The sequence below is a fragment of the Planctomicrobium aquicomposti genome, from assembly GCF_051466325.1.
Classification (GTDB): domain Bacteria; phylum Planctomycetota; class Planctomycetia; order Planctomycetales; family Planctomycetaceae; genus Planctomicrobium.
Window position 1 is genome coordinate 2164558 of sequence record NZ_CP195792.1, and the last position, 230686, is coordinate 2395243.

Here is a 230686-nt window from a genome sequence, read left to right on the forward strand (position 1 = left end):
GCTCTCCTTGCGAGCACAGTCAATAGCCCCGCCAGCCAGGCTGAACGGTGCTCGGGCTTCGCAAACGGAAAGTCAGTCACGACATCTAACAGCAGGTCGCGCGCTGCAAGTGCATCACGCTGAGTTGGGGAATCATCGACATAGGGAACTTCCCCATCTGGCTCGAACAAAAGCGACGTGGAAGGATCCCAGCCTGGGACATTCAGAATTGAACCGTCAGGCCGAAGGATTGGTGTCTCGGTGATTCCCGAGAGCGGCCTGAGCTGATTCCAAAAACCTCTCGTATGGATGGAGCTCACAGCGAATGCAGGCGGAGGGCATTGGTCCATTCCTTCTTCGTTGTCCCGATAAAAATAACATTTAGACGCGAGCCGCTCCCGAAGATAGCCTGCTGAGATCGTTTTGATTCGGGGCGTTCCTGCTGATCTGCAAATTCCCAGTTCTTCGTTGTCGGTGATTTCCCGTATGACATGAACTAGTTCGCCGGATCGCTTGTAAAGGGAATCGTCGGACGCGAGCGCGTCGAGAGTCTGCTCGATAACGACATGCTCATTGGGAGTGACTTCAATTCGAGCACGATTGTCGTGGTCGGCTAGGGACACTGAGGCTGGAACGGGATGGTTCGGGGCAATGCGCCCGATTGCTCCCACGGAGTGAACCCGTTCACGTGGCGTGGACTCAACCAGCCGCTCCAGATCCTCCCACGTGTGCCCCTCGCTGATCCAGTTGTACAGATCCTTTCCCTTCTTGGGCTCGATCTGGTCGTAGAGCTGGACATTCTGGACGGACTTGGCGTGCCCCTGCGCAGCGTGAATCCACTTCTCAGCCCCCTGTTGCCCGGGTGTGTCGGCGTCGTGGATGACAATCACATGGATGCCCGCGAAGCACTTGGCGACTTCCTGGGGGAGGGTCGTTTCGTGGGCGCCGCAGGCATTGGTAATGATGGCGACGTGCCGGCGTTTCGCTTCCGTCAGCAGAGACATGGCTGCCAGCATGTCACTGTAGCCCTCCACCTTGATCACCACTTTGGCCTGGCCATTGGCAATGAGGTTGAGACCTTCCCAGTTGGACAGGCCGGACGGCGTTCCGACAGACATCCGCTTCTGGGGCTCGCCCCGCTTGTCCCGCAGGTCCTGCCCGTCCGCCCGCTGGATCATGTACCCGCGGTGAGCGGAGTTCGTCAGGCCCGGTCCGTAGAACGGGATGGCGATGACGTAGTAGGGCTCGTCGGAATACTTCGGCCAGCGGGCCAGCATCGCCCCTGCCCGCTGCAGGTCGGTGAACCGGAACAGGGGGTAGCGGCGAAGGAATCCCCGGCAGTTCAGTGGGGTGATCGCTCCGACAATTTCGACCTGATCCCGGGTTGAGTCCTCCGGCCTCTTGGGGAGTTTGACGTCGGTCAGGACCGCGAAGTGCTGGAGGGCGTCGTACCAGTCATGGTAGGGCCCAAACTGCACCTGAGCATCCCAGAAGGACAGGGTCCGGCCGATCGCTCCGGAATCCTTGTAAAACCCGGTGTCAATGTTGATGGCTGCGGAGGGCTTGTTGTCGACCCGCCCGAGAGCGTACGCCTGCAGCCAGCCGGATTCTCGGACAGAGGCGTTTTCGGGAATCTGGAGACCGATCCGCCGGTATTCCTCCCGGACGTCAATGGCGGAAAGAATCCGCTGCTTGGCCTCTTCGATTTTGACACGCGCGACTTCTTTCGATTTATTCTTGGCAGAGACCACACTCAGGCCTCCGCTCGAACAGGAACCATTGAAATAACGTGAAGAGCGCTCACCAATACGCTTCTCGCACCTTCAGGAGAGCGAGAAGCCAGTTCGAGCCTGAGGATGTTGTCGCCGATATCACGGGCAGTCCCGATTTGGTCACACAGATACTCCTCGCCGTTCACAAGTCGTACTCGCATTAAATTGCAGAGCTTACGGCGAGATGCGCGCATGGATATCATTGTAAAACTCTCCAGTTGATTTTCGCCGAGTGCCAGCGGCGGAAGTAGATTTCTCAACAGCCTGCGAACGCAATTCGCGGGCTGTTGGCGTCTTAGCTCTTAAAGTAGCCCAGCGGCACGCAGCGCGTCGTCGGAATCGCTGCAATTGCGTTCGCTGTCAGGCTCCCCTGAAAGATTGGCTGCGGTCTGGCGGTTTATGAAATCCGCAAAGGCTTGCACGGAACAGCACCACCGTCCCGCGATCTGCACAGCGTCAAGGTGCCCTCCTCGGACACCTTTTTTTATCCACCGCCAAAGCGTTGCCGGGGAAACTCGTTTACCTAAAACTCTTAAGCAGAGTTCGTTCACAGCCACGAGGCGCAGGCCGTTGTCAATTGCCGAAGCGGTGATTGCGTTGCAGTCGCGGTTTCGGGACTGTCTCGTTTTTTTAGCGAGCGTAGACATTGCGTGCTCCGTTCAGTGTGTGCTTGTAATGCACGGATTAGAGCAATCGCGAGGGGACAATTCGGGGACAGCGACTGTCCCTATTTTTGTCCCCCTAGGCGGCGAATAGTGATGTGCTCCATTTCGAGTGTCATTTCCCATCCGCTGCCAGCAGTCGCCTCGTTGAATTCCCTCTGCCACTTCTTCGCTGTTTCGACCTTTATGGCGTGGGCATGGTCGTCAGACGCATCAATCAAGCTGATCGAGTGGTTTGAGCAGTACCAGCATTTCAATGCCGCTTTTCTTGCTCGAGGAGTCAGCCTGTAATCCACTCCTCCCAGTCGGATTCCGTGGGGAGTCGGTCCATCTGGGGGTGGTGCAGGTGATATGAAAGCCGCCCCAGAATCTTTTGAAAGTTCTCCCATCCGGGATACTTCCGTGTGTAGCCGCTGCAATTCATGCAGTGCATCTAGCATGCTCACTGAACTCACATCAAGTGAAGGAATTGCCCCTTGAAAGTCCTGGAGCATCATTACTGCCGCGCATGCTCCGCGGATCTCCTTCCAGTACATGCCAGCTGCCGCCTTTTCACGCTGCAGCGGGAGATTATCCACGTCCCAAACATGAATTGCTTGGATCTGCAGTGATAGAAACTGAGCCACTGCAGCCGGGGTCCATTCAGCCGGGACCCGTTGGTAATCTCGCAACTCAAGCGGGAGAGTGTCGGGCCTAATGACACCAGAATCGGATAAATTGAGGAGGAGCGGGAATGGGTCTGGCAGCTGATGCCACAGCTGTTCAAACGTTTGAAAATCCTCTTCCGAAGCGTGTTGAAGTCTGCCCGGAGCAAGTTGACGGGATGCAGCTGGTGGAGACTTATCGATATGGCCTTGCCCGAGCACATCTACTGGTTTAGGGATATCGGAGTTGGCCGTGGTCCGGAGTTTTTTCCCCATGATGATCGCCTGAAATCGAAAGCCTGAGAATCAGAACAAGAGAAGCCGGGAAGCTGCTCAGGCAAGCAACGTTCACCCCGTCGGGCTATCCCGGCTCTCAGTCAGCGTAGAGTCACCCGATCCGGGCCACAACCGCTCTGGCGGCACTCAGGTCGCGCTCCGCATAAATTTCGGAAGTCACAGCGCTGGAATGCCCCAGCGTGACTCGAGCGGCTTCAATCCCAAACTCGCGTCTCGCACGGGTCGCGAAGTTGTGTCTTAACTGGTTTGGGGACCAGCAGTTCTTTTCTCGCCAGTCCGACGCCTGTTGCCTCAATTTTTGTCGGTATGATTCTCGGAATTCGGGGGTGAGGTTCTCCGTGCTATTCACGTGCTCGGTCACATGTCTCAGTTCCTCGGGCATCCCAAAAGCGAGTTCGCAGCCCCGAATAATCGCTCGCCCGTAACTGAACTCCGAGTAGGTTTCTCCGCCGCGGCGAGCTTCGGTGTCGGCAGGTGAAAACAGAAACGCCTGAAGATCCGGCTTCAGGAACTCCCGGAGAATCGCTTGTCCGGCTGGTCCGATGGCCACAATCCGCCGCTTTCCATGGTGCTCTGTCTTGTGGCTGCTGGGGACGTACTCCCAGATTTCTCCGCTGGTGTTCAGGTCGCAGCCTCGCAATGATCCGGACTTCGCCCGGTCGCATACCTGTTGCCAGTTGGAGCTGAATCATTCCCCATACGGGGCGGCTCACATGGGGTTTGACTGCCGCAATCCAGGCTTCTGGAACTGGGGTGACTGGGGTCGATTCACGAGCGTTGGTTCTGCCCGCTTCCAGCCCGTCCAGGGTCCCGAGCCCCAAGTACGTATTGAGGGGCACCAGTTCCTCCGCTGCAGCCCATTTGAACAATCGCCGGATTCGGCCGATGTGCCGATTGATTGATGTACGGACGTAGCCGGCCTCAATCATCGACTGCCTGACGCCCCGCAGAAGCTTGGGGGAGAAGTCGGCTGCTTTCAGGTTGCGGTGCAACTTGTTCAGATGCTTGATGGCAATGCGGACAGCCCCAACCTCGCTGGTGACTTTGCCAGCTTTGACGTAATGCCGTTTGCATCTCTGTAGATAGATCAGTGTCAGCTGTCGGATCGTCAAATCCTTGGGGACACCTGACGCACCCTGCTGCCACTCGTGGATCAGCCGGGAATACCGCTCGTAGCTTTCTGGCGAGCCGTGCTTCCCCAGCCAGTGGTCTTTGCCCTGAATTCGGACTCGGGCCTGTCCAGAAGGCTTGTGAAGCAGATAACCCGGAACCTTGGATTTCGGCATATTTGCAACCTTTCGTTTTCACCCATTGTGGTAGTTGGGTGGTAGAAACGGTGTTGCACTGCCGCTAGCAGGTAGCCGTAAATCACGGCTCAACAAGGATTTAAAAAGTGCCCCCGCAAGGACTCGAACCTTGGACCAATTGATTAAGAGTCCAGCAGACGAGCTAGGCTAGGGGCTGACGGGTGTTTGAATGCTGGATTTTAGGCCAGTTGGGGATGATACAATTCTGGCATCCGACGCCTTATTGAAGAAATAACTGCAACAGTTGGCGCAACACTCATGTAGGCGCGGCCTACCCCGACGGGGGGAAAACTGGTTTCCCGACCAGCTGGCCGCTGCCTTTTTTTTCGGGATCGCCTCGGGAGGCGGGAGATGTCTGTCTGGTCGCTCAGTGAAAACGGCTTACTGCCAATCGCTACCGCGCTGAAAGATTTTGCTGACTTCTGTTACTCACCAGAACACCTGCGACTCGCTGAAAGGCTAAGGACCCATTGGGATCGCCCGAGCATTGCGATTTCTCGTGTCACCTACGAGGCCATAAACACCGGAAGCTATGGGGAATTTTCACGCTTGCAGATCGTCGTGGATCAGCTGAACAGAATAGGTTACTCCGCTGATCGAGAGCAACTTGTGCGGCGTATAGAAACTCTGATTTCAGGACTGCGGAAATGGGAGGACGCAGCCCTGGAAGGGCTGGATTGGCGGGAAAGCGACATCTCAATAGCTAAATACGAGAACCCCTCAGTCTCGGTCAACATGTACGATCTCTTTGGAGAAGAGCTCTGTCACGACCTGGGCGATATCACTGAACAGGCAGACGAGACTTCTCGCTGGATTCAACTTCTGGTTGCCACCATCCGGGGCAAGCATGGTCAGGGGACGCAGAAGACTGAAAATCAGGCTCGCTCAACCCCTGGGGATCAACCTGGATACCTCGGGCTCTCTGTGGATCGCGCGCGAGGGGAAGTGCGGCGAGTTGGTTTCAAGCCGACCGTTTATCTTGGAAGCGAATCAGCAGCGCTGCATATGTTTCTGGTGGCTTTTAACGCGGGAGAAAAGGGGGCGACAACAGAAGAACTCCTGAAAAATTATCCTGCTGATCAACGTTCTACACACAGGGCCAACGTCAAGAGAAACGTTAACAACAAACTTCACGTGCTGGACGTGCGATTAAAATTAGGTAGCTCCCTAGTGCTGGAAGAAATTCCGCCGTTGTGATGCAACGCATCATATTTCATGTCTCGCGTGCATCATATTCACCCTGAGAAGATTGGCCCACTAGACAGCAATCACGCTGTCTTCTGATTGGAGCCAACAATGCCTTCTGCAACTGCTGATTCTGCCGTTATCCGAGACGACGAGACATACCTCCTTGCCGACTTTATGAAGCGAGTCGGACTGGGGCGGTGGGCGATCCGAGCCGCCCGCCGTGACGGGTTGAATGTGATTCACAAACATGGCCGCGCATATGTCCGCGGATCGGACTGGAATGCTTACCTGGCGCAGCCGGGGCAGCAGTCGTGAATCTCCCAGCCGACGAGCAAGCCGAGCGATACATCGTCGCCTGCACCCTACATCAGCGTCGGGACGTTCCGGTCGATCCAGCCTGGCTCGCCCACGAGGGACGGAGGGCGTTGTTCATCACTGTCAGCATTTTGGGACAGCGCGGCCACCTGCATCCCGTGCCGCGATTTGGAGACCCGGGGGAGATCTCGAGGGCTGTGCGAGCGAACGCGGCACTTGTTGCAAATGCGGCTGAGCGGATCGGCATTTGGAACGTGGTGGGTTCCGCACTCGATGAGGCCCGCTGGTGTCTCTCGGTCTGCACCTGTCCGGAATTCGGCGAGTTTCACGCCGACCGGCTGCGCGACTGTTTCGAACGACGCGAGCGGCTGCTGGAGCTGCAAAGCGAGATGGAACTCTTACTGAGCGCATGAAATATGCCCGCGAGGCTGTGGCGGCCAATCGCGGGCAATCGAGAAGGTTCGACAGCAATGATACACGTCGCAAACAATGGATTCCAGCGGCAACCGGACGGTCAGGCGGGGAATCTCCCGATTGTCCCCCGGACCCTCGCTGAGATGCAGGCAATGTATCCAACCGAGGCGGAACCGGTCATCGAAGGGATCGCCCGCCTGGGTGATATCTGCAACATCGTCAGCGCCTCCAAAGTCGGAAAGACATGGTTCGTCTACTGCCTGGCTCTCAGCATCGTGACCGGGCACAGGTGGCTCGGTCGACGGGTCAAGCGGGGACGGGTGCTGATTGTTGACTACGAGCTGCAGCCAGCCACGATCTGGCATCGTCTCCGTATTGTTGCCGAGGCGATGGGAGTCCGCTTTGAAGACGTGGCTGAACAAGTTGACGTTGTCTCTCTTCGCGGCCAAATGGTGGACTTGCCGACGCTCAGTGCCAAACTTGTGGACCGCGTACCCCACGGTAAATACGTGGCGGTCATCCTGGATGCACTCTACCGGGCCATGCCAGCGGCTGGCGGTGAGAACGACAACGCATCGATGGCGGCAGCGTACTGCCTGGCCTGCCAGTTCGGAGAGAGCACGGGGGCCGCATGGTTCCTGGTGCATCATTCCAGCAAGGGCGACCAGTCCGGAAAGCGGGTCACCGATGTTGGCGCCGGGGCCGGTGCACAATCCCGTGCCGCAGACGTTCACATGATCCTCAGAGAGCACGAGGAGAACGACTGTGTAGTCTTCGCAGCCGTGGTCCGTTCCTTCCTGCCAGTTGAACCGCAGGTGCTGCGGTGGTGTTTCCCGCTCTGGCAGCCGCAGGAACATCTGAACCCGCTCGACCTGAAGAAACCCAAAGGGTCAGGGGATGAGCGACAGGAGCGGCAGGACCGACAGGGACGCGAAACCCTCATCAAGGCATTTAAACCCGGCGAGAAGCGAAACAGGAAGCAACTCCGGGAAGCCACAGGGATGGGACACGACAGGCTGAACAAGCTGATCCGGCAACTCCTGGACTCTGAAGAGATCCGGATTGCCGAGACGACCACAGCCAAAAACAACGAGTCAGTCGAATGGTTCAGTTTAACGGTCTAACGGTCTGTTTGACGGTCTGTACCGTCGGACCGTATCGGACCGTTTAACGGTCTGTACGGTCCCCCTAAAGGGGTAGACCGTACCGTACCGTGTTTTAACGGTCTGCGAGGCGGACCAATGGAAGGAGCGAAGATGCACTACGAAATTGCTTGTCCATCATGCTACAGCGAAGTCTTCACACCGATCGATGATCGCCACGTGGTCTGCGACTCCTGCCGGCGAGTGTTCAAGCTGCCGACGTTACCGGACTCTGACACCGGTCCCGAGCACGTGGACCTGCAATGCCACGAGCCCTTCGCCCAGTGCTATGAATGAATCCAGACGACTCAACCCACGTCCAGCCAGCACAACGCGGCAGATGCGATCCTGGGGCCCCTGGGGAGGGGGTGGGTCGGAAGGTCGCCGATCGACCGCTGGTAACCGCATGTGAAGCAGCGCGTGTGTTTTGGCAAGTTTTGAAGGTTTTTTTCGCGCTGGCCGGGGAGGAGCCCCCCCCCTGCTCTAACCCTGACAAAAACACGCGACACTTCACATGCGGTTACCACGGAAATCGCTCGAAGGTCGCCCACTACCCCCTGGCAACGAGGTGTCCATGACGGGAAATCAATGCGAAGCGTGCGGGCAGGGTCACCTGGTCGTCTACTGCACCCGGCGGATCGGGGACAGCGTGAAACGCTATCACAACTGCTGGCTCTGCGGTGCGCGGCCGGAGAATAATATCACGGTCGCTCCCGCCAATGCTAAATCCCGCGCCCGTACCAGATCTAGTACAACCATTTCCCCAGTAGGCACTTCCCGAGAGTAAAATATGCATATGCAACCACAACAAACCATCTTCAGTGAGTCGACAATTAGCCTGCCGATGGCGTTTCGGGAGGTCTACCTCACCGACGCGGAGCTGCGGCAACTGCTAAAGCTCAGTGAGTCACAATTCTGGAATGCGGTCAAACGGTGTTTCATTCCCCCCGGGCTCGAGCTGGTGGCTGCCGACCGGTTCATTCTTGTCTGGGAGCGCCAGCTGATCGCCGACTGGATGGCCGCTGGATTTCCTGCGGCGCCCGGGGTGGTGGAGCGGGACGCAGAAATGAGCCGCTTCCTGAAGGAGTGCGTCGCGGCGGAACATCCCGAATTGAATCTTCCCTTGAACACAAAAAGTGAACTCAACTAACGGAGTTGAAATGTCGCAAGCAAGTGTCAATGAAAAGCTGCGGGCCCGGGCCCGCGCGAGTGACCTGAATGATCGCCGAAGGGCGATTGACGCGGAACAGGAAGCCATTGAGCAGAAGGCGATTGCCGAGAACGGCGGCAAGTTCACCGACGCCAGCCGTGCCGCTTACGACAAGCTCACTGAAGAGCACAGGACGATTGTTAAGGAACTGGAAGAACTGAGCCCACTTCTTGTGGGGCGCGTGACTGAATCCGGCCCCTGGGAACCAACTTCGTCGCAAAAAGGAAATTCAATGCTTCACACCCTACAGAACGACCCGCTTGCGTCACGCCGGTCCTCCAACCTGTTCCCGAGAGAAAGCCTCAGCACTCACGGCTATTGTTCGGTGGAGCAGTTTCTGAAGGAGGTCGGCTCCGGCCGGTACTCCGAGAGGCTCGCCAGCCTATCGCAGGGGGAATACTCGGACCCCTACGGCGGATTTGCTGTTCCCACGCAATTCAGTGCTGAGTTGATGGACATCAGTCTTGAAAATGAGATCGTCCGGCCACGGGCACGGGTTGTGCCAATGACCACCAAAGAGTTGGAAACGCCACGCTGGGACGGTCAGGACCACACAACCGGGGTTTTGTACGGGGGGCTGCGGGGCTATTGGGGCATGGAAACTCAGACCGTTGCGGAGAGCAACGCGGCAATGGAATTGATGACGCTCACCGCTCATCGCTTGATGCTCTTGCTGACAGCCACGAACGAACTCCTTGCCGATGCTCCGGGCTTCCAGCAGCCTTTGAACGCAGCGATCGGTTCATCGCTGGGCTGGCAACTGGATGACGCCTTCCTGAACGGGACCGGTGTCGGTCAGCCGCTGGGAATTCTTCATGATCCGGCGGCTATCACTATCAGCAAAGAGGTGGGACAGGCCGCCAACACGATCAATTACGAGAACCTGAAAAAGATGTTCTCCCGGATGCACGACGCGGGCCGCTCCCGGGCTGTCTGGATTGCCAATTCGTCAGCCATCCCCGCGCTGCTGTCACTCGTTCAGACGGTGGGGACCGGCGGTGACACGATCCCGGTCATGACCGAGGGGCCGGATGGCTTCAAAATCCTGACTCGACCGGTGCTCTTCACTGAGAAGTTGCCAGCGATCGGCACGAAGGGAGATATCGTGTTCGCGGACCTGTCGCAGTACGTTGTCGGCTTGCGACAGGAAATGCGCATCGACTACTCGCCGTTCAGCAAGTTTGAGTCGAACCAAATACTGTTCCGGGCGATGGCGCGAGTCGATGGCCGGGGCTCCTGGAAAACGGTCCTGACTCCCAAGAACGGGCCGACTCAAAGCTGGGTGGTCACCCTGGAAACCCGAAGCTAATCGTTATCCATGTCTGTCCCGGCTTGCTTGCTGCCGGACAGAGAGCCGCGCCGTCCTGAACAGCGGCGCGGCTTTTCTCTTACCCCCAAAGGTGCAAGATGTCAGATTTCTCAATCACCCTTCCGCCGGACCCTGAAGATGCCCGACGAGTCCGCGAAGCCTTTGCAGGCGGAATCAACATCACCCTTCCCGACGGCTCGCCGTTTTCGATTGAGGGGGGCCGGCTGGTGTCCGATCCGGATAACGTCCTGTTCCTCGACCCTGATAATCGCGATGGCGAGGCGCAGGGATGAAGGACACCTACCAAACCAAGCTGGAACTGGGAGGGGGAAGGGGACCGGGGCAAGCGGTCTTCCGGATCTATCGCACGACGGAGAACTGCGAGAAGCATGTGCATGCCGAATGGCGGAACATGTACTGGTTCCTGCCGACGCACAACAATCCGTTCCGGCTGCATTGGACGGCGGATCAGGCCGGGCAGAAGTGGCTGCCGAGTTGCATTTGCGTGAGGCCGAAAAGGAGCCTGGTGGGGAGCTGCAACGGGACTGTCGTCCCTCCCGCCTTTATTGTCTCTCATGGGCCAGAAAGTCCGTGGGGAGATTCTGCAGGACAGTTTGCAGTCACATTAAGGCCAGAAGATACCTTCAGGCAATCCAGCACTGACGTTTACGAGCGGACATCCAATCTGTGCTTCATGTTCTACCAGAAGGATATTGATTACGAATCCGGGTTCCCTGGCGCCCTGTTTCGAATCAGCATCTTTGACTACTGGCCAGATGACCCGGGGGCTCCACACACAGCCGTCTACGTTGAAATTCATAGCATCGAATTCGGTTCGACGAACCCTCAAGTGTCAAATGCTCCAGACCTGGACAAGAACGGATTCCCAACAACATCTGAAGAACCCGAAGGGGCGAGATACCCCATTGGTCCGGCGGCGTTCACGGGACGAGCGGGCGACGCGCTGGGCTGGCCGCCGGAAACAGTCGAGGGTGTCCGCGACTATATCGACTCACCGCATAAGCTGGTACATTCCGCGCTGGGCGATCAGATGAGGATTCGTCTGACGCCAGCCTTCTGACTGCCGATGTGTGTGCTTGCCGCGTGGCCGGAAGGATTCAAATGCGCCAATTGACGCATTTGCAGCTGACCCCCAAACAGACAGCAGCTTCAAGGAATCAACTTGTGCTATCACAAGTTCCGACACCCGCCTCGGTCGCGATGGCAAGGCTGGCAGGGCTTCCTGGCTCAGATCTGGAGATATCGCTTTCGCCATACCAATAATTGATCCCGAAGACCGCACTCTCCAACTCCGGGACGGGAAAGGCCGATGATGATATTTATGGACGTGGTGTCTTCATATGGTTCAATTTTTCGGATGTACCCAGCGCACCAAAAGCCGTCATCGACTCGCGGCGAGATGTAAGCCGCTTCGTGCCTTGGGACATAGCCAAGAGGCTCAACCAACTCCTCCAGCCATACTTGAATTGCGTGGCAATCATATGGGTTGGAAGGCTCGCGAATGAGAATCAAGAGGTCTCCGACTTTTGCAAACGTAGCTGCCCGAATTCTCCGACGCTCGGCCCACAGTCCGGCCACGTACGTGCTGATGTATTCCGTGTTCTGATGACTTGGCCACTTCGGATGTTGCGGAGCCATCGGTTACCTCACTTCCGCTTACCCTTTCCTTGATCTGCCAGCGCTTGCTCGGCTGCTTCATCGGCGATGATCCGCAGCCAGTCCGACAGTGTGCGCTTGGCTTGTCTCGCAGCCCTCTCCCAATTCCGCTTCTGGTCAGGGGTGCAGCGACCAAAGAATCGTTCGGTGCGGCTTTTTTCGTCGTCGTCCATCGGGGCATTGTGCGTACAGCGTGCGGACTTGACAAGATGTCGCACAGTGTGCAATTCTGTACGCACAGTGGCAGCCATTCGTGCGAGGAGTGGTTGCCGGTAGAATTCAAACACCCGGGCATAGCCTGGAACTGACCCGCTGCTGTGATGCTCGCACCATCCGGCCAGCGGGTTTTTCTTTTGCCGCAGAGGACGGCCTGAACCGGGCAGCGTGCTGATTCCCAAAGCACAGCGCAAAAAGAAAGCCGACAGGAATGGTTCCCATCGGCTCATATCACCCGTCCTGCCGATTTCTTGGTCGATAGCAGCAGGGCAAGTCAGGAGATTTTCAATGGGACGTAAGACAAAGTCAATGCGGAAACCGGTCAAGTTGCTGAATCCCAATGATCCCCGCTGGGACTGGTGTTTCGGCCTGCCTCTGCCGGACAAGCTCGCTCTGATTGCCACAGGCGACCGGACGGCCGTCCCTGCTGCGATGCGGGAGACGGGCCATTGTTAGTCGTCAGCCGCAAGCCGAGTGAACAGATCCAGATCGGCGATGACGTGGTCATCACCATCGTCCGGATCAGCGACAAGGCCGTCCGGGTGGGCATCGACGCTCCCCGGTCCATCAACATCATCCGCAGAAATGCACCTGCACCGGTTGAACGCAAGGAATGCCATCCAGACATCTGCATTCCCGAGATCGACCGCAGCAGGCTCATAGGAGAAAAAGTCTATGCGTAGGCCAACCAGCAGAACCTACTACCTGATTCGCGACAAGAAGACACCCAAACAGACGCCAACGTGTGGCTGTGCGGGGGGAAGCTCACGGAGAAGTGGCTGAGTAGAAACCTGCCCCTGTGCCCCCGGTGGTGCGCTGCCGGGGGATTACTTTAAGTTGAAAGTGAAACCATGAACGAAGAGATCCGGGTGCATGTCGCCGACTACGGCCGGACCATGCTCTACATGAGATACACCGACCCGTTCACCGGCAAAGCTGTTGCCAAATCGACGGGAACAAGCAACCGCAAGGAAGCGACGAAGGTAGCCGCAGTTTGGGAAGCGGAATTGCGTGAGGGTCGGTACAAGTCCCCCCTCAAGGTGACGTGGCAGGAGTTCACCAGCCGTCACCAGAACGAAGCGCAGCGAGAAATGGCAATCCAGACGCAGAATCAGTATTTCGTCACATTCAACAGCATTGATGCGGAAATGTCCCCGAAGCGGTTGGCGGACATGACAGCGTCCAAGATTGGGGAGTGGCAGACGAAGCTTCGGAAGCGGGGACTGTCAGAGAACACCGTTAAAAGCTATTCGGCGCACCTGAAGGCGGCGCTGTCATGGGCCAAGGATGTCGGCCTCCTGCACGAAGCTCCGAAAATCCGGATGCCATCCCGGGCCAAGGGCGGCAAGGTGATGAAAGGGCGGGCTGTCACTGCGGAAGAGTTCGACCGCATGATCGAGAAAACAGCCAGCATTGTCACAGAGACGCACGCTGCGGGCTGGAAACGCTCTTTGTGGGGGCTGTGGTGGTCAGGGTTGCGACTCGGTGAAGCGGTCAACCTCTCCTGGGACGTTGGGGGCATCCGGGTTGAGATGATCGACGGAGCGGCATTTCTCGCGATCGAGGCGGACAGCCAGAAATCGAACGAGGATCAGTTACTGACCTTGGCTCCCGAATTCGAAGAGTGGTTGCAGGCCGTCCCGCAGGACGAGAGAACCGGGCATGTCTTCCCGTTTCCGATGCAGCGGGGCCAGCATCGACGTATCGACACCATCAGCCGGACCATCACAGCCATCGGCAAGGCTGCAGGCGTGGTCGTTCACCGAGGAAAGAGGCTGGGAACTGAGTACGTCAAATACGCCAGTGCCCACGACCTGCGAAGGGCATTCGGGACACGCTGGGCGCCCAAGATGATGCCCGTCGACCTGCAGCAGCTGATGCGGCATGCGGACATCAAAACGACTCTTGGCTACTACGTCACCCGGGATGCTCAGTCACTGCGGGACCGGATTCGGGAGTGCTCAGGTAACACCTTGCGCAACACCCCTCAAAAAGAAACGGCTTGCGACGATGGAGAATCTGCCGCAAGCCGTTGAACTGTTTGCACTTAAAAAGTGCCCCCGCAAGGACTCGAACCTTGGACCAATTGATTAAGAGTCAATTGCTCTACCAACTGAGCTACAGGGGCAGATCGCATCTCTCAACGCGATTTCCCGACTGCCACACTCGTAAACCGATGCGGCGGAAGGGAGACGACTACCTCGCCTCAAGTGCGAAATGGTGCGTGGATCCAAAGTCTAATCAGTCCGACTCGTTTGGCAAGTCAGCCGCGAAAGAAGATTGAGGGACTTGCGCGCGGGCCGCTCTGTCCGGAGGCGAGTTATCGGGAACTCTGAAGAAGCCGGGGCAGCCCTGCCGCAGGCAGATAGCGAGGCGCTGGTCGCGTACGGGGTGAGAACCGTTTGACATTTGCTGGCCTCGTCCTCGCCCACGCGGAACTCTAAATTTCACCAGGCGAAATGCCGGCTGCGAGGCCATGGGAAAGATCAGCCTGCTCTACCTGTCCATGAAGTCCAGCTGGATCTGTATGATTTCTTCCGAGCGGGCGAAGAACGCGTCGAGGATTCGAGGGTCGAAGTGGGTGCCGCGTCCCTCTTCCAGTATGGCGAAGCATTTCTCGCGGGAGAACGCGGGTTTGTATGACCGTCGGGTGCTGAGGGCATCGTAGACGTCGGCAACCGCCGTCATTCTCCCTTCAATCGGGATATCCTCTCCCTTCAGCCCGAGTGGATAGCCGGTGCCGTCGTAACGCTCGTGATGCGTCTGCGCGATGCGGGCTGCCAGCATCAGCAAGGGCGAGCTCGGGACGTGCAGCATGCTCGCACCCATCCGGACATGGGAGCGAAGGATCGCCGCTTCCTGTTGGGGAAGTGGCTGAATGATCTCTTTGCCGATCGCGCAATGCGTCTTCATGAGCTCGTACTGGCTGTCGTCGAGTTTTGCAGGCTTGTGCAGAATGGCATCGGGGATCCCGATTTTTCCGATATCGTGCAGCTGGGCAGCCAACTCAAGAATTTCGATTCGGGAGGGGCTGAACCCCAACTCCTGCGCGATCACGCTGACGTACTTCCCGACCCGCATCACATGATGACCAGTATCGTCATCGCGGAATTCCCCCGCGCGGGCGAGGCAATGCACCACTTCTTCACGCGAGGCGGCGAGTTCACCGGTACGCTTGCGCACCTGATCTTCCAGCCATTCGGCATGGCTGGCGAGCTGGTCCCGGTAGTGTTTGTTCTGGAGGAGATTGCGGACGCGGGGGAGCAATTCGGTTGGGTCCACAGGCTTTGCCAAAAAGTCAGAGACCCCCAGCTCAAGGCAGACCTGTTTGACATCTCGATCGGTCGAGTCGGTCAACATGACGACCGGAGTGTATTGAAACGCCTGATCGAGACTCATCACGTGAAGGATGTCGATCCCGCTGATTTCGGGCATCACGACATCCAGCAGGACGAGATCGGGTTTCTCCTTCCGGATCATTTCAACTGCTTCGGACGATTCGGTGGTCGTCACAAAGTGAGCATAACCGGCCTCGGTCAGATGCTGACGCAGGCTGCGGACCTGAGCGGGTTCATCGTCGACAATGACGATCCGGGACGATTTGGTGCAGAGCGACTTCTTCGAGATGGACGTGTCGAGAGAACGCTGTAACGAAGAGACGCTGACTAATCGCGAATCGGCTGCAGATCGATGTGGCTGGAATTCGGCGAGTGCCATGACCTGTGTTCAGTTCTGAGTCGGGAGTCGGGGGGCAATCGTCAGGCGAGACAGTCAGACCGCTCTCAGCGTGCGGAAAGTTGCAAGAAAACTTGCGGTCCGAGGGTTCTCCCGCTCGCAGGGGCCAATCAAGCTGATACGGCTCGATGAGGTTTAGCTTGGAGAACAGCCCGTGGCGGTCACTTTCAAACCTGCAGTCCACGGAATTTCGCTTTCTTCCGGGAAAGATTCCGACAACACGGTTTCTTCGTCAGAGACGATACTGTCCAACACAGAATCTGGTTGGGAGATTGCGGGCAGCTGCAGGGTCGCCGGTGGCAGCGATTCGTCGGGCAACACTCGCCGCGTTCATTTGATTTACGCAAGTCATTGTGCCACATATTCTTGACTACACTTCGTTCTGCTGCTGCGGAGGAAGAACGACGATTACCGCCTGCCGCTTGTGATCCCCATGCCGACGACTATGATTCAGTCGCAGTTGTCTACCCGGCCACTATCCCCGCACCGCGATTGTCGAACCGTTTCACAATGCAGCATCGCCAAAATCACGGCCCCCGGCCGCATCCGTTTCAACCACCGCAGGGAGCCCTGGCACTGCTGGCGGGGTCTGCCAACAAGATTCTGGCTCAGCGGGTCGCCGACCAGCTGGGAGTCAGGCTGACTCCCTGTGAAGCTCACTATTTCAGTGAGGGGAACGTCTTCGTCCGTATTCTTGAGAACGTGCGCGGGCGTGACTGCTACATCATTCAGGGGACTCATCAGCCCGTGAATGACAATTTCATGGAGTTGCTGTTCTGGGTCGACGCTCTCAAGCGGGCCAGCGCGCAACAGGTGACGGCGGTGGTTCCCTTTTTCAGCTATGCGAAAGGGGACAAGAAAGATGAGCCGCGGGTTTCGATTCGTGCCCGCGTCTGTGCGGACTGCATTGAAGCGGCCGGGGCGGATCGCTGCCTGATGATGGATCTGCACACGCCGCAAATTCAGGGATTTTTTCATATCCCGGTTGACCACCTCTACGCCCGGTACGTGATTTGTGATCACATCCGCACGTTGAACATTCCCAATCTGGTGGTCTGCAGCCCGGATGTCGGATTCGCCAAAAGTGCATCGGCGTATGCGAATTACCTGGGAGCTCCGGTCGTCATCGGAAACAAGACCCGTCGCGATCACACAGAACGGGCTCAGGTGCTGGAGCTGATCGGCGATGTCCGCAATAAGAACGTCCTGATTGTCGACGACTTCACGATCTCCGGCGGGACGTTGATTGCGATGGCGGACCTGCTGAAAGAGCGGGGAGCCAACGACATTTATGCGGCCGTCTCGCATGGTGCACTCTCGAAGGGAGTCGCTCCCAAGATCGCTGCCAGCCAGATCAAGCAATTGTTTATGACGGACACGATCGAACGGCAGCACGATCCGCTTCCTCACAACATTTCGGTGGTTTCGGTGGCGAAACTGTTTGCGGAAGCGATTCAGTCGATTCACGACCGGACAAGCGTTTCCCAGCTGTTCCCGGATACTCCGGAACTGTGAGACGGCGCTCATCGATTACACGGACGGGAGCGACGCGTCTCACGAGCGTACCGGGTTCAGCAGTCTGGTTCGGTATGTTCGCCCCAACGGAGCCGGAATGTCGGGCTCGCTGCCAGTGGAGGGATTTTCCCCGAGGCAAAGAGAGGCCTGACGACGGGGAACTGAGTCAGAGCGCGGTGTCGGTGTTTGACAGCCCGCTCAGTCGTGACGAGCATTGCCTTTTAATGAGGCGAGTTCACACTGGGGCCCCGGGAAAGAGCAATCTGCTCGAATGGAAATGCAAATGTGGGTCGAGCCGCGGCCTCAGGTGAGAGGCGGTGGAACTTGCCCCGAAAGCTGGATCAGTCGTTATGAGCCAATACGAAAAGCTCGCAGAGCGGGATGAAATTCCGAATCTCGGTCGAAAAGCGGTCATCATCAACGATGAGATCCCGGCGTTATTGCTGCGGGCCGGTGATGACTACTATTGTGTCGAAGATGTCTGCTCTCATGACGGACAGCCGCTGACGGATGGGCCTTTTGACGGGCGTGAAATCACTTGCCCAAGGCATGGTGCCCGGTTCGAGGCGGCGACGGGAAAAGCGGTGTGGATGCCGGCCACGGAAGCCATCCGGGTCTTTGAAGTCGAAGTTCGGGACGACGGGATTTACGCCCGGGACCCGGAAGCAGGCTGAGCAGATGTTGCAGATGACAAAGACGCAACGTCCCTTGCGGGCATCCGAAATTTCCGCGGGAAACGTGGATTTTCCTGAACTTTCCTCACCGGGCTTCAGGAATTCGGTCTAAAATCAGACCGCCGTCACACATCTTCTCTGGCCCATCAAGCGGAAAAACGTGACATGCCAATGGTCATGATACCTCTTGCGGGTGGCCGCCCGATCGTGCTCGAGAAGGCGATCATTTTCTTCGGACGGGGAGCCGAATGCGATGTGGTGCTGACAGCCAGTCGCAAAGTTTCCCGCAAGCATTGTTGCGTCGCCCAAATTGAGGACTATCACGTCGTCCGCGATCTCGGCAGCATGAATGGTGTGCGGGTGAACGATCAGCTGGTTGATACGGAGCAGCGGCTCAGCGCAGGGGATGAGGTCTGGGTTGGAGATGTCGGGTTTCGGCTGCAGTTTGTGGAGGCCCCGCAGGCCGGTGCGGCGAATGCCAAGAGCAAAAAACCTGCACCCGTTGTGGATCCCCGCTACCTCAGTCTTGATATTCCGGTTGTGATTCCCGAAGAAGGGGCCCCGTTCGGTGGGGATGCGAAGCGCCCCCGTAAGGGAATCCCGAGTGATGAAATCATCGAAATCGGCGACGACGACATCATCGAATAGGACAGGCGGCTCTTTCCCGCTTTTGCCCAACGCGACGGTAATCAACCGACTGGCGGAGAGTTCGCTCACGCCAGGCAGGATCGTATGGCCGCCGCGTGGTGATCGACGTCCTGTCTGTCTCGAGCATCCTGATTTTTGATTGCCCGCTGCGCGGATCTCAGCATTTCACCCGACGAAACGCTGGCTGCGCGGGCACTGGAAAGAGCTTCCTGATCTAAGCCTGATCGGGGTCATATTGCTGCACAAACTCATGGAGCAGCGCGATTTCTCCGACCAAATGCGCGTTGAAGCGTTCGTGCTCCCTCTCGGGGATGACGAATTCGCGGAATCCCCGGCCCCCCGCTTCCCGGAATTCCAAGCGTTCCAGATATTCTTTCTCCACGTGGAAGCGGAGAACGTAGCCCGCATACTCGGAGTTCGCCCGGCGTGTCTGTTCGCGCGCTATTCTGATGGCGTACGCTTCGGACAGCACGGGAGTGAAGGTTGCCATTCCTTTTTGTGAAAGCGGTAACCGGACCCATCCCGCGCCGGCGATGAAATCCAGTTCCGGCTGCCCAACCGAACAGTACAGCGTGACGACATGCCGGGCATTCATCACCAGACTCTTCACTCCGCTTTTGATCATGCTCTGTGTCAGCACGACTTCGCCGGCCCGAACTTGCGAGAGGATCGAGCCGGCAAACGGATTTGTGGGGTCATTCTGTCGTTGTCTGGGGGCAGCTTCGGTCAACATCGCTCCATTGTCCTCGCGGGTTGCTTCACGGTCACGTCCGTCGGCTGTTCTTCCAGAACAGCCCGCCACAGCGTGTCAGTGACGAGAGTTTTCAAGGCGGCAGCAGGTTCGCAGCGTGGCCGGAATTCCGGAGAGTTTTCATTGCATTCCGCCACCGTCTCAATTGTTTCCGGGGCTCTCTCTATTGCATAATGAATCAAGGCTCTCCGATGGATTGCAGGCTGAGGGGAGAGAGGATGCTCCAAGGCATCCTCGCCGGGACGGCCGGGGATTTTCCCGCGGCCCCTCCAGTTGCCTCTCGATGATCGCGACATTCACGATTGGTCTGACTGACTTTGAAGAGGTGGCGGGATGAAAATTTTGCTGGCAACAGACGGTTCCGAGCACTCGCTTACTGCAGAAAAGTTTCTAGAGAAGTTCCCCTGGGGACAGCAGCCCGACGTGATACTGATTCACGTCGCTCCGATTCCGATGGCCGATGTCAGTCATGTCTACGAGGAGTACTGCAAGGAGGGAGAGAAGCTGCTGCAGGAGGCGGCGCTGCGGTGTGCCAACTGGGCCCGGCGGGTCGAACGCCGCATGTTGTCCGGAAATGCCGCCCAGCATCTGGTGACGACGGCAGAAGTACAGGGAGCCGATCTGCTGGTTCTGGGGGCCCGTGGACTCGGGGGCGTCGGTCGATTTCTGCTCGGCAGCACTTCGGAAAAAGTTGCCAAGCTGGCCCCCTGCTCCGTGCTGATTGTCCGCCCCTGCGAATCGTCAGCCGGCTGTCCTTTGCGCAGGGTGTTGATTGCCACCGATGAATCAGGCCCCGCACAGGCAGCCGCCCGGCGATTTGGCCGGTTTCCACTCGGAAAAGACTGCGAAATCACGGTCATGACCGTGATGCCCGACGTCAGCTCTTACTACAGCCTGACCCGCTCAGCAATCTCCGATTCCACATTCGAAGTTCGTCGCCAGCAATTTGAGCAATCACTGCAGGAGCTGGCGACCGAGTTGCAACCGACGGGGGCCTCCACCAAGGTTGTCGTTCGCGAATCGATCAACCCCGCGCAGGAGATTCTGGAGGTCGCGAAAGATCACAAGTCGGAACTGATTGTGATGGGGAATACAGGGCTTTCCGGTTGGGAACGACTGCTGCTGGGCAGTGTCTCCCTGCGCGTGCTGCAACATGCGCCCTGTTCGGTCTGGATCGGTCGGTCCCCTGCAGGGGCAGAGGGCTGATTACGAGCCGCTGCGTGCTCGCTCTGTCCTTTCCGACAGAACGAGCACTGTTTTGCCCGACACCCGGTAACACGCTGCGAGCGCACCCGCAGGAGCAACCACTCTATCCCTTTGCGGGAGGTGCAAATCCCCGACGCATCGTGTTCTCGCTGACGTTCATCGGCAGCAGGAACTGCAGCAGGTAGTCCGGCCCGCCAGCCTTGGTTCCGATTCCCGACATGCGAAACCCGCCAAAGGGCTGTCGTTGCACGATCGCGCCGGTAATTCCTCGGTTCAAGTACAGATTGCCGACGGCAAATTCCTCGCGGGCACGCTGCAGGTTCTTGGGGCTGCGGCTGAAGACACCACCGGTCAGGGCATACGCGGTGGAGTTCGCCAGCGTCAGTGCCTGATCGAAATTCTTGGCCCGCAGCACCGACAGCACGGGGCCAAAGATCTCGCTCTGTGCTAAACGGGAGTCAGGTTCGACGTTCGCAAAGACGTGCGGACCGATGAAATACCCTTCTTTCGTCAACTTGCCGAGATCGGTTTCGACGACCGCGAGGGACTCGTCTTTGCCGATCGCGATGTAGTCCTGAATCCGCTGAAACGCGTCCTGATCGATCACCGGGCCGAGGTCGCTTCCCGGGGCTTCCGCCGGACCGACAATCAGACTTTCGCAGGCGGCCTTCAACCGCTCCAGAAAAACGTCGTACACCCCGCCGAGCACAATCACCCGTGAACAGGCGGAACATTTCTGTCCCGAATAGCCGAAGGCACTGCTGACAACATTCTGCACGGCATCATCCAGATCCGCATCTTCATCGATGATGATGCTGTTCTTGCCTCCCATCTCGGCGATCACCTTCTTCACGCTCAGCTGCTGGGGGTGAACTTCCGCCGCCAGGCGATTGATTTCCAATCCCACTTCGCGCGAGCCGGTGAAGGCGATGATTTCAACGTCCGGGTGTCCTGCCAGCACCGGCCCCACTTCCGGGCCGTATCCGGGCAAGTAGTTCAACACGCCCGTCGGCAGCCCGGCGTCGCGGCCGATTTCCATCAGCTTGGCGGCGACGATGGACGATTGCTCCGAAGGCTTCAGGACCACGGTGTTCCCCGTGACCAGAGCTGCGGCGGCCATCCCGGTCAGAATTGCGAGCGGAAAATTCCACGGCGCGATGACGACACAGACTCCCCGGGACCGGTAGAAGTAGCGGTTCTCTTCGCCGGGGTAATCACAGGTCAGGATGTTGTCGAGCTGCCGCATCGTGAGGGCGTAGTAATTGCAGAAGTCGATCGCTTCCGCGACATCGCCATCCGCCTCTTTCCAGGGCTTGCCGCACTCATGGACCATCCACGCCGCCAGCTCGAACCGGCGACGGCGCATTTCGTTCGCCATCAATTCCAGGTATTCCGCCCGATGGCCGGCGGGAACTTTCCGCCACTGCTGCCAGGCCCTGCGCGCGGACTCCACAGCCTGAGCCGCATGATCTGCTGTCGCCGCCGCGACGCTCCCGACCGTCTGCGACATGTGTGACGGATTGCGGGAGATGATGTGGGTGCGACTGTCGATCGCCTTCCCGTTAATCACGAGCGGATAGTCTCCGCCAAACCGGTCGCCGACGTCCGACAGCGCCTGCAGCATCTCTTCCTGATTGTTCTTCCGACTGAAATCGGTCAGCGGCTCATTCTGAAACCGCACCACGGCAACCGATCCGGTCTGGTCAGCCTGCGACATCAACTGCTCCTTGTGATTGCAATCCCGCAGGATCATCAGCGACGGGGTTTACGTCAAGTTGTCTGGAACAGATTTCGACGAGTTCCCACGCTCCGGCCGATTCCATATCCTGAGCCATACGCCATGAAGAGGCTGAAATGGCAATTTTGATCTCTTTCGAGACTTGACGAACCGGACTGGACCCCCATGCAATTCGATCTTCCCGCCATTCAGCAGGCCCTGACTGCGTTTCAGATCGACGGCTGGCTGCTGTACGATTTTCGCGGGATCAACCCCCTCGCTCGACGCATTCTGCAGCTCTCGCCGAACAGCATCGGCTCGCGGCGGGTTGTGTACGGGATTCCCGCCACCGGAACGCCGTACAAGCTCGTCCACGCGATTGAACAGGAGACGCTGGACCACCTGCCGGGCGAGGATCATGTCTATCTGCGCTGGCAGGAGTTCGCGGCGGGGATCGAGAATTTCGTTCGCGGAAAGCGGACAGTCGCGATGGAGTACTCCCCGCAGGCCGGGAATCCGTATATCTCGCGAGTGGATGCCGGGACCATCGAACTCGCACAAAGCTTCGGAACCGAGATTGTCTCTTCCGGGAACCTGATTCAGCTCTTCGAAGCAGTCTGGGATGATTCGCAATGGGTCATGCACCAGCAGGCTGCGGTGGTGACCCATCAGGCCTTCGGGGTGGCGTGGCACCTGATTGCTGAGCGGACTCGTGAGGGAGGGATGGTCACTGAATCCGAAGTCCGGGCGGCGATCATGCGCTACTTCGAAGCCCATCAGGTGACCACATATCATGCCCCGATCGTCGCCCGAAATGAGCACAGCGGCCTTCCCCACTACGAGACCGGCACTGGGACCGACTGCAACATTCGACAGGGGGATTTTGTCCTGATCGACCTGTGGGGCAAGCTCGATCGTCCACGCAGTGTTTACAGCGACCTCACACGGACGGGCTATGTCGGGGAGACAGTCCCCGAGCGCTTTGAGAAGATTTTCCAGATTGTGGCTGCTGCGCGGGATGCCGGAATCGAGAAGATCCGACAGGCTTTCGCGACGGGAACGCCCCTCCCCGGAGCGGAGGTCGATGACGTCGTGCGGGCAGTCATCGAACAGGCCGGTTTCGGTAAGTACTTCACGCATCGAACCGGTCACAGTATTGGCGAAGATCTCCACGGCAACGGAGCCCACATCGACAATCTGGAGACCCGCGAAGACCGCTTGCTGCTGCCCGGTACCTGTTTCTCGATCGAGCCGGGAATTTATCTGCCGGACTTTGGAATCCGGAGCGAAGTCAATGTCTTCATCGACAAGCAGGGTGCGGTCCACGTGACGGGGGGTGAAATTCAACGCGAGGTCTATCCAATCCTGCATGGCAGGTAAGGATCGCTTGCCGCAAATGGCGTTGCCCCTGCTGATCATCGCACGGTGCTGACCGGGGTCTCACGGCAGGCTGGAGGACCGACCGTACAGCGAGCGTCCGAACAGGGATTGCCAGTGCCTCGAACCACGGGACTGCTGGAAGCGTGTGAACGCGATGCCAGCGGATCAACTCGCTCGCTGTTCAGTCAATCTGTTGATCGCTTGCTGGTTTACGCTTCACTCGTCCGGTCTGCGTGATTACTGTTTAATGTTAAACTCACATTCCTTGAGCGCGAATCGCAGTCGCAGCATGTTGTTGCGGGAGATATGTTTTTTGGCCAGCTGCAGGAATTTCAGGCCGCTCATTCGGCACAGCACGGAGGTGATGCCATCGGTAATCTCCACATCGGTGATATATAATGTTTCCAGGTGCGGCAAGGTGGCCAACGCCTGGAAGCCTCGCTCGGTAAATTCACCCTCAAGGGAGAGGGTGTGGAGCTTTGTGAGAGAACCGAAGTGCTCCAGTCCCTTGTCGGTTAATCTGCAGCCTTCCGACCAGAGTGTATGGAGCTTGGGGGCCGCGATTCGGAGTACTCCTGCATCCGTCATTTTGGTGCCTGCCAGGCAGAGGACTTCTAGCGCTGGCAGGGAGGCGGTAACGTCCGTGCCGAGATTCACCGGATTCCCCCGTAGATCAATCTCCGTCAGCAGGGGATGACCGGCCAGCTTTCTCAGGCCGTCGTCCGTCAGGCCGGATTCATGGACGTAAAGACTTTTGAGATTCGGACATTGCCGGACCCATGCGAACGCCGCATCGGCGTTTTTCAGGGTCAGGGTGAGCGTGTGAAGCTCCGGGAAGGCCGGCAAGTACAACAGCCCCTCGCCGGTGACTCGAGTCTCCTGGATCACCAGGCTCTTCAACCGGGAACATCCCCTGAGGTACTGCAAGTCTGCATTCGAGATGTTGCAGCGGCTGGCACTGAAATGCACCAGGTGCGGCATGTTTGCGACATGTGAGATATACTCCGATGCATTCTCGGTGCCCGTGAACCAGGCCCGTGTAAACTGATCCTCCTCGTTGCGGTCCGTGCCGACGTTCCTTTCCCATAAGTAATCGTGAAGTTCCTGATTGGTCATGCCCCCTCCGTTTTCCCATACCTTGGTCTCACCGGGGCGCGAAGTCAATGTGGTCGAACGGAGCCTGAACAGCGAAGTCTTCCGGAAACTCCGGGAAGCCTCGGGGCTGGAAGGTCGCGAACTGCTTCCTCTCAGGGTTTTCGAGGCCGCTGTGTTAGGGGCCAACCCTGAGCGGGGCGTTGACTCCGGAAGCGGAGCCCCACAGCTTTCAGGATGAGTCTGCTTAGTACCTGTCCGCTCCAGCCAGTGACGGGTACTAAGCACACAGTATTCGCCGCACTGGGCTCCGTGAGGAACGGGAGCTCGCCAGTCACACGCCTGTTGAGAAGTGCTGCTGGGACCTGAGTCAGTTCCGGCAGTGCACGTTGACTGAAGTCTCTGTGGTCTCGCAGTGTGGCGTGCACGGCGGTCGATTCGCGATCTGAAATGTCTCTGTGGTCGCTTGGCTGCAGCTGTTCGTGGCGTTGTCTTGTCGCAACCTGAGCGGCGAGAATTTTCTGTCGCGACCTGACGGACGCCGACTTACGTAAGCCATGAGGTCAGAGTCAGTTACGGTTCTGGCTTCAAACGGTGCCCCCCTTCGAAACGATCTATAGCATCGGGAGTTCCCCATGGGGAATCGAAAAAAACGAAAAAAGATCGACAGATCAACGGGGGCTGCTGCCAATCTTACCAACAAGGCGTCGAGCTTCCTTTCATTCAGGGACAAGACGGTGCGGCATCAGCACGAAGAATTTGTGAAAGCGTTTACGGCGATTCACCGCCAGTTGTACGCCTATGTCGTCGCGCTGACGCCGCAATTGCATGATGCCGATGACGTGTTTCAGCGCACATCTCTCGCCTTGTGGGAACGCTGGACCGAATTCGACCCGCAGCGGGACTTCCTGGCGTGGGCAGCGGGCGTGGCACGCATTCAGGCCAAGAACTACCTGACCCGTGGCGGTCGACTGGGCGAGGCGCTCGATGAGTCGACCGCTTGTCAGATCGCCGATGTGCTGCAGAAATCGGGAGCGGTGATCGATCGACGACTCGATTTGCTGCACGGTTGCCTGCAGCGGCTGACTGAGCCTCAACGAGCACTGCTGAAACGCTGCTACGCTGAGAATGCCGGCTTTGAATTACGTTCGATCGCTGAGGAAATGCAGATCACCGCCAACTCGCTCTATCAGCGTCTGAAGCGGCTGCGGGAAATGTTGCACGAGTGTATCGACCGGGGCCTGGTGGCGGAGCGTGGGGCATGACAGCGACACCACGTGAAGATTTTTTCGGCCAGCTGCCGGAAGATCAGGAACTCCGCGAACTGGTCGCTGCCCATTGTCATGGAGTGGCGACTTCTGAGCAGCGGCAGGCATTGCACGCACGTCTCGCAGTCGATGAATTCGCCCGTGAATTTTATCTCGCACACGTCTCTCTGCATGCCGAGTTGTTCCTGCGGGCTGCTACGTTTCCGGAGTCATTGTCGCGAACGCTTCCCTCTGATACGAGTCCGGTTGCGGCCAACCCTCGGCGGTCCCGGTCCCGGCGACTTGCCCGTTCTCTGCTGGTGGTGGGCGCGCTGGCGATTCTGCCATTGATCGCCTGTCTGCTGCAGCCCGGTAAGGTGGTCGCCTGGCAGTTGTCGCCTGAACCAGGTGGCCCGAGGATGCCGCTGCGAGCCGGGGCACTTGTTCAACCGGTCAGTCAGTCGACGACGATTGAGTTCCCCAGCGGAGTCCAGGTGGGACTGCTGGCGGATTCCAGTCTCCAGATTCTCTCGGAAGATCGAGTCCGACTGAACGCCGGTCAGATCCATGCAGATGTCGGAGACAGGGGACGGGGATTCACTGTTCTGACTGCCACCGCCGAGGTGGTCGATCTGGGAACAACGTTTGGAGTCGCAGTTTCCCGGACCTTGGATACCGATGTGGTTGTTTTCAGCGGCGAAGTCGCTGTCGAAACAGGGCGAACCCGGAAATCGAGTCTCCCCCGTCTGTTGCAGGGAGAGGCCATTCGGGTTGATGCGAAGGGGGGCAATTCACGCATCTCCGAGATCTGGGAGGGAACTTCGCCGGAGAAATGGTCCACTCGTAAGATGGCTCTTGTCCGTTCTCCTATTGTTTCCGTTGAAGACAACCGGCCACCGCGCACGTCGACAAAATACTACGCGATTGTGCCAGGCGGCTTCCGGGAAGACGCAAAAGTCTATGTGGATCGCCCCTATGAATGGAACAGCCTCACGAAGGAGGGTCTGCCTCCCGAATTGCAGGGGGCGGACTACATTCGCACCTTCAACGAAGACAAGTTCCTGCCAGACTTCCAACTCACACTGACCCTGTCCTCACCGGCAGAGGTTTATCTGCTGGTCGACCCCCGACATCTCACGCCGGAATGGCTTCTGCGGGACTTCGAATTGAAAGACTGGAAGGTTGGTCTCGATCTCGGCCGCAAGCTGGGACAGCCGGGCCTTCCCGCTCCTCCACCCGGAATCTCTGCGGATCGCATGCTCGGCAAGGGGGCGGGGGAATCGGTCGACATTCCGATGGCAGTCTGGAAGCGGAAGACCACGGGTGCGGGGCGTGTTCTGCTGGGGGCCAACGGTGCCCGGTCCGAAGAATTATTGCAGGCGGAAGTTGATGCCGGCTCCATGTATGGAATCGTTGTTCGCCCGATCGATTATTGAAATTGAATTGTTTTGCTCTGGCATTAAAAACTTTGTTCTTGTTTGACAGGATGTGACATGGCTGGGTGCAGAAGAGTTTTGGAGAGTCCTGGAATTCCCGTACGGCGTCGGGGGTTCACACTGATTGAACTGCTGGTGGTGATCGCCATTATCGCTGTGCTGATCGCACTGCTGCTGCCTGCCGTGCAGCAGGCTCGCGAAGCGGCACGACGCACCCAGTGCAAGAACATCATGAAGCAGTGGGGACTGGCGCTGCATAATTATCACGATGTCATGTCGACCCTCCCGATGGGGTCGATTGGGATCAACACCGCGACCGCCAGCCAGGTCGGCTTCCATGTCCTGCTGCTCCCCTACATCGACCAGGGAGCGCTCTACAATCAGTTCGACCTGAGTCGATCTGTCCTGGAATCCCCCAATCTCGATCTGGCCCAGAAGGTGACGCCGCTGAACTTCTGCCCGAGTGCAAGCGAGTTGCAGCAGCGTGCCACCGATGATGAGGCTTCCGCGACAATCCACTACTACGGCGTGTCCGGAGCGAAGGGGCCCCGTCCCGCTCCCCTGACAGGCAGGTACGATTGTCGGCATGGCAACAACACCGACAGTTCAGCAGTGTGCATTGGCAGCACTCCCAGTCTCGGGGGCGTTGCAACCAATGGCATGCTGACCGTAAACCAGTCGATCGGATTTCGCGATTGCACCGATGGCCTGACAAACACATTTCTGATGGGTGAAATCTCCTCGCCGGTCGCTACCAACCGGAGTGGCCATTGGCGTGCCTGGACCCGTGGATCCAATAAGGCTTCCTCCAATCACAGCTCGTGTTCGCACAAGAACGTGACGGTGGGAATCGAGCGTTTTTCGGGACAGGCGACATCCGGTCCGCGATTTAACGACACGCCCTTCGGCAGCCAACACACCGGTGGAACGCACTTCCTGATGGGTGATGGCAGTGTCCGCTTTGTCTCAGAAAATGTGGACTTCACCACCTACCAGTCAGCCGCAAGCCGGTCCGACGGCGAGCAATATCAGCTGGCTCAATAGTTTCGGGTGTGGCGGAAGAGCCACGACGTTTTATCGCAGAGCTCTTCCGCCATTCTGTTCATCGCCCTCGAACGTGACATGAATTTTCAGCCAAAATGATTCGTTTTCCACAACAGTTGATGACAACTTTTCAGACCGGCTTCGTGGCCGTCTGCCTGCTCGCACTCGGAGGATGTGCCGGTTCGGACGGTATCGACCTGCGGGATCTTTCCGGTCGAGCCACATTCGACGGAGCCCCCATCGTGTACGGCACGATTCAATTCGTTCCGAACGCGGAGAAAAATCACTCGGGCCCGCTGGGGTCTGCGGAGATTATCGACGGGGTTTACGATACGCGGCTCTCCGGCAAAGGAATTGTGCGCGGCCCCTATCTGCTGCGGGTGACGGCCTTCACCAAGCGGCCGCCGCCAATCGTCGACGACAAGAATCCGGGCCCCATCATTCCGACGGTATTCGACGAGTATTCCGTCGAGGCTGTCCTGGATGCAGAGACCTTTGACTTTGACGTTCCTGCCTCGGCAAGACGCGGCGGACGATGATTCGTCTGCTGAATGAGCCCGGACCTTTCGGGGCTCACTCGACGGGCCGGAATGGAGATCTCCAACTCCCGGCTGAATGTCGAATTCGGAGTTCTGCTGTTCGACCAGCCCGTGAATGCAACCACCGTCTCACCTGACTGCCTCTGATCCCTACCTTCCCCAGGATTCAACATGCCATCTTTTCCCGCCAGTAATGACCGCCGTCGATTTCTGAAACATCTGGCGACCGGTGCCATTGTCAGTACGGCCGCACTGCGCTCGACGCAGGGGGCTGGATCGGAGTCGACCTCCATCGCCACTCAGGCAAACAGCCCCCAGAGCGGCAGCGTGCTGAGGACCTTTGGCGAAGTCCGCCCTGGCGAAGTCTTCGTCGAAGCGGCCCGCCAGGTGCCCGTGGGCGGCGACGCCGACGTGATTGTCTGTGGTGCGGGACCGGCGGGAATTGGTGCTGCCCTCGCTGCCGCTCGCGCGGGAGCGACGACGCGGCTGATTGAGTTCGCGGGCTGTCTGGGAGGAGTCTGGACCGCTGGCTTGCTGACCAAAATCATCGATGCCCGCAACAAGTCGGGAATTATGAAAGAGATCCTTGCTGATCTGGCAGCCCGAGGAGGCCCGGTTGCAAAGAACACCGCTGGTGAAGTGTATGATCCGGAGCTGCTCAAGGTGATCCTTGAGGAAAAGTGCGGCGAAGCGGGTGTCAAAATTCACTTGCACACCCAACTCGTGGGAGCGGTCACCGATGACCGCAATCGCCTGATTGCGGTTGTCACCGAATCCAAGTCGGGACGGCAGGCATGGACAGCTGACCGGTTCATCGACTGTACCGGAGATGGTGACCTGGCGGCCCAGGCCGGCTGTCAGTTCGACGTCGGCCTGGGCGCGAACTGCGAATGCCAGCCCATGTCAATGATGGCTCTGCTGACCGGCCTGAACGAACAGGACGTTTCCGAGTTCATTCGCGAGAACGGCGCCCAAGCCAAAGCGCGGATGCACCGTCTGATGCGGGAAGCCAACATTCCTCACTCCTTCCGCAACCCGACGCTGCGACATCTCCACAGCGGAATTTACTCGATCATGACGAATCAGGAATATGGGGTGTCGGCAACAGATGCTGCCCAGATTACGGAAGCGACCATTCGCTCCCGGGCGGAGATCCATCAGATTGTCGATGGATTGCGGAAACTGGGCGGGCCCTGGAAGAACCTCGCTGTTGTCGCCACTGCAGAGCAGATTGGCGTCCGCGAAGGTCGACGAATTCGTGGGCGTTATCTGATCACCGGAAAGGACATTGTCAACGGGCTCACCCATCCGGACGGAGTGTGCACCGCACGCTTCGGCTTCGATGTGCATAACGTGCACCCGGAAGGGAACCCACAGGCCGTCTTGAACGAGATCACAGGCAGACCCCAGCCTTATGTCATTCCGTTACCCGCATTGATTGCCGCCGACGTGGATGGCCTGATGATGGCGGGTCGCTGCATTAGCGGCGACTTCATTGCCCATTCCAGCTACCGCGTGACGGGGAATGCTGTCCCGATGGGAGAAGCTGCCGGCCTGACCTCGGTTGTTTCGTTGAAGCGAGGCGTGATGCCTCACGAACTCTCGTGGTCTGATGTGCACCCCGAGCAACTCTGATTCGCTCTGCGTGGCCGCACTTGCACGGCCGGTCTGGTCATGGGAGCGAGTCGTTGGTGCTCGCTCCCATGTGCCTGCTGATTCGCTGTCTCGAAGTTGAATCGGAACAACGACGTTTCTGACAACGCCTGCGGTGGACCGTTTGCACTCTCTTTCGAGTGCGGTCCTGGCTTTCAGGACATTCATCCTGGAGTGCAGGCTGGGATACTTTCCCGGAGCGAAGGAAGCTGAAGCAGAGGTTTCACCACCGAGGCCCAGAGGTGCCGGTCAGCGTTGACGCGATACCAGGTGAAGCCGTCTGCTCTCAGGACAGCCTCTCAGGGAGGCGAGAGTCGAAACTCAAACTGGGCCCCTTTGGCTTCAACAGTCACTTCCACCGGTTCCACCTTGCTCGAGCAGGGGATCGCCGGGGGGACGACATCCTTTTCGTATTCTTTTTCCAGTGCAGCAATCTCTGCCTCGGACAGTGAGCTCCGCATGTCGGGCATCACTTTTCGCTTGCCGGTCGGGGGCATCACAAACAGCACCTGATGTCGACCGGTAACGACGCCTTTGGCTTCCGTCCCACCGGTGCTGGTCAGGGAAAACGAACCATCTTCGCCGACTTTTCCATAGGCTTCCCGTCCCGGCTGTCCGGCCGGTCGACCCGACGCAGTTGGATCATCAACCGGCAAGAACTTGATGGTTCCCCCAACCGCCGGCTTCCCTTCGCAGGTCAGCACCTTCCCGGTGACTGGAACCAGCGCGTAAGGATCTGTTCCGCAGCCACTCAGCAGCGTCGCGAGGGCAGCCAGTTGAAAAGGACGATTCCAGTTCCAAAGCTTCTTAATGGCCGTCATGTCTCGTCGATCCTGATCAAACTTCCGATTGATATAGAACTCACTTGGAACAAGGAGAATCTCCGCAGACATCCTGACGCGTCGCGGCCCTTGATTGACCCGCCCCCGTCACGAGAGAAGAGCAAACGGCTTGGGCGGGAGGCCGCGCGTCGCGGAGCGAAAGAAGGGTTTGCACGGGCAATCTGTCCAATGCAAACCCCTTCTGACGGGTTGTGTCGGATCGTGCGATCAGAACTCGCCGATCGGCTGTCCGTCATCCCGATAGTACAATCGCTGGTAGATCGAGATCGTTTCGGGGCGCGTCCGTAGGCAGGTCACCCGGGGAGTGGCGGCGGTGCAATCGTGCTGCTGCAGGTTCTCACTCACGAACCGGACTGAGCCGTCGGCCATGCAGAACTGGACTCCGCCGGCGTGCATGCTGTTCGTGGAAGCTCGGCGATTCATATCCGCCTGGCCGTCGCCGGGGTTGTTCCCGGTGTTCACTCCTCCGGAACTGGTCATGAACTCAGTGAGAATCGACAGGTTCATGCCGGGAAACGGGTCAAACCGGACGGAGTGTGCTCCCCCCGTCTGTGCCCACCACTGCGCCGCGATGCTGTTGAAGTCCGGACCAATTCTCCAGGAACGCTCACCAAACATGAACGTATTCGATGTTCCGTCGGTGACATCCCGCATGGCGACGCAGGTATTGGATTTGGTCTTGTCGTCGCTGGCACCCCGGTCGTGGACAATGGAGCCGTTGAAGGGGTAGTTCGATTTCGGAAAGTTGCCGAATGAGGGGTTGAGAGCGGGCCCGTTATCCGATGGGCAGTTAAAGACGGGGACGATCGTCTGGATGTACTTGCTCTTAAGCCCGTTTGCGGTGGCAGAACCATTAACCATGTCCGTCGCTGCGACGCCTCCCCCATTCGCCGAACCATCGACCAGGTGAGTCGCATCAATCCGCAGTCCGGGCTGCACCAGGTTGTAAACTGCTGTCTGATCGAGGTAGGGGAGCAGCATCCCCCCGGGGCCCCACATATTGTTAGGAACGGTCGTGATCGAAGGATTCAGCGACACGCAACCGATCGGAAATCGTCCGGTCACATCATGGTAGTTGTGCATCGCCAACCCCAGTTGCTTGAGGTTGTTCTTACACTGCGACCGACGGGCCGCTTCGCGGGCCTGCTGCACCGCGGGGAGCAGCAACGAGATCAGTACGGCGATAATGGCAATCACCACCAGCAGTTCAATGAGCGTAAAGCCCAGTCTGAGGTTTCGCTTCATCAGCTTCTCCAATAGATATTGATAGAGATGAGACTCAACTGATCAGTGCATGAGCCGATCATTGTAATATCAGATGAATATCGACGGACACCCAATCTGATTTGCTTCCATCTTACCGATATTCAATTGGGCTTAACGATTCGAAGCAAAACCGGCACCCTGAATGAACGATAGCGGTGGCGTTTCAAGTCGCCCGAGGGGATCCGGGGAAGAAAAGAAGTGCCGACAAAAAGCCGATTCGCTTTTGATGTCCCCGTTCTCGTCACGCAGAAATAAGGACTTAATCACACGAATCGACTGCTATGCGGTCAGAGGAAAAAGCCACCTGCTCTAGCCGATCAGTGACGACGGCGAGTTCAACGGTCGGCGAGCGTTCAGAATCCAGCAGGGAAGCCAGGAAAAGAGAGCGAGCAGGCTGAGCTCGATGAGCGGGACACCACTGCCGGGCGATCGATGCTGAGTGGCGCTCCCCCAGAAATTGTCGAGCGTGAACCAAGCGATCAAAAAGGCGAAGACAAGCGCCGCGACGTTGTACGGCTTCAGCCGTTGATATCGGTCCAACTCGGGATGATTCTGCCGTTCTTCGTTCACGGAAGACCAGAGTGAACGCAACAGGCTGACTGTCAGGAGCAATTCCAATGTGTTCGCCAAACCCAGCAGTTCCAATCCGAGCCAGACAGGCCACGGACGTTGCAGGCGCTCCCTGGCTTCCGGCGGGACAACACGCCCAAATGGTTTTGGATCCGATTTCAACCGGGCCCCCGCGTCGTGGACTCCCTGAATTGCAGAAGGAATGCTCAATAGCATTCCCACATTGAGCAGACCATTGAGCAACGCCAAAATGGAGAGGGACAGCCTCAGCCAGCCTTGGGGAATCGAACGGTGAGTTGCCGCGTTGTCCGTCATGTCTGACCTGCCGATCAGTCAAGTGCCTTGGACAACTTGTATAAGTCCGCAGGCACATCAGAGGACGCCGTTCGCCGGCCGAGCCGAACTGTCCGTCGACCATTGATCAAGGGCCTGAATTGATCAGGGCCTTCATCTCGCGCACCGCCCGTTCGAATCCGACCATCACAGCCCGGGCCACAATGCTGTGGCCGATGTTCAGTTCATCCACTCCCTGGATTCTGGCCACCGGGACGACATTCCGATAGGTCAATCCGTGCCCCATGTGGAGCACCAGCCCCTGCTGCAGCGCTGCATCACTCGCCTGAATCAGCTGGCGGAGTTCTGTCTGTTGATCCAGTTCGGTGGGTGCATCGGCGTAGCGCCCTGTGTGGAGCTCCACAGCATGCACGCCCAGATCGCGCGACGCCTTGATCTGCTCGGGATCCGGGTCAATAAACAGGCTGACTTCCAGCCCCGCTGCCGTCAGTTGGTCAATACAGCGTTTGACACGTTCACGGTTCCCGATGACATCCAGCCCTCCCTCCGTGGTCACTTCCTGACGTTTCTCAGGGACCAGTGTGCATTGCTGCGGACGAATCTGCAGGGCGATCTGAGTGATCTCGTCCTCAGCGGCCATCTCCAGATTCAGTTTGACCTGCACTGTCTCTTTGAGCACTCGCAGATCGCGGTCCTGGATATGCCGACGGTCTTCGCGCAGATGCACGGTAATGACGTCGGCGCCTCCAAGTTCCGCCAACGCCGCCGCCCAGACTGGATCAGGCTCAATGGTCTTTCTCGCCTGACGGATGGTGGCGACATGATCAATATTCACGCCGAGTCTGGCCATGTCTGTTCCTGATGCCTGTTCCTGATGTCTGTGCAATCTGTCGGGAATCGCGCTGTCACTGCCGCCGCGAGCACGGCTGTGATGTGCCGCCAGCGGGTTGAACCCGCACGAAGGGATTCAGATCATTTTGCTTGTTGATCGACGCGTTTTCGCCACGCAAGAGCAGGAGTTCTCTCACACACAACACCTGCTGCGGGAGGACTGAAAACTCAACGCGTTCGCTGTGGTGCGCCGCTGCACACCCCAGGATGCTTCTGGCGACACACGACACTTCCGGTTGATCGGCGAGATCAATCAGTTCTACCGACGATAAAATGGAAGCGCGACGACGGTGGCAGGTTCACGCTTGCCACGAATATCGACCTCCACCCGCGTCCCCGGAGCAGCATATTCCGCCGGGAGAAAACCCATCGCCAGCGAAACTTCGAGCGTCGGCGAAAACGTTCCCGAAGTGACGTATCCCACGGAGCGATCGTTGACGATCAATTCAGCACCCTGACGGGCAATGCGTTTGCCATCGAGCTTCAGGCCGACCCGCTGCGGCAGATCTTCCTGCTGGGAAATCTTGTCGAGTGCCTCCCGTCCAATGAAATCCCCTTTATTCAGTTTGACTCCAAACCCGAGGGCAGCGGTGAACGGATCGACCGACTCGTCCATCTCGTGCCCGTACAGGGGCATGGCCGCTTCCAGACGCAGGGTATCCCGGCAGCCGAGACCGCAGGCCGCGATGCCATCAGGTTCACCGGCCTCCATCAACTTTGCCCAGACCTGCTCACCCTGGGCGTTGTCGACCGTGATTTCGAAGCCATCTTCACCCGTATAGCCGGTGCGGCTGATCACTGCCGGGAAACCCATGACGGTTCCCTGAGCGGCACGGTAATACTTGATGCTCGCAAGATCACAGTCCGTCAAGGGCTGCAGGAGTTCCTGCGATTTCGGCCCCTGAATGGCGATCATGCAGGTGTCGAGCGTGCGGTCTTCGAAGTTCAGCGAGTCGCCGTTGCGATTCTGCTCGATCCAGTGCACGATCTTCTCACGGTTGGCACCGTTGACCACGAGCAGACATTCATTCTCGAAGCGATAGATCAAAACGTCGTCGAGAATGCCACCGTCACACTTGCAGACGAGCGAGTAGCGCACCATGCCGGGGGACATTTTCGCCACATGATTTGTCAGAATCCGGTCCAGAAACCGGATGTGATCCTGCCCGGAAAACCACAATCGTCCCATATGGGAGATATCAAAGAGACCGACACGTCGACGGATGGCGTGATGTTCATCGACAATCGTTGTAAACTGAATGGGCATGTGCCAGCCGGCAAATTCCACCATTCGGGCGCCGTTGCGCGTGTGCCAGTCATGAAGCGCCGTCTGAAACATCGAATCCCTTTTTCATCCTGAATCGAAACACCTGATCCGGCCATGTCGCGCCGCTGAACGCCAGCGACATCATCGTCTCCAGTCTGGTTTTCTCAAGTCCTCCACACGACTTTTTTCAGGAGACCGTTATGCCCGACTTTGCGCTCGAGGTTGCACAGCCACAGTCACTGGGGTTCTGTCCCCGGCGGTGGAAGAGAGTTCTTGAAACGGCCGAAAAACTCTGCCACGACAAGAAGCTCGTGGCATTAGGACTGGAGGTTCAAAGACACGGGCTGACAACCGGCCCCCATTTTTTTGGACATGAGAAACTGAATGGGGGAGGCTCCCCTTCACCGGAAACTTATTTCCTCGTCGCGTCCCTGACGAAGCCCGTCACAGCCATGGCGGTGATGTTGCTGGTGGAGCGCGGATTGCTGACGCTGAACCAGCGGGTCTGTGAGCTGATTCCGGAATTTCGGGATGCCGCGAAACGTCCCATGACAGTCCGTCATCTGCTGACTCACACGTCCGGTCTGCCGGACATGTTGCCGAACAATCAGGAATTACGAAAGAACCATGCGTCGCTGGCGCGGTTTGTCAGTGAAAGTTGTGAGGCGGAGCTGAATTTCCCACCCGGTCGGGGAGCTCAGTATCAGAGCATGGGTTACGCCGTGCTGGGGCCGATCATCGAGCAGGTGACTGGCGAGAGCTATCGTCGATTCATGCGTCGGGAACTGTTCGAACCTCTCGGCATGCAGCAGACCTGGATGGGCCTGCCGGACGATCTGCTGGAGTCTGCCCGGATCGCTGAGGTCCAGGTCCCGGAATCCCAGCGGGGGGGCGAGGACTGGAACTGGAACAGCCGATATTGGCTGCAGTTGGGGGTTCCCTGGGGGGGGCTGATCAGTACGGTGAGCGATATGAGCCGCTTCTGCCGCGCCATGTTGCAGGGGGGGACAAGTGCTGATGGAGGGAGACTCTTTTCGCCAGCCACGATTCAACTGGCCACAACAAACCGACTCGGTGATTTTCCCTCCATGCCGGAAGCGGATCGCCGTACGCGGGGCTGGGGGCTGGGGTGGCGTCTGAACTGGTCCGACCACCGGGGGACTTTTGGCGATCTTGTTCCGGCTCACGCCTACGGTCACTGGGGCGCGACGGGCACGCTGGCTTGGATCGACCCGCTTCGGGAACTGGCCGTGGTCATGCTCTCGACCACTCCACTCACCGACGACGGATCTCCGCTGGTCGGTTTGTCGAATTCCATTGCTGCCGCGCTGGAAGGGAGCTGATCTGTTCCGTACGTCCGCCGGGAAGGTCTGCAGCTTTGCAGGTTTTCCCGGCGGGCGATGCTCGGTCAGATGGCTCCTTATCCGGGGGGCCAGCTGAGTTCCCGTTCACCGAGCACATGCAGATGCAGGTGAAACACGGTCTGGCCCGCATCCGCACCGGTGTTGATGACCGTGCGGAAGCCCTTTTTCAATCCCAGTTGTTGAGCGAGCTTGGCGGCGACGAGGAGGAGGTGCCCCAGTAAGGGAGCCTGGGCCTCGGTCGCTTCGGCCAGTGAGGGGATTTCTTCCCGCGGAATAACCAGCAGGTGCACCGGAGCCTGCGGATTGACATCCCGGAAGGCGAGGCACTGCTCGTCCTGATACAGAATGTCTGCCGGAATCTCACCGTCGATAATACGCTTGAAGATTGTTTTCTCGGCCATTTTGCTGCTCGCTGCGGGTTTCTACGCTGTTCTCGTCGGCAGGATCTGTGAAGCAGGCAGATCAGATTGCGAATCCCGGCCATCGCCCCGTTCTCCCCGCCCTCGGCCTGCGAGTGCATTCTATCTTTAAACAGCTGAATACAAGTCACCTCAATTTCGTTCTCACGACCCGGCGACCGCGCTGTGCTGAGCGTGCCGCCACCGGCGCAGGTTTTCCTTGCCAATGGCCGTCTCGCAAGTTTTGGGGCGAGACAGCAGGACGACTCTCCGGGGCGAGAGCGGGAAGTCTAAATTTCAGAATCCTTTCATCGAGGACTGCTGACATGAAAGGCCGAATTCTCGACAGGCCTTCGCGGCGTTCCGGGGCAGTCGTCGTGGAGATGGCGCTGATCCTCCCGTTCTTTCTGACGGTCCTGTGGGCCATCGTCGAGTTCGGCAGGGCCATGATGGTCGGACAGCTGATGACGACAGCGGCACGGCAGGGGACCCGCGCGGCGATCCTTGAAGGATCATCGAACGGGGCGGTGACGACGGAGGTCCGGTCGTTCCTCGTGGCCTCAATTGGTGGGCGACTGCAGGCAAGCGATATCACGGTGGTGATTGAAGTCACTCCTGCTGCGGGGAATCCTGACCCCGGAAATCAGCTCGCCGCAGCCGGAATGCGTGACGTCTGCAAGGTGACCTGCACGGTTCCTTATTCTCGGGTGGGCTACATGACCGGCCGCTATCTCAAAAACTCGAAGCTGCGGGGCACCTGCTCGATGCGCCACGAGTAGCAGCAGGCCACTCCGCTGCTTGTTGCCGCGCGCAATCCAATCTCGCGACTCCCGCGTCAATTCCTCTTTCTGCAACGGAGTGCATCAGCTCGCCCCCCGAACGCCCACCGGCACTCTCCGGTCAGAGTACGAAAGCCGAGCCGGAGCAAGTGCCGCGCAACGCCTGTTGGCTGCCCCATTTAACCGGCATTCTCGCAAGGGCTTACGGCCAGCCACACATGCCCGGACGTGGCATTTCTGAAAATTTCCCCGCTTTTTGCCCAAGATTTCGCACTCGACAGCGAATCACCCTCAACGGGGAGGATGGCGACAACTCAGGAGCGAAGTCGGATGTTTTTCAGGAGTTCTACCATGATGATCGGAAAAGTGGCCAAAGGGGCCTTTGCGACGGCCGTCCTCGGCGGCCTGATCTTCGGAAAAGATCTTTTCAGCTACACCCGCGCCGGGGTGATGTCCGCGCGCGACAAGATTCGGGCGGAAGTCCCGATCGAGTTCGAAATCGAACGGGCCCGACGGGATGTCGAGCGGCTGTTGCCGGAAGTCCGACGCTCCATGCATGTCATCGCAGAGGAGCAGGTCGCGGTTGCCCAACTGAAGGAAGGGATCAATCGTCGCGAAGAGTCGCTCGCCAAACAGGAAGAGGCGATCCTCTCACTCACCGCGGATCTCAAGCAGAAAGACTCCAAGTTGATTTATGCCGGCCGACGGTATCAGCCGCACGAGGTGGAAAAAGACCTCGCCGAGCGTTTCAACCGGTATAAGATTGCGGAGGATACGGTCAAGCGCGAACAGCAGTTGCTCTCCGCCAAGGAGGCAGCGCTGAAGGCGAACCGCGACACCCTGGAAGGGATGCTCTCCCAGAAGAAGGACCTCGAAGTGCAACTGGAACGGTTGGAAGCCCGGCTGCGGACGATCGCCGCCCGGAAACAGATTCAGGGATTGGAGATCGATGATTCGCACCTGTCCCGGGTCAAGGCTCTGATCGCCAAGATCGAAAACCGGCTCGATGTGGAAGATGCAGTCCTTGCGGCGGATGGGGAACTGAGTGGTCTGATCCCTGTCGAACGCGAAGAGGCTACGGACACGAAAGACGTGACCCATCAGGTGGAGGCCTATTTCGGAAACCGGCTCAGCCCGGCGGTGGTCGCCCACTGAGGGGCGGTTGGCTGCAGAGATGATGACCGGGGTCGATTCGCACGGAGATCTGGCGATTTTCGTGCGAATCACCGAAAATGAATCATCCTCCTGGATGCGAACCACGTATTTCGTGAAGGCCCGCGAGAATCCAGGGTGAGATCTCGCTTCCGTCCGCAGGACATCACTTCCATGAAGTTCGCTTTTCCTCCTGAATCCCGGCCGCTGGATGGCTTCACGATCAAACGTGCCATCTATCGTGGCGGATTTGGCGAGGTCTATTACGGACTCTCGGACTCCGGACGGGAAGTCGCACTCAAACTTTTGCAGAACAACAGCGACATCGAGTTGCGGGGTGTGCAGCAATGTCTGAATCTCTCACACCCCAATCTGGTGACGATCTTCGATGTCCGGCAGGATGAGTCGGGAGATCACTGGATCATCATGGAGTACATCGCCGGCGACACGCTCGATCAGGTGCTGCGTCGCTATCCGCAGGGAATGCCTGTCGAGCAGGTCCGACACTGGCTGCAGGGCATCGCCGGGGGGACTGAGTTTCTCCATCAGCGCGGACTGGTCCATCGTGACCTGAAGCCGGCGAACATTTTTCTGGATGGAACCACGGTCAAGATTGGTGATGTCGGTCTGTCGAAGTTTCTCGCGCCGAGTGCCAAGAGCGCACACACCCAGAGCGTGGGGACTGTCTACTACATGGCCCCTGAAGTGGCTAAAGGACGGTACGGAAAAGGGGTCGACGTTTATGCGGCGGGGATCATTCTTTACGAGATGTTGACAGGCAACGTGCCGTTCGAGGGTGAGTCGACCGGCGAAATCCTGATGAAGCACCTGACGGAACTTCCGGATCTCTCACGGCTGCCTCCCCGCCTGCAGCAGGTTGTGGGAAAAGCACTTCACAAGGATGCCGCACAGCGTTACGCATCGCTGATCGAGTTGGAAAATGCGTTCGTCGCTGCCGTCACCGGGAAAGAACCTGCCGTGTCGTTGCCAATCACCAACTCTCTCGGTGCCGGAAAGCAGGAGAGTGGGCCTGCGAAAAAACACCCGTTCGACCGCCCGTTTTCACTGCCGCATGTCGCAGTCTGGGTGGCGATGATCTTTCTGCTCACACATGCGGTGCCGATGATGGTTCCGCTCGCCATCCTCGCCGGCGTGGCGTTTGCAGGATATCGCGGGGGATCGCTTTCCAACCGATACCTGTTAAAGACAACCGGCACATCGCTGCTCGCGTGGAGTTGTTTCGGACTGGGGGCCATCAGCGGGCTGGTCAGCTTACGATTTCCTCATCGGCCCCCGGACTGGAATGAAGGTGCCCTCGTCCTGCAACTGATGGCTGCAGCGTTTGTCGCGGCGGGGTTGTGGGTGAAAATTCGGGGCCAGCGAGCAGCGCTTCCACTTGCCGTCCAAGGCCTGCCCGTGGAGAGAAAAGTTGACGCGCGGCCGAGGCAACCGCGCTTGCAATCAACGGCTGCTTTTTTAGCCGTCCCCTTCTGTGGCCTCCTGACTGGAGTGTTCTGGATGCTGATGCCCAACGCGTTTCACAACGTGAATGCTGACGGCTCCCTGAACGTCGTCGGTGTCGGCTATTTTCTGGCGGTCAGCATTCTGGCGGCGTGGGGAATTCTGGCCTGCTCCGGAAATTCCCTGAGGAATCGTTCGTCCGGAATGCAGCGGCTGATTGCAGGAGTCGTGGTGGGGGGACTGGCATCAAGCTTGATCAGCTTTTTGATGCTGGACGATGGGTTCCTGGCGGGGGGAGCGAGGCAAACCGCGTTGTTCCGACATCTCGGCCGGTTTCCCCTGCAGACTTCGGACGGGCCGACGACGCTCGGCTTCTGTCTGTTCTTTGGAACCTTTTTCTGCATGCGGAACTGGCGGTCGCTGACGAATCCGCTGCGACGATCTCAATTTCGAATTGGCGCAGTCATCAAGACCGCCTTCATTGCCTGGCTGATTACCAAGGTTTTTGTTTTTCCGACGGGCGTCGCGGTGAGCTGGGGAACGCTCCTCGCCTGCACTCTGCAGCTGGCATCACCGTGGAATCCGGAGAAACGGAACGGCGAGGCTGTCAACTAATTCCCTTTGACGCAGGGCCAAGTCTCCTTTCAACCGGGAGAGCGGTCTCTCATCAATCGAACTGCCTGCGGCAAGAAGCCGGGAACGGAACACTCGCCCGCAGTCGTTAACAAAGAATCGCCATGACCTCCTTTGCAAAGACGATTTCACTGGCGTGGTGCCTGAGCGTGGGGCTCTGCGGAGTCGTGCAGTCAGATGAAATTCCCGTTCCGGGTCGCGCCTTGTCAATCGTGAACGCGACCCCGAAACCGATCAGCGTGGAGGAATACGCCTACAAGGGTGGGCAGCTCCACCCAGTGAAACGGCCGGCCGGGGATACGCTTGAGCTCCCCGCCTGGACGACCAATCCGTCGGCGCTGAATGGCGACGAACTGGTCATCGCATCACAGCGGTTCGCCACTCTGGAAGAAGCCGGGGAACATGGAACACATGAGCTGCAAAACAAAGTGAATGCACAAGTCAGAAAGAGGCTGCCGCGCTCTGCCAGGTTCGAACCAACGATTGCCGAGTTGGCTGCTCTGGGAGTCGTCACAGCGGAATGTCGCGTTACCTGGCCGCTGGAAGTAGGGGGTTTCACGGAGCCTGTTCATCAGATTTACTGGCGGGTGCGGCTGGATGAAGAGACTACGCTTCGGCTCGTCGTACGCAACAAGCCGCTGGAGCAACGGAACCGATTGTTTCTCGTGGCCGGGGGCTTCGCATGTGTCTGGGGAGTGATGGGGTGGCGCTCACTGTCCGATCGTCGTCGCAACGGCAGCGTCCTGTAAGCGCCGTCCGCATGACGTCGAGCGCAGATTGCTCTTTCCGGTGCCCGCGAAGCATGCATCTCGTCTGCTGAAATGCTGACGTCCGCGTGGCGAGGGCCGAGTCATCAAAGGTCAGAATGCGCCCGATCTACGAACCCGAGCTGACCTTGACTGCGGTGTCGGCTGGCGTTCTGGGGAGCGCTGTCGGACGAACGACCGGCTTCTCACGCATGCTGGCGCCATACTGCGTTCCTCTCCAGGTGACGCGATGTGTCATGCAGAGCCAGATCGCCCGGAACAGAATGGCTGACATCACCGTGAACGCGACGGGGTAAAACGCCAGGTAACGTCGCTGGTTGTTGGTCAGCCGGTAGAGGGGGGCGGTGACGATCAGAATCAGAGCAATGTGAATGTTTGCCAGAGAGAACCAGATCCACGCTTTCGGATTGGGATCAGGCGAGAGCAGGTTGACCAGCGAGGCGGGCCAGGCAACGAAAGCCGAGATCACAATCGTTCCCAGCCCCAGCGTTAGCATGATCAGCCGCCACGGCTTCTTGTCGACCGAGCCGTACAGAATCCGGCTCCATCCCCGATAAACCTCGCCGAGTGAACCGAACATCCGCGTCTGCGTCAGCTCTGCAGCCAAAGCAACCTTCAACGTGTGGTCCCGGCTCTTGATATTCCGCGCCAGTTGCATGTCTTCGACGAACTCGGTGCGGACCGATTCATGCCCGCCGATATCGTCATAGGCACTGCGGCGGAACAACATGTACTGTCCGTTGCCATAAGCGGAGGTCCGGCAGCGGGGGTTGTTGGTCCGCAGCGGATCGTTGAAGAAGCTCGAGACGACGCAGGCCATCGGATGCACGACCCGCTCCCAGAAGGAGATCGACGTCATCGTCGGGATCAGAGTGACCAGATCGGCCCGCTCCTTTTCTGCGTATTCGAGGACGATCGACAGGTTGTCAGGATGATGCTGTGTATCGGCATCGACGAACAGCAACCATTCCCCATTGACCTGCTGGGAGCCGACATGCAGCGCATGGTTCTTCCCCGTCCAGCCATCGGGGAGATGTTCGATCTGCAGCAGGCGAACCCGTGGGTCGCGGTTTGCGATCTCACGAACGATTTGCGGTGTCTCGTCGGTACTTCGGTCGTCGATGACCAGCAGCTCAAAGCTGGGATAATTCTGTTCCAGCAGTGAGTCGAGGCACTTGCGGATGTTGCCAGCTTCGTTCCGGGCCGGGACCAGAATGCTGACGGAGGGAACCCGCTGCCGCCCCCAGCGCTCCGATTGCGTCGTGAGTCGGACCATCCGGCGCAGGCCCCATGACGTCATCAGCAGAATGACGACCCATGTCAACACAATGAATGCGTATGGCAGCAGCAATTCATTTATCACGGATGGAGACTACTGGATTCAGGGTTGAGCAGACTGCCCGCAACGTGTCGTGAGTGGTCAGCGTTTTCGCGAGGGGAAGAATGTCGACAAATGATTCTCCAACCCTCAATTCCTTCGCCCGGTTGCAGGGATCATGTCAAGTGCACGACGGTTTCGCAATCGATTGAGACTCGATGTGGCAAATTCGCGAATTGCTCCGGTGTTCTCCTGTCGAGTGTCGCGGGATCGTGATTACCGATCGACCTCATCGTGTCTGTTTTGCTTCGTCTTGCGGTATTGCAACTCACGTCCTGAGAAGGATGAAAGCACGACTTCGTCAGTGGATATTTTTCAGGGAACGATCTGCTGCAGGACGAGCGTTGCTATTGTTCGACTCGCACCGCTGAACTGTTACGGAAGCGAGGAGCGAAATGATTTTCCAGCAGGTCAATCAGTCGTGGAAGATGAATCGGCTTGGCCACGTATTCGTCCATTCCGGCGGCGAGAAACCGCTCCCGGTCTCCTTCCATCGCGTGTGCCGTCATGGCAATGATCGGCACGCTGCGCAGTTGTTCACTGGAGAGATTGCGGATGAACTCCGTCACCTGAACGCCGTCCATCCGGGGCATCTGCACATCCATGAGAATGGCGTCAAACAGCTGAGTGCTGGCCAGCACGGCCGCTTCTCTGCCATCGCCAGCAATCTCGACAACGTGTCCACGCTTGGAGAGCACAGTCCGTAACAACTTCTGGTTCGCCGGAATGTCTTCCGCCACGAGGATCTTCAGAATTTCTTCCGGTGGTGCGGTCATGTTTGCCGCCAGCACCCGTTGCGGAGTGTCCGGCCGGGGCTCCGTCAAAGCCAGGGCGCGCTGCAGTTCACGTTCGGTGACCGGCTTCTCCAGGCACTGAATCCGGGGAAGTGATTCCAGCCACTTTCCGTGCAGTTGACGATCGGCCGACGAAATCAACAGCAGCAGCCGCTCCGTTACATTCTGCGCGAGCAGACGGGACACCTCTTCCCGGGATGCGTCGTCATTCCAGTTGAGAAGACAAACCGAATAGGGGGACTCCCGTGTCCTCTGCAGACTGAACAGCTCCTGCAAATCGGGCAGGAGGAGCGGTTCAATCTGACATCTCCTGCAGGCGGCGGCCATGATCCGGCCTTGCAGGGAGCAACAGCCGACAAGCGGAACCTGAGCACCTCTCAGGCTGAGGTTGGGGGGCTCGGCGGGGAGAGCCGGGGGCGTTTCCGGAACCGCTGGCAGCTGCAAGGTGAACGAGAAGCGGCTCCCCTGTCCGAGTGAACTGTCGACCCAGATTCGGCCTCCCATTTTGGAAACGAGGTCGGAAGCAATGGAGAGGCCCAGACCCGTGCCGCCGTAATTGCGGGTCAGCGAGGAATCAGCTTGCGTGAAGGGCGCAAAAATCTTCAGCTGGTCGTTGGAAGAAATGCCGATCCCGGTATCGACGATGGAGAACGTTAATGCGGGGGTTTCGACAGGCTCGAGTCCCGGCTCGACAGTCAGGACGACCTCGCCGCGCGGGGTAAACTTGATCGCGTTGCCGATGAGGTTCATCAGGATCTGTCGCACACGCAGAGCGTCACCCAGCACGGCCCGGGGAAGCGTGGCCGGGAAATCACAGGTCAGTTCCAGTCCTTTCTCGAATGCCCGGACCGACAGTGCTTTCACGGTCTCCTCGACGACCTCCCGCAGATCGAACGGTGCAATCTCGAGCTGAAATTTCCCCGCCTCCAGTCGTGACAGATCGAGAATCTCATTCAGAAGATCGAGCAGCGCATACGCGGAAGACTGGGCGGTTGTGAGGTAATCACGCGCAGCCGCGCCGATGTTCTCATCCAGCGCGAGGTCGGTCATGCCGATGATGGCATTCATCGGCGTCCGCAATTCGTGGCTGACGACGGCGAGAAACTCACTCTTGGCCTGATTCGCCTTCTCGGCAGCGACCCGGGCAGACTGGGCTTCCGCGAGAGCAACCTGCTCCTCCGCCCGCCGCTGAATTTCGCGTCGCATGCGGAACAGTTCCACGAAGACCTTGACCTTCGCCCGCAGGATTTCCGGGACCACCGGAGTCATGATGTAATCCACGGCGCCCAGCGAATAACTCTGCAGCGCCCGCGCATCGTCGTAATAGCTGGTTACAAAGATGATCGGCACGTGTTCGGAACGTTTTCGCTGCCGTACAAGGGCCGCAGTTTCGAAGCCGTCGATGTCGGGCATATTGACGTCGAGCAGAATGACGGCGTAGTCCTCGGTCAGCAGATTCCGCAGAGCATCACGGCCGGATGTGACTGTAACGAGATCCTGCTGTAACTCTTCCAGTACAGCTTCGATGGCCAGGAGCTTGCTGGGCTCGTCGTCAACGATCAGGATTTTGATTCGCTCTTCAAGATCCATTGCATCTGTGTGCCCGTTGGAGTGGTCGTGGGGCTTCGGAATGTGAGTGCTGGCCGGCAATTCGACTCGCATCCTCCAATGCCGCTCATCAGCCCGAGGATTCCCCAACACTATTCAAATCGTCTTCAGCATCTGTGCAACGGCACTTCAACGCTTTTTGGGGAATTGAACAGAATGGGTTCCGTTTCTGAGTGTGTCACTCCGCAGCGTTTCAGGGAAGAGGCGGCAGCGCCGTCTGGCAAAGCCAACTCCGCAGGACTGCCAGCAACTGATCTGTATTGACGGGTTTCGACAAATAGTCCCAGGCGCCCGCTTCCAGACACTTGTCCCGGTCTCCCTTCATCGCCTTGGCCGTGACAGCAATCATCGGAAGGTTGCGAAATCTCGGCTGCTGGCGGATCGCCTTGATTGTATCGATCCCGTCCATTTCCGGCATCATGATGTCCATCAGAACAATCTCGATCTCGGCATCTCCCTGCAGAATGGCGATGGCATCCTTGCCGTTTTCGGCGGAGCTGATGACCATGTTCTGCCGTTCCAGCACGCTCGCAAGGGCAAAAATGTTGCGAATGTCGTCATCCACAATCAACACTTTCCGACCGCTCAGAACCGGCTCCGGATTGTGCAGACGTTCGATGATCATCCGTGACTGATCCGGTAATCGCAGCAGGGGCTGACGGAGGAAAAAGGACAACGCGTCAGTCAACTGGTCGAGGCTCGTGACCTGTTTGACGGGCATGCGTCGGACCAGTTTGCCCAGTTCGGCTGAAGGCTCCAGCTGGTTCTGCTCACGCATGACAACAAGTGAAGTGACAGGACACCGCTGCGTTTCCAACTGTTCATTCAGTTCAGTCAGCACCGATCTGTCCTTGAATTCCCCCAGCACCAGACAGTCGACCGGACGGCTGTTGATCACCTGACGGGCTTCTGCAGAACTCAGCGCCAGCGTCACCTCGACTTGCTGCATGGCTGCCAGCTGCAGCACTTTCTCCCGCCGATCCTGATTCTCATCGAGTAACAGAATGTGGCGCCGGGAGCGATTAAGATATTCATGGATTCCGTGAATCGCACCATCGAGCTGATCGCGCGTCGAGACCGGTTTCTGCAGCAGGCCGATCGCTCCCATGCGGCGCCCCCGTTCCACGTCGTCACTTCCGGAGATGATCGAAACGGGAAGGTGCCGTGTCGCGAGGTCCGCCTGGAGATGTTCGAACACCCGCCAGCCGTCAATATCGGGCAGACGGATGTCGAGAGTGATCGCGTCGGGCTGATACTCTTTCGCCAGTGCCAGCGCGGTGGCTCCCCGCGTGGCGACGATCACCTTGAATCCTTTCTCCCGCGCTGATTCCGCCAGCATGCGAGCAAAGCTTTCATCGTTGTCAACGATTAGCAGCGTACGGTCATCGGCTTCGATCGATTCACGGTCATCGGCCACCTCGTGGGCAGCCAGCTCTTCATCCTCGTCGACTTCCGTCACAATCTCCGGGAGCGAAATCTTTGGCAAAGTGGCTGTGAACTCCGGCTCTCGCACAGGAGCCCGCAGTCCGGCGGGAGGGGTGGCATAATCACGTGGCAGGTACAGAGTGAAGGTGCTTCCCTGCCCCGGCGCGCTGACAAGCGTGATTTCCCCTCCCAGCAACCGGGCAATCTCACGACTGATGGCCAGTCCCAATCCGGTCCCTCCGTACTTGCGACTGGTACTGCCGTCCGCCTGTTGGAACGCTTCAAAAATGATCTGCTGTTTTTCCGAGGGGATTCCAATTCCCGTATCGGAAACGGAAAATGCGACGACCGCTTCAGCGCCGTTCAAGCGGGCGCTCGCTGCGCTCCAGCCGGTCCGGGCGATCTCGACATTGAGTGAGACCTTTCCCCGGCTGGTGAACTTGAAGGCATTGGAGAGGAGGTTCTTGACCACCTGCTGCAGCCGCTTCGAGTCGGTAATCATCGAAGCGGGGAGCGTCGGCGAGAAGTGGCTGGTGAACTCCACTCCTTTCGATTCCGCCATGTGTCGGAACGTCCGCTCGACATAGCGTCGCAGCTCGCTGAGATGCACTTCACCGGCATCGACGACGACCGTTCCCGATTCAATCTTGGAGAGATCGAGGATGTCGTTGATGAGCATCAGCAGGTCGTTGCCGGCGGAATGAATTGTCTTGGAATATTCCGTCTGCTTGTTCGTCAGATTGCCATCGGGATTCTTCGCCAGCTGATCGGACAGGATGAGCAGGCTGTTGAGTGGTGTCCGCAATTCGTGCGACATGTTGGCAAGGAATTCAGACTTGTACTTCGAAGTGAGTGCAAGTTGCTCCGCCTTTTCCTCCAGCGCCTGCCGGGCCTGTTCGATCTCGTGATTTTTGCGTTCCACTTCGGCGTTCTGATGTGCCAGCAGCTGCGCTTTCTCCTGCAGCTCGGTGTTGGTCTGCTGCAGTTCCTGTTGCCGGCTTTGCAATTCTGTCGCCAGTGATTGCGACTGCTGCAGGAGATTCTCGGTCCGCATATTGGCTTCGATCGTGTTCAGCACGATCCCGATACTCTCCATGAGCTGATCGAGAAAGACCTGATGGGTCGGATTGAAGCGTTCAATTGAGGCGAGTTCCAGGACTGCCTTGACCTGACCTTCAAAGACGACCGGCAGCACGATCACGCTGAGAGGAGCAGTGCTGCCGAGGCCGGACGAGATCCGAATATAGTCAGGGGGCAGGCTGTTAAGCAGAATCTTCTGTTTTTCGAGGGCACACTGACCGATCAGACCTTCGCCCAGCTCCAGCTCATGTCCCCGCTTCTTGGGACGTTCGTGAGCATAGCTGGCGAGCAGTCGCAGATGGGGGCGGGAGTTGGCTCCCTCCAGCGTGTAGAACACCGCATGCTGAGCGCCGACCACCGGCGCCAGTTCCGACAGAATCAGCCGGCCGACCGTTAACAGATCTTTCTGCCCCTGCAGCATCCGGCTGAATTTCGCGAGGTTGGTTTTCAGCCAGTCCTGCTCACTGTTCTTGAGAGTCGTATCTTTGAGATTGCGGATCATCTCATTGATGTTGTCCTTGAGCGCTGCGACTTCTCCCGAAGCATCCACGCGAATGGTCCGGGTCAGATCCCCCTTGGTCACCGCGGTGGCGACTTCGGCAATCGCCCGGACCTGTGTTGTCAGGTTGGCGGCCAGCTGGTTGACGTTATCGGTCAGGTCTTTCCAGGTTCCCGCTGCTCCGGGGACGCGCGCCTGCCCTCCCAGCTGACCTTCCACTCCCACTTCGCGGGCGACCGTGGTCACCTGATCGGCAAATGTTGCCAGCGTGTCGATCATGCCATTGATCGTATCAGCCAGCGCGGCGATTTCCCCTTTGGCATCGACCGTAAGCTTCTGCTTGAGATCACCATGAGCCACTGAGGTCACCACTTTGGCGATCCCGCGGACCTGGCTCGTCAGGTTACTTGCCATCGAGTTGACACTATCGGTCAGGTCCTTCCAGGTTCCGGCGACACCTTTCACCTGCGCCTGCCCGCCGAGCTTCCCTTCCGTCCCGACTTCGCGGGCCACACGTGTCACTTCCGAGGCAAAGGAACTGAGCTGATCCACCATCGTGTTGATCGTCTTCTTCAGCTCCAGAATTTCCCCCTGCACGTCGACGGTAATGGTCTTCGACAAATCTCCGTTGGCCACGGCTGTCGTCACCTCCGCAATGTTCCGCACCTGGCCGGTCAGGTTACGTGCCATGGAATTGACGCTGTCGGTCAGATCCTTCCACGTTCCGGCGACGCCGCGCACGTCGGCCTGCCCGCCGAGCTTTCCTTCTGTTCCCACTTCGCGGGCAACACGTGTCACCTCGGCCGCGAAGGAGCGGAGCTGATCCACCATCGTATTGATGGTGTTCTTCAGTTCCAGAATTTCCCCGCGCACATCGACGGTAATCTTTTTGGAAAGGTCTCCGTTGGCGACAGCGGTCGTCACGTCTGCAATGTTCCGCACCTGCCCGGTCAGATTTCCGGCCATGGAATTGACGCTGTCGGTCAGGTCTTTCCAGGTTCCGGCCACCCCTTTCACATCAGCCTGCCCGCCGAGCTTTCCTTCCGTTCCCACTTCACGGGCGACACGTGTCACTTCGGCCGCGAAAGAGCGGAGCTGATCCACCATCGTGTTAATGGTGTTCTTCAGCTCCAGAATTTCGCCACGCACATCGACGGTGATCTTTTTGGAAAGGTCGCCGTTGGCGACGGCCGTTGTCACATCTGCAATATTGCGGACCTGAGCGGTCAGGTTCCCAGCCATGGAGTTGACGCTGTCGGTCAGGTCTTTCCAGGTTCCGGCCACCCCTTTCACATCAGCCTGTCCACCGAGTTTTCCTTCTGTCCCGACCTCGCGGGCCACGCGCGTCACCTCCGCAGCAAAGGATCGCAACTGATCCACCATCGTGTTGATCGTGTTCTTGAGCTCGAGGATCTCTCCCTGCACATCGACCGTGATTTTTTTAGAAAGGTCGCCGTTGGCGACGGCGGTGGTCACTTCGGCAATGTTTCTCACCTGCCCCGTGAGGTTGCGGGCCATGGAGTTAACACTGTCGGTGAGGTCTTTCCAGGTTCCGGCGCCCCCCTTCACGTTGGCCTGCCCACCGAGCTTTCCTTCCGTCCCGACCTCGCGGGCGACGCGTGTCACCTCCGAGGCGAACGAGCTAAGCTGGTCCACCATGGTGTTGATGGTGTTCTTGAGCTCAAGAATTTCTCCTTGCACATCGACTGTAATCTTCTTCGAGAGATCGCCGTTGGCGACGGCGGTCGTCACCTCCGCGATGTTCCGGACCTGAGCGGTCAGATTCCCTGCCATGGAGTTGACGCTATCGGTCAGGTCTTTCCATGTTCCGGCGCCCCCCTTCACGTTGGCCTGGCCGCCGAGCTTCCCTTCCGTCCCCACTTCGCGGGCCACGCGTGTCACTTCCGAGGCAAACGAGCTGAGCTGATCCACCATCGTGTTGACGGTGTTCTTGAGCTCGAGAATTTCGCCCTGCACATCCACGGTAATTTTCTTCGAGAGATCACCATTCGCTACCGCGGTTGTCACGGCAGCGATATTGCGCACCTGACTGGTGAGATTCCGCGCCATGGAATTGACGTTGTCGGTCAAATCTTTCCACGTTCCCGAGGCCCCTTCCACGCGAGCCTGCCCGCCGAGCTTTCCTTCTGTCCCCACTTCGCGGGCGACACGGGTCACCTCGGAGGCGAACGAACGCAGCTGATCGACCATGGTGTTGATCGTATCTTTGAGCTCGAGAAACTCGCCGCGCACATCGACGGTGATCTTTTTCGCCAGATCACCGTTGGCCACCGCAGTGGTCACCGTGGCGATGTTGCGTACCTGTGCGGTCAGATTTCCCGCCATCAGATTCACGCTGTCGGTCAGATCCTTCCACGTGCCCGCGACCCCTTTCACCTTCGCCTGCCCGCCAAGCTTCCCTTCGGTTCCGACTTCGCGGGCCACACGGGTCACCTCGGATGCAAAAGAACCGAGCTGGTGGACCATCCGGTTGACCACTTTGGCTGTCCGCAGGAACTCCCCTTCGAGCGGACGGCCATCATTGTCGTGGGACATCGTCTGGGATAGATCTCCCTGAGCAACTGCACCGATCACGCGGGCTGTTTCGCTGATCGGCTGAACCAGACTTCCGATCAGCGCGTTGACGGAATGAGCTGCGTCAGACCAGGATCCTCCCACGTCTCCGAATGAGACGCGATGATGAATCTTGCCTTCAATGCCGACAATCCGGCTGGCCCGCTCCAGCTCCTGAGCGGCGCGCTGGTTGGTCTCGGTGACCTCGTTGAACGCATCCGCAATTTTGCCGGCGACACCGGTCCACTCCACCGGCAGCCGGACGGTGAAGTCACCATTCTTGAGCGCGGTCAGTGCTCTGAGCAGTTCTCCGGCATCCAGATCCTGAACCGGCGGGGCGTGCAGCAGCGACATCGACGTTCTCCGAACGTGAAGCAGGCAAGTTCCAGACCTGGGAACGCTGGGCAAAGCGCAGCGGGTTCCCAGGTCCGCACAAAAGCATCTTCCCCTCCGGGAGACGGGGCGTCAAACCGGGGTGGGGCCCGTTATCCAGAATCGGGGATAAAAAGTATATCCGCGACGCAGGCGTCTCCGTCGCCCAGCGACCAAATTCGCCAGAACTGGTGTCGAAGCGAGAGCGTTTCAGCTTGCCTGAGAATCAATCAGATACTGTCGGCCGACCGCTTCAAACTGCTCGAGCTGCTGATTGATCCACGAATCGTCGCGGCCCAGTTCACGAGCCATCACGCGGGCCACGCGCGGAGCTGCGGAAAGCGCGGCGGGCGCATCAACAAACAACAGGCGGGCACGCCGGGCGAGAACATCTTCCACCTGCCGAGCCATCTCTTCGCGCACAGCCTGCACGACAAATTCATCGGAAACAACGACGGGAGATGCCGGTGCGGATTGAACGTTGTCGGGAATGAGCCGCAACGTATCGGTCACACAGGGACGTGCGGGCAGCTCGCCCGCGCCGATCGCAGCCGCGACGGTATCAGCCGCCATCCGCCGATAAGTGGTCCATTTGCCACCGGTGACATTCACCAGTCCGCTGCGCGACACCCCGACGACATGGTCGCGCGAGAGCTTGGACGTGACTGTCGTGTCCGCCGCTTTGACCAGTGGCCTCACGCCGACAAACACACTGCGGATGTCCCGTCGTTCCGGAATGCGATTGAGATACTTCCCGGCATAGGTCAACAGATAGTCAATTTCGTCAGCCCGGGCGCGGGGTTCGGATAACGTTCCATTGACCGGCGTATCCGTCGTGCCGACGAGGGCGTAGCCATGCCAGGGGATTACGAACAACACCCGGCCGTCATCGGTTTTAGGAACAATGATCGCCGCATTTCCCGGAAGAAATTCCCGGTCCAGGACGATATGAACGCCCTGACTGGGCAGGAGCGTCGAGCTGTGCTGCGGCTCGTCGAGTTGGCGTATGGCATCGGTGAAGACGCCCGTGGCATTGATCACGGCCCGCGCGGGCAATTCAAATTCGCGACCGGTTTCGGAATCGCGGGCCGCCACGCCGGCGACTTTTCCCTGCCGCTTGAGCAGCCCAATGACCGGAAACTGATTGAGAATCGTGGCCCCATGATCGGCGGCCGCCTGCGCGATCGCCACGGCCAGCCGGGCATCGTCAAACTGGGCATCGAAATAAGAGACCCCGCCGTAGAGAGACGTCGTTTGAATGGTCGGAATCCGGTTTCGAACTTCCGCCAGGGAAAGGCTGCGAGAACGCTCGACTCCCAGTTTTCCCGCCAGCAGGTCATACGCTTTCAGGCCGACTGCGTAGAACCCGGTTTCGAAAAACGATCGGGTCGGGATGATAAATTCCAGCGGACGAACGAGACCCGGCGCATTCCGCAGCAACAAGCCCCGTTCATGCAGGGATTCCCGGACGAGGGATACGTTTCCCTGCTTCAGATAGCGGACGCCCCCATGAATCAGCTTTGTGCTGCGGCTCGAGGTTCCCTGCGCAAAGTCCTTCGATTCAAGCAGCAGTGTTTTATAGCCCCGCGTCACCGCATCGAGGGCGGTGCCCAGCCCCGTCGCACCGCCGCCGATGACGATGACGTCCCAGACTGTTCCGGGAAGTTCATTCAGAGATCGATCGCGATCCAGCATGGCGGGGCCGAAATGGTGAGGCTCAGGAAACGGACAACAACTCTCCAAACTATCAGAGCATTTTGTATTTTGATCGACCCGTTCCTGCCACGCGAGCACTGGAAAGAGCAACCTGCGCTAAAACGCCTGGCACCGCGGGGAGGGGGAGACGGTGCGGACAGGGCAGCAGCCTGACCGGTACCGATCAGCCTCGCGGGCGAGGCAGCCTCCTGTACCCGACTGAAGAAATCACCGTTTCACAACGATCCAGATGAGAGCTGGTCGATGGGTCCCGTCTGCGGGCCGGCCCGGGAATGTCCCCAGGGCGTGGCATCGATATCGACGATGCGACATCAATTCGCCTGAACCTGACTGACGGTCAATCCCCGCTCGGTCCACTCCTTGGTGGCAAACGATCCGTACTGAGTCGGCTCGTAGACACCGACAATGTCCACATCCGTGCCAGTGCTCGGGATCAGAGAGGTCAGTCCGGTCAGGTCATAGGCGGCATTCACGAGCAGTCGCCGCAGTCCCTCATCCAGAAAGTCCGTGGAACTTCCCAGAGTCGATGTCAAAGCCCGGCCGGGCTTCCCTCCCGGAAGCTGATAAGTCCGGGTCCAGACGACAGGCATGACCTCTTTGTCGGCCACCTGCTTACTGTCGGTCGGACGCATGCCAAAGAAACGGTCCTCGGGCTGATATTCCCCCTCACGTTTGATGACGTGTCCCAGTAGTAACGGTCGCGTTCCTTCCGGCAGCGGCGTCCGTACGCCGTACACGTCAGTCGATGTCCAGATTTCTCCATTGGGAATCCCGGACAGGATCGGATCTTTTTCCGCTTCTGGGGCGACGGTTGTGCGGGTGCTTTCGTGTCGATGTGTGCCGTGGTGGTTGACCCACTTTTCGCCGAGGACCAGCCGGCCGAAGCCATCATTCCAGGTCTTGTCGGGCCCACGATGGTCATTGCTGTAATGGTCCCAGGGACCCGGCTCTTTGAACTTGAAGGCGTGCGTGGCCGTGCGCAGGCCGATCACCGGTCGACCCGATTTGAGGTAGTCATCGATCTGTTTCATCTGGTCATCAGGAAGTTCGCGAAATCGGGTGAACAGGATCATCAGATCGGCGTCCTTCAGATTCTCCAGCCCCGGAATGTTGTTGCGGACATTGGGGTTAATGAAACCGGTCGCGGGGTCGATCGCGAACAGTACGGTGCACTTGAACCCGTGACGTTCTGCAAGAATCTTCGCGAGCTGAGGCAGGGCTTCTTCCGAGCGGTATTCTTCATCACCGGAAATCAGCACCACGTGCTTTCCCAGTCCAGGACCCTTCTGCCCCTGATATTGGACCCACTGCTTGCCAGCGGGAATCGCAGCTCCCTTGTTCAGTTCTTTAATGCGAACGTTTTTCCAGCGGACCTGCTTGCCGATCTTGGATGCGTCATTTCCCACCCCATGCACCTGCAGGGCAATCAGACCGCTCGGATTCCAGTCGTCCGTCAAATCGGAGGCCGGAACGCCATTGAGAAAGGTCTTGATGCGGTTTCCGTTGCACTCAATTCGAACCTTGTTCCATTCGTTCTGCTTGAACGCTTTCTGGGCGGCCGCATGTTCTTCGCCGGTCAGGGAGACGAGCCAGCCGCGACGGGATTCATCATAGATCCCCGCGGACCAGGCACGCGGACTGGGATCGATTTCACACTGATAGCCGTGAACTCGCCCCGCGGCGACTGTTTTCTTCGTGACCTCGCCGGTCTTTTCATCCTTCACTTCATAGGTCTTCGGCTCATCGAAGACCTGACTTCGAAACTGGATTCCGGAGTTGAGCAGCGGATCAACCTTGAACTCCAGCTCGAGGATGAAGTCCCCGTAATCGCGCGCGGTGCACAGGAAGCTGTTTTCAGTTTTCGGAACCGAGGTGCCAACGATCTCGTCTCCCTCGATCGTGTAGACTGCCTTGCCCCCCTTCTGCTTCCAGCCCTCGAAGTCCTTTCCGTTAAAAAGCGGAACGAACCCATCCTCAGCCTGTGCAAGTCCGGGCAGCACGAGCAGTGCAATGCACGCGAGCCAACGCAAAGAAATCACCATCAGCATTCCCTCAACCAGGCGGAAGAAAAACAACGGACAGCAGTCAGGGAACCTGTCTGGGAGGCACGGCCGCGTGTTCCAGAACAAAGGTTCCATGCTTGTTGGAGGCTACCACATCGAGCAGCCCATCGCCATTCATATCAACGACTTCGAATTGAGTTCCGATGCCGCTATTGTCGTCGATCTGGTGCTTCTTCCAGATCGGTCGCCCCTCCTGCCGTGAAAGTTCGAACCAGAACAAGACCGGCGGTTGATCCTCGCCCGGATCCTTTCCGCCATGCGCGAGATGACGTCGGCCGGTAACCAGGTCAGGGAGCCCATCGCCGTTCATGTCCGCGAGCACCAGCGCATGGGTCTGGCTGAAACTTTGATCGATCAGATGCGTTTTCCAGAGACTGTCGCCGACACCTCCTTCCGGCGGCAGTTGTTCATGCCACCAGATGCCGAACTTGTGGGCCGAAGAACTGACGAGATCCTGATCTCCATCGCCATCGAAGTCGAACGCAAACATCTGGGCGCAAGGTTCGCCGAAACTGGCCGGGTGGAAAATCCAGAGATGCGAGACATCTCCCGGTTCTCCACGCCACCAGCCGGTCGGCATGAACAGATCGTTGTGACCATCGTTGTTCAGATCACCCGCTCCCAGTCCATGCCCGAACCTTTTTCCTTCGGGGAAATTATCGTTTGAGATCTTGCGAATCTGCCACGGGTCGGTCGGCACTGGCCCACGCTTGGCGTAGGCAAAGGCCTGTTTGTCGACCGCGCAAATCAGTTCCCGCTGGCCGTCGCCATCCAGATCCACATATTGCGGGCTTTCGTTGTTGGTTTCCGGAATCATGAGATGCCGGGTCCACTCACCCGTGAGACTCCCGTTTTCCACTTTGCCGGGATTCCGGAACCAGTCGGTCGACTTGCCGGGATACCCGGCGACAATGACATCGACCCAGCCGTCACCATCGACATCGTCGGCGAAATTCAGAAAGGACTCGCTGTAGCCTTTGGGATCAAATTCCGGTGCTTCCTTGAGAATCAGTCGTTGCTTCCACGAGCGGCTGCCGTCACTGTTTTTCACTTGTTCGTACCAGACTCCCCCAGTCGCCACATCAAAGTCGCCATCATTATCGAGGTCCGAAACGGCACATCCTTCCGAGCGAAACAGGTCATCCAGCTCGGTCCGCTGCCATGTGATCTTCTGTCCGGTTGTCGGCAACGACTGCGGCCAGGTCCCCGGTTGTGATCCGCCAGCGGCGAAGTCCGGAAGAGGATTGAGCGGCTGGAGCTGCAGGCTTCGAAAACGGATCTCGAACGCAGGACCGGAGTGCAACTGCAACGCCAAATGCCCGGTGTGCGGCGGGAGCGGATCGACGAAATCGAATGTCTGCTGTCCATTCAGGAAGCCCTGAACTCGCGAATTGACAGCCACGATTTCGTACCGGGTCCATTCGCCGGGGATGACAGTCGACTCGGCCCCTCCCGGACAGAGAGTTTTCCGTCCGTTTTCTTCGTAGAGTTGTCCCCAGTAGCCTTTTCCGATGTCGGCCTGAAAACCTCGCATCTCTCCATCGGGAAGTGTTTCACTGCGGAACTGGATGCCGCTGTTGGCGGCATTGTTACTCAGCTTCACCTCGCAGGTGAAACGGAAGTTCATGATGGGAGATTGCTGAATGAGAAACACATTGTGCTTCAAACCCGGGCTGCGGCCGACAATCTCCCCCTGTTCGACGCTCCAGTACTTTTCCTCCCCGGGGCGACTGGCTTTCCAGTCCGCCAGGCTCTGGCCGTTAAAGAAGGTCTCCGCCTGAAGCGGCGTGAACGCCATGCAGAAGTGTGACAGCACTCCGGCAAACAGAACGCAGAGAGAAGCACGGTGTGGCATGGACAGAGCCTAAAACAGGTGGTCAACGCATGAGTGAACTTTCCCGTGTATCTTGAAATGAGGACGTCTGCCTCTCAAGTCACTTCGGTGCGTGCTCGCGGCTGGCTGAGAAACTGCCGAAGTCTGGCAATCAGTTGTTCCGGGGCATCTTCGAAGACGTAGTGTCCGGCCTGCGGCAAGCGCAGCACTTCCGCCTGCGGAAAGCGCTCGATCCATTCATTGAGAAAGTTCGTGGTGAAGCACCAGTCCCGCTCCCCCCACATCAAAAGCCAGGGATGCTGACGAAATTGTGCGAGCGAGTTTTCCACGTTGACCAGCGTCTGGTAGGTGGGATGCGATTCCTTCAAAGGGATCTCCTGCACAAACCGATGTACCGCCAACCGGTTCGACCACGAACTGTAAGGAAACAGGTAGCCGTGGCGGATCGCCGACGTCATGCGTGAACTGTCTTCGACCGCCATACCGAGGGCGGCCTGACTGAAGAGGTTCAGCCCCCGGACCCCCAGTGCGCCGAAGAGCGGAATCCGGCAGACTGCGATCCGGAGCGGAATCTCCTGAGAACGAAAGGCCGCCGTATTCAGCATCACAAACTGCTTGAATCGCTGCGGAGCACAACCCGCAGCTCCCATCCCAATGCAGCCTCCCCAGTCATGCCCGATCAGGGTGATCTCACGCAGGTCGAGTCCCTGCACCAGTCGACCGAGATTGGCAATGTGTTGATCAATGCGATAGCCGTAATTCTGTGGCTTGTCGGAAAGTCCCATGCCGAGGTGATCGACGGCGATGCAGCGGTAGTCCTTCGAGAGGTCCTTGATAAAGTTCCGCCAGGCGAAGCTCCATGTCGGGTTCCCGTGTACGAACAGGAGGACCGGCCCTTGACCTTCATCCACGTAGCTGTAACGGAGACCATCCAGATCGAGCGATCGCGGGACGAAGGGATATTCGGACAGAATGTCGGGTGGGAGCGATACAGTCACGATGCAGGTCGATTCTAGGGAACTTCACGAAACAGAGGGAGGAGCTGTGCAGCGGGACGTTTCCCGTTCTCCGGCATTTGGCGACAGCCTGGACGAAACCGTCCTATCGACCGGGCGAACGGAGCTGTGGAGGGAGTCCCGCTGTCGAGGCAATATACCGCCCGCCGGAGGTCGCCGACAATTCGTAGTGCATGACGCGTGAAGCAAACAAGTTCGCGACCGGAAATTACCGACGAATTTCGGGCATTTCGATTTGTGGGGGAATCGCTCTCTTTTCGCGGAGTGGATTTTCGAGTCGGGACAGACTCGCGGCAAACTCCCGGAGAGGAGAGAGCCCGCCATAACGGTAGCCCCCAAGTGGAGAGGAAAACTTTTCCGCAAGCCGGAAGATCCTTCCTGGTTGTCGTAGCGCATCGGTTTCCCGAAAGAACCTTCACCCGAACTTCTGTCTCCTCAACTTGCGGTCCCCCAGCAGCTTGGAGGACTCCTGCGGAGATTGCCGGTTCCGGTTCCCTCTGAATGGAACGCGACGTGCTTGGGGAATTCGTCCGGCAAGCAGTGCCAACCGACTCAAACCACCGAGAGCCACTGGGCGTGACCCCCGCAATCCGACACGACGCTGGAGCAAGGCTGGGCACTCTTCCGTTGGGAGAGCGTTCGGATCTCATGTGCCCGCGCGGATGGGGAGAAATCGCCGACCGGGATCCGTGTGCCGAATTTCCGTGGCAGAAGGACGTCGACACGTCGCAACGCAGGGCGGTTGAATCTGGGGCGGACCTCCCCACGGGCGAGGAGCGGGAGTCGCGTTCAGAGAAATCCCCTTCGAACGAAGCGGGGGCATCACTCGCTACGCACCCCGGCGGAGTGGTGCGGAGATCCCATTTGCTTCCCGGTCGTTCCTCCTGGAAACGCATTTCGAACCAGGGAGAGTCGAGCCTCAGCGCAGGTCCGAAGAAAGAGGCTGAGGAAGGAACCTTCTCGCTGTTTGCCGGACCGCTCACCGGAAACACGCTGCCGGTTCCGCAGGGGGACCTCACCGTCGGAAGGACGACAGCCGGTGCGGAAGCGAAAGACTCGGCGATCGTTGTCGACATGTCGTCCTGCTCCGTTTCCGTCGCTAATGGAGATGGGAAACAGGCAGCCCCTGATGCAGTCACCCAGTCTGGCGCAGCAGACATCGCCGGCCGTGAATCTGCCCCGCGACAGGGCTCACAGCCCGATGAGTTGTCGGGGGCTGCTGCAGAGAGTCCCGACGAGAATCAGGAGCGTTTCCCGCTCGTCGATCCCGCCGGGACAGTTGTCATGGACACTGCTCTGAACGAGAACCTGACACCCGGACATGTGACGACTGCGCCGGAAGGGCTCCCGGTTGACTTACCCCCACTCTCTCCCTTCGGTGGAGTCGAGTCGGTCTCGTTGGCGACTAATTCGTTTGCGCGTGGCAATGATCCCCGTCCAGAAGCTCATGTCCGTTCCGCCGCTCCTGCGACCTCTGACTCGCTGGCGATACCAACGCCATTCCTCTGGGAGGAGCAGAGCGGAGTCCCGACGCAGCCGCAGGACGACGTTTACGGCATCGGTTCACAGATCGTCTTCGAAACAGTCCAGCACGCAGCCGCCGACTTTCGTCCGGGGTCGCGGGACATCACTCTGCGACTCGATCCTCCGGAACTGGGAGAGGTGACGGTGGAACTCCACCGTCCACTCCACGGCGATCTGATTGTGCGCATCTCCGCGATCCGACCGGAAACACAACTCTTACTGGACCGGCACCAGTCTGAAATTGCTCAGGCGCTGGCCGGTCAGGGATTCACGTTCGACAATTCCTCGTTCACGTCCTCCGGGTCCGGAGAGCGCGAGGAGCCCCCCTCCGGCTCTCTGTTCCACATCTTCGGGCAGACCTCTTCGACGTCGCGACCGACATCGCTCCCCCCGCAACGGCACTTCTCGCTGTTCGGTGGTCAGATCAATTTCATTGCATGACGAGAACAGCCTCAGCAGACATTGCTTCCATTTCAGGATCACCAGATGGCCAGCACCGATTTCAATGCCAACCTTGGCCGCCAGCAGTTTCTGCAATTGATGGTCAGTCAGCTGCAGTACCAGAATCCGCTGGAGCCCGTGAATCAGCAGGATTTTCTCGGCCAACTGGCCCAGTTCTCCGTCCTGGATGGTGTGGAGTCGCTCAACGTCCGGTTCGCCGACATGCTTAAGCTGCAGACTCTGTCGCAGGGAACCAGTCTTGTCGGCAAGACCATCAGCTATCGCGATGGCAGCGGTGCGATTGTCACGGGAGAGGTCCGCGAAGCCCGCGTGGTCGACGGGGCGTTGTCGTTAACGGTGGACAACTCCACCGTTTCACTCGACGACGTAATCTCCATCGTCACGCCCCATGCCGCCCCCTGAGCGAGGGCGTGTTCCCATTGCAGGTTTTCAGCTTTCAACTTCGAGGCATCAAGGAAGACGCATTTCATGGCTAACTCACTTTTCACCGGCGTCGCCGGCCTTGCTTCCCATCAGAAAATGATTGAAATCGTCGGGAACAATCTCGCCAATCTGAACACGGTCGGGTTCAAGTCCCGAACGGCTGTCTTCTCGGACGTTCTCTATGAAACCGTGCGGGGCGGAACCGGCGGAGCGGCGGGAGTCAGTGGGGGCACCAATCCGATTCAGATTGGGACCGGCAGCAAGCTCTCCACCATGCGTACGAACTTCACCTCCGGCAATATGGAAGCCACGGGGGGGGATCTGGATCTCGCGATTGATGGGGACGGCTTCTTCGTCGTGAACTCCGGGACGGGGCCCCTCTACACGCGTGCCGGAACCTTCCAGATTGACAAGAACGGCCTGCTGGTCGACTCCGCCACGGGGTATCCCGTGCAGCGTTTCGGACTGGTCGGCGAACCCTACGGGACGGAGCCGGCATTCCAGACCGCCGGAAATACAAACATTCAGATCCCCATCGGGGCAGCCATTCCCGGCGCTGCCACAAAGTCGATCACCGTCACCGGCAATCTCCCCTATAATGGCGCGGCTCCCACGACGGAGGTCCTCGAATCCAGTCCCTGGACGACGGGAAGTGCCGCTGCCGTTGAGGGGACATTGCTGAATGACCTCGACTTCATCACGACACCCTTCCAGGCGGGCGACACCCTGACCATCAGCGGGACCGATGTCGATGGCTCGGCGGTCTCGGTTTCACTGGCGGTGAACGGCTCGACGACGGTCGGTGATCTGCTTGCCCAATTGAACACCTCGTTTACGGGAGCGACCGCTTCTCTGGGGACTGATGGCCGACTGTCTCTGACAGCCGATGAACCGGGCGAAGCCTTTCTCAGCCTCTCCTTCAAAAATGGCACGGCGAATGTCGGTGAAGCAGACTTCACAGCGGCCCCACTGGTCGTCTCAACCGCAGGCCGAGGGGGCGAGACCGTGCGCGGTGGACTCCCCGTGTACGATGAACGGGGAGGTGTCCATACGATCAATTTCGAGTTCACCAAGCAGGCCGATCAGACCTGGACCTTCACCGCCACGATGGACCCGGCCGATGGAACTGTGCTGGATGGCGTGGTCTCGGGGATTACGTTCGGGAGCAACGGCGCGTTCGTCAGCGCAGACGCTTCCGGAATTGGCGACATGCTCCTGAAAATTCAGTTCGTCGGCCAGACCGAGCCCAGCACGCTCGACGTTAAGTTCTCGAGTGGTGACGGTCAGATCAACAACAGCCTGAACTCGCTGGCGGGGCAGGGGGCAGTGGCCGCCTTTCAAGATGGCCGGGCCAATGGCGTCCTGACCAGCGTGCAGGTCGACAGCACCGGCATGCTAAAGGGAATTGCCAGCAACGGCCGATCGTTTCCGCTGGCGCAACTGGCGATCAGTTCGTTTCGCAATGCACAGGGGCTGGAAAGTGCGGGCTCCAATTTCTTCCGGTCCAGCCTCAGCAGTGGAGATGCCCAGCTGGGCGTCGCCAGTTCCAACGGACGGGGAGTGGTTCAATCAGGGCAACTCGAGCAGTCAAACGTCGAAATTGCAGTCGAATTCACTCGGCTCATCATTGCCCAGCGGGGCTTCTCGGCGAACGCCCGGACCATCACGGTCACCAACGACATGCTGCAGGAGCTGACGAACCTGATCCGCTAGCAGGTTGCTCACTCCGGGAGTCGTGGCGCCCGGTTTTCGCATCCGATCAGCGCCACTTCGTGCGGCAGAGAGTAGACAAGTACAGGTCTGAGAGCCAACCTGTACGCCCGTCTAGAATTAAGCTGGGTGCGGCAGTTGCTGAATTGTCCAGGATTCATGCGCCGGCACCCCCAAACGCACACAAGACGTATGACAGCTACATCTTACGGAATCAGCTGCATGATGGGAGGGATAGAAAACTGGGCGATAATTCATTTGCATCCTAGAATCCGGTCTTAATAGTTCGCATACGTCTGATATGATCAGCGGCGCGAACCTCGACGATCGGAAACAGGAGCGGAATGATGGAATATCGTGTCTTAACAGCCCTTCCGGTCTTCAACGAGGAGAAGCATCTGCAGGAGGTGCTGGCAGAAGTTCAGCGCTACAGCGACGATGTTCTGGTGGTGGATGACGGCTCAACCGACCGCACGCCTGAGCTGCTCGCGCAGATTCCGAATGTCTCTGTGATTCGCCACGAGAAGAATCAGGGTTACGGGGCGGGGCTGCGAAGTGCGTTCGATTTTGCGATCCGGATGGGTTACGACGTTCTGGTCACGATCGATTGCGATGGCCAGCATCAACCGCAGCTGATTCCCAAGCTGGCCGCTGAAGTGTTCCCTCCGCTGGCCGAGCCGTGGGACATCGTGTCCGGCAGCCGCTATCTCGAAATCTTTGACGACAACTCCGTTCCCCCCGCCCAGCGACGGGCGATCAATGTCGAGATCACGCGACAGCTCAACCAATGCTTTGACCTCAATCTCACGGATGCGTTCTGCGGGTTTAAGGCCTATCGCGTTGAATCGCTCAAAAAGTTCGACGTCACGGAACTCGGCTATGCCATGCCGTTGCAGTTCTGGGTGCAGGCGGTCCGTCAGGGATTGCGGATCAAGGAATTTCCTGTCCCATTGATCTATCTTGATGAGAATCGCTCGTTCGGTGGCTCGCTCGACGATGCGGATCGGCGGCTTCGCTATTATCGGGAAGTGCTTAAGCGGGAAATGGAAGCTCAGCAACTGGAATGTGGCCGGCCGTAAGGCCTGCCGCTGGCACAGGGAGAGACCATGAGATATCGTTTCATGGCTGCGGCCCGAACGCTTTAAGCCACCTCCTGTTTGTTTCCGGCAGCCTGTCGTTGCCCGACGGTTTCCTCATACGGCGAAGAAATGACTCTCGCGTTGCCTGACGTCTGTGTTCCATCGGTCGGCAGGATTCGCGCTCCGCAGCAATCCGGAGAGTTGCTGAGCGTCCCAGCGCTGTGTGAGGGTATGCAGATTGCCCGAGCGAATCGCCAACTGCTGGCGGAAGTCCCGTTCGAACTGGATGGCCATTCCCTTTCCGAAATGCGGGTCTGGAGCCGCCGCGAGTGCCTGGAGGCGTCGCAGCGGTGGATGACTTCCATCCTCGGAACTCCATCGCCCGAACTGCCGACCGACGATCAGTTACTGTTTGCCACAGGTCACCAGCCGCAGCTCAACCATGCCGGTGTCTGGATGAAGAACGTTGCCGTCTCCGCGATGGCGCGCTCAGCGGCGGGAGTCGGGCTCAATCTAATTGTCGATAACGATGTCGCCTCCCGGCAAACGGTGACCATACCCGCCGGGACCGCCGCACAGCCGCAGTTCGGCGTCGTCGCCTATGACGATCCCCAGCCTCAACAACCGTGGGAAGCGTTGCGGATCCAGAACCGTCCGTTCTTCGAGAGCTTCGCGGAGCGTGTTGACGAGTCGATTGCCCCCTGGGGACTGCGATCAACGTTGTCCTCGACATGGCCCGAAGTGGTTGAGTTGTCGCGGCGTCAGAATTCGCTGGCGGTCTGCCTTTCGGCCTGTCGGCATCTGCAGGAAGCCGAGTGGGGCCTCCAGAACTTTGAATTACCGATCAGCGAACTCTCTCAGACCGCTCCGTTTCTGGCCTTCATAGCTCACTTCTGTCGCCATCACGAACAACTTTTCGAAATCTACAACTCCGCCGTCCATGACTACCGACGCCGGCACAAGATCCGCAACCTGCATCATCCCGTGCCGGATCTGAAAGTGACTGACGGCTGGTTCGAGATCCCCTTCTGGATCTGGAAATCAGGTGATCTCAACCGACGACGATTGCTGGTTCGACGTGTGGGACAGGTCATTGAACTGGGGACCCGCGACGGGAAACTGGCCGAGTTGCCTGTGGCTGCCGGAGACAACATCGCATTGACGGAACTGCAACAGCACTACCGGCTGCGGCCCCGCGCGATCACCACCACGCTTTTCTCGCGGCTGTGCCTCAGTGACCTTTTCGTCCACGGGATCGGCGGCGCGAAGTACGATGAAATTGCGGACTTCTTCCTGACCCAGTTGGGGATCACGCCTCCTCGTTTTCTCACACTGACAGCCACTCTGCATCTGCCGGTGGAGTCTGCCACCGTCAGCGAGTCGGATCTGCGGCAATTGCGCCGACTGCTTCGCGAACTGAAAACACAGGGGGATTCGACCGATCATTCAGACGAGGCCGAAGCTCTGCGTCAGCTTCGTTCGAGCCTGCTGGACGAAGCCCGACTGCAGCGTTCGCTCGGTCTTTCGAAGAAGGAACGCCGCAGCCGCCGCACCGAGAACCGGGCGCGACACCTGCGGCTGAAGGAGATTCAGCACGCACTGGTCACGCGTGCCGCCGAACGAATTGCCGCTGTGCAGCAGCAAATCGATGATGGGACCCGTCAGCTGGCAGCCAACCGGGTGCTCAAGAGTCGCGAGTACGCGGCGGTTCTCTTTCCGGAGTCGCAGCTGCGGGAGTTAGTCGAGCGGACAAGCTCCATGGTCGTCTGCCAGCGGCGTCAGAACCCGCAGGCGAATTCTCACTGAGTGTTCCCAGCGGTGTTTCCGCCGGTCTCTGCGAACGTCAGCGCATCCCCGCCATTTCCCGATCACGCCGGGCTTCCCATTCGTCGAGGGTGCAGATCACTTCCCGGCATTTGGAACCGTTGTAGTTCCCCACAATGCCATCTTCGGCCATGTGATCGATCATCCGCGCACCACGGCCGTAGCCGACACCGAGGGCCCGCTGCAGCAACGAAACGCTGCCGCGCCCCTCGCGGATGACGACTTCAACCGCTTCGTCGTACATATCGTCCCGTTCACGCGGTCCGTCGGAGTCCTTGGCTTTGGCAGCCAGCGCAGCCTTCGTGGCCTGTTCGATCTCCGGGCTGTACTGCGGCGGGTAATCGGAGTAGAAGTCGATCACCGCATTGACCTCTTCATCGCTGATGTAGGTTCCCTGAGCGCGGGTCAGATTGCTCGTTCCCGGTGCAAGGTACAACATGTCGCCGTTCCCCAGCAGCCGTTCGGCTCCCATTTCATCGAGCACGACGCGACTGTCGACACGGCTGGCGACCTGGAAGGAGATTCTGGCCGGCAGGTTCGACTTGATCAGGCCGGTGATGACGTCGACGGTTGGCTTCTGTGTCGCCAGAACCAGATGGATTCCGACCGCGCGGGATTTCTGTGCCAGACGGATGATGTGTGATTCGACTTCCTTACCGGAGGTCATCAGCAGGTCGGCCATTTCGTCCGCAATGATGACGATGTACGGCATCCGTTCCGGGATGGCGTCCGCTTCGGCGTCATCGGGATTGATCTGCAGGCGATCGAGGACCTCCTCTTTGCCGAGTTTGTTGTAGCTGTCGAGATGCCGGACGCCGACCTTCGCCAACAGGTCGTAGCGCTCTTCCATTTTGTCGACGGCCCAGGCGAGGACCGCTTCCGCCTTCTTCATGTCGGTAATGACCGGATTCATGAGATGCGGAATGCGCGTGTAAGGGCTCAACTCGACCATTTTGGGGTCGATCATCAGCATCCGCACGTCGTCAGGCGTGCGGGTCATCAGAATGGAAGTGATCAGTGTGTTGAGACAGACGCTCTTACCCGTTCCCGTGCGACCGGCAATAAGCAGGTGCGGCATTTTGGCCAGATCGACCACCATCGGTCGACCACTGACATCCTTCCCGAGATAGATCGGAATCCGCATCGCATTCGACTTGTCACCGCAGGCGGTGATCAGTTCTTTCATGCGGACGGTCACTTGCTTCTCGTTCGGAACTTCGACGCCGACCGTGTTCTTGCCCGGAATCGGGGAGACCACGCGCACCGCCGGTACACGCAACGCGATCGCCAGGTCGTCCTGCAGGTTGGAGACCTTGGAGACCCGCAACCCTGGCTCCAGATCGAGTTCAAACTGGGTCACGACCGGCCCGGTGTCGATTTCGGTCACTTTCACCTTCAGGCCGAACTGCTCGAACGTCCGTTCCAGAGTCGCGGCGGCCTGCTGTGCTTTCGCAGCGAGCAGCTCGAACGGAAACTCTTCCGCTTCTTCGAGGATTTCAATCGGAGGAAGATCGACCTGTCCGAAGATCTGCGTAGCAGGTGCCGGCTTATGAATTGGATTCACGATCGCCTGAGTGGCGACCGGAGGATTGACTTTGAAAGCTGTCGGGACCGGTTCGGGCTGCGGAACAGGCTCGGGTTCGACCGCCACAACAGGTGCGGGCGCGGGAGCGCTCACCGGCAGCGGCGCGGGTTCCGTCACCTTCACCACCGTCACAGCCGCTTTCATCGGCGGCGCAGCCACAGCCGGCGCACTCACTTCAACGGCGGGAGTCGATTTCTTCGGCCGTGAGAAAGGCCAGAAGAGAACCTTGCAGGTCATCTTCAGCATCGCAAACAGAATCCGCAGCAGGAACGCTTCGGTCGAGAGCAGCATCCCCACACAAAACAGTGTGCCAATGACAACAAGAGAGCCGACAGTGGAGAAGTGCTCCGTCAGGATGATTCGTCCCCAGGCTCCCAGATAACCTCCCGAGCCGACCAGCGGCGCGAAGGGGAGTCGCGGAACAAACAGCTGCAGCAGCAGACAGAGCGACAGCAGCACGGACCCCGCGCCGACCAGTCGAACAAAAGGATCGCGCACGGGCTGCCGGGCGAAGAGTCCGAGATCGAGCGCCGCCAGACTCATCACGCCAAACCAGGCGGCAAGTCCAAACGCGTTCATCAGTCCATGCGAGAGGAATGCTCCCGTCGGCCCACACAGGTTGTGCACGTCCAGCCGGGCTGGAAATGCCATCCGTGAGGGGGGATCGGCCGGATCATGGCTGTACAGTGCCAAGGCTGTGAAGATTGTCACAGCCAGCAGAGCCAGCGCCATGAGGTCGGATTTGAGACGTTGGTAATCGATCATGGTGTGCAGCGCTGCAGTCCGCGCAGACCGCGAGCGCCTCCCACTTCCACTATGCGGATCTTGTGGAGTCTTCCGAAATTTTGTGTGCTGCGTGTTGTGTCGCTTGTGTTCGCACCATTCGTGCCGCTCAAGTCGGGGAGAATGGCGTTAGGGAAGCCTACACCCCCCAGCGGGACGTGATGAAAAAACTCAACGGCCGTAGAAAGTTTAGCCGGAGTGCGGAGACGAAGTTCGGATTTGACCGAGTTGGATGCGTCGTAGGAACTGGGGAAACCTGAACGACGTCGGGAACGGGCGCAGTCTCAGGGAGAATGGACACTGCTGGAGAAGGGCTCATCCCGGAGTTCACGATGAGATCCGAGGAACGTGTGAGGAGCGTCTGCTTTGGAAGAAGGCGGACTGCTTGCTCCTCTTCCTTTTCAGAATCAACGTCCTGATTGCCTAGCCATCTGCGGCTTCGGATCGACTCACTCGGGCGGACCCGCGCGCAAGAATTGCGACTCCGGCCACCAGGGAACCGACGAGATTGGCGACCAGATCCCAGCCGGTGTTCTCGTAACCCCCGACATTTGTCTCGGGCAGAATCACGGTGGCGATAAACTCGATCACCTCATTGAAGGCGCCAAAACCCATCCCGGCCATGATGCAGAGCAGGACCAGTCCCGGCGACGGACTGAGGTCGACTCCGCGGTTCGCCAATGCCCGTTGCAGTCCCTGCCAGCAAATCCATGTTGTCAGCCCAAAGCCGTAGGCGTGAACGACTTGATCGAACTTCAATCGCCCCGGAATCAGCCACCAGTTATAGAGGACCGGGTCCGCTCCTGCGCTGACTGTCCATTTGGAGGGAATCGTCGCGAGGCCACCCAGCATGTGCAGGAGCCCCCAGAGCGAAAGACCCCAGAGCGAAAGCGGATGGAGTCGAACCTGAAGGTGCAGGAGCGTGACCAGCGTCAGCACGATCACCAGCACCGCGACATAAATTAAAAACTCGCTGTTTCCCCGCTGCAAAGAGATGACAAACGCCGGAAGGATATAAGCGACGGTGAACAGCGCCGCTGCCCAATCGGATTTCGAGAAGGCGATGAGCGGACGTTTCCGGTTGTGCGTCATTGAGGAAAAGTTCATCGGATATCGTTCCTAGCGAAGAAGGGAGGGGGATGCAAGGAAACCATCAAAATCCGTTGAATCGAGGGAAACTGCACTCTTTATTATTGCAGCAGCGATCTGCTACACTCCGCACATCGTAAGGACTTGTGCGGATCGGGGGATGGCCCTCTCCGCAGGCCTGACGAGCATCTTTTAAGGCAGGCTAGAGATCAATGGAATCGAAATTGTACGTGGGCAACTTGTCCTACTCGACGACTGAGGATGATCTGCGCGATCTCTTCACTCAGGCGGGGAATGTGAAGTCCGTATCATTGATCAAAGATCGTGAAACGGGACGGTCGAAGGGATTCGCGTTTGTGGAAATGACGACCTCAGATGAGGCCCAGAAGGCGATCGACCAGTTGCATGGAGCTCAGTTCCAGACACGTACGCTGACTGTGAACATCGCTCGTCCTCGTGAAGAGCGTCCGCGTGGAGGCGGAGGATTCGGTGGCGGCGGCGGTGATCGTCGCGGAGGCGGCGGTGGAGGACGGGGACGTGACGACGGTGGCCGTCGTCGCGACTGGTAATCCGATCCCAGCCGCAGCAGATTCAGTCCTACGATCTCGTCTGGCAGTTCACAGTCGTGCGCTGCTAGACGATTTTTTCATCCGGTGATTTCGAGGACTGGGAAACTTTCACTCTGCAGGTTCGCTCGGCCTGCAGGTGAATCCTCCTCACACCGGATGTTGGGCGCCGTAGGTTTCGACGTCCTTCATGCTGACCGCGAAGCGCAGCAGCTCCAGCCTGTGAGCTACTGCAGCAAGTCAACCGCAACGACGCCTGAGCGGTGGCGTTATCCCTCTCCCCGCATTTCTTTCAGAAAGCGTGACGGAGCGGAAGGGCGAGGCTTGCCCCACTTCCGCCGACTCTCGGCACGTGTCAACGTCAAGGACTCCTGAGCGCGCGTGACGCCGACGTAGGCCAGTCGGCGTTCTTCCGCGATTTCCCCATCGGCTCCGTCGATGGTCCGCTTGTGCGGCAGCAGTCCTTCTTCCATGCCCACCAGATACACCCGCGGGAATTCCAGGCCTTTGGCACTGTGCAGGGTCATCAGCTTCACTGCGTCGGCATTGGCCATCGCCTCCTTGTCCGGTTCTTCATCACGGCGCTCCAGGGCGATGCCCGACAGATAGTCGTGCAGAGACGGAGAGGAGGCGCGGTCCACATAGTCCGCCAGCGAGTTCACATAGTCTTCGAGGACCGCTTTCCGCTGGGCCTGCTGTTGTTCGTCCTTGTACTGACGTTCGATTTCCCGTTCGTATCCCACCTCTTCGAGCAGACTTTTGACGAGTTGCGGCAAGTGCGTGGGATGCTCAGTGAATCGTGTCCGCCACTGGGCAAACTGCGACCGCAGCCGCTTGATCGCCTCACCCGCTTTAATTGAAATCTCCCCGCTCTCCACAGCTCCGTCGACGGAATCCCAGAACGTGGCTCCCACTTTGACGGCACGGGCCAGCACCTTTTCCGCCACGGCATCACTGATCCCGCGTGCGGGTGTATTCACAATCCGCAACAGCGCCTGCTCGTCGTCATCGCGGGAAATGACCTTCAGGTAACAGAGGAGATCCTTGATCTCCTTGCGATCATAAAACGACTGACTCCCCATCAGCACATATGGAATCTGTTGTCGACGCAGTTCCGATTCGAACAGCCGCGGCTGCTCATTGGTTCGAAACAGAATGGCGAAGTTGACGAGTGGAATTCCTTTTTTCAGATGCAGGAAACGGATCTCCGCGACCACCTTCTCCGCCTCCAGCTGCTCATCGGGATATTCATTGAACCGAACCTCCTCCCGTGCCGGCTTGTTGGCCCGGAGCACCTTCCCATGGCGGTCGCGATTGTGGCTGACAAGGCTGTTGGCGACCTCAATGATTCTGTCGGTGCAGCGGTAGTTCTCTTCGAGTCGAATGACTTTGGCACCGGGGAAACATTGCGAAAAGCCGAGGATGTGCCGCACATCCGCACCACGCCAGCCGTAAATTGACTGATCATCGTCTCCCACCACACACAGGTTCCGATGTTCTCGAACGAGCGCTTCGACAATGCGGAACTGGATTCCGTTTGTATCCTGATACTCGTCGATCTGGACATGGCTGAAGCGGTTCTGGTGCTTCCGGAGCACTTCCGGAAAATCGATCAGCAATTGGTCGGTCAACAGCAGCAAATCATCGAAATCGACCGAGCCCGACGCCTTCAGAGCCTGCTGGTAACGTCGATACCCCATCGCCGCCAGATACTCTTTGTCGTCTTCGGCGATGTCGGCGGCGCGATCGGTGGCCAGTCCGGCGGATTTCCATTTGCTGATGATGGAGAGAAAGTCTCCCGGCCGCAGGGCTTTTTCCGTGATGCGGATATCGCGGAGAACTTTTCGGGCCAGCCCTTCCTGATCACCCCGGTCGAGAATGGTGAACTTCGAGGGATACCCCAGCTGTGTGATGTCCTGCCGCAGGATATCGACGCACAGCGAGTGGAACGTCGAGATCCACGGACGCTGACGGGACTTGCCGGTGAGGGCCTGCGTCCGCTCCAGCATCTCTTTGGCGGCTTTATTGGTGAACGTCACCGAGAGGATTTGATCGGGGCGGACCCCCGAACGCATGAGCTGCACCATGCGCACGGTAATTACCCGGGTTTTGCCCGTCCCCGCACCCGCGAGCACCAGAACAGGTCCATCCAAGGTTTTCACCGCTTCCCGCTGAGCGGCATTCAGCTTCGACAAATCCATGACATCTCAGTCGTTACAGTACGAGGCACCGGAGACACGTTCCGGTGCAGAATTTTAAAGGGGTTCCCCCGCGGGGAAACAGGGCAGCGGGTCGGGCGAAACGATCCGATCGGGAGACGAACTGAGCGTGCACCGCTTCGTTCGTCACAGTCAGAAAGAGTCTTACGCGAGGATTGCCCTTTGCAGCTTTCCCATCTTGGTCCGTCTGGATCGATTGTAACGACTATCGGCCCGGCAAACTCGCCAGCATCTTACCCAATCGTCACGACCATTATAAACAGCACCGAAATCGACGTAAGTCCTTGCCCTAAAATGAGTCCTGAGATGCTCAAGCGCTTCAATCAGACCCGCCGATAGGGTTAGTCAGTCCCCTCGAACCGAACTCTTCGTACGTCAGAGTGATCGTTGCCGAGGTAGTCACCGAGTCAGGAAGGCTCAGCAGGGGATGGGTGGTGCTCCGACGGCGACGCGGGGTTCTCACGGAGGAACCAGGACGTTCACCAGTCGAATTTTTTTGCCGTCAATGCAAGCAGGTAAACGCTGGGTCGGTCGATGGTCGGCCGCCGCGAAGCTTACCGAACTGCGACATCTGTGGCGGAACGTGCTCTTTGTCCATGAAAGGCACGCTCCAAGACGCTACCGGTGTGAGGACGGCGCCAAAAGTAAAATGTCCCCAAGGGAAGGAGACGCTGCATTATGAAGTCCATGAAGACCTTTGTTGCTGTGGCTGCACTGGTCGCGCTGAGCACCAATGCTCAAGCGGGCCTGTTTGGTCACCTCAAGGGCTGCGGCGCGTCCAAATGTTGTGACTGCGCCCCCACCTTTCAGCCCGAATGTTGTAAGCCGACGATCGTTCGGCCCTGTCATCGTAACGTGTACAATTATCAGCGTTCCTGCGCCAAGCCGCTGGGATGCTGCGACAACGCCTGCGACAACGGTTGCGGTCCTGTGTCGAACGGCTGCCTGAACAATGGCGGCGCCTGTGACAACGGCGGAAACGGCTGCGTCAACGGCAATGCCTGCGTGAACGGAAACGGCTGCGTCAATGGTAACGCCTGCGGCGCTCCCTGCGGTAACGGCAATGGTTGCATCAACGGCGATGCCTGCGGTGCACCTTGCGGTAACGGCAACGGCTGCGTCAATGGCAATGCCTGCGACAACGGCAACGGCTGCCACAACACCTGCGGTGCTCCGGCTGATCCGGGCTGCGGTGCTCCCTGTGACAGCGCCTGCTGCCCGACCGTTGATCCTTGCGAAATTGCAGAGCTGATTTATCAGTCTCAGACCGCTTGCTATCCTCGCCAGCGGAAGGCTGCTCTTCGCAAGCTCGGCAACCGCTATGACTGCGTCTGCAACCCGGAAATCATCAGCGCCTTCGTCTACGCCCTGAACGACGCTGATCACCGCGTCCGTGCTGCCGCTGCTGACGAAATCGGTGACCAGGTTCGCAAGAACCCCTGCTGCTGCAGCCAGTGCACCGTGAGTGCTCTGACCGTGGCTCTGGCCGACTGTGATCGTGGTGTCCGCCGCCAGGCCGAACAGGCCCTGAAGGCTTGCGGATACGACATCATCGACGGAAACTGCGACACCTGCTGCGAAACCGGATGCGTGGCCAGCTGCTCCCCCGTGAGCCAGCCGGCAACTCATTCGCAACAGCCGACCCAGTCCACGACTGGCCCGGCTCCGGCTCCTCCGGTTGAAGGCGAACGGGCATACTTCCCGAAACGCCAGGCAGAACAGACCGCTCGCCCGGCTTCAGTCCGCAAGAGCCTGAACAACCTGTTCAGCCTCGCTCACTGATCCAAGTCTGACCACCTCGGTCAATCCGACAACGAAGAGTTCGATCGAAACGGCCCTTAACCGGGCCGTTTCTTTTTTTGCGCGCCCCCCTTTGGCCGCACAGGCGTTCAAAAAAGGGTCGCACCGGGGAATTCCCGGACTATTCTGGGGGAGGAAAGAGAGCAGAGGCCCCGCACGCGGACAAGGCTCGCCTGGACCGCCTTCCGGTCTCGATTCCACCTCATTGAGCCACGATCGCCTGCGACCTGGCGGAATCGCCCTGCTCATCTTATCGCTCACTTTGGAATCGTGAGGCATCCGCTCGCCTGTTGGACCGGTTCACTCTAAGATCAGTTCGCGGCGCCACACGAGCCCATGCCGCACGACATCCGACCGCTGCAGCGAGAATCGACCCGCTCATGAAAGAATATGTTGAAATCGACGGCATCCGCCTTCACCTCGGACATCCCGATGCCTCTGCCGGCGAATGGATTGGACAACGGGAAGTTCTCAAGCAGCTGCTTGCCTGCTGGCTGGTTGTCGATCCCCGCGATCTTCCCCTGACCCCGCGCCTGCTCGGAACGCCAGGAATTGGAAAGACCACGCTCGCGATCGCCGCGGCGCATGCCCGCAAGCAAGAGCTGTACATCTACCAGTGCACCGCCGATACCCGTCCGGAAGATCTGCTGGTGACTCCGGTGCTGGCCGAAAGTGGAAAGATCCAGTACCAGGCTTCACCGCTGGTGACCGCCATGATTCGGGGGGGCGTCTGCGTTCTCGATGAAGGGAACCGGATGAACGAAAAGTCGTGGGCGAGTCTGGCACCGCTGCTCGATCACCGGCGGTATGTGGAATCGATCGTGGCCGGAATCACCATTCCCGCGCACGCCGACTTCCGGTGTGCGGTGACGATGAATGATGACGATTCCACCTTCGAGATCCCCGATTACATCCTGAGCCGCCTGCAGCCAACGCTCACGCTGGGCTTTCCTTCGCGGGAAGACGAACTCGCCATTCTCAAGTACCACCTCCCGTTCTCGGACGCCGAGATGCTCAATCTCACCGTTGAGTTTCTGCAGCAGTCACACGAGTTGAAGCTCGATTTTTCAACCCGCGACGGGATTAACGTGTTGCGGTTTGCGTTGAAGCAACTGGCGGCCGATCCGACCCACCCCTTATCGAAAGATGCTGCCTGGCGAGACTCGCTGGAGAAATGCCTTGGTCAGGATGCACTCGACCTGCAATCGCTGGCGGAGCGGAAGCGGCAGTCGTTGGGAGGAAATGCGATTCCGATGGGGCTGGGCGACTTCTTCTTCAATCCCGACCATCCGCTGCACCCGGATTATGAGCCGGATGAGGACGACGAGGAGGGGGACGAGGATCTCGATCTGTGATCGGGGCCGAGGTCTGCACGTCCCGCTGTTGTGAAGTGGCCCCCCGGCCTTTCAAAAGTGACGTCGCAGGGCTGGCTCGGGTGTGCCCGGGAAAGTTTCAGCGCTGAAACAGGCGCGTCCAGCGACGATCCTGCTCCGGCTCCTTGGTCGGAGGCTCGGGAGGATTCTTCTGGGCAGCGGCGGCGTCCGCCAGACCCGCCGGCGTGAGTCCCATCTTGCGAATGTGCCCTTCCAGCTGCTGCTTGATCTGGGTGAGTCGCGCCCGTTCCCGGGTCAAGGTGGCGCGTTCCAGAGAGTTGGCGATTTCCGCCTGCCGCAGCTGTTCGCGCAGCGTGGCCTCCAGTGCCGTCAGCCGGATCTTCAACTCCTCAGGGACATTGACCAGCACATCCCAGTCGGGAAAGGGATTGCGGTTGGACTCCGCGTTCCGGAGCCGACTGGTGAGAAATTGGATGTGGAGATCGCGTGATTCGATGGCCTGCCACAGCTGGGTTTTATCCGCTTCGGCACTGATCGGATGAGGAGCCTCCGGGATGGGAATTTCGACATCGGTGATCTTCTGCTGATCGATGATGACGGTTTCCTGCGCTGGGTCAGGCGTCTGTTCGACGATCGCAGGTGCAGGGGGTGGCTCTTCCACTCCCGCTTCCCGCATCAAACGTGCCTTGGCAGCTTCCCAGAAGCTTTCATCTCCGCCTGTGGCTTTTGCGGGGGCGGCCTTCGGAGCGGGAGCGGTCGGTGCTGACTCCATTGCGATTCGGCTGCGCACCGGCTCGCCGCGTGCAAGGATCGCCAAAATCTGATCGATTCCGTTTTCGATCTTGAGAATGCGGTCTGTCGGCTGCAATTCGCTCCACTCGGCCAGGGCGGATTCGAGCTTGCCGGAGAGCTCTTCCTGTTGGCGGGCCGCCTCATGGGCAGAGGAATGGCCGGAGCCGAGTCGGTCGGCGCCGGAGCGTTTGAGCCGATCCAGCTGTTCGACCGCCTTCTCAAGCTGCGAAGTCAACGCGGCGATCAGATCGTCCTTCTGGGCGATTTGGGCCGAGACAGCTTTTGATTGTTCGCGCGACGAACCCATGAATGCTCTATTCTCTCCGTGAGATTTCTGGTGGACCACCGGGCGCCTCGCTCTGGTAACCCACCCTCAACGCTCACTGATCCCGATCGAGCGGTGTCCGCTTGCTTTCCGGGAGTTATTCCGTGGTACCAGCCGCCCGCCGGAACTGAGACCACGTTCTGTCTTCAGGATCTGCCTCGACCTCGCTGCCCAGCCGAGGCTTTTCATTCAGGGAAAAGCCGTGCATCGGCAGCATCAGAACAGGCAACCTGCTCCAGTCTATGTCATGAATAGCGGAATGCTTCCCGATTACCACATGCACTTCCATCCGGGTGAGAACGGATGAGCGAGCGATCGGCTTGATACCGCTGTAATCGTTGTAATCGGTAGAAATGCGTTCCTGAAGCAGATGACGCCGGTCCGGGGATGCGACGAACGTGCCGTACGGATTCCGTGAGGAGATTCCCTCGGTTGCGACGAAGGCGACTCCCCTCAGTCCATTGCCGGTTCGCTATTTCACCCGCAGATCGACCGACTGCTTGGCGAGATGCTGCAGCACAGCCTCGATCACCATGGTGGCTGCCAGATAGCGGCGGACGAGTCGTAACGGCTGGTCAGGTGTCTCTGCGACACTCAACGTTCTCCGTTGCACCACGGGAACGTTGCTCGCCCGAGTCACGACCCCAATGTAAATCACCCCGTCCAGACCATCAGGAGCACCCGGGCCGACATGGCCGGTGACGGATGCCGCGATGTCGGCTTCGGGGGTTTTCTGCAAAACCAGTTTGCACATCTGCTCGGCCACTCGTGGACTGACCGGGCCGATATTGGGGTTCTCCAGATCGCTCCGGGCAATGCCCAGCCACTCGGCTTTGGTCTCGTTGCGGTAGGTGACCGATGAGCCGCAGAAGAAGTCGGACGAACCGGGAATGTCGGTCAGCGCTGCGGCGATTGTCCCGCCGGTGCAGCTTTCCGCCAGCACCAGCTTCAATTGACGCGCCTTCAGCTCCCGCGCCAAAACGTTGACCGCAGTCCACAATCGCCCATCCACCACCGACATACTTCGCTCCTTCGGCAACCTATTCTGCTTCAGGCCGTTGGCTGCCCCCGGACGGATCCAGTCAGCCTCCTCATCGACAGGTTGCCCAGCGCAGTGTGACGAGGGGAGTCCAACCATCAAGGGAAGACACATTCGCTGAGTAGAGCTAGGTTCGCCGAAAATTGCGAGACACATTTCCGCCGAATTCCTCGAGGGGCAGCTCCGGCTGCCGTCCACTCTGGACAACGCATCAATGATCTGTAAAGCGTTCCGCAGGTCAGGTCGCTCCGCGGCGAGTGGTGCTCATGTGCCGCGCTCTCTTCGGGAATGACCATTGGTCAATCGTGAAGTCGCTCGACGCGAAGAGTCGACGGAATGAGCTGCGGATCTGTGCCATCGAGGCTGTGGGCGATCGACGGCCGGATCAACGATCAAATGCTCTACACATGCAGCACTGTTCGTCGATCGGCTGAGCCGACCGACGAGACCTGACCGGAGGCTTCCAGCTGGTTGGCCTCCTCGCGAATCCCCTCGAAACCAGCACGCAAGGTCTGCAGGATGCTCAGTGCGTTTTCCCAGCCCGTGAGCCCCGGGCTGTTGACCTGTTCAATGCAGAAGACACAGAGGTCATGGATCCGCTGGGCCACTTCGCCGCTGCCGACATCAATTCCATCAAGCAGCAGCAGCAACAGCTTTGTCACGCGAAACCGCTGTTGGAGCAGTTCGGCCTGTCCGCCCCGCCCCCCCTCGTCGATCCCGGCCTCCAGACCAGCGATGGTTGCATCGTAGATCGCGAGCAACATTTCGATTCTGGTCCAGCCGGCAGAGGCGTTGCGACGGTACGCATGAAACGATTGCATGAACTTCAGACTCCTGACAGACCAGCGAGACGATGAGGGGGCGAATCGAAACTATTTTCCAATGCTGCTGAGGCCCGCCAGCTGCGCGCCCAGCAGCGAACTGGTGTTCTGCATGCTGGCGATCGCCGACTCCAGCGCGGTGAATTGTCGGGTGATATCGTCCTTCTGGCGATCAAACGTTGCCTGCTGACGATCGAGGCTCTTCTGGATGCTTTCCAGCTGAGAAGTCAACGTGGACCCGATCGCCTGGAAGGTCCCCTTGGAACTCGACATGTCGACGAGGACCTGATCCAGCATGGAGGCCAGCCCCCGGGAAATCCGGATTTCGGACGTCGCTCCACTCGCCACCTGCGCTGGTGAAAGCGTGACCCGCACCTGCAGATCAGCGGTGTTGGCATTGTCCGCATCGCCGGAAAGGATGCGACCGCGGCCAGTGGCATTTTCCTGCTGACCGTTCACGAGGAAGTACCCGGCCACATCAACGCCGGTGTCTGCTTCGCCTCCGGTCAATCCGAGTATTCCCAGTGCGGAGCCGTCGACCACCGTGACGCGTGACGAGCTACCGTAACTGTCCGAGGTCAACGTCAGCTCACCGCCTGTCCCGATCGCGGCGGTCAGAGCCCGTCCTGTCAGGTCAGGATGCTGATTCACCACGGTTTGCAGCTGCCGTGCCAGATCAGCAGGCGCGTAGGTTCCCCGGGCAAGAGTCACCGTCAGATCCGTCCCGTCCAGATTCAAACGAAGAGTCTCGTTTGTGGCGTCGATCGTCGTCGAGGGGGCGAGGGGGTTGGCGCCTGCGATCGTCGCCCGTTCTGCTGCCTGGGTGATCTGAACCCGATAGGGTGTTGATGAGCTTTTGGTTCGGGCACTCCCCAACAGGAACGACACATTGCCGCTGTCGCTGGTCCCATCGAGAGCAAACAACTTCCGCAGATCTCCTGAGGTGACACCCGACACTTTGCCTGCGATGACGCTCTCCAGCCTGCCCGAGTCAACTACGAGGCTCCCGTTATCGGCGACGGTAATTCCCAGCGAACTCAACCGGTTCGCTTTCGCCGACAGCCCGGGCACCACAGACTGAATCGTCGATTGCAGCTCATTCTTGATCTGACTGATGGAGCGGTCCCCCAGTAGAATTCCCGCCTGCTTGGTCTCGGCGTCGAAACTGGTGTATTTCGAGATCAGATCCAGCACACCATTGTAAGCGGATACGAAGTCCTGAACCGCGGTCGCTGCTCCGCTCGTGTCCTGTGCCACATTGACCGTCACCGTTTTTCCGGCATCGGCTGCGAGCAGGTTCAGCGTCACTCCGGAGATCAGATCACTGACGGTGTTGGTCGACTTGTTGACAACAAGCGCCCCCGGCCCATCTCCCAATCGGATTTGCGCATCCGTGGCGGCCTGCACAGGATAATCAAAATCAAACTCGGGACGAGCGGTCTCTCCATCCGATGCGGTGAGACTGTTTACCACGCTAATCGACTTGCCTTGACCGGTTTCCGTTGAAGTCAGCAGGAGACGGTAGGCGTTCCCCCCGGTGGATCCGTCCTGCACCACGCTGGCTGAAACACCGACGTTCGCGAAATTGATGGCATTCGCCAGTCCGGCAAGCGTATTGTTCGTTCCATCGATGGTGATGTCCGCAGCGGGGCGTCCGCCAATGCGAACCGTAAAGGTCCCCTGGGTGATGGCGGCGTCCGCATCGTTGAACCCTTGCGAAGCGACCTGATGGGCTTTGGCCAGCGATTCGATTTTCAGTTGATAGCTGCCGGTCACCGCCCGCGACGCCGCCGTGGCCAGCACCGCATTGGAATCGGAAACGCTAACGGTTCGGCTGTCGAAGACGCTGTTTTGCGTTCGGCTGAGCTGACCGATCGTCGTCCGCAGTGAGACCAGCTGGGCCTCGAGCGTCTGAAATGCTGCCTGTTTCAGTTGGACATTCTGCTTCCGGGAGTTGAACTGATCAATCTGCTTCTGCTGCACATCGAGCAGACCGGAGATGATGTTATCCGTGTCGATCCCGGAGATCAGTCCGCTGATATTGATCGCCATGACAGGTTCCGGCAGGGATCAGAGTGGATTACGACACGAGATGCGTGAAACTGCTGCAATCTCTGGGCTGAGTGTCGGACGGTGCTTTCAGATTCTGCAACGCGGCGGGAATTCGGTTTGTTGCAGCGCACAAAGCCGCGTGGCGAATACGGGTCGATCCAAAAATTAAAATGCTCTCTTAGCATCGACTCAATCAGAAAACCCGCTGAAGGAATCGTTGCAGATTCTCCAGCGGGCTTCGTTTCAGTTCACACGATCCGCAACCGGATCAATCACTGCAGCAGTCGCAGCACCAGCTGTGGAATCTGGTTGGCGTTTCCGAGTACCGACGTTCCGGCCTGCACGAGCACCTGATTCTTGGTGAAGTTCGCGATTTCGGCGGCGAAATCGGTATCACGAATCACGGATTCGGCATTGGTCGTATTTTCCAGTGTCGTCCGCAGGTTGTTGGAAGTGCTCGAAAGAGTGTTGTTCTGGAACGCTCCCAGGTCGCCTCGCAGGTTGGTGATGTCGTTGATCGCGGAATCGATGATCCCGATCGCGTCCTGAGCCTTCGAGGCGGAGTTCACTTCGATTTCCGACAGGTTGTTAAACTGGTTGCCGGTCACTCCGATCCCCAGCGAATCAGCGCTGACTTTGCTGATCGCGACCTTTGCGGTCTGGTTCTGGTTCGGTCCGATCTGGAAGACCAGTGAATTGTCGCTCACGGTCACGTTCCCCTGAGCACCGGTGACCGACTTTGCGGCGTCCAGCGGATCGGTTGCGAACTTCAGTGACAGTCCCTTGACTGCTCCACTTGTGGCGGTCAATACGTTCCCGACACCGGTGTAGGTGACGCCGCCGACGGTTCCGGCGATATCAACGCCGTTGTCTGTGAGCAGGCCAATTCCGAAGCCGCTGCTGTCGTCTGCGGCAGCCACGTTGGAGGTCACGCTGATCTTGGCTGCGGAGCCGAAGGCGGTCGTGCTCAGGCGGGTATCGCCGCTGACGATGTCCGCCTTCACACCGGTCTGGGCGGTGTATTCATTAATGCGGGAGACGACCTGATCCTGGGTGAGCCCTGCGGAGAGTGAAATCGACACACCGTTCACGGTCAGGATTTCATCGGAAGCGAGCGGATCGGTCTGTCCTTCGCCGGCGACGACGTTGGCCCGCTCTGCAGCGGTTGTCACCACCACTGCGTAGGCTCCGGCGGTTGTGTCCGATGTCCCCTTGAGGAAGGTCACATCGGCATCGGTGACGGTCCCGGTCACACCGGCTGAACCGTCGAGCAGCTTCTTCGTCCCGAATTGCGTATTGCTGGCGATGCGGTTGATCGTATCGAGAGCGTTATTGATTTCAGCCTGATTGGCGGCGAGAGCGTCTTCGTCGTTGACGCCGGCATTGGCGGAATCGAGAGCGAGGCTGCGGACTTTGACGAGGAGATCGTTAATCTCACCCAGTGCTCCTTCCGCCGTCTGGACGAGCGAAACGGCCTTTTCCGAGTTGTCAATCGCCTGGCGAAGACCAGCGATCTGGGCACGCTGCTTTTCCGAAATTACGAGGGCGGCCGGGCCGTCAGCTCCGCGATTCACCTTGAGGCCCGATGACAACCGTTCGACTGACTGGGACAGAGCGCTATTGGCTTTGGTCAGGTTATTCTGGGCATTAATGGAAAGGACGTTGTTAGCAATCGTAAAAGCCATTGATCATACCTTGCTGTGGGTGAGTCCGTCAGGTCCTGATGACGCTACGTCCCTGTAGCTGATACTCCCCATCCTGGGATCATGATCTCAATGACATTCACGGACGGTTCAAAAAAACTCGTGTCTCAACTCTGTATTCGCGAGCCGCTCGGCAGCTTCCCGTGTTCCGTACTCGCCACGAATCAGTTTCGCTTTCGCTGCCTCCACTGCGCTGGCGCGAACCAAAGGTTGACTTTGGAACCGCTCGATCAATCCGGAATATTGCGAACTCGGACCACCTGCATCGGTGGTCGAGCGTTCCTTGCGCGGACCGTCAGTCGCGGCCAGACCCGTTCCCTGTGAAGCACCTCCGGGACGCACTGGTCCCTTCGGTTCCACATGGTGTGGTTCAAGGTCGTACCGACGAATCTGCATGAAACACTCACAGTCAGAACACGTGACGGCAAAGTTATCGAAGCGAATTCGTACAACTTGCTAATTTTTTAATCAGATTGAAGAAAATCCCCCGGGCCGCACCGATGAGAGAATATGCGGGTTACGCCGATCGTAGGGCCAACCGCGACTCCGGATGCAGTGCCATGAGTCCTCTTCACACCCTTTCGCAAGACAACAGCGTGCCGACCCGCGTGGTCGATGTGCTCAAAACGCTGGGCTTTTGCCTGACATCAGTGGCAATGGCAGCCGGCGCAGCGGGGCTGGGGCTGCAGCTTCTCTCTCGGGAAGTGACCTCCAGCAGGCCTGACGTTGTCATTTCACCTGCTCAAGAGCCATCGCTTTTAGCATTGCAGGAGAATGTGCGATTGTTGCGTGTTTCCACACCTGTTCGAAACGGCAACGCCTCCTTAGTACAGCAAGTGGCCCATTTTAATACAGAGACTTCTCGGCCACCTCAGAGCCAGGTGATCGGACGTGAACAGCGAGCGACTGAACTGGCCCAGAATTCAACAGCTCCGCACCACAGTTCGGAATCGAACAGCGACGTCTCCCATCCGTTGGAGGATTCCGCAACAACTCTCCTTCCTGAGGAGGCGAGCCAGCTCCCCGAGTTGCGGGAGTTTGAGACACTCTCTGAACCGCAGATCGATCCGCTTGAACAACTGGCACAGGGAGATGAACTTCTGCTCGAGGGGAACAGCCGACTGGCGTTGCACCTCTACCTTCCACTTGTTGGACAGGCAAGTGGATTGTTTGAGGCCCATCTCCGACTGAGAATCGGTCTTTGCGATGAAGCTCTCGGAGACCTTCGACAGGCACAAATCGAGTATCGCCGGGTTGTCGAGCTGAAGCCCGATTCCAATCTGCTGGAAGCTGCCATTCTGGGACAGGCACGGGTCTGGTCGTTGTCCAGTCGCCGGGAACTGGCGATTGCCACGCTCTACCGGGCGTTACTGGAAGGAAGTCATCCCCGTCGCGACGCGCTGAATTCCCCTTTTCCCCATCAGCTGGGGCTGTTGCTGGCGAGCCGGATCGAAAACTCCGAAACACCTGTGGAACGGCAAGACGAGCCGTTGCAGGTGCGTCAGCTCTCTGTTTTCCAGCCGGTGACCCGGCCGGAAGTCGTTCTCGCGGAGTTGACTGCTCCCCTCCCCCCCTCGCCGGCGGTCGCTCCGCTCATTCCCCACGGAATTACCGTGGTGCAACAATCCCGCCGGACCGTCGACGATACGGTGCTGGATGTCGATCTTGGGCGCCTCACTGTTCCGGAGATCCTTCAGCAGGTGGCACAGCAGACTGGATTTCAATTAAGCCTCCCCGCCACTGCTCAACTCCAGCTGCAGGAACACACGCTGCAATGCCATTACCGCAATCTGCCCCTCGGAATCGTGCTGGATGCATTGCTTGCCCCGTATGAAATGATCTGGATGACAGGAAAGGGGGAGCAGATTGTTGTGCTCCCCGCACAGCAGGCAAGCGGCGAAGAGATCGAACAATATCGTCACCATTCCGCCGAGCGAACATTGCGATTCGCAGGACTGAGCGCGCCGGAGCATCCGTGGAATGCGATCTCCCTGATGGAATTGGGCCGCCTCGCGTTCCAGGCGAATGAGCCGGAGCAGGCAATTCGTCAGTTGACTCAGTCTCTCGAGACCTTCCCCCGGGGGGAACATGTGGCTCTGGCATGGTTCAACATTGCCAAGCTGAGACTGGCTCAAGGGGAAGCAGCGACCGCACTGCAGGCCTTTCAGCGTGCTGTTGATCTGTTGTCGGGACATACTCTGGAACCAATCGCCTATCTGTTTCTGGGTCGGATCCAGTTGGAGCAGGAAGCACCGCGAGAGGCGATCGCGCCGCTGACACGGGCACTCGCCCTTTCAGTCGGAAGCCGCTTCGAGTCGGTCTCGGCGCTGACTCTGTCCTGTGCCTATGTTTTGCTGGGTCATCATCAGCGTGCGAATCAGATTCTGGTGGACCACCGTCCGGCATTCACGCAACCCGCCCATCTCGACCAGGCCGCGTTTCTGGCGAGCCTGATCCGCTACCGCGCTGCAGCTGAACAGCGCGAGCAACTGCGCGAAGGGGGAACCATGATCGCAGCGTTGTCCAATCTGCAACTGTCCAGATGCTTCGGAGGACAATGGCCTTATCTGGCGGGGCTGGCGTTCCGCGACACCGGAATGGTTCCCGAAGAGATTAAAGTCTTTCAGCAATGTCTTGAGACCTCGTATCCCTTCGCCCTGCAGAATCAGATGAGGTCCTCGCTCATTCAGGATGCCGGGCCGACCAGCTCACTGGCGTCGCCGCAGGGAGGCGCAGCGTTACCGCCGAATCTTCGCTATCACGCCCTGATCGCCGATGCCGCACTGGCCTACCGCGATGGAGACCTGCCGTGCGCTCTCTCCCAGTGCTCGGAAATTGTTCGTGATGCCAAAGTTCCCGATCCAGCTCGGCGGGAAGCGCTGAAGCTGATGGGCTATGTCTTCCAGGTTCAGGGAGATCATCGCCGGGCGGTGCAGTGCTTCACGGGCGTGCTGCCAACTGAACAGCCGGCTCCGGCGACCTCGCAACGAGGAGTCCACCCATGAACAGTTCTCTTCCTCGTTTGTGTCTTCGTGGCGGAATCGCACTCGGTTTTGTCGCAATTTTGCAGCTGCTGCCGTCGGGTTTCGCTGCAGAGATTGTGACTACCGACAATCACCCCGCACCTTCCATCAGTCAGACCGCTTTGCCCCTGTTCGATGGCGAGGAGCTGTCACTGGAGCGCGAACTGCAGACCCTGAAGCAGCGGCGGTTCCACGAACTCAGACAACAACTGGAAGAACTGGCCCGGCATCTTGACGCCACACTCGCTCCAGCCACACCGACGACGGAGTTCTTTGAAGAGAGTCCGCAGACACTCAAGGAAGAGCTGGACACGGAGTCAGCTCCCCAACCGGTCCCCGCTCCGCAGCACTCCTCCACTGTAGCCCAGCCAGAGTCGCCACTCACATTTCCCGCATCCCCACCGGAACAGGGCCCGCCGATTCAGGATCCTCTCCACGGCCCTGTGGACCGGTGTGCGCTTGCGAGCAGCCTGTTCGGCACCGCTGAATACGAACTCTGCCTGCAGATCATCGAACAACTGGATTCCGCAAAACTGACACGTCCCGAACAGCTGTGGTGCGAATATCTCGTGGCGAGTTGTCACCGCAAGCTCGGCAACACAACCGAAGCGCAGAAGCATTATCGCCGTCTGATCACTCATGCTGATGCAGACTGGATCGGAGATTTATCCAAGTGGTGGTTGGCCAATCTGGATGAGAAAGCGCGCCTGCAGTCCGACGTTCAGGCACTCAAAACCACCCTTGCCAATTGGGAGGCAGAAATTGCTAAGTTTGAACAGAAGTCAAATTGAGGTCGAGCTGACGGCGGAGCTCCAGCGCCTCGAGCCGTACTATCGACGGGCTCTCGAGCTGATGATCGCTGAAGCCAAAATCCCTGCCACCTGTGCTGCGGATGTGACTGCGTGCTTGAACCGCCTGCAGCCACTCATGTCGCAGATTCAGGCGGCCGAGTCGAAGCTGGCACCGCTCCGCCTGAAGTGGTTGTCTGCCTCGACCCAGCCAGGACCGCAACTGAAAGCCTTACTGCAGGGGCACGAACATCTGCTGAAGCAGCTGATCCAGCACTTGAACGACCTGGAAGCCCGCGCCCGACAGCTGCGGAATCAACTTCTGCCTGCCCTCGATTCCGGCCTGCGACACCAGCAGATGCAACGGGCCTATCAGACACGCTGAAGCAAGTTGCCTTATTGCCCGCACAGCAAGTGTTTCGTCCCGTGAAAGCCTTGCTTCCCTATCGCGAGCCCCGGTTGAATTGACTCCAAAACGCTGACACCCTCAGCACGTTCGCTAACCAGGCTTTCCCTTTTCGACAGGACCTCCCGTGACCGGCGTGCCTCTTGTCTTTCAGTCACAAAAAATGCTGCAGCTGCTGGAACGTGTCCGGCGGTTTGCCCGTTGCGGGGCGACCGTACTGCTGCAGGGGGAGAGCGGCACCGGAAAGGAACTGCTCGCGCGACTGATCCATCAACACAGTCCCCGCCGCCACAATCCTTATTTGCGTGTCAATTGCTCCGCACTCTCTCTCACGCTGATTGAAAGTGAACTCTTCGGACACGAAGCGGGCTCCTTCACCGGAGCGCAGTCCCATCGGGTCGGCCGACTGGAAGAAACGGCAGCGGGAACGGTTCTGCTCGACGAAGTCGGGGAACTCCCGCTGCCACTCCAGGCGAAGCTGTTGCGGGTTCTGGAAGAACGGGAATTTCAGCGGGTGGGCAGCAATCAGTCACTGCGATTCGAGGGCCGCGTGGTCGCCGCCACCAATCGCGACTTGCAGCAGGAAGTCAGAGAGGGCCTCTTTCGCGGTGACCTGTATCACCGGCTGAATGTGCTCACGCTCGAAGTCCCCCCTCTCAGGCAACGTCCCGAAGATATCCCCGCACTGGTCAACCACTTTATTCAGCAGTCCCAACCGGAACTGGAACAGCCCGTGCGCGAAGTCTCTCGTCGCGTGATGCAACAGCTCTGCGACTATCCGTGGCCGGGGAATGTGCGCGAGCTGAAGAACGTCATTCTGCGCTGCTGTCTGCTCTCAACGACGAGCACGATTGAACGGATCGAGTTGCCCACCGAGGCCGAAGCCCCTTCGGAAGACCGGGAAGAAATGCCGTCGCCGTTCGATCGGCTCCCGCTTGATGAGATTGAGCGCCGAATCATTCTGCATCGGATTCAACGATTCCGCGGCAATAAGACCGAGGCTGCAGCTGATCTGGGGGTGACATCCCGAACCCTGCGGAACAAGGTTTCTCACTACCGCCGTCTGGGCTTCGTCCACTGAGGCGAGTTTGAGTCTGTTCTGATCCTTGCTCGGCCCCCCCCTCGCCACGCGGTGTTGTGCTGTTCAACAACCAAAGCGCCAGCCTCGCTCTGACTGGCGAGAGCAACCGGCTCCGGAAGCCGGATTGGACTGTTCAGGCAGGAGTGCGCCCACTGCCACGCTGCTCGGCATCGCCCTGTTCGACTTGCAAAGCCCCGATGTGGAGGCAATTCTTGTCAGGAGACAATGACGCTGCGGCGTAATTTCTGAAAGGCGACAGATGCGTGAAGTCCTCTCGAATCTGCTGTGGATTGGAAATGCGCGTGACGCCCGCGACGCCAGAGCTGTCATGAGAACAGGATTGGAAGCGGTTATCGATCTCGCTGTGGAGGAGCCGCCTGTTTGCCTGCCACGCGAGGTCATCTGTTGCCGGTTTCCTCTGCTGGACGGGGAAGGAAACTCGGCACTGATCATCAATTGCGCGATCGACCTGTTGGTGAGCCTGATCAGAGGCCATCGAAGAACTCTCATTGCCTGCAGTGGTGGAATGAGTCGCTCACCGCTGATGGCGAGTGCCGTCGTTGCAAGAATCGAAAATATTGGTCTGGATGACGGCATCCGATTTGTGACACGAACTGGTCCATGTGATCTCTCTCCCATGTTGTATGCGGCATTCAAAGAGCTGGTCGCCTAGAGAACCTGGCGCATTGCTCCTCGTTTCATCATCCGGCGGACAATGGTCATCCTCGATGGGATCGGCGGTTCACAGCAAATTCGACTGGCCGGTGGGATCTGCCGGGAGCGATGGTTGCGACAGATCGTCATCCCGACTCGGGCCTGCGTTGAACCTGTCGCAGGGGGGCTGTGAGTGCTTCCCCGTGCGCCGATCCTCATCGTTACTCGACGCGTGATGGTCGGGCTCCACGAACTTCCGCGTTGCCAGAATGGACCGGTTCCCTTGAAAACACCCGGCGGGCTCACAAAACTTGGTGACAACTCACTTCTCTCACCAAGGACTTGTGCTGATGGCCGATTGCCCGCTGCGCTCCGTGTGGTCCTGTCTTGTTTCCCTGTGCTGGCTGATGGTCGCGGGGACTGCTGTCTCTGCTCAGGGCCTCAAGACCGAGAACGTCTTTCTCATTACAACCGATGGCCTGCGCTGGCAAGAGGTGTTCACCGGGGCTGAGAAAGACCTCATGAACAAAAAGCATGGCGGAGTTGTGGCCGCCAAGGAGCTGGAGGACAGGTACTGGCGGGAGAGCCCGGAAGAACGTCGGGAGGCGCTGCTTCCGTTCTTCTGGGGGAAGATTGCCCGTGAGGGGCAACTCTTCGGGAACAGGAATGCGGGGAGCGAGGCGCAGATCACGAACGAGATGAAGTTTTCCTACCCGGGGTACAACGAGTTGCTGACGGGCTATGCGGATCCACTGATCACCAGCAACGACAAGGTGCCGAACCGGAATTTTACCGTGCTGGAATGGCTGCATCGCCAGCCTGAGTTTGACGGCAAAGTGGCAGCGTTCAGTGCGTGGGACGTGGTCCCGTTCATTATCAATCGCGAACGGTGTAACTTCCCGGTGATGGGAGGGTGGGAGCCGCTCCCGGAAGAACAGCCGAATGCGAGGCAACAGCTGTTGAATGATCTAATTGCGGATACCACCCGCCCCCACCGGGCTGAGGTCATCGATTCCTTTCTGTATCAGGCGGCGCGCGAGCATCTGCTGCGACATCAACCCCGTGTGATGATGATCGGATTTCTGGAAACCGACGCCTGGGGCCACGCGGGACGCTACGACAACCTCCTCAATTCGGCCCATGCCGTGGACACATACATTGAACGTCTGTGGAATCTCTGCCAGTCGCTGGACCAATACCGGGATAAGACAACATTCATCATCACGACCGATCATGGCCGGGGAACAGGACTTGTCGACTGGAAGAATCACGGCAAACAGATCGAACGGGCCGAGGAGATGTGGATGGCGTTTCTCGGACCCGATACGCCTCCTCTTGGAGAGCGCCAGAACTGCCAGCGCGTGACGCAAAATCAGATCGCCGCAACACTCGCTGCATTTCTGGGACAGCATTACCACGTCGAAGTCAATCGGGCGGCGGGCCCCATCGCCGACGTTCTGCCGAAGCAGCCTGAAAAGTGATCCGGGTGCCGCAGTCCTCCCAGACTGTGGCCGTGCAGTACCTCTCCTGCCGTCTGCATGCCCCATCAGATCCACCATTGGTGATTTTCGAAAGTCGCCCCCTGTGAACCGTTTTCTTCTGATTCTGGCTGCGGTCTTCTCTTTCATTACGGGTACCCAAGGTGCGGAGTCGACATCTCCGACTCCATCGGCTTCCCAACGCTGGAACATCCTGTTCATCACGATCGACGATCTGGGAAATGTGCTGGGTCGCACGCGACCGGCCGGTCTCGAAACACCCCATCTCGATCGATTGGCAAAACGGAGCGTCTTCTTCGAGCGGGCCTACTGTCAGATTCCCCTCTGCAATCCGAGCCGCGCTTCATTTCTGACGGGACAGTATCCGGATGCTCTCGGAGTCTACGATCTGAGTGCCCACTTCCGTGACCGCCACCCCGCCATCAAGACAATTCCCCAACAGTTCCGGGAGCGTGGCTGGGAAAGTGGCCGGGTGGGGAAGATTTTTCACTACGATGTCCCCGCACAGATCGGGTCCAACGGTCTCGATGATGCCGCGTCCTGGGATGTGGTGATCAATCCTCGTGGGAGGGATGTGATTGACGAGCCACACATTATTAATCCGACACCGTCTCGGCCGATCAGTGCCGCTCTGAGTTGGCTGGCGGCCAAGGGGAGTGATGCGGAGCAGACCGACGGGCTCATCGCCTCTGAAGCCATTCGATTACTGGGATTGTTTGGCGAACGGCCGTTTTTTCTGGGAGTCGGCTTCTTTCGTCCCCACACCCCCTACGTGGCACCCGAAAGCTATTTTTCCGTTGAAGACGCGGCAGCGTTGCAACTCCCGCGTTTTAAGCCTGCGGAGTGGGACACCATCCCTCCGGCAGCGATCCCGCATAACGTTCCGGCTCCGAACTACGGATTATCCGAAACGAATCTCAAGCATGCACTCCATGCGTATCGCGCCTGCGTTCGTTTCGTCGATGCTCAAGTCGGGAGGATTCTCGATGCGGTGGATCGTCTGCACCTGACGGAGTCCACGATTATCATTCTGTTAAGCGATCACGGCTATCATCTTGGCGAACACGGATTGTGGCAGAAACGGACTCTTTACGATCCCTCCAGCCGTGTCCCGCTGTTGATCTCCGTGCCGGGGTCTGCGGGAGTGGGGCAGACCTGTCCACGCGTTGTTCAGTTAATCGACATCTTTCCGACGCTGCTGGAGCTGACGAATCAGAATTTCGACGGCAGTCTTCCCGGAAAAAGCCTCGTTCCGCTCCTCTCTGATCCGCAGAAGGACTGGCCGCATCCCGCGTTTACCCAGATTCTTAGGCCTGGCCAAGACTCGGCAATCATGGGACGAGCAGTGACGATGGAAGACTATCGCTACATTGAATGGAACGAAGGGACGCAGGGTCGACAGCTGTTTAATCTTCAACTCGATCCTGAAGAACTCAACGATATGTCAGGACAGGATGAATACGCGCCTGTGATGAAGACGCTGCGTGACACGTTCGGCGAGTCTGTGCGCGGAACACCGCCGCAGACACCATACCAAAAAAGACGCCTCTGAACTGCCGGATTCTGAGGTCGCCTGAAAGCGTGACCTGCGTTGAGGCGGGGGATCATGGCCTGAACGTGATGCACCGATCGTCGCAGTGATGGAGACGACACGGTCGCAGCAGGAGGTCAGTCCCTTTTGGCCGCGCCAAGCCGTCCATCGTTAAGCCTGCAGGGTTACCCGGGAGCGAGCTTGTTGCTGAATGGGTGCCTGTCACATTCGGGCCACGTGGATTTTCCATGTTCACGACGTCTGCCGCTCACACGTCGAGCTAAACGATCTCCTGCCCGAATCTGACTCACGCGGGATGAATTGGTGATCAAGGAGTCGGGACCAGCTTTAGGGGATCCGCTACTTCTTCATTGAAACCGGCAGCTCATCGGCTCCGTCTTGGCCAACCTACTGGAGCCCCGAAACGACTTTAACGCTTAGTGAATCGGGGCGATTTTCCCATCGTGGTCAGCGCGGGCAATCTGCTCCCTCAAAATGAAGCAATTCGCAGCGGCGAGAGACGCGGGTCGGGGAACTTGTGGCGTTATAGAACAATTCATTTCAGAATTCTGTGAGGTGTAATGCCACTTCACTGAAAGATTCTACGGCGTCCTCTCGTAATCTTTGCGAAAAGCTGGCCGGCTGGCGCCTCATCCCCCTAACGAGGAAGGCTGTCCCGGCCTCTCCGAAATGGTTTATTTTCATCCCTTCATCTTCTGCAGTCTACTCGCCTATGACCGCAACGAGCGCTTCTTTGCTCCGCGACCTGAGAACGGGACTCGCTTCGGAGCGCTGGCCGGAGTTCGTTGAAACCTATGCTCCACTGATTGAGTCGACTGTCCGTCGTACGGGTGTCGCCGGCAGCGATGTCGACGACGTGGTTCAGGAGGTCCTGATTCAGTGTCTGCGGGCGATTCCCGGCAGGACTTATGACTCCAAGAAGGGGGGGCTGCGTCTCTGGCTGCGTCGCGTCACGATGAATAAGGCCTACGATCGTCTCCGTCAGCGAACTCAGTTGCGATCGCTGGAAGCCGCTGAGGATATTGCTGCGGAGAAACTTCCTGCATGCGAGGAGGAGTGGAATCGCGAGTGGCGCGCGCGGATGTTGCAGACCGCTTTTCAAACGGTGAGACAGCAGTTCCGGGAACGAACGTGGCTCTGTTTTTCAGGTCATATGCTCGAACGTCGCGCGGCAACCGAACTCAGCATGGCACTGGGGATCTCGGAAAATGCGGTCTACATCAACAGCTCGCGCGTCTTGAACCGGGTGAAGGAATTTTGCGCTGCTCAGGGTGAGGAGCTCCATGATGTCTTCACCCTGTAATCCACCGCACTCCTTGACGAGCCGAATCAATCCTGATGAGACGACGAATGATCCGGAATATATTCGCCACTATCGGGTGATCCGGCGCCTGAGCGAGGGGGGACAGGGAACTGTCTATCACGCTTATGACTCACGTCTCCGCCGCGATGTGGCGATCAAACTGGGACGGACAGCCCAGCCTCAAAGCGTCGCCAGCCTGAATCGAATGCTGGAGGAAGGGGCCTGGCTTGCAAGAATCAATCATCCCCGGACCCCACGGGTTTATGAATGTGGCCTGCAGTCAGGTTTCCCCTATCTGGTGCTGGAATACATTCCGGGAATGACCCTGGCGGAATATTCCCGCACCGGAAAGTTATCGAGCCAACGAATTGTTCGACTGATGAATGAGATTGCGAGCGGGGTCGCGGCAGCCCATCGCTCCGGTATTCTCCATCTTGATCTCAAACCGGAGAACGTGCTGGTCACCCTCGAAGGGACCTGCAGGTTGATCGACTTTGGGCTGGCCACCGAGCTTGCCCAATCAACTGAAACTCAACTTCTTGCTGTTGCGGGGACAACGAGCTACATGTCTCCGGAACAGCGAACGGGGGGCTGTTGCCGGCTTTCGGCACGGACAGATGTGTTCGGACTGGGAGGAATTCTTTTCTTTTTGTTGACTGGCAACGCGCCACTGGACTCGGAGCCATTGGCTGCCGATGCGGTTGCAATCCGACTGGAACAATCGTTTGTCCTGCTGCAGAAGCAAAAACGAAGTGATCCCTTCCTTGCAGCAATTTGTCGCCGGGCCCTGTCGGTCAAACCTGACAATCGTTTTGATGACGTGGAGGAATTCCAACGGCATCTGGCCTTGTGGGGTAGAAGGCCGACGTTTTTCCGATCAGCCTGTATCGCAGGACTGCTTCTCGCGACAGGGTTCACTGCAGAATGGACACTCAGCAACAGAACCTTATTGGCACCCTCGCCCCTGGAGATGATTACGTCATCCCATAAGGAACAGCGGAGAGTCGTCCGACTCGCGATTACCGCACAGTCTTCCCACAGCGTACGGATCGTGCTTGAGCCGCCGGGCAAACCGGCAGTTGTGCTCGACTGGACACTGGCAGAAGGGGCGTCGCCTCAACGCTTACAATCCAGCGAGCGATCGAGTGAACTTCATCAACGGCATCATCCCGTGAGAAAACGGATCCCATCCCTTCAACAGGCTGAGCTTCCAGCGGACTTTCGGCAGCTGAGGGGGATTCCGGCATTCTCTCCCGGGGAAGACCTTCTCCCCCGTCAGAGTGTGGATCTGCGAGATTTCTCATCAACGCCATCAGATGGTGCCCCGCAGATCAACCACGCGCCGCCGAATGCCGCCGTGATGCTGCAAACCGCCAAACGCGTGCTATGAGTCTTGCCCGTTCCGCGTTTGGTCATCTGCCGCAGCGCAGCCCGATTGCCGGGCACTGCGAACCTCGCGGAGTGGACCGGGCTCGGCGAACACCCAAGCCCCGAATCTTGTGACAGAGTCGCCAAAGTGTTTTTTCACTTTGTGAGCAACTCTGCGAACCCTTTTATTTCGTTCCTGTCTCATCATGAATTCCAGCGTTAGACCGCGGCGAGCCCTCCTCGTTCGCAAAACCAGACCTTTCCTCAGGGTTACTGAAATGTCTCCTCGCAGAGTTCATCGTCCGCTACGTGATGCATATGAACGAAATCAGTCCGGTCTCGGCTTGCGGGGCGAGTATCGGCACGTGTGACGACGTTCTGTTCGAGACAGGCCTTCCGGAGCCCGGTGTCAGCAGAACATCGGGCTTTTTGTGCATGACCATCAGCCGTCCTTGCCACGCGCAAGTCAGCATTTCACCGAGCGCACCGATGGCTGCATGGGCACTGGAAAGTACCACCTGCTTATTGGTGGTCTCTCCGGTTTCATGACAGAGTGCAACAGAGCGGCCTGCATTTCAGTAACGGCTCATTCGTCTATTGGTCAGGACACCGCTCTTTCACGGCGGAGAGATGGGTTCGATTCCCATACGAGTCAAACGCCGGAAACGTTGAGTTTCGGTCCCTGCAAGATCAGGAAGCATGTCGCCTGTTCACCTGGCAAGCATGTGACAGGGATGCCGAATTGACGCGTCGGCTGGGCATTGGCGAGCCCAGGTGGCTGTAACCCACCCGCCTCTGGCAACTACAGGTTCAACTCCTGTCCGACGCACTGAGTCAGATCACACATGGTCCTGCCCGACAGGTGTGTTATCCCGCATCAGAGAACTGGATGAAGGATGTCTGACAGCACTCAGACTCGACGTTATCGACTAGACGATGCCGATGAATTTTACGGAGCGGTTCAAGAATCGATTCCTGAACTCCAGCCGTGGATGCCCTGTTGCCACGGCAGGCGCGCAGCGAGACCGCACACGGGGTCGCACGCCGCCAAGCTGCCTGGGAACGTGGTGAAGAAAAAGCTTTCTGATCGTCGAGGCGGACGAGCGTCTGCTAGACGCGACGGGGGGGCATCGCTTCGCCTGCAGCAATGCCACCGCCGAGCTTGGATATTGTGTGAGATCCACTGCGACAAACCACGGTGTCACAACAGCCTCCTCCTCTGCCGATTCCCCCCGAGCGGCAAATTCCGCGAGAGCTGCTCGGATTGCTCCAGCGTTGTCTCCACAAGGAGTCAGCAGGACGACCTTCAAGCCTGATGGAAGTTCGTGCGAAACTGGACATGCTCCTGCAGCACGCTGGCCATCCATCGGCCTGAAGAGAGCCCGGATGCCCCTCTCTTGAACGGGCTACCAGTCGAACCCGGATGGCACGGACGGCGTGATCTCCAGAAAGTCGTGACCGGGGCTCTGCTCCTGCAAACTCAGACAGGCGACTCCCAGGGCGAAAGCCCGGTCGTCGTGGTGCAGCCCATCCTGAATGTGGTCAATCCGCACTTGCCCACCTTCCCGCTGTCGGAGGATTAGCGAGGCGAGTTCGGTCTCCAGGTCGTCACGCTGCTCGCCGGGGACTGCTCCACAACCGGGATACCAGGCAATCTGCTGATGCACGATCAGCTGTCGCAGCAAGAGCGCCAGTCGATGGTTCCCCGTCCCCCCCCGGAACGCAAAGCGTTCAACCGGATAGCGTGATTCGAGGCGCTGAATTGTCCCGAGCAGTTGATACTCATCCACAACGAACCGGATGCAGGGGAACGTGGCGGCAGACCGCTCCATCCAGTTCTCGACCCAGTCGACGCGGGTCGGGCTGGATTTCGTCGGTTTCACGACGTCCATCCGGTCGACCACGATCAGCTCGGCTTCACGATGACAGATACAGGCTGCGGTGTAGTCCCGCTTTTCGGCATAATCGACGGCTGCTACGTATTGTCGCCCGGCGAGGCCCGCTTCCGCCTGCAGTCTCGACGGATCGCGGCAGGCTTCCACTTCGGCAAGCGTGAGAAAGCTCCCTTCCGATTGCTGCCAATGATTCAGCCAGAGTCGCTCGAACACGCTCTCCGGGAGCATCTCCCGTTGCTCGGTCAGAGTGTCGTCGGTGATCCACGGGGCGTGCGGCCCATTCAATGAGGAGAAATGCCAGCCCGAATCGATTCGAGCATGTTCCCTAACGTCCCATTGCCAGCCCCGCCCGACGCCAGCGTTGGTGAGGATCGTCAGGACGCACTTTGGCTTTTTGGCAGCGGAGGAGAGCAATGAGTGCCAGAGATCTCCCTTCTTCCAGTGCGTCAACTCGTCACAGACGATAAAGTCCGGGAGGGCTCCGTAAGAACTCCGGGCATCTGAAGAGATCACTTCCAGCCAGCTTCCGGTCAGTTGGTTCCGCACCTGTCCTTCGAGAAAACAAAGCGGACTGAAAAAAGAGCGATTGGCCTCGGCAAGTCTTCGCAAAGAGTCACGAAGAAATCCGGCCTGACCGCGGTCGGCGGCGGCCGCAATCCCGTTGACCCGGGATCTGGCTGCGAGCAGAATCCAGCCGATCTGCAGAGCCATGTCGGTGGTTTTCGAGTGGCCTCGAGGTCGCTCGATATAGGCCCTCCGCACCGAGACTGGCTTGGACATCGGACGGCCGGCGAGGTCGCACCAGGCGGGATCGAGTGCTTCGAGGTCACGCAGCTGCCATTGCTGTAACACGGAAGCGAGTCTCTGCCGTTGATCTTCTGGGAGGCAGACGAGCTGGCGAAAAAACTCCGGGTCACGGAGAGCGCGTCGTTGCCGCAGCGAGTTCACCATCTGCAGCAAGGAGTTCAGGCGCAGCCTGCTTGATTTTGGCAATGAGTTCATCATCTGTCAGTTCGTCGATGCCCGGAGTCGCCGCGTCGCACTCTGCGGCAGGCCACTCCGGTGGAGGTTGGTTCTTGAGATAAAACGTCTGTGCGGCGACGCTCCCCTCCATCGCGGCGCGGTAGAGTGCCGCCGCCACATTCTCACTCATCAATCTTTGAATGCCGGCCAGTGAGCTGCGGAAGGAGTCGTCGTCTTCAGTCAGAGAGGTGACCGACAGCGGACTGATCCCCAGTTGCAGGCATGCGGCGGCGGGTGAAGCCCCCCGGGCGAGCAGCTGCAGATACTGCGATTGTTGCTCGCGACTCAGGCGGGGTGCCTCTCCCGTGAACAACAAGACGGGGGCCGCTGTCGTTTCACTGGCCGGTCTTGCGGAGCGCTGCTTGTGCGCGGTTGTCGAAGATGTAGTAGACCGGCTGCGCGTAGCGGCTTTTGCGGAACGTTTCCGGGGTGAGGAGGCGGACTTTTTGACCATGCTGAGGGCTCTTGCCGTAGATTCGGGAGTGTGAGATTCGGGACTTTTCTCTCCCGTGACAGATCCCCACCCGGACGAATCCCGCCCGCTCGAAGAACGGGTTGCAATGCCCCATCTCCGTCAGCGTTTCAATCCAGGGGTAAGGCATCAGCTCGCAGCAACGGCGGACAAAGTGGTGAGAGATCCCCACTCCACGGAACGTGGGATGAATCACCACTCGGGAGAGCATGACGAGTTCGGAATTGAGCGTTCGCAGCGGCGTCCGTTCCCATCTGCCACTGCGACCAAAGTATTTGTTGCGAAGAGAGAGCGATTTGGGAGGAGCGATGAAAATGCAGATCCCGATCGGTTGTTCCTGCCACCAGAGAAGAAAGGCTCCCCGAATCAGTCCGAGGTGGTGACTGCGGTAATGCCACCGAGAGAAATACGGCCAGTCGGATTTGGACGCGGTGGAGATCCAGAGATCCCCGGCGAGTCCCATTTTTTTTTAGACGGCTGGACGTTGGCTCGTGCCGTCACCTGAATCAAACCGTCGAGCGGGCAATGGACGACATAATTGGCATCCAGATCGGCAACGATGTCAACCTGTGTGGTCGCGCACAGAAATCCGGTCCCCGTTCTGTCGCAAATTCTTCGTAAATTCGCAGCAATGACAGCCGCGAGCTGGCGATCCAGCGTGGAGGTGAACTCATCCACAACGACCCAATCGGGCTTTCGGGCCAATGCCAGTGCCAGCCGGAATCGCGAACGCTGTCCGTCGGAGAGCTCCTGCGGTGTACGCAGCAGGAGCTGCGCTTCCCCTAAACCGCACAGGGTGAGCAGCTGCAGTGATTGCTGCAGCTCCAGAGGAATCAGATCGACAATGACCTTCTGCGGCAGGGGGGCATCGTCAATGACCTGCACAATATCCCCGCGTGACTGGAGCTCGGCTGCGGTGCCCCACAACAGGGACGACTTCCCGGATCCGCTGTCCCCCACGAACAGGACAATTTCTCCCCGCTCGATGGGCAGTTCGAGATCTTTGACAACAACGTGTTCGCCCACTTCGAAGTCCACACCGAAGTGGTCCATGACCTGTGCACTGCGACACGTGGAGGATTTTGGCAAAAAGCGATGTGCGACAGTCAGACGCATGACAAACTTCCTTGAGAGTTCGCGCTTGGAGAAGGAGGTCCCGATCCATTGAAGATCACCCGGAGGCCGCACGACGAAGGTGCAGCCGGACTTGGGGGAATTCGGCCAGAAGTTCATCAAGGTGCTGTTGCACGTCAGGCCAGTCATCCACGGGACATTCAAGCGTGACCTGCATTACGTCGGGATCTCCTTCGCAATCGTTCTCCCGACCGCTCGGCGCTTCCCATGCGGGAGCAAGCAGCATGTCTTTGAGCTGCTGATCGTCGAAGCCGGTCAGTGTCGTATCGAAATCGGGCAGGCTCTGCAGATCATTGATCAGCTCGATCAGCAATCCGGCATCCCAGTCGCTGGCAACCGCTGAGTTATTCAGCGTCACGTTGAGCGCCTTTTCCTTCTCCAGCGGGAGATCGACAATGACGCAATCGACTTCAGTCACTCCACGGCTTTTCAGCACAGCCAGACGCTGATGCCCCGCCACAACGTGTCCCGTCCTGCGATTCCACACAATCGGCTGCACCAGGTCGAACTCATCCAGTGAGCGCTCCAGCTTTTTCCACGCAGCATCTCCCGGCTTCAATTTCAGACGCGGGTTGTAAGGTGCAGGTTTGAGTTCAGTACAATCCAAACGCTGCCATTGCATGACAGTTTCCTTCCAGAACACTCTGGTGTTTGATGGATGTGAGCTCGCCCGGGGGGAGTGATGGCTGTTGGTCAGGCGAACGTCGCGCGGCGTGGGGATCAGAATGAAAACGGTGCTCGTGTGTCATCGAGATTCAGCGAATGACGGGTGCGACAGGAACCGTCGCGCTGAACTCGCCGAGCGGGCATCGTCCGTACTACGGCTGCGACACGCGTTCCGCCGCAGGTAGCATTCCTGCGCCGGTGAAGTGCGGGGCGGCTTCATTTGTCGCCCAGGCGAGATCGTGATCCAGGTCCAGAAACTCCGGGGCGGCCTGAAATTCTTCCCGCAGTTCTTGTTTGATGCGCGACAGACAGCGGGTGACATGCCCTTTCGGATGCCCAAACACATTGCCGATGCGGTCCAGCGGCCACCCCGCATTTTCTCTCAGGGCCAGCATGGCCAGATATTTCCAGCGTCTGGAGTCATCACCGGCGAAGTGATCATGAATCAGCTTCCAGAACTCGTCCGGCCCGGAGCGGGGCAGGAGAATCTTTGTTCCGTTGGACCGAGATACCGACATCCACTCTCCTCGTGTTGCTGCAGTCCCGATGGCACGGGTTTCAACCAGTGCTCAACCTGTTGCGCTCGCGGGCTCCGGCGCGGTTGCACAGCGTGACTCTGGTAAGACCGCCTTGAAAAGGGCAAAAGTGGAAAATTTATCTGCCCGATCGCTAACACCGTCAGCACTCCGCAGGTTCAAGTCCTGCTAAATCCGTATAAAGAGTTCCTTCAATTGCACCGTGAAGCCTCGATCTGCTTAACTGTTCGAATCGAGAGCATTTTGACGATTGATTGCGACATTCTCGTCACGCGGAAGTCGGCATTTCACCAGACGAACGCTGGCTGCGCGGGGAGTGGAAAGAGCAACCTGCTCTCATGACATTTCGCCGAGGATCATCATGCACCAGGCTGAAGCGCTGAGCCGTCGTTCATTTCTTGAAGGAGTCTCTCTTTCAGCCGCCGCGGGCGGTTTTTTACTGAATGGCTCTGACCTCACTTCCTCGAAGCTGCTCGCCCAGGGAACTCCCCCCGCAGCGATCAAGCCTCCCAATGTGGAGGAGCAGACGGTGCTGGGAGAGTATGCATCGTGGTTGGGCAACCTCGTCCCGCAGGACCGTCCTGCCGCGTTCTCCCTGCGGTCCGGAAAGTGGACCGACCTCGAACAGTGGCGCAAGGCCGCCCGGCAGCGGACACTCGAACGGCTGAATCCCGTGAGTATGGGAGGCGTGCCCGATGTCCGGATCGACTCCCACAGCGAATTTGATGGACTGCAGGTTGAACATCTCTCGTGGCAGCTTCCTGGTGGACCTCGGACGGAAGCAGTGCTACTGAAACCGGCCGGCGCGAAAGAGCCACTCCCCGGAATCCTCGGATTGCATGACCATGGCGGGAACAAGTTTCTCGGCTGGCGTAAAATCGTGATTGACAGCGACCAGCCCTGGCCGATTCAGAAGATTCATCAGCAACGAAGCTATGAAGGGGTGGCCTGGGCCAACGAGATCGCCAAACGAGGTTATGTTGTGCTCGTTCACGATGTCTTCCCCTTCGGCAGCCGCAGGATCCGGGTGGCGGATGTGCAGCAACGAATCCGTCGGGACGCTCAGGATCCTCAACCCGATGATCTCGACGGAATCGTAAAGTACAATCAGTTCGCCCGGGAGCACGAGCACATGATCGAAAAGAGCCTGCTCTGCGCCGGGACGACCTTCCCGGGAGTCTTTCTGCCGGAAGATCAGCGGGCGCTCGATGTCCTCTGTGCCCGCCCGGACGTCGACGCATCACGGGTCGGCTGTGCGGGCTTGTCCGGAGGCGGGCTGCGGACGGTGTATCTCGGTGGGATGGATGACCGGCTGCGGTGTGCGATCGCTGTGGGATTTATGTCTACGTGGCAGGACTTCCTGCTGTATAAATGCGTCAACCACACATGGATGACATACGCTCCACTGCTCCCGAATGATCTCGATTTCCCGGAAATTCTCGGACTTCGCGCACCGCTGGCAACAATGGTCCTCAGCTGCACAGAGGATCCTCTCTATTCGCCTGCCGAGATGCAGCGGGCCGACGAAATGTTGAAAGAGGTCTTCCGGCGTGCGAGGGCTCCAGAGCAGTATCGTGGTCTCTTTCACGCCGGCGGACACAAATTTGATCTCGCCATGCAGGCTGACGCGTTTGCGTGGTTTGATCAACACCTGAAGGGCTCGGCATAGCGATCGCCGTGCGTGCGAGAGTGCCCGGCCCCTTACTGGTAAGGGGTGCTCTGCTGGAAATAGGAACGAATTTCGTTTCCCTCGAACTCGCGGGCCAGGATGACCATTTCGTCCATTCGCCCGCACAGCCGACGCCGCTTTCGCTCAACAATCGGCCGCCAGTTCCCGATCTCGGCCGGACCGAGAACCGCATCCAGTGATTTCTCCAGCCGTGATTCCGTATCGAGCAAGCCGTCGACATACATCCGCGCTGTCTGCGTCTCGGCGTTGTAGGTGACCGCCAAATGGATCCATCGCGACAGCTGATCTCGGAGCGAGTGTTCCGAGTTCACCCACAGGGCAGTGCGGGGGCGTTTAGTTCCGGTCAGTCCCCCCGGACCGCCATGGATAGCAAATCGCATGGTCCCCCCGTTATCGATCATCCAGTGGACCTGCCCGACCGTATTCCATTCGTCGGTGTGGTACAGAGAGCTCATCCCCTCTGCCTGCAGCCTCTGATTCAACCGCACCCAGGTCATCATCGTGAATTGGCGAAGAGTCGGCTTCCAGTTCAGCCGGATCGCGTCGTCGGGGTTCAGAAAGTCGAAGGCCTGCCGACCGGGAAAACGTCCCTGGACCGAGCGGGGTCCGTTGTTGGTGCAATACGAACAGGTTTCCAGATGCGCGGTGCTGATCGTCACCAGGTGTGCGGCATCTGCCTGAATTCGGTAGCTCGCCAGATCGGCACTTCGGGCCTGTCCCGACAGCAGTCCCAGCTTGAGTGGAAGAATTTCTTCCGGCTGAATGAACGTGCCGGTCCGCAGCTCGCAACTATGCAATCGCTGTCCCCGACTGATCCGGAAGGCTTCGTTGGCACGCACCAGTGTGCTCGCACGGGTGAGCCCCGCATCCCCTGCTTCCACCTTTCCCTCATAGACATGAACTTCGGATGCTCCCTTCTCGGTCACATCGACGGCGAAACGGGTTCCCAGATCGAGCACATTCATTTCGGGTGTCAGCACCCGCAAACCGGATTTGCCATCGACCACGTGCGCGGAGACCCGACCCTTGTCGACATGCAGGGTTTTCGCATCGACAATGCTGAATGAGGCCGGAGCTTCCACAACCACGGCAGCTGCCGAACTTTCAAAACCGATTTCGACCAGTCCTTCCAGAAGCTGGAACCGTTTCCCCACCAGGTTACCCTGGGGAAGTTCCGGCTCAGCTGCGAAGCGGGGACCGACGCTCCGAACAAATCGGACCGATCCGGAAGCCGTGGCCCCCCAGGGTCGCAGAAACAACCCGGCTGCCGCCGCTAGGCCAGCTACAAGAACTCCACGACGGGCGAATCGGGGAACGCGGCTCCGCAGGGAACGACGGCTCGCGTCCCCATCGGCCTCAAGAGCCCGCTGAATCTCTTCCGTCCCGGGCCAGCCCCCGGGAACATCGTCAGTCAGCCCGAGCTGGGCATTCAGAAAGGCGTATTGCAGAAAGAGCCGACATTCCTCGCCGCCGGACTGCAGAATCTCTTCGAGTTCGTGCACTTCAATCTCGGTCGCGTGCCCGTCGATGACGCTGGCTGCCAGATCGAGCAGATAATGTTGAGAGTGCTTGCTCATGGAATGTGTGGCCTCACTGCTTTCTGGCAAGTTTCTGTTGGACACATTCAAGCAGCGACTGCCGCACCACACGGAGAGCCTTGTAAACAGCGTGGACAGAACGATCCCAGCTTTCGGCGATGGCTTCCGCTGGAAGTCCCTGAGCATAGAAATTTTGAATCAGTCCTTTGTGCCGGCGGGACAACTGGCTGACACAGGCATTGAGCGCAACCTGACGCGGGTCAATCTCGGAGACAAGATCACGGGCCTGTTCTGTCAGGCTGTCGAGCATCGGCAGAGTAAAGATATGTCGGTCGCGTTTGCGGGTGCGCCAGTACTTCAGCACCTGCAGGCGCGCAATTCCCAGCGCCCAGCTCTGAAAATCTCCCTGCCGAACAAATGTGGAATAGTTCTTCCACATCGCCAGACAGGCTTCCTGAAACACGTCATTGGCAGCCGAACCGTCAAAGACCATCGCCCTCACGTAGACCTGAACGCGGTGCTGTACGGGCGTGAAGTGGCGGAGAAACGTCTCGTAGTCGTCCGGAGTTTCGGAAGAACGGGCTTCGGCAGAAGTTTCGTCAGTCGTCGTCTTCATGGGAACCGTAGAAGATATCGAAATGCCGATGAGACAAGTGTTTTCAGGCTTTCCCGGGCCGTCCGAAGGATGTCAGCCATCAATCCGCTGCGGAAGGGACGGTCGAGAAAGAAACATTGTTCCCATGACCGGTTCCGAGGGACAGTCACTCCTCAGATAGATTGCGCGCGCAAGCATCGATTGATACCAACGCGTTGCGTTGTGGCATCAGCGGCATATCGTAACCGGTTTGGCTGTGGAGTGTTACGGAGTTCCTGAAACTTCAGGATTCAGGGCTGCGTAGCGCGACGCTCCCCTGCCCAACTCGATTCGCCCCGTTTCAGGGCTCGACCGGAGGCCACTCAGAACAGGGAGGCGATCGCAGTCCCGTGATCCGTGAGAGGAACGGGACGATTACTCGAGTCGAACGCACTCTTGGCGGGGTTGATTCCCATCGATGCCAGAATTGTCGCGTGGAAATCCGGGATGCTGACGGGGGCGTCCACAATCGCCATCGCTTTCTCGTCGGTGACGCCATAGGCCCCGCAGTGTTTCAATCCCCCTCCGGCCAGGACCAGAGTGAACGCCTTCCCGTGGTGTCCTCGTCCCCCTTTGCTGTCGAACTCTGCCGGCCGCCCGAATTCCGTTCCTACGACGATTAACGTCTTGTCGAGCAGTCGCCGCGATTGCAGATCCGAAATCAGGGCAGCGAGCGCCTGATCGAGTTCCTCGATCAGCAGATGCTGGTTTTCCTGCCCCTTGCCGTGGGTGTCCCACCCGGTTCCATTGCTGAAGTTGAGATTGTGAGAAATCTCGACGAATCGTACCCCTCGTTCGATCAGTCGGCGACCGACCAGACAGCGTTGACCGAAGCCCTGTCCGTAAAGATTCTGGACATCGTCGGATTCGCGCGTGAGGTCGAAGGTTTCCATGAAGGTCCCCGACGTCAATCGCTCGCTCTCACCAATCAGCGTCTCGTATGCCTGAATCTGTGCGGCACTCGCGTTCGCCGCCTCCGCGCGGAACATCGACAGCAATTCGCGTCGACGCTGTTCACGCCCTTCGCGAGTCATCTGCGAGCGTTGAAAGGCCGCCGGCCCCTTCTCGTGATCGGTGACATAGAGATAAGCCCCCTTCGTTCCCAGATAGCCGGCACCGCGTGAGCTGCTGGGATATCCGAGGACAACATAGCCCGGCATTTTGTCTGCGGCCGGGCCAAGTTCACTCGTGACGATCGATCCAATCGAGGGATATTCGATGGTTCCCGATGTGGGGCGACCCGTGTGGACCCGCAGCACGGCGGCAGCGTGCTCATCAATCACATCATGATGAACGGTCCGAACCGCTGTGACATGTTCCATCAGGTGGGCGGTGCGGGAGAGATGCTGGCAGACCTCTACTCCCGGAACGCTTGTCGAAATGCTGGGATAGTAAGAGCCCGGAATCTTCTCCTGGATGTCGCCCAGCTGCTTCGGATCGAACGTGTCGATCTGGGCCATTCCCCCTCCCAGCCAGAGGAACAGGCAGTGCTCGGCTGTTCCCATTGCGATCGGCAGCTCCGCTGCAGCCGCTCCCCGGGCTGCAATCCCGCCAGCGGCCAACCAGGCGGAAGCCTGAAGAAATGTACGACGTTGCATAAGAGAGAACTCCGACAGCAAATGGAAATCGTGGTCTTCCGGGGGGCTACAGGAGATCGGCGAATCAGGGCGAGTAAATGAACTCTGGAGCGTTGATGATCGCCCAGGCCAGATCTTCCAGACGTTCGCGCCAATCAGTCTGCAACGACGGGGAGGGCTCGGGCCCCTGCTGCAGCTGTCGGTTCTTTGCAAAAATAATCTCATCAGCCCCGGGGGCCAGATGATTTGACCAGGTGACATAGCTCGGCGAAAGACCGGCTGCGGGCATTTCACAAGGCTGCCCGGTTCCACAGGCGCGGTCGTCGAATTGAGGAGCGAGCAGATCCCGCGCTTGTTGTCGCTCCAGCTCGGTCGGCGTTCGCGTCAACAGCGACAGGAACAACTCGTCAATCAGCTCGTCCAGCGACTGCTGTTTCAAGGCCATCTGCTCCAGCGTTGATCCCGGAGTGATACGGACCATCCGTTGTACAAACAGTCCGTTGGCAATCGCTGCAGGTTGCGTGACCGCAATTTCGGGAGCACAGGGGGTCATTCCGTCTCCCCGCCCGCTGCGCCAGCCAAAGGCTTCAATCAGATCGACCAATGGCTGAGTTTCAGGCAAGGTGAGGCCGGGACGATCTCGCTCGTTCGTCAGATTTGCGAGCTGCCAGCAGCGCCGGACATACCCCAGATCGACCGAATTATTGCGAGATCGTGAGATATCGAGATCGAGGCTCATTCTCTCATCCGTCAGCGACTTCCCGAATGCCGAAGACAACGAGTCCGCAATCTGTGCCGGCTCAAGCATCCGCAAGGGAGGAGTGACGGCAGACGCCAATTCCGGCGCGGGAACCGCCCGCTGCTGATAGGCGTCACTGTTGAGGATCGTCCGTTCAATCCACTGCACATCGTAATTCCGGCTGACGAACTCGCGTGCCATCCAGTCGAGCAACAGAGAATCTTCGATGACAGCATGCTCCCAGTCTTCAGCAGGTTCCACCAAGCCGCGTCCCATCAGCCGCTTCCAGACCCGGTTGACGATCACCTGCGCAAAACGTTCGTTCTCGGGGCGAGTGATCTGCACGGCGACCTGGTCGCGCCAGCTTGCATCCTGAGGAATCATCCACTCCGGGGCAGGAGCATCGACCAGATCCTTGAAGGGCCACGCCGGGTCAATCCTTTCACCAACCTTCAGCGAGACCTGAATCAGTGGCTTGCGGGCCCCTTTGGTCAGAGCGTCGAGATCAACGCTGCTGCTGGCGGGGACCTCAATCCGGGCCCCTTTCAGCGCGGCTGCCAGCTCGAACAGTTCACGCTGTGTTGTTTTCTGGAACGGACTGTCGTGACAACGGGCGCACTTGGTCGTCATTCCCAGAAATGCGGAAGTGAGCACGACCCCCTTGGCCGCCATCGGCACATCGACGCCCGATGCCATCTCAAAACCCTTGGGGCCCCCAATGTTGTAACCCCCTTCCATGCGGATCAGCTCGGTGACGAACAGGTCAAACGGCTTGTTGTCGTGCAGCGCCTCGTAGATCCAGAACCGGAACGGCCCGGTGTTATTGAGCGTCGGATTGATGAGGTTCGGATTTTCACCCAGAACGTTCTGCCAGTACGAGGTCCAGTGATCCGCGTGACGGGGATCAGCCAGCAGGCGATCAATCACCAGTTCGCGACGCCGGTCTGCCGGAGCGGCTTCGAACTCCCGGATTTCGGCGATCGATGGAACAACTCCGACCGTATCGAGTGACACCTTGCGCAGGAATTCCAGATCCGTCAGCGGTTGAGCTGCAGTCCGCGGACGGGCAACTGCGGGGAGCTCAAGTTGCTGTGCTCCGTGTTCGATCCAGTTCCGCACCAGCTCAATCTCCCCGGCGGCGAGCGGTTCGCCTCCTTCTGCCGGGGGCATTCTCAATGACTCATCGCGACTGGCGATCCGCTCCAGCAGAACGCTCTGCTCGGGTTTGCCGGCCACAATCGCGACTCCGCCGCCGGGAAGGTCCTTGCTCAGCGAGTCCCACTCATCCAGCCGCAAATCCCCTTCTGCATCCTTCCCCCGATGGCAGCGGACACAGCGCTGCTCGAACAGGGTCCGCACCGCTGCGAATTCGCGTGCGGCGTTCCCGGTGTTGACGTCAGTCGTCGCCTGGGGCGACCCGGCAGACTGCGATTCTGAACGGGCTGCGAGAATTCGATCGATCGACACCGCGCCGTCGGACGACGTGGGCAGTTTGGGAACAGGATGCTCTGCCGCCCAGGCTGCAGCGTAGGTATGTCTCTCCTGCCAGTAGCCCTGCACCGTATCGAATGCTTCCTGACGACGCTGCTTTTCGAGCCTCTGCAGCTTTGCGTTTTCGGAATGGTAGTAACGCCACCACCCGGAATCGGAATAAGGATGCCCTTTCAACGCCGGCGAGAGGAGATAGAACTCTTTTTCGCCCTGCAGGCGGATACTGACGGTTGTCTCGTTGATCTCCGCGCGGCGGGTTTTCCCTCCGACGAGAAACGTGAACCGAATCTGATGTTCCCCCCCGGGGGATGTGAAGTCGACCAGTCGTTCAAAAATCCCGGGTGCCCGGTTCCGCAAGCCCGGGTCTTTCAGAAGCCGTTCATCTGCGATGCCGGCGAGATCATTGAAACTCCGGTTCGGTATTGCGGGCGTTTCCACCAGCGCTTCACCATCGATTTCGAGCCGCGATAATCCGAGCGAGCGAACCAGGAACTGATGCTGCCCCGCGGGCAGTTCGATGCTCGCAGTGGCCTTGACGGCGGTGACTGGGGGGCGGTCGTCGGCAACCCCGGTTGAGATGTAACGTGTGGGGAGCCGGAAAAATGCGAACGCATCATGGGAATAGGCTTCTTGAGGAGCGTCCAGCGACTCGGGGAAGACATTGTGATCCACAATTCCTTTATCGAAGATCTCAATGGCGACCGGTTCCGCGCCGAATGCCTGCGGAATCGAGACCAGCAGCAACAGGCCCCACAGATGGAACTTCGGCATACGAGCAGGTTTCTCGCTGTGTTGTACGGGTGACGTGGGTGCCCTTTGTCCCAGCTGACATGAACATGGGGACCTTCGACGATATTACGCAGGAACTTCTGTTTACTCGACAGCCCATTGATCAACAAATTGCGACCTGTCTGCAGAGCCGCGCCGGAGCAATGCACATCTGTGCACACCACAAGTTGCCGCGCAAATCGTCGCGGTTTACCCAAAATAGATCCGTATTGAATGTCGAGTTGACGGACCCTGCTGCGTAATCTCTTTCAGAGGCAAAATTTCATGCTCTCGCGAGAAGCCGCTACCGCCGCCTTGCTCGAAGAACGCCTGTCACTGACGGCGTTTGTGGCGATGATTACGCGCAGCTACCACCTCGCCGAAGATGTCTTTCAGGACATCTGCATGAAGTGTCTGACACGCGAGGAGGAATTCGAGTCCCGCGAGCACCTGCTCAACTGGGCTCGGCTGTCGGGACGAAACCGTGCCATCTCGTTGCTGAGGGTCCGAGAAGGCAAATACGATGGTCTCAGTCCGGAAATGCTGGAGTCGCTGTCGGCCGCGTGGCCAGACACCTGGCGAGGGCAGGTTCGTGAGCGTCAGGAACTGCTGGCGAAGTGCCTTGAAAAATTGACCGTCAACAATCGGGAGATTCTCCGTCTCCGCTATTTTGAAGGACGCTCCGGAACTGCTGTCGCGGAGGAGTTGGGACGCAAACTCCCCACCGTTCATCAGGCGCTGGCCCGCATTCACAAATCTCTGCGGGAATGTGTTCAGACTCAGCTCGCAGTCTGGGAGGGAAGGACGTGATTTCGATTCCTGATGAGTTCCGGAACGAACTGGAACGACTGGAGTTTCTGGAACAAGCCATCCGCTATCAGGATGGCAAGCTGCAGCCGGACGAACTCGAGGCGTTCGAGCAGGAAATCACCCGTGATCCGTCCCGGCAACAGGCATTTATCGAGTTTCAGCTGCAATCCGCATCCCTGCAAGAGGTGCTGCGACGGGAGGTCTATCACATTCCACTCGAGGAACCGCTCCGCTGTCCGGCGACGGTCTCATCTGGAAAATGGAAGTCCACTTTCGCCGCTGCGAGTGCGGTGATAATGGCAATTGTGGCCCTGGGACTCTGGAGCAGTCGACCAACGGGTTCTTTGCAAGTCGTTGAATCCCGTGGGATCGAAAACTCGTCCAGCGGAGTAGCCGTGCCCAGGGGATTGCCTTCGGTTCGCCTGGAAGAGGAGTCGCACGCACGCTTTTTCGGTACCACCACCCCCCCCGTCGGAAGTCCGCTGACACCGCAGCAGGACTACATGCTGCAGGCGGGGTTGATTCGGCTCACCTTTCCTTCCGGTGCGACAGCCATTCTCGAAGCTCCGGCAATGTTCCGGATTGTGGATCAGGATTGCCTCGCCATGGAGACCGGAGTCTGCTCCGTACACGCCCCCGCCGGAGCAGAAGGGTTTCGGGTTGTGACGCCGTTGACAGAAGTGGTCGACAGGGGAACTCGATTCTCCGTGAAGGTGCAGGACAATCAGGAAACGGAAGTTCACGTGATCGAAGGTGCGGCAGACCTGTATCCGACCGCATTGGTCGATTCCCCTCCAGCGGGCGGTACGGTTGCCGCGCTCCCATTGCCCGGCGCAGGAATCAGGCTGCAGGATCGTCAGGCACTGAAACTGGGGGGACTCGACGTTCCGGTCCCGGAGGCGACTCGTTTCAATCCGGAGAGCTATCGGCGAAAGCTTCCTGATCGGCTCGTCAGCTATCAGGCCAGTCGGGCTCCCGATGGGACTGCGGACGAGCTTCTGGGGCTGGATGTGCAACGGGGAGGGAGACTCTACTCCTACTCTGCGGACGATCTGATTCCGATCGCAGTCACTGCTTTCCGAGGCGAGTCGGAACCATCCCCGAACGGTCACCTGGCCGGCAACCAGGAACGCCCTGCAAACCCTCAAAGCTGGCTGGAGGACCGCAAACTCAATACGGGACTGATTAATTTCGGGGGCCAGGCCGAGCCATTGACCACCGATCCCGTTCTCCCATCCGGTCCCGATGAGATTCCGTCAGCCACACCCGGGCTGGCCATTCGCTTCCAGTCGCCGGTCGTCAACTCTGCCGGGCCTGATCTTGTGCTGTTCGAAATCCAGAGCTTCAGTAATCCCCCGGAAGGGGATCCGTTTCACGTCACGCCGATCCGCTTTCGTTCCGGGTTAAGAAGTCTGACGGTCAGGAAATTTGACCTGACAATGTCTTCCCCGGAAGCGCTGGAAGTAACGCCGTTCTGGCTGCACGTTTATCCCACTGAGATCCGTTCGCTGGCAGAGCTCTCCGAACGTTCGGCGGCTGTGCTGCCCCGAGGTCCGCAACGGAAATTCCGAGCCATCGGAGTGGGAATCGACCTTTCCGAACTGGGGTTTGCCGACGGAGAAGAGATTTCGGAACTCTTCATCCAGCATGCTGCAGTTGGGGCAGCTTCTCGCGTCGATCCGGTGCTGATTGCGGGGTTGCCTCGTCTCCTTGCTGCGGATCAGCCCAACAAGTAGGGCGCGCTCACTCCCGCGCCTCTTCCCAGGCCCCTTCTCGGGGTGTCTCCCTTTGTCGCAGGCCTGCGACTCCAGACGTGCGCATCCACAATTGGTACTGAAAGTGCATCCTCATTGACACCGCCGGCAGACATGTCAGTTTTCTACGACTGGCAAAGAAACTCTGATTCGTTTCGGAGGGGACATTGGCGGTGGCTGGCAGAGTAATGATATGGGGTGATGCGGAATGCGGCGGCACGGTGAAACCCGCAGCTGTGAGAAGCGAGTCGCCGATTAATCGCATATGACTATAATCCCTCTGTAAGTGCCGCATGCGACAGTAAAGGCGGGGAATTTTCAGCGCAGGCAGGCTGTCATCAATCAGTGAAATTTTTTGAGAGAAATGCAGGAGTGGCGCAAATGATGACGACACTTCCCGTCCAAGAGCAGGAACGAATGAACGCGTTGCAGTCGAAAACAACTTTGACCGAACTCGCTTACCAGGAGATTCGCCGACGAATTCTTAACCTTGAATTCGCTCCGGGCTCCGTGGTTTCCGAACGGATGCTGTCGGAAACACTGGGAATGGGAAAAGCTCCCATTCGGGCAGCGCTCATTCGACTGGCCGCTGAGCGGATCGTAACCATCGCATCCCGTCAGGGGATCGTCATTGCGACCGCCTCCATTCAGGACATCCTCGAGATGTTCCACATGCGGTTCGCCCTCGAGACGCTGATCGTCCGGGAGATTGCCGGCAAGCTGAATGAGGAGCAGCGTGCCCGGCTCGAAGCCAATGTCGACCATTACAAGGAACTCGCTGACGAAGGCAACGTCGAGCGGACGATCGCCATCGATTTTGAATTTCACCGGATGCTGGCAGAATTTCATGGCAACCGGCAGATGCTCCGGGTTCTGAACTCGGTCTACGATTTCCTCTATCGCGAAGTTCTTCAGGCACAGTCCACCACCGCGCAGCGCCTCCAGCAGGCCTACCACGAGCATCTCGCCATCGCGGAAGCGGTACTCCGGAACGATCCGCAGGCTGCCGAAGAAGCGATGAAGACCCATCTCCAATGTGGAGAACAAGTCCTGCTCTCGCGCAGTCCTCGCTGAGGGACGAAATTCGGATAAAGCGCAATTGAAATCGAGCGGCAACCCCTCTGACAGGTTGCCGCTTTTTTTCGTACCGGGCAGCAACGATCCCCCGCGTCGGCGCAAGCTGAGCAACCGGCCAGATCGTCCTCGCTCGAAAGGAGATCACGGGAACAGCCGCTCCGCTTCCGGCAGCGATGGGCCCACCCATCCCTCTCCATAGATGCGCACGACCCCTCCTTTGCGGAAGCCTTCCAGCATCAGACGGGGTTCCAGCACAAGCTGCACTCCTGAGTGGGCATACATGTTGGCGGGGACCTTCCGGCGTTCGACAAGCCGACAGTTCATCCCATCGATCCACGGTCGGTCAGTCTGCAGCGTCTCTTCCGCGACAGCCACTTTCACTTCCGCCCCTTCGGCAAACCCGGTCTTGAGCAGGTCCTGATTCTCACGATTGAACAGGGTCACCGTGAACTGCGTATCGGTCGTACTGTCGATCCAGCCGGCGATCCCACGTTCCTTGAGATAGTCTGCACGAATCTTCTTCTGCCGGGTCGTAGCGAATTCCTGACTCTCCGCGTCGAGCCAGATCTCTGCCGCGGGTCCTCTGCCACCCGACTTTGGCGGCTGTGTGTTGAACAGGATCGCCATGCCCGGCTGGATCTCCTCGAATGTGGCGGGCTCTCCCTGCCCCTTCCACAGCTTCGTATCACCCGCAACCTTCAGCACGCTGCTTCTGTCAGAGACTGTTTTTTTCGGAATGCTCTGCTGAGTGATCGTCAGCTCTTTGGTCTCGGGATTGACACCGTCCACACGGTACGTCCAGCTGTGGCTCGTAGCGGCGGTGTAGTCATCCAGCAGACTGCCGACGAGCGTGAACTCACCCGATTCATCGGGGTAGGTGTAGAACAGGAAGCGGGTCCCCAGCGGCAGATGGCGAAGTTCAGTTTCAGAACCGAGGTAGTTCGCAATTCCGAATGGCAGCATCCGGAACTCGACCACTTCTCCAGTCGGCACCCTCCGAAACTTTCCGGAACGCTGCAATTGATTAAACTCCAGCAACTCGCCGCTCACGCGGTTCTCGGCGTGAGAGGGTGGAAAGACTCCCCGTTGCAGCTGATACCAGGGGAGATGCTCGTTGGAAAAGTTCGTCCGGTAAGGAAAACGTTCATCCACCTTCGGTTGCGGGGCGTCGGCACCGAAACAGGTTCCGGTGACCAACAACAGCAACAGGCAAGTCGGCACGCGCATCATTCGAACTCAATCTGCTGGAACTTCACAAGAAACCAAATCGACACTGTGGGGAGAGCTGCTCCCCTGCTCCGTCAAACGATCTCCGAGATTGGACCGAGACTGTCCATGAACTTCTCTGCCGGCACATCCATCTTCTGCATCATGGTCAACAGCAGATTGCTCAGATGGGCCTTTTCATCCTTCGGCCTGGAGCAGAGAGCCCGCCATTCGTCCATTGTCAGGTCGTCGCCTTTCTTCGTGACCGCAGAGTTGTAGTCGACATGTTGCCTGTGCTTGATTCCCAATCCGCGGCCACCCGCGAGAACGATGGGCAGGTTGACGGTCGAGTGGCTATGGCCGTAGCTCATTCCGCTTCCAATCCGCACCATCGTGCTGTCGAGCAAGGGCTCACCCTGGTCGGCTGTGGCCTTCAGTTTGTCGAGGAAGTAGGAGAATTGCTTCATGAAGAACTCGTCAGTCTTGGTGAGGACTTCGGGATCGAAGTTGTGGTGAGACAACACGTGGCGATGCTGAGTAACGCCGATCTCCGGGATCGCCAGCCCGCCCCCTTCCAGTCCGCTCATGTACGTGACGCCCCGGGTCATATCTGTTCGCAGCGCGATGACGATCAGATCGAGCATGGTGAGGTAGTACTCTCCCGCCTCGACCTTCGGAACTTCCCGGTAGAAATACTGCAACCGGCATTATGGGAGTTCAAACCGGAAATGATTTTCCTGGCCTTCCCTGACCGAAACCGTTAAGCCGGATTTCTGGAAGCTGGAATACTTCTCGGGAATGATCCATTTGACCTCAACGCGGCGGCCATCACCATTCTCACCGCCTGAAGCTTTTGCGTTTTCTGGCGTCTTGTCGATAATATCGACTCGCCGAATCGCAACTGCCTGTTCGCCGGGGACCACGCCGTCAGCATTCTCAAAGGTTGTTAAAAAGAAGTTTCCGTTCTCATCGGTCATCCCGAAACCCGTCCGCTGGGCTTCCATATTCATGAATGTGACCTCAGCCATAGAGACAGGCTTCCCGTTGAGTGTCACCGTCCCTGTGGTCGGAACCACGTTCGGTCGATCCGTAGGCTTCTCCGTCCTGCAACCGGCAAGCGCTGAAATAAAAAATGAAAACACAAATAGAACGAATGCGTGCCGAATGCTTGCAGGCATTTCCTGATACCCACTTCTTTGAAGCGGCAGGCCCTGGGGCAATTCCGACGGAACAGCTCTCATTTCCGACAGGTCACTCATCGATACTCGCCTGAACGTGATAAACGGAATATTGATAAAGAAAGCATAAAGACGCGGTGTGACATCGGAGGGAGCACCGACTGCCTAAGCACTTCTCAGTGCATAAAACGGAACTGCTGCCTGTGAGGGACGGTCCCGAAGAAACCCGCTGCTGATGAAACACGGACTCGCTCGGAGCCACTGCGCTCCGGTTACTTGGTCATCCATGTTTCATCAGTGCCATCCCGCCCCAATCTCCCTTCGCAATGGATCTGCTCAGTCCGGGAACGACTGCCCGAGCATTCCGACGTTGGACTGCTCGACTAGTAGTCTTTGCCGACTTCATCCCCGTTCATGCTCCCCAGAGATCCCCAGATTCCGTAGGGGCTGATCCCCGTGTCAACGCCGGGAGCGCCGGAGTTGCCGCCGTCGATGTTCTGGCTGATGAACCGGACTGAACCGTCTGCGAGGACGGCGTTCACACCGCCAACGTGCAGGCTTGTCGGCGGGAAGGCTCCCGCGGCATTATTGGAGCCGCTTGACACCGCCATCATGCAGGACGGGCTATTCGGCGGCAAAACAGTATTAAACCCTGTGAAATAGCACATTCCGTCGTAGGCGCGGCTTCCCCCAGCTGCGCGGGAGGAAACGGTCAGAGTCGGCAGGTACTCACGAGTGGTCCAGTCGACTTGCGCCAGACAGAGAGCCGGATTGTTTTCCAGTCCGGCAACACTTTCCACAACACGCCCGTAGATCGAGCGGGAGCTGAAGGTGAAGGCCCGCTCGGACACCATGATCGTGTTCGACGTTCCGTCGGTCATGTCCTGGAAGCGGACAAAGCTGTCTGAGCCGAACAGTCCGCGCTTGCGATATCCACCGCGAATGTTCGTTCCGAGAATGTGGTCCCCATGGTTGTAGCAGTAGCTGGATGAAGCAAGTGTGTACCCCAGATTCACGTCTCCAACCGGACGATCCGACGGACAATGAAACATGGGAACCTGGTAGTCCGCACGGATGAACGTCCAGTTGACGTCGTTCGGCGCCAACCCGAACGCTGTAATCGACTGGGGTCCTGCCGGCGAGACGAAATTGATCGTCTGCGGAGTGCTGAGAAGGTTATACAACGCCGTCTGATCCAGAAATGGAAGGATCATCATCGTCGCGTTGAGGCGGCGGGTTGTATGTCCGGGGCCAGTCATCGCTGAAGGGAGTCCTTTATGCACATCCATGTAGTTGTGCAGAGCCAGACCGAACTGCTTCAGCTGATTCTTGCACTGGGTGCGGCGCGCGGCTTCTCGCGCCTGCTGGACTGCGGGAAGGAGGAGGGCAATCAGCACAGCGATAATGGCAATCACGACGAGCAGTTCAATTAATGTGAACCCGTGCGCGACAATCCGGTGACTCCTCGTACGTTGGGATAACATGGCTAATGATCCTTGAGCTGAAACAAGAAGGGATGATGGGCTCGAAGTCGAATCAGGAGGCAACCGTATCGGGCCGGTTCGGGATGCCTGCATTAACATCGTATTGTTATGTCGCGCGATAAAGACGAAGCAACGAATCGAGTGTATTAAAAATGTAGTCCTTCAATGGGACGCTCAGACGGAAGTGGATAAGGAGTGCTCGCTGTAAAGTATGACCGAACTTCGTCCCGTGAAAAAACGCGGGAAAACACCAGGAATTCATCCAGCCTCCCAGAGAGTTGCCGCCGCCTTCGTTGCTCGAAGGGACGCCAGTTTCCAATTTCCGCGGCCCCGAGTACCGCCTCCAGCGGCTTGGCCACTTGTGCCTCCACGTCCAATACTCCGTCGATATACATGCAGACCTTGCGGGAGTCGGCATCGTAGGTCACGCCGAGGTGAAGCCATCTCGCCACCCGATGATTCAAGGAGGATTCGGAGAAGACCCAGAGGGCAGTCGGAGAACGTCTGTCCTCATTTTTCCAGTCGGGTCCGCCGTGAATGGCAAACTGCATCCGACCGCGTGGGTCGACCATCCAGCCAATCTGTCCAACCTTGTTCCACTCGTCGGTATGAAAAAGGGAATCGGGTCCAGATTCAGACGGAAGGTTCATGCGAACCCAGGTCATCAGAGTGAATTGTCTAACGTGAGGAGCCCACTGCAGGCGGATGGCATCCTCCGGAGAATGAAAATCGAACCCCCAACGTCCGGGAAATCTTCCCTGCGCAAGGCGTGGACGTTTCTGATCACAAAAAACGCAGTCGTTGATCGCTTCGTGGGAAACGGTCAGCAGATGTGCCGGATCTTGCAATAACAGTGACGAGGCGTGCCCGGCCCGTTCGAGTTGACCAGCCTGGACTCCCATCGTCAGTTGAGCCAGTTCTTTGTGCTGTACGAATGTCGCGGGACGCAGGGGGCAGGTTTGCGGACCTTGACTGCGGCGGAAGCGGAGAGCTTCGTTGGCTCGTACAAGAGTGGGCTGCAAGGCTCGCTCGGCATCCGCAACTTCGACGGTCCCTTCAAACACGTGAACCTCGGAGATTCCCTCTTCCACTGCGGCAATTGCAAAGCAGGGCCCCGATTCCCTGACTTCCATTTCCGGGGTCAGCACCCGTACGAGCGAATTCTTCTCCGGGATCTGCATGACGACGCGGCCACTTTCAACCCACAGAGCAGGCCCCTCCAGGACGGTAAAGCGTGCCGGGGCTTCAATCACCGCCGAAGCTCCGGCGGGATGGAACGTGATTTCGATCAGCCCTTCTGACAGCTCACAGACCCTGCCTGTCAGATCGCGATTTTGAGGGTCGTGGTCGTTCAGGAATTTCGGCTGAACGCGACGAACGATGGTCGCCGTCGGCTTTTGCAGCGACCAGGGCCAAACGAGGGCTCCTCCGACCAGGGCTCCCCCTGCCGCCAATACTCGACGCCGTTCGTGAAACCAGGAGGATGGAGCACGGCGCAGATCACCAGCGGCCCTGTCGGAACGTCCCGACTGCTGGCGTGGAACTGCTTTAACCGTTCTAAAATGAGCTCCGTCCATCGATGCTTGACGTGCTTTCTGTCAGCGGTTCAAGGGAGGTTGTCGACCGAATTGCCGACGTGACAAATGCGAATTGGCTTGTGGGTATTACTTGCGCACATCAACCCCCATTAATACCTGAAAACGCTGATGCGTTCTGGGCGTGTCACCGTAAGGCATTACGCACAGGCGGCTTGCGCAATCACACGGCCAGACATTTTTTGAGGTTTTTCTGTTCCGGACGGAGACGGGAGAGGAATCCGGCTACCTCAGGCTTGGAATCTGCATTGCCGGATTGGCGATGAATTTCTCGGGCGGGAGGGGCCGAGGGGCACAGTAGGAGAAGTGGGGCAGAGAACATCGAGCGTGAGCGGAGAGTGCGCTGCGACACTGAAATAGAATGTGATAGTTCACTCGCCCCGTGCCTCAAACGACTGCAGAAGCCCCGCATAGTCGTCTGGGGTGTTCATATTCCGGAGCGAATGCAGGCCGGGGTCAATGACATCGAGTTGAGCAGCCGGCAGTAGACTCACTCGGCAGGTCGCCAGCAGACTACGAAGACTCCGCTCTCCTCGGTCCAGCAACGACTGAATTTCATCGCAGAGGGAGGTTCGATAGACCGCAGCCAGAGGTGCGGGGAATGTGCCATCGTGAGGGACCACCACCTCGACATCGCCTCGCAGCCGACTGGCTACGCCTCGGATGAAACGAGCCGTTTGCAGCGGCATATCCGCACTGGTGAGATAAATCGCCTCCAGTCCGGAAGGGAGTGCCTGCAGCCCGGTCAACAGTCCGGCGAGAGGTCCCTGATGCGTTTCGGGGTCACGTGCCACCAGCACACCGGCGGGCAGCTGGGGAAGCTGTTGATCTGTCGCGGCGACAACAACGACCGGAGAGACAGCGCCGCCGACGATCCTCGCCACACGTGCGACGGCGGTCTCAGCACCGAAGGCGAGCAGATGTTTGGGGGTGCCCATCCGGCTGCTGCGACCACCGCACAGGACGATCCCCCCCACAGAATCAATCATTGGAGATTCCGGTCATGGCTTCCTTCCTGACAACCGTTCCTGAAGTTTACTGGAGACGAGTCGTCCCCTTGGCCGGCTTCCGGTCCGTCAGTCGGACCCGGATCATCCAGTCCCCTTTTCCGGTGTACTCTTCGAGACCTTCTGTCGCAATTCCAGTATAGGAATGCGTCTCCTGCACACCTTCATCAATTCCCACATACACCCCCTTGGTCTGCTCGGGATTGAAAGCGACAGCGACATAAAAGATGTCGGGAACCTCCACCAGTGGAATTGTCAGACTCCTCCAGTTCAGGTTCGATTCTCGCGGGATCTTCGCATAGGGAACAGCAATTTCCTTGATCACCTTCTTTTCTTCATCCAGCAGCCAGATTTTGAAATCTTCCTTGGGAGCCTGGGGATAACCATAGCGGCTGCTGAAAATCTCGACGGCTTCCACTGTTCCTGGTAGGCCAGTTCGATCGAACTTCACCGCGTGTCCCGAGCCCGCGATGCTCCGCTTCGACTCGGCGGAATCATCGACATAGCTGAGGAGTTCGCGTTTGATCGGCGGCTGCTTAGCGGTTTGAGACTGGGCCAGCTCCAGTTGAAAGTCATCCCCGCCGGTCAACAGGGGGGCCACCACAGCAGGGGCGATGTCCGGCTGCTGGATCGGGGAGGGGGCAGGCTGTGGAATCAACTCTGGAGGATCTTTCGGGCTGACGGAGGGCGTGACAAAACTGGCAGCAGGTGACGCTGGCGGATCGACAGGAATCCGCCACAGATCGATCTGCCGCAGGCGTTCTTCGGTGACGTATCCGGTCGCCATTTCTGTCACGACATGTCCGCGTACACGGCAGATCGTAGGGATAACGTCGATGATCGTTGCCGACTGGACGTGCGAGACGTCATCAATATCGATGACGTGAATCGCCACCCCTTCCTTCTTCAGCTTCTCCAGCGTCGGCAGCATTCGCTGGCAGGGAGCACTCCACTTCGCGATCCAGACAATGATGCCATCCGCGAGCAGGACGTCTGGGATCGTACTTCCGACGTTCAGCCTGGTGGGCAGATACGGAGAGGGTGGGGGAGCCGGTTGTAAGGGACAGAGTTCTTTCAGACGCGCCTGCGCCAGAGCGGCGATGTTCTTCTCGCGGTGATTCAACGCTTTTTCCAAATCATCCAACCGCTGACGGGCGGACTGAATCTTTGAGCGATCGGCCTGGATCTGATTCTGCATCGCCAGCTCAATCATGCTGAGCAGTTGCTGCCGCAACCCGACGACTGAAGGATGCCCTTCGCCAAAGGAATTCAGCTGCTGATTCAATGCAGCGGCGAGAGCGGCAATTCCCTGCTCGAATACGGGGTCTGAGTTCCGGGAGACAGGCACTCCGGGCGGGATCGGCCGCAGGTGCGACATCATGACTTCGTCTGACGACGCCGGAACCTCGGCGGTCGGCCCGGCAGCGATCGTCGTGGGTCCCGTTCCAATGCAAACGACCACCAACGCGGAAATCCAGAGCAGTCTTCTGAGGAGTAAATGGGGAAGCATGGTGACTCCGTTTTCGGTTGAGTGGCTATTCGGGAAGAATTGCAGGGGTGAGGCCGAGATTTCGTTCCAGCAAGGTGATCTCTTGCAACGTCTCTTCCAGTCGGAGATTGAACTCGATGGGTGACACAGCGCGATCGTCGGGGGATACGGGCACCGACCTGGCTTGAACGCCCGACTGCGACTGCGGCGGCTGCAACATTCCGGACCCAACCATTTCGAATCCGAACATTTCTTCCCTGCCGGGTTGGTCAACCGACCCACCGGCCGCGAAAGGCGGATAGTTTTTCGGGGGGGCCAACGCAAACCACCAGAAGCCGATCGGCGCAATCAACTGGTAAATCCCGATTCCCCAGAGGGCCACAACAGCGGCGATCACGACGCTGCTCCGTCGTGTGCACCGCATCTGGAATATCGAGCGGATCGGAGCAAACGCTTGTCGAATCGTTGTCATTGGGATCATGGACCTCCTGCCGCGATGGGAGTGCAGCGGCTCGCCAGAAAAGATATCAGGGAGTGGAAAGCGGGTCGGTTGCTGAATGTGAGACAGGCACCCTTCCAGCAATTCAGCAAAGCCGGCGAGTTCCTGCACACGTTCTGTTGGTGACTTGGTGTGGAGCCGAATCACCAGAGTTTCGAGCCACTCCGGGATTTCCGGATTCAGATCGCGAATCGGATGCGGAGTTTCTTCGACAATTCTTTTGAGCAAGCCATACGTCGTGTCGGAGCGGAATGGGAGTCGGCCGGTGCACATCCGGTAGAGCACACTTCCCACACTGAAAATGTCGCTGCGGGCGTCAATCAAGTCATCGCGGGCCTGCTCCGGGGACATATATTGCGGCGTTCCCGCAATCATTCCCGTTCCCGTCAGCGAGGCATCATCGACCGCCCGTGCGAGGCCAAAATCGGTCAATAGCAACCGGTCAACACCCCGTTCCAACAGGATGTTCCCCGGTTTGATGTCGCGGTGGACCAGCCCCTGGGCATGGGCTGCCGCCAGCCCGCGACAGAGTTGCACGCTGAGTCGCAGGACATCGACGACTGGGAGGACACCTTCGCGATCGAGCCGTTGCTGCAGCGATTCACAGTCGACGTAGGGCATTGCGAAGTAGGGGAGCCGGCCCGTGGTGCTGACAGTCAGAATCGGCATCACATTGGGATGCAGAATCGCAGCGGCGGCTCGGGCTTCACGGGTGAACCGTTTGCGGGCAGCCCCGCTGCGTCCGAGATGGGGGGCCAACATCTTGACCGCCACCAGTCGGTTCAGCTCCGGCTGAAACCCCTTGAGAACAACAGCCATCCCCCCGCGATCGATGATCTCGAGAATCTCGATGTCCCCCAGGCGACCCAACGCGCCTTGGGTGGGGGATGGTTCAAGGAATTCCACCGCGAAGTCGAGATGCGAATCTGCATCACTTTCGGGATCAGCAGAATCATGTCCGTTCAATCGCAGACGGGGGTCACCTGAGGTGGGGACATCGGAGCCCTGTTCTCGAGTTGTCGTTTGTTTCGTCCGCAACCGCAGGGTGTCCGAGATCCGGCTCCACCACTCGCCGTCAGCGGCCATTTTCTCCTGTTGTTTCTGGCAGTCGGAGCACGCTGCCAGATGGGCAGCCAGCGACTCCTCCTGTGACTGAGTCAACTCTCCAGTGAGAGACAACCTTAATACGCTCAGATCACAGCTGGAATTTGGGCGGATCTTCATTTTTTTTAGACTTTTTACTGCTCGTGATTCACTGAACTCAGCCACAACCGCAGGACGCCGTTAGCCTTCTGGACATGAACGATCCTGTCCTGTGATGCGAATGAATACTATTAATCCCATGGAGTGAAGGCTGGGCGGGACTCGACCGGGCCTCCAGCCTTAAATGTGGTCGTCGATTTCACTTATTCTGCTGCGAATTCGAGCAACGATTCGGCTCCGCGCCATATAAATTGCACCCGGGGAGATTCCGAGGTCACTTGCGACCGAGACGACGGGCACCTGCTCGATTGCCGTACGCCAGAATGCCTCCCAGGAGGATGGGTGAAACTCGTGCCGTACCTGAGCGGCGGCCCAGTGAATCAGTTCCTCATCATAGCTGCGTTCCGCATCAGCCAACGCTCTCGGATCAGACGGCTCTGTGACGGCAATTTCTCCCGATCCTCCTGTCCCCTGCGGGTGCCTGCGTTCCTGAACCATAAACTTAATCACGACGTTCCGGGCGAGCCGTTGCAACCAGCGTCGGAACGATTCGGGCTGGCCGTCGCTTTTCCAATCCGCGACCGACTTTAAGACCGTCAACAGAATCTGCTGAGTCGCATCTGGCAGCTGTTGTCGGGGCACCCCCAGTCGGAGGCAGAACTGCCGAAGAAATACTTCGTAGGCGCTAATAAATGCGCACCAGGCATCGTGGTTCTGCGCATCTGACAGACGCACAATCAAGCTGGGATGAGTTTCTGGTGATTGAGAGGGAGGCATACTGAATTCAGTCCGTGACTGGTCCCATTTCTCACACAGAATTCTTCAGGATCGCGAAATTGGCGGTGGAACGAGGGAATCCGCCCTCCCTTATCGAACAGAAATGACCTGCCGAGCTGTGAAAGATCCGTTCTGGTTTCAGCGGCTCAGAGATCCGGTTCCATCTGACAGCGACCTTCTGCCACCTGTTGCCGGAATTGAAGTCGTCACGGGGTGCGGTTCGCGGAGAGTCGGGGGGCGTCGGTACTCTCTGCCGACCACTGCAACGCCCGACCACTGCAACGCCCGACCACTGCAACGCCCGACCACTGCAACGCCCGACCACTGCAACGCCCGACCACTGCAACGCCCGACCACTGCAACGCCCGACCACTGCAACGCCCGACCACTGCAACGCCCGACCACTGCAACGCCCGACCACTGCAACGCCCGACCACTGCAACGCCCGACCACTGCAACGCCCGACCACTGCAACGCCCGACCACTGCAACGCCCGACCACTGCAACGCCCGACCACTGCAACGCCCGACCACTGCAACGCCCGACCACTGCAACGCCCATCACAGGCGTGAATCCCAGAGCCGGCCGTCGTTCATCGGAAGATTGCGGGATGCTCCGTTCTTTCACACGGCGACTGTGGGAGCAGTGCTCCATTGGGGCAAATGTCGCGATGAGGAAACCAAGCGGATGAAACCATTTTGGACGTGGGATCCTGACGAATATTTCTCAAATATCGGGGAGAAAAAACAATGCCCTACGGAGAATATTGACCAGGGGGAACTCGTCCCGCCGAAGCCAGTTCAGAGTCTGGTCAGGGAGTTGCCCGTGAAGGTGGTCCTGTGTTAGATTAAAGCACCCGGTTTACCCATGTTCATGGGCGAAAGTCAACCCGCCTTCGGATGGTTGTCTCTCCGTCCCAGCTGGACGAATCACGCCTCCCGCTCGCCTGAGTTTGATTGACCGCCCCCCGATGATCCCCCTTCCTTCCTGATCAGAATCGTGACGCTGTCCCGAGATGCCACGAAGACCTGCATGAAATCAACAATGCAAATTCGAATCAACGGCTCCGGAAAAACCAGGTATCGGCGGGCGCTGGTCCTGTTGGCGATCGCAATCAGTGCCTCAGCCTCTGGTCGTGCTGCGGAGCCGTTGGACTTCAACCGCGATGTGCGGCCGATCCTGTCCGACAAGTGCATCTCGTGCCACGGCCCCGATGCGGCTCACCGGGCTGCCGATCTGCGATTGGACGACCGCGAGAGTGCTGTCGACTTCGGTGCCATTCAGCCGGGTGATCCTCATGCGAGTCTGATGATTCAACGCATCACCGCAGAGGAGGAATCGGAGCGCATGCCTCCTCCGGAATCCGGCAAGAAACTTTCACCAGGAGAAATCGAGATTCTGCAGCGCTGGATCCGTGAGGGAGCCCCCTATGCTCCCCACTGGGCCTATGTCCCTCCCCGGTGGACCGATCCTCCGGCGACGAAGCAGCCGACTGCAAACTGGATCGATGCCTTTGTTTTTTCGCCCCTCGAACGAGCCGGAAGGGAGCCCGCTCCGGCGGCAGATCCCCGGACGTTGGTGCGGCGACTGAACTTCGATTTGACGGGGCTTCCCCCGACCCCGGAAGAGGCTCAGCGCTTCATCGAGAGCAAGGATCCAGCAGCCTACGATCAACTCGTCGAGCAACTGATGGCGAGTCATCATTATGGCGAACGGATGGCGATCTTCTGGCTTGATCTGGTCCGTTATGCCGACACGGTCGGTTACCACGGCGATCAGCTGCACAGCGCATCACCGTATCGCGACTACGTGATCGACGCCTTCAACCGCAATCTCCCCTTCGACCAGTTCACCCGTGAGCAGATCGCCGGTGATCTGCTGCCGGAACCGAGCGTCGATCAGATCGTCGCCACGTGTTACAACCGCGTGCTGCAGACGTCCCATGAAGGTGGCCTGCAGCCCAAGGAATATGTGGCCATCTATGCTGCGGACAGGGTGAGAAACATTTCCGCCGTCTGGATGGGGGCCACCCTCGGCTGTGCACAATGTCATGACCATAAATACGACCCGTACACTGCCAAAGACTTCTACGCCCTGGCGGCCTTCTTTGCAGATGTCGACGACGAGAAGCATCTGAATGGTGACGGCAATGCCGACAAGTTTGTGGTCGCCAAGCGTAAGCCGGAAATGATGGTGAATTCCCGCCGGGAGCGTGAACGGCTTGCGGTGCTGGAGAAGCAAATTGCAGCACTCGGCAGCACCAGTGACGCGGCCCCTTCCGAGGAACTTGCGGCTCTGACCGCAGAACGGGACGCCATCCTCGCGGCCAAACGACGGGTGATGATTACTGAATCCCTAGTCACGCCGCGGATCCAGCGCATTCTCCCTCGCGGCGACTGGATGAATGACTCGGGAGAGATTGTGGAACCCGCTGTCCCCGAGTTCATGGGGACAGCCCGCGAAGAGGGCCGAGCCACACGACTGGATCTCGCCAACTGGCTGGTCGATACCGAAAACGGAATTGGGGGACTGACCGCCCGCGTGTTTGTGAACCGGGTCTGGGCGCTCTTTTTCGGGGCGGGTCTGTCTCACTCTCTGGAAGACTTCGGAGGTCAGGGAGAACCGCCGACCCATCCGGAATTGCTGGACAATCTCGCTGTTGAGTTCATCCGCAGTGGTTGGGACGTGAAGCAGCTGGTTCGACTGATCGTCAGCAGCGCAGCGTACCGACAGTCTTCTGTCGTGTCCTGGGAACTGCAGGCGGAAGATCCAGAGAATCGTTTGCTGGCACATCAGCAGAGCTGGAGACTTCCTGCTGAGAGTATTCGAGACACCGCACTCTTTGTGAGCGGGTTGCTCGTTGATGAGCCGGGTGGCGAGAGCGCCAAGCCCTACCAGCCGGCGGGCTACTATCGGTATCTGAACTTTCCTCGACGTGAGTATCTCCCGCACGAGGACCGCAATCAGTGGCGACGCGGAGTCTATATGCATTGGCAGCGGCAATTCCTGCATCCAATGCTGAAAGCGTTCGACGCCCCCTCCCGCGAAGAATGCACCGCCAAGCGGAACCGCTCCAACACACCCATTGCCGCGCTGGTGCTACTGAATGATCCTTCATTTGTCGAATGCTCCCGCATGCTGGCAGCCCGGACAATGAAATCGGGACAGGAGACAGACTCCGATCGTCTGAATTTTGCCTTCCGTCAGGTGACGTCGCGCGACCCTGATCAGGTCGAGTCAGAAGCCTTGCAGGCCTTGCTGCAGGGGGCCCGAGAAGATTTTAATTCGCATCCCGGGCGAGCCGAGTCGCTCCTGTCGATCGGGCTGTCACCCTCCCCGCCGGAACTCGATAAAGTGGAATTGGCCGCGTGGACGTCCGTGTGCCGGGCCTTGTTGAATCTCTCTGAAACCATGAGACGTGAGTGAAGCCATGCAGCCATTCGATCCCATCACTCGCCGGACGATGCTCTCCACCTCGGGGATCGGCTTCGGCGCCATGGCTCTTCAGGCCCTGTCACGTCCGGCCGCGGCAGCCAACGCTGTCTCACGCGGACTGGCGGAACTGCCACACCATCCCCCCAAGGCAAAGCGGGTGATTTATCTGTATATGTGCGGCGGGCCCAGCCATCTGGAAACATTCGACTATAAGCCGCATCTCGATGCCCTGAATGGACAGCCGATGCCCGACTCCTTCACCAAGGGGCAGCCGATCGCGCAGCTGCAGGGGAAGGAACTCAAAGTTCAGGGGCATCTGGCCAAGTTCCGTCAGCATGGTGAAAGTGGCCAGTGGATCAGTGACTTTCTCCCCTATCACGCCCACATCGCAGATGACATCACCGTCATCCGGTCGATGATCACCGACCAGATCAACCATGATCCGGCGCATACGCTGATGAATACCGGCACCGCGATCAGCGGTCGGCCGAGCCTGGGAAGCTGGGTCACTTACGGTCTGGGAAACGAAGCCGACGACCTTCCCGGGTATGTCGTGATGACCAGCTTTGCCGGTCGTGAACCGCAACCCCTCTCCCAGCGGATGTGGGGGAATGGCTTCCTTCCCGGTAAATTCCAGGGAGTGGAGTTCAACGCCTCGGGCGATCCTGTCCTCTATCTGGGAAATCCGCAGGGGATCACAACCGCACACCAGCGCTCCCTCGTCGACACCATTGCCGCGCTCGACCGTCACCGCAATTCCGAGCGTTTCAACGCCGACGTCGACACCCGGATCAGCCAGTACGAAATGGCCTTTAAAATGCAGGCCAGCGTCCCGGACCTGATGGACATATCGCGGGAGTCCAAGGAGACTCTCGACCTCTATGGCGCGACCCCGGGCGATGGATCTTTCGCATCCAACTGCCTCACTGCCCGCCGCCTCGCGGAACGGGGAGTTCGCTTCATCCAGTTGTTCCATCGCGACTGGGATCATCACGGGGGACTCGTGAAATACATGAATATGTGCTGCGGCGCTACGGACCGCGCGACATGGGCACTGATGACCGATCTGAAGCGGCGAGGCCTGCTCGACGACACTCTGATCATCTGGGGGGGTGAGTTCGGACGCACGCCGATGTTCCAGGACAAAGGGGGGCCCGGACGCGACCACCACATCAAGGGATTCTCGGTGTGGCTCGCCGGTGGCGGGATCAAACCGGGCCTCAGTTACGGGGCGACCGACGAATTGGGGTACAACGCAGTGGAGAATCCAGTGCACGTGCGGGATCTCCACGCCACGATTCTGCACCAGCTGGGCATCAACCACGAACGGTTCACCGTCAAATACCAGGGACTCGACACCAAGCTGACCGGCGTCGAACCTGCTCATCCGGTCTACGACATCCTGCAGTAGGGCCTGCTAGCCCGGCTCCTCAGCTGGTGATGGGAACGGCCGGGAATGGCGCGCCCGACCGCGGCACGCGGCTGGCGTGGGAGGGACTGCACAGGGAGCGCCGTCACTCCCCCAAACGCGGGTGTCGGTCATTCTGAACTTGGACGATGGCGGAGTCATCCAGCCACACAGCCAGCGTGGACGAGGAACACGTCATCACTCACCAATTTTCCCGATCTCCCTTCAGTCGCCGCGGACCCGTTGACGACGTACACTCCCCGCAGGGGAACATCTGTCGCTGAAGTCACGCCGCTTTGTCGACCGGTTCTCACCCCGAGGGGCAGGGCATGTCGACCGTCAAGCTGGTGTTGTTTGTATTGTTGGGCATTCTGGCCACGCTCTTCAGCGGTGTCTGGCTGCTGAACTCACGTCCGCGAGAACGCCACAATGTTCCGACTGCCTGGCAGATGCTTGTCGGATTCATCACCGATTTTCTGGATACGCTGGGAATCGGATCGTTCGCCGTCACTGCCACGCTCTATCGATTGCGCAAGACGGTTGCCGATGAACGGATTCCGGGAACGATGAATGTGGGTCATGCACTGCCCACGGTCGCCCAGGCTTTTATCTATATCACCCTGATTGAAGTTGATGCCCGCACGCTATTGGTGACCATCGTGTCGGCGGTCCTGGGAGCCTGGCTGGGGGCGGGGGTGGTGATTCAGTGGCCGCGCGTGTGGATTCAGCGGGGCATGGGGCTCGCATTGCTCGCCGCTGCGGGACTGCTCGCCGCCCGACTTATCGGCTTTTTACCTGCGGGGGGAACTGCCATCGCCCTTGACGGTCTGCCATTGGTTGTGGCGGTCATCGGTACGGCTCTCTTCGGAGCCCTGATGATGATCGGCGTGGGTGCCTATGCACCGATCATGATCATGGTCTGTCTACTCGGGATGAACCCCAAATCCGCCTTCCCGATCATGATGGGAGCCTGTGCGTTTCTGATGCCGACTTCCGGCATCCGCATTGTTCGGGCAGGGACGTTTGATTCGCGTGCCGCATGGGGACTGACCATTGGTGGAATCCCCGGTGTACTGCTGGCGGCTTACATCGTCAAGGAACTTCCGCTCGAGCTGATGAGCTGGCTCGTGCTGGCAATCGTGATCACGACAGCGGTGACAATCCTGATCGCCTCAACGCGAGCTGAACAGACTCCGGCAACGGTGACGACCGGTCCTGCTACACGAGTGGAAGGCGACGTGCAAACTGCGGCGCAGTAACGTTGCGGCGACCGAGAGCTGGTCCACTTCTTCGGAAAGACGGCTCCGCGGCAAGCGACGAACCTCACCCGCTCCCCTGATTGTCCGCTGGCTGCCGTGTTAAGACGTGCACTTGCGTACACACACTGCAACTGGTAAAATGTACACTCAGTTGCGTGTCGGGAATTCGGCCAAAACTGGACTGCAATATGGCGGACGGTACTGCTTTTGCAAAAGTTACCCGGCGTGACGTTCTCTCTCTCCCGCTTTTAAGGAAAAAGGTGGTTTATGTTGGTCCTCACACGGAAGAAACAAGAGTCCATTCGGATTGGCAACGACATTGAGGTGGTTGTGCTGGATGTCGGCCGCAACCGCGTTCGGCTCGGATTCCGTTGCCCTCCGCATATCTCTGTGAAGCGTGAGGAGTTAGCAAATCTCGAGGTCGAGATCCCACTCGGGGAGGGAGTGACTGCCGAGTTGGTTTGCGTCTAGCCGCGTTCCGATCTCAGCGACTGGATGGGTGAGAACAATTTGTTGCTTCCTCGACCGACGAGGACACCGGTGGCCGCTCAGCGGCCATTTTGTATTCTTGGCGACCAGTTTGGCGGCTGAACGTCCGGGTGATGAAATCAGCGCGCTGCGGTGGGCGACGACCAGCTTGCAGGGTGCTCTCCAACCCCGGTGGACTTCCTCGAGACGCACCTGAAGCGTGGAGGAAGTTACAAGAGATTCCGCAGCCCACGATGGTCACGTCCCCAGCGAGTAGACCAAAACCGCATAAGGGCCAACTGTGACATCACAGACGTCACCTGGCTGCCCAATGGAAACATCCGCAGCAGGTGTGTCGCCAAACAACGGGTGGTAGATCGTGGCGTCGCTATTCAGCCGGAGTTGCCACTCGCCCGCAGCGGGGAAATGGATCGACGCCGTCCGGGGTTCCCGACAGAAATTGGCGATCACGACCACATCATCCCCCGGTCCGTGGTCAAACCAGCGATGCCAAGCGAGGATGTGGGCAGCCTGATCCTCGTGGATAATGCCGAGGTTGGATGCGATCAAGCCGCGGGAATGGCCATCCACATTGCGTCGCAGCTGAATCAGATCGCGGAAGAGACGTACCACGCCCCGGAAATCGTTGGCTTTGTGCCAATCCACAGGAACCGTGTCCTGAAAGTAGCCGTCCTCCAGGAACTCCTGCCCCTGAAACAGCATCGGCACCCCGGGAGCAGTCAGCACGAGCGCTCCGCCCAGCGTCGCCCGTTTCATTGCGAACCAGTTTTCCGGGTCATCGGGCATCACTTCGCTGGGGATTCGGGCTTTGCCATTGGCCACTTCATCGTGCGATTCGGTATAGACGACCCGCTGATACGGATCGCCGTTGTAGTTCGCCTGCAGGGCTTCACGAACGACTTCCAGCGACCGATTCTCATCGGCGATTTCCGTCAGGATCGCCCGGATCGGGTGAACAAAACGGGCATCCCACTGGGTCGAAAATCCCGCTCCCCCATTTTCGGAAGACTGCGTCAAGCCGTCGTTGTTCTGCAAATCCTCAGCGATGGTGATTCGCCCGGGGAACTCCTTGCGGATCGACTGGTTGATCCATTGAGCCAGACTCCACCCATCGGGAAGAGCCTTGCCGGGATCGCCATCTCCTGCAACATGGCGGATGTAGAGGGTCATGTCGAACCGCAGACCATCGACGTGAAAATCCCGCAGCCACATCATCACATTGTCGTAGATGTAGGACCGCACCTCTCCTCGACCATAGTCAGGACGTGTCTTGCCCCACGGCGTGTCAGCCCGCCAGTCGTTATAGAAATAGATCCCCCCCAGGTCGTTTTCGCTCCAGCCATCGAACTGCCACAGGCTGAGATCGCTGGGACCGAAGTGGTTGTAGACGACGTCGAGCACAACGGCGATGCCGCGGCGATGGGCTTCACGGACGAAGCGTTTGAACGCTTCCGGCCCCCCGTAGGCGGATTCCACGGCAAAGATGTGAGCAGGATTGTAGCCCCACGAATAGTCGCCTGCGAATTCCGCAGCCGGCATGATTTCGACGCAGTTGATGCCCAACGTCTGCAGGTGATTCAGCTTGCGAATCGCCTGATCAAAGCCGGATGGCTCATCATCGTGCTTCGACTGGCCGAACGTCCCAATGTGCATCTCGTAGACGACAAGTTCGTTCAATGGAGCGATCTGGAATTGATCGTCCCCCCAGTCGAATTCCCCGTTGGAGATGATCCCGTTTCCGACCGAATTGGTGACGTCTCTGGCGTAAGGATCGATCCGACTGAACTCCTGCTCTCCGTTGCGAATGAGAAAGCGATACTCGTCACCGACTTTGGCCTCGGCCACTTCGGCATACCACTTCCCATCTTCTTCCGCCTGTAACGGGTGCGTGGCCGGGTTCCAGTCATTGAACGTCCCGATGACCGACACCTGCGTCGCATGCGGAGCCCAAACCCGGAAGGCAATCCGGTCGGTTCCGATCAGTGCCCCGAGTCCCTGAAGTTTTTCCGAGTCGGCAGTGGCAGGGGCCATAATTTCTTTCATGTTCTCGATTGTCGATTAACGAGGGTCGTGTCCAGGAGGTTGGCGTCGGCCCTTTAATCACCTCCCGCACCATGGAACCGTCCCATCGGCGCGAGTGCGACCCTGAGATGCTTCTGCACGCGGCACGAGAGTTACGTGCCCCTGACTCTCAAGCTAATCTGAGTTTGCAGTGGGGCAAGACGTTTTCTGACAGAGCGGTGCGAACTCCCTGCGGAGCATGACACAGCGGCTCGCATTGCCTGCAGAGATTCGTCTCCCCGTTTTCAGGAAGGCGACTGCCAGAAGATTGGCAGGGAAGACGCCCCATACCGATTATCGTCGGTCACATTCAAGGCTCGTTGGGGGAAACGAGAACCTGAGCCTTTAAAGCTGCGATGACCAATTGAACTTCTGCTTTCAGACGGGGAAGAGCTTCGCTGGCTGAGCCCAGGTCGTTTGCCTTGCCACTCAATTCAATCACCCGTGCTGCGGCTGTGGCGGCGTCGCCATCGAAGTTCGACGAGAGCCCTTTGATGCTATGTGCTGCCCTCATCACGACTTCTGAGTTCCCCGCCTGCAGGGCCTGCTCAATCTCGACCAGCAGCGGCGGAACATCTTCAAGATAGAATTCCGCCATATCTCGCAACAGTCCCTCATCCTCTCCCAGGCGTTCCAGAGCAGCTCTGATATTGATCGTGGCGACTTCCGGCTCGCGGATCGGAGCGCTCGACTGGAGCGAATTCACAAATTCGGAGGACATAAATCGGCGACTTCCATTCACTGCTCGAGGAGGATTGCCGGACTCATCCGGAATGCCTCAGCAATTGGTGTTCCAGACACTCCCCGATTGCGCGGTCCAATTTGGAAAATTCGCCAGTAAAAGACGACTCCCTGAGTTCCCTCGACGGCTCAAAATTCATCTTCCCCGCAGAGCCGGGAGACCTCGCGAATCTGCTCGAGCGCATCATCCAGATCGGGAACCTGAGCCCCGGACTGACGTCCCCCATCATCGCAGCGCTGTAACAGCATCAGTGTTTCGAAGTCCTCGTGCTGATGCAGTCGACGAGTGGCCCGGGCTCCCAGCGACTGCTCTCGCACCAGATGAGCTTCCATATGGTGTTCGATCAGCCAGTGGGTCCTGTCGGTGATCGTTCCCTCGAGTGCTTCGAGACCGGCCCGCACATGATCATGCGGATCAATCCCCTTACCCACATCGTGCAGTAAGGCTGCCAGCAGGAATTCCTCATCGTAAGGACGTTCCTGCATTGCGAGGTCGAAAACCTGCAGGCTGTGGTACAGGGCATCCCCTTCCGGATGATGAGTCCGCCCCTGCTTCACTTGCGCCAGCGGTAGCAACAGCATCCGGTAGATCTGAAAGCGATCGATTCGTGCGGTCGCCTCCTCGACAGCCGATTCCAGATCCTCGACCGACTGGTCCTGGCTGAGGAGTTCTTCCAGCTCCGTAATCGATGCCCTGTCAATCGGTTTGCCGGTAATAGAGCTGCGGAACACAACGTGGGCCTGGTCGGCGCCGTAAATCGTCAGCTCGATCGGGTACCGCTCGTGAATATGGATGTGTGTGAACATCCGGGGCTCGCCCCCTTTGCGGACCAGTTTCTGCTCCACGTCATAGTGGTAGCCCGCTTGTCGGAGCGTCCCTTCGATTGCTTCCAGACTGCTGGAAAACAAATGTAGATCAATGTCGCTCCCGGCCCGGACGTGACCGGTGAGAGTGCTGCCGATGAGACGGGGTCGGTAGTCGCCCAGCAGTCGCATCATCCCTAGAGCGACCAGCCGCATCTCGCGCAGCTTCGCAAAACGGTTTTCCCCCTCGTGCATCCAGGCAAACCGCTGGATTTCGTCCCGAATTTCAGCGTTCGATGGGAGTAGCGAAGGTTTGACCCAACCGCGGCAGACCGAGTGAGCGGCCCGCATTTTCGCGCGGTAATACTCAGTCTCCTGACGGGAATACATCAGGCGCAGCAGCTTCGAAGGTAATCTGCCTTCGGGTTTTGTCATTGCTCATTGAAGAGATGCGTCGATATTTTCCGCCCATCAAGGCGACGCAGGGCGATGTCGACCATAAATCGCTCATCGTGGAAATGCAAGTGCCGCTGAGCCGTCAACCGTTCAATCGGTCTTGACCGAGATGCGGCGCGGCTGCGATCGCTGGGTCCGGGGAAGGACCACTTCCAGGACACCATTCGTCAGCTTGGCGGTGATCTGTTCGTGATCCACATCGTCGCTCAGAATGAACGAACGGAGGAAATCACCGATATGGTATTCCTGGTGGATTAACTGACCTTCAGGGGCGGGGGAGTTCACCCGTCCCAGCAAGGTGAGTCGATTATCCTGCACCTGCAGTTCCAGACCGTCCCCCGTCACTCCGGGAAGATCGGCGCGGAGCACCAGGCCGACGTCCGTCTCGAAGATGTCGATCGGAGGAGTGCGGACCCATTTCTCCGGAGCGTTCTCGGCAGCGGGGTCGGCATCAACTGGGATTTGTCGGGACTTTGCGGACATGCTTACTCGGCCTCCGGCCTCGTCGGAATCACGTTGTGATGTTCGGTCACCTGAATCTGTCGCGGAGCAGTTGCCGGCAGCTTGGGAAGGTGAACCTTTAACAGCCCGTGGTTCAACTCGGCACGAATCTGATCTTCGTTGACCCGTTCCGGCAACGAGATCGAACGCTCCCACGCACCGGTTGGACGTTCGCTCCGGCGGAACTTTTCCTCAGGAACGTCCGTGCCGGTCGACCGCGTCCCCCTGAGCGTCATGGCTCCATCGGCGACATGAATTTCGAGGTCTTTGCCATCGCAGCCGGGGACTTCCGCGGTGATGATGTACTGATCCGCCGTTTCAAACACGTTGAGCGCCGGGAATGGACGTCCGAGACGTAAGCCTTCAAAAGCCAGATCCATCGTCCGGACCCAGCGGTCCATTTCACGCTCCAGATCCTGAAACGTGTGCAATGGATTTCCCCAGCGAAAAACCGGCATGATGACGACTGGCTCCTGAGACTGCGGAAACGGACGGAAGTCAGCAAAGCAACTCCCGCGCCTTGCACCCCAGCGATGCCCTGGAAACATTGTAATTCATTACCTGAATGCATCTTATGGATGATGCAAATCTGTCCGAAGCTTATAGGCTCGATCCCTTCATCTGCCAGATTGGCGGTGCGAGTATGGACGTTGACTCGAGAGATTCGACTCTATTTCGCCCCGCTCAGTGGCCTTGCCGGTTTGACTGGCGGTATTCATGACCTAGAGTTGCTGCGAAATAAAGCTGTCGCATCCTGTGACAGCAACTCGGACAAAGGGCTGATATGCGTTCCCTGCAATCCTTTCTGCGCGATGAAGATGGTCCCACCGCAGTAGAATACGCGGTAATGATCGGACTGATCATCACCGTCTGTGTGACCGCGATCCAACTCGTAGGAACGAAAACGAACGCGCTCTTCAACCGGGTGGACGCTGAGATTCAGAGCGCTGAGAGCTGAATTTGTCACAGCGCGAAGCGTCCTGCCTTCTTCCGGCGGACACTCTTCGATGGCGGCGAGCACGATGAAATGGCTTCCGTGGGTGGCAGTTGTTGTTCACGCTGCACTCGTCGGTGCCGTCATCAGAGTTGTCCAGGCTGATGCGGGAAACGGCGAATCTGCCGCCTTCTGGAACCTCTTCCTGTTGGTCGACTTTCCGGCCGGAATTCTAGCCCTCTCTGTCGCACCCTCGATTACCGAATGGGCAACGGCGCTGCTGGGGACCCGATTGCCCAAGGCAGCCGGGAAATACGAAATCGAATACCTCTGTGTGGTCCCTGCGCTGATCCTGCTTTTCGGCAGCTTGCAGTGGTTCTTCCTGCTGAGGTTCATCGTGTCCCGTTGGCGATCACGAGCTTGAATTCCTGATAAACAGTGCACTCTCCCCTTGAGTCCAAAACCAAAGACCTTCCCCGGTTTCCTGGAGAAGGTCTCATGCCCTGTTTCGGATTCAGCTGCGGTCGGATTGTTGACCTGTCGATGTTGCTCCAAGCAGCGGTGCCGATGACTGACCGCCGCTCACTGCTGAGCGAATCACCCGGCGTATTCGATCTTGACGGCGCGACCATTCTTCATCGATTCGTAGATCGCTTCGATGGCCAACAGATCGTTCAGGCCGTCGACACCGTCCGTGATGGGGGTCTTTCCCGTTGCGGCACAGACAGCGAGGTCATCCATCATCGAGCCGAAGTGGTCAACCTCGGGAAACTCCCGGGGAACCGTCTTCCCTTTTTCAAAGACGTTCATCTTCAGACCGCGACGGCTCAGTCCCGGTTCAAGTTCGAAGGAACCTTTCTCAGCATGAACCCGGAAGCGATTCAGGCCGGTTCCATAGCTGGAAACGCAGCTGGCCAGCACACCGCTCGGGAATTTCAGCTGGAACGTGACGGTGTCTTCCACATCGTGGAATCGCTTGTCGTCGTGGTTCGTCGATTCGAATGCGGTCACTTCCGTCGGATTCTCGCCTGAGAGATACCGGGCCGCATTCAGTGCGTAAATCCCGATGTCCATCATCGAACCTCCCCCGGCAGCTGTCTTCGACAATCTCCACTGATCCGGATTGCCGATGTTGAAGCCCGCCTCAGTCACAATCACGCGAGGGCTTCCGAGCACTTTCTCACGCACCATACGGATCATTTCCTGCGTGTACGGCTCGTAACGCAGGCGATAGGCCACCGAGAGCAACTTGTTCGCTTCCTTGCCGGCAGCGATCATTGTTTCGCACTCGCGCGAACTGATCGCCATCGGCTTTTCCACGAGCACGTGTTTGCCCGCCTTGAAGGCCCGGACCGTGTATTCGGCATGCAGGTTATTGGGGAGGACGATGTACACCGCATCGATCGCCGGGTTCTCCGCGATGCGATCGAACGTGTCGTAGGAATAAAGCCCGGACTCGGGGACGCCATACTTGGCCGCTGTTTCCCGGGCCTTGTTGACATCGCCGCTGACAAGCCCTGTTAACCGGGCATGTTTCATGTTCGCGAAGGCGGGGAGAATGTCGCTTTTCGTCAAAGCACCGATCCCGACCACGGCATAGCCAAATGGCTTGTCGCCTTCAGCCGCTGCGGTCGACTTTGTAAGGGACGTTGCCAGCGTGGCCGCAGCAATCGATGATCCGGCGGTCTTGAGGAAATCTCTGCGAGTCGGTTGTGTGTCGGACATGGAATGCTCGTCATCGTCGGGTGTGTCCGGTTCAACAGGATCTGACCGTTTGGGCCGTTCGAAACTGAGGCCCGTCCAAGCCGGACAGATGTCCTGCCAGTTGAACCGATAGGAAACAGGACTGCGACTGTCTTACCGACTCAAATCAAAATTTACCAGCAGGTCCTTCATTCCCGATGCCCTGAGGAACTTCGAGATCTCCCCCCCCCCTCGTGAGTCTGCAGAGGAGCGTGACGCTGCAGGCAGGGAGCAAGCGCACCGCCATGTCGTAGCGCTCTCTGCACAACGACCGCCCCACTGGACGAAGTGAGTTCCAAACGACATTCGGAACTGACCGATCGGGTCTGGCGGATCCGGCACCTGTCCCCAGTCCATCAGACCGTGATCACTCCAGGAACCGCTCGGACAATTTCCCACGACATTACCGCGGAGTCACGGAGTACTGTCGCATTTGGGCGCTCCGGTGTTCTCGCAACGGACGCAGCAGTGTGGTATCGATCGACTCGCGACGCTCCCGCCAGCAGACCGCGAGCTCCGGATACTTCTCAGCGAGTTGATCCATTAGCGTGAGCGACTTCTCAATCGTCAGGACGCTCTTCTCGGTATCGATCGGCTCGTAACGTGTTTTGCGGGAATCGTTCCACCGCAGCTGCCAGCGCTGTTCCAGCATCTCCAGCAGTCCGTTGAGCTGATCCCAGCGGGCGAAATCATCAGCCACCGCAGCCGGATGTTCGCAGATCAGATTGAGCGACGCAGTCACGTTGCGAACGGAATGGTCGTCGGCAGTGGCATAGTAGACCGTGTGCAGCCGATGAGCGAGCTGAGCTGCCGGATCCACAGCTTCCGCACGAGCCAGCAGTTCGGCAATCTCGTAGTGAGCGAAGATACTGATCAGCGGATCGAAGGGTTCCAGAAAGGCCGCCAGATCGCGGACGTCATCCAGTGGCGGGCGTTCACGTGTCGCCGCTTTTCCGAGTGCCACCAGATAGTCCTTGCGGGCCTGATCTTCCCGGTAGAGCTTGCGTGTCAGACCTTCGTGCTTGACCTGAATAATTTCTGAGCGGGGACGGTCGGTCAACAGCTTCTTCAATGCAGCCCGATAGGCCCAGGGCATGTCGGGGTTGTCTGTCTGTATCTGGCTGGCCATTTTCAAATCTTCAAGTCGACTCGTGATCTCCTGGGATTCAGGAACTTCACCGAGCAGACTTCCCAGCACTTTCCCCTGCTGGGCGAGCAGGCCGCGAGTCTTATCCGTCTTCGCATCCCAGCGAATAATTTCTGCCGGAAGGGAGAAGGCCATCCCCCCGTTGTCACAGCGGGGAAGAGTGGTCAACGTGCCGATCAGGTTCTCAACCCCTTCCGTTGTCAGCCCACCGCGAGACATCACAGTGGACCAGTCCCAACCGGCACTCGCCAGCGCTGTGCGGCACTGGGGAGACTTCAGCCGATCAATGCAGCCCATGTCGACGAGCGGGTTCACTTCATTGGTGGCGATCAGCAGAAACTCGCCGGGCACCGATTCCAGCAGCAGGATTTCCGGGAAGACGGACTTCACGGTGGCCAGCATTTGTTGCACCAGCCCCGGACCCAGATCGTAGTAACAGATCCGTTGACAGAGGAGGCCCCCCTCTTCCAGCAGACCGGCGACATGCTGGTAATACTCACGTGTCGACTGGGTGGCGGCTGCGGCCATTGCCGGCTGCGTCATCGGAGAAATGACGATGTCGTACTTGCAGGGTTGTTTGCTCTGCACAGCGAGAACGGGTTCCGCTTTATGAAAGCGGAATTCGGCTCCTCCGTCGAAACCAAACCGCTCATCCTGTTCCAGTTGCCAGGCCAGCATCGCGTGCGCACCGGCGTCACCGTCGCAGGTCGTGACCGTGTGGAGCGGCCAACTCTGGCAGGTCTGCAGAGTCGGTGTGTGAACTCCGAGAACCAGCACATGCTCCGGCCCGGGATGCAGCACCAGGGGCAGAATTGCGGGGAGAACATCCGCAGCGCTGTGAGGGCAGTACTCGGGATGAATTGACCGCAGTTCGGTCGCCAGTCCGTTACGACGGGCGACAATCTGGCTCCCTCGATATTTCCACGCCGTCCAGCGACTGGAAAGATCTTCAAAGGTCGCCAGGTGCCGACCATCGTCCAGGCTCGGAATTTTCCCGGAAGGGATGCTGGCCCGCAGAGCTGCAAAGGTTCGTGAAGAAAAGAGAATCTTGTCGGAGTTGGTGGAATTCACGCGGCCCGAGAACAGCAGACCCAGCAGACTTCCCGCCACGAGTGCCACACGGGTTCCCTGCGACACACGACCGGAGGAGAACTGGTAGCCGCTGCGACTCCAGCTCCAGATCCCCAGCGACAGCGCGCTCAAGATGGCGAGCAGAGAGACATGCCACACTCCCAGGCCGCTCAGCATCGCCAGACAGCAGGCACTTGCGCAGGTCGCAAGCCATAAATAAGGCTGAGCTGCCGGAGGTGCTGACGTCCCCGATAGCCGTCCCAGAACCAATCCGAAGGGGAGCGAAAACGACGCCAGCAGCCCGCAGCGAAGCAATGTCATGCCGCCGACATGCGAGATCCACGCGGTCGACTGCAGGCTGATTTCCATCCAGATTGAAACGGCGCTGACCAGCAGGCCAAGCGAAGCAGCAGTCAGCAAGGCCGATGTCGTCAGTTGCTGAGCGCGACGGGAAGACTTGTTCTGTGTTGAGCGTCGCCAGCCCAGCGCTCCCCCCACGCACAGCCCACAGAGTAACGCGGGCCAGTGAAGGGCATTCTTCTGGACGAACTGGGAGCCGACGAACGAGGCACAGGCCAGCCCCAGCCCGCAGACACTTGCGAGAAGGAACTGCGGACCGATCGCCATCCGGCCAAAGAGGGGGGACCGGGAGAGCGGTGCAGTGGGGGAATTTGAACTGGCTGCCAGTCCCATTCGCCAGTGCATCGCCGCAACCGCCACAGCGCTGCAGAGCGCCACCCAACGGAGCGAGCTGAAATTCATTCCCATCGACAGGACGACCGGAACAGCCACAAATCCGACCGCCGCGCCGAGCAGGCAAGCTCGTTGAGAGTTGTTCCGGGAGAATCGCTGCAGCGCGACGCCACAGCAGAGCAGAATCGGAAACAGACAGAGGAGTCCGGCACCGAAATGGATGCCAATCGAGATGGGACGATGATCCAGCTGTGCGAGGGACACGCCCGCCAGAACCTGTTGATATCGACTCAGAACTGAAGGAACGGCGAACATCCAGAGCGTCGCCAGGGCGAGCAGACTCCCGTTCACCCAGCGCTTGTCCGGCACCCATTGGATCAACATCGGCAAGGCGAGGCAGGCGACCGTAGCTGCCAGCAACAGACCGCAATCGGAGGAGGCTCCGATCCCGAGTGCCAGTTGCAGGCTGGTCAGCACCGGGATGCAAAGTGCCGCCGTGATCAAACCGGAGGCAAAACCTTGCAGTGTCTGAGAATGTGGAAGAAACCGAAGGAGAAAACTCACGCGGTTCATTGGCATCCTTGCCGGGCTCGGTCGACGGCATCCTGTCCTGCCGCTGCCGTGAATCGCAGCGGACCCTGCCGGAACTTTAATGAATCTTCCTGATTAACGAAAGATCTCTCCCCCAAAGTCTTTCGGTTGCGAGGTCGGGCGGCATTTGCTTTGCATTCTAACCGCTGAGCCCCTCAGCGGGCCCAGACGGCAGGGGAATCTATCTGTTCTAGGAGCACGTCGATGAAGAGGTTCCTGACATCGTTGGCAACTCTCGCTGCAGTTGCCGTAACATCCCAGAATTTTCAGAGTTACAGCTTCGGGCAGACACCGGAAGCCGTCCTGAAAGACCGATCGGCCTCGGAAGATATCAGCTTCGGCAGAATTATCAGTGTCGACGACCACCGCCTGAATATTCGAGATGGGGAAGTGAGTCGCTCGTTGAACCTTGTTCCCGAAACTGTCGTCGAAATTGATGGTCGACCGGTCAGATTGAGTGATCTGCCGCCGAATGCCCGCGTCCGGGTCCTGTACGATGTGACTCGTCCCAACACGGCCACACGCATTATCCTGATGCGGGATGAACCCGCGGTTCGCCCGCCAGCACCGGGAATCACAGGTCAACCGCTCGCTCCGCCTGCGGGTGAAGTGCCACTTCCGCCGGCGCCGCAGTCCGGAATTGATCCCTCCGCCCCCGCCGTCATTGCCAAGAATGACCCTGTGACCGCTGTTCCGCTTGGTGGAACATTTCAGACGACCGCGGAAGGGGTGCTGGTCCGCCTGCTCGATCAGGATGGCAGTGCCGCCCGTGCCGGCCTGCAGATCGGCGACCTGATCAAACGGGTCGGCGATCAGAATGTCGCGACCGTCGACGGCTTCTATCGGGCATTGCACCGCAGCGAACCACGAGCCCTTGTCCCGGTGACGTTTCTCCGCGATGGGCAGGAGCTGACCGCCGATGTGGCCCTTCCCGCCAACTTCCGCCCGCTGTTCACTGGCACCAAACCGCTCAGTCGGACCGAAGTTCCTCAGGTCCCGGTGATGACATCTGCCCAGCTCGGTTGGACGCTGGGGGAACGTGGAGAAGCAACACTGATCGTCGCAGTGCAGCCAGATAGCTCCGCCGCGCTGAGCGGATTGCGCGTGGGGGATGAAATTCTGACAATTCAAGGGGAGAAGGTTCTCTCCCCGGCTCATGCCCTGCAGCTGATTCAAGCCTATGGAGACAGCGCCAGCGTCACGGTGGAAGTCCGACGTAACGCGGAGAAAGTCACTCGGGGACTGCTGTTACCGTCCGCCACCACAATCGCGGCTCACAAATTGCCGACGGCAGATCAGGTGCCGATGTCCCCGGACGGGCGGGTTGACGAACTGATTCGCAACCAATTGGAAATGCAGCGAACACTGGATGAACTTCGGAATGAAATCCGGATGCTGAGAGGAGAAGTCTCCGCCCTGAGACAGGGACGTTAGTTCACTGATGCTCCGCTAGCTAGGCCGCTCCCGGACACGTCACAAGCGAGGGCGTGTCTGGGAATGTGGAGGCGGTGTGCCTCGCCATACGGATCTCAGCATTTCATCATGCAAAACGCATGCTGCACGGGGTCGGGAACATGCTGCCCCTTTCAATAGAGCCAGATGCGAGTTCCATCGATCAGCTCGCCCGAAGGCTGCGAGGTTCGCGTCTCTTTACCGAACAGCGTCCGAAGCGCCGGACGCTGGAACCAGATCTCTCCGGCTGTTCCGTTTGCCGGAGGGGACACGTTGACTTCTGGTCCTGCCGACCATTGATTCAGAATGGTATTCCAGGCGGATCCCCGTGCTCCCCGCCGGATGTGGATCGGGTCGGCTCCATACCAGTGCAGGGGCGGAGAGATCGACGGAGCATCATAAGCGACCGCCAGTTCGGCGAATTGCTCATCCAGTTCAAAGGCCATCGCTCTGAGTTCATTCCATGTCCTCCGGGCCCTTGGGAACAGAATGGACCGGGCGATGCGAAACCCGAAATTGGACAGCCGCATGAGCCGCTGCAGTGGCAACCGGACACAGAGCAGCTGTGACGAACAGGCGCGGATGCGCTGCATACAGGTCTCGACCTGTTGCAGGATGGAGGCCGGATCGTGGCCGTAGAGCAGGTCGTTTCCGACGTCGGTGATTAAGGCGAGGTTGTGCAGTGCGGGGGGCCGGCCGGCCAGATCGTCCCAGAGTGACGAGTCAACAATCGACGGGAGCCCACGATTGAGAACGTAGCTCCACTGACAGAAAGAGCGACCGTGTCCGTGAGCGGCGAAGATCTCAAGCGGGCCGGGGAGTGACTGTGCCAGTGAATGGACAATCAGCGGAAAGTTGATTGTCAGATTACTGGCACCGAGCAGGATCACGCGGCTTGCGACTGGTGCGGCGGGACAATCGCTCTCCGGTTGTGAAACTGTTGTCACCAGCCTTCCTCAATTCTGAGGGGGTTGCCGACCGGAGAGCCGTTCGCGGAGGAGTGCCGCGCGAACAGCATTTCGCTCGCTCGATTCCAGTGCCTCCCCGCGAATCTTCTGCAGGTGGGCAGGCTGCGTCTGGATGCACAGCTCATTGACCGTCGAGATTTCAATATCGTCGACGAGGCCGAGGTTGATACCCATGCGGACACTCGAGAGCAGCTCCATCGTCTCTTCCGTGGAGATCTGACGCGCACTGCTGAGCACGCCCATCGCCCGGGAGACCTGATCGTGCAGACGCTGCCGGTCTCCTTTTACGAGTGCGAGCCGCGCCTTCCGCTCGTAAGAGAGGATATCGGGAACCACACGCTTGAGGTTCTGAATAATCTGCTCTTCCGATTTGCCGAGCGTCACCTGATTGGAGATCTGGTAGAAATCTCCCATGGCCTGGCTCCCCTCGCCATAGAGCCCCCGCACAGCGAGGCTCATCTTGTGCATGGCCTGAAAGACTTTTTGGATCTCCTTGGTCATCACGAGTGCGGGCAGGTGCAGCATCACGCTGACGCGCATTCCCGTTCCGGCATTGGTCGGACAGGCGGTCAGATAGCCAAACTCGTCACTGAACGCGAAAGCAACCCGCTGTTCCAGTTCATCATCGATGGAATTAATCTGCTCCCAGCAGCTCTCCAGTGCGTAGCCGCTGCGCATCACCTGCATCCGGAGGTGATCTTCTTCGTTAATCATCAGGCTGACAGTTTCCTGCCGCCCGATGCAGGCGCCGCGGGCCCCCTGCGACTCGGCATGTTCCCGGCTGATCAGCTGCCGTTCCACCAGGAACAACCGGTTCACCTTCGACAGATCAGCGACATCGACATAGTCGAGCGGAGGATCGACGGAGAGTCTCGCGATGTGGTCGCGGAGGATTGTATTGACTTCAAACCGCGTCTTTTCGTCGGCGCGGGAGGGGAAGGGGAATTCGGCCAGATTCCTTGCGAGGCGGATCCGGCTGGAAACGACGATGTCAGATTCCGGACCGGTCCCGCGCAGCCATTCCCCACTGGTCCCTGTCAACTCATCCAGATCCACTGAATCGTTCTCCTCTGCCGGATGAAGCTCGAATTTCCGCAGCTTGCGGATCAGCTTCTTCCCCAATTTTCTACTACGTGAGACGTTCTGGCAACAGTCGCCCGCAAAAGAATCACGCGAACGTCCCGGTCGGGTCATCCGTCCGGGACGCTGCGTCTGCGGTGCACGAGAACACGTCAATCAGGACTTGTTTTTCAGGGCCTTCACGACCTTGGCCACTTCCTTGGAGTCCTGAGCCGCTTTCACGGATTCGTCCTTGTGAACGATTTTTCCGGTCTTGTCGATGACGAACGTCCAGCGGCTGGCAGAACCGCCGCGCACGAGCGGGATGGTTTTTCCATCGACTTCCACGTTGACCGTCCCTTCCTTCTTCTTGAAGGGGACACCGAAGGCTTCGGCCACTTTGCCTTCTGGATCCGCCAGCAGGGCGAAGTTCAGATTATGAGCCTTCTTGAACACCTTGTGATTTTCCACGCTGTCGCCGCTGACGCCGACAACTTCCACATCCAGTGCAGCCAGATCGGAAAGGTCATCGCGGAATCCGCACGCCTGCTTCGTGCAGCCGCCGGTCATATCGGCGGGATAGAAATAGACCACCAGGATTTTTTTGCCGACATGGTCTGCTGACTTCCAATCGGCACCCGTGTCGTCCTGAGCGGAGAACGTGGGGGCTTCGTCGCCGACCTTCTTGACGGCTTCTGCATGAGCCAGTTGGGAAAGTCCGACCAACATTAAAGCAGCGGAAAGCAGGCGCAAGCTCTTCATGACGACACTCCTGGGTGGTGGGATCAGTGCGGGACCGGCACAACTCGAATGCCCGCGGTCAGGCGGGATGGCCATTGGTCTGTTCGACTCTGAGCATAGACCCGGGCGAAGCGTGGAACAAGGATGCATTCCCGGCGACAACTTCGCTCGCTGTCTCTTCCGGTTCCGCTATTGTAGCAGGCCGTACAGAACCAGATTGACGCCGATGCGGACGGCATCTTCCGTCGTGTAGCCGGCACAGGCGGTCGTGGCCTGTCGTTCCAGTGCACAGCTGAGGTCATATTTACTGTACACGACCACATACCGGCCGTTGACCTGAATCCCCTCGAGGACCGGTTCGCCTACGGAGTCTTCCCCGGAAAGACCGGAGGTCCGCGGATTGCTGGAGGGGATGCGGCGGTGCACCCGGCGGATGTCGTAGCCCGCCTGCATATTGAAAATCTCATGATCCGCAGGAATGCGTTCGAGCTGCTTTCCGAACATCTGCTGAATCAGAATGCGGAAGCTGCCGTCGAACTGTGAGGCACCGCAGCAAGCGTCGGCGAAGAGAAATCCTCCATCCTCGAGATAGGTTTTCAGTGCCTGCTGCTCTTCAGGGCTAAGCTGAAAGTTCTTTCGGCCATGCATGTACAGCAGCGGATAGTCGGGCAGCAGCGGATCGGTCGCGGCGAGGTTCGGTGTCTCGGTGGCAGCTTCAAGCTGAACACCCCGCAAGGCGGTCTGCAGCCGGCGCAACGCATGAGGAGCGGTGTCCCATCCGCCCGAATGACGCAGGCGGGCCATCTGCAACTGGCCGCGCTGGAGCGGATTGTCATTCGACTGGGCGAGAATCTGGGGCCGTTGCAGCTTGTCCTGCACCTCCCGCCCCGTGGCATAGGCGATCACATTGACGCCGACCATCATCGATTTGCTGATCTGCGTTTTGACGGCCACCTGCCGGGCAGGTGGATCATGCTTCATCCACTTGTTCCAGCGGCAACCATGATCGAAGGGGGCGTAGACAATGGCGGTACGGCAGCCGAAATCGACTCCCCACAACTCGGGCGGCGCGGCGTCGACCGGGAATACGAACTCGCTGCGATAGACGTCATGTGTCGGCGGCAGTTTCGTCAGCTGATACTGCCCGTCGAACAACCGGTTCACAAGATCCCGGAATCCGGTGTCGAAGGTGGGGCTGTCGCAGTTCTGGACGGCGAAAATGAAGCCTCCTTCTTCCAGGTAGCGACGCAGCAGGTCAAGTTCGCGCCCCTGAATCGTTTCCAGATTGCCGGTGCCACTGAGATATTGAACCGGTGCCTGCAGCAGCGCCGCGACTCCTTCATCATTGGCCGCATTGCGGAGGTCGACCACCTGCCAGGTCAGGAGTGACGGCCACTTGGGCAGTGAAGAGGTGTATTCCATCAGGTTCGTGACATCCCGAGGGTGCTGATTCCAGTCCCGTCCCTGAACCTCGCCATCCCCCCCGCGGGGACCGTATTTCAGCTTGTTCACGACAACCGGTGACAGGCCTTTGGAGAGAAACAGCAGCGCCAGACTGGTGCTGATCGTGTCATCCTGTTCGAGCCCTCGACTTCTCCAGGTCCCTTCCCGGAGGTTCTGTCCCCGCACGAGAAAATCGGCGCCTTCACGGTACCAGTCGTGGTCGCCGAAGAACCGTCGGCCGGTAAATCGACCGGCCCGCTCCAACCCATAGAGGTAGTACAGAAGCCAGTTGTCCTGCCCCGGATTGGTGCCAATCTGAAAATGGTGAACCAGCCAGGTCGCCCCTGCCTCGATGGCCCGTTCGACCTCGGAGTCATCACGCTGACAGCACTGGAAGCGCCCCTCGGCATCGACGTCGGAATCATCCTGCAGCATGCCCGAGGTGATCGCGAGAGAAGCAATGCCAGCGACGGTCATGCTGCCGGTGAGTGCATTTCCGGGTGTGTAAGCCCACGCGGCTCCTCCGGGGCTGTCGACGCCGCCGACCTGCGTTCGCAGGAAATGCTGCTGCGCCCGTTCCCAGACCTCGCGGTTGACGGGAATTCCCGCAGCGGCCGCCTCGCGCAGGCCGAGAATCGCCATTTGCGTATTGCTGTTATCCCACCACCCCGCTTCCGCCTCGTATCCCCAGTTTCCTCCGTCGGCTCCGCGATGCTGGTTTTCCTCCAGCCGCGCGGACAGTCTGGAGATCTTTCCCAGGGCAGTCCGGTCACCCGAAGCGACCAGCGCCATGATCGTCATGGCGACGTCGTACGTTTTCACCGGATCGTGTTCCCCCCGTTTGAGCCAGCTGATCCCTTTCTGCACGGCGGCATGATCGCTGGGGAGACCGGAGCTGAGCAGGGCGAGTGTCGCGAGTGCGGTTGGACCGCTGTTGTAGGCGATCGACGTCGTCCACGTCCCATCATTGTTCTGAGCCCGGATCAGGGCCTGCTGGGCGCGGTTAATGGCATCGAGCACGCGCTCACGCCGAACATCGTCATCGCTCTGGGCCGAGGCGGACAGTGTCCAGCCCAGAAACAGCCCGATCAGCAGGGTCCAGCAGGCAGCCCGGTGAGAGTAACGAACCCTGAACGTCGCCGGACGCCACCTCAGAGGCTGATTCAGAAACGTCATGATCTTCCTGATGGAACGTTGATTCGATTCGAACTGTCAGTCCCGCGTGGAGATGTCCTCTTCATCGATCGGGAATCGCACTCCGCCTGCACAGGAAGGGGCAACCTGTTTCATGATATCGGGACAGTGACACGGAAAGAAGATGTACGTCAGCCAGATCGCTGATGTTGGAAACAGTTCTTCCGATCGCAGCAACGGCCTGATGGAGACGCTGAGGGTGCCCCCAGGATGCCGCCTCACGGGGCTGCTGCGGCACGTTCCCTTTTGCGCTGCTGAAAGTACACCCAGTTTCCGGCGAGGATCAGGGCGATCATCAGCACGTGAGCGACCGATTGCGGCGCCATTCTGCGGATGGCCTGCTGGTATTTCGGATCGGGATGCGCCCCGCCGTATTTTGCGTTGACGAGAGCTTCGTATTCGGCAGCCCCCTTGATGGCTCCCAGCATGCCCTGCATCTGCTTGGGAACGTAAGGGTAGAACAGCGGAGCCTGGACTCCGGTGCAGCCCGCCACCATGTGCAGCTTCGGGTAGGGTGTGACCGCATACTGCACCCACTCCTTGGTCCCCGGATAGGCACCGCTGACGTTGACGATCAGCTCCATATCCTGGATGTTCTCCACCTCTTTGCACATGGGGATCTGGTCGATATTGGTTCCGCGGGCATCCGTAGTATACAGCTGCCGCAGGTCGGTCATGATGACCTTGATCACCCCTTCGTAGCCCGACTTAAAGCCCAGATTCACATAGTCGTCGCCGTACGTCATTTCGGGAAAATCGGCGTTAACAACTTCGCGAATCGATTTTTCGATCATCTGGGGGCCGACGGGCACCAGCGTCAGGAAGTAGAGCTTCGCTTTTTTCTCACAACAGTGGCGGGCAAAAGAGAGGGCCATCGGCCCCAGCTCACCGTCAGTCGACGGATCGAAATCCCACGCCATCAGCACTTTTGAGCCGGGCGTGAGCTTCTCGATTTCATCAAACACCATCTGCGACTGGATGCTGGGAGTCTCGGCAAATGTCAGCTCGAGCAGCATCGGAATTGCGACAGAGAGCCCCATCAGCAGGTAGATCCAGCGGCGATCCAGATTTCGCAACAGTTCGTACATGGTGCATTCCGCAGGTCAGCGGCCGTTGGTGACATCACAACAGCCAGTGAGCAGGGTACCGGAGTTGCCGGGCAAACTGAAGACATCCGACAGGAGGCCTCGTTCTGTCTGCTTACCGGCGGTACTAGAGCATTTTGTTTTTTGATCGACTCGTTCTGGCCACGCGGAAATGAACATTTCATCGCACGAATCACTTGCTGCGCGGGCACTGGAAAGTGCCGCCTGCTCTAGCCGCCCCGTCCCCACGAACGCGAGCCCGTCGAGCCGTTGCCGCGCCAACGCTCCGCCTGCCGGGTCCCTTGCCCCGACGCACAGCCCTCCCAGTCCCGCGTCGGCCAGCGGCAGGCATGACGGTTGACATTCTCTCCCTTGAAGAACCAGGTCTGGTCAGCGGATCGCCAGATCGGGGGGGCGACATCTGTCGTCTGCCAACCGATCAGCCGTTTGAGGGCCTGAACAAGGAGGAGTGACAGCCCAAAGACTACAGCTCCCAATCCAACCAGCGGCAGCAGCAACGCTCCCAGTTCGAAAATATGTCGGGTGCGGGCGAAAATCGGCTTCCATGCCAGAAGGGTGGCCAGCGTCCCCAGACTCAGATAGGGGCCATAGGGAATCATCCGGTCACGCCGAAACAGGGAAGTCACAGCGACCACCAGAATCGCAAACAGGGGGGCGATGAAAAATGCGATCACCGTCGGCTGCCAGCCTAGAAAACTCCCCACCATAGCCATCAGGATCACATCGCCAAACCCCATCGCTTCCTGCTTCAGCATCCAGTGCCCGAGGATCCGGACCAGCCAGACGATTCCGCCGCCGATGACGAAGCCAGCCAGGCTGACTGCCAGCCCATGCAGGTGAGGATGAGCACTGATCCACGCCGGCACCCCCGGTCCGGAGAGCAGCGGGTGAATCCATTTGGGAGTGACACTCGCGAAGGACATTTCCAGATTCGGACTCTGGAACCAGACCGGAACAATGTTGAGCCGACCGATTGCCGTGCTCGCCACGACCGCCACAATCATCGCGGGCACGGTCGTCCCGTCGGGGATGATCCGCAGATCAAAGTCGATCATCGAAGCGACGAGTAAGGCTTCGATCAACACCATATGAAAGAAGTAGCGCAGAAGCACAAATTGTTCGACCGACAACGGCCCCAGTCCTGGAAACACCTGAGGACCGAGATCGCTGTCGAGACAGCTGGAACTGAGGGGGGCGAACATCCCGGTCGGAACTTCCAGATGGAAGACGAGTACCCATAGACAGGCATTCAGGAACTCGATGAGCGGATAGCGGGGAGAAATCCACATCCGACAGGCCCGGCACCTCCCTCGCAACTTCAGCCAGCCGAAGATCGGCAGGTTGTCGTACCAGCGGATCGGAGTTCGGCATCGGGGGCAGTTGGAGGGTTTTTCCCATAGGGAAGCCAGCTGGTCGCGCAGGCGGTCCCTTGTCGGAATCCGATAGATGCAGACGTTCAGGAAACTTCCGACAACCGCCCCGAGCAAGAAGAGTCCGAGGTCGATAAACCACAGCGGCAGGTCGAGTCGCAGGGTCACCGGACACCCCCGGTCAAAGGGGGAAGCCGGGCGACAATCTCGTCGACAATCCCGTCAATCGTCCGGTGATCGGTGGCCACCGCGATTGTCGCAGCCCGGGAATAAATCGGTTCCCGACGAGCCACCATCAGGGAGATTTCGGAGATCGGATCTTCCCCCGCCAGAGCGGGGCGTCGCAAGGCACTGTGCGGATCCTGCGAGAGCCGCTCGACAATGGTCGACACGGTCGCCTGCAGCCAGACGACCGGTCCCGCGGCCTGCATGGCCCGCTGATTGTCTTCGTTGACGACCGCCCCCCCGCCGGCAGACAGGACCAGCTGTTGTCGCCCCAGATGCTTGAAGAGTTCCATCTGCTCCAGATGGCGGAAGTGGGGCTCTCCGTGCTCCGCGAAAATTGCGGCAATCGACTTGCCGGCGTGCCGTTCGATCTCGGGATCGAGGTCGACAAAGTCCCACCGCAGGCGGTTCGCCAGCGAGGCAGCTACCGTGGTTTTTCCTGTGCCGCGGTAGCCGATCAACGAGATGACCATGGATGTTTCAACTGGCGGTAACAGGAGGACCAACAGCTTCGCGATCCTGAAAAGGAGTGCGTGAACTGGGGAGGTCGATTGTGCTGCGAGGGGACGTCGTCTCGCCGGGTGCTGGTAGGGAATTCAACTCCAATTGCGAGTCTCTGACAAGGATCGAAAAAACGAAAATGATCCGCGATGTCGGAAAATGACGAAAATGATTGGGACAGGCGGTGACGCTGACAGAGTCAGCTGACAAGAACGAGACTCGCGTGGATGAGGTACGGTTCAGGCTGGCAAATCGCTGACCAACGCCACTCACCTGCTCTGAATCGGACCGGGGGCCGACGTTGATCGAATTGTCCACTTCCGTCGCAGCGGAGGGCAGGGGGAGAAATGCTGTCATTCGAGACGTTGAAACCTCGTTTGACGAACGGAAGATTTGTCGTAAACTGCGAAATCTTACCGTAGATCCTGTCTTTGTTTACGTCGACCGTCCGACTGCATCGGGCGGATGGTCCTCAGCCGCATGTCGCCAAAGACACCAGAGAAAGTCGCACAAGGTCACCGTTCATGGCGCGAGACAGCCTCCCTCCGATGCTCGTCAGCCTGCTGAAGCAGGCGCGGCGCACGGCTGGTGAAGTTGACTGTCTTGCGACCATCCTGCTGACCGATGTCTCGTATGACTTCAAAGAAATCAAGGGGCTGCTGAAGCCGACGCCGCTCATGGTGGCCTCCCACGTCCCCGAAGTCCAGGAGGCCGTCAAGTCGGATGATGTTCCGCTGGTCCCCCTGATGCAGGAGCCGCAGACCCGCCAGGTCCAGCTGAGTCAGGCACTTCTTGAAGCTGTGGCCGATAACCTCCTGAAAACCGGCGACCGGGTCATTGCACTCTACTCGGGATTCGAACGGGACAGCATTGACACCTTCAGCATCATCAACCTGAGCGAGCGGCTGGCCCGTCTGACTGCCCGAGACCTGCAACGGCTGGAAACACAGGTCCCGCTGGGGACTCTTCGACGGGTCGTGGATCTGGCGGTGGAAATCGGTCGGGAAGGTCGCGAAAGCAAGAAGGTGGGGACGTTGTTTGTGGTCGGGAACCACCGCAAAGTCCTGGAGATGTCACACGAAGGGGTCCACGATCCATTTCGGGGCTATTCCAAAAAGGAACGTGCCATCTCAAACGCCCGCGTTCGGGAAAGTATCAAGGAGCTGTCCCAGATCGACGGCGCGTTTGTCATCTCCTCTGATGGTTTTGTCGTGGGCGCTGGACGCATTCTCGATGCCCCCGCGGAAGAACTGACCCTCTCCAAAGGACTGGGCGCCCGCCACTGGGCGGCCGCAGCGATCTCCAAGGCTACGAAATCAATCGCCATCGCGGTATCCGAGTCAACCGGGACAGTGCGGCTTTTCCAGAACGGCAGCGTCGTCCTGCGAATTGAACCGATGATGCAAGCCATGAAATGGCATGACGTCGACGTTGAACCGCCGGAAAGCTAGAGCACTTGGGCTTTTGAATGCCCCGTACTCGCCACGCGGAAGTCAGTATTCCACCCCACGAAACAATTCTTGCGCGGGCGCTGGAAAGAGCAACCTGCTTTAGATTGTATAGACCTTGAGTTGCGTCTGAGATGCCCGCTCGCCTTGGAGACAGTAGAAACGTCAAGGCGGAAATTAAAGCGTCGAGAAGACCGGCTGCTCACGTACCCCACGCGACTGCGAGAAGCGGCGGAGCGGGGACGAAGAGCCCCCAAAAAAGAAACTGACCGGTTGTCATGCCCCTCTTGGAGCAGGGAACCGGTCAGTTGATAGTTGATATTGTGATATTGGGGCCTCTTGCCAGACAGCCCCGGTGCGCGTCTGGTGATTTACACGGGAGGCTGCCCGTACTGCCGGTCAATCCGCTCCCACGCGTCCCTGGCTGCCGGTTCGGCTTCTTTCCACGTCAGCTTGGAAGTTCCCCGCCTTTGTTGCCAGTTTCTTTCGAGATCGGCCTGTGATTCTTCCCAAGTCCTGTCGGCATTGGCTGTTCGCGATTCCCAGCCATAGCGGTAAGCGGGCTGATAAGCCCCATAGTCGGCTCCTTCCTGGAAATAATCCCGTTCGGAAAAGTGCTCCTGCCAATAGGCGTCTTCGGCGGTCGGATCGATCTGTTCTGCAAGGGCTTTGCCTGCGTACCCACCGGCAACTCCACCGATGATCGCCCCGGCTGCAGCACCGACTGGGCCAGCAACCATTCCTGCTGCTGCACCTGCAGCAGCCCCGGCAACCGCCGCCCCGGCACCTGCTCCTACGGGGTGAGCACCGGGCTCACCCGTGAGCGGATCACGATTCTCATCTTTTACGACTTTCGCATCTTTTCGGTTCTTGCGCACTGCCATGTTGCTGGTCCTCCATCTGTCAGGGGATCGTTGATTGCGACACTTCTTTCCCCGCAATTTGCGTCAGGACGTTTTACGGCGACTCTTGTGCCATCGCCGTGGTCCCGGAAGATCGCGGAGGCACGTTTTGAGTCGCATCTGCTGACCTCGTTTGGATCTACTGAAATTTCCGTGAGCTCCCCAGTTCTCAGGAATCGGCGTTCCGGGGGAATTCCAGTGACCGGCATGGCTTCCGGGCAGACGATGTCATCCTGTTTTGCGCTGCGGCAAAGATCACCCTCCCACCGGGATCACCATTGCTGACCGTCTCTCCCGTGCCCAGATCCGTGGTCCCGGAATTGTGGGGTGTCCACGTTGAGTCGCGGGAACCGGCGGCATAAGATGCGGGGCTCACCCCCAGATCCCACCCACCAAATGCTGCACAACTCATTTGCAGTGCAGGGGAAAAGGAGTAGCCCGATGACTGGCCAGAAGATTGTCCTGATCGAGGACGACCGTGAAATCCAGCAGACTCTTCGTACGGTGCTGGAAGCGGCCGGCTACCGGGTGTTCGCGGCCAGTAATGGTGCCGATGGACAGAAAATCATCCAGGGAGAACACCCCGATCTGGTCATCACTGACATGATGATGCCGCGAATGGGGGGCTTTCCCGTGCTCGAATACCTGCGGACGCTGGACAACCCGCCGCGAGTCATCATGATCACGGCCAACGAAGGGGGGCGCCACAAGGCCTACGCAGAAATGCTGGGAGCGGTGGATTACCTCCGGAAGCCGTTCGCGATGGACGTGCTCCTCGAATCCGTGCGGAAAGCTCTCGAACAGTCCGAGGCCTCCGAAGAGGAAGAGGATGCGCCACTCCGTCGACGGGTGGCCAAGAAAAAGCCGCGAGACTAACGGCGAGCGGCTCTCGAGCACCTTGCCTTTTACGGGACCCGCTCACGCCTCACGGAACAGAGCATTTCATGACACGAAATACCTGCTGAGCGGGCACTGGAAAGAGCAAACTGCTCTCAGGCCAGGACTTCGCAATTTTGCGATTCAGAAACCGGAAACTGATTCATGATCTCAATGCAGATGGAAACATCCCGCCGCTGGCAGGACCTGGCACAACGGATTCTCGGCGGCGAACCGATTCAACGGGAACAGGCGCGGGAAATTCTGCTTGCGGATGATGACGAGCTGCTCGAACTGCTCGCCGCCGCCTTCACCTTGCGGAAGGCCTACTTCGGCAAGATGGTCCAGCTGTACTATCTGAAGAATGCCAAGAGCGGACTTTGCCCGGAAGACTGCGGCTATTGTTCCCAGTCGAAAATCTCCGATGCGCCGGTGGAGCGATATTCCATCGCCAACGAGCGGGTGCTGATGGAAGGCGCCCGCAAGGCGAAGGAAAGTCAGGCACGGACTTACTGCATCGTCGCCAGCGGTCGGGGACCGAGTGATCGCGAGGTGAACCACGTCTGCGATGTCGTCCGCAAGATCAAGGACGAGTTGGGGCTTCATGTCTGTGCGTGTCTTGGCTTGCTCAAGCCGGATCAGGCGCAGAAGCTGGCGGAGGCGGGTGTTGACCGGATCAACCACAACCTCAACACCTCGCGCCGGTACTATCAGGAAATCTGTACCACCCATACGTATCAGGACCGCATCGACACGCTCAAGGTCGTGCAGGAAGCGGGGATGGAGCTGTGCAGCGGGTTGATCGTGGGAATGGGAGAAGTCGACGAAGACATTCTCGACGCCGTGTTCGAGCTGCGGCAACTGGATGTGAAGTCGATTCCGGTGAATTTCCTGCATGCCATTGACGGCACGCCGCTGGCGCAGAAGGATGAACTCGATCCCCGTTACTGTCTGAAAGTTCTCTGCCTGCTGCGGATGGTGCATCCCAGTGTCGAAATCCGGATCGCCGGCGGGCGTGAGCTGAATCTTCGTTCAATGCAGGCGATGGGTCTGTACCCGGCCAACTCCCTCTTCGTGAGTGACTACCTGACGACCAAGGGACAGACCGCCGAAGAAGACTTCGCGATGGTCCGTGACCTCGGTTTCGAGATCGTCGTCGGAGGACACGAGGCGGCCCACGGTTAATTGCCGACCGACATGACGCAGGGCTCCCCCCTGCAATCCTTTCAATCGGAAGCGGTCGGTACTGGTCGACAGGTTGTCGGCTGCACCAGAATCGCGTCGCACCGGTTCTGACGAATACAGGATGGAATTCTCGTCAACCGTCCTCCTTCAAGATTGCTTCGCTGGAAGCGGTACGCCATGATAGTCTGAAGAGTTGAAACCCGATCGGCTGCATCCGGCATGCCGTCAGTTGACTGCTGTTGCCTGAAAAGTGGCCCTGTAAGTGCAGACCACCCGAGGCGGGGAAGCTCAACTTGCGCGATGTCTGGCAGCGAGTGAGCACACCGATCCGGTGAAACAGTCGGAGAAGTTGTCCCTGTCTTGCGGACGGATGCACAGCACATCAATCAGCGGCCTGTAGTGGGAAGTGGGCGTCTGCGTCATGGGGAAATTTCTAGAACTGAAATGGGGCTCACTCAGCATCACGGGGAACTTCCGCAGTAACAACGAGGACAAGTGCTTTATCGATTCCGGGGCACGCTTCTTCCTCGTGGCTGATGGCATGGGAGGACAGTGTGCGGGGGAAAAGGCCAGCGAACTGGCGATCGACATCGTCTCCGAGAAACTGGCCACTCAGACCGATTTTCAGCACGGGTCCAGCGCAGACATCATCAAGTCGATCGATCAGGCAGTCAGCGCAGCCAACTCGGAAATCATCGCTCTCGGTGAATTGGAACCCAGCTTCAAAAGCATGGGCACGACGATCACCTTTGTCGTTGTCGCCGGGGGCCAGTTGTATGTCGGTGGCGTCGGCGACAGCCGCACCTACCTTCTTCGGAGCGGAAGTCTGCAGCAGCTGACGGAAGACCACTCGTTAACACAGGCATTGGTCAAAGCGGGGACGATCACAGCCGAAGACGCCCGGACTCATCGCTACAAGAACGTGCTGTATCGCTATCTCGGCACCAAGGACGGTGGATCGGGAACGACACCCCGGGTCATTGATCCGCAGCCGGGAGACAAACTGCTGCTCTGCTCGGATGGGGTGTGTGACGGCGTCACCAATGACATCATCAAAGAGATTCTCGGGAAACGCGTCGATCCCCAGGTCGCGGCGGAAGAACTGGTTCAGGCTGCTCAGGACGGGGGATCTAAGGACAACATCACCTGCATCGTGCTGCATATTCTGTAGTTCAGCGGCCGCGGGGGAGGAATTGAATGCTTCACGGTCTGGCTCGCGGTCATCACTCGCCCCGCCTTCAGCGAGAGCGATCAGCGTTCTCTCGTTCTCCGTCTCAACACGCCCATTTGCTCTCTTGAAGGTTCCGGCGTCGTCGAGTCCATTTTGACATTTGCTGTTCGTCACGCAAAAGGCAGCATTTCACCAGGCGAAAGGCTGTCGGCGGGGGCACTGGAACGAGCAACCTGCTCTCTCGGAATTGAGGCTTGCCCCGCGCCTGTTTGTGAATCAGCCAGGAAAGAGGGACCACGAGTGCCGTCCGACTTTGAAGTTCTGCTTGGATCGCGATCACCTCAACGTCTTCAGTTGCTGTCGCTCCTGTTCCCCCGCGATCGAATTCGAGTGGCTCCGCCGCTCGATGCGGATGAGCCGGGGTTTTCCGGGATCTCGACGTTCGAAGAGATCTGCCGACAGTTGCAGGCGATTGCCAGCCGAAAACTCCAGGCAGTTCTCGAAGAGCAACGACCTTTTCCACAGAGTCTCGTCATCACGGCCGACACGACCATTGTTGCGCAGGCAACTGACGGCAGGTATTGTGTTCTGGAAAAGCCCGATGGCCCGAACTGGCAGCAAATAGTGCGCAGCTGGTTTCGGGACTATTACTTCGGCAGGGTCCATCAGGTCGCCACTGCCGTCAGTCTTCGACTGCCGGATGCGCTGCAGATACAGGAGTTTGTTTCCGTGACAGACGTGCGGTTTCGCCCCGCAGACGAGGCGCTTCTGGACTGGTACCTGCAGACGGAAGAACCGTTGGGCAAGGCGGGAGGATATGGGTTGCAGGGGGCTGGAGGAATGTTCGTGGAATCGGTTCACGGGAGCCTGAGCAATGTCATCGGCCTGCCGGTTGAGAAACTTTGGCAGGTCTGCAGGGAGCTGCAGTGACTGCGACCGACTCGTAACGGACTTCTGAAGCAGCCACCACCCGCCCCAACGATCAGGAACGTGATCGACATGGTGGCAAACGGGCTGGGCACGGAATCACGTGATCCTTCATTTTCGATCCATGCAGCCAACATCTGCCGGTAACATCGCAGGCCGCTCTGCTTGACAAAGAATCGATGCAGCCCTTCGATGATTGAGGTCACTGGCAGCCTCCATCACTTATGGACATCTGGGACCGCTGCCAATGCGGGCGACCGCCTTTCTCGTTGTGGGCGCTCAAGCTGCCAGGCAGTTGGGATGCGCACCACTTCTCACCGCGGGAACGGCTCATCGATCTTCAAGCGACCAGAGGGTCTTGCCGAGGGTGGAGTCGCCGCCAGCAAAACGGAACGGCTCCGCAGGCGATCAGACCGAGCGCGGAGATCACCAACCCGACAGGCCATGTCCACGGACGATAGGTCCATTCGATCCATTGTGGAGCGTCGCCCGGGCGGACATGGGCAACGCGGAAGGGAGAGCCCTCTCCAACCGAAACATCGGGGGATGCCGTGAGCTTCCATCCTGGGAAGTCCAGATCGCGGAGAATCAGTTGGCCCGGTTCACGAGCAAGGACCTCGACTCTGATGCGGTTGGGACTGACATCCAGAGACTGGATTTGATTCGACGTTTCCAATTCCGAAAACGAGACGCGTCCGACCGAACCCTTTAACGTATAGAGGTAAAAAGGTTCACTCCGGGCATAGCAGCGGTTCAGGACCGGATCGAATGGCCGGGAATGCAACTCGACCTGCCAGAGCGCTTCATCCAATGGCGATTGGAGCAGCAGATGCGTCACCCCCATGCGCCTGATCCGTTCCACGTCGTCAGCGACTTTTGCAGGGTCAGTCTCTGTAAAACCGGGACGAAATTCGTCCGCTTCATAGAGCGCAGGTCCCAGTCCCAGGTAGACGGGAACGGCCGATACCCCCAGCAGCGTGGGCATGTTGGCTCCCGGCGCAAACAGCCGAATTCTGCTTCCTGCCTCCGCGAACATCTGACGGAGGGGACTTTCCTGCAGGTGCTTGAGCGGCGGATCGTCGAGCAACGTGGCATAGAACACCTGCCGCCCTAAATAGGGCGAAGTACCGATGGCATATTGCCGACTGGCCGCCCACAGGTCCCCCGTTGTGATCGCGGTGATCAGCAACGCCACGACCGCCACACCACCACTCCGCAGACGAGTTCCGCGTAACAGCACATCCAGCGAGGCTCCCGCGAGGAGCGTCAAGGACCACGCCGCGATGAGTCCATACCGTCCGGGGCCGCGAAAGAAGCCGAATCCCGGCCAGCCTGAGAAATAATAGGTCGGCCAGCCCGTGGCCAGTAAAAGAGAAATCAGGATCAGGGCTCCCCAACCCGCCGGATGAGCGAGCGCAAGCTTCTGTCGCCAGCGCGGCACACCCAGCCCGAGAATCGCCAGCAGAAACGGAATCAGCCCGACATACAGCTGCGCTTCCACCTGATTGGTCACGTCCGGGACGACGCCCCATTTGGCCGTGGAGAGCAGCACATCAGCAGGCTCTTCGCCCGCATACCAGGCCCACGGCATCCAGAGCTGCGAAATGGCCTGAGGAGGAAGATGCCCGGAAGTGGCAGAAAACGAAGAGTGAGCATCTTCAGCTTCACGGGGACTCTGCGACTTCAGCTCCCAGCTGGGAATCAGTTGCACCGCAGCGATGAGAAACCCAATCACCACGCTGCCAGCCACCGGGAGGACGCGAGTGCGAAGGTCAACTCCACTGACCGGAGACGCTGCAGGTTCCACTGCCGTTGGTTCGTTCGCGGCGAAGCCGCTCAACCAGAACATCGCCGGCATGGTCAGCAGCGTGATGAACACCAGATTGTAATGCCCGGCGAGCAGGTCGAGCCCTAAGCTGACCGCGAGTACCACAAGCCAGCGGGGCCTGCGAGTCTGAAGGAATTTCAGCTGTGCCAGGAGAATCAATGAGAAGTACACGCCGCCAATAATCGCCCACTCCCAGCAGATGCGTGGCGGGAACCAGCCATAGGTGAACGCCGTCGCCGCCAGAATCGCCCCGGCAGTTGCCAACCGCAAGGCACGCGCCAGCGCAAAGGTGACAAGAAACATGGCGATGTAGTGTGCCAGCTGGCTGATGTTGTACGCCGTATTGACATCAAACATCCGGTACAGCAGGAGATTCGGGGGATAGAGTGCGGCGGTCTGGCTCTCACCCAGCACGGGATAACCATAGCCGACCTGCGAGTTCCACAACGGCAGAATTCCCTGCTGCAAGGCATCCGCAAGGTAGACCTTCTGCGGGAAGTAATAGGAATACAGATCACCGCCGACCAGCCCCCCACCGCTCCAGAGCGGGCCCCAGAAGATCCAGGAAAGGGCGACAGACCACAGGGTGGCGATCAGCCATTCTCCCCACGAGATTCGAGGCTGGGGCGAGCTGAGGCCTGTCGGCTGACCGGGCTGCGGGATTCGTCGGGTGGGCCGGACTGTTTTCTTTGACATAGCAGGTTAAACGGGGTGAGAAGAACCGTCATGCAGACGCCTGGACCGTGTCGGGCCACAGCTCCGGTTTCGCCCCTGAAATGGAAGCCTTAAGGTGACCGCCCCAGCGAGGAGTGCCAGTGCTTTCAGCCCGCTGAAACCTTTGCACTGACACTCACAAAGATGCGGTTGAATTTGGTCAACGCAGATCGTGAATCAGGTGCTGGCGCAGGGGATCCAACATGGACTTCGGCTTGCCATCAGCGCCGAGCAGTCCTCCGTTTGGAAACCGATGTGGCAGCCGATCGCTGAAATGACTCAGGAAAACGCCGGTGACCATCGGTTTGGCCAGCAAGAGGGGCACGACATATTCAATCCATTCGGATTGCGCTCCCTCCGACCAGGGAGATTTCCACGCCCCGTCGAGAATCTGCAGCTGTGTTTCAGTCCGCGAATCGGGCAGGCTTCCGGAAGGGCAGGCAATGTCCACATGCAGCTGGACCCCGATCTGACTCCAGAGATCGATCAGTTTGGAGATCGACAGCATATCGCGGGCGTAGCTGGCATGGGGGGCATAGCCGCAATTGATTTCGAGTACGACTCCCGCCAGGCCGAGATTCGAACGTGCGAGTGCATCGACGAACTGCAGTGGCGACAGTCGCTGCTGTCCACGTCGTTGATATTCTCCCCAGGGCTGGTCGATTCGCAGAAACAGCATCGCATTGTTGTCGGTCCGCCGGGCTGACTCCAGCACCCGGGCGACGATCGCGAGACGTTGCTCCTCGGTCAGCTGGAGAGCCCCTCCCGTATTTCCGTAGGCGGCCACTTCCCAGAGCCGGATCGTCCCCTGATATCGAGCCATTGCGGTCTCGATGAAATCGCAGATGAAGCTCGGGAGGTTCAGGAAATCCTGCTTCCACGGAGCGAGCCACTCCGGAAGTCCCTGCGGACTGAGATCAACGAGCGGCCCGCCCCGGCAGACGAGGCGGCTTTCTGTACAGTACCGGACCAGTTCGTCGACACTTTCCCACGCGATGTTGCCTTCTGATGATTCCAGGCTGCTCCAGCGGAAGGGAATTCCCGCTGCATTGAAGGCATGCTGAAATACCCCCTGACCGGAGACCGACAGGACATCATCATCGAGCTGGCAGCCAAGAAGTTTGGGGCTGTGATGCTGCGAATGGTGCAGACTGGTCATCCGCTGAATGACGTAGGCATCAGTGAGCAGAGAAGCGGCCTGAAAAGCCAGTTGCAGTGCTTCGGCTGCGTGCCCCGAGGTGATGAGTGGATCTTGCTGCGCGGCACTTCCACGGGCAAACGCCTGAAAGGCACGTCGCTGCAGATCGCGAAAGGCATCGGGCACCAGAAGGTTTGCCTGTTCCCAGGCAGCGGCCTGATCGCGGATTTCCGCGACTTTCCCCCGGGCGAGTTCAAGGAGGAGGTGATAAGGTTGATCACGTTCTCGAAGAGACGTGGTACTGACAACCGGCCGGCCGAATCCCGGGATGGGCCATGGGACATTGAATTTGGCGCTATCGCTCTGAGTGCGATGGCAGCTGATCAGATTGCCCTCGACCTCGACCCGAACCGGGAAGACGCGGCCATCCATGCCACTGAGATAGGCGAACGCGGCCTCGGGAACTGTCGCGAGTGCTTCCACCGGGTGGACGAGAAACCGCATCACACCCATAAATTATGTTCTCCACGTTTAGCGTGCATTCCCATGGTCCACGCCAGAGGAGGATTGCTCACGACCACCGCAACCGCTTGACAATCAGCACGTTGCGATGGCGATTTTAATGGTGGTTGCCAAGGCAGGCAAGTTGCGGCGCAACTCTTGCAAGAATCCGGTCAACTCTTGTTGTCCCAGGATGGCAGGAAATTGCGCGGACTTTGCGGAGTTTCCCGATGAGTCGGCCGGAATGTTTGCCCTGAATCAGCCAGATTGTCGCGCCGAAAGAAATGTTGAATTCGCTACAACGCGTGAAGGATTCACGCCCCTTCTCTAACCGGCGGGATTTGCCGCTGCGGGATGGGTGTACTGGATTCAATTCGACATACAGTCGATAAGTTCAAAAACTCTGTCGACGACGAGCCGGACACGACATCAAATTGTGAGCCGGCGGACAGTTAGCGCTCGCTGTCGCATGGACGGACGCACGCTCAACATCGTGATCGTGGACCGTATTTTCCGTCAAAAAGCCTTTCCATGCGATCAGTCACCACTCTACTGCAGATCATTTGCCTGCTGGCGATGGGGCTGCCGGTCTGGGCCGATGACACCCCGCTGCTCGCTCCCGATGTCATCAATCCGACTCCCGCAGTCGTCAATCCTGCGCCGGAGCACCGAGTCGATCTTCCCCCCACGCCGGAACTCCCAAGCCCGGGGGAGACCCCCGCTCCCGCACCGCCTCAGTACTGGATCGCCAGTAGCCGCTGCTCCGTGCAAAATTTTCATGAATCGGGACGGGGAAACTGGGGCCTGAATCTCTACGAACGGGCCGCAGATGGACAACTGCTCAGTTCGTCGATGCAGTCGATGACGAATCAACTGGTTCCCGGAGTGCCGGTTTGCATTTTTGTCCACGGCAGCTTCGTCGAATGGAAAGATGTCTGTAACGAAGGACACGCGGCTTACTCTCGAATCCGGGGCGCTTCCAATGCTCCCCTGCAGACAATCATCTTCACCTGGCCCAGTGACGGCCCGCGGACCGGCTGCTTTCCTGTGGACGTGGCTGTCCGAGGTCGGCAGGCCGATTTCAACGGCTTCCATCTGGCCTATCTGATTTCTCAGATTCCTCCTTCCTGTCCTGTCTCCATGATTGGCCATAGCCACGGAGCGCGGGTCATCTTTTCAGCGATGCATCTGGCCTGTGGTGGAGACATCGAGGGCTATCGATTCCCGTACAGTCTCGGCGCCGGTCGGCGCTATCGAATCGTCGTCGCAGCCGCTGCTCTGGACCACAACTGGCTGAACCCCGGGCAGCAGTTCGGCTACGCCCTGAATCCGGTGGAGTGTGTTCTGAATCTCCGGAACCGGCACGATCTGGCGCTGTCGCTGTATCCGGTCAGCCGACCGTTTGCCGGCCGGGCTCTCGCGCGATCAGGCTTTACCCGCTGGGACAAAACAAAGCTCGGTCCCAACGCCGCCAAGGTCCGGGACTATGACGTGACCGAATACGTGGGTCACCATCATTTCTGGCCGTTTTATTACAATCAGCCCGCGGTTATCGCCGCAGCGGTCCCTTACCTGTACTTCTACTGAACTCGAGTCGAGTCGCGAGTCTGCCTCCTGCTGCCCGCGCCTCGATGGATCAGGAGCGTCGCCGCTCCCCCTGCTCAGCGACTTCTCCCTTCTCAGCTGTCATCTCAGCGATTCCTGCTCAGTGCAGTCGGCTTTTTCCGATGCGGTGCATCAGCCGCGTGACCAGGCAACGAGGAGTCAACCGCAGACTGAAGCAGAGCAATCTGTTCAACAGACCTGGCATCACAATCCGCTTGCGACGTCTCATTCCGCGATATCCTGTCTCCACGACATCTGCCAGCTGCATCGTGTTGAGCTTGAAAACGAGGCTTTCGCTCATCCCGGCGGCGTCGGCAAATTCGGTTTTCGTCGGTCCGGGGCACAAACAGGTCACCGTCACCCCCGTCCCCTCGAGTTCTTCCGCCAGTGCCTCCGAGAAAGACAGGACAAATGCCTTGGTGGCGAAATAGACAGTGTTGCTCGGACCGGGCTGGAAAGCGGCGGTCGAACCAAGATTCAAGATCGTCCCCCGACGACGATCGATCATTCCTTTCACAAACAGATGCGACAGTTGCATGAGGGCCGACACGTTCAGCTGGACCATCTGGACCTGACGTTCCAGAGAGATGTCGAAGAAGTTTCCCGACTGCCCGAAGCCGGCGTTGTTGACCAGGACATCAACCTGTTTTCCACTGGCCTGAATCATCTCAAACAGCCTTGCCGGGGCACTCGGCTCGGAAAGATCCAGGCAAATCACGGTCGATTGTGTCTGGTATTTCTGCTGGAGTTCCTCTGCAAGTTCTCGCAGACGTTCTTCGCGGCGGGCGACGAGAATCAACTCACTCCCGTCGACCGCGAAGCGGCGGGCCAGTTCCAGGCCGATGCCGGCAGACGCACCAGTGATCAGGACAACTTCGGGCATTCAGGCACCTGACAGGAGAGACGTGTTCGCAACGAGTGCATTCTGTTTGTTCGCCGGACCCGTTCTCGCCACGCAGAGCGGCGTTCCTGATTCAGGAAACATCGCGTTGCGCAGGTCCGGATCGAGCAACCTGCTCGCGGTGGGGAGTATAGGCGCCGAGGGGAGCGGTGTCTTGCGACGCGGCGCCGCCTCCCGTGAGGTTCTCCCCGGTAGTCGATATCCGCCGGTCCCGATGAATTGGATTCATTCGCGCGACCGGCTAGCATTCCACTGCGAGTGAGGTCTTTCCGTATCCGCTGGGGAGTGAATTCCATGAAACGAGTCTGGTGCTGTTTTGTCGCGTGTCTGTGGTTGACTGCGCAAGTCTTCGCTCAGCCAGCTGCGCCTGTCAAAGAACACAAGAAGCCACTGGAAAAGCTGGACCTGCAGTCCGGTGACAGCATTGTCTTTCTCGGCGACAGCATCACGCATCAGCGTCTCTACACGCAGTACGTGGAAGACTATTTCTATACCCGCTTTCCCAATCTCCGGCTGAAGATCCACAATGCCGGAGTCGGCGGTGCGCGGGCAATCGATGCACTGGCCCGTTTTGACCAGGACGTGGCCGCCTATAAGCCGAAGTACGTCACGATCCTGCTGGGAATGAACGATGGCCGGTATTCCAGCTACAACGATGAGTACTTCACCACCTACCAGCGGGACATGACCAAGCTGATCGACAGGATCAAGGAGATCGGAGCAACTCCGATCCTGATCACACCGACCATGTTCGACCTGCGGGCCGAACACCTCAAGGAGAAGCAGACCGGGCGAACCGAATCGGCGCGGCTGTACAACAGCACGCTGGCCTACTATGGCGCGTGGCTGCGGGAAATTGCCCAGGAGCAGGGGGTCGGGTTTGTCGACATGTGGACTCCTCTCAATGCCATCACGCTGCAGCAGCGCAAGAGCGAGCCGAACTTCACATTGATTCCCGATGCCGTACACCCGGGTGCGAACGGACAGGTCATCATGGCGGAGTCGATCCTCAACGATCTCAAGCTGCCGAAGATGGTTTCCACGATTCAGCTGAACGAAGCTGCGGACGGTAAATGGTCGTCCAAAGCGAATGGAGGGAAACTCAGCGAGCTGTCGGGGAGTGCTGATTCTGTCAGTTTCACCTTTGCCGCCAAAGCACTGCCGCTGGTTCTGCCCCCTGAAGCCGAACTCGGAGCCAAGCTGGGGCAACTCGGGCACCGTTTCAGCCTGGAATCGCTGCAGGTCGTGGGGCTCGCCCCCGGTAGCTATCAGCTGACCATCGACGGTGCGGACTGCGGGATCTACAAGTCGGAAGCGCTGGCCCGTCGCGTCGAACTGCAGGGGGTTAGCACGACTCCACAGTATCAGCAGGCTCTGAAGGTGGCTGAGCTGAACAAGAAGCGAAACGAAGGCCCGATTCAGAAGCTGCGTGCGGAATGGTCGGTCTATCAGCGTTATTCACGGGCCAAACAGGCCGCTGAAGAAAATCCTCAGGATGGAGAGCTCAAAAAGCAGCTGGTCGCCGCTGAGGAAAAGATCAAAGGGATCGAGGAACGGGTCGCGCAGGCGAACGCCGATGCCAAGGCGATCGAAGACGAGATCTTCAAGGTCAACCAGCCGGTCCCGCACAAGTATGTGCTGACTCGGGTGAAGTGATCTTCTCGCTCTGGTGGAGTACGGCGTACGATTCCCCTCGAACGTCGTACTTCATCCGCGAATGTTCTCCAGATCCGGCAGCGTCTTGGGCCGGATCGGACACGGACGAACGGACTGCATGTTCCACGGACGGACCAGCTCGTTATTAAGTCTGGTGCTGGCGGCCACCTTTCTTCTGATCGTGGCGATCGGCATTTCCGGGATCGCGCGCACGGACGAACTGGAGTCGGGTGAATACGCTCCGCGGCAGGTTGTGTGGCTGATGCTCGGGATGGGGGCGTGCGCTCTCGCCTGCTTCGGAATTCCCTATCGAAGTCTGAAAAGCATCAGCTATCCTTTCTTCGCAGTGACGATCGTCCTGCTGGTTGCCGTCTATTTCTTCCCCGCGCGGCAAGGGGCAAGACGCTGGATTCCGCTGGGGTTCATGCTGATGCAGCCCTCGGAGTTCGCCAAGATCGCCTACATTCTGGCCCTGAGCCAGTATCTCATGTTCCGGAAGAATCATCGGACCGCCTTTGGCCTGATTCCCCCTTTCCTGATGACTGCAATTCCGGTCGTGCTGATCCTGAAGGAACCGGACCTGGGCACCGCGCTGCTGTTTTTTCCGGTGATGTACGCACTGCTTTTCGCGGCCGGGGCAAGACGCTGGCATCTCGCGTTGTCGATCGTTGCGGGAATTGTCCTGCTGCCGGCCCTCTGGCAGGTGATGAATGCGGAACAGAAATCCCGCGTGACCGCTTTGTTCCTGCAGCGCGACGGGGGGGAACCGGAAACAGGAGACGGTTACCACCTTTACCAGTCCAAGCAGCTGCTGGCGCTGGGCGGGGTCTGGGGGAGTGAATTCGGAGGAATGCCGCTGGAAGATCCCGCAGCCTATCACCTGCCTGCCGGGCACACCGATTTCGTGTACTGCCTGGTCGGCGAGCGGTGGGGATTACTCGGGACGCTCGGAGTTCTCTGCCTGTTCGGTATTGTCGTCATTGCCGGGTTACTGGTCGCCGCGCGGACGCGGGATCCGTTCGGTCGACTCGTGGCGACGGGGATCATCGCGATTATCACCGCCCAGGTCCTGATCAATACCTCAATGACCGTCGGCCTGACGCCGGTGACGGGATTGACGTTGCCGCTGATGAGCTACGGCGGCTCCAGCCTGCTGACCACCGGATTCGCCATCGGCATCCTGCTGAACATTGCCCGCGACCCCGGTTACGACGTCGCGGGGCAACCCTTCCAGTTCTCGTCATAAGGACGAGTTCGCAGTCCGCCGCGGCCCGCATGGGCTGCCCTAGGCGAATACGCGAGGACGAGTCCACCGATCACCGGTTGCCCGACGCGCAGTCCGCACAACAACTGCCAAGTGTGCAGGCAGATGTTTTCTTGACTGGAACGCATCGCGGATGCACCACCCGGTTCCTCGACGGCACGCGGTCGGCTACTGTGGCAGCGGAGGAGGTGTTGGAACCAGTCCGGCCGAAAATTGCGGGACCTGACCGGCTGGAGTCCAGTTCACCAGCGCAGGTGACCAGACCAGAGTTTCTGCAGTGACCCTGCCCGCCTGCAGAGCAGACTGCAACTGGGCGATATCGTAGGGGCCTTCGCTCTTTCCGTTGAGGGCCACATGCCAGACGTTCTGCGAGGGAAGCGGCGGAGGCGATGCCATGCCCGGCGCAGCCCCCTGGGCCATCCGGTTGGCCATGCCGAAGCCGAGACCCATTCCGAGTCCTTCCGACATCCCTCCCCCCGCCGGGTTCTCGGAGGCTGCGAGAATCGCCTTGCCCGTCTGAAATTGCTGGTAGGCATTCAGATCACCGATGACACCCATGCTCGAGCGGGCATCAAGTGCCTTCTCCACCTCTTCAGGAAAGGAGACATTCACGATGAACAGCTGTGGAATATCCAGACCGTATTCATCGTCAACCCGCTCAACGACCGTTTTGCGCAGCTGTTCGGAGAGATCCCGGTAGTGCGCCGCCAGATCGAGAGCACCGATTTTTGCAGAGCCGATCAGGTCGGAAAACGCCGAGGCAATCACCGACCGCAGCAGCTCGTTCATCTCGTTGACGTCAAAGTTCGATGCCGTCCCGATCAGAGCGGTCAGCAGCGCCCGGGGATCGACCGCCTTGAGGGTATATGTTCCGAACGCACGCAACCGGATCGGTCCGAAATCGGCATCCCGCAGCATGACCGGATTCGGAGTTCCCCACTTCAGGTCGGTGATCGTCCGCGTACTGACGAAATAGACTTCTGCTTTGAACGGACTGTTGAAACCATACTTCCAGCCTGCCAGCGTGCTGAGAATCGGCAGGTTTTCGGTGGTCAGGGTGTAGTGCCCCGGCTCAAAGACATCGGCCATCTTGCCACCGAGAACAAAGACCGCGATCTGTCCCGGTCGGACGATCAGCTGCGCACCGTTCTTGATTTCATTCTGATACCTCGGAAACCGCCAGGCAATCAGATGCCGTGAATCGTCGACCCATTCAATGATGTCGATCAATTCATTCCGCAGCTTGTCAAACAATCCCATCGAAGTCTCCTTCGTGTGCGAGCAACCTGATTGACCCGGAAGAGTTCCGTTGCCGCATCGTACTCTTTTCAAGTTGCGGGCAGCAACGATCTTCGTTCCCTGTGAGCAGGCCTCGACATGCTCGGAGATCGACCTGCAGCGGCCCATGATCTGGCGGGAACGACGCCTGGAGAGTACGTTGACTGAACCGACGAACCGCTCCGGTGGAGTTGTCCACGTTCGGAATGGAATCCACAACACATCGGTGATGGGGTTTGGTTCACTCTCCGATAACGACCAAGGGCAATCTGATGCAACGTCTGCTGCTCGCTGTTGTGGCTTCACTCCTTTCTGCCAACATGGTCTTGGGCCAGCAGGTGGAGATTGACCTGTGGCCTGCGGGAATGCCCGAGCCGATTGTGGCGGCCAATCCTCCGGAAGAAGTGGTCGTCGGTCAGAACAATGTGAGCCGCCGGTTCAATATTTCCCGGCCTCGTCTGGTGGTGCACGTTCCCCCTTCCGGCGTCGCACGCTCCGGCACGGGTGTGATCGTTGTTCCGGGGGGCGGCTTTACGAAGCTCGCTGATGTTCACGAGGGGGATCGGGTTTGCGCTTGGCTGGCCAATCAGGGAATTGTCGCCTTTAAACTGCTGTATCGCACCCCGACGAATGATCATGCCCAGCCCAACGCCGGCCCGGTGCAGGACGTTCAGAAAGGGATGATGATTGTGCGGGAACGTGCCAGGGAGTTTGAACTGGAGCCGGAACGGATTGGCCTCTTCGGCATCTCTTCGGGAGGACAGGCTTCGGTGATTGCCGCCACCAACCCTCCCACGTTTTCAGTGGAACAGGAAGCCATCAGCCACCGTCCCGATCTGTTGCTGCTGTTGTATCCCTTTCAGATTTACGATGCCAAAACCAAAACGCTGCGGCCGGAAATCAAAATCGAAAATGGCCTCCCTCCGACCTTCATCGCTCAGATGGGGGACGACAAAGGCTCTCTCGCTCAAGGGAGTGCATTACTCTATCTGGCTCTGATCGACCGGCGGATCCCCGCGGAACTTCACATCTACGAAAAGGGAGGGCACGGATTCGGCATGAACGCCGTGACCGATCGGCCTGGTACAAGCGACTGGCAGAACAGGGCGACTGACTGGCTACGGCTGCATGGGGCAGTAAGGTAGACCTCTGCACAGCTCGCGCTCACGTGGCCAGCCGAATTACGGTGATCCCAGCTCTCGTTCCCAATAAGCGCGCATCTCCGCGAGCTGTTCTCGAGAAATTTGTCCACTGCGAATCGTGGAGGCCTCGAATCGTTCGACGAATGACCGGTTCTGTGACATCCCCACGGCGGAGTTGTTGTAAAGCGGCACCGCTGCGAGTTCAACAGCGGACTTCCTTTCGCTCAAGGCAAACAGCATCATTTGGAGTTGGCGATCGATGTCCCAAGCGCCCGCCTGCTCCCATTCACTCAGAAGGGTGGCGGCCAAATGATCCAGCGTGAAGAGGACACCCGCCTCCGTCGCTGTTCGCGCCGCTGCTGTCAGGGCGATAACCTTCCTTTCGGCTGAGCCTGATTCGGTCCCCTCGGTATGCAGCTTGACCAGCAAGGGGAGCGCTCGTTCGCGGGCCACATCCGCATAAGCGAAACAGGCTGCCGCCAGCACCCGAAAATCGGGCTCCGGGGCCTGGTTCAGTACATCGATGGAATCCCGCAGCACCTCTTCGGCCTCTTCGGCCTCTTCTCCGCCGATTTTGGCCAGACAATAGAAATCACGACTGAGCCGATAACGGGGGAAATGCGGGGGCCGCAGGTGCTGCCGCACGTCGTTGACCAGTGGAGCAACAGCCCCCTGCTGATGGGCGATGATCGGCGCAGCGAAGGTCCTTTCGATATTCGCCATGTGGGGTGGCGCGACTCCCATCCAGTAGATCCGTCGCTCAAGAGTTCGTTCCCGGATGTAACTGGACACAATCAATACGGCAATGAGCAGCAGAGCCCCCTGATGCAGAAGTTTCCCCTTACGAATCGCGGCAGATCCGGGCTGTCCGGGCTCGGGAGGATAGAACGATCGTTTGATCAGGAACAGTCCCCATCCCAGCATCAGTAACCCGTCTCCGAAGTGGGGAATCACCGGAATGGAAAACAAGACATACACAACGATTCCCCACAAAGCCAGTCGCCAGACCGACGGGTCCCCTCGTAGCGCTGACGGAGAGTCACGGCCGACACTGAGGTTGATCGCGATTGCAAGAAGCCCCCAGATGATGAACACCGCAAGCAGCAGATCCAGAAAAGGAAAACGATAGAGCAGCATGGCATCGGCACAAGCGGGGCAAGCCATCGCAATCGCAGGTCGGCCAGTGATGATCACGACGAGAGTCAGGACTCTCACCCAGGTTTTTCGCTGCGCTGGTGTCATCGGCTCGCCCCTTCTGTTTGTTCCCGACAGCGGCATTGCTGATCCCATATGCCATGACGTGCGACGACGAGGCGGATTGCTCGATCCGGCCCAGATGCTTCGCGAGTTCCGATGAACGGCAGGCCGCTGATCTTCGGAAAACTCTTGCGTGAATCTAAAATCGAGCTGATTCCATCGTTACGAACCGGACCGGTTCCCAGTTGGACAAATTCAACGTCCCGGTTTCATTTTCAATGGTCCGCTGAACCAGTGCACACGGGGACCCTGGTTGCCCATCAATCGCACGAGCCGCTTCAGTGAGCCACCTGCTTCTTTGTTGAGAACGTCGCAATTTGTAAAAACGTCAGTCGTCTGGTCTGTTTCATCAGCAAATCGGTGGAATCCAGCTGGATTTGAAGCGCACGATCGGCCGATGCCATCCGTTGGTTTCCCCGGAAGGGGTGTCGGGATCGGTTGCCGGCTTCATGGTCGCCGCCGGCCGACGGTTCAAAAGCACAATCTCTCGCCATGAGGGAGGAGCCAACAGGCCTGCAAAGGTGCTCCCGAACGCGGGTTCCACCTGCAGTCAGATTTCAGAATTTGATCACCTCCCCCGCAATTGCAGGTTGATTCGAGTGGGCCAGAATGATCAAATAGGGTGTGCCCCGCCTGGAGTCCCCCTCCCTAATTTAGCTTGCCGCGCATGTGCCGACCCGTGTCCCTCACGAGTGGATTGCTGGTGCTGCTGCCTTTCGTCCTGACGATGGCAGCCCGTGGGAATGATCTTGCTGCAACCGGGGCACCTCTGGGTCTCAGTCCTGCCAACATCGAATTTGTGCAGTCGCACTGCGTCGGTTGTCATTCCGGAAAGTCTGCCGACGCGGGACTTGCACTCGATTTTGTGGAACCCGGAGCCAATCTGCGCGAGCATGGTGAGGCGCTGGAACGGGCCATGAACATGGTCTCCCGTGGGGAAATGCCCCCGGTTTCGGAAGAGCAGCCCTCTCTGGATGACCGCGAAATGTTCGTCACCGGAATCGAAGAGCTGCTGGACCGCATTGACCAGGCGACCCCTCCCGATCCCGGACGGGTCACGATGCGACGACTCAACCGAATGGAATACACCAACACCGTTCGTGATCTGCTCGGAATCGACTTTAATCCGGCACAGCACTTCCCCGCTGATGAGATTGCCAACGGTTTCGACAACAACGGCGACACTCTCAAGATCTCCCCGGTGTTGATGGAACGCTATCTCATCGCGGCCGAGAAAATCGCGCAGGGACTCCTCCCCGCCTCAAAAAATCAGCGCCGCGTCGATGCCGACGAACTCGAGTTTCAGCCGGTGACCGACATCCTGCTGAAGCAGGGGTATTATGAAATCAACAATTCCAAGGCAGATCTCAAAGGGGCGTTCTGGCTGGAAGAAAAACTGGCTCCCGGGAACTATGTGATCAGCACCCGGGCCTACGCGCAGGCACCACCCGAAACAAAGACCACACTTGCCGTCGTTGCGGTCGGCGAGAAGCTCAAGGGGAAGCTGGCTCCGGCGAACGTTCGTCAGCAGCTCCCCGGTCTGCAGGGTGAACCGTGCTGTGTGATCGAAATGGTTGAAATCACATCACGCGATTCCGCCACTCCGGCCGAGGTCAAGGTCAACCTTCCGCCGATGGAGGGGATTGAACGGATCGGGCTCGTTCTGGTCGACGAAGAAAAGTCGCCTCCGGTCGTGGTGCATGTCTCCGGAATTTCCATCGACGGGCCCTTCGATAAAGCGGCCTCACCTTGGCAGTCTAAAATTATCGCGCCGCCCGGTCTGTCGCAGTCCCAGCACAACCGTAAGCTGATCCGGGAGCTGCTCCCCCGTGCCTATCGTCGGGCTGTGTCGGATGAAGAAGTGGAGCGCTTATGCGCCTTGGCCGACTGGGCGGCGGAAAGTCACGCCAGCGTCGATGAACAATGGCGACTGATGCTCGAAGCGATTTTGGTGTCACCCAAATTTCTCTTCCGTGTTGAACTCGATGCCAACCCGACCAGTCGGGAAGTTCACCCGATTGACGACGTCCAGCTCGCGTCTCGTCTCTCGTACTTCCTCTGGAAAACGATGCCCGACGATGAGCTGCGGAATCTCGCCATTGCCGGCCAGCTCACGGAGAATCTGGACGCCCAGGTCATGCGGATGCTGAAGGATCCCCGGGGCAAGACTCTGACCGACGATTTCACCGAACAATGGCTGCAGCTGAAACTGCTGGAAGGATTTGCCCCCAACCAAAGACAGTTTCCCGATTTCAGCCGGAAGACCAAGGCCCTGTTGCTCACCGAAACCCAGATGTTCATGCGGACGCTCCTGCTGGAAAATCGGAACGTCACCGAAATCCTGGGAACGAATTTTACGTTTTTGAATGAGCCGCTGGCGAAGCACTACGGCATCGAAGATACGCACGGAAACCGGGCGGACATGCCCCCCATTGACGAACCCGGAGATCCGATCAAGGGGAACAGCTTCCGGCGGGTCACCTTCCCAAACGCCAATATGGGAGGAGTCCTGCGGCACGCCAGCGTCTTGTCGATTACATCGCAGCCGACCCGCACATCCCCCGTCAAGCGCGGCCATTGGGTGCTGGAGCAGCTTCTCGATTCCTCGCCCCCTCCAGCTCCTCCGAATGTCCCGAATCTGAATGAGCGGCGCGCCTCAAACGCCAGGAATCTCCGACAGGTACTGGAACTTCATCGGAGCGACCCGGCCTGTGCCGGCTGCCACGCGCGGATGGATCCAATTGGTTTTGCCCTCGAATACTATGATCCGGTCGGACGCCCCCGAATCGGACAGGACCTCGATCTGTCCGGAGAACTGCCGGGCGGCCAGAAGTTCAACGGGCCGGACGAGCTCATTGAGATTCTACGTGGTCGTCGCGATCAGTTCGTCCACTGCCTCAGCGAGAAACTGCTGACCTATGCACTCGGCCGCGGTCTGGAACGGAGTGATCGACCGGCGTTGCACCGGATTGTAAAAAACATGAAGCAGCACGATGACGGCTTCATGACCCTGGTACTCGAGATTGTCCATAGCGAACCGTTTCGCATGCGTCGCGGAGAAGCGTTGTAACAGTTGCGGCCTTCGATTCGGGAATTCGAATCGAACCAATCAAAGCCACAAGGAGAGGACATGGCATTCCGACCAATTTCACGCCGAACGGTGTTGCGCGGCCTGGGTGTTTCCATGGCACTTCCCTGGCTGGAAGCGATGGGGACCTCCGTTTCGTGGGCGGAAGCAACAGACATCCGCAAGGCATGCCCGAACCGGCTCGCTTTTATTTACGTTCCCAACGGCGTGCACATCTGGGACTGGACCCCTGCCGAAGAAGGGGAGCTGACGGAATTGACTCCCGTCCTGAAGCCGCTCGATCCGGTGAAAGAAAAGCTGCTCGTGCTGTCGGGATTGACCGCCGACAAAGCTCGCGCCAACGGCGACGGCGGAGGTGACCACGCCCGGGCTCTCGCCGCCTTCATGACCGGCGTGCAGCCTCGTAAAACCTCGGGAGCCGATTTTCGCGCCGGCATTTCCGCCGATCAGGTGGCGGCACAGAAAATTGGCCATCTGACCCGACTTCCTTCACTCGAACTGGGGGTCGATCCATCGGGCGTCGCCGGCAATTGCGATACGGGATACAACTGCGTTTACAGTTCGACAATGGCCTGGCGCTCGGAAAATCAGCCCATGCCGAAGGAGATTGATCCGCAAATCGTATTCGAGCGGCTGTTCGGGACCACGTCGGGCGGGCAGTCCGTGAATCGTGATCGCAAGCGAAAAAGCGTGCTTGATTTCGTTCGTGAAGACAGTGGCTCGCTGTCGAACAAGCTGGGGCGAAACGACCAGGCAAAGCTCGACGAATACTTCACGTCAATCCGCGAAATTGAAACCCGCATCGATCGGGCTGACAAGTTTCCGCCGCTTGCCCGTCCTGCCTATGAAATGCCCGCTGGCATCCCCCGGCAGTTCGAGGAACATCTGCGGCTCATGTGCGACATGATCGTTCTCGCCTTCCAGGCAGACATCACCCGTGTGACGACAATGCTGTTCGCCAACGAGGGAAGCAACCGCAGCTACCCGTTCGTCGGAGTCCCCGAGGCGCATCACTATTTGTCCCACCACCAGAAGGATCCGAACAAACTCGCCAAGATCCGGGACATCAATATTTTCCACGTCAAGCAGCTCTCTTATCTGCTGCAGAAACTGGATTCGATTCAGGAAGGGGATGGAACTCTGCTGGATCATTCCATGATCGTTTACGGCAGCGGCAATTCCGATGGAGATCGTCACAACCATGATGATCTCCCCATCGTCGTCGCCGGAGGAGGCGGAGGAACATTGAAAACCGGTCGCCATATCCGCTATCCCAAAGAGACTCCGCTCAACAATCTGTGGCTCTCGCTGCTCGACCGGATGGAGCTGCAAGTCGACTCGCTGGGTGACAGCACCGGCACGCTGCAGAATCTCGCGTAGGTCGGATCGTTCATGGCATCACAGGTATTGAGCGAACGCCGGATTTCAAGAGCGCCATGAGCTTCCCGTAGGGAATTCGAGGAACTGACGGGCCCTCTTTCGGACCTGCACGTCAGTGGGTGATGCGTTGTTGTCACGAGACGCCTCTGCGATCCGGCGGTTTTTCACGTCAATCGGTGGACCAGCACAACACCCTGCACACATCCAAGGTGCTTGACGTGACACGTTGACATGGCAATAGTGTGAAAGATGCGGAAGGCGCGCATCCATACTGAATCACAATGCCACTTCCGTCAGGTTCTCTGTCGATTCCTCCAGGAGCAAGCCGATGGCATCCTCTCGAACAGCCCGCCGGGATTTTCTGAAAACATCTGCAGCCGCACTCACACTCGCCGCCACGTCCCCCTGGCAATTCGGGGGAATGGCTCTTGCCGCAGAAGGTAAGGGGGTCGAACGCCGCCGGTTTGGCAAGACCGATATGGAAGTTGGCGTGCTGGGCTTTGGAGGAGCAGAGATCGGCTACAACAAGGTCGACCAGGACACGGTGACAAAACTCCTGAACGGAGCGATCGATTCTGGCCTGAATGTCATCGACACCGCCGAATGCTACGTCGATTCGGAAGTGCTGATTGGGAATGCGGTCGGAAATCGCCGAAAGGATTACTTCCTCTTCACAAAGTGTGGGCATGCACCGGAAGCCAAAGGCTGGACGAAGGACGCCATTCTGCGTTCGGTGGAACGGAGTTTGAAACGCCTCAAGACCGATGCCGTCGATCTCGTCAACCTGCATTCCTGTTCTCTCGATGAGCTGATGAAGGGCGAGTGCATCGAAGCGCTTGAGCAGGCGAAGAAAGAGGGGAAGACCCGCTACATCGGCTATAGCGGTGACGCCAAAGCGGCGCGTTATGCGGTGGAATGCGGCCGTTTCGACGCCCTTCAAACCTCACTCAATATCTGTGATCAGGAAGCGATTGAACTGACGCTCCCCATTGCGCGCGACCGCGAAATGGGCGTGATCTGCAAGCGGCCGATCGCCAATGCCGTCTGGCGGAATGAGAAGCCGCCGCAAAGCAATTATCACCTGGAGTACTGGAACCGCCTGCAGGACCTGAAGTACGACTTCGCGATGGGCGAGGCCGCCAAGGAACAGGGACCGAACGGACCGGCCGCCACCGCCATGCGTTTCACCGCGATGCAGCCGGGCGTCCATGTTTTGATCGTCGGCACGACGAAGCCGGAACGGTGGAAGGAAAATGCAGAGCTGATCTCCGCCGGGCCGCTGCCTGCCGAGGTTGAGAAATCGATCCGCAACCGCTGGAAAGAAGTCGCCAAGAACACTTGGACCGGCCAGACCTGAGCGTCCGTTCTGACTGCAGTTTGAAAGTCGCCCGACGACCCCGTTCCACAGCGGACAGGGTCGTCGGGCTCTTTTTCAAGTCTGATTCAGTCCGACAACAGACTGCCGGAAGCGTTCAATCTCCGCTGACAGACTGCGGCACATTCATCTGTCGGCGTTCACCGAATGCAGTTATAAATCTGGTCGGTTTGTCGGGATCGCTGAGAGTCCCGACTCGGTTGTCCCGAGCAGCTGAATTCAGCGGAGCGAGTTCGATATGTTTTCCTATCGTGGCCGGACGGCATTAATCACCGGGGCCTCTACCGGGATCGGAGCGGAGTTCGCCCGTGAGCTGTCTTCACGCGGCATGAACCTCATTCTCGTCGCCCGCAATCAGTCGGCACTGGACGCACTGGCCCAAAGTCTCGCTGCCAATTCCGGAGTGACGGTGCACGTCATTCCCAGTGATCTCAGCCGTGAATCGGCCCCCACCGAGATCGCAGCCGCCGTGACGGCGCTGGGCCTGCAGGTGGATCTGCTGGTGAACAACGCTGGCTTCATGACGTATGGCCCCTTTGAATCCATTCCTGCTGCACAGGACCATGCGCAGATCATGGTCAATACGGCCGCTCTCGTGGGGCTGACCCACGCCTTTCTCCCCGGAATGCTCGAACGTCAGTCCGGGGGAGTGATCAACGTCGCTTCAATCGCCGGATTCCAGCCGATCCCCTTTCTGGCGGTTTACGCGGCCACCAAGGCCTTCGTGATTTCGTTTTCTGTCGCCCTCTGGGAAGAATGCCGCGACCGGAACGTCTGTGTGTTGGGGCTCTGTCCCGGCACGACGACCACAGAACTTTTCGATCGCGCCAAGGCTCAACGGGCTGCACTTGGCAAGCCGCGGACCGTCCAACAGGTTGTCTCAACCGCTCTTCGTGGACTCGACCGCAAGCGCAGCCTGATCGTGGACGGGCTGAAAAACAGCCTGCTGTCCCACGGTCCGCGCGTGATCCCCCGCTGGTTTGCCGCACGCTGCGCCGGACAATCGATTCGTCCCCAGCGCTGAAAGGAGGCGGTTGCATTGCACTTCTGGCAGGCAGTCACCCGGGATTCGAGTTGAAACTCTCGTGCAGGGCTCGCACGCGAGGGGCAGAAGGACTAAAACGTGTGAAAGCGCTTCCTCATTTTGCGGCGTCCAGCACTGACTCGGGCCGTGACAGTTCTTTGATTTTGACGGCCTTGAAAGGGGCCCGTGCCCGGATTCTGCCGATTCCCTCATGATGAAGTTTCGAGAGAAAAAACGGACTGTCGCGGAGTGGAATGGCGAAACCATCGGCCCCGGTGAATCACGCGACCTGGCGCTGGATATGAGCGCCAGCTACAGCGGCCAGCATATTCTCATTCCCCTGCATGTCCGACGCGGCCTCCGGGAAGGCCCGACCGTTTTCGTCACGGCGGCTGTGCATGGAGATGAAATCAACGGGGCGGGCGCAATTCGCGAACTGATTCTCGACCCCTCACTGCAGCTCGAGGCGGGCAGTCTGATTCTGGTCCCGGTCGTCAACGTCCTCGGCTTCGAGCGGCACTCCCGGTATTTGCCGGATCGACGCGATCTGAACCGTTCGTTTCCCGGCAGCTCCAAGGGGAGCCTGGCGGCTCGACTCGCGCGGCTGATTCTGGATGAGATTGTGGAACGCTCTGACTACGGCATCGACCTCCACACCGCCGCTGTCCGCCGTACCAATTTCCCAAATACCCGAGGGGATCTTTCCCATCCGGAGATCCAGACTCTCGCCGAAGTGTTCGGCTGCGAATTGATCGTCAACGAGAAAGGTCCGACCGGCTGTTTGCGGCGCTCCGCCTGCGACGCAGGTTGCCCCACGTTTATTCTGGAAGCTGGTGAAGTCTGGAAGGCGGAAGCCCTGGTGATTGAATACGCCCTGCGCGGGATTCGCAACGTGCTGATGCACTTCGGCATGATTCAGGGAGTTCCCTCGCAGCCGCCGTTCCGAACCGTGATTCAGGAGACGCTCTGGGTCCGTTCCGATACCGCAGGCTTCCTGAAGTTTCATGTCGCTCCCGGCGACTTTGTTCGTCGTGGCGACCCGTTGGCGACGACCACCAGTCTGACGGGCCAGACCGGTGAGGTGCTCACAGCCCCACAGGGGGGCGTAGTACTCGGGATGACCACACTTCCGGTCACGTCTCCGGGGGAACCAGTGGTGCATATCGGACTGGTTCACGAAGGACAGGGAGAGGTGGAGCAGGTCATCCGCGCGCTGCCGCCCGACGCTCTGCATCATCGGATTCGCAGCGATTTGTCGAGCAGCATTATGGTCGTGCCGCCAGCGAGTCCCTCATCACCATCGGCAACTTCCTAAAAGGAATTGAGCGCCGGTTTGGCAGCCAATCAGCCAAGTCTTCCCGGCCATCTCCTGACCGGTCCACTACCCTGATCCCATCCATCTCCACCTCTTACGTCCCTTCGTCGGGAAAGTGAGCCCAGAGTGCCGCTGATGCTACGGATTGCCGGACATACGCAGGATTGATTCGCTCAGGGCAACAGGCCCGAATTTCTGCAAACGCACCTGTGTCGAGGGAGATGGTGACCGACTTCGCCATCATCGACGGGTGATAAGTGCCCTTCATCTCGCAGCTGAATCGTTGTGTTGGGATCGGCCGCCTCCCGCTGGGCACGGAGTCGCGGTACCAACAGCGCCGTTTCCCTGGCAGCCTGCGTCCCCATGAAATTCAGCGGTGCGATCGCACTTCCAGTAATCAATGTTCGGGCGTCCCTGCGAATGCGCCACGGTTGCTTATTCACGAGACGGATACATGACACGTTGCTTTCCGGGATCCATTCCTCAATGGACATCTCCTTGATGGGACCCTGAAATGAAATGCCGGTTGTCAATCCCTCCCTCCCGGGCGACGGCGCCACAATGTGGCCAGTAAGCTCCCCATAATGTTCTGCATCACGGTGCTGAAGACCGCGGGAACTGCTGCAAAAGGATGGGTGATGAAGTGTTTCGTGGCGAGCATGACTCCAACAGACGAGCTCGAGATGTCCGCCTGCCCGAAAGGGCACTTTGCAGTAATTAGAACCAGTGCCCGCAGAACGGGGGTTGTTTTACTGCTAAGCGGATTGATGCTCCCGGCTACGGCCACAGGCTTCCCTTCGAGCGCTGCTATGATTCGCAACATTTCTTTAGCTTCAAACATCTGCGAGCCCGCGCCTCTCCGATGCTTCCGCAGTACATTTTTCCCGGCTTTTCAAACTGGCTGCCAGACAGCGCTGGCTACTTCCTCAGTCCGTCAAGCAATCCGAATCTGAAGACAGATTGGACTCGCGCGATCTCATTCATCCGCCGACCCGCCGCGAACCTCTCCACGATGCGATCGGTGGTCCCCTTGAGTTCGCCGAACGATGTCAGTTGAGTTCTCCCGAATCAATCATTCGACGCTTGGCATTCAGGAATTTTCCACACGGGTCTCCCACGTTTATCACACTGGGACTGACGGCGAGAGAAATTCGCCCGGCACACAGGTCATCTTCCTGAGCCTTTGGAACCTGAGGGCCTCTTCGCCTGCCGTCCCTCTCGCCCTGAACAAGCCTGCCGTCCACTCGCTTCCCCCAACGCCAGAAGTCGTGAATCTTCCCCCGAATCTTTCTCATCCACTTCCTTCAATTATGAGGGGGCAATGAGAATTCCGGCGATGTCTTCTTCGATCTCCAAACTGGTTTGCGAGAACGGGATTTTTGGCTAGACTCTGCCACCATGACATCGACTCCAGACAAGGATTTAGTCGGTGCCGTCCCTTCCCGGTCTGAACCACCGGACGGGGCAACTTTAGTGCACATTTGCGCACTTAGGTGGTACGCGAGGTGTTTACACCAAGTACTGCCGACGCAGGTAAGTGATCGCTAACCGCATGATTCATGCGACCGGAGAGGTGACAGAGCGGCCGAATGTGCCGGTCTCGAAAACCGGTGTACCGGAAACGGTACCGGGGGTTCGAATCCCCCCCTCTCCGCTTGTAATACATTCGCCTTCCACAAGCCCCCGTCTGGGAACGACTTGCGGAAGGCGTTTTCTTTTTTGTCTCAGTGAGTGGGAAAACACTGGGACCAAACGCGTTCGATCTGTCGCTGATTCTCCCTCTGCCGACTTTCTCGCGGCACCTCCGGTTCAGTGAAAATTGAGACGACACTCTGCCGCCTCAAACGAAATTGATCGATTGCATCCGCTACAGGTTGTCGGCGGGTCGCAGGTGCCGGTAGTGATCGACCATTTCCGAATCCTTGTGGCCGACCCAGTCCATGACTTCGACCTCGGTGGCCCCCCTTCCGGAATGACTTACTCACAAAGTAATGCCGGGACGAGTGGATCGTGCCGTTCTGGAACCCGATCTCCCCAACCGGGACCGGAAACTCCTTCTTCAGGGGATTCCGGATTGCGCGGATGAAGATGGCCAGGACCTTGCGGTCCCGGAGTTTCCCTCCCTTGGCGCCGCGAAACACGAAGCCGTCGGGATGGCGAGCGAGTCCCCGCAACACTTCTTCGAGTTTAGTGGCGAGAGGCACAAGCCGGCTTCTCTTTCCTTTCGTCGTGCGGACCGTCCTCGCTTTCTGCTTGTGGTTGCTGAGCCGATTGTCCACGACATGAATTGCCTTAGCAGCGAAGCCGATGTCTTCCCAGCGCAGGGAGATCAGTTCACCAATCCGCACGCCAGTGCAAGCCAAGGTCGTGAGGATCGGACGAATCCATCGCCCGGCCATCGTTGTCTGGCAGCGTTCCAGCATTCGCTGGACCTCTGCAAACTCGTCACAGTAAGTCTCTGTTTCTTCAGGCTTGGCGAGCTTGAGATGGAACCGGAATTTGGCATCGAGAAGATATTCGCCAATGAGCCACTTCACGATGGAAACGAGTAGCATCAGCTCGAAGTAAAACGTCCGCGGTGCGTAGTTGTTCTTCTCCAGCCAGCGGCCGTAGTTCTCCGCCTGTTTCTTGTTGAAGTCCTGCCAGGTCCGGATTCCCAAGTTCTCGCAGAAGGCGATGTGCTTGTCTTTGACGGACATGTACTTCTTGTTCGTATTGCGGCTGACGCCGCCGAGTCCGGGTGGACGGTTGGAGTGTTCCAGAAACTTTTCGCGGCCTTCTTCGATTGTGATGGGTTCTGGGGCTTGTGCCGGAACCGCGACCATTGCCTCCTCGATCAGCCCGACTTCCCGAGCTTTCGCCTGGTCCAGACGTTGCAGGTTCTGGTAGGCGTCCTCTTCCGTTTTGGCATTCAGACTGTGTTTACCGAGATTTCGGGTTCCACTCCGTCCATCCGTGTAAAAGACGGAGCCGCGCTTAAATATCTTCCACGTAAAATACTGACATTGAATCGTTCTGGTGGATCGTTGTTTTGCCATGTCGATGAATCATGATTGTTCTCCTGAGAACAGTCAGCCCTAGCAGCCCGTTGAATTTCTCTCCGGTGTTTGACACCTCTGATCGGCTGCGGGCGGAAGTGGTTTGAACGCCTCAGGGAGGGACCGGAATGGGGTTGGGGAAGCGGGAAGAGGCACGGCAACAGGAGTTCTGGATGCCCACGGCCAGTCTCTCCAGCGGCCGGGGCAGGTCTTTGATGACAAGCTCAACCAGGTGCTCGCCCAAGCGAGGTTCGATCGAATTCCCGAAGACCTCTGCCGAACGTTCTACGCCCGAACTGGCCAGCTGTCGATTCCGCCGGGTGTATCCTTCCGCATGCTGAGCGAAGGCAGCACCACCAGGGACAGGGAACGGGTCTGATCGATCGGATGCGATCCTCACGACCGACGAGTTGCCGGTTTTTCACTAACCGATCTTCCACCACGGTGTTAAGATCGAAGATGTCCAATTTCCGTACCGTGTGAATCGGGGAATGCAAACCGGCATGTTTTCGCTCGCAACCGGCCGTCCATCGCGGTTCATGTTCCAGCTCCTGCTTCTTTGGGCATTCAGCACGTGCGCACCGGACTCGTGTTGTGCCGCCAAATCGAAAGCTGCCCCCCGGTCCCTGGCCGAGCTGAAGCAGACCATCCAGCGGGAAGCAGAGCGGACGGCGAATTCCGGACTGGCCCAGACGTCTGAGCAGCCGATCGTGCTGTGGACGGAAAAAGCGTTCATCGGCACCAGTAATGCTTTTTCGGAAACCGGGCTGCAGTACCTCCAGGCACTGGTCGTTGTCGGAAACGGAACAGATCGTCCCCTGAAGTTGCGTCCTACCGGCATCACCCTGGCAGCAGGCGGCAAGACATATGCGATGGAGTCGCGTCGGCGCGGCTTTACACCGCTTCCTTTCAATTCCCGATCTCCAGGCGCAGCCTTTCCCTATTTCACCGAGGCCGCTGAGATCGCACCGGGTGAGACGCGGACACTCGGGGTGATGTTTCTCGACCTCGAGGTGAATCCTCCCGTCCCTCAAATGCGGGTCCGGTTCGTCTTCGAAGATAATTCCGTGGCAGAGTTGGATCTCAACTCGCAGTTCAATGATCGCCTGGGGCTGACCGTCCGCCGAATTGGTCCTCATCAGGCTGCGGCGTTACTCACGATTCGAGGAGAATTGAATACGATCAATATTGATTATCTCGCGAATCAACTCAATGAAGTTTACGCCGCCGGAACACATCGAGCAGTTGTCGAATGGGCGCCCGGAGCCCCGGCTTGTGACGATCAGCTACTCGGCTGGCTGCTGCATTCGACAACCGTCGATGGTCGGACGAATCCCATCTTCCAGCGAATGTCCGTCCTTCCGGCGATGCGTCGGATCGTGCTCTCACAACTGCCGGAGCTCAATCAGGAAGCAATCGAGCATGAGGAGTTCAACAAGGATATTTTTCCCAAATCAGAACTCGCTGCCGCCGACCTGCTCTCCGACCTCTTGCAGGTCATTGATCGGCGAGCCCTCCTGCACGAACTGCGCAATGGGGATCCGGTACTGCAACCTGCTCTCATTCGTGCGGGGAGCCGACGTCTGGGACGTGAGATCCTGCCATTGATCCTGGAAATCCTCAATGGCGGTCAAAATGAGACTCTGCGCGAAGAGGCGATTCTGGCGCTGGGCAGGCAGTCCGATCCCGCATCCACGGAACGACTGCAGAAACTGCTCGAAGACCCCGCCACTTCGGTGCAGGAAACCGCCCTGCGGTCCCTGCTGAGTTCGGGGTCTCCTGACTCGCGTGAAGCAGTGCTCGGAGTTCTTCGCTCGCAGCGGATTGGCCTTCCGGCGGATCGGATCATCAGCCAGATGGTGCGGTACTATCACCCGGCGTGGGACGATTATCTGATCCAGCGGGTCACCGATCCGAATGCGGACGTGCGGTGCATCGCTCTCTCGGCATTAAACGTGGTGGGCCACTCGCAACTTCGCGACGTCTGTGTCCGCGCGCTGAAAGATCCCAACGAAAAAGTGCGTGAGACCGCCTTTGAAATTCTTGTGGATCGGCCGCAGAAGTCCGAGCAGCAGGCGGCGGTGCATTATGCGCTGGAGCGACTTCAAAAAGGCGAAGTCAGTCCTCCCGTGCTGTATCTGATTCACGACTTGCGCGAGCCACGGGCAGCGCCGCTGCTGCTTGAGTTGCTGAAGAAGCCGCATCCCCTCCGTCCGCAGATGATCAATGTCCTGGGCGATGTCGGGAGCGACGCTGATCTGCAGAAACTTCTGTCGCAGTTCGACAGATTTGAACCCGAAGAACAGGCAGCCATCACCGCCCTGGCGGGGTCTTTGTCGCCTGAAATGCAGATGGATCTCGCCGCCCGGGCCGTTAAATCCGAGGAGCCGGCCGTCAGGCAGTCAGCGCTCGAAATTCTTCGCCACAGCCGGAATCCGCAGTCACTGAAACTGATCGAGACGCTCTGCGAACGCGCAGACGCCGAGGAATACGACCGACTTTGCCGGACACTCGGCGAAATGGGAACAACCAGCACGTTGAAGCTGTTACGGAAGTTGCGTGAACGGGCGGCGGAGGCAAACGACGAGTTTCGAGTAGGAGTCGCTCGTCTCGGAATCGACATCTGGATGAAGCAGTCCCCCGGCTGGACCTACGTGCAGATCGGTGATCATCATTCGCGTGACGAACAATGGCTGCGGGGCGTCAACGCGTATTCGCTGGCACTGGAGATCGATGCCAACCTCCTCACCGCGTATTCACGTCGAGGAAGTGCCCACCTGCATCTTCAAGAGCTTGAGAGTGCCAGACAGGACTTCAGCCGGGCCCTTGAACTGGACCCGGAAGATCCTGAGTCACTCACTGGGATTGCGATCGTGTGGGCGATGTCTGGCGAGTGGAAAAGAGCTGTCGAGATTGTCGATAAGCATCACGAGGCGTACGCCAAGAACTTTATCTACCTGTACAACACCGCTTGTGTGTATGGCCGGGCCATCGAGACGTTGAAGAACCTTCCCCAGTCGGCCGAACGGGATCAGGACATTCGGAAACTGGAGGAACGGGCGATTGAGAAACTGCAGCTGGCCGTGGAACTAGGGTTCGACGACTTTGGGCATATGCAGAAGGACCCGGATCTGGCGACGCTCCAGGATCTGGAGAAGTTCAAGCTCATCATCCGCTCCCCCATCTGAATCAGGCCTTCTTCTGCTTCGCCGTGGTGTCAGTTCCGGTTCATCAGCTGAACGGCCCCTTGGTGATGGGAGGAAGAACCGCGACCGACGGGAGTCATCGAATCGCCTGCAACAGACCACGTGCCTTGTGCAGGGTCTCAAGGTATTCATCGGCCGGTTGCGACTGGGCGACGATGCCTCCCCCCGCCGGAAAGGCGAGCCAGCCTCCACGCTGCGTCATGGTTCGAATCAGAATGCTGCTGTCGGCAGTCCCGTCGAATCCGTGGTAAAACAGGCTCCCGCAGTACGCTCCCCGGGCGACCTGCTCCAGTTCAGTGATAATTTCCATCGCCCGGATTTTCGGAGCCCCTGTAATGGACCCACCGGGAAAGGTGGCCCGCAACAAGTCCCAGAACGTTGCCTCGGGCTGCAGCTGCCCCCGCACTTCTGAAACCAGGTGCGTCACCGTTTCATAGCTCTCAATCACGCAGAGTTCGGGAACGCGGACACTCCCCGCGCGACAGACCCGCGAAAGGTCGTTTCGCATCAGGTCGACAATCATCACATTCTCAGCGCGGTCCTTCTCACTTTCACGGAGTTCATCGCGGGTGAACAGGTCTGCTTCCGGCGTGCGACGACGACGACGGGTCCCTTTGATCGGTCGGGTGATGACTTCATTCTCACGCAACTGCAGAAAACGTTCAGGTGATGATGAGAGAACGGCCCAGTCTTCCCGCGCAAAGTACCCACCGAACGGAGCGGGATTTTCACTCCTTAATTGCAGGTATTGCTGAAGCGGGCTGAGCGTCGCACGAGCGAGCAGACGCTGCGAGAGATTCGCCTGAAAGATATCTCCGGCGTAGATGTATTCAATCACCTGTCTGACCGCTGCCAGATACCCTGCGCGGCTGAAGTTGCTGGTAACGGTCGGATTGCCATCCAGAGAAAATTGCGGCGACTGGAAAGTCACCAAAGGATATGCGGTGGATTCGGCAAGTACTGAAGGAGACGGGGCACTCAGGCTTCTCTGGACAGACTGGAGCCGGTCACGCGCGTGGGCCCGCTGCAGCGTCGGTGTTGATTCCGGGAACCCCTGGGCGATCAACCAGCAGCGTCCTTGGAGATGGTCCCAGGCCAGCACCCAGTCGTAAATTCCGACCGTAACGGCGGGAATCCGGAATTCATCGCAGCGAGGGACCGGCAGGCGCTCAAAGAACTGACCACACTCGTAGCTGAGCAGGCCCGCCGCGCCCCCCTGAAAGGGAGGAAGGTCGGGGACGCTTTCGCGTCGAGTGGGTTCGAGAAGCTGACGGATTGCGGCAAAGGGATCGTCACCGAAGACCGGCTCATCGATCGTGATGGACGCCGAGGGATCGGCACTCAGGAAGGAATATCTGCCAAGTCTTCCCGACGGGCGTGCACTGTCGAAGAGCACCAGCCCCGGCCAATGCTGAAACGCGACCAGCGCGGCGGGGACGGTGAGCGTCGAGGAAAGTTCCTGGATGAGGGGCAGCGCGGTCATGACTCCTCTCCTACGGCTTGAGTCCGTCGTCGACGCTCGTGCGCACTCTGTTCTGGCACCGTGAGAAATCCCCAGCGCAGGCTTTGATCCTGCGTATAGTGTTTCCCCAGAGTCAGTGCAGTGACCGCCTTTGAGAGTTCGTAGCCCAGGTAGAACGCATGCTCGATATCGAGACTGCCGTCACGATGGAAGGCATCGAACAGTTCGAACGCATCGGTCCCGCGCCAGTAGCCGTCGCGGTTCATGACGTGAATTTCGCCCCGCTCCACGAAGATCCGGTAATTGGGATCTTTCAATTGTCGTGCGAGATCGCTGAGGAACTGCTGGCCGACAATCGGAACGTTGGGGTCACGGAGTATGACCAGTTCCTGGCTGAGCCGCTTGGGGACGCTGCATTGCTCGATGGCGTATTTCACCATCCGACGAGCCCGGTCAAACTCGGCGACAGATGTTCTGGCCCAGTTGATCACCTGCGTCGTCAATACGCTGTGAATTTCAAGTTCCTGGCAGATGGCCGCCAGCAGAAAGTTCAGGCCCGCACTATCCACTTCTGTCATTTCGGTCAGATTGCCGATGCCCATCATCATGGCTGCTGTCGGCGCTTTGCGGCGGGTTTCGAAATATCGGGCGAGAGATTCTGCAAACCGAAAGCCGATCGGCTCGAGTATGGGATCAAGCCAGCAGCAGCGCCGCTGCTCGGCGAGTTGAGCAGCGGTCACAAACATTGGATCAAGGAGGGCAGGATCATCGGGAATGACGACGAACTCCGCATCGAGGTCGGCTGCCCAGTGCACGTTACTCTGATTGCAGCTGAGAACCATCTCCGCGCCGGCTGCAACAGCCTCTTCAACTTCCCTGCGGTCAAAACTGTCTACGGAGACGCGCAGGCCTTCGTCACGAAGCATTCTCACCGTGTCGCCGATCTGAGGCCACGACAGACCCGGAATGCAGCCCACATCAATGAGATCGGCACCGTCGCGGGCATAGCTGCGTGCGACTTCCAGAATTTCCCGACTGCTGAGCTGGGGGGTGTGATTTATTTCTGCCAGAATCTGAATGTCGTAGGTAGTCAGGTCAACCGGTTGCCGCCGCTGCAATCCAAAGTACTGCGGTAGATCGAGGATGTCTTTGGGGCCTCTCTCAAACGGGATGCCAAACTGCTGGTCCAGCTCGCCGAGGTCCCCCTGACACCACCCGGGCAGGAGCACGCGATCATAGGCGCGGTCGATCGTCAGTTTGCTGCGCAGCCAGCGCACGTGCATCAGGGCGCTTACGGAAATTCCGACGACCTGCACTTCGGCATGGATGCCCAGTGTGTCAGAGGTGGCTGCGACCACTTGCCGCACTAGCCCCTCCGCCAGGCGGCCCGTGACAAAAAGAATGCGCTCTTGCGTCGGCGTTGTCATGTCCTTAGAACCGCACCGGAACCTCTCGGAACTGCAATCGAGAGCATTCTGATTTCTGCGTGACCTGTCCTCGCCATGCGGCACTGGGACGGTCACTCTGCTCCCGCCTCAGCGAGATCATAGAGAATCTCCCGTTCCGGCGTCTGCTGCAGAGAAGTGGAACGGAAATTGGGGTGCAGGAATGGGCGGGTCCAGCACGCAGAACCGGTATTTGCCCCGCTCCGTGACCTGCGGGAACGCCGCCAGCCTGGAGTCGTTCTTATCTCCGTGGCGGCAGCACTCGGGGACGAAGGCCGGCACAGCAGGTGTGAGACGCGGAGGTCGCTCGCTGAAATCGATGAATCGGAGAACTCGGCTTTTCGAGTTCCGGCGACGGTTGCTGTCGGACGAATCGAAGTTTAATCGCGGAAATGAGACACGCTGCCAGGAGGATGGCAGCTGTCGTCATCGCGGTGAACTGCATCGCAATTGCGAAACTGGTCATCGGTTTCCTCCCCTGAGTCTGGCTGATTTCGGAACACTCCCGACATCATCGACTGGGAAGGTGAAACGCTCCTGAGGCGGACCTGAAAAATCCTTTATCTACCGCGATCCAGCATTTGATCTGCCCGCACGGGGCGGGCGCAGCGGTGCCTGGTGTCGCGTGGAAAACAAGTTTCGCAGGCACAGACAGGCAGAACGCACGACACAGCGGCGGCTTGAAGAACGTCCAATTATGACGAAAGGGAGTTCGTCACCCAGTTCGCGATTTGCCGGTCGAGCCACCCCATCCCACCGGGCATACAGAAGCCGAGATGGCCGCCGTGACGAGGAGCCAGCAGCTTCGTGGTGGATGAATATTCCGTTCGAAACTGCTCGAACGGAATCAGCGGATCGTCCTGTGCGGCAATGATGAGAGTGGGTGTTCGAATCGAAGTCAGAAACTGCTTCGCACTGGAACGGGCGTAATAGTCGGCAGCCGACTGGAAGCCACAGACAGGTGCGGTGAACGTGTCGTCAAACTCGTACAGGGTTCGGGGCCGTTGAACGAACCAGCTCTCGGGGATAATCGCATCGGGCCGTTGCTGCTTGCGGCTGTCGACGTCGCGGGTGCAGCTGCGGCAGAAATACCGGTCGTAAAGCCGGGCTAATCCCTTCTGCATGGAGGTGACGGTGAAGTTCAGATCGATGGGAGGGCAGACCGCCACCGCGCGATCGACATTTGGCACCTGTTCGGCCTGGTCCTGGTGTTCCCCCAGCAGCTTGAGCGTGACATTTCCCCCGAGTGAAAAGCCGATGACAGACAGAGGGGAACCGGGGCACTGGCGGTGAATTTCGGCAATCGCCGCAGCCAGATCGGCCGAGCGTCCACTGTGATAGGGATAGCGTGCGAGTCCTCCGCCGGCGCCGCAGCCCCGCCAGTCGAGCCGGAATGTTCTCACGGAATATCGGTTCAGAAGTCGGGCCACGCGAGACATATAGGGGCTGGCATGCGTTCCCCCCAGGCCGTGCAACAGTAGGGACACCCGATCAGCCGATTGCCAGTCACGGGGGGTGTCATCCTGATAGATCAGACGGTCCCCATCATCGAGCAGAACCTCGCCTGTGGTTGAGACCGTTGATGCCCGCAGGCGACGCTTTATAAACGGCGAATACAGATACCGGCTGGCAATCGTCTGGACATGCCCATTGCGGAAATACCAGGGGGGAGAAAACAGGTCTTTGCCGTCAAGACTTTCTGACGAATCCTCGGGCGTCATGCTAAACGTCATGGACTGGAGCCGGATGAATCAGAGTGAAAAGGAAGTGCGTGGTCAGTACAAAGCTCTCGGAGATCGCCACAGGTTGGTCAAACCATCACTGTTTCTGCTGGAGTCAGGGCGACACCGTAACCGGTGGCATCAGAAACTGCCACAGGGAACTCGATGGTGATTCTTACTTTCTGATCCGGACTGGAACCGCGTTCTCCTGGGGGAGACCGGGAGTGCTGCGACCGTCGGCGACATATTTCTCCAGCAATTGAGTCAACCGCGCGACAATCTCCGGATGGGCCTCCTGCAGATTGATCGTTTCCCCGATGTCGGTGCTCAGATCAAACAGCTGCACGGGGGGGAGGTCCTGATCGTTCTGTTCGGGCCGGGGAGCACTCCACCCGCCGGAACCGGGACAGAGGGCCAGCTTCCAGTTTCCTTCGCGGATCGCAAAGGCGCCGCGAACAGAATGATGAACGATCGCCGGACGAAGCCGATCGGAAGGCATTTCCCTGAGGTATGGGAGCAGGCTGTAGCTGTCCACCCCCGCTTCCGCAGGGAGCTCAATCTCCAGAATCTCGGCCAGAGTGGCCATCAGATCGGTCAGACAGACGATCTGGTCGCACTGACTGCCGGCCCGGACTTTCCCCGGCCAGCGTACGATGAACGGGATTCGGTGGCCCCCTTCGTAAATATCTGCCTTGTGCCCGCGGAAGTGATAGCTGGGATGGTGGCCTTTCGCAATCAACTCATCCATTTGTGCCGCGGGAGCGAATCCGTTGTCACTGGTCAAGACAACCAGTGTGTTGTCTGCCAGTCCGCACTGGTCGAGAGCACTTAAAATCTGCCCCAGGCTGTGATCGGTCGCAGCCACAAAATCGGCGTAGGGGGTGAGTCCGGTTTTTCCCCGCCATTCCTTAGCCGGCACCACGGGCGTGTGCGGTGAGGCGAACGGAAGATAAATGAAGAACGGTTTGCCGTTCTGGGCATCGGAGGCGCGGGCTCGAATGGTGTCGATCGTCTTCCGGGTCAGGGTCGGCAGCACTTCCACCGCTTCGAAATCGGGCGTCGCCGGACCTTTGCGGGTCTGTCTCTTCGGGCGGCCCAGGACCATCGGAAAACTCTTGCTCTCCGTCGGCGTTTCGATCGGCCGATCGTTGTGGATGAACACATAGGGAACCATGTCCAGCGATGCACTGATCCCAAAGTATTCATCAAAGCCGACGCTGCAGGGGCCATTGCTGATTGGCTGCGAGTAGTCCACATTCCACACCTGTTCGGGTGTTTCAATACTCAGCTCGGAAATCTCCTTGCCAGGGAGAACCGTCCAGTCCATTCCCAGATGCCATTTGCCGATGCATGTCGTGTGGTACCCGGCCGACTTGAGCAGGTCGGCGACGGTCAGGCGACCCGGCTCGATGAGTCTCGGACTCAGCCCACCGAGCACTCCGGATTGCAGCTTCGACCTCCAGCTGTACCGGCCGGTCATGATTCCGTAGCGTGTCGGCGAGCAGACCGCTGACCCGGAATGCGCATCGGTAAACTTCATTCCTTCTGCCGCCAGCCGGTTCATGTTCGGCGTCGGGATTTTGCCTTCCGGATTGAACGCCTGCACGTCGCCGTAGCCCAGATCATCGCAGAGAATGTAAAGCACATTCGGCTTCTCAGCCGGCGACGCAACGGGCAGGCTCCCCCCAAAAAGCCAGCTGACCACCAGAGCGACCAGGATTCTGCGCCGCCATCCGACGAGTCGAGCCACGCGGCTCCCGCAGCTTGGACAGGCTGAGTGATTCATCAATTCCTCCGGACCCGACTGGCGAACTCCGCAATCCGAAGCAGGGCTGCCGCGGACTGCCATTTTCCATGTGGCAGCATTTTGAATACATTCCCCGGAGAGGTCTACCCCGGTGATGATAGCATCACGTCGCCAGCGCGAATCGGCCTGGCGGGAATGAGGAGCAGGTGCTCAACACGTTGTTCGCGACCACAAAAATTTCATCGAGTGCACGGGCAGGCCAGCAGTCCGGGCGGCCGATGTTCCCCTTCAGAATCCAGATCCCATAACCAACTTCGGAGCCGCGATGACCACCGACTACAATCAGGGACGAACGGCCGAGCAGTACAAGCAGGCGAAGGAGCAGCCGTGGCGATCGCGGATTGAAGGCTATTCTCTGATGAACCGCATCGGCGCTCTGCAGGGATTGAAAGTCGTCGATATTGCCTGCGGCGAGGGACACATCACCCGTCAGTTGCGGCAGGGGGGAGCTCGGGAGGTTCTGGGGGTCGATATCTCGAAGCGCATGATCCAGCTGGCGCAGTCACAGGAAGACCGGCAGCAGCTGGGGATCGAATACCGAGTGGGTGATGCCCGCGATGTTGTCTCCTCACAGGATTTTGATCTCGCGGTCTCTGCGTGGCTGCTGGTTTACGCGCGCGATCGTGCCGAGCTGAACCAGATGTGCCGGGGAGTCGCCAGCTGGCTGCGTCCCGGAGGCCGGTTCGTGACATTTACGACGAATCCCGATTTGTATCACTTCGAGCCACGAGTCAATTACCAGCCGTACGGATTCGAGATCGCATTGGCGGAGCGGGTTCACGAGGGAGCGCCGATCTGGTGGCGGATTCCGGTGGGTGATTCCACGCTCGAAATTGAAAACTATTACCTGCCGATCTCAGCGTATGAAAAGGCCTTTCGAGCTGCCGGCTTTCGAAGTTGCTCGGTGTTGCTGCCGGAGCTGTCTCCCCCGCCTGATGGAATTGACGACAGCTCCCACTGGGCCGATTTCCTCCGGCACCCTCCCGCCATCCTCTTTGATTGTGTGAAAGCCTGAGCGACTATTCAGTCCCCCCGCAAATCCTCCAGGCTTCGGCGATCTGGCAGGGACTGAACCGCCGCGGTTCCGACTTTTCCAATCAGCGAATTGACGTTTCCCTTTCCGTCAGGGTGCACCCGGTTGCTGAGGAAAATAACGTACAGCTGCAACTCGGGATCGATCCAGAGCCCGGTTCCCGTGAATCCCCCGTGGCCCAGAGCCTGATCGCTCATGCCGTCTCCACGGTTGCCGGAATAGCCCGTCTGCCGATCCCAACCCCAGGTGCGGACTCCGGGGCCGGGGACCGGACGGGACATGAGCATGGCCTGAACAGTTTGTGGCTGAAGAACACGTTGGCCTTCGAGTTCTCCCTGTTTGAGGACCATTCGTGCGTAGCGGCTCAGGTCCGCTGCGGTGGAAAAGAGGCCGGCATGTCCGGCGACCCCGCCGAGGAGTCGCGCACGCGGGTCGTGGACAACACCCCTTAGCGACGTGGTGGGGCTCGCCGAGGTCGGGGCTATCCGCGGAAGAAATTCTTCCCGGGGAAGGTAACCCGTTTCAGTCATCTGCAGCGGCCGGTAGACCTCCTCGGCTACAAACTCATTCAGCGGTTTCCCCGCAATCGCTTCCACAAGCCGGCCGAGAACAATAAATCCGACATCGGAGTAGATGAATTTTTCCCCGACAGGAGCGGTCAAGGGGAGCTGGCAGATATTCTTCCACGCCTCCTCAGGTCCAGACTGATAGTCCCGCAGGGCATTGTCCGCCAACAGACCGGACGTGTGTGTCAGCAGGTGATGCACCGCGATCTGTTCTTTTCCCTGATTTCCAAATTCCGGGAGGAACTTGCAGACCAGTTGTTCGGGATCAAGTTGCTGACGGTCGAGGAGAACCATCACCGCGGTTGCAGTGGCCAGCGGCTTTGTCAGCGATGCCAGATCGAAGACGGTGTCCTGCGTCATCGCTTCCTTGACAGGCAACACCTGACGATTGCCGTAGGCCTGAAAATGGAGAATTTCATCTCCTTTCCCGATCAGCACGACCGCCCCCGGCATCTTCCCCAACTGCAGCCCCTCCGTAATCAGATCGTCAATCGCCGCGATCCGGGGAGACTGATTCTCCTGTTCGGCGCGTGCGGGACGCGCTGTCAGGAACAGACTCAGCATGATCACAGCAACGGACAAGGACCAGATCCAGCTCCGTGAGACGGAGGCCTGAGGAGACTGGGATTGTCGTTGACTCGCAGGGAGGTTCCGCACCGCAGCTTCTTTCTTTCTCAAATTCACGATCGCTCGACCTGGGGAGCAGGTCGCGGTGACTCATCCCCATGTCGCATTGTCTCTTGATCAAGTGCACAACTTTGGGTGGCGGGGTTCGCTCAATTGACGATCGAATACTCGCCAAAGGTCACTCTCCAAAATCATGACCGCGTTCGGAAACATGACACCGAGGAGTGATGTCCAGTGCAAGTCCGCAGCGGCGAACAACCAGACAGGATGTCACCTCTGCCGTTGCGTTTCAAGACGGACCGAAATCAGCTGGCCACTGTCCGCACCCGGATGAGACTTAAGCGGACCTGTGAACCATTCAGCAACCACCAATAATCAAAAAGAGGAAGCGGGGCTTCGCTTCCTCTTCGACCGATCGTGATGTCTCCCGGTAATTGCGACGGGCATTGCCGCCGTGGAGTCAGGGAAGCTGCGGCTTGATGGCCTGCCCGGAATCCGCATCCACCGGATATTGAGCGCCGGCCTCCTCCAGAGCAGCGATCAGAGCCTGCATCATTCGGCGCAGCTCTGCGGGATGTGAGGCCGCAAGATTCTTCTCTTCCCAGGGATCGGCTTCGAGGTCATACAACTGATAGTGTCCCCCTTCCGAAAGTTCGCTCGGAAAGTAGTGGTAGATGACCTTCCACTTGCCGTCACGGTAGGAGGTGAAGTGCGTTGAACGGTGATGGTGCGGGAAGTGCATCAGGAATGTCTGCGGATGAGAAGGATCCTGCTTTCCTTCCAGCAAAGTTGACATGTTGCGGCCATCCACGACCTGACTCTCGACCGGTTTGATTCCGGCGATTGCCGCGATTGTCGGAAAGAGGTCGCACACGGAGGCCATCTGGGTTTGAATGGCCCCGGCCGGAATCGAGAGCTTCTGCTGGTTCGGATTCGCAGGATTCCGCTTCGCCCAGGCGGCGATGAACGGCACCCTCATTCCCCCTTCGTAGTGGGTCCCCTTCTTTCCCCGAAACGGTGCGGAACTGGAGTAACCATGCTCATCGTTGCGAGGGGCATCGCTGCCATTGTCTCCGAGAAAGAAGACCAGCGTATTGTCAGCGATCCCTGACTTGTCGAGCTGATCGAGCAGATCCCCCAGTGACTTGTCCATTCCTTCAATCAGCGCTGCGAAGTTCCCCGCGTTGGGAAGTTCCGGATGCTTGGGATAATGATCGATGAAGCGAGGGTCGGCGTTGAACGGACCATGGACAGCGTAGTGAGAGAAGTACAGGAAAAAGGGCTTGTGAGCCTGTGCGGCATCGGCCACCTGGGCGTTCGCTTCCAGGGTGAGGGCTTCCGTCAGAAACAGACCGGAATCGTAATACTTCTCCATGCCGGGCACGGCATTCGGATCGAGTTTATTGTTCTTCCCCTTCCGCTTGTTGCCGTAATGCTGCTCCGACAGGTAACTGGCGGGGCGCCCCATGCCGCCACCGGCAATATTGACATCGAACCCGATCTGTTGAGGTTCACCCGCTTCGCCCGGCCCGAAGTGGGCCTTGCCGACATGAATGGTGCGAAAACCATTCGACTGCAGCAGCTTGGCTAAAGTCAGGTCCTCGCGCGACAGTCCTTCCCAGTTCCAGTCCGGAGGTCCATTCTTCGTCACGTTATTGACACCGGAGTGAATCCAGTTCGTCGTGTGGTGCCGGGCCGAAGTCTGCCCTGTCATGATGGAGACACGCGAGGGTGAGCAGACGCTCATCGCGGAAAACTGGTTGAAGCGGATTCCCTGTGCCGCCAGCCGTTCCATATTGGGTGTGCGGTAGTAGTCATTCAACGGGTAGCGTTTCGGCTTCCCCGATTCATCGGTCAGGAACGGCAGGGAGGTATCCATGATCCCCATGTCGTCCACCAGGAAGACCACAATGTTCGGTGGAGACTGCTTCTCGGCTGCATCACTGCGGCCGGTCACCATCAGCAATCCCGCCAAAGCCACCAGTCCCCAGGCACGCACTGAAAATCTCAACACATCCTGCTCCTTCCCAAATCGATGGTAAACACAACGAGTTGTCTCATCCTGCCGGACCGCGACCTTCGTGGACGCGGACTCCAGAGGCGGCAGGGTTGGCTGAATGGTATTCGAGAGGAAACGTCACTTTCCAGTGCCCCTCATCGCGACATTCGGGATGTCGCAGCTCCGCACCCGACTGGACTATCCCCGCTCAATGGGGTTGCCGGGCGAGTAAAGAAGCGAGAGCGGCCGCCAAGGCCCCGCTGTTCAGAGCTTAAGACCAGGACCGGCGGGCGGCTTCCTTGGCCGAGTGCATTCCGATCTCTGATCGATCCGGACTTACCCGCCGCACGAGAACATTCAAGTGACACAGGTTTTACTCGGCTCAACAACAAAAAAAGCCACGAACGCTTCGCTGTGAAGGTCCGTGGCTTGCATCGCAATTTCGACTCAGGACGCAGTCTCAGAATGTTCCGATGGGATTGGCGTCGTAGCGGTCACCCAGGTAACAGTAGGTCGGATAGTCGATGTTCTCGCTGAGGAAATGAACGGAACCATCCACCATGAGGAACTGGGCACCCCCAACGTGGTAGCTCGCATGGCTGCAGCCTACGGCACCATCGGCAGTGGGAACGAGTTCCAGCTCTCGCAAGTGCAGTGAATTCATCCGGACGTGGAAGTAGGAGACGCCGCCGGACTCGTCCCAGACGGAGCCCGTCTGGCAGTAGTGTGGCTTTGATTCGCCCAGGAGCATGGTATTCGATGTTCCGTCCGTCACGTCGCGGATGCGCAGCGCGGTCACTCCACGCCCGAACATACCACGCACGCTGGCGTTATCGAGGTGAGAGTTGATGAAGCCACCCCTGACCGGCCCATCAGGATTTCTGCAGAAACTTCGTCCAGTTGTGGGACAGTCTCGCGGCACGCCTGCACCGTTGTCCATCGTTCCGGCAACAGGCCGATAGTAGGCTTCCTGAGCATCGCCACCGGTCCCGGCAAATTGCTGTCCCTGAACACGCCTGCCAAGTCGCTCTAGCGGGTTGGAAGGACAGGTCGCCACGGGAAAATACTTCCCAATGATCAGTGCCCGGTTTCCACTCGTCGGTTCGACAGCCACGAAATTGAGGTTGAGACTGTTGTAGAGGCCAGCTTGGTCAATATACGGCAGCAGCATGGTAAACCAGTTGCCGGTGTGGTTGTCTCTCAAATACTTCGAACCGTCATCCATCGCGCTCCCCTGGACGAAACTTCCTGCGGTGGGAAACACGCCGTGCGTGTCGTGGTAGTTGTGAAACGCCAGCCCGAACTGTTTCAGATTGTTCTTGCACTGCGACCGGCGAGCCGCTTCACGGGCCTGTTGCACGGCTGGCAAGAGCAAGGCAATCAGCACTGCGATCACCGCGATAACCACAAGCAGCTCAATGAGGGTGAAGCCCCGTCTCTGTCGTTTCATTTTTACGTCCAAACAAAGTTAAGAATGAATCTCTTTCTAAGGCCGACGTGAGTCCAGCCGCTCAAAAAAGATGCAACTACCATCGTGGTCGTGTATATATCTGGTCCCAAAGAATGGTGTCAATGCTGAAGCGTTGGAATTTTTCTGTTGGGGCAGTTCTATTAATACGGACGGTCGTTCCGATGAATCCAATGTTTTTGCTGCGAAAGTGGCAGTCTGCAGACTTGGGCATCGTTCTGGAATTCGACTTTGCGTGTGGGGGATACTGCATTCACTTCGCGGCACTGAAGCTTCAACATGACGCAACGCTATATCTGCCCGATGGTTACAATCTGTTCTTGCGAATGCACCACCACGACAGTCGGTTGTCTGAGTGAGGTCATTAAGAGGTCGTCTGGGTGAGTTGAGGAAGGTCAGGAGGCTGTGGTCAGTCGCGGGTGCTCGAACCTGGCAACGCTCCGACCAGGTGGAGGAAATTCTCACCGTCCGCTGCTTGGGGGGCTCAAAATGAGACCACTCAGGGGACGTCCGATGCCCTGAAGCAGGGCCTTGAGTGCCAGCCGCCGTTTTGATCTCTGGGATGACCGAATCCATGTGCAGCGGGAAATGCGGCAATTCAGAGATTCGATTTGTGCTTGACTCCTTCTGCACGCCAACTCCGAAGAGAGTCGCCGCTCGTGAGGCGAACCTTCGGAGATCCCCCCCGAGCAACCAGGAACGCGGGCAATGCACTCTGCAGGAAAATCCTTTTGCTGACGTGAGTCGGGCTCGCCTTCGAGGAGTTCGTTCTCTCACCCCGAGCTTTTCCACAGCACGGCTCACCTCTCATGCCTCTCTAACATTTCAGCAGAAGGCGGCTTTCCCAAAGAGCGTCTGCCCCACAACCGAGGCAATTCACGGGGATTTTGGGGATTTTTGATTCTGTCGAATCAAAAATTGTTTCCCTGAATGTCTATTGTTCTTAAACTATGCGCTTACGATCTTTTGATTGTTGAAGCGTTTATCAGTCTTTCACTGTTCGGCAAGGGAACCTCATGCTTCGACCGACCCCTCTACCCCGACGATCGGCTTTCACACTCATTGAGTTGCTGGTCGTGATTGCGATCATTGCTGTGCTGATTGCGTTGCTGTTACCCGCAGTCCAGCAGGCACGCGAATCCGCCAGACGGACCCAATGCAAGAACCACCTCAAACAAGTTGGATTGGCACTTCACAACTATCACGATGACGCGATGGGGAATCTCGACGATGTCGCCAATAAAACAAACAAGTTGGATTGGCACTTCACAACTATCACGATACCCATCGGGTGTTCCCTTACGGCTACTTGTTCATCACGGGTGAAGGACGCGTCAGCAAGGTACGTGATTGCTGGTTTCAGCAGATCCTGCCCTACATCGATCAGGCTCCACTTTACAATCGGTACCAGGCCTTTAACGATCCTTACGAGAACTACAGCCTGCATCGCCTTGATCAGCCCGAGCTCCTTGTGCCGATCAGCTCATTGACTTGCCCGAGTGATCCCAACTCCCCCGGAATCGGAGCACGCTGCTCCAGTATTCGCGGTTTCCAGGGGAACTTCGGTGTGAATACCGGTGTCGGCCAGCGATACACCGTCAACGACTCAACCGGCAACATCACCGTTTCCAATGGCAACATTACCACGGCCGACGCAGGGGGACTGTTCGGCCGCGAGAAGGTGTACTCGATCCGTGACTGCACGGACGGGACCTCGAACACTCTGTTGGTGTCAGAGGGAATCGTCCGCACGAATGGTACGTCCAGCGCCTGTGGCGAACTGGGAGGATATTGGGGCGGGTCCCCCTACGGTGCCTATGGGTTCTCGACTGCAGAACCTCCCAACACCAGTGTTCCGGACCGGGTGTATTCCTGCAAATCCCGGAATGAGCGTTCCGCTCCGAACGGTGCCGCCTGCGAAGGAACCTCGACGGACGGCCTGACCGGTAACTGGAATTACGCCCGCAGCTACCACACCGGCGGGGTGCAGGCCACTCTCGCTGATGGCTCTGTGCGTTTCATTTCTGACAACATCAATCGCCAGAACTGGATGCGGCTGGGGCTGAGAGCTGATGGCCTCATCGTCGGCGAATTCTAGCCCATAGCGAACTTGAGGCTGCCGGGGCGGGATTCGCTCCGGCAGCTTTGTTTTATGACGTGTCTGGAAGACCGTTCTCCCGGACGATCGGGCCTCGAGTTGCTTGAGACGGGGCAGGCCGAAGCCCGGGTGCAGTACTGGTCGTCGCGTGTCAAACTCTGTCGGCACGCTCCCCCTCCCGTCTTCCGGGAGCGCTCCCGGTTTTGTTCTCCAGCCCTTTGATGATTTCGTTAGGCACTGTTTATCTTCGCGGAGAAGTCATGCATTGCGTTACTCGTCAGCACAGACTCTTGTGCACCCCGGTCTTACTGGGGCTTCTTTCGCTTGTCGGTTGTGGAAAGACAGACGTTCGTCCCGAATATCCCGTTGTTGGTGAAGTCACGTTTGACGGGTCTCCGGTCAGTGACGGACGCATTACGTTTCGTCAGACGACGGGCGAAGAACGTGCTTTCAGTGGTCGAATTGAGGAAGGGAAATATTCCCTGACGGCGGAACCCGGGCCCATGTCCGTGGTGATTACGGCGGCGCGCCCTTCCGGAAAATTTGACCGGTCGAACGATGTCCCTGTTCCCTTAGGCGAAATGTACATCCCCGCCAAATACAACAGCGAGACAACGCTCACGGCCGAAGTTGCGGCCACGGACAAAAACGTCTTCGACTTCAAGCTGGACAAGTGAACGATCACTTGTCTTAGAGGAATCGCTTCGGATTCCTGTGACGCGGAACGACAATTTTTTCACGTTGATGCTTCCTGGCGACCGGTGACGACCGAGTCACTGCGGCGGGTAAATTCCCGATGCCGGGTCGCGAGTCTGCGGGATGTGGCTGCCCGGTGCGTTGTGCTGTTTCGCACCGGGCGCACTCTCTGCCTCATTTCTGTCCAGATCGCTTTGGACCTGCCGTGCTTCCGCGCTCTTGCTGCCTGCACTGAAGCTGGCCTCCCTGGCCGTCGTCTCCTCGCTGCTGCTGCGCATGCAGCAACGGGCCCCCCTGCACCACTTCCCCCGACACACATCCATGCGTGCGGCGTGATCTTGCCCCATTGCATCAAAGAATCAATAGATTTGGAAATTTTTCTGCCTTGCTCTGTTTTTGTGGTCTCCCTCTGGGGTGGAACTGATATTTCCTAGAGCGACTCCACGATGTTGGGCGTACTGGTGACAGATCAGCGTCTTGTGATGGAATCGTGCAGAACCGTCACCCTGTTTCGCCGGGATCGGAGCCAGTGATTGCGAGTCACCCTGGAAGACCGTTGAATGCCACCTCACCTTGATGAGCTGATTCGTCGGACACAAGCTGGCGACGTCAATGCCTTTACGGAAGTTGTCAGGGCCTATCAGCGTGAACTTCGCGGCTGGTTGATTGCGCGTTGTCCGCCGGAAGCCGATGCGGACAGCTTGGCGCAGGAAGTCTTCCTGGATGCTTTCCATCGGATCGGAGAATTCACTCCGGGGACGGATTTTCGCGCCTGGATCTTCGCCATCTGCAGATATCGCCTGCTCGGGGAATGTACCCGCATCAAGCGGCGGCTGGACTACCGCAGCAAGTGCCTTTCCAACGTCATGCTTCTGGGGCTGGAGAATCGAATTCAGGACGAGGAGCCGCTGCGGCTCGATTACCTGAGAGAGTGTCTGGCAAATCTGGCGCAGCCGGTTCGGGAACTTCTCGAATGGCGGTACCGGGACGAGCTCTCCCTGATCGAAATTGCGGCTCGGGCAAATCGTTCGCTGGCAGCGACGAAAAAGTCGCTCTCCATCGTTCGGGCCAAGCTTCGAGAGTGTGTCTTGCGGAGACTGTCTCTGAACAGCTGAGGGGACGGGGCAATCCTGGGGTGATCCCGTATCTGGAAGGGCAGAGGAGTGGCGGTGAACGAGCAAAACGAGCAATTTGATCGGCTCTGGACCGACTATCTGGAAGGGGAGCTGGACGCCGACGGGGTGGCCGCGCTCGATTCCCTGCTGCTGGCGTCGGAAGATCTCCGCAACAGAGCCCTCGATCTGTACGGAGAACATCGACTGCTGGGCTGGTTGCTCAAGCAGGATGATGAGTCGCAATTCGTTGCAGCCACTTCGAACCTCTTGCATCAGGATGCAGGTCAATTCGTTGCCCGCGTGCAGGAACGTGTTCTGCAGAAGCTGGGGCGGGTCCCCGATCGAAATTCGATGGGCGCCTGCGAGATCAATTTGTCAGAGATTCACCTGCTGAAGAGTCGACGTCGGATTGCCACGATCGCGATGGCTCTGGGGGTCCTGGTCGCTGTTGGATGGATGGGTTGGATTGCCGCGAAGAACTCATCGCCCTTGGCAAAGACCGTCCCGCCCGCAGTACCGCTTCCTGAGGAACTGGCACTCACAGCGTTTCCGCCAACCGCCATCGCCCTCCTGGTCAACGAAGACCGCGCCCGGTTTGCCAGCCGGCCGAATTCAGAACCAGTCGTCTTCCCGGCGGGAGACTACGAACTCTCTGAAGGGATCGTGCATCTGCGATTTTCCAGTGGAGCGGACGTCGTCATTCCCGCACCGGCGCAATTCTCGATTGAAGACGGACTCAACATACAGCTCACCCGGGGGACGATCCGTGCGGTCGTGCCGCCGAGTGCCCACGGCTTCACCGTCGGAACCCCTGATGTGCTGTACGAAGACCTCGGAACCGAGTTCGGTATCACGGTCCAGCCAGATCGGGACGTCAACGAAGTGCATATCTTTGACGGTGAAGTGGATGTCAAGTCACCTCAGGGTGAGTTGCTTGCATCCCTCAAATACGGAGAGTCTGCTCGCGTCAGTCAGGGGCGCATTGTGGGCTCAGCGGAGCCTGTCGATCCGGATCAATTTCCGACTCCTGAAGCGATCCGATTCGGAATGTGGAAGGCCACACGAGAGGCCCTTGCCCGCGATCCGGATCTGCTCTGTTACTTCCCCTTTGAGACAGGGGCTGACGAAACGGTCCTGAAGGACGCCACGGGGCATCTCGATGGCGAGATTCAAGGGGCACGCTGGGTGACCGGCCGGTGGCCCGGAAAACAGGCTTTGCTGTTCGATCGACGCGGCGACCGCGTGACCCTCGAGATTCCAGGCGAGTACCGTCAGCTGACCATTGCCACCTGGCTCTGGGTTGATCGAATCGATCACTCGCTGAACGCCATTTTCAACACAGTAGACTGGACTTCAGAAGGAATCCACTTTCAATTCACCCGTCAGGCGCATCCGCATATTGGGTTTTACGGCAACGAGAACTACAAGTTTCCACCGGGGACGACCACGCGGCTGCAGGTCCCCAGGGGCCGATGGTGCCATCTGTGTGCGGTCATTAACCTCGACGAGCACCGCGCTGATGTCTATCTCGACGGCACCTTCGCGCATCACACCCCGATTGCAACCAGTGTGACGCATCTCCGTCCTGGCAGGTGCTCCGTGGGAGGGTGGATTAATCCTCACGGACATCCGGAAAGCACTGAACGCAGCTTATGTGGCCGCATTGACGAATTCACGATCTGGAAACGGGCGCTGACGGCGGACGAAGTCCTGCAGTGTGCGAAAAAGGGGCAGCCCGCTCCGGAGAATGTCATGTCTTTGTCGGCCGAATAACAATCCCCGTCTCTGCGCCTGCAGGGCGAAATCGATTCGTCATTGTTTGTTCTGTGTGTGTGTCACTCTCTCTCTGATTTCTCACTTCATGCCGGTTTCCAGTGATGTCGTGTTCGCATCCAGAAGGGTCCACCATGCCACTCTTTTCTCGAAAAATATGTCGCGCGTTTACGCTGATTGAATTGCTTGTCGTCATTGCGATCATTGCGGTTCTGATCGCATTGCTGTTGCCGGCAGTTCAACAGGCGCGAGAGGCTGCTCGCCGGTCCGCCTGCAAAAACAACATGAAGCAACTGGGGCTCGCCTTTCACAACTATCACGATGCCTATGGCCAGTTCCCGCCCGGCTGGATCGGACGACGCACCAATTACGATCCCGGTTCGCCAAACTGGTGCACAGGAAACAGCAATAAGCATCAGGCTCCCTGGACAGTGCTGATTCTGCCTTATCTGGAGCAGACCGGCGTCTACAACAACTTCGATCTCGATCTCCCCTTTTCCGCAGATGGGAACGAGACTCCTATGCCGAACGCCGCGGCACAAGTTCCGATGCCCATCTATCTTTGCCCCAGTGATGTCTCGATCCTGGTCCCGGTTCACCTGAGCTATATCGGTGTCATGGGCGGGGGGGAGCCGGATTGCTCCAACGGATCCGGGCTGCGGGTCTTCAGCCGGGCGGGAGTGCTCTATGCCAATTCCAGCATCAAATTCCGGGATCTGAATGACGGTTCGAGCAATGTCTACATTGTTGGGGAATCCGCCTATTTTCCCGATGCCATGTCGATACCCAACCGCGGGTGGGCTTCCAGTCCCAAGATGACAGCCAGTGCGCTCCCGCTGGTGAACGCCGTGGCTCTGGATCAGATTAACATCAATCTGGGCGTTCCCACGCCGGCCACTTACAACTCCCGTGGCTTCAGCAGTCATCACACCGGCGGGTGTCACATGCTCTACTGCGATGGGTCGGTGCGGTTCATGAGTCAGAACATCGATCTGGCAACGTATCAGAATCTGGCGAACCGTGACGATGCCCTGCCGATCGGCGGAGGTGGATTCTAATGCGGGCCAATGACCATCTGTGGAGGTGCCCCAACATCCTGCTGATGTTGTTGAGTGCGCTCGCGCTTCAGGGGTGCAATCCCGATTCGGGAGGGGCGTTTCAACGTTTTGATCTCACCGGGACTGTCATCTATGATCAGAAGCCTGTCCCGGTGGGGATCATTCGTTTTCTTCCGGATCAGAGTAAAGGGAACCAGGGCCCGGGGAGCAGCTGCCGAATTGTGGACGGAAAGTATCAGACGCCCCCCGGCCAGGGAGCGGTCTCCGGCGATGTGATTGTGCAGATTCTGGGATTTGCCAATCAGAAAGAGTTCGAACATGGCGAGCGGCCGCTCTTTCCCCAATATCAGACGGAGGCCTTGATCCCCAAGCAGGGAGGCACGATGGATTTCAACGTCCCCCTTCACCAGAAGTCGAAATGAGTTTCTCGTCCTGATGAGACACCAATCACAGATGGGGCTTCCGTCGAAAGGATGCTTGAAGCGACGCACGTTCGTGCAAACGGGCGGGTTGTTGCTTCTCGCTCCGTTCGTGGGGCCGCGAGATCTTCTGATTGCCGAGGACGGTGCTGGCAAGCCTGCGGTGCGCATTGGCCTGCTGACGGATGTGCATTACGCGGACAAAGACCGCCGCAACAACCGGTACTACCGAGAGAGTGTCGCGAAGATCGAGGAGGCGGGTGAGTGCTTTCGCAGCCAGAACGTCGACTTCATCGTGGAACTGGGCGATCTGATCGATTCGTTAATGAATCCTGAGCATGACCGCCATCAACTCACGACGATCGATTCCAAGCTCGCTGAAATCCATCCGGAGCGTCATTACGTCCTCGGCAACCACTGTGTGGAATCGCTCTCGAAACGGGAGTTTCTGGATCAGGTCCAGCAGGCGGCATCCTATTATTCATTTGACCGTGGGAATGTGCATTTTATCGTATTGGATGCCTGTTTTCGCAGCGACGGGGAGCCGTATCACCGTGAGAATTTCCGTTGGAATGACTCCCTGATTCCAGCGGAAGAGCTGGAATGGCTGCGAACAGACCTGGCCTCAACCTCGCTTTCCACTGTGGTGTTCGTCCATCAGCGAATCGACGTCAAGCCTCCCTACGGAATCCACAATGCTCCGGAGGTGCGGCGCATCCTTTCCGAGTCCGGAAAGGTCCGTGCGGTCTTTCAGGGGCATAGCCACCGGAATGATGTCAACGAGATCGATGGGGTGCATTACTGCACGCTCCAGGCTGTGATCGAAGGAACCGGAGCAGACAATAACAGCTACGGCATCCTCGACGTCTATACGGACGGTCGACTTCACCTCCAGGGGTACCGAAGACAGCAGACGCGGGATTTCATTTAGAGGCGTCTGCTTAGACCGTCGTTCTCCACTGCATCGGCGGGCCCGTCTGAACCGCGATGTCGTCCGGCAACACATTTTGCCCGCCCCTACCGTTCTTGTTGGCCGTTCGGCCGGACGTGATTTGATCGCCCGCTGCAGGACCTTCATCGCCCTCCGAGTTGCACAACAAGGTGTGTTTGAACGTGCCATCAACACGGCACCCAAGCAGAAGGTCACGAGGCGTCGAGCTGGTCGAGTCTTCGCTGAACATCAGCGCGAGACAGACCGGTAATCAGGATCATTTTTCGGGAGCCCATCTGTCCAGAGGTGACCGACAGCTGAGACTTCGCAATGTCCAATGCTTTCGCCAGCACCTTCAGGATCTCCTGATTCGCTTTCCCCTTCTCCGCCACCTGCGTGACCGCCACCTTCAGCCGGCCGTCATGAATGCCTTGAATCTGATTCCTGCGGGAGCCGGGCTGTCCCTGAACCGGCAGCAGCACCCCAGTGGGGGTCTCGATCAGCTCAATCGGCGATGGTCTGTTCATCTGACTCGTACGCAACTGGGACCTTTAACTGTCTGCAGGCGACAATTGGCTGTGCCACCACGCGAAATGTTGGGTGCGCGGGCACCGGGCAGAGCAACCTGCTCTCCACCCGGGAATTCGGAGTGGGACTGTCCCGAAATGGAAACCGCTCAGGCTTCGAAAAACCTGAGCGGCTCGAAAATCGGTTGTTCCACACTTGCTGGGAAGGCCCGCCCTGCGGAAGCAAACATTTCGACCGGCGAAATGCTGGCTGAACGGGGACTGGAAAGTGCAACCTGCCTCCAACAGGGATTGGTCCGCCTTAGTCGTCGAGACTCACGGTGACGGTCTTCAGTTCGGTGTAGTTGTTGAGTGCCGCAGCGCCGAGTTCGCGTCCCATGCCGGACATCTTGAATCCACCGAACGGAGCGGCTGCATCAAAGACATCGTAGCAGTTCACCCAAACGGTCCCGGCCCGCACCGAGGAGGCAATCTTGTGGGCCTTGGCGACATCACGGGTCCAGACCGCAGCAGCCAGGCCGTAGTTGGTCTTGTTGGCCCGTTCGACAACTTCATCGATACTCCGGAAGGGGAGCACGCTGAGTACCGGGCCAAAGATTTCGTCCGTGGCGATAGCCATGTCATCGGTGACGTTATCGAAGATCGTGGGCTCGATGAAGAACCCTTTGTCGCCGTGACGCTTGCCGCCGGTGACACACTTCGCACCGGCCTGATTGCCCCGGTCGATGTAGTCCATGATCTTGTTGAACTGATCGCGGTCGACCTGCGGGCCCTGTGTGGTCGCCGGGTCGAACGGATCTCCCAGCTTGCGGCTCTGGGCGCGAGCCACGAGCCGTTCGACGAAGTCCTTGTGCACCTTCTCTTCGACGAAGAGGCGGCTGCCGGCACAGCAGCATTGGCCCTGATTGAAGAACAGACCAAACTCGGCGCCGACCACTGCGGCTTCCTGATCGGCATCGGCGAACACGATGTTCGGGCTCTTGCCTCCCAGTTCGAAGGTGATCCGCTTCAGGGTTTGTGACGCATCCCGCATAATGATCTGTGCGGTCTCCGTCGACCCGGTGAAGGCAATTTTATCGACGTCCGGATGCTTGACGATCGCGGCCCCTGCATCGCCGAAGCCGGTGACAATGTTGATCACCCCGGCCGGAATTCCGGCTTCGAGTGCCAGTTCTGCCAGCCGCAGACAGGTCAGCGGCGTCTGCTCGGCCGGTTTCATGACGATGGTACATCCGGCAGCCAAAGCCGGTCCCCATTTCCAGGCCACCATCAACGCCGGGAAGTTCCAGGGAATAATCTGTCCGCAGACACCGACCGCTTCACGACGGGTGTAGCTGAAATAGTTGCCGCGCACCGGCAACGTCTCGCCACAGATCTTGTCCGCCCAACCGGCATAGTACCGGAGGCAGTCGATCACGCCGGGAATGTCACCGTTCAGCGAATCGCCAATCGGCTTTCCGTTGTCGAGCGTTTCGAGCGCAGCCAGTTCAACAATGTTCTTTTCGATGAGATCAGCCAGCTTGCCGATCAGGGCTCCGCGGTCACGGGCGTCCATGGTCCGCCATGGTCCGGTTTCGAATGCCTTGCGGGCCGCCTTGACCGCCAGATCCACATCCGCAGCATTCCCTTTGGCGACGTCGGCAATCTTTTCTTCGGTTGCCGGGTGATAGGTGGCGAATGTTTCACCGCTGACGGAATCCCGCCATTGGCCATCGATCAGCAACTGCGTCCGGCGAACTTCTGGAAGCTTGACCTTTTCTTTCGAGGCTTGCAGCACCGACATCTCTGACTCCCTAGGGGGGCGACCATCGTGATGACACGACGGTGTACGCTGATATGAACATTTCTGATTGCATTGAACCGCATTCCGTGCGGGCGGTCAACTGGTTGCCGCGTTGAAAAGCAACTTCCCTCACGAAACGTTGAAAGCCGCCTTCAAAGCCTGAAATCCGGCGGGTCCCTGCTCCGGCGCGACGACGGCGCTCATGCAGATTTCGCTGGTATTGATGAGCTGAATGTTGATCCCGGCGTCTGCCAGAGCGGTGAACATTTTTTCTCCCACTCCGGTATGCGTCCGCAGGCCGATTCCGGTGACACTCAGCTTGGCGATGCTTGGCTTCACGATGTAGCTCGCTTCCGGCCAGTTTGACAGGAAGCGATCCAGAACGCTCTGGCAGGCGGCGATTTCGCTGGATGGAATCGTGAACGAGACCTCTGCCTGGCGGCTATGGCTGACATTCTGGACGATCATGTCGACCATCACATTGCCATTCGCCACCGCGGTAAAGAGCTTCGTGCAGGAGCCGGGGACATCGGGAATGTTGCGGACGGTCACTAACGCCTGGCTTTCGTCGAGCAGGACGTCGCTGACGACAATGTCCTCCATGCTCGCGAGCCGTTTGACGACCGCCTGCAGCACATCCCCACCGTCGAGCTTCTGTTTTGCCGAGCGTGATTCGTTCGTGCATCCGATCGAAGGGACCGCGGCATCCGCAGCGTCCATATGGAACCCGCGATGCACCGCCTGCAGCGCCGCGTCACAACGGCTCCGGTCGACCAGCACGGAGATTTTGATTTCACTGGTCGTGATCATTTCCAGATTGATTTCCTGATCGGAAAGTGACTGGAACATTTGTGCCGCCACACCGGAATGGGTCAGCATCCCGCTGCCGACGACGGAAACCTTGGAGACGTGCGTCCCACTCCGGACGAAGCCGGCACCGAGCTCTTTGACGGCTGCTTCTGCAGCAGTGAGCGTTTCGGCGAGATCTCCTTCGGGAACGGTGAAGGTCACTTCGGCCAGTCCATTTGTGGCCACATTCTGGACCACCATATCGACAGGGATTTTGCGAGCTCCCATATTGGCGAAAATGGTTTTCATGACTCCCGGCACGTCCGGTAGCTCACCCAGCGTCACCCGGGCTTCGTTCCGGGCCATGGCCAGACCGGTCACGATCCGCGCTTCACTGCGATCGGAGATCAAGGTGCCGGCACCATCGTTGAAAGAGGGACGAACCCGCAGCGGCACCCGGAATTTCTTGGCGAACTCGATGGAACGGGAGTGCATCACCCCCGCGCCGAGGCTGGCAAGCTCCAGCATTTCATCGTAAGAAACTTCGTGAATCTTGCGGGCTTCACGGACGGCACGCGGGTCGGTGGTGAAGACCCCTTCCACGTCGGTATAGATCTCGCATTCCGTGGCCTGCAGTGCGGCTGCCAGAGCGGTCGCGGTGGTGTCACTGCCTCCCCGTCCCAGCGTGGTGATGTTGAACAGATCGTCGATTCCCTGAAAGCCGCAGGCGACAACAATCTCGCCGTTGTCGAGATGACGACGGATCCGGTCCGTCGAGATCGAACGGATCCGCGCCTTGGAAAACGTCGAATCAGTCACAATGCCGATCTGTCCGCCGGTCAAGCTGACCGCCTTTTCACCCAGCGCGTGAATCGACATCGCCACCAGTGCGACCGCTTCCTGCTCGCCGGTCGAGAGCAGCATGTCCATCTCGCGAGCGGAGGGTTTGTCAGAAATTTCCTCCGCGAGCCGAACCAGTTCATCGGTTTTATGGCCTCGCGCGGAAACCACCATCACGACCTGATGGCCCGCCTGTTTGGCAGCCACAGCCCGACGGGCGGCAGACTGAATCTTCTCGGCAGTGGCGACGCTGGTGCCGCCGAACTTCTGGACGACGATCGACATGAATTCAACTTCCCATCAATTGGCGGTCGGCATGACAAAGTGTGAAACAGCCAGTTCACCGACCGAATTTCAAGCGAAGGAGGATAGCAGAGCGACCGGAGAAAAATCGAATCCAGCCTGAATGGAATTCTCAGGGAAGGGGTTTCGCTGATTCTTACCAGGTGTCGCTCCCGCCCTCTATAATCAACGGCTGGAACCCGGGCTGTCTGATTCGAATCGAAGGGGAGGAGCGGTAATGGCGGTTGAACCTGTCCTGCTGAATGGAGAATGGAGACATTCGAGAGGAACAAAAACGTTTCGCCCGTTTAATCCTGCCCGACGGGAGGCGCTCCCCTTCGAGTTCCCGGTCAGTCCCTGGGAAGAGGTGGAATTTGCCTTACAGATCGCCGCCGACGCCTTTCAGCAGGTCCGGAACTGGCCCGGAGAGCGTTTTGCCCTGTTTCTCGAGGCGTACGCCCGTCAGGTCGAAGCCCGGGCTTCCGAGCTGATCGAAACCGCCCACCTCGAAACGGCGCTCCCGGTTTCGCCACGCTTGAAGGATGCAGAACTCCCCCGCACGATTTCCCAGCTGAAGCAGGGGGCCGCCGCCTGTCGCGAAGGAAGCTGGGGACTGCCGACGATCGACACCGCCGCCAACATCCGCTCGATCCTGGCCCCCATCGGCCCGGTAGCGGTGTTCGGCCCCAATAATTTTCCATTCGCGTTTAACAGCATCGCCGGAGGTGATTTTGTCGCGGCGGTGGCTGCGGGCAATCCGGTGTTGGCGAAGGGACATACGACTCACCCCCGCACCACGCAACTCTTCGCCGAGGCAGCCTTCGCCGCCGCCCGTGAAACCGACATGCCGCCGGGATTCATTCAACTGATCTATCGTACGTCACACGAGGATGGGGCGAGGCTGGTGTCCCATCCGCTGCTGGGGGCCACCGGCTACACCGGGGGGCGACACGCGGGGCTGACCTTGAAGGAGGCTGCTGACCGAGTCGGCAAGCCCATCTATCTGGAGTTGTCGAGTATCAACCCGGTGGTGATTCTGCCGGGTGCGGTCGCCGAACGAGGGGAGGCTCTCGTGAATGAACTTGTCACCAGCGCTCTCATGGGAGCCGGACAGTTCTGTACCAATCCGGCCTCGATTTTCATGCTGGCCAGTCCCGCGACGGATTCGTTTATCGAACAAGTGGCATCGCGCTACGATGCTGCGACGCCGGGGACGTTGCTGGGAGAAGGGGTAGAGCAAGCGTTGCGGGCGGGGATTGTTGCCCTGCAGCAGGCCGGGGCCATTCGGGTCACGGAGAAATCGGGGGGGGAGAAAGAACGGTGTGCGGTCGCCAATACCTTGCTGCGGGTCAGCGGCAGCCTGTTCCTCGAAAATCCCCATGCTCTCCAGACCGAAGCCTTCGGGAATTGCACGCTCGTCGTCGTCGCGGCGGATGAATCTGAGTTGCTGCAAGTACTGCGGGCACTGGAAGGGAATCTGACGGGTTGCATCTATTCCCATTCGCAGGGAGCGGACGATGCCTTGTACGCCAAAATCGAGCCGGAACTGCGGCAGCGGGTGGGCCGATTGCTGAATGACAAAATGCCGACCGGCGTGGCTGTCAGCCCGGCGATGAATCATGGCGGGCCGTTCCCATCCACGGGGCATCCGGGCTTTACGGCCGTCGGCATCCCGGCATCGCTGCGACGGTTTGCCATGCTGCAGTGCTATGACAACGTCCGTGAATCGCGGTTGCCTCCGCTCCTGAAAAATGAAAATCCGGGTGAACGGGCGTGGCGGCTGATCGACGGACAATGGACCCGCGACAGTCTCCCGACTTCATGATCCTGCGGAGGGGAGAGCGCGCTGCACGAGCCGAATCAACGATTCGCGGAACGGATCGCCGTGCGTCCCGTTTGCCCGGAACTCAGGTGGCATGCCCATTGGAGGAATGGCCGTTCGTTGAAGCGGCAGCGATGATCTTCTGCTGTTCGTTGGGGGGGACCAGTTCGTAGTGGCCAAATTCCATCGTGAAGGAGCCATGTCCCCCCGTCATGCTCGACAGTGAACGGGCATAGGTCATGACTTCACTGAGCGGTGCCTTGGCGTGGATCATGGTAAACCCGCCCGGGACTTCCTCCATCCCCTCCATGCGCCCCCTTCGCGTGTTCAGATCACCGGTGACGTCACCGATGCGCGAGTTCGGCACGGTGATTTCCAGTTGCATGATCGGCTCCAGCAGAGCCGGTTTCGCCTGCAGAAACAGCTCCTTGAAGCACGTACTCGCAGCGATTCGGAAGGCGGTTTCATTGCTGTCCACGGGATGGTCCTTGCCGAAGAACAGCTCGACCACCACATCCTGAACCTGACAGCCGGCAATCACCCCCTGTGTCATCTTTTCCCGGATCCCCTTTTCCACCGCGGGGATGTACTGATTGGGAACAGAGCCGCCACTGACCCGATCCACAAAGCAGAAGTTGATGGCTGGGTCGTAATGGTAGGACCGCAGGCTTTCGAAACGGTCCTTCACGAAGTACGTCTCCGGATCGATGCCCGCCGGGCAGTGTGAGACACGCAGATGCACTTCGGCAAACTGGCCGGACCCGCCCGATTGCTTCTTGTGGCGATAACTGCCTTCAGCGCTCCCATTCACCGTTTCCCGATAAGCGATCTTGGGCTGATGAATCAGCACGTCGACCTTTTCCCGATTGTGCAACCGGTTCTGGATCAGTTGCAGATGCAGCTCACTCATCCCCTCGATGACCATCTCGTGGGTCTGCTCTTCGCGATGAACCTTGAACGTTGGATCTTCTTCCTCAATCTTGTGCAGGGCATTGGAGATCTTGGCCTGATCCGCCCGGCTTTTCGGTTCGACAGCCAGTCCGAACATCGGTCGCGGAAATGCCATCGGCGGAGTCGTGATGCTGTCCGAGCCGTCCGAAATGGTGTCGCCGGTGTGCAGTTCGTCCACTTTGACAACCGCAGCCAGATTTCCGGCAATCGCTTCGTCGACCGCTTCGTACTGGCCCCCCTGAACGTCCATGAGCTGGTGGATCTTGATGGTCTTCTTCGTTCCGACCACGTGAATATTGGAATCCTTTTTCAGAGTCCCTGAAAAAATCCGCAGGTAACTGATGCGGGAAACGAAGGGATCGATTCTCGTCTTCACGACTTGAGCGACAAGGGGCCCATTCGGATCAGGATCGATGACCAGATCTTTCCCCTCCTTCAGAACATGCCGCTTCAATTGGGCGGGTGACGGGGCATAGCGGGCGATGCCGTCCATCAGCTCCGTCACGCCGATATCGGATTTCACCGCGGTGCAGAAGACAGGAATCAGCGTTCCCGCCACGATCGCCTTACGGATGGCACAGTCGATTTCTGCCGGCGACAGCTGTTCCCCATCGAGATAACGCAGCATCAGTTCTTCATTCGCTTCCACAGCGGCATCGAGCACCTGCTGGTGGGCCTGTCGAGGATCGATCGCGGCATCCACAGGAATCTGTTCGGGGAGGTGAACGGTATCGAGGACTCCGTGAATCTCCGCTCCCGTTCCCAATGGAATCGTCATAAATGCGCAGGCGTTGCCGAACTGCTCACGGATCTGCTCCAGCAGTCCGGGGAGGTCAACGTTTTCTCCATCACATTTGTTGACGACCAAAAACCGGGCCAGCCCCCGATTCCCCGCATGTTGAAAGGATTTCCGCGTATTGACCTCGATTCCGTGTGGGGCGTTGATCGTGATGAGAACGGTCTCCGCGGCATGCAGGGCACCGATCACTTGTCCCACGAAGTCGGGCATTCCCGGGGCGTCGATCAGATTGATGCGGGCGTTTTCATGTTCGAAGTGACAGATGTGGGAGGTAATCGAGTGATGTCGCTGCTTCTCATCTTCATCGATATCGAGCAGGCTGGTCCCTTCATCGGGGGAACCGATCCGCTTGTTCACTCCCGCCTTGTAAAGCATCAGATCGGCCAGTGAAGTCTTTCCCGTCGCTCCATGGCCGACGAGAACAATGTTGCGCAGTTCATCCACCGGGTGCCTGGGCATGAGAATCTCCTGATGAAAAAGAGAAATCCGCATGCAGCGGATCGGGGCGGGAATCAGCTTGTCGGCCGGCAGCATGCTCGCGGACCACACGACAGAGTCGGAAGGTGACCACCGGTCGGGAGCCGGGATGGAAGAATTCCGTCGAAGCCGGGTCAGGCTCCAGAGTCGGGTCAGCAAAGTCAGCCAGCAAGCTCATGGCGGAGAACCCTCCGAGCATGCAACGACGTTGATCAGCGACGACTGATGCAACTCTGACTCTCGCAGATCCCGCTCGAAAACTCAAACGGTTTTCCACGTCACTGCTACAAAAGAGGCCGTTTGCTCGGAACCTCCGGGAGGGCTCGTGGTTTCAGTGCTGCCGCGTGAGCCCCAGATCCTCGTAGATCGCGGAGTTGTAGTCACGAAATCTCTGATCGTGCTGTTTGTCGCCGGGAAGTCCGTTCGCCACCATACTGACGACCACTTGGTTCTCCGGATCTGCGAAGCCGATCGATGACTGTGCGCCCCCATGTCCGAACGAACTTTCGCCGGCGAATCGACCAAACCCGTAGGGAATTGTCTCAGCGCCGTAGCGGTTGGAGTTCACAATCAGTCCCAGTCCGAAGTCCACCTGATGCTGAAACGATTCATCCAGCAATCCTTCGCGCTGGCGGCTCGTCATGGCGGAGATGGTTTCCGGCTGCAGAATCGTTTCGCCGGCAGGTGAAGTTCCGCCGCGGAGGAGCATTTCATAGAACCGGCCCAGTTCCCGGATCGGTCCCCGCATCGATGCTCCCGGTGAGGGCCGGGTACAGGCGAGCCGCTCGTGGCTGTGCGTCGGAGTGAACTCCCCCTCCTTGACGTTGTAATTCCGGCCGATACGGAGTGCTGAGTTCTCCCAGACTTCTGTTGGCATCGCCATCCGGCTCTGGTTCATCTCGAGCGGCGTCAGAATTTCATCCTGGACGACCTGTTCAATCGGCTTGCCGGTCACCCGCTGCAACATCTCCCCCAGAATGAACCAGCTGCGTCCGGGATCGTAGGCCGCCCGTTTCCCGGGCTCCCAGTCCCGCTGCAGGGGGGACTGACAGACTTTCTCGATAATTTCATCCCAGCTGCGCTGAGGCCAACCGGTCAGAATCGGTCGCAGACCGACCGTGTGTGTCAGCAGATGCCACGGCGTGACCCGCTCTTTGCCGTTCTGCGCGAATTCCGGAATCACCTCCGCCACGGGCTGATCGAGGTCGAATTCTCCACTCTCGACATGCCGCAGGAACGCAACGGCAGTGATCGGCTTGCCCGCGCTCAGCCACAGCATCCAATGGTCCGTGGTTAGGGGCACATCCGGTTCATTCTCGCCGAGAGCGATGTCGGCAACGACCTGTCCGCGGTGCGAGACATACAGCTGAACACCCGGTTGCTGTCGTTCTGAGATCCCCTGCTCGATGAGGTGGATCGTCCGGGGCAGGCTGGCAGCGGCGGAAACAGACATGAACGGAGCAACAATCGCTGATGAGTGGTCGGTCGGTCAGGGGGGAGAACCTATGATCGATGCAATCGGCCGATTCTTCAAGGTCGCTGCGGAACCTTCAGAGTACGAGCCCGCAACCTGGCCCTTTGCCTGCCGGCAGGTCCATTCCCATCACGAGTCTGAAACCATACAACAGAAGAAAACCCTGAACCCCGGAGCTTTGTCAGCGTGTCGCACTCGATCTACCAGAATCCCCTGAATACCCGTTACGCCTCGCAGGAAATGAGCCGGATCTGGTCGGCTCAAACCAAGCATTCCACGTGGCGGAAGCTGTGGGTGGCGCTCGCGGAAGCGGAACAGGAGCTCGGTCTTGAAATCTCGGATGCGCAGCTGGCCGAACTCCGTTCGCAGGTGGACAACATCGATTTCGAAGCAGCGGCCCGCTACGAGAAGCAGGTGCGGCACGACGTCATGGCCCACGTGCACGCCTATGGCGATGTCTGCCCGCAATCGGCGGGAATCATTCACTGGGGGGCGACCTCCTGTTATGTCACCGACAATTCCGAACTGATGCAGATGCGGGACAGCCTGCAGCTCGTCCGTAAGCGGCTGGTGCAGGTGATCGACCGGTTGGCAAAGTTCGCAGCGGAGTACCGCGATCTCCCCTGTCTGGGCTTCACCCATCTGCAACCGGCCCAGCCGACCACGGTCGGCAAACGGGCGACATTATGGTGCTACGATCTCGTTCTGGATCTGGAGGAAGTCGAACATCGACTTGCCTCGCTGAAATTTCGCGGGGCAAAAGGGACCACCGGCACGCAGGCGACCTTCCTGACGCTCTTCGAGGGCAACCACGAGAAGGTTCGACAGCTCGATCGACGGGTCGCAGAGAAGATGGGCTTCGCAGAAACGTATGCCGTGACAGGGCAAACGTACTCTCGCAAGGTCGACGCGCAGGTCCTGGCGACGTTAAGCGGGATCGGCCAGTCCGCTCATAAGGCTGCCAGCGATTTGCGACTGCTGCAGAGCTGGAAAGAAATCGAGGAGCCGAAAGAGGACAAGCAGATCGGGTCCTCGGCGATGGCCTACAAACGGAATCCGATGCGGGCAGAGCGGATCTGTGCCCTGGCCCGCTTTGCGATGAGTCTTGCGGAGAACGGCGACCAGACCGCTGCCGTGCAGTGGATGGAACGGACCCTCGACGACAGTGCCAATCGCCGCCTGTCGATGCCGCAATCGTTTCTCGCCATCGATGCCGTTCTGATTCTGTACCGCAATATTGTCGAGGGACTTGAGGTCTATCCCAAAGTCATCGCCCGTCGACTTTCCGAAGAGTTGCCGTTTATGGCGACGGAAGAAATTCTGATGGCCGGAGTGCTCGCCGGGGGAGACCGACAGGTGCTGCACGAGCACGTGCGTGTGCATAGTGTCGAAGCCGCGAAGCAAGTTAAGCAGGAAGGGCTGGCGAACGACCTATTGTCGCGGCTGGCGGGAGATCCGCTGTTCGCCAAGGTCGACCTGACGGGAGCACTGGATGCAAGACGATTTGTCGGCCGCGCTCCAGAGCAGGTCGACGAGTTTGTCGGAGAAATTGTCCAGCCGATTCGTGACCGGTACGCCGGTGATCTTAATTCGCAGGCTGAAGAAATCCGGGTGTGATCCGCACGGAATCTGCCGCTTGCAGGGGAAGGGGCTTCTTCTGCAGCGGCCAGGTTTCGTCCCGCAGCCTCACGATCGGCAGTTCTCTCGAAGCCGTCGACGACGCTCGCCCCGGGGCGCCGATCGACTTCTCTACCGACGGACCTTCGAGTCGCTTCCCGAACGCGTTGCCTCAGTCCTTCATCGGCGGTGAGCAAGGCCCGCTGCGGCGTCAGCTCGGCGGGGACAGAAAATTGCTTGCACGCATCGCTGCCCAGCTGGGTAGCACCGCCGGTTCCCGGACCTGGGAAGCCCCTTTCCTTGCGGCGGTTTGATGCACGAAATCGTCTGTTTTTCTCTGATTTGACTTGAGTATCGTTCGGCGGCAACTAAACTCTCCAGCATAGTTGAGACTGAGTCTCAGTCGCGAGGTATTTCCCTCGGGTTACTATCTCCAGTATTCATCTGACATTGCGATTGTGAACATCGTGCGGGTCTCCATCCGGAATCTGTCGACCGTTCTTTTCAACGCGGTCGCCACACTGCTCGTGGCCGTGATTGCCGTCCGGGCAGATGAGCCGTCAGTTCCGTCCGACGCCGCTGCAGAAAAAGCTGCCCCGGCACCGGTGGCCACACCTCCGCGGACGACTCGCATTCAAGGCCGCAGCGGCTTCTTCGAGCGTGTCCCGGCGCGACCGGTCGAAACCCCCGAGCAACTCCGCGAACGAACCCAAAAGCTGCGAGAGCAATACCAGTCCCCCCCGGCGGAATGGCCCGCCCCTTTCGTGGACGAGGGGGTTCAATGGACAGAACTCGGACCTCTCCCCGCTCCCCAGCACCCCGAATCAAATGCCCCGTCGCGGAAAAAAATCAGCCTGGGAATGACGCTGTTCTTCGATCCGCGCGTTTCGCACAGCGGAGAAATGGCCTGCGCTTCGTGCCATGACCCTGACCTGGGATGGGCTGATGGCAAAACCGTTTCGTTTGGTCTCGGCCGATCTCCGTTGCGCCGCAACGCTCCCTCGGTCATGAATGCAGGTCTTTCCCCGACGCTCTTCTGGGATGGTCGAGCTGTGTCGCTGGAGGATCAGGCGGTGCAGGTTCTGACGAACCCCGAGGAAATGGGGAGCAGTGAAGAATTACTCGAGACACGGCTATCGGCAATCCCTGAGTACCGTGAAGCGTTTGCAGAGGTCTTTGGTGATTCCGAAGTCACACTGGAGAGGGTGGCCCAGGCGCTCGCCTGCTTCGAGCGGACTCTGGTGGGCGGACGATCTCCTTTCGATGCATTCCTGCGGGGAAAGCATGAACAGCTTTCCGACTCCGCCATCCGCGGTCTGGATCTGTTCCGTCGCGAGGCCCGCTGTCTGAACTGTCACCACGGTCCGCTGCTGACCGACCATCAGTTTCATGATGTCGGACTCAGCTACTATGGCCGGAAGTATGAAGATCTGGGGCGCTACGCCATCACGCAGGCAGCGGAGGACGTCGGCAAATTCCGGACCCCCACGCTGCGGAACGTCGCCCGGACCCAGCCTTCGATGCACAACGGGCTCTTCGACCTCGATGGTGTGCTGCGCATGTACAACATGGGCATGCCGACCCTCACTCCGAAAGTCGAACAGCAGGACGATCCGCTGTTTCCCAAAAAATCGCCGCTTCTCAAACCCTTGGGGCTGAATGCCCAGGATCTTGAGGATCTCGAAGCGTTTCTGGCTGCCCTGTCAGAACCACGCTCCCGGATCCGCCCCCCCCGCCTTCCAGGAATCACTGCCGAATCTCAAGAGTCCGCTTCTGAAAGCCTTGACGTCAGCAAGGCGCAGCCAGCATCTCCGAGCGACACAGCCCCTTAATCACGTCAACCGTTTCTGGTTGCCTGTTGAGGTGGTGACTGCTCTGCCAGCCACACTGCGGAATCGAACGTCTATTCACTGTGTGGAAACCACTATGCGCGTTGCATTCAACTATCGAATTCATCAGCCCCAGCGGGGCCGTTCCGGTTTTACTCTGATCGAGCTGCTGGTCGTCATTGCCATCATTGCCGTGCTCATCGCCATGCTGTTGCCGGCTGTGCAGCAGGCCCGTGAGGCCGCCCGACGCAACCAGTGCAAGAACAACCTGCACCAGATCGGACTCGGGTTTCACAACTTTGAGTCAACGCGTGGCTTCTTCCCGGGCTCCATGACAGCTGCCACAATCTCCAACAATGGCACGCACTACTGGGGAGCCCAGATTCTCCCCTATCTGGACAGCAACCCGCTGGCAGAGATTTATGACTACGACGTCAGCTATATCCATTACAACAACGCCCAGGCGATTGGCTACCACCTGCCGTATCATGTCTGCCCCAGCGATCCGGAAGGTTTCCGTTACAACGAAGGTGTTGGAACCAAGAATACCGCTCCGGAAGGGAGCCCGGAGCGGGCCAATGGCTGGAATGCTTCTGTCACCGACTACATCGGGGCGCAGGGGATCAACGCCAATATCCAGTTTTCCATGACTCCTCCGAAGTCGACCGAAACATTCTTTATCGGTGGGGGAAAGCTGCGGTATGCCCGGGATCTGGTCGACGGGATGTCCAACTCCATTATGTTGATGGAATCGGCTGGCCGGCCCAATGTTTATCTGAAGGGCGGACGGATCGGCAACGGCAAAAACTCCCTTTCCGGCTGGGCGGAATCTGTTCCCTGGTCCATTAATGCCTACACGACGGACGGTGTGGCTGCGACCGCCGCGAACAGGGGAAGCTGCCTCGTCAACTGCATCAACACCCGATCGGCCTACAGCTTCCATGCGGGAACCGCCAATATTCTGCTCGCAGATGGTTCCGTCCGCGGTGTCGCCGAGAATATCGCCATCGAGTCGATGGTGGCACTGCTGACGATTGATGCCGGTGACATTCTGGGTGAATTCTAAATAGAACCTCCTGAGCCAGTTTCACACCCCTTTGAGGATGGAGTACAGGCAAGCTAAGTGAACGAAGCCTTCGAACAGTTCCGCGTCGTATTCCCACCGGGTGATCAGGCGGCGGCAGTTCTGCAGCCCACTGAACGTGCGCTCGATCCGATAACGGGGTTCATAATGCCGCAACGAGCGACCGTCCTGCACCGGCGGCCTGGCCCGGTTGTCGCGGTGCGGGCAGATCAACTCGATCCCCCGGGCCTGCAGATGGTCGCGCAGCCAGTCGGCGTCGGCAGCCTTGTCGTAGAGCAGACGCTGCGGCTTGCCATGCGGAGGACGCTGATCGATCAGCGTTTCGATCGTGGTCACTTCGCTGTGATTGGCTGCAGTCGTGTACGCCGAGAGTGGTGTCCCTTGTCCGTCAGTCAGGAGGAGGATGCGGGTTCCGTTTCCACGATGACAACGTCCCACGTCGTCCCCCCCTTTTTTGCCCGTGCAAACGAGCCATCACCGATCGCTTCTTCCCAATCGATGCCGCGTTGCTGGAGCAGTTTGCTGAGCAGGCGGTCCCAGGCTGCCCGGAAGATTCCGTTGCGGGTCCAGTCCCGATGCCGACGCCAGCAGGTGGCTGGCGAGGGGTACCGTTCTGGTAGATCTTTCCAACGGGCTCCTGTAATTAATACCCAGAAAATCCCTTCCAAGCACTCGCGGGAGGAACGCGAAGGCCTACCCCCACGCGGTCCCACCGGCAGATCCGGGAACAGGTCTGCAATCAGAAGCCATTGTGCGTCAGAGAGAAAAGGTTTGGGGGCCGTCCTGGACCCTGTCCTGTTCGGCCGACGTTTTGCTGGCCGTTTCGACAGGGTGATGAGCATGGGTGTCTCTTTTTACCCTGGTTACAGGCAAACCCCTTGCCAATCCTGTTCAGTATCTTGAAGGTTGTGAAAATGGCTCATGGCATTATCAATGACAATTCACGGAATGGCTACCGCAACACTTGCCGCCTTGCCACTGACAGCGTCGGTGTGGTTCGTGATATGGCTAGACGCCAAAAAGATTAATACACGCAATCGCATATGGTTCATCGCGACCACTTTCATAACGTCGACCGCCTATTCGGCAGCCTTAATTGCGACGGTGTGCGCCGCCGCATGGTATGCTGTGGGAGCCGAGTTCTTTTGCGCTGCAATCCGCGATGGAGTAACGGTGCTGGATTTTATGCCTGCGTGGATTTTTATTCTTGGTTCCGTGCTGTGGATATTACGCGTTTCTAGACAAGTAATAAACAAACAGCACTAAATAGAACCTCAACGTCACCGGAGTGAGATTTATGCTGCTTTGGCGAAGGAGTGTCGCATGTCGAGGTAGTGATTGTTATTCACCTCGAACCATTCATACGCCTGGTCGATGAGCTCTTCCAAAGTCTGGCATTTGTGGTTTCTCGTGATCGTCTTGTGCAGGTGCCACCAGACCCGTTCAAGGAGATTTGTCTGCGGGGCATCCTTGGGCAGAAAGTGGATCTGAATCCGGTGGCGCCACTCCCGCAGGGACGCCTGCACTGCCCGTGAGTCGTGAAATCTGGCGTTGTCGCAAATAACGTGAATCTTCCGAGAGCCCCTGAGCCGGAAACGCAGGTTGTCCAGATGGGCCAGAAACTGGAGAGTGTTTCGTCGCCAGTGAGGACGACTCACCAGCAAGGTCCCGGTGCCCCAGATCAGCGAGCGGGCGACATGGCATTTGCGATTGTTTCCGGGAGTGACGACCTCGGCCTGCTGGCCTTTCCGCATCCACATGCTCCCGATCTTCGGGTTCAGGTTGGGATCCACTTCATCCTGAAAGACGGCCACCTCCTGGGGGACAGAGAGTCCAGCAGCAGCTGAATTCGCGGGAATTTCTCTGCATGTTCAGGGTCCACAGACCCCACGACCGGCCGGGGCCGACGCCAGACCAACCCCAGCCGGTGCAGGCTCCGGCGGATGGTTTCACCGCTGAGCCCAGTCCGGTTTCAAACGCCAGCAGGTGAGCGAGCGTCTCACACGACCACTGGGAGCGAAAATATCCAAAGTCACGGGGCGTGTGTTGCGGCACCCAGCGCAGGACCTGTGTCATCCAGACTGGAAAAGAACGCTGCGGAGACGGTTGTTGCAGAACAGCAGCGACTCCCCCTTGCATGAACAATTTCGACGTGGCCGAAATCAGGTCGAAGCTGCAAAACAGCACGGTTCTGATCTGTTGCCAGGTCAGAACCTGGGCCCGGAGCAGAACAAGATGAGCCCGTCGAGAAGTGGAGAGATCGGCTCCAGAGCGAGACGCCTGCAAAAGCATCTTGCGCTCCTGAGCTGTGAGCTGGAGACTGCCATCCATGGCTTGGCTCCTCGGACAGGGTTGTGTGAGAACTTCCCCAACCGTAGACCCAGCCTGTTTTCGTTCCTACACCAATCGGAAACGACACTCCGAAAACGATGTGGAGCTATTTAGGCAACCCCAGAAGCCAACTTTCCAGACTACGCTTTCGACATCGGACAACCCCTCCCCAGTTGTCCAGAATAAGAGGCTCCCCTGTCCGAAAAACACGAAGCAGGTCAGTGAGCCATCAGCTGATCAAGATTTGCGCATTGACCATATTACTTGATGGTCCGATGGAGGGGCTGCCTGCTGGTGAACCTCAGAAGTGGCCAATCGCTGATGGGTGTATTTTGCAGCGGATCCACGGGAAAAGTTCGCCTATTGCGACAGCCGTTCGAGGGCCTTAACTCCTTCAGTCGCAATAACATCTCCCCCCGGAGGGGCCAGGGGAGGGCGGAAGTTGATTCCGTTTCGCGCCGAGTAGCGGTAGAAGTACGAACTCATGTATTCCCGATCGGCGATGTTCGGACCGTCGGGAATGTAACCAAGCCCGTGATTGGCATAGCCGCAGGGAATCGTCAGCGGCAGCGAAGAGCCGGCCCGGATCTGGCGGCCGATGCCCAGAAAGGGTTCGCAGGGAATCCCCACCAGTCCCACGTCCCCCACTCGCATCACCCAGAGCTGCACGGGGTAAATGGTCGGCAGTGCAGGCGAAGAATTGGAAGTGTGCCATTCCAGAGCTGCGAGATACCAGTTACGAACCGGTTCCATCAGCCCGGCGCGGTACTGCGGTGAAAGGTCATGGGGGAAATTCATTCCAACGCAGAACAGTGCCTCTTCATCCCCAGAACGTGCGCGACGAATGAACTCTTCAATTTCCGCGAGATCCTGTTGGAGTTCTTTTATCGGAGGGAGTGGAGCCAAGGGGAGTTCGGCCACGGTCGTTTCAAATGCCAGATCATTGCGGTCGGATTTGCGGAGCTGCGTGACGGCCTGCAAGCAGCTCTCCGCCAGCAGCTCTCCAAACTCGGTGGCCCGTTTCACGCCTCCCCGGAACATCTCTTTGGAATTGACGTCACCGGCGCACCCCTGAAAAAACGCCACCGGAATCGGCTGCGGTGTTCCCAGCGACCGGCCAAGAATGTCGCAGGCAACCTGTGGGTAATCACCAAAGACGACGGGATTTTCCGGGGAAAAACTGGTGACAGGATGCCCCGTGAACTGGATCCAGGCAGCGACCGGCTCGCCAGCCAGATTCTTGAAAACCACGATCGGAGCCTGCGGATCAATGTCTCCCCGGAAATCAGTCGCAACCCGGACGCGATCTTCCTCCCGCATTAAAAACGTGGATCCGTCTGCGCGGCGCCCCTTCCGATTGTAAGTGATGCGATCTTCATGACCGACACCCCACCAGACTTCGACCGGCTGCAACTGGGAGGGCAACTCGCGGACAGCTTTCAGCAGTTCGTTGAGCAGTTCGGCGCCGATATCGTTCAGGGTGTCGGAGGTTCCTTCGGCGACCAGCGAGGTATCGCTATGATTGTGCGACGAAAAGAGGATGACGCAGTCTTCGGGAATTTTCAGCTCGGAACTTAATGCCCGGCGAATGATCTGCAGGGCTCCTCCGCTCATGTTGATCCAGTCGGTATTGACGCAGCAGAGGGTCGTGTCCGCATCCTGCAGCAGCGTGACGGTCGCTTTCAGAGGACCGGCGATTTCGGCCTTTTTGGGGAGCTTCGCCGAGTTGGATTTAATCACTTCACGCGGAGTGATGCCGAAGCGTTTAGCCGCCAGACGCAAAGGGGCCGGCTTGCCGTCCGCTGCTGTTGCCGGCAGCGGAGCAACGGCCAGAAGAAGCATCACCCCGGCGCAGATCCGGTGGAGAACTCTGGACAAGGAGAATGCATCGAGAGCTGGGGGCAGACCAGTTTCAATCGGCGAGTGATTCATGTGGAACCGTGTTTCATTCTGGCTGGGTGGGGAGATGCGGGACCGAGGCGAGTGCGAACCTTCAGGCCGGTCCTGTGTCTGGCTGCGAGGTCCACGTTTCAGGCAGCCGGCCGCCTGCTTCGCGTCCCCACAAATCCGATGAATTCATGAGCAGCTCGGAGATGTTCTCCTCCGGAATGTTTTCGGGGAGTGGCCGCAACCGCATGGGAACTCCCAGGGCCAGCGTGCGGGGAGGCACGTCTTTGTTAACCAGAGTCCCTGCGGCCACCATGGCCCCTGCCCCGATGGTGACTCCCGGACAGACGGTGACATGTCCGCCGATGGCAGCCCCCTGTTCGATGCGTGCCCCCCGCACGGGGGCGCGCTGCCGCATCGGGTATTTGTCGTTGAGGAACACGGTCCCCGGGCCGACGAAGACCAGGTCTCCAATCACTGTCGTGCTGGGAAGGTAGACATGGGCCATGATCTTGACCGAGTGACCGATCCGCACTTTCCCTTCCAGTGTGGACTGATGCAGGATGACAACTCCGTCACCGATGACGCATTGGGCACGAATAATAACGGAATGCCCGCAGGTAAACCGGTTCCCAATGACGGTGTCGGCATAGATGACACTGCCGGAGCGAATCACCGCGTCGTCTCCAATCGTCGTCGGAGCGGTCCAGCCTGGATATTCGTAGCCGAGCAGCACAAGCGGATCAATCTCCGCACGCTGGCCACAGAGAACATTCGATCGGACATTTTCTGTTTGCATGAGGGTCTTAAACAGGAGGGTGTCAGTTCGGGATCAGAACTACGGCTGTGCTGAGGCAGCGGCCTCGACTGTGGTGGGGGACGTCACGAATTCGTTCGTCAATGGTCCCGGTTGACCCTTGACGATGGCCTTCCAGGTGAATCGCCGTCCCGGGTGTGGCCGGCCGTCTTCAATCAGCAGACTGATGATCGCGGAGCTGACAATCGTTGTGACACACGGAACTGCGATCGCGAGCAGAATTGTGGGACCGGTCGAAAGGCCGAAAATATCTTTCCCCCAACTCCATAGAACAGCCGTCAGCAGCCCCAGCGTGACACCCACCAAGACGGAACGGGTCGTGCAGCGGGGAAGAAACATGCCGACAATAAACAGCGCTGCCAGAGGGCCGACGAACAAGTTGAAGAACCGGGGCATGAGGTCAATGATCGTCAACCCGCGCGAGCTGGCGATGTTGGCGACGAACACGGCGTTCAAGGCAACACCCAACGCGATCGCGATACTCAGATACCGGGCGAATTTCAGTGACTTACGTCCTCCTTCCTCATTGGATTTTCGGGTCAGGTCGGTGGTGACAACGGCGGTCACCGAGTTGACGCCTGCCTCCAGCGTCTGGATGGCATCACACAGGAAGGCGGAGATGACCAGCCCGGCGCAGCCCGCGGGAAGTTCGCTGCTGAGAAAGTGCGGGAAGAGCTTGTCTGCGGAGTTCGCGAGTGTCCAACCGGCGGGCATCCGCCCGGGATTCGCCAGATAAAACGCCAGCAAGGCGAAGCCGCACAGCACGAGCAGGGTAATCATCGTGATCTCGGCTGCGATGTTGATCAGGTAGCTGCGGCGAGCTGCGGACAGCGACGGGGTGGAAAAATAACGTTGCAGAACCACTTGATCGGAGCCGTGGGTACAGATGTCCCAGAAGAACCGGTTGATCATGGCGGTGACGATGGTCACTCGAACGGTCAGATCCCAGCTGAACAGCGGCGGGGTTGTGTGTTCGCTGTGAGTCGCAGCAGCGGTGTTCCACCATTGCACGGGAGTTTCACCCCCGTTGATCATCACTGCTCCGATGACCATCAATGTGCCGGCCAACAGCAACAGACATTGCAGGACATCGGTCCAGATCATCGCCTGAATGCCGCCGATGGATGTGTAGATGGCGGCAATGACGCCGACGGCAAGAATCCACCAGTACATGTCCGGACCCGGGAGAAATTCCAGATCGGGACCTTTCACGCGATCCAAGGCCATCGACGCGGCAAAGACCACCATGCTCATCCATCCCAGCCGCAGCAGGAGAAACAGGCTCGCCCCCATGACCCGGACCAGCCGGCTAAACCGGAATTCGAGGTATTCGTAGGCGCTGGTAAGCCGCAGCCTCATGAAGAATGGAATCCAGAGTTTCAGAACGACCAGGGCCGAAAGGGGAATCGCCAGATAGCTGCAGAAGTAGCCGATTCCATGCTTGATCACCTCGCCGGGAGCTCCGAGATAGGTGAGAGTGGAAAAGAGGGTCGCGAGAATGCTGAGGCCGACGGCAAACCAGGGAACGCTGCGCCCGCCGACGAAGAAATCGCTGACGGAATGCTGGCGACGACCAAACCAGAGAGCAATACCGAAGGTTATCAGCATGTAGGCTGCGATGGCGACAAAATCGAGGGTTTTGAGTCCCGTTTGAATTTGAAGTTCGTTTTCAGCCATCCTGCATTACACTTTCCGTTGAACGGGAGAAGGAGCTCACACGCACATCAGGCCACGGTCGCCAGCGTGGCACACGGACCAGACTTCACGACGGGGGATCACCAAACGTGACACAAGCACTGAACGTCGAGTCGGGGAAGTCCAGTGGACGATGTCCCGAGGTTGTAGCGTCTTGGGTAAGGCTGCGTTTTGCCAAGAATCGCAAACAGTAAGAAGAATTCAAAAGGATCGTACCACGTAAATACCATATTGCAACAACAGCACCGGACGAGTTTTGCAATTTGTTTCGACACTGAACCTGCGGGGAAGGCACGCTCGATATAATATATTTTAAACAAAAATGTTACATCAATGTTGAAGTTTTCTTCGAAGGCTTTTGCGATCGCCCTGGTCGACGGAAAGGATGGGGACGGGTTCGATTTTGACTTTCCCCTGTGAAGAAATAGAATGTGGTTCGAACAACTAGAAATTCAAGAAAGCCCGAATGTCCCCCTTCGAATCACTCTCTGATGCCTCGCTTGGAAAGATGCTGGCTGAGGATGGCATCCCCAAGCATGAGCGGTTGCGGGATTTTGTTGTACAGCAGATTGAAGCTGGAAAGATGCAGATCGGGGAGGCTCTGCCGCCGGAGATCCGCATCGCCGAACTGTTGGGAATCGCCCGGAGCACCGTCCGTCAGGCGCTGGCGACTTTGGAACGGGAGGGGATCGTCCGTCGCGTCCATGGAAAGGGCACATTTGTTCACGACCAGGCGCGACAGCGCCTCAAGAAAGGGCAGGACCTGTTCGCACTGATCGTCCCGGAAACCGGAGCAGGGTTCTATCCTTCGCTGCAGGTCAGCTTCGAAGAAGCCGCCGCAAATCAGCACAATCAGGTAATTGTCTGCAATTCGAACAACGAAATCGATCGCCAGGGAAACTCCATTCTGCAGTTGATGGATCTCCGCGTCGCCGGGGTTGCCATCGTCCCCACCACGTCGCCCGCGACACCGGCGTTTCACATCCGGCAGCTGCATGAACGCGGAATCCCCGTCGTTTGCTGTTCGCGGCCGGTCGACGGAGTGCAGGCCCCCTTGCTGGGAATTCCGTTTGAAGATGTTGGACAACAGGCGGGTCGACTCATCCGTGATGCAGGTCACCGTTCGACCGGATTTATTGCCGGCTTTGAATCCGCCTCCAGCAGGGCCTATGAGACCGGCTTCCGTCGCGCGCTTGGCCCACGCGTTCAGGTTGAAAGCTATTTTGGAGTTAACCCCAGTCCAGATGTGTCGTCACAGGAGGAGCCGCTGGAGCGGGAACTGAAGCGAATGCTCTCGTTGCCGGAACCGCCGACCGCACTCTTTGTCACGTTCGACTCACTCGCGGAACTGGTGTATCTGCTGTTGAACCGGCTCGGCCTGCGCATTCCCGAAGAGATCTCATTGGTAGGATTCGGGGCGGTACGTCGCCAGGGAGCGCTGATCAGCCGCCTGACGTCCGTAACCGTGGACGAGCGTCGCATGGGACGCGAAGCGATCGAGCTGCTGCAACTGATGCGCACTGGTGCTCTGCCGCTGGACGCGCATGAAGTTCGCATGCTGCCCTTGGATATCAGCGAGGGGAAGACCCTTGCTCCGCCCAAATACAGCCTGGAGCTGGCGGGCGAAAGTTAGCCCCGATCCCGGGGAAGCAGGGCGGCGTTTCAGCGACAATCCATGATTGAATGCTTGGTTTTCCACCGCCAGAACGCCAAACGTATTCGAGTTTCGCTATCGAGTCTCTTTTGCATCGATTTTCTCGCGGCAGTGGCGCTGGCGTTCAATGTGGAGCTTATTCCGGCTTGCGTAGCTGACTGTCGAGCCACCGCCATGTTTCCTGATAGAAGTCGACGCAACTCGTGTGAGTCAACTCAGAGTAATGCTTCAGGATTCTCTGGCCTTCAGGAATCTGTCTTGCGACCGCTTCAATGGTGGCGCTGGGGCACAGGGTATCTTTTCCGCCCGAACTCATCAGCACAGGAGCCCGCAGCCACCCGCACAGCAGCAACGGATCGAAGTACCTTAATGTGGCGAGAGCTGCAGCATCATTCCGATTGGCTTTCGTCAACAGTCGATTGACCAGAGATCCCTGAATCTCCGCTGCCAGCGGCATCGCACACAGAAACGGAACATGGGCGACTACTGCAGTAACACGGTGATCCAAACTGGCAACTGCCAGAGACAGTCCCCCTCCCTGGCTGGTCCCCACTAAAGCCAGACGGCTTGAATCCAGATCATCCCGAGTGCAGACGTAATCAATGGCTCGCATCAGGTCGGCAAAGGCTCCCTGATAATAGGCCCCTGCTGGTTGATCGAGTTTCGCGGTCAGCTTGTCGCCGGACCACTCAGACAGAACGCCGGATTCCCCCTGGCCACGTGGAAAAACCTGCAGGACGGCATAGCCTCGCTGGCATTCACTGAGCATGACCGCCTGCTGCTTTCCTCCATAGCCGGGCGAGGAGATGATGATCGGCCAGCGCGGGGCAGGTCCTTCGCCATGGACCGGAAGTGCCAGCAGGCATCGAAATCGCACCTGGTTCAAGCCCCGTAGTGTGATCCTCCACACGCGAAAGGGGACCGGTTCCTGAAGCGCCTCGACTTGGGGATCGGCTGGGACCTCATCCAGTTGCTCCCTGGTCTGCTGCCAGAAGCGTTGGACGTCATCGGCGCTCGAGGCAGCAGGATCACCGAGCGTCAGCAGGATGGCGATCAAGAGTTTGCACAGCCCTGCCTGCATTAGGTACCCCCTAGAGAGTGCGGCGAACTTGAACAAAGGCCGCAGCCGAGAAACAGAAGCCTGTTCTCGGCTGCGAACTCTTGCAAACCGCTACGGGAGCTTAGTCCACTTTGATCTTGGCGAGGTAGATATCTGTCTTCTTGTTTTCGTGAGTTGAGTAATAGCTCATCCAGACGAAACCGTCCTGGTAAACCAGTCCCGGATAGCTGGTGTCGCCACCAGAGGGGAGAGTGACGATTTCCGTCAGCTTGGCCTGAGCCGGGTCGAGTGACCACAACTGCGTCTTGGCTCCTCCGGGATAACGTCGGCCGCCGACGAGAATGCGACCATCCGGGAGTTGCAAAAACTGGGGGCCACCAACCCGCTCTTTGAGGCTGCGAAACGTCCACTCTGTGTACGGAGCTTTTGCAACTCCGAGCAACGCGGTCGTATCTTGCTCACCGTCGCGGCGAATGATCGCCAGAGCGGAATTGTCGGGCAGGAACAGTAGCGAAGATTCATTCACATACCCCTCGTTATTCAGTTGGGGGACCAGTGTGGTGAAGTGCTTGCCGTCCTCGCTGACATACAACCGTGTCGATCTGTTTTTCATGGTGGCATAGCCGATGCCATATGCCTTGCCATCATGCCACGTGAGGCGCCAGATCCAGTAGTCTGGATCTCCGATGGGAAGGGCCTCTCCCCAGTCGGTCCCATCCTTGGAATACCAGACAAACGACTGGTGGCTGCTCCCTTTCCTGTCGTGCCAGGCCCCCGCGCCACACAGGCAGAGGCGACCATCGGGGGCGACGCTGATCTTGGCATCCCGGAGATCGGCATCCGGTGCGGTCACCCGTGCTGCGGATTTCCAGGTCTTCGCGTCATCCGAGGTCAGCACGCGCAGCGCTCCGTCGGGAGAAATGTGCTTTTCACCTTCACGAAATACGCAGAACCACTTGCCGTCGTGATACAGCAGATCGGTGAACGCGTTATGGGGCGCTTCGCCCCAGATTTTCTGAACGTCAACGATCTTTCCCGACGTTTTTTCCGCAGCGGACAACCCCTGCGGAGCCAGCAAGGAGACTCCTGCCAGCAACAGATAAAACACTTTCATGCGAGACCCTTTTGTTGAATGGTTCTACGATCTTCACAACTGGGAGGCGGCATCGACCCGGAAGTCTGCGATCCGGAAATGCGCAGCAACTGCCTCGCATTCCGATTGAAAATCAATTCAATTTCCGGGTCCGTCAAACCGACCGTGCGGGATGCCTGCCGCAAGGCCATTAATGATTCGACCCCCAGTCGGACGGGGGCCGCAAAGCGATGGTGCGACCAGTCAATCCAGGTGTTGTCGACCCAGAGAAAGCCGTCGCCGATGGAGATGCAACGCCCCAGCAGTTCGCTGACTGGAAAATCCGTGCCAAAGAGCAGTCGCTCGGGGCCAAACGTCCGTAGAACAACTTCCAACGGGGCTGATTCACAGATGCACGACGTATCAAAATACAGGTTATCGAGCCCCTGCAGTTCGTGAGCGGCCTCAATCGTGTGATGGGCGCAAAATCCACGTCCGGCATGGGCGAGGACCACTCTCGCCTGCGGATACTCTCGGCACTTCTCCCGAAGATGGACCTGGTTCGTCAGGTCCGAGAGAGCTTGTCGCCGCACCAGATGCAGCATGATCACCAGTTCATAACGATCAGCCAGTTCCCACATCCAGCGGGGCAGATAACCAGGAATTTCTGCTTCATAGGTGTCACCACTTTCTGCAAACAGATGGTAGGGCTTGAAGCCGCTCCACCCTTCCTGCAACTGTGATTCGATTGCAACCGGATCGTCTTGCGGAGCGACGAGCAGCAGGCCCCTGTCGAGTGGACCGGTCAGTTCTGAACGCACAAAGTCATTCGCAGCACTCCGGTCCATGCCCACTTTCGGCAATCCAAAAAACAAGCCGCCAGATCGTTGTGCGGGAAGCCATTCCTCAAGCTGCTGCGCCCAGAGCAGCCGCGAGAGAGTCTGCTCTGGCTGCCGGTCTCCCAGCACTTTCAGCAATGCAGGGCCACCCCCCCCTGGGGGAGCCAGATGCGCGTGCGCATCGAACACCTCGGGAGGGACAAAGCCGGACAGTTTCTCGATCGCCCAGGCATTGGTTGCTGAACCGGGGGTCATCAATGTTGACCTCGCAATGTCATTGCCTGAAAAAAAGAAAATGCGACCACGTGTGGTGACCAATGTTTGGTTGACAGGGAAGCGGCTGTGGTTGAACCGACAGGCGCTGACGACGTTTCCATCCCCTCCCGGGAAAATCCCGAATTTTTAATTCTGTGGCGGGCCCTGTGGGTCAAAACTTGCGAAGCACGCCCGAAAACTACGCGAAGATGATGCTTTTTGTGGCAACTTGATCATAAAAGGTACCTACCTTTTGTCAATCCAGCGTCGACCAGGCTGTCGCTCGAGTCGACGAATCAGGATTCGTGAACGCCATTTTTTCAGTGTAATCACGACATTTTTCACAAGACTTGGAGTTGACGGCATAAAAACGACTTGTATGCTGAGATGCGTACCTCATGTAGGGGAGACGTATGGATCAGCTGAAGTCGACCGACCGCAAGCCTACCGTTCGTCGGCAGCAGGAAGTGTCGACTCAGCCGAAATACGAGCGGCTGCGAGATTTGGTCGCCGCGCAGATTCGTTCCGGTGAACTCCAGGCCGGAGAATTGCTCCCCTCCGAGCTTCAGTTTGCAGGAACACTGCAAATGGCGCGAAGCACCGTACGCCAGGCCCTGTCCTCACTGGAGCGGGATGGGCTCGTGCGAAGGGTTCACGGTAAGGGGACGTACGTGCATGAGCAGGCGCGGCAACGCCTGAAGGTTGGTCAGGACCTGTTGGCGCTCATCGTTCCCGAGACAGACTCGGGGTTCTACCCCGCCCTGCAGAAAAGTTTTGAAAACGCGGCGGCGGACGTTCACAACCAGGTGGTCGTCTGCAACTCTGGGAACGAAATCGACCGGCAGGGAAATTGCATTCTCCAGTTGATCGACCTGCAGGTGGCCGGCGTGGCGATCGTCCCGACTACGCGACCCCAGACGCCAGCATTTCAGATTCGCCAGCTGCAGCAGCATGGTATTCCGGTGGTCTGCTGTTCGCGTAAGGTGGAAGGAGTCCAGGCTCCCTTGCTGGCGATTCCGTTCGACGTGGTTGGTCGAACGGCTGGTCGGGCGATCGGTTCGCGCGGGCATCGACGCGTGGCGCTCGTTACGGGGGATCTCACCGAGTCGGTCACT

At 58.6% G+C, this 230686-nt stretch carries 177 protein-coding genes, 4 tRNA genes and 3 pseudogenes (2 of these 184 running past the window's edge); 88 read left to right on the plus strand and 96 right to left on the minus strand.

Going from position 1 to position 230686, the window contains the following annotated elements; translation table 11 throughout:
• From SH664x_RS08310 to SH664x_RS08325, 4 genes are all read right to left on the minus strand, one after another.
• Window positions 1–1730, minus strand: the 5' portion of a protein-coding gene (locus SH664x_RS08310; RefSeq protein WP_437206614.1) for a hypothetical protein. It extends 1123 nt beyond the left edge of the window; 1730 of the gene's 2853 nt are visible here — the first part of the coding sequence; the start codon lies at window positions 1728–1730; its stop codon lies off the left edge, out of view.
• A gap of 323 nt (window positions 1731–2053) precedes the next feature.
• On the minus strand, window positions 2054–2398 hold the full coding sequence (locus SH664x_RS08315; RefSeq protein WP_437206615.1) for a DUF1580 domain-containing protein: 345 nt from the start codon (window positions 2396–2398) through the stop codon (window positions 2054–2056).
• 80 nt (window positions 2399–2478) lie between these two features.
• Window positions 2479–3333: a hypothetical protein gene (locus SH664x_RS08320; RefSeq protein ID WP_437206617.1), complete on the minus strand. Its 855-nt coding sequence runs from the start codon at window positions 3331–3333 to the stop codon at window positions 2479–2481.
• Window positions 3334–3445: 112 nt separating this feature from the next.
• Window positions 3446–3994: a hypothetical protein gene (locus tag SH664x_RS08325; protein WP_437206619.1), complete on the minus strand. Its 549-nt coding sequence runs from the start codon at window positions 3992–3994 to the stop codon at window positions 3446–3448.
• A gap of 1018 nt (window positions 3995–5012) precedes the next feature.
• Between SH664x_RS08325 and SH664x_RS08330 the strand changes: the two genes are divergently transcribed.
• The 8 genes from SH664x_RS08330 (at window position 5013) to SH664x_RS08365 (ending at window position 11320) form a co-directional block, all read left to right on the plus strand.
• Window positions 5013–5858 (plus strand): hypothetical protein, encoded by an 846-nt coding sequence (locus tag SH664x_RS08330; RefSeq protein WP_437206621.1) that lies wholly within the window; start codon window positions 5013–5015, stop codon window positions 5856–5858.
• A 560-nt stretch (window positions 5859–6418) separates the two neighbouring features.
• Window positions 6419–6577 carry a hypothetical protein gene (locus SH664x_RS08335; protein ID WP_437206622.1) on the plus strand — a complete coding sequence of 53 codons (159 nt, stop codon included), beginning with the start codon at window positions 6419–6421 and terminating at the stop codon, window positions 6575–6577.
• A gap of 57 nt (window positions 6578–6634) precedes the next feature.
• Window positions 6635–7702 (plus strand): AAA family ATPase, encoded by a 1068-nt coding sequence (locus SH664x_RS08340; protein ID WP_437206624.1) that lies wholly within the window; start codon window positions 6635–6637, stop codon window positions 7700–7702.
• Between the two features lie 132 nt (window positions 7703–7834).
• Entirely contained in the window at window positions 7835–8017 is a 183-nt protein-coding gene (locus SH664x_RS08345) for a hypothetical protein (protein WP_437206626.1), read from the plus strand.
• 499 nt (window positions 8018–8516) lie between these two features.
• Window positions 8517–8870, plus strand: coding sequence for a hypothetical protein (locus SH664x_RS08350; protein ID WP_437206627.1), 354 nt, complete (start codon window positions 8517–8519; stop codon window positions 8868–8870).
• A gap of 10 nt (window positions 8871–8880) precedes the next feature.
• A complete protein-coding gene (locus tag SH664x_RS08355; RefSeq protein ID WP_437206628.1) occupies window positions 8881–10239 on the plus strand; it encodes a phage major capsid protein in 1359 nt (452 codons plus the stop codon).
• Between the two features lie 98 nt (window positions 10240–10337).
• Complete coding sequence (locus tag SH664x_RS08360) at window positions 10338–10532, plus strand: hypothetical protein (RefSeq protein ID WP_437206630.1); 195 nt, start codon at window positions 10338–10340, stop codon at window positions 10530–10532.
• Window positions 10529–11320, plus strand: a complete 792-nt coding sequence (locus SH664x_RS08365) for a hypothetical protein (RefSeq protein ID WP_437206631.1) — start codon at window positions 10529–10531, stop codon at window positions 11318–11320. Before SH664x_RS08360 ends, SH664x_RS08365 begins: the two co-directional genes overlap by 4 nt.
• Before the next feature lie 167 nt (window positions 11321–11487).
• Here the strand turns inward: SH664x_RS08365 and SH664x_RS08370 are convergent, their stop codons facing one another.
• The gene (locus SH664x_RS08370) at window positions 11488–11898 is read right to left on the minus strand and encodes an HIRAN domain-containing protein (protein ID WP_437206632.1); all 411 of its coding nucleotides are present in this window, start codon (window positions 11896–11898) and stop codon (window positions 11488–11490) included.
• Between the two features lie 8 nt (window positions 11899–11906).
• Window positions 11907–12089, minus strand: coding sequence for a type II toxin -antitoxin system TacA 1-like antitoxin (locus SH664x_RS08375; RefSeq protein WP_437206634.1), 183 nt, complete (start codon window positions 12087–12089; stop codon window positions 11907–11909).
• Window positions 12090–12420: 331 nt separating this feature from the next.
• Here SH664x_RS08375 and SH664x_RS08380 point away from each other — a divergent pair, with 331 nt between their 5' ends.
• From SH664x_RS08380 to SH664x_RS08390, 3 genes are all read left to right on the plus strand, one after another.
• Window positions 12421–12588 (plus strand): hypothetical protein, encoded by a 168-nt coding sequence (locus SH664x_RS08380; protein WP_437206636.1) that lies wholly within the window; start codon window positions 12421–12423, stop codon window positions 12586–12588.
• Window positions 12582–12815, plus strand: coding sequence for a carbon storage regulator (locus SH664x_RS08385; RefSeq protein ID WP_437206637.1), 234 nt, complete (start codon window positions 12582–12584; stop codon window positions 12813–12815). The genes SH664x_RS08380 and SH664x_RS08385 overlap by 7 nt, the downstream gene beginning before the upstream one ends.
• Window positions 12816–12983: 168 nt before the next feature.
• On the plus strand, window positions 12984–14168 hold the full coding sequence (locus SH664x_RS08390; RefSeq protein ID WP_437206638.1) for a tyrosine-type recombinase/integrase: 1185 nt from the start codon (window positions 12984–12986) through the stop codon (window positions 14166–14168).
• 19 nt (window positions 14169–14187) lie between these two features.
• Here the strand turns inward: SH664x_RS08390 and SH664x_RS08395 are convergent.
• Together SH664x_RS08395 and SH664x_RS08400 are read right to left on the minus strand one after the other, a co-directional pair.
• A tRNA-Lys gene (locus SH664x_RS08395) sits at window positions 14188–14260 on the minus strand.
• Between the two features lie 368 nt (window positions 14261–14628).
• On the minus strand, window positions 14629–15849 hold the full coding sequence (locus SH664x_RS08400) for an HD domain-containing phosphohydrolase (protein WP_437206640.1): 1221 nt from the start codon (window positions 15847–15849) through the stop codon (window positions 14629–14631).
• 528 nt (window positions 15850–16377) lie between these two features.
• On the opposite strand from SH664x_RS08400, the gene SH664x_RS08405 reads away from it, so the two are divergent.
• The 3 genes from SH664x_RS08405 (at window position 16378) to SH664x_RS08415 (ending at window position 18704) form a co-directional block, all read left to right on the plus strand.
• Complete coding sequence (locus SH664x_RS08405) at window positions 16378–17382, plus strand: ribose-phosphate diphosphokinase (RefSeq protein WP_437206642.1); 1005 nt, start codon at window positions 16378–16380, stop codon at window positions 17380–17382.
• Window positions 17383–17732: 350 nt separating this feature from the next.
• Complete coding sequence (locus tag SH664x_RS08410; RefSeq protein WP_437206644.1) at window positions 17733–18056, plus strand: Rieske (2Fe-2S) protein; 324 nt, start codon at window positions 17733–17735, stop codon at window positions 18054–18056.
• Window positions 18057–18221: 165 nt separating this feature from the next.
• A complete protein-coding gene (locus SH664x_RS08415) occupies window positions 18222–18704 on the plus strand; it encodes an FHA domain-containing protein (protein ID WP_437206645.1) in 483 nt (160 codons plus the stop codon).
• Between the two features lie 214 nt (window positions 18705–18918).
• On the opposite strand, the gene SH664x_RS08420 is transcribed toward SH664x_RS08415, so the two are convergent.
• The gene (locus SH664x_RS08420; RefSeq protein WP_437206646.1) at window positions 18919–19437 is read right to left on the minus strand and encodes a hypothetical protein; all 519 of its coding nucleotides are present in this window, start codon (window positions 19435–19437) and stop codon (window positions 18919–18921) included.
• A 351-nt stretch (window positions 19438–19788) separates the two neighbouring features.
• Between SH664x_RS08420 and SH664x_RS08425 the strand changes: the two genes are divergently transcribed.
• Window positions 19789–20661 carry a universal stress protein gene (locus SH664x_RS08425; RefSeq protein WP_437206648.1) on the plus strand — a complete coding sequence of 291 codons (873 nt, stop codon included), beginning with the start codon at window positions 19789–19791 and terminating at the stop codon, window positions 20659–20661.
• A 103-nt stretch (window positions 20662–20764) separates the two neighbouring features.
• Here the strand turns inward: SH664x_RS08425 and pruA are convergent, their stop codons facing one another.
• Complete coding sequence (gene pruA, locus SH664x_RS08430; protein ID WP_437206650.1) at window positions 20765–22378, minus strand: L-glutamate gamma-semialdehyde dehydrogenase; 1614 nt, start codon at window positions 22376–22378, stop codon at window positions 20765–20767.
• Between the two features lie 186 nt (window positions 22379–22564).
• Between pruA and SH664x_RS08435 the strand changes: the two genes are divergently transcribed.
• Complete coding sequence (locus SH664x_RS08435; protein WP_437206652.1) at window positions 22565–23758, plus strand: M24 family metallopeptidase; 1194 nt, start codon at window positions 22565–22567, stop codon at window positions 23756–23758.
• A 237-nt stretch (window positions 23759–23995) separates the two neighbouring features.
• Here SH664x_RS08435 and SH664x_RS08440 read toward each other — a convergent pair whose 3' ends face one another.
• Window positions 23996–24874: a hypothetical protein gene (locus SH664x_RS08440; RefSeq protein ID WP_437206653.1), complete on the minus strand. Its 879-nt coding sequence runs from the start codon at window positions 24872–24874 to the stop codon at window positions 23996–23998.
• Between SH664x_RS08440 and SH664x_RS08445 the strand changes: the two genes are divergently transcribed.
• From SH664x_RS08445 to SH664x_RS08470, 6 genes are all read left to right on the plus strand, one after another.
• Entirely contained in the window at window positions 24873–25091 is a 219-nt protein-coding gene (locus SH664x_RS08445; RefSeq protein WP_437206655.1) for a hypothetical protein, read from the plus strand. The genes SH664x_RS08440 and SH664x_RS08445 overlap by 2 nt on opposite strands.
• 394 nt (window positions 25092–25485) lie before the next feature.
• Window positions 25486–26115: a sigma-70 family RNA polymerase sigma factor gene (locus SH664x_RS08450; protein WP_437206657.1), complete on the plus strand. Its 630-nt coding sequence runs from the start codon at window positions 25486–25488 to the stop codon at window positions 26113–26115.
• Window positions 26112–27533 carry a FecR domain-containing protein gene (locus tag SH664x_RS08455; RefSeq protein ID WP_437206658.1) on the plus strand — a complete coding sequence of 474 codons (1422 nt, stop codon included), beginning with the start codon at window positions 26112–26114 and terminating at the stop codon, window positions 27531–27533. Before SH664x_RS08450 ends, SH664x_RS08455 begins: the two co-directional genes overlap by 4 nt.
• A gap of 78 nt (window positions 27534–27611) precedes the next feature.
• The gene (locus SH664x_RS08460; RefSeq protein WP_437206660.1) at window positions 27612–28577 is read left to right on the plus strand and encodes a DUF1559 family PulG-like putative transporter; all 966 of its coding nucleotides are present in this window, start codon (window positions 27612–27614) and stop codon (window positions 28575–28577) included.
• 95 nt (window positions 28578–28672) lie between these two features.
• Window positions 28673–29116: a hypothetical protein gene (locus tag SH664x_RS08465; protein ID WP_437206662.1), complete on the plus strand. Its 444-nt coding sequence runs from the start codon at window positions 28673–28675 to the stop codon at window positions 29114–29116.
• A gap of 171 nt (window positions 29117–29287) precedes the next feature.
• On the plus strand, window positions 29288–30751 hold the full coding sequence (locus tag SH664x_RS08470; protein WP_437206663.1) for an FAD-dependent oxidoreductase: 1464 nt from the start codon (window positions 29288–29290) through the stop codon (window positions 30749–30751).
• Window positions 30752–31068: 317 nt separating this feature from the next.
• Here SH664x_RS08470 and SH664x_RS08475 read toward each other — a convergent pair whose 3' ends face one another.
• From SH664x_RS08475 to gcvT, 5 genes are all read right to left on the minus strand, one after another.
• Window positions 31069–31590, minus strand: a complete 522-nt coding sequence (locus SH664x_RS08475; RefSeq protein WP_437206665.1) for a hypothetical protein — start codon at window positions 31588–31590, stop codon at window positions 31069–31071.
• Window positions 31591–31818: 228 nt separating this feature from the next.
• Window positions 31819–32856 carry a DUF1559 family PulG-like putative transporter gene (locus SH664x_RS08480; protein ID WP_437206666.1) on the minus strand — a complete coding sequence of 346 codons (1038 nt, stop codon included), beginning with the start codon at window positions 32854–32856 and terminating at the stop codon, window positions 31819–31821.
• Between the two features lie 330 nt (window positions 32857–33186).
• A complete protein-coding gene (locus SH664x_RS08485) occupies window positions 33187–33762 on the minus strand; it encodes a hypothetical protein (RefSeq protein WP_437206668.1) in 576 nt (191 codons plus the stop codon).
• A 106-nt stretch (window positions 33763–33868) separates the two neighbouring features.
• A complete protein-coding gene (locus SH664x_RS08490) occupies window positions 33869–34591 on the minus strand; it encodes a pyridoxine 5'-phosphate synthase (protein WP_437206670.1) in 723 nt (240 codons plus the stop codon).
• 300 nt (window positions 34592–34891) lie between these two features.
• Window positions 34892–35971 carry a glycine cleavage system aminomethyltransferase GcvT gene (gene gcvT, locus SH664x_RS08495; RefSeq protein WP_437206672.1) on the minus strand — a complete coding sequence of 360 codons (1080 nt, stop codon included), beginning with the start codon at window positions 35969–35971 and terminating at the stop codon, window positions 34892–34894.
• A 128-nt stretch (window positions 35972–36099) separates the two neighbouring features.
• Between gcvT and SH664x_RS08500 the strand changes: the two genes are divergently transcribed.
• Window positions 36100–37242, plus strand: coding sequence for a serine hydrolase domain-containing protein (locus tag SH664x_RS08500; RefSeq protein ID WP_437206674.1), 1143 nt, complete (start codon window positions 36100–36102; stop codon window positions 37240–37242).
• 77 nt (window positions 37243–37319) lie between these two features.
• Here the strand turns inward: SH664x_RS08500 and SH664x_RS08505 are convergent, their stop codons facing one another.
• Entirely contained in the window at window positions 37320–37664 is a 345-nt protein-coding gene (locus tag SH664x_RS08505; protein ID WP_437206675.1) for a histidine triad nucleotide-binding protein, read from the minus strand.
• Between the two features lie 323 nt (window positions 37665–37987).
• On the opposite strand from SH664x_RS08505, the gene SH664x_RS08510 reads away from it, so the two are divergent.
• The 4 genes from SH664x_RS08510 to SH664x_RS08525 all read left to right on the plus strand — a co-directional run bounded on the left by SH664x_RS08510 (window position 37988) and on the right by SH664x_RS08525 (window position 42435).
• The gene (locus SH664x_RS08510; RefSeq protein ID WP_437206677.1) at window positions 37988–38440 is read left to right on the plus strand and encodes a TadE/TadG family type IV pilus assembly protein; all 453 of its coding nucleotides are present in this window, start codon (window positions 37988–37990) and stop codon (window positions 38438–38440) included.
• 351 nt (window positions 38441–38791) lie between these two features.
• On the plus strand, window positions 38792–39595 hold the full coding sequence (locus SH664x_RS08515) for a hypothetical protein (RefSeq protein WP_437206679.1): 804 nt from the start codon (window positions 38792–38794) through the stop codon (window positions 39593–39595).
• A gap of 171 nt (window positions 39596–39766) precedes the next feature.
• Entirely contained in the window at window positions 39767–41668 is a 1902-nt protein-coding gene (locus tag SH664x_RS08520; protein ID WP_437206681.1) for a serine/threonine protein kinase, read from the plus strand.
• 122 nt (window positions 41669–41790) lie between these two features.
• A complete protein-coding gene (locus SH664x_RS08525) occupies window positions 41791–42435 on the plus strand; it encodes a hypothetical protein (protein WP_437206682.1) in 645 nt (214 codons plus the stop codon).
• A gap of 127 nt (window positions 42436–42562) precedes the next feature.
• On the opposite strand, the gene SH664x_RS08530 is transcribed toward SH664x_RS08525, so the two are convergent.
• The 7 genes from SH664x_RS08530 to SH664x_RS08560 form a co-directional block, all read right to left on the minus strand.
• A complete protein-coding gene (locus SH664x_RS08530; protein ID WP_437206683.1) occupies window positions 42563–43804 on the minus strand; it encodes a glycosyltransferase in 1242 nt (413 codons plus the stop codon).
• Window positions 43805–44178: 374 nt separating this feature from the next.
• Window positions 44179–46287 carry a response regulator gene (locus tag SH664x_RS08535; RefSeq protein WP_437206684.1) on the minus strand — a complete coding sequence of 703 codons (2109 nt, stop codon included), beginning with the start codon at window positions 46285–46287 and terminating at the stop codon, window positions 44179–44181.
• 139 nt (window positions 46288–46426) lie between these two features.
• Window positions 46427–52165: a HAMP domain-containing protein gene (locus SH664x_RS08540; RefSeq protein ID WP_437206686.1), complete on the minus strand. Its 5739-nt coding sequence runs from the start codon at window positions 52163–52165 to the stop codon at window positions 46427–46429.
• Between the two features lie 228 nt (window positions 52166–52393).
• Window positions 52394–53878 (minus strand): glycerol-3-phosphate dehydrogenase/oxidase, encoded by a 1485-nt coding sequence (locus tag SH664x_RS08545; RefSeq protein ID WP_437206688.1) that lies wholly within the window; start codon window positions 53876–53878, stop codon window positions 52394–52396.
• Between the two features lie 332 nt (window positions 53879–54210).
• On the minus strand, window positions 54211–55941 hold the full coding sequence (locus SH664x_RS08550; RefSeq protein ID WP_437206690.1) for a family 16 glycoside hydrolase: 1731 nt from the start codon (window positions 55939–55941) through the stop codon (window positions 54211–54213).
• Window positions 55942–55984: 43 nt separating this feature from the next.
• A complete protein-coding gene (locus tag SH664x_RS08555; protein ID WP_437206692.1) occupies window positions 55985–57817 on the minus strand; it encodes a family 16 glycoside hydrolase in 1833 nt (610 codons plus the stop codon).
• Window positions 57818–57891: 74 nt separating this feature from the next.
• Window positions 57892–58794 carry an alpha/beta fold hydrolase gene (locus SH664x_RS08560; protein WP_437206694.1) on the minus strand — a complete coding sequence of 301 codons (903 nt, stop codon included), beginning with the start codon at window positions 58792–58794 and terminating at the stop codon, window positions 57892–57894.
• A gap of 882 nt (window positions 58795–59676) precedes the next feature.
• On the opposite strand from SH664x_RS08560, the gene SH664x_RS08565 reads away from it, so the two are divergent.
• From SH664x_RS08565 to SH664x_RS08585, 5 genes are all read left to right on the plus strand, one after another.
• Window positions 59677–60777, plus strand: coding sequence for a flagellar hook-length control protein FliK (locus SH664x_RS08565; protein WP_437206695.1), 1101 nt, complete (start codon window positions 59677–59679; stop codon window positions 60775–60777).
• A gap of 45 nt (window positions 60778–60822) precedes the next feature.
• Complete coding sequence (locus tag SH664x_RS08570; protein WP_437206697.1) at window positions 60823–61200, plus strand: flagellar hook capping FlgD N-terminal domain-containing protein; 378 nt, start codon at window positions 60823–60825, stop codon at window positions 61198–61200.
• A gap of 66 nt (window positions 61201–61266) precedes the next feature.
• Entirely contained in the window at window positions 61267–62934 is a 1668-nt protein-coding gene (locus SH664x_RS08575; protein WP_437206698.1) for a flagellar hook protein FlgE, read from the plus strand.
• 341 nt (window positions 62935–63275) lie between these two features.
• Window positions 63276–64010, plus strand: a complete 735-nt coding sequence (locus SH664x_RS08580; protein WP_437206699.1) for a glycosyltransferase family 2 protein — start codon at window positions 63276–63278, stop codon at window positions 64008–64010.
• A gap of 231 nt (window positions 64011–64241) precedes the next feature.
• The gene (locus SH664x_RS08585) at window positions 64242–65816 is read left to right on the plus strand and encodes a hypothetical protein (RefSeq protein ID WP_437206701.1); all 1575 of its coding nucleotides are present in this window, start codon (window positions 64242–64244) and stop codon (window positions 65814–65816) included.
• Window positions 65817–65853: 37 nt separating this feature from the next.
• On the opposite strand, the gene SH664x_RS08590 is transcribed toward SH664x_RS08585, so the two are convergent.
• Window positions 65854–68184: a DNA translocase FtsK gene (locus SH664x_RS08590; RefSeq protein WP_437206702.1), complete on the minus strand. Its 2331-nt coding sequence runs from the start codon at window positions 68182–68184 to the stop codon at window positions 65854–65856.
• Between the two features lie 441 nt (window positions 68185–68625).
• Window positions 68626–69309, minus strand: a complete 684-nt coding sequence (locus SH664x_RS08595; RefSeq protein WP_437206703.1) for a DUF2238 domain-containing protein — start codon at window positions 69307–69309, stop codon at window positions 68626–68628.
• A 194-nt stretch (window positions 69310–69503) separates the two neighbouring features.
• On the opposite strand from SH664x_RS08595, the gene SH664x_RS08600 reads away from it, so the two are divergent.
• Window positions 69504–69860, plus strand: coding sequence for an RNA recognition motif domain-containing protein (locus tag SH664x_RS08600; RefSeq protein ID WP_437206705.1), 357 nt, complete (start codon window positions 69504–69506; stop codon window positions 69858–69860).
• A 266-nt stretch (window positions 69861–70126) separates the two neighbouring features.
• On the opposite strand, the gene SH664x_RS08605 is transcribed toward SH664x_RS08600, so the two are convergent.
• The gene (locus SH664x_RS08605) at window positions 70127–72058 is read right to left on the minus strand and encodes an ATP-dependent helicase (RefSeq protein ID WP_437206706.1); all 1932 of its coding nucleotides are present in this window, start codon (window positions 72056–72058) and stop codon (window positions 70127–70129) included.
• Between the two features lie 696 nt (window positions 72059–72754).
• Between SH664x_RS08605 and SH664x_RS08610 the strand changes: the two genes are divergently transcribed.
• Both SH664x_RS08610 and SH664x_RS08615 read left to right on the plus strand, forming a co-directional pair.
• Window positions 72755–73858 carry a HEAT repeat domain-containing protein gene (locus SH664x_RS08610; RefSeq protein ID WP_437206708.1) on the plus strand — a complete coding sequence of 368 codons (1104 nt, stop codon included), beginning with the start codon at window positions 72755–72757 and terminating at the stop codon, window positions 73856–73858.
• Window positions 73859–74256: 398 nt separating this feature from the next.
• Window positions 74257–75231, plus strand: coding sequence for an AAA family ATPase (locus SH664x_RS08615; protein ID WP_437206710.1), 975 nt, complete (start codon window positions 74257–74259; stop codon window positions 75229–75231).
• Window positions 75232–75328: 97 nt separating this feature from the next.
• Here the strand turns inward: SH664x_RS08615 and SH664x_RS08620 are convergent, their stop codons facing one another.
• The 6 genes from SH664x_RS08620 to SH664x_RS08645 all read right to left on the minus strand — a co-directional run bounded on the left by SH664x_RS08620 (window position 75329) and on the right by SH664x_RS08645 (window position 82338).
• Complete coding sequence (locus SH664x_RS08620) at window positions 75329–76309, minus strand: hypothetical protein (protein WP_437206712.1); 981 nt, start codon at window positions 76307–76309, stop codon at window positions 75329–75331.
• A gap of 490 nt (window positions 76310–76799) precedes the next feature.
• Window positions 76800–77348, minus strand: a complete 549-nt coding sequence (locus SH664x_RS08625) for a CinA family protein (RefSeq protein WP_437206714.1) — start codon at window positions 77346–77348, stop codon at window positions 76800–76802.
• Window positions 77349–77767: 419 nt separating this feature from the next.
• Window positions 77768–78187, minus strand: a complete 420-nt coding sequence (locus tag SH664x_RS08630) for a hypothetical protein (protein WP_437206716.1) — start codon at window positions 78185–78187, stop codon at window positions 77768–77770.
• 51 nt (window positions 78188–78238) lie between these two features.
• Window positions 78239–80239, minus strand: a complete 2001-nt coding sequence (gene fliD, locus SH664x_RS08635) for a flagellar filament capping protein FliD (RefSeq protein WP_437206718.1) — start codon at window positions 80237–80239, stop codon at window positions 78239–78241.
• A 272-nt stretch (window positions 80240–80511) separates the two neighbouring features.
• Window positions 80512–81924, minus strand: coding sequence for a flagellin (locus SH664x_RS08640; RefSeq protein ID WP_437206719.1), 1413 nt, complete (start codon window positions 81922–81924; stop codon window positions 80512–80514).
• A gap of 108 nt (window positions 81925–82032) precedes the next feature.
• Complete coding sequence (locus tag SH664x_RS08645; protein WP_437206721.1) at window positions 82033–82338, minus strand: hypothetical protein; 306 nt, start codon at window positions 82336–82338, stop codon at window positions 82033–82035.
• Between the two features lie 164 nt (window positions 82339–82502).
• Between SH664x_RS08645 and SH664x_RS08650 the strand changes: the two genes are divergently transcribed.
• The 4 genes from SH664x_RS08650 to SH664x_RS08665 all read left to right on the plus strand — a co-directional run bounded on the left by SH664x_RS08650 (window position 82503) and on the right by SH664x_RS08665 (window position 87240).
• Window positions 82503–84947 (plus strand): tetratricopeptide repeat protein, encoded by a 2445-nt coding sequence (locus SH664x_RS08650; protein WP_437206723.1) that lies wholly within the window; start codon window positions 82503–82505, stop codon window positions 84945–84947.
• Window positions 84944–85756 carry a hypothetical protein gene (locus tag SH664x_RS08655; protein WP_437206725.1) on the plus strand — a complete coding sequence of 271 codons (813 nt, stop codon included), beginning with the start codon at window positions 84944–84946 and terminating at the stop codon, window positions 85754–85756. Before SH664x_RS08650 ends, SH664x_RS08655 begins: the two co-directional genes overlap by 4 nt.
• Window positions 85737–86138 carry a hypothetical protein gene (locus SH664x_RS08660; RefSeq protein WP_437206726.1) on the plus strand — a complete coding sequence of 134 codons (402 nt, stop codon included), beginning with the start codon at window positions 85737–85739 and terminating at the stop codon, window positions 86136–86138. Before SH664x_RS08655 ends, SH664x_RS08660 begins: the two co-directional genes overlap by 20 nt.
• A gap of 148 nt (window positions 86139–86286) precedes the next feature.
• Window positions 86287–87240: a sigma-54 interaction domain-containing protein gene (locus tag SH664x_RS08665; RefSeq protein ID WP_437206728.1), complete on the plus strand. Its 954-nt coding sequence runs from the start codon at window positions 86287–86289 to the stop codon at window positions 87238–87240.
• A gap of 133 nt (window positions 87241–87373) precedes the next feature.
• Here SH664x_RS08665 and SH664x_RS08670 read toward each other — a convergent pair whose 3' ends face one another.
• On the minus strand, window positions 87374–87736 hold the full coding sequence (locus SH664x_RS08670) for a hypothetical protein (protein ID WP_437206729.1): 363 nt from the start codon (window positions 87734–87736) through the stop codon (window positions 87374–87376).
• 30 nt (window positions 87737–87766) lie between these two features.
• On the opposite strand from SH664x_RS08670, the gene SH664x_RS08675 reads away from it, so the two are divergent.
• From SH664x_RS08675 to SH664x_RS08705, 7 genes are all read left to right on the plus strand, one after another.
• Complete coding sequence (locus SH664x_RS08675) at window positions 87767–87913, plus strand: hypothetical protein (protein ID WP_437206731.1); 147 nt, start codon at window positions 87767–87769, stop codon at window positions 87911–87913.
• Window positions 87914–88244: 331 nt separating this feature from the next.
• Complete coding sequence (locus SH664x_RS08680) at window positions 88245–89375, plus strand: alkaline phosphatase family protein (protein ID WP_437206733.1); 1131 nt, start codon at window positions 88245–88247, stop codon at window positions 89373–89375.
• A 103-nt stretch (window positions 89376–89478) separates the two neighbouring features.
• Window positions 89479–90945: a sulfatase gene (locus SH664x_RS08685; RefSeq protein ID WP_437206735.1), complete on the plus strand. Its 1467-nt coding sequence runs from the start codon at window positions 89479–89481 to the stop codon at window positions 90943–90945.
• A gap of 712 nt (window positions 90946–91657) precedes the next feature.
• Window positions 91658–92248 (plus strand): sigma-70 family RNA polymerase sigma factor, encoded by a 591-nt coding sequence (locus SH664x_RS08690; RefSeq protein WP_437206736.1) that lies wholly within the window; start codon window positions 91658–91660, stop codon window positions 92246–92248.
• Complete coding sequence (locus SH664x_RS08695) at window positions 92229–93638, plus strand: serine/threonine-protein kinase (RefSeq protein WP_437206737.1); 1410 nt, start codon at window positions 92229–92231, stop codon at window positions 93636–93638. Before SH664x_RS08690 ends, SH664x_RS08695 begins: the two co-directional genes overlap by 20 nt.
• 561 nt (window positions 93639–94199) lie before the next feature.
• Window positions 94200–94271, plus strand: a tRNA-Glu gene (locus SH664x_RS08700).
• Window positions 94272–94363: 92 nt separating this feature from the next.
• A tRNA-Tyr gene (locus tag SH664x_RS08705) sits at window positions 94364–94445 on the plus strand.
• A 577-nt stretch (window positions 94446–95022) separates the two neighbouring features.
• Here the strand turns inward: SH664x_RS08705 and SH664x_RS08710 are convergent.
• The 6 genes from SH664x_RS08710 to SH664x_RS08735 all read right to left on the minus strand — a co-directional run bounded on the left by SH664x_RS08710 (window position 95023) and on the right by SH664x_RS08735 (window position 99324).
• Window positions 95023–96363: a terminase large subunit domain-containing protein gene (locus tag SH664x_RS08710; protein ID WP_437206739.1), complete on the minus strand. Its 1341-nt coding sequence runs from the start codon at window positions 96361–96363 to the stop codon at window positions 95023–95025.
• A 61-nt stretch (window positions 96364–96424) separates the two neighbouring features.
• A complete protein-coding gene (locus SH664x_RS08715; RefSeq protein WP_437206740.1) occupies window positions 96425–96850 on the minus strand; it encodes a hypothetical protein in 426 nt (141 codons plus the stop codon).
• 19 nt (window positions 96851–96869) lie between these two features.
• The gene (locus SH664x_RS08720) at window positions 96870–97469 is read right to left on the minus strand and encodes a hypothetical protein (RefSeq protein ID WP_437207286.1); all 600 of its coding nucleotides are present in this window, start codon (window positions 97467–97469) and stop codon (window positions 96870–96872) included.
• On the minus strand, window positions 97373–98122 hold the full coding sequence (locus SH664x_RS08725; protein ID WP_437206742.1) for an ATP-binding cassette domain-containing protein: 750 nt from the start codon (window positions 98120–98122) through the stop codon (window positions 97373–97375). The genes SH664x_RS08720 and SH664x_RS08725 overlap by 97 nt, the downstream gene beginning before the upstream one ends.
• 55 nt (window positions 98123–98177) lie before the next feature.
• Window positions 98178–98762, minus strand: coding sequence for a ParB N-terminal domain-containing protein (locus SH664x_RS08730; RefSeq protein ID WP_437206743.1), 585 nt, complete (start codon window positions 98760–98762; stop codon window positions 98178–98180).
• Between the two features lie 196 nt (window positions 98763–98958).
• Entirely contained in the window at window positions 98959–99324 is a 366-nt protein-coding gene (locus SH664x_RS08735) for a hypothetical protein (protein ID WP_437206745.1), read from the minus strand.
• Between the two features lie 379 nt (window positions 99325–99703).
• Between SH664x_RS08735 and SH664x_RS08740 the strand changes: the two genes are divergently transcribed.
• The gene (locus tag SH664x_RS08740; RefSeq protein ID WP_437206746.1) at window positions 99704–101011 is read left to right on the plus strand and encodes a dienelactone hydrolase family protein; all 1308 of its coding nucleotides are present in this window, start codon (window positions 99704–99706) and stop codon (window positions 101009–101011) included.
• Between the two features lie 32 nt (window positions 101012–101043).
• Here SH664x_RS08740 and SH664x_RS08745 read toward each other — a convergent pair whose 3' ends face one another.
• From SH664x_RS08745 to SH664x_RS08760, 4 genes are all read right to left on the minus strand, one after another.
• Entirely contained in the window at window positions 101044–102609 is a 1566-nt protein-coding gene (locus SH664x_RS08745; RefSeq protein ID WP_437206747.1) for a LamG-like jellyroll fold domain-containing protein, read from the minus strand.
• 13 nt (window positions 102610–102622) lie between these two features.
• On the minus strand, window positions 102623–103186 hold the full coding sequence (locus SH664x_RS08750) for a sigma-70 family RNA polymerase sigma factor (RefSeq protein WP_437206749.1): 564 nt from the start codon (window positions 103184–103186) through the stop codon (window positions 102623–102625).
• 341 nt (window positions 103187–103527) lie between these two features.
• Entirely contained in the window at window positions 103528–104802 is a 1275-nt protein-coding gene (locus SH664x_RS08755) for a DUF1501 domain-containing protein (RefSeq protein ID WP_437206751.1), read from the minus strand.
• 64 nt (window positions 104803–104866) lie between these two features.
• Complete coding sequence (locus SH664x_RS08760) at window positions 104867–107782, minus strand: DUF1553 domain-containing protein (protein ID WP_437206752.1); 2916 nt, start codon at window positions 107780–107782, stop codon at window positions 104867–104869.
• Window positions 107783–108064: 282 nt separating this feature from the next.
• Between SH664x_RS08760 and SH664x_RS08765 the strand changes: the two genes are divergently transcribed.
• The 3 genes from SH664x_RS08765 (at window position 108065) to SH664x_RS08775 (ending at window position 111417) form a co-directional block, all read left to right on the plus strand.
• Entirely contained in the window at window positions 108065–108589 is a 525-nt protein-coding gene (locus tag SH664x_RS08765) for a sigma-70 family RNA polymerase sigma factor (RefSeq protein WP_437206754.1), read from the plus strand.
• Window positions 108586–110325 (plus strand): FecR domain-containing protein, encoded by a 1740-nt coding sequence (locus SH664x_RS08770; RefSeq protein ID WP_437206755.1) that lies wholly within the window; start codon window positions 108586–108588, stop codon window positions 110323–110325. Before SH664x_RS08765 ends, SH664x_RS08770 begins: the two co-directional genes overlap by 4 nt.
• Before the next feature lie 399 nt (window positions 110326–110724).
• Window positions 110725–111417: a GntR family transcriptional regulator gene (locus SH664x_RS08775; RefSeq protein ID WP_437206757.1), complete on the plus strand. Its 693-nt coding sequence runs from the start codon at window positions 110725–110727 to the stop codon at window positions 111415–111417.
• Between the two features lie 144 nt (window positions 111418–111561).
• Here the strand turns inward: SH664x_RS08775 and SH664x_RS08780 are convergent, their stop codons facing one another.
• From SH664x_RS08780 to SH664x_RS08820, 9 genes are all read right to left on the minus strand, one after another.
• Window positions 111562–112650, minus strand: a complete 1089-nt coding sequence (locus SH664x_RS08780) for a hypothetical protein (RefSeq protein WP_437206758.1) — start codon at window positions 112648–112650, stop codon at window positions 111562–111564.
• Between the two features lie 71 nt (window positions 112651–112721).
• Window positions 112722–113327 carry a DUF1552 domain-containing protein gene (locus tag SH664x_RS08785; RefSeq protein WP_437206760.1) on the minus strand — a complete coding sequence of 202 codons (606 nt, stop codon included), beginning with the start codon at window positions 113325–113327 and terminating at the stop codon, window positions 112722–112724.
• Window positions 113328–113333: 6 nt separating this feature from the next.
• Window positions 113334–113885 carry a carboxypeptidase-like regulatory domain-containing protein gene (locus SH664x_RS08790; RefSeq protein ID WP_437206761.1) on the minus strand — a complete coding sequence of 184 codons (552 nt, stop codon included), beginning with the start codon at window positions 113883–113885 and terminating at the stop codon, window positions 113334–113336.
• 302 nt (window positions 113886–114187) lie between these two features.
• Complete coding sequence (locus SH664x_RS08795) at window positions 114188–115288, minus strand: DUF1559 family PulG-like putative transporter (RefSeq protein ID WP_437206763.1); 1101 nt, start codon at window positions 115286–115288, stop codon at window positions 114188–114190.
• 146 nt (window positions 115289–115434) lie between these two features.
• On the minus strand, window positions 115435–116742 hold the full coding sequence (locus tag SH664x_RS08800) for a LamG-like jellyroll fold domain-containing protein (protein ID WP_437206764.1): 1308 nt from the start codon (window positions 116740–116742) through the stop codon (window positions 115435–115437).
• Between the two features lie 512 nt (window positions 116743–117254).
• Window positions 117255–117872, minus strand: a complete 618-nt coding sequence (gene mobA / locus SH664x_RS08805; RefSeq protein ID WP_437206766.1) for a molybdenum cofactor guanylyltransferase — start codon at window positions 117870–117872, stop codon at window positions 117255–117257.
• Window positions 117873–117918: 46 nt separating this feature from the next.
• Window positions 117919–119400: a thioredoxin domain-containing protein gene (locus SH664x_RS08810; RefSeq protein WP_437206768.1), complete on the minus strand. Its 1482-nt coding sequence runs from the start codon at window positions 119398–119400 to the stop codon at window positions 117919–117921.
• Between the two features lie 25 nt (window positions 119401–119425).
• On the minus strand, window positions 119426–121102 hold the full coding sequence (locus SH664x_RS08815) for a serine/threonine-protein kinase (protein WP_437206769.1): 1677 nt from the start codon (window positions 121100–121102) through the stop codon (window positions 119426–119428).
• Window positions 121103–121261: 159 nt separating this feature from the next.
• Window positions 121262–121858, minus strand: a complete 597-nt coding sequence (locus SH664x_RS08820) for an RNA polymerase sigma factor (protein WP_437206771.1) — start codon at window positions 121856–121858, stop codon at window positions 121262–121264.
• Window positions 121859–122902: 1044 nt separating this feature from the next.
• Here SH664x_RS08820 and SH664x_RS08825 point away from each other — a divergent pair.
• The 4 genes from SH664x_RS08825 (at window position 122903) to SH664x_RS08840 (ending at window position 128431) form a co-directional block, all read left to right on the plus strand.
• Window positions 122903–125284 (plus strand): PSD1 and planctomycete cytochrome C domain-containing protein, encoded by a 2382-nt coding sequence (locus tag SH664x_RS08825; RefSeq protein ID WP_437206773.1) that lies wholly within the window; start codon window positions 122903–122905, stop codon window positions 125282–125284.
• Window positions 125285–125288: 4 nt separating this feature from the next.
• A complete protein-coding gene (locus SH664x_RS08830) occupies window positions 125289–126704 on the plus strand; it encodes a DUF1501 domain-containing protein (RefSeq protein ID WP_437206775.1) in 1416 nt (471 codons plus the stop codon).
• Window positions 126705–127030: 326 nt separating this feature from the next.
• A complete protein-coding gene (locus SH664x_RS08835; RefSeq protein WP_437206776.1) occupies window positions 127031–127960 on the plus strand; it encodes a TSUP family transporter in 930 nt (309 codons plus the stop codon).
• Window positions 127961–128227: 267 nt separating this feature from the next.
• Window positions 128228–128431, plus strand: a complete 204-nt coding sequence (locus tag SH664x_RS08840) for a carbon storage regulator (protein ID WP_437206778.1) — start codon at window positions 128228–128230, stop codon at window positions 128429–128431.
• A gap of 255 nt (window positions 128432–128686) precedes the next feature.
• Here the strand turns inward: SH664x_RS08840 and SH664x_RS08845 are convergent, their stop codons facing one another.
• From SH664x_RS08845 to SH664x_RS08865, 5 genes are all read right to left on the minus strand, one after another.
• A complete protein-coding gene (locus SH664x_RS08845) occupies window positions 128687–130480 on the minus strand; it encodes an alpha-amylase family glycosyl hydrolase (RefSeq protein ID WP_437206779.1) in 1794 nt (597 codons plus the stop codon).
• Between the two features lie 340 nt (window positions 130481–130820).
• Entirely contained in the window at window positions 130821–131231 is a 411-nt protein-coding gene (locus SH664x_RS08850) for an Hpt domain-containing protein (protein WP_437206781.1), read from the minus strand.
• A 149-nt stretch (window positions 131232–131380) separates the two neighbouring features.
• Complete coding sequence (locus SH664x_RS08855) at window positions 131381–132490, minus strand: HD domain-containing protein (RefSeq protein ID WP_437206782.1); 1110 nt, start codon at window positions 132488–132490, stop codon at window positions 131381–131383.
• Between the two features lie 111 nt (window positions 132491–132601).
• Window positions 132602–132994 carry an Hsp20/alpha crystallin family protein gene (locus tag SH664x_RS08860; protein ID WP_437206783.1) on the minus strand — a complete coding sequence of 131 codons (393 nt, stop codon included), beginning with the start codon at window positions 132992–132994 and terminating at the stop codon, window positions 132602–132604.
• Between the two features lie 2 nt (window positions 132995–132996).
• Window positions 132997–133470 carry an Hsp20/alpha crystallin family protein gene (locus SH664x_RS08865; protein WP_437206785.1) on the minus strand — a complete coding sequence of 158 codons (474 nt, stop codon included), beginning with the start codon at window positions 133468–133470 and terminating at the stop codon, window positions 132997–132999.
• A 326-nt stretch (window positions 133471–133796) separates the two neighbouring features.
• Between SH664x_RS08865 and SH664x_RS08870 the strand changes: the two genes are divergently transcribed.
• Window positions 133797–133970 carry a Flp family type IVb pilin gene (locus SH664x_RS08870; RefSeq protein ID WP_437206786.1) on the plus strand — a complete coding sequence of 58 codons (174 nt, stop codon included), beginning with the start codon at window positions 133797–133799 and terminating at the stop codon, window positions 133968–133970.
• A 49-nt stretch (window positions 133971–134019) separates the two neighbouring features.
• Window positions 134020–134370, plus strand: a complete 351-nt coding sequence (locus SH664x_RS08875; protein ID WP_437206788.1) for a hypothetical protein — start codon at window positions 134020–134022, stop codon at window positions 134368–134370.
• Between the two features lie 173 nt (window positions 134371–134543).
• Here the strand turns inward: SH664x_RS08875 and SH664x_RS08880 are convergent, their stop codons facing one another.
• Window positions 134544–135671 carry a Gfo/Idh/MocA family protein gene (locus SH664x_RS08880; protein ID WP_437206789.1) on the minus strand — a complete coding sequence of 376 codons (1128 nt, stop codon included), beginning with the start codon at window positions 135669–135671 and terminating at the stop codon, window positions 134544–134546.
• 421 nt (window positions 135672–136092) lie between these two features.
• Window positions 136093–139164, minus strand: a complete 3072-nt coding sequence (locus tag SH664x_RS08885; RefSeq protein WP_437206790.1) for a hypothetical protein — start codon at window positions 139162–139164, stop codon at window positions 136093–136095.
• A 231-nt stretch (window positions 139165–139395) separates the two neighbouring features.
• On the opposite strand from SH664x_RS08885, the gene SH664x_RS08890 reads away from it, so the two are divergent.
• Window positions 139396–140625, plus strand: a complete 1230-nt coding sequence (locus tag SH664x_RS08890) for a PDZ domain-containing protein (protein WP_437206791.1) — start codon at window positions 139396–139398, stop codon at window positions 140623–140625.
• Window positions 140626–140777: 152 nt separating this feature from the next.
• Here the strand turns inward: SH664x_RS08890 and SH664x_RS08895 are convergent, their stop codons facing one another.
• From SH664x_RS08895 to SH664x_RS08925, 7 genes are all read right to left on the minus strand, one after another.
• Window positions 140778–141590 (minus strand): hypothetical protein, encoded by an 813-nt coding sequence (locus SH664x_RS08895; protein WP_437206793.1) that lies wholly within the window; start codon window positions 141588–141590, stop codon window positions 140778–140780.
• 9 nt (window positions 141591–141599) lie between these two features.
• Complete coding sequence (locus SH664x_RS08900; protein WP_437207199.1) at window positions 141600–142667, minus strand: protein arginine kinase; 1068 nt, start codon at window positions 142665–142667, stop codon at window positions 141600–141602.
• A gap of 180 nt (window positions 142668–142847) precedes the next feature.
• Entirely contained in the window at window positions 142848–143432 is a 585-nt protein-coding gene (locus SH664x_RS08905; protein ID WP_437206794.1) for a peroxiredoxin, read from the minus strand.
• Between the two features lie 168 nt (window positions 143433–143600).
• Window positions 143601–146030 (minus strand): DUF4159 domain-containing protein, encoded by a 2430-nt coding sequence (locus tag SH664x_RS08910; protein WP_437206796.1) that lies wholly within the window; start codon window positions 146028–146030, stop codon window positions 143601–143603.
• A gap of 236 nt (window positions 146031–146266) precedes the next feature.
• The gene (locus SH664x_RS08915; RefSeq protein WP_437206798.1) at window positions 146267–147136 is read right to left on the minus strand and encodes a hypothetical protein; all 870 of its coding nucleotides are present in this window, start codon (window positions 147134–147136) and stop codon (window positions 146267–146269) included.
• Window positions 147137–147363: 227 nt separating this feature from the next.
• Window positions 147364–148692: a prepilin peptidase gene (locus SH664x_RS08920; protein ID WP_437206799.1), complete on the minus strand. Its 1329-nt coding sequence runs from the start codon at window positions 148690–148692 to the stop codon at window positions 147364–147366.
• Window positions 148689–149222, minus strand: coding sequence for a shikimate kinase (locus SH664x_RS08925; RefSeq protein WP_437206801.1), 534 nt, complete (start codon window positions 149220–149222; stop codon window positions 148689–148691). The genes SH664x_RS08920 and SH664x_RS08925 overlap by 4 nt, the downstream gene beginning before the upstream one ends.
• Window positions 149223–149774: 552 nt before the next feature.
• Between SH664x_RS08925 and SH664x_RS08930 the strand changes: the two genes are divergently transcribed.
• On the plus strand, window positions 149775–150701 hold the full coding sequence (locus tag SH664x_RS08930) for a DNA integrity scanning protein DisA nucleotide-binding domain protein (RefSeq protein ID WP_437206802.1): 927 nt from the start codon (window positions 149775–149777) through the stop codon (window positions 150699–150701).
• 368 nt (window positions 150702–151069) lie between these two features.
• Here the strand turns inward: SH664x_RS08930 and SH664x_RS08935 are convergent, their stop codons facing one another.
• Window positions 151070–151438: a hypothetical protein gene (locus SH664x_RS08935; protein WP_437206804.1), complete on the minus strand. Its 369-nt coding sequence runs from the start codon at window positions 151436–151438 to the stop codon at window positions 151070–151072.
• 603 nt (window positions 151439–152041) lie between these two features.
• Here SH664x_RS08935 and SH664x_RS08940 point away from each other — a divergent pair.
• The 4 genes from SH664x_RS08940 to SH664x_RS08955 all read left to right on the plus strand — a co-directional run bounded on the left by SH664x_RS08940 (window position 152042) and on the right by SH664x_RS08955 (window position 155762).
• Window positions 152042–152476, plus strand: a complete 435-nt coding sequence (locus tag SH664x_RS08940) for a response regulator transcription factor (RefSeq protein WP_437206805.1) — start codon at window positions 152042–152044, stop codon at window positions 152474–152476.
• Window positions 152477–152641: 165 nt separating this feature from the next.
• A complete protein-coding gene (bioB, locus tag SH664x_RS08945; protein WP_437206807.1) occupies window positions 152642–153661 on the plus strand; it encodes a biotin synthase BioB in 1020 nt (339 codons plus the stop codon).
• A gap of 421 nt (window positions 153662–154082) precedes the next feature.
• Window positions 154083–154832, plus strand: a complete 750-nt coding sequence (locus SH664x_RS08950) for a PP2C family protein-serine/threonine phosphatase (RefSeq protein WP_437206809.1) — start codon at window positions 154083–154085, stop codon at window positions 154830–154832.
• A gap of 300 nt (window positions 154833–155132) precedes the next feature.
• Complete coding sequence (locus SH664x_RS08955) at window positions 155133–155762, plus strand: Maf family protein (protein WP_437206810.1); 630 nt, start codon at window positions 155133–155135, stop codon at window positions 155760–155762.
• A gap of 337 nt (window positions 155763–156099) precedes the next feature.
• Here SH664x_RS08955 and SH664x_RS08960 read toward each other — a convergent pair whose 3' ends face one another.
• Window positions 156100–158283 carry a hypothetical protein gene (locus SH664x_RS08960; protein WP_437206812.1) on the minus strand — a complete coding sequence of 728 codons (2184 nt, stop codon included), beginning with the start codon at window positions 158281–158283 and terminating at the stop codon, window positions 156100–156102.
• A 178-nt stretch (window positions 158284–158461) separates the two neighbouring features.
• Window positions 158462–159952 (minus strand): endo-1,4-beta-xylanase, encoded by a 1491-nt coding sequence (locus SH664x_RS08965; protein WP_437206813.1) that lies wholly within the window; start codon window positions 159950–159952, stop codon window positions 158462–158464.
• A gap of 519 nt (window positions 159953–160471) precedes the next feature.
• Here SH664x_RS08965 and SH664x_RS08970 point away from each other — a divergent pair.
• Entirely contained in the window at window positions 160472–161527 is a 1056-nt protein-coding gene (locus tag SH664x_RS08970) for an alpha/beta hydrolase (protein ID WP_437206814.1), read from the plus strand.
• A gap of 118 nt (window positions 161528–161645) precedes the next feature.
• Here the strand turns inward: SH664x_RS08970 and SH664x_RS08975 are convergent, their stop codons facing one another.
• Complete coding sequence (locus SH664x_RS08975) at window positions 161646–162428, minus strand: SDR family NAD(P)-dependent oxidoreductase (RefSeq protein WP_437206815.1); 783 nt, start codon at window positions 162426–162428, stop codon at window positions 161646–161648.
• 312 nt (window positions 162429–162740) lie between these two features.
• On the opposite strand from SH664x_RS08975, the gene SH664x_RS08980 reads away from it, so the two are divergent.
• Together SH664x_RS08980 and SH664x_RS08985 are read left to right on the plus strand one after the other, a co-directional pair.
• Window positions 162741–164102 carry an SGNH/GDSL hydrolase family protein gene (locus SH664x_RS08980; protein ID WP_437206817.1) on the plus strand — a complete coding sequence of 454 codons (1362 nt, stop codon included), beginning with the start codon at window positions 162741–162743 and terminating at the stop codon, window positions 164100–164102.
• Window positions 164103–164220: 118 nt separating this feature from the next.
• Window positions 164221–165348, plus strand: a complete 1128-nt coding sequence (locus SH664x_RS08985) for an FtsW/RodA/SpoVE family cell cycle protein (RefSeq protein ID WP_437206818.1) — start codon at window positions 164221–164223, stop codon at window positions 165346–165348.
• A gap of 186 nt (window positions 165349–165534) precedes the next feature.
• On the opposite strand, the gene SH664x_RS08990 is transcribed toward SH664x_RS08985, so the two are convergent.
• Window positions 165535–166626, minus strand: a complete 1092-nt coding sequence (locus SH664x_RS08990; protein ID WP_437206819.1) for an SPFH domain-containing protein — start codon at window positions 166624–166626, stop codon at window positions 165535–165537.
• A gap of 290 nt (window positions 166627–166916) precedes the next feature.
• Here SH664x_RS08990 and SH664x_RS08995 point away from each other — a divergent pair, with 290 nt between their 5' ends.
• Window positions 166917–167789 carry an alpha/beta hydrolase gene (locus SH664x_RS08995; protein ID WP_437206821.1) on the plus strand — a complete coding sequence of 291 codons (873 nt, stop codon included), beginning with the start codon at window positions 166917–166919 and terminating at the stop codon, window positions 167787–167789.
• 36 nt (window positions 167790–167825) lie between these two features.
• Here SH664x_RS08995 and SH664x_RS09000 read toward each other — a convergent pair whose 3' ends face one another.
• Complete coding sequence (locus SH664x_RS09000; RefSeq protein WP_437206823.1) at window positions 167826–169028, minus strand: hypothetical protein; 1203 nt, start codon at window positions 169026–169028, stop codon at window positions 167826–167828.
• A gap of 694 nt (window positions 169029–169722) precedes the next feature.
• Here SH664x_RS09000 and SH664x_RS09005 point away from each other — a divergent pair.
• The 6 genes from SH664x_RS09005 (at window position 169723) to SH664x_RS09030 (ending at window position 178879) form a co-directional block, all read left to right on the plus strand.
• On the plus strand, window positions 169723–172113 hold the full coding sequence (locus tag SH664x_RS09005; RefSeq protein ID WP_437206824.1) for a DUF1592 domain-containing protein: 2391 nt from the start codon (window positions 169723–169725) through the stop codon (window positions 172111–172113).
• A gap of 60 nt (window positions 172114–172173) precedes the next feature.
• The gene (locus tag SH664x_RS09010; RefSeq protein WP_437206825.1) at window positions 172174–173511 is read left to right on the plus strand and encodes a DUF1552 domain-containing protein; all 1338 of its coding nucleotides are present in this window, start codon (window positions 172174–172176) and stop codon (window positions 173509–173511) included.
• Window positions 173512–173839: 328 nt separating this feature from the next.
• Window positions 173840–174868 carry an aldo/keto reductase gene (locus tag SH664x_RS09015; RefSeq protein WP_437206827.1) on the plus strand — a complete coding sequence of 343 codons (1029 nt, stop codon included), beginning with the start codon at window positions 173840–173842 and terminating at the stop codon, window positions 174866–174868.
• 256 nt (window positions 174869–175124) lie between these two features.
• Window positions 175125–175910, plus strand: coding sequence for an SDR family NAD(P)-dependent oxidoreductase (locus tag SH664x_RS09020; protein ID WP_437206829.1), 786 nt, complete (start codon window positions 175125–175127; stop codon window positions 175908–175910).
• Window positions 175911–176121: 211 nt separating this feature from the next.
• Window positions 176122–177225, plus strand: a complete 1104-nt coding sequence (locus tag SH664x_RS09025) for a succinylglutamate desuccinylase/aspartoacylase family protein (RefSeq protein WP_437206831.1) — start codon at window positions 176122–176124, stop codon at window positions 177223–177225.
• 1567 nt (window positions 177226–178792) lie between these two features.
• Window positions 178793–178879 (plus strand) — tRNA-Ser (locus SH664x_RS09030).
• A 70-nt stretch (window positions 178880–178949) separates the two neighbouring features.
• On the opposite strand, the gene SH664x_RS09035 is transcribed toward SH664x_RS09030, so the two are convergent.
• Window positions 178950–180263, minus strand: a complete 1314-nt coding sequence (locus tag SH664x_RS09035; RefSeq protein ID WP_437206832.1) for a tyrosine-type recombinase/integrase — start codon at window positions 180261–180263, stop codon at window positions 178950–178952.
• Between the two features lie 503 nt (window positions 180264–180766).
• Here SH664x_RS09035 and SH664x_RS09040 point away from each other — a divergent pair.
• Window positions 180767–183451 carry a HEAT repeat domain-containing protein gene (locus SH664x_RS09040; protein ID WP_437206834.1) on the plus strand — a complete coding sequence of 895 codons (2685 nt, stop codon included), beginning with the start codon at window positions 180767–180769 and terminating at the stop codon, window positions 183449–183451.
• A 94-nt stretch (window positions 183452–183545) separates the two neighbouring features.
• Here the strand turns inward: SH664x_RS09040 and pabB are convergent, their stop codons facing one another.
• The 4 genes from pabB to SH664x_RS09060 form a co-directional block, all read right to left on the minus strand.
• The gene (gene pabB, locus SH664x_RS09045) at window positions 183546–184952 is read right to left on the minus strand and encodes an aminodeoxychorismate synthase component I (protein WP_437206835.1); all 1407 of its coding nucleotides are present in this window, start codon (window positions 184950–184952) and stop codon (window positions 183546–183548) included.
• Window positions 184949–186358, minus strand: coding sequence for a DUF6513 domain-containing protein (locus SH664x_RS09050; protein ID WP_437206837.1), 1410 nt, complete (start codon window positions 186356–186358; stop codon window positions 184949–184951). The genes pabB and SH664x_RS09050 overlap by 4 nt, the downstream gene beginning before the upstream one ends.
• Window positions 186359–187071: 713 nt before the next feature.
• On the minus strand, window positions 187072–188097 hold the full coding sequence (locus SH664x_RS09055) for a YheT family hydrolase (protein ID WP_437206839.1): 1026 nt from the start codon (window positions 188095–188097) through the stop codon (window positions 187072–187074).
• A gap of 175 nt (window positions 188098–188272) precedes the next feature.
• The gene (locus tag SH664x_RS09060) at window positions 188273–189847 is read right to left on the minus strand and encodes a sulfatase family protein (RefSeq protein WP_437206840.1); all 1575 of its coding nucleotides are present in this window, start codon (window positions 189845–189847) and stop codon (window positions 188273–188275) included.
• A 322-nt stretch (window positions 189848–190169) separates the two neighbouring features.
• Between SH664x_RS09060 and SH664x_RS09065 the strand changes: the two genes are divergently transcribed.
• Entirely contained in the window at window positions 190170–190919 is a 750-nt protein-coding gene (locus SH664x_RS09065; protein ID WP_437206842.1) for a class I SAM-dependent methyltransferase, read from the plus strand.
• 8 nt (window positions 190920–190927) lie between these two features.
• Here the strand turns inward: SH664x_RS09065 and SH664x_RS09070 are convergent, their stop codons facing one another.
• From SH664x_RS09070 to SH664x_RS09080, 3 genes are all read right to left on the minus strand, one after another.
• Complete coding sequence (locus SH664x_RS09070) at window positions 190928–192085, minus strand: serine hydrolase domain-containing protein (protein WP_437206844.1); 1158 nt, start codon at window positions 192083–192085, stop codon at window positions 190928–190930.
• 505 nt (window positions 192086–192590) lie between these two features.
• Window positions 192591–194144, minus strand: coding sequence for a sulfatase (locus tag SH664x_RS09075; protein ID WP_437206846.1), 1554 nt, complete (start codon window positions 194142–194144; stop codon window positions 192591–192593).
• A gap of 445 nt (window positions 194145–194589) precedes the next feature.
• Complete coding sequence (locus tag SH664x_RS09080) at window positions 194590–195579, minus strand: DUF1559 family PulG-like putative transporter (RefSeq protein ID WP_437206847.1); 990 nt, start codon at window positions 195577–195579, stop codon at window positions 194590–194592.
• A gap of 1034 nt (window positions 195580–196613) precedes the next feature.
• Here SH664x_RS09080 and SH664x_RS09085 point away from each other — a divergent pair.
• The 7 genes and pseudogenes from SH664x_RS09085 (at window position 196614) to SH664x_RS09115 (ending at window position 203687) form a co-directional block, all read left to right on the plus strand.
• Window positions 196614–197695 (plus strand): annotated as a pseudogene (locus SH664x_RS09085) (DUF1559 domain-containing protein).
• A gap of 290 nt (window positions 197696–197985) precedes the next feature.
• The gene (locus SH664x_RS09090; RefSeq protein WP_437206848.1) at window positions 197986–198372 is read left to right on the plus strand and encodes a hypothetical protein; all 387 of its coding nucleotides are present in this window, start codon (window positions 197986–197988) and stop codon (window positions 198370–198372) included.
• Between the two features lie 579 nt (window positions 198373–198951).
• Complete coding sequence (locus SH664x_RS09095) at window positions 198952–199506, plus strand: sigma-70 family RNA polymerase sigma factor (protein WP_437206849.1); 555 nt, start codon at window positions 198952–198954, stop codon at window positions 199504–199506.
• 54 nt (window positions 199507–199560) lie between these two features.
• Window positions 199561–201279 (plus strand): LamG-like jellyroll fold domain-containing protein, encoded by a 1719-nt coding sequence (locus SH664x_RS09100; RefSeq protein ID WP_437206851.1) that lies wholly within the window; start codon window positions 199561–199563, stop codon window positions 201277–201279.
• Between the two features lie 134 nt (window positions 201280–201413).
• Window positions 201414–202337 (plus strand): DUF1559 family PulG-like putative transporter, encoded by a 924-nt coding sequence (locus SH664x_RS09105; RefSeq protein WP_437206853.1) that lies wholly within the window; start codon window positions 201414–201416, stop codon window positions 202335–202337.
• On the plus strand, window positions 202337–202759 hold the full coding sequence (locus SH664x_RS09110; RefSeq protein WP_437206855.1) for a hypothetical protein: 423 nt from the start codon (window positions 202337–202339) through the stop codon (window positions 202757–202759). The genes SH664x_RS09105 and SH664x_RS09110 overlap by 1 nt, the downstream gene beginning before the upstream one ends.
• 55 nt (window positions 202760–202814) lie before the next feature.
• Entirely contained in the window at window positions 202815–203687 is an 873-nt protein-coding gene (locus tag SH664x_RS09115; protein ID WP_437206857.1) for a metallophosphoesterase, read from the plus strand.
• 212 nt (window positions 203688–203899) lie between these two features.
• Here SH664x_RS09115 and SH664x_RS09120 read toward each other — a convergent pair whose 3' ends face one another.
• The 3 genes from SH664x_RS09120 to SH664x_RS09130 all read right to left on the minus strand — a co-directional run bounded on the left by SH664x_RS09120 (window position 203900) and on the right by SH664x_RS09130 (window position 207911).
• Window positions 203900–204214: a DUF167 domain-containing protein gene (locus SH664x_RS09120; protein ID WP_437206859.1), complete on the minus strand. Its 315-nt coding sequence runs from the start codon at window positions 204212–204214 to the stop codon at window positions 203900–203902.
• Window positions 204215–204515: 301 nt separating this feature from the next.
• Window positions 204516–205997, minus strand: coding sequence for an aldehyde dehydrogenase family protein (locus SH664x_RS09125; protein ID WP_437206861.1), 1482 nt, complete (start codon window positions 205995–205997; stop codon window positions 204516–204518).
• 129 nt (window positions 205998–206126) lie between these two features.
• The gene (locus SH664x_RS09130; RefSeq protein ID WP_437206863.1) at window positions 206127–207911 is read right to left on the minus strand and encodes an aspartate kinase; all 1785 of its coding nucleotides are present in this window, start codon (window positions 207909–207911) and stop codon (window positions 206127–206129) included.
• Between the two features lie 235 nt (window positions 207912–208146).
• Between SH664x_RS09130 and SH664x_RS09135 the strand changes: the two genes are divergently transcribed.
• The gene (locus SH664x_RS09135; RefSeq protein WP_437206865.1) at window positions 208147–209733 is read left to right on the plus strand and encodes an aldehyde dehydrogenase (NADP(+)); all 1587 of its coding nucleotides are present in this window, start codon (window positions 208147–208149) and stop codon (window positions 209731–209733) included.
• Between the two features lie 82 nt (window positions 209734–209815).
• On the opposite strand, the gene SH664x_RS09140 is transcribed toward SH664x_RS09135, so the two are convergent.
• Together SH664x_RS09140 and SH664x_RS09145 are read right to left on the minus strand one after the other, a co-directional pair.
• Complete coding sequence (locus SH664x_RS09140) at window positions 209816–211939, minus strand: elongation factor G (RefSeq protein WP_437206867.1); 2124 nt, start codon at window positions 211937–211939, stop codon at window positions 209816–209818.
• Between the two features lie 349 nt (window positions 211940–212288).
• Complete coding sequence (locus SH664x_RS09145; RefSeq protein WP_437206869.1) at window positions 212289–213410, minus strand: serine hydrolase domain-containing protein; 1122 nt, start codon at window positions 213408–213410, stop codon at window positions 212289–212291.
• Window positions 213411–213617: 207 nt separating this feature from the next.
• On the opposite strand from SH664x_RS09145, the gene purB reads away from it, so the two are divergent.
• The 3 genes from purB to SH664x_RS09160 all read left to right on the plus strand — a co-directional run bounded on the left by purB (window position 213618) and on the right by SH664x_RS09160 (window position 217943).
• Window positions 213618–215048 (plus strand): adenylosuccinate lyase, encoded by a 1431-nt coding sequence (gene purB / locus SH664x_RS09150; protein ID WP_437206871.1) that lies wholly within the window; start codon window positions 213618–213620, stop codon window positions 215046–215048.
• A gap of 386 nt (window positions 215049–215434) precedes the next feature.
• Window positions 215435–216880 (plus strand): cytochrome-c peroxidase, encoded by a 1446-nt coding sequence (locus SH664x_RS09155; protein WP_437206873.1) that lies wholly within the window; start codon window positions 215435–215437, stop codon window positions 216878–216880.
• 94 nt (window positions 216881–216974) lie between these two features.
• Complete coding sequence (locus SH664x_RS09160) at window positions 216975–217943, plus strand: DUF1559 family PulG-like putative transporter (protein WP_437206875.1); 969 nt, start codon at window positions 216975–216977, stop codon at window positions 217941–217943.
• Between the two features lie 21 nt (window positions 217944–217964).
• Here SH664x_RS09160 and SH664x_RS09165 read toward each other — a convergent pair.
• Window positions 217965–218408, minus strand: a pseudogene (locus SH664x_RS09165) (IS5 family transposase); the annotation flags it as partial.
• Window positions 218354–218803, minus strand: coding sequence for a transposase (locus SH664x_RS09170; protein WP_437206877.1), 450 nt, complete (start codon window positions 218801–218803; stop codon window positions 218354–218356). The gene SH664x_RS09170 and the pseudogene SH664x_RS09165, both read right to left, overlap by 55 nt.
• Before the next feature lie 79 nt (window positions 218804–218882).
• On the opposite strand from SH664x_RS09170, the gene SH664x_RS09175 reads away from it, so the two are divergent.
• Entirely contained in the window at window positions 218883–219227 is a 345-nt protein-coding gene (locus SH664x_RS09175) for a hypothetical protein (protein WP_437206879.1), read from the plus strand.
• Between the two features lie 29 nt (window positions 219228–219256).
• Here SH664x_RS09175 and SH664x_RS09180 read toward each other — a convergent pair whose 3' ends face one another.
• From SH664x_RS09180 to SH664x_RS09200, 5 genes and pseudogenes are all read right to left on the minus strand, one after another.
• Window positions 219257–219775, minus strand: coding sequence for an IS630 family transposase (locus SH664x_RS09180; protein ID WP_437206881.1), 519 nt, complete (start codon window positions 219773–219775; stop codon window positions 219257–219259).
• Window positions 219739–219909: pseudogene (locus SH664x_RS09185) on the minus strand (hypothetical protein); the annotation flags it as partial. The pseudogene SH664x_RS09185 and the gene SH664x_RS09180, both read right to left, overlap by 37 nt.
• A gap of 743 nt (window positions 219910–220652) precedes the next feature.
• Window positions 220653–222137: a hypothetical protein gene (locus SH664x_RS09190; protein WP_437206883.1), complete on the minus strand. Its 1485-nt coding sequence runs from the start codon at window positions 222135–222137 to the stop codon at window positions 220653–220655.
• Between the two features lie 148 nt (window positions 222138–222285).
• Window positions 222286–222978 (minus strand): acyltransferase, encoded by a 693-nt coding sequence (locus SH664x_RS09195; RefSeq protein WP_437206885.1) that lies wholly within the window; start codon window positions 222976–222978, stop codon window positions 222286–222288.
• A gap of 39 nt (window positions 222979–223017) precedes the next feature.
• Entirely contained in the window at window positions 223018–224673 is a 1656-nt protein-coding gene (locus SH664x_RS09200) for a sodium:solute symporter family transporter (protein WP_437206887.1), read from the minus strand.
• 484 nt (window positions 224674–225157) lie between these two features.
• On the opposite strand from SH664x_RS09200, the gene SH664x_RS09205 reads away from it, so the two are divergent.
• Entirely contained in the window at window positions 225158–226324 is a 1167-nt protein-coding gene (locus tag SH664x_RS09205) for a substrate-binding domain-containing protein (RefSeq protein ID WP_437206888.1), read from the plus strand.
• A 157-nt stretch (window positions 226325–226481) separates the two neighbouring features.
• Here the strand turns inward: SH664x_RS09205 and SH664x_RS09210 are convergent, their stop codons facing one another.
• The 3 genes from SH664x_RS09210 to SH664x_RS09220 form a co-directional block, all read right to left on the minus strand.
• Window positions 226482–227426, minus strand: a complete 945-nt coding sequence (locus SH664x_RS09210) for an acetylxylan esterase (protein ID WP_437206890.1) — start codon at window positions 227424–227426, stop codon at window positions 226482–226484.
• A gap of 100 nt (window positions 227427–227526) precedes the next feature.
• A complete protein-coding gene (locus tag SH664x_RS09215; protein ID WP_437206891.1) occupies window positions 227527–228519 on the minus strand; it encodes a sialidase family protein in 993 nt (330 codons plus the stop codon).
• Complete coding sequence (locus SH664x_RS09220) at window positions 228516–229571, minus strand: amidohydrolase family protein (RefSeq protein WP_437206893.1); 1056 nt, start codon at window positions 229569–229571, stop codon at window positions 228516–228518. The genes SH664x_RS09215 and SH664x_RS09220 overlap by 4 nt, the downstream gene beginning before the upstream one ends.
• Before the next feature lie 413 nt (window positions 229572–229984).
• Here SH664x_RS09220 and SH664x_RS09225 point away from each other — a divergent pair, with 413 nt between their 5' ends.
• A protein-coding gene (locus SH664x_RS09225) for a GntR family transcriptional regulator (RefSeq protein ID WP_437206894.1) crosses the window boundary here: on the plus strand, window positions 229985–230686 show its 5' portion. Its footprint extends 462 nt past the window's final position; the window shows 702 of its 1164 coding nt (coding positions 1–702); it begins with the start codon at window positions 229985–229987; the stop codon falls past the right edge of the window.

Coding starts and splice junctions, on each gene's coding strand:
- SH664x_RS08315 (WP_437206615.1), bottom strand. CDS start 2,398: ATGTCTACGCTCGCTAAAAAAACGAGACAGTCCCGAAACCGCGACTGC.
- SH664x_RS08320 (WP_437206617.1), bottom strand. CDS start 3,333: ATGGGGAAAAAACTCCGGACCACGGCCAACTCCGATATCCCTAAACCA.
- SH664x_RS08330 (WP_437206621.1), top strand. CDS start 5,013: ATGTCTGTCTGGTCGCTCAGTGAAAACGGCTTACTGCCAATCGCTACC.
- SH664x_RS08340 (WP_437206624.1), top strand. CDS start 6,635: ATGATACACGTCGCAAACAATGGATTCCAGCGGCAACCGGACGGTCAG.
- SH664x_RS08345 (WP_437206626.1), top strand. CDS start 7,835: ATGCACTACGAAATTGCTTGTCCATCATGCTACAGCGAAGTCTTCACA.
- SH664x_RS08350 (WP_437206627.1), top strand. CDS start 8,517: ATGCAACCACAACAAACCATCTTCAGTGAGTCGACAATTAGCCTGCCG.
- SH664x_RS08355 (WP_437206628.1), top strand. CDS start 8,881: ATGTCGCAAGCAAGTGTCAATGAAAAGCTGCGGGCCCGGGCCCGCGCG.
- SH664x_RS08360 (WP_437206630.1), top strand. CDS start 10,338: ATGTCAGATTTCTCAATCACCCTTCCGCCGGACCCTGAAGATGCCCGA.
- SH664x_RS08365 (WP_437206631.1), top strand. CDS start 10,529: ATGAAGGACACCTACCAAACCAAGCTGGAACTGGGAGGGGGAAGGGGA.
- SH664x_RS08370 (WP_437206632.1), bottom strand. CDS start 11,898: ATGGCTCCGCAACATCCGAAGTGGCCAAGTCATCAGAACACGGAATAC.
- SH664x_RS08375 (WP_437206634.1), bottom strand. CDS start 12,089: ATGGACGACGACGAAAAAAGCCGCACCGAACGATTCTTTGGTCGCTGC.
- SH664x_RS08380 (WP_437206636.1), top strand. CDS start 12,421: ATGGGACGTAAGACAAAGTCAATGCGGAAACCGGTCAAGTTGCTGAAT.
- SH664x_RS08390 (WP_437206638.1), top strand. CDS start 12,984: ATGAACGAAGAGATCCGGGTGCATGTCGCCGACTACGGCCGGACCATG.
- SH664x_RS08400 (WP_437206640.1), bottom strand. CDS start 15,849: ATGGCACTCGCCGAATTCCAGCCACATCGATCTGCAGCCGATTCGCGA.
- SH664x_RS08405 (WP_437206642.1), top strand. CDS start 16,378: ATGCAGCATCGCCAAAATCACGGCCCCCGGCCGCATCCGTTTCAACCA.
- SH664x_RS08410 (WP_437206644.1), top strand. CDS start 17,733: ATGAGCCAATACGAAAAGCTCGCAGAGCGGGATGAAATTCCGAATCTC.
- SH664x_RS08415 (WP_437206645.1), top strand. CDS start 18,222: ATGCCAATGGTCATGATACCTCTTGCGGGTGGCCGCCCGATCGTGCTC.
- SH664x_RS08420 (WP_437206646.1), bottom strand. CDS start 19,437: ATGTTGACCGAAGCTGCCCCCAGACAACGACAGAATGACCCCACAAAT.
- SH664x_RS08425 (WP_437206648.1), top strand. CDS start 19,789: ATGAAAATTTTGCTGGCAACAGACGGTTCCGAGCACTCGCTTACTGCA.
- pruA (WP_437206650.1), bottom strand. CDS start 22,378: ATGTCGCAGGCTGACCAGACCGGATCGGTTGCCGTGGTGCGGTTTCAG.
- SH664x_RS08435 (WP_437206652.1), top strand. CDS start 22,565: ATGCAATTCGATCTTCCCGCCATTCAGCAGGCCCTGACTGCGTTTCAG.
- SH664x_RS08445 (WP_437206655.1), top strand. CDS start 24,873: ATGCCCCCTCCGTTTTCCCATACCTTGGTCTCACCGGGGCGCGAAGTC.
- SH664x_RS08440 (WP_437206653.1), bottom strand. CDS start 24,874: ATGACCAATCAGGAACTTCACGATTACTTATGGGAAAGGAACGTCGGC.
- SH664x_RS08450 (WP_437206657.1), top strand. CDS start 25,486: ATGGGGAATCGAAAAAAACGAAAAAAGATCGACAGATCAACGGGGGCT.
- SH664x_RS08455 (WP_437206658.1), top strand. CDS start 26,112: ATGACAGCGACACCACGTGAAGATTTTTTCGGCCAGCTGCCGGAAGAT.
- SH664x_RS08465 (WP_437206662.1), top strand. CDS start 28,673: ATGATTCGTTTTCCACAACAGTTGATGACAACTTTTCAGACCGGCTTC.
- SH664x_RS08470 (WP_437206663.1), top strand. CDS start 29,288: ATGCCATCTTTTCCCGCCAGTAATGACCGCCGTCGATTTCTGAAACAT.
- SH664x_RS08475 (WP_437206665.1), bottom strand. CDS start 31,590: ATGACGGCCATTAAGAAGCTTTGGAACTGGAATCGTCCTTTTCAACTG.
- SH664x_RS08480 (WP_437206666.1), bottom strand. CDS start 32,856: ATGAAGCGAAACCTCAGACTGGGCTTTACGCTCATTGAACTGCTGGTG.
- SH664x_RS08485 (WP_437206668.1), bottom strand. CDS start 33,762: ATGACGGACAACGCGGCAACTCACCGTTCGATTCCCCAAGGCTGGCTG.
- SH664x_RS08490 (WP_437206670.1), bottom strand. CDS start 34,591: ATGGCCAGACTCGGCGTGAATATTGATCATGTCGCCACCATCCGTCAG.
- gcvT (WP_437206672.1), bottom strand. CDS start 35,971: ATGTTTCAGACGGCGCTTCATGACTGGCACACGCGCAACGGCGCCCGA.
- SH664x_RS08500 (WP_437206674.1), top strand. CDS start 36,100: ATGCCCGACTTTGCGCTCGAGGTTGCACAGCCACAGTCACTGGGGTTC.
- SH664x_RS08505 (WP_437206675.1), bottom strand. CDS start 37,664: ATGGCCGAGAAAACAATCTTCAAGCGTATTATCGACGGTGAGATTCCG.
- SH664x_RS08510 (WP_437206677.1), top strand. CDS start 37,988: ATGAAAGGCCGAATTCTCGACAGGCCTTCGCGGCGTTCCGGGGCAGTC.
- SH664x_RS08515 (WP_437206679.1), top strand. CDS start 38,792: ATGATGATCGGAAAAGTGGCCAAAGGGGCCTTTGCGACGGCCGTCCTC.
- SH664x_RS08520 (WP_437206681.1), top strand. CDS start 39,767: ATGAAGTTCGCTTTTCCTCCTGAATCCCGGCCGCTGGATGGCTTCACG.
- SH664x_RS08525 (WP_437206682.1), top strand. CDS start 41,791: ATGACCTCCTTTGCAAAGACGATTTCACTGGCGTGGTGCCTGAGCGTG.
- SH664x_RS08535 (WP_437206684.1), bottom strand. CDS start 46,287: ATGCGAGTCGAATTGCCGGCCAGCACTCACATTCCGAAGCCCCACGAC.
- SH664x_RS08540 (WP_437206686.1), bottom strand. CDS start 52,165: ATGTCGCTGCTGCACGCCCCGCCGGTTCAGGATCTGGATGCCGGAGAA.
- SH664x_RS08545 (WP_437206688.1), bottom strand. CDS start 53,878: ATGCTGGATCGCGATCGATCTCTGAATGAACTTCCCGGAACAGTCTGG.
- SH664x_RS08550 (WP_437206690.1), bottom strand. CDS start 55,941: ATGGTGATTTCTTTGCGTTGGCTCGCGTGCATTGCACTGCTCGTGCTG.
- SH664x_RS08555 (WP_437206692.1), bottom strand. CDS start 57,817: ATGCCACACCGTGCTTCTCTCTGCGTTCTGTTTGCCGGAGTGCTGTCA.
- SH664x_RS08570 (WP_437206697.1), top strand. CDS start 60,823: ATGGCCAGCACCGATTTCAATGCCAACCTTGGCCGCCAGCAGTTTCTG.
- SH664x_RS08575 (WP_437206698.1), top strand. CDS start 61,267: ATGGCTAACTCACTTTTCACCGGCGTCGCCGGCCTTGCTTCCCATCAG.
- SH664x_RS08580 (WP_437206699.1), top strand. CDS start 63,276: ATGATGGAATATCGTGTCTTAACAGCCCTTCCGGTCTTCAACGAGGAG.
- SH664x_RS08585 (WP_437206701.1), top strand. CDS start 64,242: ATGCAGATTGCCCGAGCGAATCGCCAACTGCTGGCGGAAGTCCCGTTC.
- SH664x_RS08590 (WP_437206702.1), bottom strand. CDS start 68,184: ATGATCGATTACCAACGTCTCAAATCCGACCTCATGGCGCTGGCTCTG.
- SH664x_RS08595 (WP_437206703.1), bottom strand. CDS start 69,309: ATGAACTTTTCCTCAATGACGCACAACCGGAAACGTCCGCTCATCGCC.
- SH664x_RS08600 (WP_437206705.1), top strand. CDS start 69,504: ATGGAATCGAAATTGTACGTGGGCAACTTGTCCTACTCGACGACTGAG.
- SH664x_RS08605 (WP_437206706.1), bottom strand. CDS start 72,058: ATGGATTTGTCGAAGCTGAATGCCGCTCAGCGGGAAGCGGTGAAAACC.
- SH664x_RS08610 (WP_437206708.1), top strand. CDS start 72,755: ATGAAGTCCATGAAGACCTTTGTTGCTGTGGCTGCACTGGTCGCGCTG.
- SH664x_RS08615 (WP_437206710.1), top strand. CDS start 74,257: ATGAAAGAATATGTTGAAATCGACGGCATCCGCCTTCACCTCGGACAT.
- SH664x_RS08620 (WP_437206712.1), bottom strand. CDS start 76,309: ATGGGTTCGTCGCGCGAACAATCAAAAGCTGTCTCGGCCCAAATCGCC.
- SH664x_RS08625 (WP_437206714.1), bottom strand. CDS start 77,348: ATGTCGGTGGTGGATGGGCGATTGTGGACTGCGGTCAACGTTTTGGCG.
- SH664x_RS08630 (WP_437206716.1), bottom strand. CDS start 78,187: ATGCAATCGTTTCATGCGTACCGTCGCAACGCCTCTGCCGGCTGGACC.
- fliD (WP_437206718.1), bottom strand. CDS start 80,239: ATGGCGATCAATATCAGCGGACTGATCTCCGGGATCGACACGGATAAC.
- SH664x_RS08640 (WP_437206719.1), bottom strand. CDS start 81,924: ATGGCTTTTACGATTGCTAACAACGTCCTTTCCATTAATGCCCAGAAT.
- SH664x_RS08645 (WP_437206721.1), bottom strand. CDS start 82,338: ATGCAGATTCGTCGGTACGACCTTGAACCACACCATGTGGAACCGAAG.
- SH664x_RS08650 (WP_437206723.1), top strand. CDS start 82,503: ATGAGTCCTCTTCACACCCTTTCGCAAGACAACAGCGTGCCGACCCGC.
- SH664x_RS08655 (WP_437206725.1), top strand. CDS start 84,944: ATGAACAGTTCTCTTCCTCGTTTGTGTCTTCGTGGCGGAATCGCACTC.
- SH664x_RS08670 (WP_437206729.1), bottom strand. CDS start 87,736: ATGGCCTCTGATCAGGCTCACCAACAGGTCGATCGCGCAATTGATGAT.
- SH664x_RS08675 (WP_437206731.1), top strand. CDS start 87,767: ATGAGTCGCTCACCGCTGATGGCGAGTGCCGTCGTTGCAAGAATCGAA.
- SH664x_RS08680 (WP_437206733.1), top strand. CDS start 88,245: ATGGCCGATTGCCCGCTGCGCTCCGTGTGGTCCTGTCTTGTTTCCCTG.
- SH664x_RS08690 (WP_437206736.1), top strand. CDS start 91,658: ATGACCGCAACGAGCGCTTCTTTGCTCCGCGACCTGAGAACGGGACTC.
- SH664x_RS08695 (WP_437206737.1), top strand. CDS start 92,229: ATGATGTCTTCACCCTGTAATCCACCGCACTCCTTGACGAGCCGAATC.
- SH664x_RS08720 (WP_437207286.1), bottom strand. CDS start 97,469: ATGGGACTCGCCGGGGATCTCTGGATCTCCACCGCGTCCAAATCCGAC.
- SH664x_RS08725 (WP_437206742.1), bottom strand. CDS start 98,122: ATGCGTCTGACTGTCGCACATCGCTTTTTGCCAAAATCCTCCACGTGT.
- SH664x_RS08730 (WP_437206743.1), bottom strand. CDS start 98,762: ATGCAATGGCAGCGTTTGGATTGTACTGAACTCAAACCTGCACCTTAC.
- SH664x_RS08735 (WP_437206745.1), bottom strand. CDS start 99,324: ATGTCGGTATCTCGGTCCAACGGAACAAAGATTCTCCTGCCCCGCTCC.
- SH664x_RS08740 (WP_437206746.1), top strand. CDS start 99,704: ATGCACCAGGCTGAAGCGCTGAGCCGTCGTTCATTTCTTGAAGGAGTC.
- SH664x_RS08745 (WP_437206747.1), bottom strand. CDS start 102,609: ATGAGCAAGCACTCTCAACATTATCTGCTCGATCTGGCAGCCAGCGTC.
- SH664x_RS08750 (WP_437206749.1), bottom strand. CDS start 103,186: ATGAAGACGACGACTGACGAAACTTCTGCCGAAGCCCGTTCTTCCGAA.
- SH664x_RS08755 (WP_437206751.1), bottom strand. CDS start 104,802: ATGCAACGTCGTACATTTCTTCAGGCTTCCGCCTGGTTGGCCGCTGGC.
- SH664x_RS08760 (WP_437206752.1), bottom strand. CDS start 107,782: ATGCCGAAGTTCCATCTGTGGGGCCTGTTGCTGCTGGTCTCGATTCCG.
- SH664x_RS08765 (WP_437206754.1), top strand. CDS start 108,065: ATGCTCTCGCGAGAAGCCGCTACCGCCGCCTTGCTCGAAGAACGCCTG.
- SH664x_RS08775 (WP_437206757.1), top strand. CDS start 110,725: ATGATGACGACACTTCCCGTCCAAGAGCAGGAACGAATGAACGCGTTG.
- SH664x_RS08780 (WP_437206758.1), bottom strand. CDS start 112,650: ATGATGCGCGTGCCGACTTGCCTGTTGCTGTTGTTGGTCACCGGAACC.
- SH664x_RS08790 (WP_437206761.1), bottom strand. CDS start 113,885: ATGAGTGACCTGTCGGAAATGAGAGCTGTTCCGTCGGAATTGCCCCAG.
- SH664x_RS08795 (WP_437206763.1), bottom strand. CDS start 115,288: ATGTTATCCCAACGTACGAGGAGTCACCGGATTGTCGCGCACGGGTTC.
- mobA (WP_437206766.1), bottom strand. CDS start 117,872: ATGATTGATTCTGTGGGGGGGATCGTCCTGTGCGGTGGTCGCAGCAGC.
- SH664x_RS08810 (WP_437206768.1), bottom strand. CDS start 119,400: ATGCTTCCCCATTTACTCCTCAGAAGACTGCTCTGGATTTCCGCGTTG.
- SH664x_RS08815 (WP_437206769.1), bottom strand. CDS start 121,102: ATGAAGATCCGCCCAAATTCCAGCTGTGATCTGAGCGTATTAAGGTTG.
- SH664x_RS08820 (WP_437206771.1), bottom strand. CDS start 121,858: ATGCCTCCCTCTCAATCACCAGAAACTCATCCCAGCTTGATTGTGCGT.
- SH664x_RS08825 (WP_437206773.1), top strand. CDS start 122,903: ATGCAAATTCGAATCAACGGCTCCGGAAAAACCAGGTATCGGCGGGCG.
- SH664x_RS08830 (WP_437206775.1), top strand. CDS start 125,289: ATGCAGCCATTCGATCCCATCACTCGCCGGACGATGCTCTCCACCTCG.
- SH664x_RS08835 (WP_437206776.1), top strand. CDS start 127,031: ATGTCGACCGTCAAGCTGGTGTTGTTTGTATTGTTGGGCATTCTGGCC.
- SH664x_RS08840 (WP_437206778.1), top strand. CDS start 128,228: ATGTTGGTCCTCACACGGAAGAAACAAGAGTCCATTCGGATTGGCAAC.
- SH664x_RS08845 (WP_437206779.1), bottom strand. CDS start 130,480: ATGGCCCCTGCCACTGCCGACTCGGAAAAACTTCAGGGACTCGGGGCA.
- SH664x_RS08850 (WP_437206781.1), bottom strand. CDS start 131,231: ATGTCCTCCGAATTTGTGAATTCGCTCCAGTCGAGCGCTCCGATCCGC.
- SH664x_RS08855 (WP_437206782.1), bottom strand. CDS start 132,490: ATGACAAAACCCGAAGGCAGATTACCTTCGAAGCTGCTGCGCCTGATG.
- SH664x_RS08860 (WP_437206783.1), bottom strand. CDS start 132,994: ATGTCCGCAAAGTCCCGACAAATCCCAGTTGATGCCGACCCCGCTGCC.
- SH664x_RS08865 (WP_437206785.1), bottom strand. CDS start 133,470: ATGCCGGTTTTTCGCTGGGGAAATCCATTGCACACGTTTCAGGATCTG.
- SH664x_RS08870 (WP_437206786.1), top strand. CDS start 133,797: ATGCGTTCCCTGCAATCCTTTCTGCGCGATGAAGATGGTCCCACCGCA.
- SH664x_RS08875 (WP_437206788.1), top strand. CDS start 134,020: ATGGCGGCGAGCACGATGAAATGGCTTCCGTGGGTGGCAGTTGTTGTT.
- SH664x_RS08880 (WP_437206789.1), bottom strand. CDS start 135,671: ATGTCCGACACACAACCGACTCGCAGAGATTTCCTCAAGACCGCCGGA.
- SH664x_RS08890 (WP_437206791.1), top strand. CDS start 139,396: ATGAAGAGGTTCCTGACATCGTTGGCAACTCTCGCTGCAGTTGCCGTA.
- SH664x_RS08905 (WP_437206794.1), bottom strand. CDS start 143,432: ATGAAGAGCTTGCGCCTGCTTTCCGCTGCTTTAATGTTGGTCGGACTT.
- SH664x_RS08910 (WP_437206796.1), bottom strand. CDS start 146,030: ATGACGTTTCTGAATCAGCCTCTGAGGTGGCGTCCGGCGACGTTCAGG.
- SH664x_RS08915 (WP_437206798.1), bottom strand. CDS start 147,136: ATGTACGAACTGTTGCGAAATCTGGATCGCCGCTGGATCTACCTGCTG.
- SH664x_RS08925 (WP_437206801.1), bottom strand. CDS start 149,222: ATGGTCATCTCGTTGATCGGCTACCGCGGCACAGGAAAAACCACGGTA.
- SH664x_RS08930 (WP_437206802.1), top strand. CDS start 149,775: ATGGCGCGAGACAGCCTCCCTCCGATGCTCGTCAGCCTGCTGAAGCAG.
- SH664x_RS08935 (WP_437206804.1), bottom strand. CDS start 151,438: ATGGTTGCTGGCCCAGTCGGTGCTGCAGCCGGGGCGATCATCGGTGGA.
- SH664x_RS08940 (WP_437206805.1), top strand. CDS start 152,042: ATGACTGGCCAGAAGATTGTCCTGATCGAGGACGACCGTGAAATCCAG.
- bioB (WP_437206807.1), top strand. CDS start 152,642: ATGATCTCAATGCAGATGGAAACATCCCGCCGCTGGCAGGACCTGGCA.
- SH664x_RS08950 (WP_437206809.1), top strand. CDS start 154,083: ATGGGGAAATTTCTAGAACTGAAATGGGGCTCACTCAGCATCACGGGG.
- SH664x_RS08960 (WP_437206812.1), bottom strand. CDS start 158,283: ATGTCAAAGAAAACAGTCCGGCCCACCCGACGAATCCCGCAGCCCGGT.
- SH664x_RS08965 (WP_437206813.1), bottom strand. CDS start 159,952: ATGGGTGTGATGCGGTTTCTCGTCCACCCGGTGGAAGCACTCGCGACA.
- SH664x_RS08970 (WP_437206814.1), top strand. CDS start 160,472: ATGCGATCAGTCACCACTCTACTGCAGATCATTTGCCTGCTGGCGATG.
- SH664x_RS08975 (WP_437206815.1), bottom strand. CDS start 162,428: ATGCCCGAAGTTGTCCTGATCACTGGTGCGTCTGCCGGCATCGGCCTG.
- SH664x_RS08980 (WP_437206817.1), top strand. CDS start 162,741: ATGAAACGAGTCTGGTGCTGTTTTGTCGCGTGTCTGTGGTTGACTGCG.
- SH664x_RS08985 (WP_437206818.1), top strand. CDS start 164,221: ATGTTCCACGGACGGACCAGCTCGTTATTAAGTCTGGTGCTGGCGGCC.
- SH664x_RS08990 (WP_437206819.1), bottom strand. CDS start 166,626: ATGGGATTGTTTGACAAGCTGCGGAATGAATTGATCGACATCATTGAA.
- SH664x_RS08995 (WP_437206821.1), top strand. CDS start 166,917: ATGCAACGTCTGCTGCTCGCTGTTGTGGCTTCACTCCTTTCTGCCAAC.
- SH664x_RS09000 (WP_437206823.1), bottom strand. CDS start 169,028: ATGACACCAGCGCAGCGAAAAACCTGGGTGAGAGTCCTGACTCTCGTC.
- SH664x_RS09010 (WP_437206825.1), top strand. CDS start 172,174: ATGGCATTCCGACCAATTTCACGCCGAACGGTGTTGCGCGGCCTGGGT.
- SH664x_RS09015 (WP_437206827.1), top strand. CDS start 173,840: ATGGCATCCTCTCGAACAGCCCGCCGGGATTTTCTGAAAACATCTGCA.
- SH664x_RS09020 (WP_437206829.1), top strand. CDS start 175,125: ATGTTTTCCTATCGTGGCCGGACGGCATTAATCACCGGGGCCTCTACC.
- SH664x_RS09025 (WP_437206831.1), top strand. CDS start 176,122: ATGATGAAGTTTCGAGAGAAAAAACGGACTGTCGCGGAGTGGAATGGC.
- SH664x_RS09035 (WP_437206832.1), bottom strand. CDS start 180,263: ATGGCAAAACAACGATCCACCAGAACGATTCAATGTCAGTATTTTACG.
- SH664x_RS09040 (WP_437206834.1), top strand. CDS start 180,767: ATGTTTTCGCTCGCAACCGGCCGTCCATCGCGGTTCATGTTCCAGCTC.
- pabB (WP_437206835.1), bottom strand. CDS start 184,952: ATGACCGCGCTGCCCCTCATCCAGGAACTTTCCTCGACGCTCACCGTC.
- SH664x_RS09050 (WP_437206837.1), bottom strand. CDS start 186,358: ATGACAACGCCGACGCAAGAGCGCATTCTTTTTGTCACGGGCCGCCTG.
- SH664x_RS09055 (WP_437206839.1), bottom strand. CDS start 188,097: ATGACGCCCGAGGATTCGTCAGAAAGTCTTGACGGCAAAGACCTGTTT.
- SH664x_RS09065 (WP_437206842.1), top strand. CDS start 190,170: ATGACCACCGACTACAATCAGGGACGAACGGCCGAGCAGTACAAGCAG.
- SH664x_RS09080 (WP_437206847.1), bottom strand. CDS start 195,579: ATGAAACGACAGAGACGGGGCTTCACCCTCATTGAGCTGCTTGTGGTT.
- SH664x_RS09095 (WP_437206849.1), top strand. CDS start 198,952: ATGCCACCTCACCTTGATGAGCTGATTCGTCGGACACAAGCTGGCGAC.
- SH664x_RS09105 (WP_437206853.1), top strand. CDS start 201,414: ATGCCACTCTTTTCTCGAAAAATATGTCGCGCGTTTACGCTGATTGAA.
- SH664x_RS09110 (WP_437206855.1), top strand. CDS start 202,337: ATGCGGGCCAATGACCATCTGTGGAGGTGCCCCAACATCCTGCTGATG.
- SH664x_RS09120 (WP_437206859.1), bottom strand. CDS start 204,214: ATGAACAGACCATCGCCGATTGAGCTGATCGAGACCCCCACTGGGGTG.
- SH664x_RS09125 (WP_437206861.1), bottom strand. CDS start 205,997: ATGTCGGTGCTGCAAGCCTCGAAAGAAAAGGTCAAGCTTCCAGAAGTT.
- SH664x_RS09130 (WP_437206863.1), bottom strand. CDS start 207,911: ATGTCGATCGTCGTCCAGAAGTTCGGCGGCACCAGCGTCGCCACTGCC.
- SH664x_RS09135 (WP_437206865.1), top strand. CDS start 208,147: ATGGCGGTTGAACCTGTCCTGCTGAATGGAGAATGGAGACATTCGAGA.
- SH664x_RS09140 (WP_437206867.1), bottom strand. CDS start 211,939: ATGCCCAGGCACCCGGTGGATGAACTGCGCAACATTGTTCTCGTCGGC.
- SH664x_RS09145 (WP_437206869.1), bottom strand. CDS start 213,410: ATGTCTGTTTCCGCCGCTGCCAGCCTGCCCCGGACGATCCACCTCATC.
- SH664x_RS09160 (WP_437206875.1), top strand. CDS start 216,975: ATGCGCGTTGCATTCAACTATCGAATTCATCAGCCCCAGCGGGGCCGT.
- SH664x_RS09170 (WP_437206877.1), bottom strand. CDS start 218,803: ATGCTCATCACCCTGTCGAAACGGCCAGCAAAACGTCGGCCGAACAGG.
- SH664x_RS09175 (WP_437206879.1), top strand. CDS start 218,883: ATGGCATTATCAATGACAATTCACGGAATGGCTACCGCAACACTTGCC.
- SH664x_RS09195 (WP_437206885.1), bottom strand. CDS start 222,978: ATGCAAACAGAAAATGTCCGATCGAATGTTCTCTGTGGCCAGCGTGCG.
- SH664x_RS09200 (WP_437206887.1), bottom strand. CDS start 224,673: ATGGCTGAAAACGAACTTCAAATTCAAACGGGACTCAAAACCCTCGAT.
- SH664x_RS09205 (WP_437206888.1), top strand. CDS start 225,158: ATGTCCCCCTTCGAATCACTCTCTGATGCCTCGCTTGGAAAGATGCTG.
- SH664x_RS09210 (WP_437206890.1), bottom strand. CDS start 227,426: ATGCAGGCAGGGCTGTGCAAACTCTTGATCGCCATCCTGCTGACGCTC.
- SH664x_RS09215 (WP_437206891.1), bottom strand. CDS start 228,519: ATGAAAGTGTTTTATCTGTTGCTGGCAGGAGTCTCCTTGCTGGCTCCG.
- SH664x_RS09220 (WP_437206893.1), bottom strand. CDS start 229,571: ATGACCCCCGGTTCAGCAACCAATGCCTGGGCGATCGAGAAACTGTCC.